180 protein-coding genes and 2 pseudogenes are annotated in these 230,686 nt (G+C 35.1%); 73 read left to right on the top strand and 109 right to left on the bottom strand.

Annotated elements, in window-relative coordinates; translation table 11 throughout:
- Positions 1-656 (top strand): aminotransferase class I/II-fold pyridoxal phosphate-dependent enzyme (locus ACEN2H_RS00005; RefSeq protein WP_441729415.1); only part of this gene is annotated, 656 nt, incomplete at its 5' end.
- A 119-nt stretch (positions 657-775) separates the two neighbouring features.
- Here the strand turns inward: ACEN2H_RS00005 and ACEN2H_RS00010 are convergent.
- Both ACEN2H_RS00010 and ACEN2H_RS00015 read right to left on the bottom strand, forming a co-directional pair.
- Positions 776-1,894: a GTP cyclohydrolase gene (locus tag ACEN2H_RS00010; protein ID WP_441729417.1), complete on the bottom strand. Its 1,119-nt coding sequence runs from the start codon at positions 1,892-1,894 to the stop codon at positions 776-778.
- A 9-nt stretch (positions 1,895-1,903) separates the two neighbouring features.
- Positions 1,904-2,869, bottom strand: a complete 966-nt coding sequence (locus tag ACEN2H_RS00015) for a transporter (RefSeq protein WP_441729418.1) — start codon at positions 2,867-2,869, stop codon at positions 1,904-1,906.
- 122 nt (positions 2,870-2,991) lie between these two features.
- On the opposite strand from ACEN2H_RS00015, the gene ACEN2H_RS00020 reads away from it, so the two are divergent.
- The 5 genes from ACEN2H_RS00020 (at position 2,992) to ACEN2H_RS00040 (ending at position 9,463) form a co-directional block, all read left to right on the top strand.
- Positions 2,992-3,273 carry a DUF4834 family protein gene (locus ACEN2H_RS00020; RefSeq protein ID WP_441729419.1) on the top strand — a complete coding sequence of 94 codons (282 nt, stop codon included), beginning with the start codon at positions 2,992-2,994 and terminating at the stop codon, positions 3,271-3,273.
- 50 nt (positions 3,274-3,323) lie between these two features.
- Complete coding sequence (locus ACEN2H_RS00025; RefSeq protein ID WP_441729420.1) at positions 3,324-5,771, top strand: YfhO family protein; 2,448 nt, start codon at positions 3,324-3,326, stop codon at positions 5,769-5,771.
- A gap of 286 nt (positions 5,772-6,057) precedes the next feature.
- Positions 6,058-7,344, top strand: coding sequence for a glycosyltransferase family 4 protein (locus ACEN2H_RS00030; protein WP_441729421.1), 1,287 nt, complete (start codon positions 6,058-6,060; stop codon positions 7,342-7,344).
- A gap of 37 nt (positions 7,345-7,381) precedes the next feature.
- On the top strand, positions 7,382-8,851 hold the full coding sequence (locus ACEN2H_RS00035; protein ID WP_441729422.1) for a lipopolysaccharide biosynthesis protein: 1,470 nt from the start codon (positions 7,382-7,384) through the stop codon (positions 8,849-8,851).
- A 306-nt stretch (positions 8,852-9,157) separates the two neighbouring features.
- Positions 9,158-9,463: a hypothetical protein gene (locus tag ACEN2H_RS00040; RefSeq protein WP_441729423.1), complete on the top strand. Its 306-nt coding sequence runs from the start codon at positions 9,158-9,160 to the stop codon at positions 9,461-9,463.
- A gap of 150 nt (positions 9,464-9,613) precedes the next feature.
- Here ACEN2H_RS00040 and uvrA read toward each other — a convergent pair whose 3' ends face one another.
- Positions 9,614-12,400: an excinuclease ABC subunit UvrA gene (gene uvrA, locus ACEN2H_RS00045; protein WP_441729424.1), complete on the bottom strand. Its 2,787-nt coding sequence runs from the start codon at positions 12,398-12,400 to the stop codon at positions 9,614-9,616.
- A 159-nt stretch (positions 12,401-12,559) separates the two neighbouring features.
- On the opposite strand from uvrA, the gene ACEN2H_RS00050 reads away from it, so the two are divergent.
- The 24 genes from ACEN2H_RS00050 to ACEN2H_RS00165 all read left to right on the top strand — a co-directional run bounded on the left by ACEN2H_RS00050 (position 12,560) and on the right by ACEN2H_RS00165 (position 54,127).
- A complete protein-coding gene (locus ACEN2H_RS00050) occupies positions 12,560-15,355 on the top strand; it encodes a triple tyrosine motif-containing protein (protein WP_441729425.1) in 2,796 nt (931 codons plus the stop codon).
- Between the two features lie 460 nt (positions 15,356-15,815).
- Positions 15,816-18,938, top strand: coding sequence for a glycosidase (locus tag ACEN2H_RS00055; RefSeq protein ID WP_441729426.1), 3,123 nt, complete (start codon positions 15,816-15,818; stop codon positions 18,936-18,938).
- 12 nt (positions 18,939-18,950) lie between these two features.
- Positions 18,951-20,387: an Ig-like domain-containing protein gene (locus tag ACEN2H_RS00060; RefSeq protein WP_441729427.1), complete on the top strand. Its 1,437-nt coding sequence runs from the start codon at positions 18,951-18,953 to the stop codon at positions 20,385-20,387.
- Positions 20,388-20,443: 56 nt separating this feature from the next.
- The gene (locus ACEN2H_RS00065; protein WP_441729428.1) at positions 20,444-21,271 is read left to right on the top strand and encodes a glycoside hydrolase family 16 protein; all 828 of its coding nucleotides are present in this window, start codon (positions 20,444-20,446) and stop codon (positions 21,269-21,271) included.
- A gap of 26 nt (positions 21,272-21,297) precedes the next feature.
- Entirely contained in the window at positions 21,298-22,668 is a 1,371-nt protein-coding gene (locus ACEN2H_RS00070) for an immunoglobulin-like domain-containing protein (protein WP_441729429.1), read from the top strand.
- A gap of 810 nt (positions 22,669-23,478) precedes the next feature.
- A complete protein-coding gene (locus tag ACEN2H_RS00075) occupies positions 23,479-26,526 on the top strand; it encodes a SusC/RagA family TonB-linked outer membrane protein (RefSeq protein ID WP_441729430.1) in 3,048 nt (1,015 codons plus the stop codon).
- 11 nt (positions 26,527-26,537) lie between these two features.
- The gene (locus tag ACEN2H_RS00080) at positions 26,538-28,016 is read left to right on the top strand and encodes a RagB/SusD family nutrient uptake outer membrane protein (RefSeq protein ID WP_441729431.1); all 1,479 of its coding nucleotides are present in this window, start codon (positions 26,538-26,540) and stop codon (positions 28,014-28,016) included.
- Positions 28,017-28,028: 12 nt separating this feature from the next.
- Complete coding sequence (locus tag ACEN2H_RS00085; RefSeq protein WP_441729432.1) at positions 28,029-29,624, top strand: hypothetical protein; 1,596 nt, start codon at positions 28,029-28,031, stop codon at positions 29,622-29,624.
- Between the two features lie 15 nt (positions 29,625-29,639).
- Positions 29,640-31,271 (top strand): family 16 glycosylhydrolase, encoded by a 1,632-nt coding sequence (locus ACEN2H_RS00090; protein ID WP_441729433.1) that lies wholly within the window; start codon positions 29,640-29,642, stop codon positions 31,269-31,271.
- 143 nt (positions 31,272-31,414) lie between these two features.
- Positions 31,415-33,646, top strand: coding sequence for a beta-glucosidase BglX (gene bglX, locus ACEN2H_RS00095; protein WP_441729675.1), 2,232 nt, complete (start codon positions 31,415-31,417; stop codon positions 33,644-33,646).
- A 1,047-nt stretch (positions 33,647-34,693) separates the two neighbouring features.
- Positions 34,694-38,095, top strand: coding sequence for a hypothetical protein (locus ACEN2H_RS00100; protein ID WP_441729434.1), 3,402 nt, complete (start codon positions 34,694-34,696; stop codon positions 38,093-38,095).
- Between the two features lie 72 nt (positions 38,096-38,167).
- A complete protein-coding gene (locus ACEN2H_RS00105) occupies positions 38,168-39,361 on the top strand; it encodes a glycosyl hydrolase family 17 protein (protein ID WP_441729435.1) in 1,194 nt (397 codons plus the stop codon).
- Positions 39,362-39,366: 5 nt separating this feature from the next.
- A complete protein-coding gene (locus ACEN2H_RS00110) occupies positions 39,367-40,860 on the top strand; it encodes a glycoside hydrolase family 30 protein (RefSeq protein ID WP_441729436.1) in 1,494 nt (497 codons plus the stop codon).
- 32 nt (positions 40,861-40,892) lie between these two features.
- Positions 40,893-43,259, top strand: a complete 2,367-nt coding sequence (locus ACEN2H_RS00115) for an MFS transporter (RefSeq protein WP_441729437.1) — start codon at positions 40,893-40,895, stop codon at positions 43,257-43,259.
- Complete coding sequence (locus ACEN2H_RS00120; protein WP_441729438.1) at positions 43,246-44,118, top strand: hypothetical protein; 873 nt, start codon at positions 43,246-43,248, stop codon at positions 44,116-44,118. Before ACEN2H_RS00115 ends, ACEN2H_RS00120 begins: the two co-directional genes overlap by 14 nt.
- 139 nt (positions 44,119-44,257) lie before the next feature.
- Complete coding sequence (locus ACEN2H_RS00125) at positions 44,258-45,958, top strand: family 16 glycosylhydrolase (protein WP_441729439.1); 1,701 nt, start codon at positions 44,258-44,260, stop codon at positions 45,956-45,958.
- Positions 45,959-46,324: 366 nt separating this feature from the next.
- Positions 46,325-48,805, top strand: coding sequence for a T9SS type B sorting domain-containing protein (locus tag ACEN2H_RS00130; RefSeq protein ID WP_441729440.1), 2,481 nt, complete (start codon positions 46,325-46,327; stop codon positions 48,803-48,805).
- A gap of 110 nt (positions 48,806-48,915) precedes the next feature.
- On the top strand, positions 48,916-49,668 hold the full coding sequence (locus ACEN2H_RS00135; RefSeq protein ID WP_441729441.1) for a glycoside hydrolase family 16 protein: 753 nt from the start codon (positions 48,916-48,918) through the stop codon (positions 49,666-49,668).
- A gap of 701 nt (positions 49,669-50,369) precedes the next feature.
- Positions 50,370-51,254 (top strand): GAF domain-containing protein, encoded by an 885-nt coding sequence (locus ACEN2H_RS00140; RefSeq protein ID WP_441729442.1) that lies wholly within the window; start codon positions 50,370-50,372, stop codon positions 51,252-51,254.
- A gap of 21 nt (positions 51,255-51,275) precedes the next feature.
- Positions 51,276-51,500 (top strand): hypothetical protein, encoded by a 225-nt coding sequence (locus ACEN2H_RS00145; protein WP_441729676.1) that lies wholly within the window; start codon positions 51,276-51,278, stop codon positions 51,498-51,500.
- Positions 51,501-51,659: 159 nt separating this feature from the next.
- A complete protein-coding gene (locus tag ACEN2H_RS00150) occupies positions 51,660-52,358 on the top strand; it encodes a sensor histidine kinase (protein ID WP_441729443.1) in 699 nt (232 codons plus the stop codon).
- Positions 52,345-52,740 (top strand): response regulator, encoded by a 396-nt coding sequence (locus ACEN2H_RS00155; RefSeq protein ID WP_441729444.1) that lies wholly within the window; start codon positions 52,345-52,347, stop codon positions 52,738-52,740. The genes ACEN2H_RS00150 and ACEN2H_RS00155 overlap by 14 nt, the downstream gene beginning before the upstream one ends.
- A gap of 607 nt (positions 52,741-53,347) precedes the next feature.
- Positions 53,348-53,932: an RNA polymerase sigma factor gene (locus ACEN2H_RS00160; protein WP_441729445.1), complete on the top strand. Its 585-nt coding sequence runs from the start codon at positions 53,348-53,350 to the stop codon at positions 53,930-53,932.
- A 51-nt stretch (positions 53,933-53,983) separates the two neighbouring features.
- Complete coding sequence (locus ACEN2H_RS00165; protein WP_441729446.1) at positions 53,984-54,127, top strand: hypothetical protein; 144 nt, start codon at positions 53,984-53,986, stop codon at positions 54,125-54,127.
- Positions 54,128-54,213: 86 nt separating this feature from the next.
- Here ACEN2H_RS00165 and ACEN2H_RS00170 read toward each other — a convergent pair whose 3' ends face one another.
- Positions 54,214-54,864 (bottom strand): endonuclease III domain-containing protein, encoded by a 651-nt coding sequence (locus tag ACEN2H_RS00170; protein WP_441729447.1) that lies wholly within the window; start codon positions 54,862-54,864, stop codon positions 54,214-54,216.
- Positions 54,865-55,079: 215 nt separating this feature from the next.
- On the opposite strand from ACEN2H_RS00170, the gene bcp reads away from it, so the two are divergent.
- On the top strand, positions 55,080-55,532 hold the full coding sequence (bcp, locus tag ACEN2H_RS00175; protein WP_441729448.1) for a thioredoxin-dependent thiol peroxidase: 453 nt from the start codon (positions 55,080-55,082) through the stop codon (positions 55,530-55,532).
- A 193-nt stretch (positions 55,533-55,725) separates the two neighbouring features.
- On the opposite strand, the gene ACEN2H_RS00180 is transcribed toward bcp, so the two are convergent.
- Complete coding sequence (locus ACEN2H_RS00180; RefSeq protein ID WP_441729449.1) at positions 55,726-57,189, bottom strand: TonB-dependent receptor; 1,464 nt, start codon at positions 57,187-57,189, stop codon at positions 55,726-55,728.
- A gap of 96 nt (positions 57,190-57,285) precedes the next feature.
- On the opposite strand from ACEN2H_RS00180, the gene ACEN2H_RS00185 reads away from it, so the two are divergent.
- A complete protein-coding gene (locus ACEN2H_RS00185) occupies positions 57,286-58,050 on the top strand; it encodes an MBL fold metallo-hydrolase (protein ID WP_441729450.1) in 765 nt (254 codons plus the stop codon).
- A gap of 11 nt (positions 58,051-58,061) precedes the next feature.
- Positions 58,062-58,565, top strand: coding sequence for a hypothetical protein (locus tag ACEN2H_RS00190; RefSeq protein WP_441729451.1), 504 nt, complete (start codon positions 58,062-58,064; stop codon positions 58,563-58,565).
- 31 nt (positions 58,566-58,596) lie between these two features.
- Here ACEN2H_RS00190 and ACEN2H_RS00195 read toward each other — a convergent pair whose 3' ends face one another.
- Genes ACEN2H_RS00195 through ACEN2H_RS00210 form a run of 4 tightly spaced genes read right to left on the bottom strand, consistent with a single transcriptional unit; the run spans position 58,597 to position 62,805 of the window.
- Positions 58,597-59,241, bottom strand: a complete 645-nt coding sequence (locus tag ACEN2H_RS00195; protein WP_441729452.1) for an alpha/beta hydrolase — start codon at positions 59,239-59,241, stop codon at positions 58,597-58,599.
- A gap of 3 nt (positions 59,242-59,244) precedes the next feature.
- Positions 59,245-59,571 (bottom strand): hypothetical protein, encoded by a 327-nt coding sequence (locus tag ACEN2H_RS00200; protein ID WP_441729453.1) that lies wholly within the window; start codon positions 59,569-59,571, stop codon positions 59,245-59,247.
- 4 nt (positions 59,572-59,575) lie between these two features.
- A complete protein-coding gene (locus tag ACEN2H_RS00205) occupies positions 59,576-60,829 on the bottom strand; it encodes a dihydroorotase (protein ID WP_441729454.1) in 1,254 nt (417 codons plus the stop codon).
- A gap of 47 nt (positions 60,830-60,876) precedes the next feature.
- Positions 60,877-62,805, bottom strand: a complete 1,929-nt coding sequence (locus ACEN2H_RS00210) for a BatA domain-containing protein (RefSeq protein ID WP_441729455.1) — start codon at positions 62,803-62,805, stop codon at positions 60,877-60,879.
- Between the two features lie 192 nt (positions 62,806-62,997).
- Here ACEN2H_RS00210 and ACEN2H_RS00215 point away from each other — a divergent pair, with 192 nt between their 5' ends.
- Positions 62,998-64,110, top strand: a complete 1,113-nt coding sequence (locus tag ACEN2H_RS00215) for a lactonase family protein (protein ID WP_441729456.1) — start codon at positions 62,998-63,000, stop codon at positions 64,108-64,110.
- Between the two features lie 73 nt (positions 64,111-64,183).
- Here the strand turns inward: ACEN2H_RS00215 and ACEN2H_RS00220 are convergent, their stop codons facing one another.
- From ACEN2H_RS00220 to ACEN2H_RS00230, 3 genes are all read right to left on the bottom strand, one after another.
- The gene (locus ACEN2H_RS00220) at positions 64,184-65,536 is read right to left on the bottom strand and encodes a DEAD/DEAH box helicase (RefSeq protein ID WP_441729457.1); all 1,353 of its coding nucleotides are present in this window, start codon (positions 65,534-65,536) and stop codon (positions 64,184-64,186) included.
- Between the two features lie 110 nt (positions 65,537-65,646).
- Positions 65,647-66,411 (bottom strand): TIGR02757 family protein, encoded by a 765-nt coding sequence (locus ACEN2H_RS00225; RefSeq protein WP_441729458.1) that lies wholly within the window; start codon positions 66,409-66,411, stop codon positions 65,647-65,649.
- A gap of 60 nt (positions 66,412-66,471) precedes the next feature.
- The gene (locus ACEN2H_RS00230) at positions 66,472-67,134 is read right to left on the bottom strand and encodes an ABC transporter ATP-binding protein (protein WP_441729459.1); all 663 of its coding nucleotides are present in this window, start codon (positions 67,132-67,134) and stop codon (positions 66,472-66,474) included.
- A gap of 131 nt (positions 67,135-67,265) precedes the next feature.
- On the opposite strand from ACEN2H_RS00230, the gene msrA reads away from it, so the two are divergent.
- Together msrA and ACEN2H_RS00240 are read left to right on the top strand one after the other, a co-directional pair.
- The gene (gene msrA, locus ACEN2H_RS00235) at positions 67,266-67,817 is read left to right on the top strand and encodes a peptide-methionine (S)-S-oxide reductase MsrA (RefSeq protein WP_441729460.1); all 552 of its coding nucleotides are present in this window, start codon (positions 67,266-67,268) and stop codon (positions 67,815-67,817) included.
- Positions 67,818-67,857: 40 nt separating this feature from the next.
- A complete protein-coding gene (locus ACEN2H_RS00240; protein ID WP_441729461.1) occupies positions 67,858-68,154 on the top strand; it encodes a hypothetical protein in 297 nt (98 codons plus the stop codon).
- Between the two features lie 12 nt (positions 68,155-68,166).
- Here the strand turns inward: ACEN2H_RS00240 and ACEN2H_RS00245 are convergent, their stop codons facing one another.
- The 5 genes from ACEN2H_RS00245 to ACEN2H_RS00265 all read right to left on the bottom strand — a co-directional run bounded on the left by ACEN2H_RS00245 (position 68,167) and on the right by ACEN2H_RS00265 (position 72,399).
- Entirely contained in the window at positions 68,167-68,469 is a 303-nt protein-coding gene (locus ACEN2H_RS00245; RefSeq protein ID WP_441729677.1) for a DUF6787 family protein, read from the bottom strand.
- 32 nt (positions 68,470-68,501) lie between these two features.
- Positions 68,502-68,936, bottom strand: coding sequence for a DUF6146 family protein (locus tag ACEN2H_RS00250; protein WP_441729463.1), 435 nt, complete (start codon positions 68,934-68,936; stop codon positions 68,502-68,504).
- A gap of 180 nt (positions 68,937-69,116) precedes the next feature.
- Complete coding sequence (locus ACEN2H_RS00255; RefSeq protein ID WP_441729464.1) at positions 69,117-70,067, bottom strand: D-2-hydroxyacid dehydrogenase; 951 nt, start codon at positions 70,065-70,067, stop codon at positions 69,117-69,119.
- Between the two features lie 109 nt (positions 70,068-70,176).
- Positions 70,177-71,247: a 3-phosphoserine/phosphohydroxythreonine transaminase gene (gene serC, locus ACEN2H_RS00260; RefSeq protein ID WP_441729465.1), complete on the bottom strand. Its 1,071-nt coding sequence runs from the start codon at positions 71,245-71,247 to the stop codon at positions 70,177-70,179.
- 93 nt (positions 71,248-71,340) lie between these two features.
- Positions 71,341-72,399, bottom strand: coding sequence for an acyl-CoA reductase (locus ACEN2H_RS00265; protein ID WP_441729466.1), 1,059 nt, complete (start codon positions 72,397-72,399; stop codon positions 71,341-71,343).
- A gap of 133 nt (positions 72,400-72,532) precedes the next feature.
- Between ACEN2H_RS00265 and ACEN2H_RS00270 the strand changes: the two genes are divergently transcribed.
- Positions 72,533-72,883 (top strand): 4Fe-4S dicluster domain-containing protein, encoded by a 351-nt coding sequence (locus ACEN2H_RS00270; protein WP_441729467.1) that lies wholly within the window; start codon positions 72,533-72,535, stop codon positions 72,881-72,883.
- 233 nt (positions 72,884-73,116) lie between these two features.
- Here the strand turns inward: ACEN2H_RS00270 and ACEN2H_RS00275 are convergent, their stop codons facing one another.
- Together ACEN2H_RS00275 and ACEN2H_RS00280 are read right to left on the bottom strand one after the other, a co-directional pair.
- Positions 73,117-73,869 (bottom strand): class I SAM-dependent DNA methyltransferase, encoded by a 753-nt coding sequence (locus ACEN2H_RS00275; protein ID WP_441729468.1) that lies wholly within the window; start codon positions 73,867-73,869, stop codon positions 73,117-73,119.
- Between the two features lie 168 nt (positions 73,870-74,037).
- Positions 74,038-76,689 carry a TonB-dependent receptor gene (locus tag ACEN2H_RS00280; protein WP_441729469.1) on the bottom strand — a complete coding sequence of 884 codons (2,652 nt, stop codon included), beginning with the start codon at positions 76,687-76,689 and terminating at the stop codon, positions 74,038-74,040.
- A 697-nt stretch (positions 76,690-77,386) separates the two neighbouring features.
- On the opposite strand from ACEN2H_RS00280, the gene ychF reads away from it, so the two are divergent.
- The 4 genes from ychF (at position 77,387) to ACEN2H_RS00300 (ending at position 84,156) form a co-directional block, all read left to right on the top strand.
- Positions 77,387-78,481, top strand: coding sequence for a redox-regulated ATPase YchF (ychF, locus tag ACEN2H_RS00285; protein ID WP_441729470.1), 1,095 nt, complete (start codon positions 77,387-77,389; stop codon positions 78,479-78,481).
- A gap of 467 nt (positions 78,482-78,948) precedes the next feature.
- Entirely contained in the window at positions 78,949-79,470 is a 522-nt protein-coding gene (locus tag ACEN2H_RS00290) for an NADPH-dependent FMN reductase (RefSeq protein WP_441729471.1), read from the top strand.
- 131 nt (positions 79,471-79,601) lie between these two features.
- Complete coding sequence (locus tag ACEN2H_RS00295; protein WP_441729472.1) at positions 79,602-81,464, top strand: DNA topoisomerase IV subunit B; 1,863 nt, start codon at positions 79,602-79,604, stop codon at positions 81,462-81,464.
- A gap of 52 nt (positions 81,465-81,516) precedes the next feature.
- A complete protein-coding gene (locus ACEN2H_RS00300; protein WP_441729473.1) occupies positions 81,517-84,156 on the top strand; it encodes a DNA gyrase/topoisomerase IV subunit A in 2,640 nt (879 codons plus the stop codon).
- Positions 84,157-84,205: 49 nt separating this feature from the next.
- On the opposite strand, the gene ACEN2H_RS00305 is transcribed toward ACEN2H_RS00300, so the two are convergent.
- The 7 genes from ACEN2H_RS00305 to ACEN2H_RS00335 all read right to left on the bottom strand — a co-directional run bounded on the left by ACEN2H_RS00305 (position 84,206) and on the right by ACEN2H_RS00335 (position 88,788).
- Positions 84,206-84,979, bottom strand: coding sequence for a TerC family protein (locus ACEN2H_RS00305; protein ID WP_441729474.1), 774 nt, complete (start codon positions 84,977-84,979; stop codon positions 84,206-84,208).
- 54 nt (positions 84,980-85,033) lie between these two features.
- Positions 85,034-85,414 (bottom strand): DNA topoisomerase IV, encoded by a 381-nt coding sequence (locus ACEN2H_RS00310; protein ID WP_441729475.1) that lies wholly within the window; start codon positions 85,412-85,414, stop codon positions 85,034-85,036.
- Between the two features lie 7 nt (positions 85,415-85,421).
- The gene (locus tag ACEN2H_RS00315; protein WP_441729476.1) at positions 85,422-85,994 is read right to left on the bottom strand and encodes a pentapeptide repeat-containing protein; all 573 of its coding nucleotides are present in this window, start codon (positions 85,992-85,994) and stop codon (positions 85,422-85,424) included.
- On the bottom strand, positions 85,994-86,215 hold the full coding sequence (locus tag ACEN2H_RS00320; RefSeq protein WP_441729477.1) for a DUF6095 family protein: 222 nt from the start codon (positions 86,213-86,215) through the stop codon (positions 85,994-85,996). Before ACEN2H_RS00320 ends, ACEN2H_RS00315 begins: the two co-directional genes overlap by 1 nt.
- Before the next feature lie 46 nt (positions 86,216-86,261).
- Positions 86,262-87,080: an N-acetylmuramic acid 6-phosphate etherase gene (murQ, locus tag ACEN2H_RS00325; protein WP_441729478.1), complete on the bottom strand. Its 819-nt coding sequence runs from the start codon at positions 87,078-87,080 to the stop codon at positions 86,262-86,264.
- A 194-nt stretch (positions 87,081-87,274) separates the two neighbouring features.
- The gene (locus ACEN2H_RS00330; RefSeq protein ID WP_441729479.1) at positions 87,275-87,943 is read right to left on the bottom strand and encodes a ZIP family metal transporter; all 669 of its coding nucleotides are present in this window, start codon (positions 87,941-87,943) and stop codon (positions 87,275-87,277) included.
- A gap of 80 nt (positions 87,944-88,023) precedes the next feature.
- The gene (locus ACEN2H_RS00335; RefSeq protein WP_441729480.1) at positions 88,024-88,788 is read right to left on the bottom strand and encodes a class I SAM-dependent methyltransferase; all 765 of its coding nucleotides are present in this window, start codon (positions 88,786-88,788) and stop codon (positions 88,024-88,026) included.
- Between the two features lie 161 nt (positions 88,789-88,949).
- On the opposite strand from ACEN2H_RS00335, the gene ACEN2H_RS00340 reads away from it, so the two are divergent.
- Both ACEN2H_RS00340 and ACEN2H_RS00345 read left to right on the top strand, forming a co-directional pair.
- Positions 88,950-90,128, top strand: a complete 1,179-nt coding sequence (locus ACEN2H_RS00340) for a THUMP domain-containing class I SAM-dependent RNA methyltransferase (RefSeq protein ID WP_441729481.1) — start codon at positions 88,950-88,952, stop codon at positions 90,126-90,128.
- Positions 90,129-90,231: 103 nt separating this feature from the next.
- The gene (locus ACEN2H_RS00345; RefSeq protein ID WP_441729482.1) at positions 90,232-90,468 is read left to right on the top strand and encodes a hypothetical protein; all 237 of its coding nucleotides are present in this window, start codon (positions 90,232-90,234) and stop codon (positions 90,466-90,468) included.
- Positions 90,469-90,554: 86 nt separating this feature from the next.
- On the opposite strand, the gene ACEN2H_RS00350 is transcribed toward ACEN2H_RS00345, so the two are convergent.
- The 6 genes from ACEN2H_RS00350 to ACEN2H_RS00375 all read right to left on the bottom strand — a co-directional run bounded on the left by ACEN2H_RS00350 (position 90,555) and on the right by ACEN2H_RS00375 (position 96,588).
- Entirely contained in the window at positions 90,555-91,373 is an 819-nt protein-coding gene (locus ACEN2H_RS00350) for a DUF6048 family protein (RefSeq protein WP_441729483.1), read from the bottom strand.
- Positions 91,357-91,881 (bottom strand): DUF6452 family protein, encoded by a 525-nt coding sequence (locus tag ACEN2H_RS00355; protein WP_441729484.1) that lies wholly within the window; start codon positions 91,879-91,881, stop codon positions 91,357-91,359. Before ACEN2H_RS00355 ends, ACEN2H_RS00350 begins: the two co-directional genes overlap by 17 nt.
- A gap of 98 nt (positions 91,882-91,979) precedes the next feature.
- Complete coding sequence (rlmD, locus tag ACEN2H_RS00360; protein WP_441729485.1) at positions 91,980-93,392, bottom strand: 23S rRNA (uracil(1939)-C(5))-methyltransferase RlmD; 1,413 nt, start codon at positions 93,390-93,392, stop codon at positions 91,980-91,982.
- Positions 93,393-93,673: 281 nt separating this feature from the next.
- Positions 93,674-94,057: a hypothetical protein gene (locus ACEN2H_RS00365; RefSeq protein WP_441729487.1), complete on the bottom strand. Its 384-nt coding sequence runs from the start codon at positions 94,055-94,057 to the stop codon at positions 93,674-93,676.
- A 194-nt stretch (positions 94,058-94,251) separates the two neighbouring features.
- Positions 94,252-94,701 carry a hypothetical protein gene (locus ACEN2H_RS00370; RefSeq protein WP_441729488.1) on the bottom strand — a complete coding sequence of 150 codons (450 nt, stop codon included), beginning with the start codon at positions 94,699-94,701 and terminating at the stop codon, positions 94,252-94,254.
- Between the two features lie 360 nt (positions 94,702-95,061).
- Positions 95,062-96,588, bottom strand: coding sequence for a carboxypeptidase-like regulatory domain-containing protein (locus tag ACEN2H_RS00375; RefSeq protein WP_441729489.1), 1,527 nt, complete (start codon positions 96,586-96,588; stop codon positions 95,062-95,064).
- Between the two features lie 253 nt (positions 96,589-96,841).
- Here ACEN2H_RS00375 and ACEN2H_RS00380 point away from each other — a divergent pair, with 253 nt between their 5' ends.
- Positions 96,842-98,689, top strand: a complete 1,848-nt coding sequence (locus ACEN2H_RS00380; protein ID WP_441729490.1) for a CocE/NonD family hydrolase — start codon at positions 96,842-96,844, stop codon at positions 98,687-98,689.
- Positions 98,690-98,752: 63 nt separating this feature from the next.
- Here the strand turns inward: ACEN2H_RS00380 and ACEN2H_RS00385 are convergent, their stop codons facing one another.
- Positions 98,753-99,442 (bottom strand): SGNH/GDSL hydrolase family protein, encoded by a 690-nt coding sequence (locus tag ACEN2H_RS00385; protein WP_441729491.1) that lies wholly within the window; start codon positions 99,440-99,442, stop codon positions 98,753-98,755.
- Between the two features lie 248 nt (positions 99,443-99,690).
- Here ACEN2H_RS00385 and ACEN2H_RS00390 point away from each other — a divergent pair, with 248 nt between their 5' ends.
- Positions 99,691-100,101: an OsmC family protein gene (locus ACEN2H_RS00390; RefSeq protein WP_441729493.1), complete on the top strand. Its 411-nt coding sequence runs from the start codon at positions 99,691-99,693 to the stop codon at positions 100,099-100,101.
- A gap of 58 nt (positions 100,102-100,159) precedes the next feature.
- Here the strand turns inward: ACEN2H_RS00390 and ACEN2H_RS00395 are convergent, their stop codons facing one another.
- From ACEN2H_RS00395 to ACEN2H_RS00410, 4 genes are all read right to left on the bottom strand, one after another.
- Positions 100,160-100,615, bottom strand: coding sequence for a GNAT family N-acetyltransferase (locus ACEN2H_RS00395; RefSeq protein WP_441729494.1), 456 nt, complete (start codon positions 100,613-100,615; stop codon positions 100,160-100,162).
- A 1-nt stretch (position 100,616) separates the two neighbouring features.
- Positions 100,617-101,504, bottom strand: a complete 888-nt coding sequence (gene cysM / locus ACEN2H_RS00400; RefSeq protein ID WP_441729495.1) for a cysteine synthase CysM — start codon at positions 101,502-101,504, stop codon at positions 100,617-100,619.
- 1 nt (position 101,505) lies between these two features.
- On the bottom strand, positions 101,506-102,297 hold the full coding sequence (locus ACEN2H_RS00405) for a serine O-acetyltransferase (protein WP_441729496.1): 792 nt from the start codon (positions 102,295-102,297) through the stop codon (positions 101,506-101,508).
- 602 nt (positions 102,298-102,899) lie between these two features.
- Positions 102,900-103,160, bottom strand: a complete 261-nt coding sequence (locus tag ACEN2H_RS00410) for a DUF2752 domain-containing protein (protein WP_441729678.1) — start codon at positions 103,158-103,160, stop codon at positions 102,900-102,902.
- A 119-nt stretch (positions 103,161-103,279) separates the two neighbouring features.
- Between ACEN2H_RS00410 and ACEN2H_RS00415 the strand changes: the two genes are divergently transcribed.
- Entirely contained in the window at positions 103,280-103,462 is a 183-nt protein-coding gene (locus ACEN2H_RS00415) for a hypothetical protein (protein WP_441729497.1), read from the top strand.
- Positions 103,455-104,006: a Smr/MutS family protein gene (locus tag ACEN2H_RS00420; RefSeq protein WP_441729498.1), complete on the top strand. Its 552-nt coding sequence runs from the start codon at positions 103,455-103,457 to the stop codon at positions 104,004-104,006. Before ACEN2H_RS00415 ends, ACEN2H_RS00420 begins: the two co-directional genes overlap by 8 nt.
- 86 nt (positions 104,007-104,092) lie before the next feature.
- Here the strand turns inward: ACEN2H_RS00420 and ACEN2H_RS00425 are convergent, their stop codons facing one another.
- Complete coding sequence (locus ACEN2H_RS00425) at positions 104,093-105,055, bottom strand: hypothetical protein (RefSeq protein ID WP_441729499.1); 963 nt, start codon at positions 105,053-105,055, stop codon at positions 104,093-104,095.
- 83 nt (positions 105,056-105,138) lie between these two features.
- Here ACEN2H_RS00425 and ACEN2H_RS00430 point away from each other — a divergent pair, with 83 nt between their 5' ends.
- A complete protein-coding gene (locus ACEN2H_RS00430; protein ID WP_441729500.1) occupies positions 105,139-106,263 on the top strand; it encodes a cysteine desulfurase family protein in 1,125 nt (374 codons plus the stop codon).
- A gap of 59 nt (positions 106,264-106,322) precedes the next feature.
- On the opposite strand, the gene ACEN2H_RS00435 is transcribed toward ACEN2H_RS00430, so the two are convergent.
- From ACEN2H_RS00435 to ppsA, 26 genes are all read right to left on the bottom strand, one after another.
- Positions 106,323-107,537 carry a sodium:proton antiporter gene (locus tag ACEN2H_RS00435; protein WP_441729501.1) on the bottom strand — a complete coding sequence of 405 codons (1,215 nt, stop codon included), beginning with the start codon at positions 107,535-107,537 and terminating at the stop codon, positions 106,323-106,325.
- 192 nt (positions 107,538-107,729) lie between these two features.
- Positions 107,730-109,949, bottom strand: a complete 2,220-nt coding sequence (locus ACEN2H_RS00440; protein ID WP_441729502.1) for a glycosyltransferase — start codon at positions 109,947-109,949, stop codon at positions 107,730-107,732.
- Positions 109,950-109,961: 12 nt separating this feature from the next.
- Positions 109,962-110,999, bottom strand: a complete 1,038-nt coding sequence (locus ACEN2H_RS00445; protein WP_441729503.1) for a pesticidal protein Cry7Aa — start codon at positions 110,997-110,999, stop codon at positions 109,962-109,964.
- 43 nt (positions 111,000-111,042) lie between these two features.
- Positions 111,043-112,020, bottom strand: a complete 978-nt coding sequence (locus ACEN2H_RS00450) for an MlaD family protein (RefSeq protein ID WP_441729504.1) — start codon at positions 112,018-112,020, stop codon at positions 111,043-111,045.
- An 8-nt stretch (positions 112,021-112,028) separates the two neighbouring features.
- On the bottom strand, positions 112,029-112,781 hold the full coding sequence (locus ACEN2H_RS00455; protein WP_441729679.1) for an ABC transporter ATP-binding protein: 753 nt from the start codon (positions 112,779-112,781) through the stop codon (positions 112,029-112,031).
- Positions 112,782-112,787: 6 nt separating this feature from the next.
- Positions 112,788-113,570, bottom strand: a complete 783-nt coding sequence (locus ACEN2H_RS00460) for an MlaE family ABC transporter permease (protein ID WP_441729680.1) — start codon at positions 113,568-113,570, stop codon at positions 112,788-112,790.
- A 333-nt stretch (positions 113,571-113,903) separates the two neighbouring features.
- The gene (locus tag ACEN2H_RS00465) at positions 113,904-114,770 is read right to left on the bottom strand and encodes a ribose-phosphate pyrophosphokinase (protein WP_441729506.1); all 867 of its coding nucleotides are present in this window, start codon (positions 114,768-114,770) and stop codon (positions 113,904-113,906) included.
- Positions 114,767-116,278, bottom strand: coding sequence for a thymidine phosphorylase family protein (locus ACEN2H_RS00470; RefSeq protein WP_441729507.1), 1,512 nt, complete (start codon positions 116,276-116,278; stop codon positions 114,767-114,769). Before ACEN2H_RS00470 ends, ACEN2H_RS00465 begins: the two co-directional genes overlap by 4 nt.
- A 2-nt stretch (positions 116,279-116,280) precedes the next feature.
- A complete protein-coding gene (locus tag ACEN2H_RS00475; RefSeq protein ID WP_441729508.1) occupies positions 116,281-116,517 on the bottom strand; it encodes a chaperone modulator CbpM in 237 nt (78 codons plus the stop codon).
- Positions 116,514-117,419, bottom strand: a complete 906-nt coding sequence (locus tag ACEN2H_RS00480) for a DnaJ C-terminal domain-containing protein (protein ID WP_441729509.1) — start codon at positions 117,417-117,419, stop codon at positions 116,514-116,516. The genes ACEN2H_RS00475 and ACEN2H_RS00480 overlap by 4 nt, the downstream gene beginning before the upstream one ends.
- Before the next feature lie 437 nt (positions 117,420-117,856).
- The gene (locus tag ACEN2H_RS00485) at positions 117,857-118,315 is read right to left on the bottom strand and encodes a DinB family protein (RefSeq protein ID WP_441729510.1); all 459 of its coding nucleotides are present in this window, start codon (positions 118,313-118,315) and stop codon (positions 117,857-117,859) included.
- A gap of 499 nt (positions 118,316-118,814) precedes the next feature.
- On the bottom strand, positions 118,815-119,876 hold the full coding sequence (locus ACEN2H_RS00490) for a retron St85 family RNA-directed DNA polymerase (RefSeq protein ID WP_441729511.1): 1,062 nt from the start codon (positions 119,874-119,876) through the stop codon (positions 118,815-118,817).
- A gap of 184 nt (positions 119,877-120,060) precedes the next feature.
- A complete protein-coding gene (locus ACEN2H_RS00495; protein ID WP_441729512.1) occupies positions 120,061-120,186 on the bottom strand; it encodes a hypothetical protein in 126 nt (41 codons plus the stop codon).
- Between the two features lie 288 nt (positions 120,187-120,474).
- The gene (locus ACEN2H_RS00500) at positions 120,475-121,575 is read right to left on the bottom strand and encodes a site-2 protease family protein (protein ID WP_441729513.1); all 1,101 of its coding nucleotides are present in this window, start codon (positions 121,573-121,575) and stop codon (positions 120,475-120,477) included.
- Positions 121,576-121,774: 199 nt separating this feature from the next.
- Complete coding sequence (locus tag ACEN2H_RS00505; protein WP_441729514.1) at positions 121,775-124,351, bottom strand: cation-translocating P-type ATPase; 2,577 nt, start codon at positions 124,349-124,351, stop codon at positions 121,775-121,777.
- 93 nt (positions 124,352-124,444) lie between these two features.
- Complete coding sequence (locus ACEN2H_RS00510) at positions 124,445-125,434, bottom strand: NAD(P)-dependent oxidoreductase (RefSeq protein ID WP_441729515.1); 990 nt, start codon at positions 125,432-125,434, stop codon at positions 124,445-124,447.
- Between the two features lie 69 nt (positions 125,435-125,503).
- A complete protein-coding gene (locus tag ACEN2H_RS00515; protein ID WP_441729516.1) occupies positions 125,504-125,752 on the bottom strand; it encodes an acyl carrier protein in 249 nt (82 codons plus the stop codon).
- Entirely contained in the window at positions 125,749-126,927 is a 1,179-nt protein-coding gene (locus ACEN2H_RS00520) for a dihydrolipoamide acetyltransferase family protein (RefSeq protein WP_441729517.1), read from the bottom strand. Before ACEN2H_RS00520 ends, ACEN2H_RS00515 begins: the two co-directional genes overlap by 4 nt.
- Positions 126,920-127,918, bottom strand: a complete 999-nt coding sequence (locus ACEN2H_RS00525) for an alpha-ketoacid dehydrogenase subunit beta (RefSeq protein ID WP_441729518.1) — start codon at positions 127,916-127,918, stop codon at positions 126,920-126,922. Before ACEN2H_RS00525 ends, ACEN2H_RS00520 begins: the two co-directional genes overlap by 8 nt.
- A gap of 34 nt (positions 127,919-127,952) precedes the next feature.
- Positions 127,953-128,213: a zinc ribbon domain-containing protein gene (locus tag ACEN2H_RS00530; RefSeq protein WP_441729519.1), complete on the bottom strand. Its 261-nt coding sequence runs from the start codon at positions 128,211-128,213 to the stop codon at positions 127,953-127,955.
- Between the two features lie 89 nt (positions 128,214-128,302).
- Positions 128,303-129,298: a pyruvate dehydrogenase (acetyl-transferring) E1 component subunit alpha gene (gene pdhA / locus ACEN2H_RS00535; RefSeq protein WP_441729520.1), complete on the bottom strand. Its 996-nt coding sequence runs from the start codon at positions 129,296-129,298 to the stop codon at positions 128,303-128,305.
- A 65-nt stretch (positions 129,299-129,363) separates the two neighbouring features.
- Positions 129,364-130,869 carry a trypsin-like peptidase domain-containing protein gene (locus tag ACEN2H_RS00540; RefSeq protein WP_441729521.1) on the bottom strand — a complete coding sequence of 502 codons (1,506 nt, stop codon included), beginning with the start codon at positions 130,867-130,869 and terminating at the stop codon, positions 129,364-129,366.
- Between the two features lie 105 nt (positions 130,870-130,974).
- Positions 130,975-132,708 (bottom strand): acetate--CoA ligase, encoded by a 1,734-nt coding sequence (acsA, locus tag ACEN2H_RS00545; protein WP_441729522.1) that lies wholly within the window; start codon positions 132,706-132,708, stop codon positions 130,975-130,977.
- Positions 132,689-133,162, bottom strand: coding sequence for an OsmC family protein (locus ACEN2H_RS00550; RefSeq protein WP_441729523.1), 474 nt, complete (start codon positions 133,160-133,162; stop codon positions 132,689-132,691). The genes acsA and ACEN2H_RS00550 overlap by 20 nt, the downstream gene beginning before the upstream one ends.
- A 36-nt stretch (positions 133,163-133,198) precedes the next feature.
- Complete coding sequence (locus ACEN2H_RS00555) at positions 133,199-133,954, bottom strand: SDR family oxidoreductase (RefSeq protein WP_441729524.1); 756 nt, start codon at positions 133,952-133,954, stop codon at positions 133,199-133,201.
- A 20-nt stretch (positions 133,955-133,974) separates the two neighbouring features.
- Entirely contained in the window at positions 133,975-136,389 is a 2,415-nt protein-coding gene (ppsA, locus tag ACEN2H_RS00560) for a phosphoenolpyruvate synthase (protein ID WP_441729525.1), read from the bottom strand.
- Positions 136,390-136,926: 537 nt separating this feature from the next.
- On the opposite strand from ppsA, the gene ACEN2H_RS00565 reads away from it, so the two are divergent.
- Both ACEN2H_RS00565 and ACEN2H_RS00570 read left to right on the top strand, forming a co-directional pair.
- Positions 136,927-140,088 (top strand): PAS domain S-box protein, encoded by a 3,162-nt coding sequence (locus ACEN2H_RS00565; protein ID WP_441729527.1) that lies wholly within the window; start codon positions 136,927-136,929, stop codon positions 140,086-140,088.
- A gap of 673 nt (positions 140,089-140,761) precedes the next feature.
- Entirely contained in the window at positions 140,762-142,294 is a 1,533-nt protein-coding gene (locus ACEN2H_RS00570) for a SulP family inorganic anion transporter (protein ID WP_441729529.1), read from the top strand.
- A 110-nt stretch (positions 142,295-142,404) separates the two neighbouring features.
- Here ACEN2H_RS00570 and ACEN2H_RS00575 read toward each other — a convergent pair whose 3' ends face one another.
- The 12 genes from ACEN2H_RS00575 to ACEN2H_RS00630 form a co-directional block, all read right to left on the bottom strand.
- On the bottom strand, positions 142,405-143,493 hold the full coding sequence (locus ACEN2H_RS00575; protein ID WP_441729530.1) for a glycoside hydrolase family 130 protein: 1,089 nt from the start codon (positions 143,491-143,493) through the stop codon (positions 142,405-142,407).
- A gap of 80 nt (positions 143,494-143,573) precedes the next feature.
- A complete protein-coding gene (locus ACEN2H_RS00580) occupies positions 143,574-144,692 on the bottom strand; it encodes a Gfo/Idh/MocA family protein (RefSeq protein WP_441729532.1) in 1,119 nt (372 codons plus the stop codon).
- Between the two features lie 25 nt (positions 144,693-144,717).
- Positions 144,718-146,460: a hypothetical protein gene (locus ACEN2H_RS00585; RefSeq protein ID WP_441729533.1), complete on the bottom strand. Its 1,743-nt coding sequence runs from the start codon at positions 146,458-146,460 to the stop codon at positions 144,718-144,720.
- On the bottom strand, positions 146,453-147,697 hold the full coding sequence (locus tag ACEN2H_RS00590; RefSeq protein WP_441729534.1) for an MFS transporter: 1,245 nt from the start codon (positions 147,695-147,697) through the stop codon (positions 146,453-146,455). The genes ACEN2H_RS00585 and ACEN2H_RS00590 overlap by 8 nt, the downstream gene beginning before the upstream one ends.
- Positions 147,697-148,746 (bottom strand): glycoside hydrolase family 130 protein, encoded by a 1,050-nt coding sequence (locus ACEN2H_RS00595; protein ID WP_441729535.1) that lies wholly within the window; start codon positions 148,744-148,746, stop codon positions 147,697-147,699. The genes ACEN2H_RS00590 and ACEN2H_RS00595 overlap by 1 nt, the downstream gene beginning before the upstream one ends.
- Before the next feature lie 188 nt (positions 148,747-148,934).
- Positions 148,935-150,206 carry a hypothetical protein gene (locus tag ACEN2H_RS00600; protein ID WP_441729536.1) on the bottom strand — a complete coding sequence of 424 codons (1,272 nt, stop codon included), beginning with the start codon at positions 150,204-150,206 and terminating at the stop codon, positions 148,935-148,937.
- Between the two features lie 230 nt (positions 150,207-150,436).
- Positions 150,437-151,504 (bottom strand): LamG domain-containing protein, encoded by a 1,068-nt coding sequence (locus ACEN2H_RS00605; RefSeq protein ID WP_441729537.1) that lies wholly within the window; start codon positions 151,502-151,504, stop codon positions 150,437-150,439.
- Positions 151,505-151,556: 52 nt separating this feature from the next.
- On the bottom strand, positions 151,557-153,035 hold the full coding sequence (locus ACEN2H_RS00610; RefSeq protein WP_441729538.1) for a RagB/SusD family nutrient uptake outer membrane protein: 1,479 nt from the start codon (positions 153,033-153,035) through the stop codon (positions 151,557-151,559).
- 4 nt (positions 153,036-153,039) lie between these two features.
- Complete coding sequence (locus tag ACEN2H_RS00615; RefSeq protein ID WP_441729539.1) at positions 153,040-156,216, bottom strand: SusC/RagA family TonB-linked outer membrane protein; 3,177 nt, start codon at positions 156,214-156,216, stop codon at positions 153,040-153,042.
- Between the two features lie 185 nt (positions 156,217-156,401).
- Positions 156,402-160,631, bottom strand: coding sequence for a hybrid sensor histidine kinase/response regulator transcription factor (locus ACEN2H_RS00620; RefSeq protein ID WP_441729540.1), 4,230 nt, complete (start codon positions 160,629-160,631; stop codon positions 156,402-156,404).
- A gap of 200 nt (positions 160,632-160,831) precedes the next feature.
- Entirely contained in the window at positions 160,832-161,530 is a 699-nt protein-coding gene (locus ACEN2H_RS00625) for a DUF2461 domain-containing protein (protein WP_441729541.1), read from the bottom strand.
- 86 nt (positions 161,531-161,616) lie between these two features.
- A complete protein-coding gene (locus tag ACEN2H_RS00630; RefSeq protein WP_441729542.1) occupies positions 161,617-162,669 on the bottom strand; it encodes a glycosyltransferase family 9 protein in 1,053 nt (350 codons plus the stop codon).
- A 659-nt stretch (positions 162,670-163,328) separates the two neighbouring features.
- On the opposite strand from ACEN2H_RS00630, the gene katG reads away from it, so the two are divergent.
- Together katG and ACEN2H_RS00640 are read left to right on the top strand one after the other, a co-directional pair.
- Positions 163,329-165,554 carry a catalase/peroxidase HPI gene (gene katG, locus ACEN2H_RS00635; RefSeq protein WP_441729543.1) on the top strand — a complete coding sequence of 742 codons (2,226 nt, stop codon included), beginning with the start codon at positions 163,329-163,331 and terminating at the stop codon, positions 165,552-165,554.
- A gap of 615 nt (positions 165,555-166,169) precedes the next feature.
- The gene (locus ACEN2H_RS00640) at positions 166,170-166,781 is read left to right on the top strand and encodes a hypothetical protein (protein WP_441729544.1); all 612 of its coding nucleotides are present in this window, start codon (positions 166,170-166,172) and stop codon (positions 166,779-166,781) included.
- Positions 166,782-167,144: 363 nt separating this feature from the next.
- On the opposite strand, the gene ACEN2H_RS00645 is transcribed toward ACEN2H_RS00640, so the two are convergent.
- The 4 genes from ACEN2H_RS00645 to truA form a co-directional block, all read right to left on the bottom strand.
- Positions 167,145-167,630 (bottom strand): hypothetical protein, encoded by a 486-nt coding sequence (locus tag ACEN2H_RS00645; protein ID WP_441729546.1) that lies wholly within the window; start codon positions 167,628-167,630, stop codon positions 167,145-167,147.
- A 228-nt stretch (positions 167,631-167,858) separates the two neighbouring features.
- Positions 167,859-169,247 carry a dihydrolipoyl dehydrogenase gene (gene lpdA / locus ACEN2H_RS00650; RefSeq protein WP_441729548.1) on the bottom strand — a complete coding sequence of 463 codons (1,389 nt, stop codon included), beginning with the start codon at positions 169,245-169,247 and terminating at the stop codon, positions 167,859-167,861.
- A gap of 212 nt (positions 169,248-169,459) precedes the next feature.
- The gene (locus ACEN2H_RS00655; RefSeq protein ID WP_441729549.1) at positions 169,460-171,214 is read right to left on the bottom strand and encodes an ABC transporter ATP-binding protein; all 1,755 of its coding nucleotides are present in this window, start codon (positions 171,212-171,214) and stop codon (positions 169,460-169,462) included.
- A gap of 87 nt (positions 171,215-171,301) precedes the next feature.
- Positions 171,302-172,042 carry a tRNA pseudouridine(38-40) synthase TruA gene (gene truA, locus ACEN2H_RS00660; RefSeq protein WP_441729550.1) on the bottom strand — a complete coding sequence of 247 codons (741 nt, stop codon included), beginning with the start codon at positions 172,040-172,042 and terminating at the stop codon, positions 171,302-171,304.
- Positions 172,043-172,260: 218 nt separating this feature from the next.
- On the opposite strand from truA, the gene ACEN2H_RS00665 reads away from it, so the two are divergent.
- Positions 172,261-172,758, top strand: coding sequence for a metallophosphoesterase family protein (locus ACEN2H_RS00665; RefSeq protein WP_441729551.1), 498 nt, complete (start codon positions 172,261-172,263; stop codon positions 172,756-172,758).
- 4 nt (positions 172,759-172,762) lie between these two features.
- Here the strand turns inward: ACEN2H_RS00665 and ACEN2H_RS00670 are convergent, their stop codons facing one another.
- From ACEN2H_RS00670 to ACEN2H_RS00680, 3 genes are all read right to left on the bottom strand, one after another.
- Positions 172,763-174,457 carry a tetratricopeptide repeat-containing sensor histidine kinase gene (locus ACEN2H_RS00670; protein ID WP_441729552.1) on the bottom strand — a complete coding sequence of 565 codons (1,695 nt, stop codon included), beginning with the start codon at positions 174,455-174,457 and terminating at the stop codon, positions 172,763-172,765.
- Between the two features lie 79 nt (positions 174,458-174,536).
- On the bottom strand, positions 174,537-175,199 hold the full coding sequence (locus ACEN2H_RS00675; protein ID WP_441729553.1) for a response regulator: 663 nt from the start codon (positions 175,197-175,199) through the stop codon (positions 174,537-174,539).
- A 149-nt stretch (positions 175,200-175,348) separates the two neighbouring features.
- Positions 175,349-175,762, bottom strand: coding sequence for a DUF4293 domain-containing protein (locus ACEN2H_RS00680; RefSeq protein WP_441729554.1), 414 nt, complete (start codon positions 175,760-175,762; stop codon positions 175,349-175,351).
- 182 nt (positions 175,763-175,944) lie between these two features.
- Between ACEN2H_RS00680 and rho the strand changes: the two genes are divergently transcribed.
- Positions 175,945-177,681, top strand: a complete 1,737-nt coding sequence (rho, locus tag ACEN2H_RS00685) for a transcription termination factor Rho (RefSeq protein ID WP_441729555.1) — start codon at positions 175,945-175,947, stop codon at positions 177,679-177,681.
- Between the two features lie 171 nt (positions 177,682-177,852).
- On the opposite strand, the gene ACEN2H_RS00690 is transcribed toward rho, so the two are convergent.
- From ACEN2H_RS00690 to ACEN2H_RS00700, 3 genes are all read right to left on the bottom strand, one after another.
- Positions 177,853-179,109 (bottom strand): RsmB/NOP family class I SAM-dependent RNA methyltransferase, encoded by a 1,257-nt coding sequence (locus ACEN2H_RS00690; RefSeq protein ID WP_441729556.1) that lies wholly within the window; start codon positions 179,107-179,109, stop codon positions 177,853-177,855.
- Between the two features lie 140 nt (positions 179,110-179,249).
- Positions 179,250-181,211 carry a KUP/HAK/KT family potassium transporter gene (locus tag ACEN2H_RS00695; RefSeq protein WP_441729557.1) on the bottom strand — a complete coding sequence of 654 codons (1,962 nt, stop codon included), beginning with the start codon at positions 181,209-181,211 and terminating at the stop codon, positions 179,250-179,252.
- Positions 181,212-181,338: 127 nt separating this feature from the next.
- Positions 181,339-182,571, bottom strand: coding sequence for a hypothetical protein (locus tag ACEN2H_RS00700; protein WP_441729558.1), 1,233 nt, complete (start codon positions 182,569-182,571; stop codon positions 181,339-181,341).
- 113 nt (positions 182,572-182,684) lie between these two features.
- On the opposite strand from ACEN2H_RS00700, the gene ACEN2H_RS00705 reads away from it, so the two are divergent.
- On the top strand, positions 182,685-183,752 hold the full coding sequence (locus tag ACEN2H_RS00705) for an oxidoreductase (RefSeq protein ID WP_441729559.1): 1,068 nt from the start codon (positions 182,685-182,687) through the stop codon (positions 183,750-183,752).
- A 66-nt stretch (positions 183,753-183,818) separates the two neighbouring features.
- On the opposite strand, the gene ACEN2H_RS00710 is transcribed toward ACEN2H_RS00705, so the two are convergent.
- From ACEN2H_RS00710 to ACEN2H_RS00725, 4 genes are all read right to left on the bottom strand, one after another.
- Positions 183,819-184,277, bottom strand: coding sequence for a sensor of ECF-type sigma factor (locus ACEN2H_RS00710; RefSeq protein WP_441729560.1), 459 nt, complete (start codon positions 184,275-184,277; stop codon positions 183,819-183,821).
- A gap of 33 nt (positions 184,278-184,310) precedes the next feature.
- Positions 184,311-184,727, bottom strand: a complete 417-nt coding sequence (locus ACEN2H_RS00715; protein WP_441729561.1) for a hypothetical protein — start codon at positions 184,725-184,727, stop codon at positions 184,311-184,313.
- A 33-nt stretch (positions 184,728-184,760) separates the two neighbouring features.
- The gene (locus ACEN2H_RS00720; protein WP_441729562.1) at positions 184,761-185,303 is read right to left on the bottom strand and encodes an RNA polymerase sigma factor; all 543 of its coding nucleotides are present in this window, start codon (positions 185,301-185,303) and stop codon (positions 184,761-184,763) included.
- Positions 185,304-185,366: 63 nt separating this feature from the next.
- Complete coding sequence (locus ACEN2H_RS00725) at positions 185,367-186,557, bottom strand: SRPBCC family protein (protein WP_441729563.1); 1,191 nt, start codon at positions 186,555-186,557, stop codon at positions 185,367-185,369.
- Between the two features lie 309 nt (positions 186,558-186,866).
- Between ACEN2H_RS00725 and ACEN2H_RS00730 the strand changes: the two are divergent.
- Both ACEN2H_RS00730 and ACEN2H_RS00735 read left to right on the top strand, forming a co-directional pair.
- A pseudogene (locus tag ACEN2H_RS00730) lies at positions 186,867-188,902 on the top strand (dipeptidyl-peptidase 3 family protein).
- A gap of 340 nt (positions 188,903-189,242) precedes the next feature.
- Positions 189,243-189,626 (top strand): hypothetical protein, encoded by a 384-nt coding sequence (locus ACEN2H_RS00735; protein ID WP_441729564.1) that lies wholly within the window; start codon positions 189,243-189,245, stop codon positions 189,624-189,626.
- A gap of 160 nt (positions 189,627-189,786) precedes the next feature.
- Here the strand turns inward: ACEN2H_RS00735 and ACEN2H_RS00740 are convergent, their stop codons facing one another.
- On the bottom strand, positions 189,787-190,854 hold the full coding sequence (locus ACEN2H_RS00740) for a branched-chain amino acid aminotransferase (protein WP_441729565.1): 1,068 nt from the start codon (positions 190,852-190,854) through the stop codon (positions 189,787-189,789).
- 309 nt (positions 190,855-191,163) lie between these two features.
- On the opposite strand from ACEN2H_RS00740, the gene mnmD reads away from it, so the two are divergent.
- Together mnmD and ACEN2H_RS00750 are read left to right on the top strand one after the other, a co-directional pair.
- On the top strand, positions 191,164-191,826 hold the full coding sequence (mnmD, locus tag ACEN2H_RS00745) for a tRNA (5-methylaminomethyl-2-thiouridine)(34)-methyltransferase MnmD (protein ID WP_441729566.1): 663 nt from the start codon (positions 191,164-191,166) through the stop codon (positions 191,824-191,826).
- A gap of 156 nt (positions 191,827-191,982) precedes the next feature.
- Positions 191,983-192,180 (top strand): hypothetical protein, encoded by a 198-nt coding sequence (locus ACEN2H_RS00750; protein WP_441729567.1) that lies wholly within the window; start codon positions 191,983-191,985, stop codon positions 192,178-192,180.
- A gap of 435 nt (positions 192,181-192,615) precedes the next feature.
- On the opposite strand, the gene ACEN2H_RS00755 is transcribed toward ACEN2H_RS00750, so the two are convergent.
- Positions 192,616-193,557: a hydrogen peroxide-inducible genes activator gene (locus ACEN2H_RS00755; protein ID WP_441729568.1), complete on the bottom strand. Its 942-nt coding sequence runs from the start codon at positions 193,555-193,557 to the stop codon at positions 192,616-192,618.
- A 101-nt stretch (positions 193,558-193,658) separates the two neighbouring features.
- Between ACEN2H_RS00755 and ACEN2H_RS00760 the strand changes: the two genes are divergently transcribed.
- From ACEN2H_RS00760 to can, 4 genes are all read left to right on the top strand, one after another.
- On the top strand, positions 193,659-194,132 hold the full coding sequence (locus ACEN2H_RS00760) for a Dps family protein (RefSeq protein ID WP_441729569.1): 474 nt from the start codon (positions 193,659-193,661) through the stop codon (positions 194,130-194,132).
- Between the two features lie 206 nt (positions 194,133-194,338).
- Positions 194,339-194,554 carry a hypothetical protein gene (locus ACEN2H_RS00765; RefSeq protein ID WP_441729570.1) on the top strand — a complete coding sequence of 72 codons (216 nt, stop codon included), beginning with the start codon at positions 194,339-194,341 and terminating at the stop codon, positions 194,552-194,554.
- Between the two features lie 84 nt (positions 194,555-194,638).
- The gene (locus ACEN2H_RS00770; RefSeq protein WP_441729571.1) at positions 194,639-196,294 is read left to right on the top strand and encodes a SulP family inorganic anion transporter; all 1,656 of its coding nucleotides are present in this window, start codon (positions 194,639-194,641) and stop codon (positions 196,292-196,294) included.
- 102 nt (positions 196,295-196,396) lie between these two features.
- Positions 196,397-197,032: a carbonate dehydratase gene (gene can, locus ACEN2H_RS00775; protein WP_441729572.1), complete on the top strand. Its 636-nt coding sequence runs from the start codon at positions 196,397-196,399 to the stop codon at positions 197,030-197,032.
- Between the two features lie 31 nt (positions 197,033-197,063).
- Here can and ACEN2H_RS00780 read toward each other — a convergent pair whose 3' ends face one another.
- Both ACEN2H_RS00780 and ACEN2H_RS00785 read right to left on the bottom strand, forming a co-directional pair.
- A complete protein-coding gene (locus tag ACEN2H_RS00780; RefSeq protein ID WP_441729573.1) occupies positions 197,064-198,266 on the bottom strand; it encodes an LETM1-related biofilm-associated protein in 1,203 nt (400 codons plus the stop codon).
- Positions 198,267-198,372: 106 nt separating this feature from the next.
- The gene (locus ACEN2H_RS00785) at positions 198,373-198,900 is read right to left on the bottom strand and encodes a superoxide dismutase family protein (RefSeq protein WP_441729574.1); all 528 of its coding nucleotides are present in this window, start codon (positions 198,898-198,900) and stop codon (positions 198,373-198,375) included.
- 680 nt (positions 198,901-199,580) lie between these two features.
- On the opposite strand from ACEN2H_RS00785, the gene ACEN2H_RS00790 reads away from it, so the two are divergent.
- The 3 genes from ACEN2H_RS00790 to ACEN2H_RS00800 all read left to right on the top strand — a co-directional run bounded on the left by ACEN2H_RS00790 (position 199,581) and on the right by ACEN2H_RS00800 (position 203,293).
- Positions 199,581-200,732 (top strand): hypothetical protein, encoded by a 1,152-nt coding sequence (locus tag ACEN2H_RS00790; protein ID WP_441729575.1) that lies wholly within the window; start codon positions 199,581-199,583, stop codon positions 200,730-200,732.
- A 69-nt stretch (positions 200,733-200,801) separates the two neighbouring features.
- A complete protein-coding gene (locus ACEN2H_RS00795) occupies positions 200,802-202,427 on the top strand; it encodes a BCCT family transporter (protein WP_441729576.1) in 1,626 nt (541 codons plus the stop codon).
- 8 nt (positions 202,428-202,435) lie between these two features.
- Positions 202,436-203,293, top strand: coding sequence for a universal stress protein (locus tag ACEN2H_RS00800; RefSeq protein ID WP_441729577.1), 858 nt, complete (start codon positions 202,436-202,438; stop codon positions 203,291-203,293).
- A gap of 218 nt (positions 203,294-203,511) precedes the next feature.
- Here the strand turns inward: ACEN2H_RS00800 and ACEN2H_RS00805 are convergent, their stop codons facing one another.
- The 5 genes and pseudogenes from ACEN2H_RS00805 to ACEN2H_RS00825 all read right to left on the bottom strand — a co-directional run bounded on the left by ACEN2H_RS00805 (position 203,512) and on the right by ACEN2H_RS00825 (position 210,065).
- Positions 203,512-205,302, bottom strand: coding sequence for an acyl-CoA dehydrogenase family protein (locus ACEN2H_RS00805; protein ID WP_441729578.1), 1,791 nt, complete (start codon positions 205,300-205,302; stop codon positions 203,512-203,514).
- A gap of 77 nt (positions 205,303-205,379) precedes the next feature.
- Positions 205,380-205,729: pseudogene (locus tag ACEN2H_RS00810) on the bottom strand (four helix bundle protein).
- 84 nt (positions 205,730-205,813) lie between these two features.
- Positions 205,814-206,995 (bottom strand): acetyl-CoA C-acyltransferase, encoded by a 1,182-nt coding sequence (locus tag ACEN2H_RS00815; RefSeq protein WP_441729580.1) that lies wholly within the window; start codon positions 206,993-206,995, stop codon positions 205,814-205,816.
- Positions 206,996-207,088: 93 nt separating this feature from the next.
- Complete coding sequence (locus ACEN2H_RS00820) at positions 207,089-209,479, bottom strand: 3-hydroxyacyl-CoA dehydrogenase NAD-binding domain-containing protein (RefSeq protein WP_441729581.1); 2,391 nt, start codon at positions 209,477-209,479, stop codon at positions 207,089-207,091.
- Between the two features lie 115 nt (positions 209,480-209,594).
- Positions 209,595-210,065, bottom strand: coding sequence for a MarR family winged helix-turn-helix transcriptional regulator (locus tag ACEN2H_RS00825; RefSeq protein ID WP_441729582.1), 471 nt, complete (start codon positions 210,063-210,065; stop codon positions 209,595-209,597).
- 380 nt (positions 210,066-210,445) lie between these two features.
- Here ACEN2H_RS00825 and ACEN2H_RS00830 point away from each other — a divergent pair, with 380 nt between their 5' ends.
- The gene (locus ACEN2H_RS00830) at positions 210,446-211,189 is read left to right on the top strand and encodes a hypothetical protein (protein ID WP_441729583.1); all 744 of its coding nucleotides are present in this window, start codon (positions 210,446-210,448) and stop codon (positions 211,187-211,189) included.
- A gap of 220 nt (positions 211,190-211,409) precedes the next feature.
- Positions 211,410-211,988, top strand: coding sequence for a hypothetical protein (locus tag ACEN2H_RS00835; protein WP_441729584.1), 579 nt, complete (start codon positions 211,410-211,412; stop codon positions 211,986-211,988).
- 322 nt (positions 211,989-212,310) lie between these two features.
- Here the strand turns inward: ACEN2H_RS00835 and ACEN2H_RS00840 are convergent, their stop codons facing one another.
- The 4 genes from ACEN2H_RS00840 to ACEN2H_RS00855 all read right to left on the bottom strand — a co-directional run bounded on the left by ACEN2H_RS00840 (position 212,311) and on the right by ACEN2H_RS00855 (position 217,318).
- Entirely contained in the window at positions 212,311-213,363 is a 1,053-nt protein-coding gene (locus ACEN2H_RS00840; RefSeq protein WP_441729585.1) for a proline iminopeptidase-family hydrolase, read from the bottom strand.
- A 22-nt stretch (positions 213,364-213,385) separates the two neighbouring features.
- A complete protein-coding gene (locus ACEN2H_RS00845) occupies positions 213,386-215,161 on the bottom strand; it encodes an AMP-dependent synthetase/ligase (protein WP_441729586.1) in 1,776 nt (591 codons plus the stop codon).
- A 144-nt stretch (positions 215,162-215,305) separates the two neighbouring features.
- Positions 215,306-215,749: a hypothetical protein gene (locus ACEN2H_RS00850; RefSeq protein ID WP_441729587.1), complete on the bottom strand. Its 444-nt coding sequence runs from the start codon at positions 215,747-215,749 to the stop codon at positions 215,306-215,308.
- A 378-nt stretch (positions 215,750-216,127) separates the two neighbouring features.
- Positions 216,128-217,318 carry an NAD(P)/FAD-dependent oxidoreductase gene (locus tag ACEN2H_RS00855; protein WP_441729588.1) on the bottom strand — a complete coding sequence of 397 codons (1,191 nt, stop codon included), beginning with the start codon at positions 217,316-217,318 and terminating at the stop codon, positions 216,128-216,130.
- 618 nt (positions 217,319-217,936) lie between these two features.
- On the opposite strand from ACEN2H_RS00855, the gene ACEN2H_RS00860 reads away from it, so the two are divergent.
- Positions 217,937-220,411 carry a zinc-dependent metalloprotease gene (locus tag ACEN2H_RS00860; RefSeq protein ID WP_441729589.1) on the top strand — a complete coding sequence of 825 codons (2,475 nt, stop codon included), beginning with the start codon at positions 217,937-217,939 and terminating at the stop codon, positions 220,409-220,411.
- Between the two features lie 180 nt (positions 220,412-220,591).
- On the opposite strand, the gene ACEN2H_RS00865 is transcribed toward ACEN2H_RS00860, so the two are convergent.
- The 4 genes from ACEN2H_RS00865 to ACEN2H_RS00880 all read right to left on the bottom strand — a co-directional run bounded on the left by ACEN2H_RS00865 (position 220,592) and on the right by ACEN2H_RS00880 (position 224,245).
- Positions 220,592-221,083: a hypothetical protein gene (locus tag ACEN2H_RS00865; protein WP_441729590.1), complete on the bottom strand. Its 492-nt coding sequence runs from the start codon at positions 221,081-221,083 to the stop codon at positions 220,592-220,594.
- Positions 221,084-221,491: 408 nt separating this feature from the next.
- Complete coding sequence (locus ACEN2H_RS00870; protein ID WP_441729591.1) at positions 221,492-222,952, bottom strand: FAD-dependent monooxygenase; 1,461 nt, start codon at positions 222,950-222,952, stop codon at positions 221,492-221,494.
- 261 nt (positions 222,953-223,213) lie between these two features.
- Positions 223,214-223,642, bottom strand: a complete 429-nt coding sequence (locus ACEN2H_RS00875; RefSeq protein ID WP_441729592.1) for a PH domain-containing protein — start codon at positions 223,640-223,642, stop codon at positions 223,214-223,216.
- 144 nt (positions 223,643-223,786) lie between these two features.
- A complete protein-coding gene (locus ACEN2H_RS00880; protein WP_441729593.1) occupies positions 223,787-224,245 on the bottom strand; it encodes a hypothetical protein in 459 nt (152 codons plus the stop codon).
- 1,150 nt (positions 224,246-225,395) lie between these two features.
- On the opposite strand from ACEN2H_RS00880, the gene ACEN2H_RS00885 reads away from it, so the two are divergent.
- From ACEN2H_RS00885 to ACEN2H_RS00895, 3 genes are read left to right on the top strand one after another with little or no spacing between them, the layout of a single operon-like run.
- On the top strand, positions 225,396-226,640 hold the full coding sequence (locus ACEN2H_RS00885; protein WP_441729594.1) for a quaternary amine ABC transporter ATP-binding protein: 1,245 nt from the start codon (positions 225,396-225,398) through the stop codon (positions 226,638-226,640).
- Position 226,641: 1 nt separating this feature from the next.
- Complete coding sequence (locus ACEN2H_RS00890; protein WP_441729595.1) at positions 226,642-227,505, top strand: ABC transporter permease; 864 nt, start codon at positions 226,642-226,644, stop codon at positions 227,503-227,505.
- A gap of 33 nt (positions 227,506-227,538) precedes the next feature.
- The gene (locus ACEN2H_RS00895) at positions 227,539-228,411 is read left to right on the top strand and encodes a glycine betaine ABC transporter substrate-binding protein (RefSeq protein ID WP_441729597.1); all 873 of its coding nucleotides are present in this window, start codon (positions 227,539-227,541) and stop codon (positions 228,409-228,411) included.
- 148 nt (positions 228,412-228,559) lie between these two features.
- On the opposite strand, the gene ACEN2H_RS00900 is transcribed toward ACEN2H_RS00895, so the two are convergent.
- A complete protein-coding gene (locus ACEN2H_RS00900) occupies positions 228,560-229,168 on the bottom strand; it encodes an SOUL family heme-binding protein (RefSeq protein WP_441729598.1) in 609 nt (202 codons plus the stop codon).
- 21 nt (positions 229,169-229,189) lie between these two features.
- Positions 229,190-230,089, bottom strand: a complete 900-nt coding sequence (locus ACEN2H_RS00905; RefSeq protein ID WP_441729599.1) for a sterol desaturase family protein — start codon at positions 230,087-230,089, stop codon at positions 229,190-229,192.
- 66 nt (positions 230,090-230,155) lie between these two features.
- On the opposite strand from ACEN2H_RS00905, the gene ACEN2H_RS00910 reads away from it, so the two are divergent.
- Entirely contained in the window at positions 230,156-230,278 is a 123-nt protein-coding gene (locus ACEN2H_RS00910) for a hypothetical protein (protein ID WP_441729600.1), read from the top strand.
- Positions 230,279-230,686: the final 408 nt, after the last annotated feature.

Raw genomic sequence — 230,686 nt, forward strand, 5'->3', positions numbered from 1 at the left:
TTGTTGCAATGAAGCAAAAATATAATTTCCGTTTGCTTGTAGATGATGCACATGGTTTTGGAACACTTGGTGAAACAGGTGCCGGAGCAGGTGAGGAGCAGGGTGTTCAGGATGATATTGATGTTTATTTTTCTACTTTTGCAAAGTCAATGGCTAACATTGGTGCATTTGTTGCTGCTGATAAAGACATAATTGATTACCTTAAATACAATATGCGTTCTCAAATGTTTGCCAAGGCATTACCAATGATTCAGACAATTGGTTCACTGAAACGTTTAGAACTATTGCGTAACCACCCAGAATTGAAAGATAAACTTTGGGAAAACGTAAATGCATTGCAAAGCGGATTGCGTTCCAGAAACTTCAATATTGGAGATACTAATACATGTGTTACACCTGTTTATCTCGAGGGTAGTGTTCCAGAAGCAATGATTATGGTAAATGATTTGAGAGAAAACTACGGTATTTTCTTATCGATTGTAATCTATCCTGTAATTCCAAAAGGGATTATATTATTGAGAATGATTCCTACAGCTTCACATACGTTATCTGATATCGATGAAACACTAGTTGCTTTTGAGGCGATTCGTGAAAAATTAGAAAACGGGACTTATAAAGAAATTGCATTACGAACTACTGTTGATTTAGATGCATAGTTAATACACAATGCTCTGTTTTTAAATGTTCAGTTTGGAGTTAAATAAAAAAAAATCCATCAGTCTAGTTGAGGCTGATGGATTTTTTATTTTGAGTAAAAAAGCCTGATATTACTTTTTTAAAGTTCTTTCCTGAAAGTCTTTCTACGGCAATTTATCTCCGGATTAAAATGTTTCCATAATTTGTGAATAGCAAGATTATCTGCTAATTCAGGTGTTCTAATACAGGTTTCAATTCCTTTTTCCGTAAAAGTGGTATGGTATTCTTTGAAAATAATAGCATGAACTCCCCTATTTTGATATTCGGGATGTACTCCTATTAAGTAAAAAGTAACTTCTTTACTATTATTTTTAGCATTTAATAAATGTAAAAAACCAAAAGGGAAAAGCTTCCCATTGGTTTTTTGTAATGCTTTTGAAAAAGAAGGCATAACGATAGCAAATGCTACTAAATTATGATCTTTATCCTCTACAAATTTGATGTATTCTGGATTTATAAAACTGATGTATTTTTTTTTGAAATATTCTTTTTGTGTATCTGAAATAGCTACAAAAGAAGATAAACTGGCATATGAATCATTAAATAAATCAAACATTTTATCAACATAAGGCATGACATCTTTAGTTTTCTTAAAATTTAAAGATTTAAGCTGGTATCGCCTCTTGATTAACTCTTGAGCTTTATCAAAATATTCTAGTTTAACATTTTTGAATGGAAACTTACTTTCGATATACTCTTTTTCTGTAACGTAACCCAATTGCTCAAAATGAGTAGCATAATAGGAGTGATTGTACCAAGTAATCATGGTTCCCAGTTGATCAAATCCTTCAGTAAGGACTCCTACTTTATCGAGATTAGAAAATCCCATCGGGCCCTCAACGTGCTCTAAGTCGTTTTTCTTGCCTAATTCGTACACTTTTTCAAGTAAGGCTTTGGTCACTTCAAGATCATCTATGACATCAAACCATCCAAAACGCACTTTCTTCTTTTGCTGGTTTTTTACTTCGGACCAATTTACAATTGCAGTAATTCTACCTACAATTTCATTGTCTTTATATGCTAGATAAAAATAAGCCTCAGCATTCTCAAAAGCAGGATTTTTTGTTTTGTCAAAGGATTCTAGCTCATCGGCTATGATTGGTGGTACCCAGAACTCGTTGTCTTTGTATAGTGAAAAAGGGAATTTGATGTAATCTGTTAATTCGCCTTTAGTGATAGCTTCTTTAATTGTAATCATTGTGGAATTTTATAATGTATTTTCTAATGCTTCTTTGCGTTTTTTATTTTTCTTCTCTGCTTTTTTTTGTGACTTTGATTTTTTGTTTCCTCCTTCGTCAAGACTCATACGCACTTCTTTATAATTAGCATCGTAGCGCCAAGAGAAGCCAATACCACCATAAAGCACTGTGGGTGTGTCCTTAAAGTTAGTGCTTATTGATGCGTCAATTTGCATGTCATTATTCAATAAGTAAGCGGCACCACCACGAACTATGGCATCGCTGTAGAAATCACTTTTAAAACCCTGATTTTCAATAAATCCAGACCATTTTTCATTAAAACCTTTTGTTAAAGTGAATACGTAACCGTAAGTTGGATAATCGGTTGAAACGTAGTCTGCGATAATATTGGTTACAAAAACCCAGGTTCCATCACCGAAGTGATTTTGTGTAATCAACATGATTTTTGGAGAAATGTCGGCGTTTGAAGAAAAGTAATACGGATTGTCTGCCATCGTGAAATTGGCACCCGCAAAAACAGAAACGGCAGGAATTAATTGATGCCAATTAAAAGACTGATTTGCTTTCCAACTGTAAATATTTACTTTTTTCTCATAATTTTTAAATGGGTCATAAATTAAATATTTAGCACCCAAAACGGTTTGTTTTAATGCAGATTTATTGATGCTGCTGAATGGTGTTGTGAAGTCTTCATTTTGATACTGTAAATCAGCTATCAACTCTAGTTTTTCCATAAACAAGCCCCATCTTAGCGTGAAGTCTAAGCCATAACCGTTAGCATCATATTCTAATAGTCTGTGGTTTTCCTGAATTCCATAGATTCCTGTTTCGACTTGAATCACGTTTTTCCCAACAGCAAAAGCTGACATAGTTTCTCCGGGTCTATTGGAATTAATTTGATCTGTATGTTGCCCGTAATTAACGCTAGGTATAGTAACTAGAGCGAAAAAAAACACAATTTTAAGTTTTGACATATTATTTTTTGAGTTTAAAAGTAATAACGCTTTTCAAATGTACTATAATTTATTATTTATTTAAGAACGATAGTTTAGTTTTGAACGTAGGATTTATTAATTTTGAAAAAAATTATTAAATTATGCAAACTGCCTCTTTTTCGGGTTTTATAAAAATAGTGTTTTATATACTTACATTCTACTATGTGTTTAAGTTGTTGGCTAAGCTGTTTTTACCATTAATAGTTAAAAAAGTGGTTGAAAAAGCTGGTGAAAATTTTCAACAACAGCAACAGCGTTCGCAGGGTAGTTCACGTAACAAAACGCAAACGAACGATGAGGTTATCTTTAATGCGAAAAATGATAGAAACCCACGAGAAACTAAAAAGGTGGGAGAATATGTTGATTACGAAGAATTAGATTAGATTTGAAGTAGTTTGCATTATAAATATTTTAAAAAAAAATTCCCGGAAAATTGAAAATAATAAATAAGTTTTATCCTCACGCGCTAGCCATTTTTGGTTTTGTATTCATCTCCCTCCTTTATTTTTATCCCGTTTTACAAGGCAAACAGATTTTTCAATCGGATATTGCTCAGTATACGGGTATGGCTAAAGAGCAAAACGACTTTAGAGCTTCGGAACATGTGGAACCTTATTGGACAAATTCATCTTTTGGAGGAATGCCAACATATCAATTAGGGGCTAAATACCCGCACGATTATATAGGATCTATTGATGATGTATTAAGATTCTTGCCTCGGCCAGCAGATTATTTGTTTTTATACTTCTTAGGGTTTTACGGTTTACTATTGGTTTTGAAGGTGGATCCGCTAAAGGCCTTCTTCGGTGCTTTAGCTTTTGGTTTTTCTACTTATTTAATAATTATACTAGGTGTTGGCCATAATGCTAAAGCGCATGCTATTGCCTATATGCCTCTTGTTATCGCCGGTTTTATATTGGTTTTCAGGAAGAGGTACGTTCTTGGAGGTTTAGTGACGATGTTAGCCACAGCTTTGGAAATCAATGCTAATCACTTTCAAATGACCTATTATTTATTAATATTCTTATTAATACTTTCGGGTTATTTTATTTATTTAGATATAAAAAAGAAAGACAATAAAGCGCTTTTCAAATCTTTGGGGGTACTTGCTGTCGCTGGGATTCTTGCTATTGGTGCTAATGCTACCAGTCTTTTGGCGACTGCGGAATATGCTAGCTTTAGTACAAGAGGGAAGACAGAGTTGAGTTACAATCCGGATGGGTCAAAAAACACTAGTTCTAGTGCAATGAGCCGAGAATATATTACTGAATATAGTTACGGAGTGGCGGAAAGCTTTAATCTGATTGCACCGCGACTTTTTGGAGGATCAAATAATGAAGCGGTAGGAACTGATAGTAGGATGTACGAATTCATGATCGGAAAAGGGGTGCCTGCAGAGCAAGCCAGCGATTTTGTGAGTGGAATGCCGACCTATTGGGGAGACCAACCTATTGTTGCGGCGCCTGCTTATATAGGTGTTGTCGTTTTCTTTTTGGGTGTTTTAGCCCTATTTATTGATGAACGAAAAATTAAATACGTGTTTCTTACTGGAGCCATCACAGCATTGATGCTTTCCTGGGGTAAAAACTTTCCTATACTGACGGACTTTTTTATCGATTACATTCCAATGTATAATAAATTTAGAGCTGTTTCATCAATACAAGTGATACTGGAATTGTGTTTTCCTGTTTTGGCCATTATGGGATTACAATCCTTTTTTAAATTAGAAAAAGTAGGGCAGTGGAAAGCTCATAAACAAGCTGGTTCTGTTGCATTTGGACTTCTTGTAGTTTTATTTATAAGCAAAGGCATGTTCAGTTTCTCTGGAGTTAACGATGGTTATTACCTTGACAGTTATGGTCCTGAGTTCGTTGAAGCACTCAAGGGAGACAGAATGAGCTTGTATAGCGCTGATTTATTGCGTTCTGGTTTTTTTGTTTTATTGGTCTCTGGGACATTATGGTTGTTTATAAAAAGTAAAATTGCCCAAAACACGGCTGTTATTCTTGTAGGCCTATTCATGGTTTCTGATTTATTTTTTGTCGATAAAAATTATGTTTCGGCAAAGGATTTTGTAAGCGGAAGAGAAATATCGGTACCCTTTGAGGAAACTCCTTCGGATATAGAGATTCTTAAGGACACATCTATTTATCGTGTTTTTGAGGTGAGTGGGAACTTCTCTAGTGCTAGAGCCTCTTATTTCCACAAATCAATTGGTGGGTATCATGCTGCTAAGCCAAGAAGAGTGCAGCAGTTATTCGATTACCAGATTTCTAAAAATAACATGGAGGTTTTAAACATGCTGAATGTTAAATACATTATTCAAACGGATAAAGAAGGCAAACAATTTCCGACTGTAAATCCTAATGCAAATGGAAATGCTTGGTTTGTTAATGATGTCAAACTGGTTAATAAAGCGAATGACGAAATGAAAATGTTGGACAAGTTCGATACTAAAAAAGCAGCTATTTTTAATATTCACCTCTATGGAGATAAGTTTAAAAATGCACGTTTAAAAAGAAATCTGGATACAACAGGAACGATAAAAATTAAGGAATATGAGCCGAACTATATAAAATACATTTCCAATAATACGAATGAAGGCTTGGCAGTTTTTTCTGAAATTTATTACGAAAATGGATGGAATGCCTATATTGACGGTGTCAAAACAGATCACTTCCCTGTAGATTATGTGCTGAGAGCATTAGTTGTACCAGGTGGGAAACATACTATTGAATTCAAGTTTGAACCTCAAGTGATAAAAACAGGAAGTATTATAACATTGATTAGTGTTGTTGGGATGTTGTTGCTTCTGATTGGTGGAATTTATTATGAACAAAAAAGAAATACAGGAAAAAAAGAAGCGAACACAATTAATTAATGAGATTGTCTTTTTGAAATAGTATGTTTGTATAAGAAAAATACACTAATAATTAAATTTATGAAAGAATTACTAAGATTAAAATCATTTCAACAAATATTATTGTGTCTATTCGCTTTAGGCTTTGTTGTTGGTGTTTTATATGGAATTTATATCTTTTTTGACAAACTTAGATATTACTCTATAATACCTTTCTTGCCGGTTGTCTACTTTATTTCTAGAGGATTGTTTAAAAATAGTAAGTTGTTCTTTGTCGATTTTAAATCTCTTACAATAAAAGTCTAAATTGGATTCAAAGAAAGTTTTAATAATTACCTATTATTGGCCGCCAGCTGGTGGTCCTGGAGTGCAACGTTGGTTAAAGTTCGTTAAGTACTTACCTGATTTTGGGATTCAGCCTGTGGTGTTTATTCCTGACAATCCAACCTATCCCATTATTGATAAAAATTTAGTCAAGGAGGTGTCAGAGAAAGCTATCATTTTAAGACATAAAATATTCGAACCCTATCAAATAGCTTCTTTTTTTTCGAAAAATAAAACAAAAAAGATAAGCTCTGGTATTATACCAAACCAAAAGAAACAGTCTTTTTTAGACAAACTTTTTCTATTGATTCGCGGGAACCTTTTTATTCCAGATGCACGTGTTTTTTGGGTAAAACCTTCGGTTCGTTTTTTGGAGAAGTATATTGCTGAAAATAACATTGATACCATAGTTACATCAGGTCCGCCTCACAGTTTGCATCTTATCGGACTTGAATTAAAACAAAAAACAAATGTAAAGTGGATAGGCGATTTTAGGGATCCATGGACTACAATAGGTTACCATAAATCTTTGCGGTTATCTAACTATGCCTCCAAAAAGCATAAGTTTTTAGAACATAAAGTATTGAATACTGCGGATAACATTATTGTAACGAGTAAAACTACAAAGACAGAGTTTGAAGCGATAACACGTAAGCCAATTGAGGTAATAACTAATGGTTACGATATTGAAGATATTGATAAGCAAGATTTGGATGCTAAATTTAGTTTGGCTCACATAGGTTCTTTCCTTTCCGAAAGAAACCCTGCCATTTTGTGGGAAAGTTTAGTGCTGTTATTAGCTGAGATTCCAGATTTTAAAAAGCATTTGGAGATTAAATTGATTGGTGCAGTAAGTCAGGAGGTTTTGGAGACTATTACGCAGTTTGGGCTAAACCCCCACTTGAATAACTTGGGTTATGTTTCGCATAGCGAAGCCATTGCCCATCAAAAAAAATCGCAGGTTTTGTTGTTGATTGAAATTAATTCTAAGGAAACGCGAGGTATCATTCCGGGTAAATTATTTGAATATATGGTTTCAGGAAGACCTATTGTAGCCATCGGACCCATCCATTCTGATTTTGCCGAAATTATATCCGATACTAATACTGGAGTGTTTTTTGACTATTCTGAGAAAGAGAAACTGAAAAATGTAATTTTACTTTATTATAATCAATATTTGGATGGTAAACTAAAGTCGAATGGCGTAGGTTTGCAAAAATATTCAAGAAAAAGTTTAACGAAAGAATTAGTTGAGCTCCTCAATAAATAATGTAAAGAGATTGCTTCGTGCCTCGTAATGATTAAGAATGGGAATAGTATTAAATCAGTCTTTAAAAAACACAATAATTACCTATATCGGTTTTGGTATTGGCGCAGTTAACACCATATACTTATATCCCTTTTTTCTCGGAGCAACCTATTATGCATTAACGAATTATATTCTATCTGCGGCTAGTATTGTAATGCCATTATTTGCTTTTGGAATGCAAAACTCTTTGGTTAAGTTTTATTCGCAATGCAAAACAGAGCAAGAGGAGGACCGGTTTTTATCTTTTACAGTGTTACTACCTCTTTTGTTATCAATTCCTTTATTGCTGATTGGGTTATGCTTTTTTGATGACATTTCAACCTACTTATCTCAGAAAAACCCAATAGTTAAGGATTACTTATGGCTTATTCCATTTACGGGATTGTGTATGGCGTACTTCGAAATATTTTATGCTTGGGCTAGAGTGCACATGCATTCTGTTTTCGGTAATTTTATCAAAGAAGTTGCTCTGCGCACTTTTTCATTACTAGCCTTGATTGGTGTTTATTTTAAGTTGATTACAGTTATTGAATTTGTTTATGTAACTGCCGGTATTTATTTCTTGGCTTTTATCGTGACCATGTTGTATGCTTTTTATCTAAAAAAACCAGAATTTCAGTTCTCGATTCCCCATAATGCCAAAGAGATTATGGTGTATACTTTTTTTATTATTTTGTCAGGAAGTGTCGCCACTTTACTTTTAGATATTGATAAGATAATGCTGAATCAATATATTAAAATCGAGAATATTGCGTATTATTCAGTGGCTACTTATATTGCTTTAGTTATTTCAGTTCCCAGTCGTGCGATGCATCAAATTGTGTATCCAATCACTGCAAAGTTAATGCACGATAACAAGCATGATGAGTTGAATGATTTGTATAAAAAAACATCTATTAATTTACAAGTCGTGGGAGGTTTTGTGATGTTGTGTATTTTTGTTAATATCAGCCAATTATATGAGATGGTTCCAAAGGAATATGGGGGAGGGATTTTGGTCGTTTTTATGATCGGACTGTCAAAGTATTTTGATCTGATTTTAGGGAATAATAATGCGATTATTTTCAATACAAAATATTATCGGGCCGTATTGTTTCTCGGTGTCGTTTTGGTCTTTGTAACGGTAGGATTAAATATGGTTTTTATTCCGATCTACGGAATTTTAGGGTCTGCCTTCGCTACTTTATTGTCGATAACATTTTACAGCTTGGCTAAGCTAATGTTTGTCGTAAAGAGATTGCAGTTGTTTCCATTTACAAAACAAACATTATATTCTATCGGTTTAACATTTGTTTTGTTCTTAGTGTTTTACTTTTGGCATTTTCCCTTTAGCCCTATTATAGCTATTGGACTTAAGTCGGTTCTGGTAACGGCTTCTTATGTTTATGTTAATTATAAGTTTAAGATTTCTACAGAAATAAATCAGGTTATTGATATAGCGTTAAAAAGATTAAAAATAAGATTATAATTAGTTAGTAGATTTTGGCCAGAAGTCAAATAAATAATTTGATTAGTAATAACCGTTTTTTTATATTTTCGACCATCAAAAAACATGGAAATTACTAGAATCATGGTGGTAGTGGTTTCTTTTACACCTCAATAGTTATTCTTTTTTTAATCTCATCTTCTTGTAACGGTGTAAAATCTGATAGTTTTAATTCGTCAATAGTCAAATGAATATTTTTCAAATATCACTAAAAGTGGGTATTGTGTGGTTAGGCTGATCTGTTTACTTTTATCAAATAATCTTGTACGAATTTTATCAGTAAAGAAAATGAAAAGTATCGAAATTACTAAAATTACCAGCGAAAAAAACCTGCTCAAATTCAAAATAGCCTTAAAGGATAAAGTAAATAAAGGATTTAAAATAGAGGAAATAAATGATAAATTACCTTTTGCAATCTTATCAAAAAGAGGGAAAAAAGTAAATCACAACTTTAATTTACTTCTGTCTTTTATCACATTAGGAATATGGTCTTTGGCATGGGTTTATTTGTGCTGCGTTTCTTCGAAAGAGAAAAGAATATTGATTGCTATTGATGAAGACGGTAATACTTTTGAAGACAAATGTTATAATTAATTCAAATAATTATAGTCTTAGAGTGCTTAGAAAACTGGTTTTAGGCAAAAAATGAGGATCTAACCAATTATAAATCATCTATTTTTCTACTTAGAGATGTAAGAGTTCATATTTAGTAAATTGGCTATTTTTGAATGAGAATTTTCTAACTTACAACTTTTCTTTTAAGTATTTTCCAGTAACTGACGCGTTTATTTTTACGATTTGTTCAGGGGTCCCAACAGCCAAAAGTTGGCCTCCATTTTCTCCACCTTCTGGTCCCAAATCAATGATCCAATCTGCACACTTTATCAAATCAAGATTGTGCTCTATAACGAGAATTGAGTGTCCTTTCTCTATTAATGCTTCAAAAGAGGCTAGTAGTTTTTTGATATCGTGAAAATGTAGCCCTGTGGTAGGTTCGTCAAATACAAACAGTGCTTTGTCTTTTGTGGCCCCTTTTACGAGGAAAGAAGCTAATTTTATTCTTTGTGCCTCTCCTCCTGATAACGTCGAGGAAGACTGACCTAATTGAACATATCCCAATCCCACATCTTGCAGGGGTTTTAATTTTTGCGTTATTTTGTGTTGCTGATTCGCTTCAAAGAAGGCTAAGGCATCATCAATTGTCATTGTTAGAATGTCATGTATGTTTTTGGATGCAAATGCTACTTCAAGTACTTCTTTCTTGAATCGCTTTCCATTGCAGGTTTCGCATGGTAACTGCACGTCTGCCATAAAAACCATTTCTACATTTATGGATCCCTCACCTTTGCAACTTTCACAACGGCCACCGTCTACGTTAAAAGAAAAGTGTTTAGGTAGATAACCTCTGATTTTAGACAATTTTTCTTTGGCAAATAAATCCCTAATATCATCGTAAGCCTTGATGTAGGTCACGGGATTGGAACGGGAGCTTCTGCCTATTGGATTTTGATCCACATATTCAATATGTTTTATTTGGGAAAATGAACCGCTAATTTCAGTAAATTGGCCTGCTTTTTCGCCCACATTATCCAGTTTTTTTTGCATCGCCGGAAACAAAATTTTCTTAATTAGGGTACTTTTACCGCTTCCAGAAACACCTGTAATAACTGTTAGGACATCTAGAGGAAATTTTACATCTATATTCTGTAGGTTGTTTTCTCTGGCGCCCTTTATCTCTATAAAACTTTTGAAATTACGTCGCTTTTTTGGCACTGTTATTTCAAGATCGCCATTAAGATATTTAGCAGTTAGTGATGTCGAATTCAGGATTTCATCAAATGTACCTTGAGCGACTAACTCTCCTCCAAATGAGCCCGCTTCTGGTCCAATATCAATAATCATATCAGCAGCTTTCATGATATCTTCATCGTGTTCTACGACAATTACGGTATTGCCTAAGTCGCGTAATGATAATAGTACTTTTATCAATCGCTCGGTGTCTTTTGGGTGTAAGCCAATACTTGGCTCATCTAAAATATACATGGAACCTACCAAGCTACTTCCAAGTGAAGTGGCCAAATTGATTCGTTGGGACTCCCCTCCGGAAAGGGTCGAAGAGTTTCTGTTTAAAGTCAGATAATCTAAACCCACTTCAGTCAAAAAGGACAATCTATTGTTAATTTCCAATAACAGGCGGCGAGCGATTTGCTTTTCGTATTCATCTAATTCTAAATCTTCAAAAAACGTGACTAAGTGCTTGATTGGTAAATCTACCAAATCAGAAACGGTTTTTGAGTTTATCTTTACGTAGGATGCTTCAATACGCAAACGCTTTCCTTTACAAGAATAGCATTTGGTTTTACCGCGGTACCGGGAAAGCATCACGCGATTTTGTATTTTATAATTTTTCTCTTCCAATTCTTTGAAGAAGTCATTTAGACCTTGAAAGTATTGATTTCCTTTCCATATTAACTCTTTCTGATCTTCATTCAGTTGATAAAATGGTTTGTGTATTGGAAAATCAAATCTGTAAGCATTGTTTACCAATTCGTCTCTAAACCAACTCATGCTTTCGCCACGCCATGGAAAAATAGCGTTTTCATATACAGACAAAGTGGTGTTCGGGACAACGAGTTCAGCATCAATACCTATAATGTTTCCATAACCTTCGCAAATGGGACAGGCACCATAAGGGTTGTTGAAACTAAATAGGTGGACGTTTGGTTCTAAAAAATTTATTCCGTCTAACTCAAAGTTATTGGAATAAGAAAATCTTTTCTCAGAATTTAATTCCTGTAAATAGCAGATACCCTTTCCTTCATAAAATGCAGTCTGTATTGCATCTGCCAGGCGGTTATAAAAATCCTCTTCTTCTTTTACTACAATTCGATCAATTATAAGAGTTATGTCTTTCTTGTCTAAAGAATACTGGCCTATTTCGTCTAGGCGTATCATTTTATCATCAATCAAAATTCTCGAGAACCCTTGCTGTAACAGTACTTTTAGTTTGTCTTCTAGTTTCCTTCCCTCTTCCAGATATATTGGAGCTAAAAGTAACCATTTGCTGTCGATGTCAAAGCTTTTCACATCTGAGACAACATCGGTAACCGTATTTTTTTTGACTTCTTGCCCAGAAATTGGGGAGAAAGTTCTTCCAATTCTGGCAAAAAGCAACTTCATATAATCGTAAATCTCAGTAGAAGTTCCTACTGTAGATCGGGCATTAGTGGTATTTACTTTTTGCTCAATTGCAATTGCTGGAGCGATCCCTTTAATGTATTCCACTTTTGGCTTGTCTAACCGACCAAGAAACTGTCTCGCATAAGAAGACAAGCTTTCGACATAGCGGCGCTGGCCTTCGGCGTACAAGGTGTCAAATGCTAAACTGGATTTTCCTGAGCCGGAAAGCCCAGTAATTACTACTAGTTTGTTTCTGGGAATTACAACATCGACACTTTTTAAATTGTGAACTTCGGCGCCTTTAATTATGATGTTTTTTTTTGGATCTATCTTGGAAAAGTCAACTTGCATAAAAAATATTATATTGTACAAAAGTAATCAATTTTCATCGGGGAAATGAGTTAAAACAAATCACAAATTTAAATTTTTATTGGTTTTTATGTTGTAAAAACTAATTTAGATTACTATTTTTAACAACTTATTTTTGCAATAAATTAAATTATTTTTCAAATGAAAAGCAAAATTTGTATCGTGCTGTTTTTTATATCCTTTAGTGTTTTTTCACAGGATTTGCCGCCAATCGTGAAATATGCACCATCTACTTATGGCGCAGGAAATCAAAACTGGATGATTTCCCAAGATGAAAGCCATTATATTTTTTTTGCAAACAATGAAGGTCTATTAGAGTATAATGGCTCTAATTGGGAACTGTATCCATCCCCAAATGAGACAATATTACGTTCCGTAAAAGTGATTGGTAATAAAGTGTATACAGGAGGCTACATGGAATTTGGTTACTGGACGCGACAAAGTGATGGTAAATTAAAATACGCTTCACTCAGTAAAATTATAGTAAAAGACATACTTGATGATGAACAGTTTTGGAATATCTCGCACTATGATCAATGGGTTGTTTTTCAATCATTAGATAGAATATATATTTATGATACTAAGGCAGGCAGTTTTAAGATAATCACACCAAAAAATAGAATCACTAAATCTTTCAGTACTATAAACTCGATATACTTTCAAATAGAAAATGAAGGTCTTTTTGAAATAGAAAGTGGGAAAGCACAATTAGTTTCCAATAACCCAATTTTAATAAGCAATAGGATTGTTAATATTTTTGCCACTGACGAAGGACTTTTGATTCAAACACAATTTCATGGCTTGTATAGGCTGACTGGAAGAAGTTTATCTAAATTTTCAACAGAAGCTGATTCGGAAATGATGGCAAACAGCGTTTATAGCAGTAGTTTGTTATCTGACGGTAGTTACGTTATTGGTACTGTTTCTAGTGGGATCTTTATTTTAAATACCCAAGGAAAAATTAAGTATCATATTTCTCAAAATAAAGGATTAAGTAATAACACTGCTTTGTCTTTGTTTGAAGATGCCGATAAAAACCTTTGGGTGGGTTTAGATAATGGTGTTAATTGTATAAACCTTCAGTCTCCTATTAAAAACTTTGTTGATGTTACAGGAAAGTTAGGGACAGTATACTCCTCGAAGCTGTATGATGGGATCTTATATATTGGAACTAATCAAGGCTTGTTCTATAAGGACTATCTAAGCGCCGAGGAATTTAAATTTATTAGTGGTACTAAAGGTCAGGTTTGGTCTTTGTTCGAGTATGACGGAACCTTGTTTTGTGGACACGATTCGGGAACATTAATTATAGAAAATGGAACTTCAAAAAATATATTTCCAAAATCAGGAACTTGGAAGTTCAAAACAGTTCCTAATCAAAAGGGGATTTTGCTTCAAGGAAACTATTCCGGGATTTCAGTATTGGAAAAAGTTGATAATCAGTGGCGGTATAGAAACAAAATTGCTGGTTTTGATTATTCAGCGCGATATTTCGAAATTACTGACGCTTTTGAAATATATGTCAGTCATGAATATAAAGGGGTTTTTAGGTTGCAGTTAGATAAAGCATTATTGAAAGCAAAATCAGTTACTGCATATAAGCGACCCGAAAAAGGAAAAAATGCGGGCTTGACAAAATTTAACAATACGATTTACTATGCCTCTAAGTCGGGGGTTTTTAAGTTGAATAATAAAAGTAAGCTATTTGAAAAAGATAAATTTTTGAGTTCATTTTTTAAAAATGATGAGTACACCTCCGGTAAATTGATTGTAGATAAGTCTAATAAAATATGGTTATTTTCTAAAAGCTATATTTACTATTTTTCTTTGAGTAAATTAAGTAATCAGCTGAAACAAAATTTAATTTCTATACCAGCTTACTTAACTAACTCAATGTCTGGGTTTGAAAACATATCCCAAATATCAAATTATGATTATCTTATTGGGACCACTGACGGTTATTATACTATTAATATCAATGATTTAAGTTTTAAAAATTACAAGGTGGCTATCTCAAATGTAGCAACAAGTAAATTAAATGGAAATTTTACAAACAGTTCTATTCAAGAAGCAGGCAGCCTAGAATTTGATGAGAATAATATAATTTTCAACTACACAGTTCCCGAATATAATATGTATATCAGTTCTGAATATCAGTATTTATTAGAAGGGTTTCAAGATGACTGGAGCGACTGGAGTACAAAGACCGCAGTAAGTTTTAAAAACCTGCCTTCGGGTAGATATGTCTTTAAAGTTAGAACTAAGTTTGCTAATTCTGTATTGGGAAATACCGCTGCCTATTCTTTCACAGTTCATAAACCCTGGTATAGGAGTGGTTTTGCATTATTTATCTACTTATTAATAGGTATTGTATTAGCACAAATTATCCATAAATTTAGTAGAAGGTATTACCAAAAGAAAGAAGATAAATTAATCCAAGAAAACAATCGCTTATTGGAAATTAAAGAGCTTGAAAACGAACATGAAATGATGAGAGTGAAAAATGAACAGCTTTCACTGGATGTCGATATAAAAAGCAGAGAATTAGCCGTTTCTGCAATGAGTTTGCACAATAAAAATGAACTACTGGCTTTTATTAAAGAAGATCTGAAAAAAACGAATGATGATAAAAACTTAAAATCTGTTATCTCTACAATCACCAAGAACATTACTGGAAATGATTCTTGGAGTGTTTTTAAGGAGGCTTTTGAAAATACAGACAAAGATTTTTTGAAAAAAATAAAACTAGCTCATTCATCATTAACTCCAAGTGATTTAAGGCTTTGCGCATACCTTCGATTAAACCTATCGTCCAAAGAAATAGCTCCCTTGTTAAATATTTCAGTACGCAGCGTGGAAATAAAAAGATATCGTTTGAGAAAAAAAATGGATCTTTCACATGAGCATGGACTTGTAGAATATATTTTATCTGTATAGTATTTCTATTGTTTCAACATAATAACTGTACAGTACCACAACATTAACGTTTTTTTTATTTAAGGCATAAATGACAATGCTATTAATTCCTTAGTGTATTTAGGTTTTTTTTTGATTATTAAGAAATAATAAGTATTTTTTTTGTGTTGTATGTTTTTTGTATCGGCATCTTTTAAATATTTATAAGGACTTGTGTGTAATTTTACAACAAACCAAAATAATTAACGTATGAATGTAAAGCATCTATCATTTTATCTAAACTTGCAGCACTTCCTGGTATTTTTTAAGTTAAATGCTATTTGGGAAGAGTAATTGAGCAGACATTTAATTGATCTTTTAGCAATATTAAAATACACATAACATAAAATTACTAGAAGATAATAAAACTTTGATGAAACCAATAATGAATTCGGGTTTATCAAAATTTTTTAAAGGAGCAACTAAAAAATAAATATAAATTATGAAAAAAAATATTCTAAGATTAATACTTTTTTTGTTTACAACAGCAGTTTTTTCGCAATCTAATAATGTGTCAGTTGTTACTAATGAGAAGGGAATGAAATTAGTGGTCGATGGTAAGGATTTTATGATCAACGGTATGAACTGGGATTACTATCCAATTGGCACTAATTACACTTACAGTTTGTGGAGTCAATCTGATGACGTTATTAAAGCAGCACTTGACTCTGAAATGGGTTTGCTTAAAAATATGGGGGTAAATACGATTAGGCAATATACTGGTATACCCGCAAAGTGGGTAGAATACATCTATAAAAATTATGGTATTTATTCTATGCTGAATCATTCTTTTGGACGATATGGACTCACTATTAATGGATCCTGGGTGCCAAATACTAAATATTCTGATTCAGATACTCGTAAATTATTGTTAGCTGAAACAAAAACAATGGTGGAAGAATATAAGAATACACCAGGATTACTTTTGTTTTTATTAGGTAATGAAAACAATTACGGCCTTTTTTGGGATGGCGCAGAAACAGAGAACATCCCAATAGAAGACAGGAAGTCGACCGTGAGAGCACATGATATGTACAAGCTTTTTAATGAGGCAATTGTTGAGATGAAAAAATTGGATAGTTCACATCCAATGGCAATTTGTAATGGCGATTTACTTTTCTTAGATATCATAAAAAAAGAATGTCCTGCTATAGATATATTAGGTACAAACGTGTATCGAGGTGTTTCTTTTGGAGATGCCTTCAAAAAAGTAAAAGAGGAGCTAAATAAACCTATAATGTTTACAGAGTTTGGTGCTGATGCATTTAATACTGTCAATAATAGTGAAGATCAAAAATCTCAGGCTTATTATATGTTGGGGAATTGGAAAGAAATTTACGAGAATGCGGCTGGCTTAGGAAAAGCAGGAAATTCTTTGGGCGGTTTTACGTTTCAATTTAGTGATGGATGGTGGAAATATGGCCAAACAAAAAATTTAGATATTCATGATAATAATGCTTCCTGGTCTAATGGTGGTTATCCTTTGGATTTAAATGGAAATGATAATAACATGAATGAGGAATGGTTTGGTATTTGTGCCAAAGGACCTACAAATTCTCGTGGTCTTTATGATCTTTATCCACGTGCTGCTTATTATGTACTTAAAGAGGCGCATCAAGTAGATCCTTATGCAAAAGGAGCAACCCTTGAAAACATCGATAATTCTTTTGCAAACATTCAATTAATGGATGCTGTTTTAAGAGCTAGAGGAGATAAAGCAGCTTTAGGTGGCGGTTCTAGTGAAAAGATTCGACTAAGCAATTTGAGAGCAGAATTTACAACTTTTAATACGGGTGGTAGTTTAATTACAACTCCAACTACTGCAGATCCAAATAGTATGGTCTATCCAAATGAACTAGGTTTTGATCATATGCAGTCTTATTTTATTGGAGCTGAAGGAAATCCGGCTGCCAACATGAGAGCAGAAGTTAATTTTAACGTTTTAGGAAATGTAGCTTCTAATCCTATTGATGAAATTTTTTATGAAAATAGAGGACGTGCGCAAATTGTAAATACAGATAACGGTAATCTTACCTTAACTGATGTTAATCGAGTGCAAGTGTACAATGCCGAGTATGAATGGAATGCAAAAGACTTTGATTTACGTGGTTTCTATAGAAAAGGACATTATCATTGGGGTTATGAGGGTGATTTCTTTGGATTATACCAAGAAGCGAATTATGGTCCAAATTTAGATATTTACAATGGTGAAATTCTAGGTTTTGAAATCGATGGTAAAAAAGCATTGACAGGACTAAAGGCAGCATTTGGGCCTCAGTTATGGTGGGGAGCGAATCCTGCGGTTTTATTAAAATATAGTAAAAAAGTTGGAAAATTTGATTTGACAAGTGTATATCATGAAGATATTGCCAAAATTTCTGGTGCTGTAACTTCAATAGCAATTCCTCTTCCAAAAACAAGGAGGTTGACACTTCATGCCAAAACTAAGATTGGTGGACTCGGTATTGAAGTTGGAGGTATTTGGGGAGGAGATCCATTAAATGGTAGGATTTTTCAATTTACTAAAGGAGAGACAGGAAGTTATGTTGTTTATACTGATAAAATCAATTCGAGTGATAATTGGGGTGGAAAATTTAAGTTGACCTACTCTTCAGGGCCTATCAATTGGTATGCACAAGGAGCTGCGATGGGATTAGTTGCTAATGGTGGAGCAGATAATACTCAAACATTCACCGGATGGAAGTTGAAAGACTCTGGTAGTGGTAACCAAACTAATTTTCTAACAGGTGCGACTTATACAGTTGGAAAATTCCAAATTGCACCAAACTTCTTATGGCAAAAACCTATTGTAGCCGCTATGCCAAATGATGTTCAAGCACCGGGAAGACTTAGAAATATTCAAGATGATCCTTTTGCAGTAAGGGGTAATAGAGAAACTCTTGGTTCAGAAATATTATTTACCTATGATCCTACACCAGCAACCTGGATGTATGAGTGGGACAATGATCGTAGTGAAGATGCTAAGTTTGCAATGAATTTAGGATTTGTTTTTCGTCATCAACCAACTGCTCAGGATGCGGCAATTGGATTTTTAGCAGATCGTACTTTATTCGCTTTTCCAAATTCGGCTCCAGCGCAAGATTTATGGGAAATTAATAGCAGAATTGTCTCGAAACTACATTCAAACTTTGGAATTATTGCTAATCTTTATGGTGGTAATGCTCAGGCAAATGGTAGTGACGCAAGATTGATTAATCGTATGGGAGGAGATCTAAGATTGATTTACAATAAAGTAAAAGCAGTTGGATCTGTCAAAGTCAATGATTGGGGGCCGTTTGATTATCATCGTGATTTCAATTTAACTTATCCTATGCAGTTAATGTTGGATTTATCCACTTCAGTAGGGAAACCCAATTGGTTTATTTTACCAGACACAAGAATGGGTATTCGCGGAACTTGGCGCTCAATGGATCAGTACTCCCCTAGGTATTCTCCAAATGAAGCACTTCCATTTGCAACTTCACCTATTATAAGTCCAGTAGGTTTTGGTAATGGAAATGAATGGGAAATTAGAACATACATACATATCAATATTGGAAAATAAAAGACAAAAAAAATGAAAAATATAAAATTTATTTATTTAAAAAACAGCTTCATTTTAGGATTGCTTTTTGTCGCTACCACTAGTTGCGAAAGAGAAATTTCAGATGAAGTAGCATTTTCAACTTTTCCAAACTCTCCGGAAGTTTTTATAGACGGCTTTACTGCAGGATTAGACTACTTCCCATTTGAAGGGTCGTACTTTCAAGCTTTTACTGTTGATCAAGAAACAAAATATAGGGGAGCTTCATCTATGCGATTTGACGTGCCTAACGTTGGTGATCCACTGGGCGCGTATGCTGGTGCTATTTTTCGTACTGCAACAGCGCGTGATTTATCGGGTTACGATGCATTAACGTTTTGGGCAAAGGGAACTCAAGCAGGTTTAATTAACGAAATTGGCTTTGGACAAGATTTTGCAGAGAACAAGTATCTAGTGACAACAAACTTACAGTTAACAACTAATTGGAAAAAATATATTATTCCAATTCCAGATGCTTATAAATTAACAGCCGAAAGAGGAATGTTCTGGTATGCTGAAGGACCAGAAAATGATAAAGGGTATTCTTTTTGGATCGATGATTTAAAATTTGAAAAATTAGGAACTATCGCACAGCCAAAACCATCTATTGGAAATGGCGAGGATAAAGTAGAAATCCAGTTCTTGGGAAATTCAGTTAGTATGGCTAATTATGGTTTGACACAAACATTTAATTTGGAGTCTGGACTAAATCAAACAGTTACTGCAGCACCCGCTTATTTTTCTTTTAAATCATCTAATATTGAAGTGGCTAGAGTTAGTGATTTAGGAATTATAACTTTTGTTGGTCCAGGTACATCTAAAATAACAGCTTCTTTAGGTGGTGTTAAAGCAACTGGATCTTTAACGGTTACTGTTCCAGGAAGCTTTCCTGTTGCTTCTGTTCCTACCTTAGCTCAAAATAATGTGATTTCAATATTTAGTGACAAATATTCAAATATACCCGTAAATTATTATAATGGCTATTGGGCTCCTTACCAAACAACGAGAGGTGAACAAACCACTATAGATGGCCAGAATGTGCTGAGCTATACTGATTTTAATTTTGTTGGTACTCAGCTTACAACTCCATTAAATATTTCAGAAATGACACATTTTAGTGTTGATATTTTGATGTTAGAATTACCTACTGATATAGACCTCCTTGTCACATTTAAGAATGAAAATTCTGCTGCTACTACTTTTCAACAAAATCGTATTGGTCAAAGTTATCAACTAGATCCTAGAGCTCCAGTCGTTCATAAAGATACCGATTTCGAAGCTGGAGTATGGGAAACTATAAAAATTCCGATTAGACCTACATCAGAAACTTCATTGGATAAGACAGGAGTCAATTTAATCATTATTGAAAATATAAAATCTTCTAAAGTAAAAACTATTTATGTAGATAATATGTATTTCTATAAAGAGTAAGAATAGTGGAGAAAATATTAAAACAAAAAAAAATGAAAAAAATAGATACAAATTTAATGCTAATAAAAGGACTGGTTTTTAAGGCTCTCCTTGTGGCACTGCCAATATTTGTAATTTCTAGTTGCTCAACTGATGAAAAGCAAGACGTTGCAAAGTTCACACAGGTAACTATGCAAGATGAGTTTGATACAGAGGGTGCTCCTAATAGCGCAATTTGGGGTTATGATTTAGGTACTGGTAACAGCGATACAGGTGGAGGCTGGGGTAACAATGAACTCCAATTCTACACGGATCGTACCGAAAATGTAAAAGTAGAAAACGGATATTTATTAATTACCGCTAAAAAAGAGTCTTACAATGGGTCTTCGTATACCTCGGCAAGACTTACAACTAAAGGTAAATTTGATCAGGCTTACGGCCGTTTTGAAGCGCGCATTAGAGTGCCTTACGGACAAGGTATGTGGCCAGCATTTTGGTTATTGGGTGCTAATATTGATGAAGTTGGTTGGCCACAATGTGGTGAAATTGATATTATGGAGTATCGCGGACAGGAACCGACGAAAGTTTTAGGTACTGTACATGGTCCAGGATATTCTGGGGGAGCATCAATTACAAAAAGCTATAGCTTACTAAATGATCGTTTCGACACAGACTTTCACGTGTTTGGTATTGAGTGGGGACCTGAATATATCAATTATTATATAGATGATGTATTATATAACCAAATAACACCAGCAGATGTGTCGGGTGAATGGGTTTTTGACCATCCTTTCTATATTGTAATTAACCTAGCTGTTGGCGGTAATTTTGTAGGTGCACCAAATAATGAGACCGTTTTTCCTCAGACTATGTTAGTTGACTACGTAAGAGTTTATAAAAAATAAAAGATAAAATTAATAAAATAAAAATCATGAAACAATTACTTAAAAAAGCACAGGCTATCGTTGCGATATTGATCTTAACATTATGCTTTAGTGGCTGTGAAAACAGCGATGATAATTTACCCGTAATTACTGCAGGCTTTACACATACAATCAATCCATATACTGGTACAGTAACATTTATTAATACGTCTTCAGATGTAAAGTATTATTTATGGACTTTTGGAGACGGAACAACTTCTACAGATATTAACCCCATAAAAACATACGTTAATGGCACCTACACAGTAACTTTAAAAATAACAAATGTTGCAGGAGCTACTAGTACTTACGTTGATACAATAGTTATTTTGATTACGGCTGCACCAGATACGGTTGCGCCAGTAATTACCTTAACGGGGAGTGCCACAATAAATGTTGTAATTGGTGGTGCGTTTATTGACCCAGGAGTAACGGCCTCGGATAATGTGGACGGTGACATTACAAGCAGTGTAGTAGTTGCAGGAGATGCTGTAAATGTAAATACAGCTGGAACTTATGTTATTACTTATAATGTTAGTGATGCAGGAGGTAATGCTGCGACGCAAGTTACAAGATCGGTAATAGTTGCATTAGATACTGTCCGACCTATAATTACTTTAAATGGTAGTGCCACGATTAATATTACAGTTGGTGGAACGTTTACTGACCCCGGAGCTACAGCTACGGATAATGTAGATGGAAACATTAGCAGTAGTATTGTAGTTGCGGGAGATGCTGTAAATGTAAATGCAGTAGGAACGTATATTATTACTTATAATGTAAAAGATGCAGCAGCTAATGCAGCGACTCAAGTTACAAGAACTGTTATTGTTACTGCGGCTGGCGGCGGTGGCGGTGGCGGCTCTGCTGGAAATTTAGCAGTTAATGGGGACTTTGAGACTGGTAATACTTCTGGCTGGGAAAGTTTTGTAACCGGAATACAAGGCGCGTCATTTACGGCAAGTGGTACAAATCCTAAAAGCGGTTCGTTTTCTGGACATTTAGTTTCTGATTTTGAAGCTGGTACTGGTGGTGCTGTAGATGCTGTAGTTAAGCAAGCTAACCTCGGGGTAGGTGTTGTTACTCCAAACACTGATTACTTAATTTCGTTTGATTTACGTGGATCAGCAAGTACTGGTGGAGTATTTTTTGCAGAATTTTTCTCTGAATTAGCTACCGGCGGTACATCTAAGGCTGAAATTCTAACTGGAGGACCACATCCTTTGACTGGAAATAATTGGAGTTCGTACAGTTATACCGTTCGTACTGGCTCAAATGTTACTGGCGGTATAACATTGCAAATGAAGACTTCGTGTGGTCCTGTTGCAAATTGTTTAGTAGACGTGTACTTTGACAATGTTTCTGTCAAACTAAAATAAAACAGTGAGTATAATTGTTTTGATTTTGCTAGATAGACTTATCAGTAATTATCCTGTTATATAGATTAATAGAATACTAGAACATAAAAAGGTTCGCTAATAATTATTTTATTAGTGAACCTTTTTTTTGTGATTGTAAGTTGTTCGTATACTATTGATAGAACAGTTGTTATTACTACTAATAAATTAGATAAAAGGTAAAAAAAAAGCTAGTGCCGGTGAAAAGCCATAATTAATAGCGCCAAATGAAAGTTTGATTAATTGTAGATACTTTTAACTGATGTCAAATGAAGAAGGCTGACGCAGACAATTTATTTCTTTTTTTCAGGGATAAAAGTCTGGAACAGATGTTCAAGGATTTCACGGAGGTGATTTAAAAAGGACTTGATGTTTTAGGTTAGATTAATCATTTTCCAGCTTATGTTTTTTGTTTTATTTTAAGTTTCTTCTAAGTAAATAAGGCCCGTGACTTGACGTTTGGTTTGCAGTCTGGATTTAGAGAGATATCGTTTGCGTAAAAAACGGACTTATATAAAGAACAAGACTTAAAATAATATCCTTGAACTGTCTAACTAAGATATTAAGACAGTAAAAAAACCATACATTAACACAACATAGTGATTGTTATTGTGGTAATCTTGTTTTTATGGGTGAGGGACTAACTTAGGGTTTTAAAGGTATTCCTTGGTTTTTTTATGTTATTAATAGAATATGAAGGTTTTTTTGCATTGTATGTTTTTTGTAAAGGTTGTTTCTGATTAGTTGTGCGGATATCCTTATAGTTTTATACCTCACAAAAAAACGTAAATTATGAAGTCAAACTATTTATTAATTATTTTTCTTTTTCTCTCTACTTTTGGTTTTGCCCAAAGTTTTGATTTGGGGGGAAGTGTAAAAGAGAAAGGTTCTGGTTTGCCTATACCAGGAGTAAATGTTCAAATTAAAAACACACTTAAAGGAGTAGCAACTGATTTTGATGGAAAGTTTTTATTAAAGGAGATTCCAGCTGGTTCAACTGTTGTGTTTTCTTATATTGGTTATAAAAATTACGAATACAAAGTAGTGTCCAATAATAAAGCACTAACTATATCTCTGGAAGAAGATGCCAATAGCTTAGACGAAGTAGTAGTAATTGGTTACGGTAGTCAAAAAAGGAGAGAAGTTACTGGAGCAGTTTCGGTTGTGGATAGTGAAACATTAGAAATTCTGAAACCGATTAAGATTGAACAGGCATTACAAGGAACTGTTTCCGGAGTTAATGTTACCTCGCAATCAGGTTCGCCGGGTGCGGCCTTAGATATTCGTATTAGAGGTATTGCAACTAATGGACAGAATGGTCCAACGACAATTATTGATGGATACGTAGGGGAATTAGGTTTGTTAAATCCAAATGACATAGAGTCGCTAACTGTTTTGAAAGATGCCCAAGCGGCTATCTATGGTACCATAGGTGCAAATGGAATAATTTTGATAACTACTAAATCCGGCAAGAAAAATTCTAAGGCTAAAATCGCATACAATACATATACAGGATTTCAGGAAACTACAAAAAAGTTAAACTTACTGAATGCCACTGAATACGCTTTATTGCTAAACGAAAGTTATGCAAATGGTGGACAAACGATTCCTTATCCTAACGTATCTGGTTTAGGGAAAGGAACGAATTGGCAAAACAGAGTTTTTGATTCTTCCGTGCCTATTATCAATCATGATTTGTCTATTTCTGGGGGGTCTGACAAAGTTACTTATGCTGTCAGTGGTTCTCATTTAGACCAAGAAGGTATTATTGGAGGTAATAAGTCTGGGTTTTTAAGAAATACTGCTAGAGTGTCATTAAATGCTGATGTTACGGACAAACTTAAGTTAAAGACAAATGTTATTTATACTTATTTTAATCGTAAAACATTAAGTGAAGGTGGATTAGGTTCCGTTTTATTTAATGCATTAAATACTCCATCAACGTTGAATCCTTACGATGCAACTGGAGATTTTACTGTAGTGCCGAGCACCACAGGTTTGGGAAATGAAATAATTAATCCACTGGCACAAATCGGAAACACTTATAATGATTATAACTTTAAGAAGTTAAATGGAAATTTCGGTCTAGAATATAAATTGTTTGATGGTTTTGTTTTATCAAGTTCGATGGGTTTTAATACCTCAAATAGCAAGTCAAGAATTTTTGATAAACAAATAAATTACGGCGGAAAAGTTTTTGATGTGCAAAGAAGCTCAGTAACTCAAAATGCTATAAATGATAACAATTACTCGTTTGATGTTTTTGGAACGTATACCAAAACAATTGGGGAGAGTCATAATTTTGAAGGGACTATAGGAAATACGATTTTTAAAGAATGGGGTAATGGTTTATATGCAAGAGGTTATGATGTGCCAAACAATTCATGGGATTATGCGGATATTGCATTAACGACTGGTTTTCTAGAAGCAAAAACGAATAGTTCTTATACTTACGATGAGAGAAGGCTTTCTTACTTTGGTAGATTGCAGTATGATTATAAAGGAAAATATCTTTTGTCAGCAATGTTTAGAAGGGACGCTTCAACAAAATTTGGACCTGGTAATAAAGTTGGTTATTTTCCTTCCTTTACCGCTGGTTGGATTCTATCTGATGAAGGTTTTTATGGTGAGGCAAAAACGGTAAATTTCATGAAATTGAGAGCGAGCTATGGAACTCTAGGAAATGATCAAATACCAAATAATGGATATATTTCTCAACTTTCGGGCGAGGCGACTTACGTTTTTGACGGTGCCTTAGTAAATGGTACTGCAAATGGGCAGATTCCAAATCCGAATTTAAAATGGGAAGAAGCTAAGAAATTTGATGTTGGTTTAGATTTAAAATTATTCAATAATAAAGTTTCAATCGTTACCGATTATTTTACTGACACACGAAAGGACCTGTTAATTCCAAATATACCTGTTTCTGGTATTACTGGAAATTATGCTCCTGGTGCATCTGCTCCTACAGTAAATGCAGGAACTGTAAAAAATTCTGGTGTTGAGTTTTCTGTAGATTACAAAAACAAATTTTCAGACAGCTTTTCTCTTAGTTTAGGGTATAATGTTACTTTTTTAGAAAATAAAGTCTTGGAAGTGAATAACGGTACTGGATTTATAGAAGGTGGGGCATTTGGTGTCGGACAACCTGCGCCGTCAAGAATGGAAGTAGGCATGCCTATTGGATACTTCTACGGATATAAAACGGATGGTGTTTTTCAGAACCAAGCAGAAGTTAATGCACACCCTTCGCAAATTGCTTTAGGAGCTAATGCTGCACCTGGAGATCTTCGCTATGTAGATGTTAATGGAGATGGGGTTCTTGATACCAAAGACAGAACTAATTTAGGGAATCCAATACCGAAAGCGACTATGGGATTCAATTTACAGTTAAACTATAAAAATCTAGACTTCGCAGCCTTTACTTTCGCTTCAATAGGGAACGATATGGTACGGAATTATGAAAGAACAGTATCAGATGCCAACCGGTTAAATTATGTTTTAGATAGATGGACAGGAGAAGGTACAAGTAATATTAATCCTAGAGTGACCACGGGTGCAACTGCTAATACGATTTTTTCTGACCATTATGTTGAAGATGCTTCTTATTTGAGAATCCAAAACATTCAATTAGGATACACGCTGAATTCTAAAGTTTCTGAAAAGGCGGGAATCACAAAGTTAAGACTTTATACGGGTGTTAATAATCTTTATACTTTTACCAAATATAGAGGTTTTGATCCAGGAGCTTCTAATGGTGCTCCTATTGGTGGCGGAATTGATTATGGTTTTTACCCTACGCCAAGAACCTATTTGTTAGGTTTAAACATTAATTTTTAATTTATATTTAAATGAAAAAGTATATATTTTTTACAATAGTATTTATAGCAACAATCTCAACTTTAACTATTTCTTGTAGTGATGAGTTTGTAAACAGAGATGTTGCTTATTCAATCGATTCAGAAAATTATTTTAATTCTAAATCAGATTATGATATGGCACTTGTTGCAGCTTATGATTTGCTGCAATCGTCTTACGTAAACGTTTTATTAGGGGAAATAGCCTCAGATAACACCTTAGCGGGAGGAGAAAGTCAAACTGATGTCGTGGGATTTCAGCAGATTGATGATATGATTCATACTCCTGTGAACAGTAACTTGAGAGATATCTGGAACTGGATGTTTGCTGGAGTTAACAGAGCGAATTACATTTTAGAATTCAAAGACAAAACTGAATTTGAAGGAAAAAACCAAATTATAGCAGAAGCTCGTTTTCTAAGAGCCTATTATCATTTTGAATTGGTAAAGTGGTTTGGAGGAATTCCGTTAAAGGGCGATGTTCGTTTTAACGTTGGTGACGAAAAAACGATTGGGCGTTCTTCTGTGAATGAAGTTTATGCATCAATAGAATCAGATTTGATTTACGCTTCTGAAAATTTAGCAGCAATACCTTCTCAAAAAGGAAGAGCGACAAAAGGAGCTGCGTTAGCACTTTTAGGGAAAGCATATCTGTATGAAGAAAATTTCACAAAAGCAGCTACTACTTTTCAATCTTTAATTACTGCTAATAATTACTCACTTGTGAGCGATTATGACTCGATTTTTGAAGCAGACGGAGAGAACGGCACCGAATCTGTCTTTGAAGTGCAATATACTGATATTGAAGGCGCTGGTTTTGGTTGTTTACAATGTAGCGAAGGGAATGTAGCAGTTGGTTTTAGCGGACCTAGAAATTATACTGGGCCATTATTTACACCAGGATTTAGCTTTAATGTACCAACACAAAAGGTAGTTAGTGCTTTTGAGGCTGGGGACTCTAGAAAAGCAGTGGCAATTTTAGATATGAGTTCTTGGAGTGCAGAAACTGGAGCAACTTATGGACAAGGTTATGAAAATACGGGTTACTTCAATAGAAAATACATTCCAAGAAAGAGAAGCGCAATCGCTGCAGGAGATTTGAACTTGACTAATCCAAATAACTACAGAGCCATACGTTATGCTGATGTTTTGTTGATGGCAGCAGAAGCGTATAATAGAAGCGGACTAGATGATGTTAAAGCGAGATTATATCTGAATCAAGTAAGAAGACGTGCTTTTGGGGACCTGAATCACGACATTACTGCTTCTGGAGCGGCATTAACTGATTTTATTTTGGCAGAAAGAAGAGTAGAATTAGTCGGTGAAGGGCATCGTTTCTTTGATTTAGTAAGAACTAAAAAAGCAGTTCAAGAAATTACTGGATTTACAGCGGGTAAAAATGAATTATTTCCAATTCCAATAGAAGAAATTCAATTCGCAAACGGAAATTGGTCACAAAATCCTGGATATTAAAAAAAAACTATTATGAAAAACATAAAATTTATTATAGGTCTTTTCGTTTTGTCAATCTTTTCAGGTTGTTCTAGCGAGAATAGTCTTGTCGATCTAGATGCGATAAGTGCGCCAGAAAATATTACGGCATTAGCTACGATAACGCAAGATAACACAGGAAAAGTTACTTTCTTTCCTAATGGCGAGGGAGTGACGAGGTTTGAAATTAACTATGGTGACGGAATTGCAGAGTCAGGGTATGTTAATCCTGGAGAATCGGTATCTCACGTTTATAAAGAAGGTGTTTATGAAGTTAAAATAACTGGAGTCACATTGAATGGGAAAAAAACTGAAGCTACAAAAACAGTTACAGTTTCTTTTAGAGCACCGGAAGACTTAGTCGTTAACGTTCTTAAAGGGTCTAACCTTTCAGTAACTGTCTCAGCCGTGGCTACTTTTGAAACATACTTTCAAGTTTATTTTGGAGATGTAAACAATGAAGTCCCTACAGATTTTATGGAGGGAGACGTGATCAGTCATACTTATCCAACATCAGGATCGTATATTGTCAGAATAGTGGCTTTAAGTGGAGGAAAAGCTACTGCAGAAAAATCAGAAACGGTTCAAATAACGAATTTGACAGCTGCGCCAACTCCAACATTAGCTGCTTCTAACGTAATCTCTATGTTTAGTGATGCATATACAAATGTAACTGTTAATACATGGAGAACGGATTGGTCTAGCGCAACACTAACCGATGTGGATATTTCAGGTAATCTTACTAAAAAATACAGTGCTTTGAATTTTGTTGGCATCGAAGCAACTTCAAGTCCAATAAACGCCTCTGCTATGACTCATTTTCATACTGACATTTGGTCTTCAGATTTAACCCAGTTTAAAGTGAAATTAGTTGATTTTGGAGCAAATGGTATTTTTGGAGGTGGTGATGATGTAGAGCATGAAATTACAGTACCATCTCCGGCAAAAGAAGCTTGGGTAAGTATAGACATACCACTAAGTGATTTTGCAGGTTTAACTACTCGATCTCATATTGCGCAATTAATATTTGTAGGAGCTCCTTCAGGAGCAACGACAGTGTATGTTGATAATGTTTATTTCTATAAAAAAACGGCTAGTATTATTGCTTCGCCAACGCCGACTCAACCGTCATCTAAGGTTATCTCTATGTTTAGCGATACATATACAAATGTTGCCGTTGACACGTGGAGAACCTCTTGGTCAGCTGCTACACTTGAAGATCTAGCTATAAGTGGGAACGCAGTCAAAAAATATAGCGCTTTAAATTTTGTGGGAATTGAAACTATCAAGAACCCAATTAACGCTACAGGAATGACACATTTTCATACTGATGTCTGGTCTTCAGATTTTACTGAATTTAGAGTAAAACTTGTAGATCTTGGTGCTAATGGTGTATTTGGAGGTGGCGATGACGTAGAACACGAAGTAACGATTAAGTCACCAGCTATAAATACATGGGTTAGTTTAGATATTCCATTAACTGATTTTACTAATTTAGTAACACGCGGTCATATTGGGCAACTAATTTATGTTGGTGGACCATCGGGTAATAATACGGTCTATATCGATAATGTTTATTTCCATAATTAATAAAATATAACAAAGATGAAAAAGATAATTACAAACATACTGTCCCTATTTGTCCTTCTTTTGATGGTGAATTGCCAAGAGGATAGCTTTACTTTTGGATCAATAGACACACCTTCTAGTTTGGAAGTGAATTTCGAAATAGTTGGAAAAACAGATTTAGCCCCTAACGGCGATGGTTCAGGTAAAATAAAGTTTACTAGTAAAGCCAGCAACGCGATTTCATATAAATATGTTTTTTCAGATGGAACAACTGAAAATTCACCTAGCGGTTATTTCGAAAAACGATTTTCTAAACCAGGCTTAAATAGCTATAATGTTACTGTTTTAGCGACAGGAAAAGCGGGTGTAACAACAAATACTACTCTTGAAGTCACCGTTTTTAGTAGCTTTAAAGACGATGAAGCTGTTCAGCTTTTAACTGGAGGTACTTCAAAAAAATGGTACTGGGCGCAAGACGAACTCGCTCATCTAGGAGTGGGACAAAATAGTCCAGATCAAATTGACGTTAATGGTCATTTAAATTATTATCCAACATACTATGCAACACAAGCTAACGAAAAAGCGTCTACTTGTTTGTATAATAGTGTAATGACTTTTTCACTAAATAATGAAGAAGTAAAATTTAATTTAGATAATAAAGGTCAAACGTATTACAATGGAGCTATTAAAGGCGGAGATGATAATTGTTATGATTTGAATACGAGCGGTGATAAAGTGGTTACTTTGAGCCCATCTGAGTCTTTTGTCACCACTAACCCAGATAGTGCTACGCAAACCAGAGGTACGGTAATGAATTTTAGTGATGGCGGATTTATGGGGTATTTTTTCGGAGCAAATTCGTATGAAATTCTTTCGATAACCGAAAACCGTATGGTTGTTAGGGGGGTTATGCCAAGCAACCCAGCTTTAGCTTGGTATCATACTTTTACAACTACTCCGCCATCTCAAGCAGTACCAGTAGCTGATTATACCAAATTAGTTTTTTCTGATGAATTTAATACTGATGGTACTCCTGATCCTACAAAATGGGGTTATGATTTAGGTGCTGGGGGATGGGGTAACTCAGAAGAACAAACCTATACCAATAGTGTGAATAATGTTATAGTAGCGGGGGGTAATTTAAAAATTACTGCCAAAAAAGAAGGCGCTACTTATACGTCAGCAAGGTTAAAGTCAGAAAATAAGTTTGAGTTTACTTATGGAAAAGTTGAAGTAAAAGCTAAATTAACCACTGGTGCAGGGACATGGCCTGCGATCTGGATGTTGGGCCAGGATTATGCAACAAACACATGGCCTGCTTGTGGAGAAATTGACATTATGGAATTTAAAGGAAGTGAACCTAATAAGATCCACGGAACACTTCATTATCCAGCTGTTTCGCCAGGAGCTGGCAATACTAATTCTACAACAATTGCCAATGCTTCTTCTGAATTCCATATCTATAAAACTATATGGAGCCCTACTTCAGTTCAGATTTTTGTTGATGACAAATTATATCATTCCGTAGCAAATGATAGTTCTTTACCATTTAATAAAGACTTCTTTTTGATTTTAAATGTTGCTATGGGAGGAACTTTTGGCGGTGCAATTGATCCTGCTTTTACTCAGTCTTCTATGGAGATTGATTATGTAAAGGTTTATCAATAAAAGAATGTGAAATTTAATGAGTAATAAGAGGCCTGTTTTTGACCGGCCTTTTAATTTGGTAATAAAGAAAACAAATGAAAATTTTATTTATACTTACTTCTGTGGTCCTAGCAGTATTCGCTATGGCGGCCTGTAGTAGAAAAATGATTAATACACCTGTACAGCATTCTGAGTCTGCTAGATTGGAAGCAAAAGTTGATTCTGTATTAAAACGGATGACATTAGAAGAAAAAGTAGGACAGCTTAATCAATACAGTGGATTTTGGGACATAACTGGGCCAACACCAAAAGAAGGTCAAGCAGCTAAAAAATATGCGGACCTTAAAAAAGGTTTAGTAGGGTCGATGTTGAATGTAAAAGGAGTTAAGGATATTAAAGCATTACAAAAAATTGCCGTTGAACAAACGCGATTAGGTATTCCTCTTATTTTTGGCTTTGATGTTATTCATGGCTATAAAACGATCAGTCCTATTCCATTAGCTGAATCAGCAAGTTGGGATATGGAAGCAATAAAGAAATCATCAGCAATGGCAGCCGAAGAAGCTGCAGCTGTGGGAATTAATTGGACTTTTGCACCAATGGTTGATGTTGGAAGAGACGCACGATGGGGAAGAGTGATGGAAGGAGCTGGTGAAGATGCATTTTTAGGAAGTAAAATTGCAACAGCGCGTGTCCAAGGGTTTCAAGGTGTTGATTTGGCAGCTACAAACACCATTCTTGCTTGCGCTAAACATTTTGCTGGTTATGCCTTTGCAGAAGCAGGTAAAGAATACAATACAGTTGATGTAAGTGAAACTGTTTTGCAAAACATTATTTTCCCACCATTTAAAGCTGCAGTTGATGCTGGCGTTAGCACCTTTATGAATTCTTTCAGTCAGTTGAATGGAATTCCAGCAACAGGTAATAATTATTTACAAAGACAGATATTAAAAGGAGACTGGAAATTTAATGGTTTTGTTGTTTCTGACTGGGGTTCAATTAAAGAACTAGTAAATCATGGATTCGCTAAAGATAGTAAGCAGGCTGCAGAAATAGCTATTAATGCAGGTTCAGATATGGACATGGAATCCAGTGCTTATGTAAATCACTTGGTTTCATTAGTTCAGGAAGGCAAAGTGAAAGAAAGCGTCGTAGATGATGCTGTCAAGAGAATTTTAAAGTTGAAATTTGAATTAGGTTTATTTAAGGATCCATATAAGTATTGCGATGAAAATCGTGAAAAAGAAACAGTTGGAAAGCCTGAATTTCATGCAGAGGTATTAGATATGGCAAAAAAGTCAATTGTCCTTCTGAAGAACGAAAAAGAATTGTTACCGCTCAAAAAAACCGCTCAAAAAATAGCTATTATTGGGGCATTGGCAAATGATAAAACAAGTCCATTAGGGAATTGGAGAATTGCTGCTGATGAAAACACTGCAGTTTCTGTTCTTGAAGGCATGCAAAACTATAAAGGAAATCAGATCACCTATGCAAAAGGAGCTGATGTTATTATTGGGACGACAGCATTTGTGTTAGAAACCAAAATTAATATGACTGACAAAAGCGGATTTGCAGAGGCAATTGCTGTTGCAAAACAAGCAGATGTTGTGGTTATGGTTTTAGGAGAGCATGGTTTGCAATCTGGGGAGGGTAGGAGTAGAGCCGATATTGGTTTGCCTGGAGTGCAACAAGAATTATTAGAAGAGATATTTAAAGTCAATCCTAATGTAGTTTTAGTTTTAAATAATGGCCGTCCATTAGCAATACCTTGGGCTGCAGAAAACATCCCAGCAATTGTTGAGGCTTGGCAATTGGGAACGCAAAGCGGAAATGCTATTGCACAAGTGCTATATGGGGATTATAATCCAAGTGGTAAATTACCAATGACATTTCCTAGAAGTGTAGGACAATTGCCATTGTATTATAACTACACAAGTACGGGTAGACCCGTAATGGATGAACCTGATAGTGTATTCTGGTCTCATTATATTGATGAAAAAAATACTCCTTTGTATCCCTTTGGTCATGGATTGAGCTATTCTAAATTTGAGTATTCTAATTTGGTATTGTCGACTCCTTCATTTGCCCCTGGAGGAAGATTATTGGCATCCGTGACAGTAAAGAACGTTGGAAAAGTGTCGGGTAAGGAAGTGGTTCAAATGTATATTAGGGATTTAGTAGGAAGTACAGCTAGACCTGTAAAAGAGCTCAAGGGATTTGAATTAATAGAATTGGAACCAAATGAATCTAAAAAAGTTGATTTTATAATTGATCAGAATACAATTCAATTCTTCACCGCTAATTCGAAATGGGAAGCTGAAGAAGGCGATTTTAATATTTTTGTTGGGGGGAGTTCCTTTACAACCTTAGAAACTAGTTTTCAATATGTTAATTGATTATCAACAAGCTAAGTTTTAAATTCACTAGGTGAATCAATATTCTGCGGATACGGGTCAAGAAAGTTAGATTAGGACGGGGGTTTTAGTAATTCAGGCTAATGTAAACTTTGTGGGGGTTTGTACTAAGAAACTATTAACTAATCTATGGTTAGTTAATAGTTTTGAAGGAAACAAGCAAGTATAGCGCAGTCAGTTTGAGTTCGTCTTTTGTTTTTTGGAGGCGTAACATTAATGAATTAGAATGGTCATACTCAATAATTAAAATAACTTTTTGTTTCTAAAAATTGATATAGTAGTCTTGTATACTTACAATGAGTATTTATATAAATACTTTTAAGACAGAGAATGTTGAAGACACAGACCAAGAGTGCCTCTTAAACGATATGGATTAGGAAACTATTATTAGCTTGTTTTAATAATGAGTCAATCTAATCCTGATGGATGATTTAACAGAGTTGCTGTTAATGATCCGCATCAAAAATAAAGTTGTCATATATTAATTGATTAGTGTGGAGTGTTTAAAGCGCTGTTTAGTTTTCAAAGAAAAAAATTGTTGTTAAAACAGTAATTTATTGCCTCTATTATTGTGATCCAAGGCCATTTTTAATATAGAACTATACAACACCTCAACATTGTTGTCGCTTTTTTTTATTGGTGTATTATTGATAGTTCAGTTTAGCTGACAATTTGGTAGGTTTCGGTTATTTTTTTGTGGTATTATAAAATATTTTGTGTTTTTTATGCAGTGTATGTTTTTTGTATAGTTCTTTTTTAATCAGTCAATAAGATTCCTTTTATATTAGTGATTTAAGAAAAAGCGTTGTTTAATAACTAAAATTTTAGAAAAGAATAAATTAGTAAATTACCTTTTTGATCCTGATTAGGAGTGTTTTTAGTTTTCTTATTTGAGCAGAGCTTGCCCGGAAGCAGCGAATTACAAATAATTGGAAAGGGTAAATTAATATTTTTTGAAACTATAAATAAAAACAAGTTCAAATTTGAACTTATACTTGGTAAAGAAGAAATAAAATAATAGATATTGGTATGAAGATAGTAGAATTAGAAGGTGAAAAATATTATAAAATAGAGAATCACGACACAATGCGCCCTTTTTTTATGAGCATAGTGAGTGATTCCGATCATTGGTTATTTATATCAAGTAACGGAGGTCTCACAGCAGGAAGAAAAAATGCTGATTTTGCTATTTTTCCATATTACACTGATGATAAAATTACAGAGTTTGCAGACGTAACTGGAAGTAAGTCCATTTTCCAAATTAGATTTGATGAGCAGGTAATTCTATGGGAGCCCTATTCAGAGCGCTTTAATGAAAATTATAATCTTACCAGAAACTTATATAAGAACTTTTATGGTAATAAAGTTATTTTTGAAGAAATAAATAATGATTTGCAGTTGACTTTTAGGTACCAATGGAGCTCAAGTAATCTTTTTGGGTTTATTAAAAAATCTGAAATCATAAATAGCTCAAGCATAGATTATAATGTTACTGTATTAGATGGTATTCAAAATATTATTCCACATGGTGTAAGTAGCGATTTGCAGATGAGTACAAGTAATCTTGTCGACGCTTACAAAAGAAGTGAATTACATTTTGAAAGTGGTTTAGGTATCTATGCGCTCAGTGCAATTATAGTTGATAAAGCAGAACCTAGTGAAGCACTTAAAGCTAATGTTGTATGGTCAATAGGTATGGATAACCCAACGCATTTACTGTCGTCAAAACAACTTCCTGCCTTTAGAAAGCTACAAACGATAACAGCTGAAACAGATGTAAAAGCTGAAAAAGGAGCTTATTTTATCTCAGATCATTTGTTTTTGCCTCAAAAATCCTCAAAAGATTGGAAAATAATAGCCAATGTTAATCAAAATCAATCGCAAGTTATACAACTTTGTGAGTCTATAACTCGTGATAGAACTCTTGAAAAACGAGTTTTTGATGATGTTGAATTAGGGCAGCAAAACCTTATCGCTCTGGTGGCATCTGCCGATGGGTTGCAATTTACCGCAGATAAATTAATAGATACGCGACATTTTTCTAATGTTCTTTTTAATATTATGCGTGGAGGGATTTTTGACGAGCACTACAAAATAGAAAAAAATGATTTTACTTCATATTTAAAGAAGGCAAATATTGAGGTTTTTGAAAATAATAATCTGTTCGTTAAAAATCTAAATGATACGTTTTCATATATTGAATTACTTGATTTGATAGATAGTGAGAATGACGAAGACTTAGTTAGGTTGTGTACAGAATATCTACCTTTAAAGTTTAGTCGTAGACATGGTGACCCTAGTCGACCTTGGAATAAATTTTCTATTAATACACGAAGTGAAATTGATGATTCAAAAATTTTGGATTACGAAGGTAATTGGCGTGATATTTTTCAAAACTGGGAAGCATTGGCTTATTCTTATCCGAACTTTATTGAAGGAATGATTCATAAATTCTTAAATGCATCTACTTTTGACGGTTATAATCCATACAGAGTAACTAAAGATGGTTTTGATTGGGAGGCTATTGAACAAGATAATCCTTGGTCATATATAGGATATTGGGGTGATCATCAAATTGTATATTTATTAAAATTTTTAGAGTTTATAGAAAAGTATTACCCAGGAAAATTAAACTCTTATTTTGATAAAGAATGTTTCGTATATGCAGCTGTTCCCTATACCATAAAATCGTATCAGGATATCTTAAAAAACCCAAAAGATACTATAGAATACAACTACGTTTGGGAAGAAAAAATTAATAAACAGCGTTCGAAAATTGGAGTTGACGGTGCTTTGATATGCAATAGTAGCAATGAGATTTATCATGTAAATTTTATTGAAAAGATATTGGCAACTGTTCTGGCAAAGATGTCAAACTTTATTCCTGAAGGAGGAATCTGGATGAATACACAAAGACCAGAATGGAATGACGCTAATAATGCACTAGTTGGAAATGGTGTCTCTTTAGTTACCCTATGTTATTTACGTAGATTCTTAAAATCTTTTCAGCAAATCATAGAAAGGTCCACATTAGAGAACATAAAAATTTCTAGTGAAATGGTGGGCTTTTATCATGCCGTTAGGGAGTGCCTGTTAGCGAATCAAGGCTTGCTTTCTGATAAAATAAATGATCAAGAACGAAAGAAAATATTAGATCAATTAGGGGAAGCGGCATCAGAATATAGATTACATGTCTATAAAAGTGGATTTTGGGGTCAGAAAAGAACGGTGTCTTTGCATGGCTTAAAGCAATTTACTGCAATTAGTATAGCTTTTATAGATCATTCAATTCAAGCGAATCAAAGAGCAGATAAATTGTATCAGTCCTATAATTTAATGTCTATCGAAAGTGATAAAGTTATTGTCTCAAATCTAAGCGAAATGCTGGAGGGTCAGGTAGCTGTTTTAAGTTCAGGATGTTTAAATGCAAAAGCATCATTAGAAATTATTGACGCTTTAAGAAGCAGTGCTTTGTATCGCCCTGACCAAAACAGCTACATCTTGTATCCGAATAAGGAACTACCCAAGTTTTTAGAAAAAAACAATATACCTGAGGCTAGAGTAGAAAAATCAAATTTATTGATAAAGTTACTAGCTAATAGTAACAACTCGCTGATAAGTAAAGATGTTAAAGGGGGCTACCATTTCAATGGTAATTTTCATAATGCTAATGACTTAAAGTCAGCCTTAGCAGAGCTCAGTAAAAATGAAGAATACTATACTTTAGTTGAAAAGGAATCAGATCAAATTCTGCAAATCTTTGAAGATATTTTCAATCATAAGGCGTTTACTGGCAGATCAGGGACTTTCTATGGGTATGAAGGTTTAGGTTCAATCTATTGGCATATGGTATCTAAACTTCATTTAGCGGTACAAGAGGTTGTTGAAAAAGCGTATCTAGATAAAGAAGATATTAGTGTTATAAATGCCTTGTCAAAGCATTATGATGAAATAGGTGATGGTATTGGCGTTCATAAAACTCCCGAAGTCTATGGTGCGTTTCCTACGGATCCTTACTCACACACTCCTTTACACAAGGGCGCTCAACAACCTGGAATGACTGGGCAAGTAAAAGAAGATATTCTCACAAGAAAAGGAGAATTAGGAATAAGAGTTAAAGACGGGAAACTTTCGTTTAACCCGACTCTACTGCATAAAGATCAGTTTTTAAATAAAGATCAAATAGTAAGTTTTGTAGATTTTGAGGATACCCCGTATTCCGTAACATTAGAGAAAGAAAGTTTGGCCTTTACGGTTTGTCAAGTGCCAGTTATTTATAAATTGGGGGGTAAAAATCAAATAGAGGTAGAATACAAAAATAGCAAGGTTGAGACTTTTTCAAGTTTGACATTAAATGATGATGTGAGTCAAAGTATCTTTAAAAGAACTGGAGAAATTAGTCAAGTAATAGTAAAACTTTCATTTAAATAAATGTATAAGAAAGCAATCTTATTTTTCTTAGTAGTAGTAACGACGACATTGTTTTCGTGTAGCCAAAAATTTATGAATTCTAAAAAAACAGTTGAAAAAACAGCTAAACAAATATTAGGGAATTCAAATTATCAAGCTATCTGCTATGGTGGATATAGATTTAAAACAAGGGATGTTCAACCGACTGTTGCACAAATCACCGATGATTTGAGAATATTATCGGCGATAGACATAAAAATTCTCAGAACTTACAATGTACATTATGGTGAAGTCTCGAATTTATTAAAAGCCATAAGAGTTTTAAAGAAAGAAGATCCAAATTTCGAAATGTATGTGATGCTGGGTGCATGGATAGATTGTAAAAACGCTTGGACAGAACTCGCTCCTATTCATAACGAAGAAAGTGAAAGAAATGCTATTGAAATAGATGAAGCAGTAAGATTAGCAAACCAATACCCAGACATTATAAAGGTTATTGCTGTAGGTAATGAGGCTATGGTAAAATGGGCTGCGAGTTATTATGTGCAACCACGTACAATTTTAAAATGGGTAAATCATTTGCAAAATCTAAAAAAGCAGGGCAAACTACCTGAAAATTTATGGATAACGAGTTCCGATAACTTTGCCTCTTGGGGAGGAGGAAGTGATGAGTATCATGTAGAAGATTTAAATCAACTGATCAAGGCAGTAGATTATATTTCTTTGCACAGCTATCCGATGCATGACACGCATTACAATCCAGAATTTTGGGGTGTTATGGAGAGTGAAAAACATTTGTCGGAACGAGAAAAAATTGATGCTGCCATGGCTCGAGCGAGAGACTATGCTATCGGGCAATACAAAAGTGTTGCAAATTACATGAAGTCATTGGGCATAGAAAAGCCTATCCACATAGGGGAAACGGGCTGGGCAACTGTTTCGAATGAAATGTATGGCAATTCAGGTTCAAAGGCGACTGATGAGTACAAGTCAGCTCAATATTATAAACTCATGAGAGAATGGACAAATAAGAATGGGATATCTCTTTTTTACTTTGAAGCTTTTGATGAGCAATGGAAAGATAATGCAAACCCATTGGGCTCTGAAAATCATTTTGGATTAATCAATTTACAAGCTCAAGCTAAGTTTAGTCTCTGGGATATGGTTGATCAACATGTTTTTAAAGGTTTATCCCGCGATGGAAAACCCATAACAAAAACATATAACGGGAGTGAAGAAAGTTTATGGCTGGATGTAGAAGTCCCTACATTATTGATTAATAAATAATTTGGATGAAAAAATTTAATATTTTAATACTAATATTTATTTTGTCATTCCTGTTGCAAAGTTGCAGTGTCAAAAAAGAGCTGGAAGTTGACGTTTATGAAACTTCAGCCGAAGGCAATTTATTGAAAAAAACAGAAAGCTTTTCAGTAAAGGAAAGTTCAATTATAATTACGTTAAATGCTGCCCAAAAATTTCAAACCATAACTGGATTTGGTGGTGCTTTTACCGAATCATCAGCAAATTTACTTTATAACTTGAGTCTATCAAATCGTAAAAAGATATTAGATGCTTATTTTAGTGAAGAGGGAGCAAATTATTCATTGACCAGAACACATATTAATTCTTGTGACTTTTCGTTGAAGCAGTATGCTTACGCAATGGTCGATGGTGATAAAAATTTAGAGCACTTTTCCATATTAGAAGATAAAAAAAACAATCTTATTCCGATGATACTGGAGGCTAAGTCTATTTCTAAAGATGGTTTCAATATCATAGCATCTCCCTGGACTGCGCCGCCATGGATGAAAGATAATAAAAAATGGGTTGGAGGGAAATTATTAGCTGAGTATAATGATACATGGGCGTTATATTTTTCAAAATATATTGATGCTTATAAAGAGGAAGGAATTGATATTTGGGGACTTACGGTGGAGAATGAACCACTTGGGAATGGCAATAATTGGGAAAGCATGCTTTTTTCGCCTAAAGAAATGACCAGTTTTGTTCAAAATCATCTTGGACCAAAATTAGAAGCGGATGGAAAAGGGGATATTAAAATATTAGGTTACGATCAAAATAGAGCAGATTTAAAGGATTGGGTTGACGAAATGTACAAAGATAAAGAAGCGTCAAAGTACTTTTCTGGAACAGCAGTTCATTGGTACGAAAGTACGTATGAAATTTTTGCCGAAGAGTTGCAGTACGCCCACGATAAAGCACCAAATAAACATTTAATTCAGACCGAAGCTTGTGTAGATTCTGAAATTCCACATTGGAAGGACGATGCTTGGTATTGGAGTAAAGAAGCCACGGACTGGGGTTGGGATTGGGCTAGCGAAAAAGACAAGTATTTACATCCAAAATATGCTCCAGTTAATCGTTATGCTTCAGATATCATAGGATGTTTGAACAATTGGGTAGACGGTTGGATAGATTGGAATATGGTTTTAGATAAACAAGGTGGGCCTAATTGGTTTAAAAATTGGTGTATAGCTCCAATCATTGTAGATGTAGAAAAAGATGAAGTCTATTTTACTCCCTTGTATTATACTATCGCACATTTCAGCAAATTTATGCGACCTGGTGCTGTAAAAATAGGATGCGAAATCAACAATAAAGACCTCTTGGCAACTGCGGTTAAAAACCCCGATGGGACAATAGCTTTGGCCATTTTTAATCCTACGGAAATAAAACAAGCAATAGAAATAAATAATCACAATAAAATAAAATATATTTCCATCAATGCAAAAGCTTTGCAAACTGTGGTAATTAAACCTTGATAATTAATTGTATAACCTAAACCGTTTTAACTATGTCAAATAATACTTCAAACCCAAAAGGAATGGTTCCTATGGGGCAAAAAATAGCCTTTGGATTAGGGATGTTAGCTAACCAAATGTTTCCCGCAGCCTTAGGTATTTTTATGGTCGTATTGGTTCAAAACTTAGGTTTCCCTGCGTGGATGTGGGGTATTTTGTTTTTTTTGCCCAGAGTATTTGATGCTTTCTCGGATCCAATTATGGGTTTTATTTCAGACAACACCCGATCTGTTTGGGGAAGACGAAGGCATTATGTTTTTATCGGAGCTCTGATTATGGGGATATCCTTCATTATAATGTGGCAATTGTATGCAGTAAATGGAGTTAATTATAATTTTGTATACTTCCTTCTTTGGTCTTTTGTGTTTTATTTAGGATTGACCATTTTTAGTGTCCCTTATGTGGCTATGGGATATGAAATGAGTGATGATTTTCATGAAAGAACCAGTATAATGGCTATTGCACAATGGATTGGGCAATGGGCATGGGTAATTGCACCCTGGTTTTGGGTTATTATGTATGATCCCGATTGGTTCCCAGATGGAGCTATAGCAACAAGAACTTTGGCTGTATGGGTAGGTATTCCATGTATGATCTTGGCGATGATTCCTGCTATATTTATTAAAAGTAAGTCAACAAAAAATGAAGAAAGTTTCGATCCATTAACTTTAAAAAATATAGGAAGCAGTTTCAATAAAATTATTGGTGGTTTCAAAGAAGCCTACTATTATGAGCCATTTAGAAAGCTTTGTATTGCTACTTTTTTTGTTTTTAATGCCTTTAATACCATTGCTGCTTTTTCATTTTTTATTGTGGTTTATTATTTATTCAATGGAGATCAAGGTGCTGCAGGAATTTGGCCTACACTTTTTGGCAGCGTAGGAGCATTGGCAACTACTTTTGTAGTAATTCCTATTGTCGCTAAGATGTCTAAAATAATGGGTAAAAAAGATGCTTTTTTAGTATCTCAAGGAATATCGATTCTCGGGTATATTTTGCTATGGTTTCTCTTTATTCCAGGGAAGCCCTATATGTTTTTATTTGCTTTACCTTTCTTCGCCTTCGGTATCGGAAGCTTATTTACGTTAATGATGTCCATGACTGCTGATATTTGCGATTTGGATGAGTTGACCTCCGGTAAGCGAAGAGAAGGAATTTTTGGAGCTATTTACTGGTGGATGGTAAAGTTTGGTTTTGCAATTGCGGGTTTATTAAGTGGTGCCATTATGGAACTAGTTGACTTTGTTCCCGGTGCAGCTACAAATTCTGATAGCGCAATTACTGGGATGAGACTTTTCTACTCAGGAGTGCCAATTTTTGGGACATTGATAGCTATGTGGGTTATGAGGAACTATAATTTGACGGAAGAAAAAGCTAGAGAAATTACAGAAGAGTTGGACACGAGAAAGAGAGACTTAAGAAAGCAATCTTCTTACTATCTTACTGGGAAATTACTTTCTTTAGAGAAAAACGAAAGTTCCATACGTAAGATAAGCGGTCCAGATTTAAGTTCAAAAAGTGAAAGCGAAATTAGGATACAGTTTTCAGAGATTTTGAATAATGGTATACACGGTTTATGTTTTAGTCCTTATGTAGAAGGACAGAAAGCGGGTGATATTTTAACTGAAAATCAAATTCGCAGGAGATTAGATATTATTATACCGCACGCAAAATGGATTAGATCCTTCTCTTGTACAGAAGGAAATGAATTGATACCTGAAATCGCTCGCCAAAAAGGATTGAAAACTATAGTCGGAGCATGGATAAGTGATGATAAGGAAAGGAATGAGAAAGAAATTGAGTCACTTATCACTATGGCTAATGCTGGGTTGGCAGACATTGCTGCAGTAGGAAATGAAGTGTTGCATCGTGAAGAAATTTCGGAGCAAGAACTACTGCAATATATTAAGAGGGTGAGAGAAGCTTTGCCCGAAACAATTCCTGTAGGGTATGTAGATGCCTATTATCAGTTTCTTGATAGACCTGCTTTGATAGATTCCTGCGATGTGATTTTAGCAAATTGTTATCCTTTCTGGGAGGGAGCAGATAGTCCTTATGCGTTATCCTGTATCGATAAGATGGTTGAATTGACGCAAAAAGTTGCCAAAGGGAAAAAAGTAATTGTTACTGAAACTGGTTGGCCAAGTGCAGGGGAAAATGTGGAAGCATCTGAGCCATCCAGCTCAAACGCTATGAAATACTTTATTTCTGTACAGGAATGGGCTAAAAGAAAGAATATTGAAGTATTTTATTTTTCATCATTTGATGAATCCTGGAAAGTAAAACAAGAAGGTCAAGTGGGAGCTGCCTGGGGTGTTTGGGATACGAATGAAAAATTAAAATATAATGAACAGCTTTAAAGAATTAGATCTATCACCTGGAAGAGCTTTATGCTATTCTAGTTTTCGTGAAGGTAAACAACCGGGTGGTATAAACCCAACTTATGAAGAAGTAAAAGAAGATTTACTGATCTTGAAGGAGCACTGGAAGTATTTGCGACTTTATGATTGTGACGAACACTCCGAGACAGTTTTAAAAGTAATACAACAAGAAAAATTGCCGTATAAAATCATGCTCTGTGCCTATATTATGGCTGAAATGAACAATTTGGGATGTCCTTGGGGTGGTGCTTCATATACAGAAGAGCAATTAGTTGAAAACAAATTTAAAAATCTCCATCAAATACAAAAACTTATTGATCTAGGGAATCAATACCCTGATATTATTTGTAATTTATCCGCCGGCAACGAGGCTTGTGTAGATTGGACTGATCATTATGTGTCTGTTTCCAGCGTCATGGCATATGTAATGCTTATTAAAAAGAACGCTAAACAGTCCGTTACTTTTTGTGAGAACTATCTTCCTTGGCTTGATAAGCTAAAACCTGTGGCTGAAGTTGTAGATTTTATATCGATTCATACTTATCCTGTGTGGGAATATAAAAACATACACGAAGCCTTAGATTATACAAAAGAAAATTATTTGGCGGTAGCTAATATGTATCCAGATATACCGGTTGTAATAACAGAGGCTGGTTGGGCGACCAATTCAAACGGAAAAGGTATTGACGCACATAATGTAAGTGAAGAAAATCAAGAAATTTACTATAAAAATTTGGTTAATTGGACTGATAATGATGCAATTCTTTGTGTCGTATTCGAAGCTTTTGATGAATCTTGGAAAGGTTCTAATGAACCTTTGGAGCCAGAAAAACATTAGGGACTTTTTAAGGTCGATAGAACACCAAAATTAGTAATGGAAGGTAAAACTAATTCAATTACGTTAATGTAGCACCAAGTTGCTAGCTTAAAATTATTCTCAAACACAAAACAAAGTCATGAAATTTAAAATGTTTATAATGCAAAAAAATACGCTGTTAAAAATTCTATTCTCTTTTTTATTTTTTAGTCAAATGGGTTATTCGCAAGTCGATGTTGTTTATAATGATTTGGTCTGGTCTGATGAGTTTGGCACTGATGGAGCTGTTAATCCTAACAATTGGTTTCATCAAACGCAAATACCAGAAGGAGGTAGCTGGTATAACAATGAGATACAACATTACACTAACTTGTTGACTAATTCTTTTGTGGATGCAGGTTCATTAAACATAGTTGCAAAGAAAGAAAGTTTTACTGATCAAGGTGTAACTAAACAGTATACTTCTGCAAGGCTAAACTCAAAATTTGCCTTTAAATACGGACGCGTAGATATTAGAGCTAAAGCACCAAATGGTTCAGGAACTTGGCCAGCGTTATGGTTGTTAGGTAAAAACATAAATGAAGATGGAGGCTATTTTGACGCAACTTATGGAAATAAAAACTGGCCTGCTTGTGGTGAACTTGATATTATGGAGCACGGAATTTTTACAGATAAGCCGAAAAATTATATTGGGTCCGCTATACATACCACTTCTTCTAGCGGAAACACTGTAAACAAAGGGGGAATTCAAGCTTCCGACATAGAACAGAATTATCATGTTTATTCTATGAATTGGTCGCCAAACCAAATTTCATTTCTTCTAGATGACGTCCTTTATTATACCTATAATCCATCCGTAAAAAATGCAAGTACATGGCCTTTCGATCAAGAACAGTACCTTTTATTGAATATTGCCATGGGAGGTTTCGCAGGTACAATACCTTCAAATTTTACTGAAACTTCGATGGTGATTGATTATGTAAGGGTGTATCAAAATACCACTGTAGATACTGAGGCACCTACTAGCTTCACAGCTACTGTTGGCAAAGTTTCTGGATCTGCTGTCGAATTATTATTGAATGCTCTAGATAATTCAGGGAATATTACCTACACTGCTACTTATGGATCTGGAACGAGTGTTACCTTTAGTCCTTCAGGGGCTTCAAAATCATTCCTAATTTCTGGACTGTCTCCAAATACTAACTATACTTTTTCCGTTTCGGCAACTGATGCAACAGGAAATTCGGCTGTCAATAATCCAATTGTTCTCAACGCCAAAACAACGGAAATTTTCGAATGTTCTGGTACTGATTCGGAGGCTTCAGAGGGTTTGTTTTCTCAGGGTTATAAATACGCTTTCGAAACCATAGGAACCGATGTTAAAATTACTTTCGAACTGTTAGATACTGATAAAATTGGCGTAGTGGCTTATTTGCGGAAACAAACCCCTTTTTCTGAAACGCAAATGACGAATGTTTCAGGGAAAATTTTTACTCAAACTATTACTGGCCAAACTACAGGTTCAACTATTAATTATGCTGTTAAATTTGCTTTTGAGGGTGGGTTGTCGGTTACTAAATACTTTTCTTATTTGGTGGGAAATAGTTGTTCATTAGGTGTGGAAACTTCATCTGAATTGAAGCAATTTTACTTTCCTAATCCAGTAGAGGACAAATTGTATTTGGAGCTGTTAGACGAAGAAAACCATATCGTTTTGACGGATATATTGGGTCAAAAATTATTTGAAGATGAAGTGAAGTCTTTCCATACGATAGATATGAGTGCTTTTAAAACTGGTCTTTATTTTTTAAGAGTGAAGAACTCTCTTGGAACTCAAAATTTTAAGATTTCAAAGAAATAATAGCTAATTTAAAGTGAGAGTTTCTTGAGATAAAAACGCGAAAATTGATTGGAGTGTAAATGTTAAAAGCAAAAGTGTTATAAAGGGAAAAGAACTATTGCAACTGTAGATGAAAGATTTTTTAGCTATTACAACAAGACCAGTTAAGCAAAGAATTTCATCTAATCGAAATACAAGCTAATGAGACAAAAAGAGTAAAATTTATTGTCGATCAAAAAACAATAGGATTTTTTACTACTAATTTAAAATGGCAGCTGAACTAGGAGATTTTAACGTTTTTTCAGGTGGAAGCTTTGCTGTAACACTAGAAAGTAATTCTCATATACTAATTAATTTTATCTCTGGTAAAAAAATAATTAATTCATAATGAATCGTTTTAAATCAATATTCTTTTTATTACTATTAGTACACTTTGTCAATTATGCGCAATTGGGTTTCTGTTCCGGAAGTAAGGGGATTCCGGTTTTTGTAGAGAATTTTGGAACAGGAACTAATTATGGCCCTCAATTACCTTCAGGTGTGACCAATTATAACTATATCGCAGGTAGTCCTAACGATGGTTTTTATACATTGTTTAACAGAACAAATCTCTATAGTACCTGGCACAATTCTTTAGATCACACTCCAAATGACACCGACGGAAAAGCACTACTTGTTAATGGAAATGCACTGACAACTGGAGAGTTTTACAAAAGGAAAGTTATAGGCTTGTGTATTAATACAACTTTCGTTTTTTCGTCTTGGCTTTTAAATGTTTATAATCCTAATTCCAATTTTTGTGGTGCCAATGAAATTCCTATTAATGTTCGATTTGAAATTTGGGATGAAGCAGAATCTACACTTTTAGGATTTGGAGATACTGGCAGTATTATTGGGACTTCAAGTCCTAATTGGCAACAATTTAGTTTGATATTCACTACTGGGAATCAGACATCGGTAGTGTTAAAAATGAAAAACAACAGTACTGGAGGATGTGGAAATGACTTAGCACTTGATGATATTGAATTTAGTTCTTGCGGGGATTTTACAGAAATTACAAGTCCGTCTGTTACAGGAAATGTATATAAAACTTGTGCGAATCAACTGCCTGTCTCACTCAATCTTGAGGCTAAAACTCTTGGTTCTGCATCTTATTTTTTTCAGTGGCAATCAAGTAATGATGGTATGATCTGGACTGATATAATAGGAGCAAATACGGCCAATTACACAGCATCTAATGTTTCTTCGTCTACTTATTATAGAACAAAAGTGGCTCAAGATATTGCTAATTTAAGTAATGATTTTTGTTCAGCTGTTTCGGATATTTTTACAATATCATTTTCAATTGTAACACCTAATGCTGTCAATAATGGAGATAAGACCATTTGTAGTAACACAGTAATACCTCCTTTAACGGTATCGGTAAATACTACCTCTTCTGTCAATTGGTATGATTCACTCACAGGTGGTAATTTAATAGTAGCAAATAATGTGTCGTACACACCCACTAGCGCCGGGACCTATTACGCGGAGGCTTATGATTTAAATACGACTTGCCCAAGTAATTCTAGAACACCAGTAAATCTAACCGTTTTATCGACACCATCTGTTTCAATTTCTAGTGTCAATACGGTTTACTGTGGGGATGCAGCAACAATTAACTTTGATGGTACACCCAACGCCATTGTGCAATACAAAGCAGATGGAGGACCAAGTCAAACGATCAATTTGGATGCTAGTGGAGTTGCAACGGTAACCACTGCGCCACTGAAAAAGACTATTGTTTATCAACTTGTAAGTGTTTCTTTAGCAGGTTCAGTAAGCTGTATTCAGTTTGTTTCAGATTTAGTTTCAATAGGTGTCACTCGAATTCCAGTGGCAAGTCATACAGGTAGTGTAGCTTATTGTTCAAACGAACAAAGCGCTATTAATTTAACTTCAGATATCGTAGGAACCACTTTTTATTGGACAGTAAGTTCAAATGGAATAGCAGGAGTTTCGGCAGGAAGTGGAAATTTAATAAGTCAGACAGCTATTTCAAATAGTGATTCGGATACGGTAATCACTTATTTTGTAACGCCAGTCTATAATAGCTGTGAGGGAGAAACGATTAAAATACAAGTTACGATTTATGGTTTGCCTATTCCTAAAATTACTGATGGCACAATCTGTCTTAATTCGTCAATGCCTTCTTCTCAGTTTTTTACTTTGGATACGCAATTGAATCCTACTAATTTCAGCTTTTCTTGGTATTATGAAGGTACACTGATACCCAATGCGATTAATAGTACTTATAATGCAGATAAAATTGGTATTTACGGAGTAGAAGCAACCAACACTACAACAGCATGTACTTCTTTACGTGTAAATGCTGTCATCAATGAATTTCTTCAAGGTCAAAGTTTAGTTATTGAACAAGAAGCTGCTTTCAATGAAAATCAAATAGTAACAGTAACTGTAGTGGGTGGAAATGGTCCTTTTTACTATAAACTGGATTCGTTTGATTTCCAGGATTCAAATGTTTTCAATTATGTATCATCTGGGACGCATCTGATAAAGGTTATCGATGATGGGCTGTGTACTAATTTGGAAATAGATGTTACCGTAATTAATTATCCTAAATATTTCACTCCAAATAATGATGGTTTTAATGATACTTGGAATATTAAAGACCTAGATTTAAATACTACTATTTGGATTTTTGACCGCTATGGAAAGTTACTAAAGCAACTAAATTCTTCAGGATCGGGTTGGGATGGAACGAGCAACGGAAAACAATTAGTAACGGATGATTATTGGTTTGTGACTAATTATGTTGAAAAAGGAATTGCCAAAACATTTAGGTCTCATTTTACATTGAAGCGATAAGATTTGAATAACAAATAGATATGTCTAAAATAATTTGTATCAGTCAGGGTTGTTGGTTAAATTTAATTATTAAAGCTTGATTGTATCTACTGAACTAAAATTAATTAAAAATGAATAAATATTTTATCATTATCCTTATAACAAGTCTCTCTTTCGCACAAACCAAAAGAAAGCTGGTTTGGGAAGAAAACTTTTCAGGTGAATCATTAAATAAAAAAGTCTGGAATATCGAGTTAGGAGATGGTTGTCCTAATTGCGGTTGGGGTAATAATGAAAGACAATTATACACAACTGTGAATCATGAAGTAGCTGCAGGAAATCTTGTAATTACTGCAAAAAAAGAAGGTGATAAATATACTTCTACCAGAATAACAACAAAGGATAAACAGGAGTTTAAGTATGGTTATTTTGTTGCCAGAGCTAAATTACCTGTTGGGCAAGGAATATGGCCAGCTTTTTGGATGCTAGGATCAAGTATTAGTGAGGTGGGATGGCCAAAATCAGGGGAAATAGATATTTTAGAATATGTTGGTAAAGAGCCCCAGATGGTATTTACCTCATTGCATACCCAAGATAGTCATGGCAACACCATAAATACCAAGAAAACCAAAATTGAAGGAATAGAAGATGGCTTTCATCTTTACGCTATAGATTGGACAAAGGATAAAATTGATTTCTTTGTTGATGATGCATTGCTTTATAGCTTTCAACCCGCTATTAAAAACGAAAATACATGGCCATTTAGCCAGCCATTTTATTTCATAGTAAATATGGCTATTGGCGGTAATTTTGGCGGGCCCGCAGTTGATGATGCTATTCTGCCTCAGAAATTTGTCCTTGATTATATCAGGGTATTTCAGTAGAAATTAATTCGTAGTTTAATTTTTAAAAGAGAGAAACTGTTGTTTAAACAATAGCTTCTCTTTCTTTTTTTGACTCATTAAGCAATAGTGCTATAGATTAATTTTCAAGCTAGATAGCGGCTTATGTAAATTTCAATTTTTTATATGAAATCTATTTTGATTCGATATAAAATGGTTTTTTTAAGTTCTATTTAAATATCCAAATCTAGTTTTAGCAAAGTGTAGCCAGTGGCTTTTGAATAAAAGAAATATAGGGTATGATTTTCTGTTGTTAGCTGAATTAATTATTAATCATTTGTTTATTAATGAATTGCGTGAAATTATGAGCTTAAGTTGTATTTTAAAACCAGAGAAATTTAATATCTTCATTTATCAAATAAAATTTGTAATAGACAAGCGGATGACTTCAAAAAACAAGTAAACAGCTAAATTCGCAAACGTTTTTTTGTTTCAAAAAGAAATTAGAAATTAAAATTAATATAACACAATTCAGCTCAAATCTATAAACGGAGAAGTCATAAAGAACATTGTTACATTAATACGAACTGTGATCTCTTGTAAATACACTTTTTATAGGAATTAAAATCCATGTCGGGATTCATCAAGTGAATGTAAGACCATAAGGTTACGTAAATTGCTTTTTTACTTTTTAAAATGTAAATGCCTTTTTTATTTAAAGTATAAAATTAAAAAATGAATTTATGAAAATACCTCAAACGCCATATAATGAAGTAGGCAGAATTAAAGCTCTAGAAGAGTATAATATACTTGATACTATGGAAGAAAAGGACTATGATTATATTACAAAATTAGCCTCTCAAATCCTAAATACTCCTATTTCTTTAATTAGTTTGATTTTTGAAGACAGACAATGGTTTAAATCGCACCATGGTTTGAATGTGAATGAAACGCCGAGGGGATTAGCTTTTTGTGCGCATGCGATAAATTATCCAAATGAGGTTTTTGTAGTAAATGATGCTCGAACTGATCCCCATTTTAGCGATAATCCATTGGTAGTAGATAAGCCAAATGTTATTTTTTATGCTGGAGTCTCATTAGTAAATAATGGAGGATTTGCGTTGGGTACTTTATGCGCCATAGATAATAAACCTAGAGAGTTAGATAGTAAGCAAATTGAAGCACTAAAAATTCTTGGTAAGCAAGTAATGAATTTACTGGAATTAAGGAAAACGTCAAAGGACGTTAATTCTTTAGTTAATGAATTAGAAAAATACACTTACTTATTTAACCAAAGTCAAAAGCTAACTAAATTTGGTGCCTGGGAACTGGATATCTCTGCAGATAAAGCCATATGGACCGATGCGGTTTACGCTATTTATGAAGTAGACAAATCCTTTGAAATCAATAGTGAAAAAATAATTTCCTTTTACCATCCGGCTGACCGGCCCATAATAGAAAAAGCATTAAATAATGCCGCACAAAATGGAGTTTCGTTTGATGTTGTTTGTCGCTTTATTTCTGCAAATAAAAATTTAAAATGGGTACGAGTAACTGCTGAAAAAGTTAATTATCAATTAGTTAGATCTATACAAGATGTCACTTCACAAAAATTTAAGGAAATTTAGTTATCGTACAAAGAAAATTTACTGGATACTCTCATTAAATTCTCACCAATAGGAATTACGCTAGCCGATTTTGAAACAGGAAAATTCATCAATGTAAATAGAAACTTGTTAGAAATAACTTCTTATTCAAAGGAAGAGTTTTTAAAGCTCACTTACTGGGGTATTACTGCTCAAAAAGATTATGAAAAAGAAATAAAAGCAAAAGAAGAATTAGCAAAATATGGAGTGAACAATTCATTTGAATAGGATATTTTAAGAAAAGACGGCAGTAGTTTTCCCGCAGTAGTAAGGGTATTTACCGTTAAGGATCTAGATGGAAGTAAGAAGATTTGGTCTTATATTGAAGATGTAACTCTTAAAAAGGAAGCGGAGCATGAAAAAGCACATTCTGCTAAAATTAAAACATTGTTAGAATATACGGAGGAGGGAAACGCACGACTTAGAAACTTCGCATATATAGTTTCTCATAATTTGCGTTCTCATTCAGGAAGTATTTCTTCGTTAATTACATTGCTAGAAGAAGAAAACAAAGAGTTGTCTCATAATGAATTATTTCAATACCTAGATAAAGCAGCAGAAAATTTAGCAGAAACGATTCTGCACCTTAACGAAGTAGTCGAAATTTCGTTGTCAAGAACTCAAAAATGGGAAAGAATAAATTTAAAAAGATGTATTAGTAAAACAGTTGAAAGTATTGCTATTTTATCTAAAAAAGCTACTGTTACTATCCTTAACGAAGTAAAAGAAAATTTTAATTTCAAGACAATACCCGCATATCTACAAAGTATTATTTTGAATTTCTTGACAAATGGGATTAAATATAAATCAGAAAATAGAACTAGCTTTATAAAAGTATCGTCGTATTCTAGCGGTAAATACATTGTGCTTCAATTTCAGGATAATGGATTTGGAATCGATCTAGAGAAATATAGAAAAGATTTGTTTGGGATGTATAAGACATTTCATAATAACCCAGAATCTAAGGGAAGTGGACTATTTATTGCTAAAAACCAGATTGACGTTTTAGGAGGAAAAATTGAAGTCGAAAGTGAAGTCGATGTAGGGACAACTTTTAAAATTTATTTGCCAAATGAAAAAAAATAAGATTGCTTTTATAATAGATGATGATCCTATCCATGTTTTCTTAACAAAACGATATATGGAAAAAACAAGTGAGCTTGGCTCTATTATGGTTTTTAAAAATGGAAAAGAAGCTTACGATTATTTACATGCTATCAGCAGTGATGAGGATAAAGTACCTGAAATAATACTTCTAGATATCAACATGCCCATTTGGGACGGCTGGCATTTTTTAGATGAATTTAAGAAGTTAAAATTTAAACAAAAAATAAAAGTTTATTTATTGACTAGTTCTATTTCTAAGGAAGATTATAAAAAAGCGGCACAATATGGCTTAGATGATAAATACATCCTGAAGCCACTTACCTCAGATAAAGTGAAAGAAATAATGAATGTAATTCATTAGTAGGGCATAGAAATAGAACACGGAAGTGTTTAGCTTAAAATCATTTGTTAATAATACAAGATCGTGTAACAAAATCGATTTAATAAACGGGCATATATTTTTTACAGATAAACTAGGAATACCCATTTTGAAAGTGTCATTACATGAAAATCCATGTCGTTTTTTTTTAGTAATTTTTTATTTTGGCATAACCGCATTATAGAGCATAATAAAACTGCTTATCAATGTTTTGTGATCGGTAGCCAAAGAGGGACTTCATAATTAAAGTGCGTAGGATAAATAATTAAAATAGTGTTTTCGCGATTTTAGTCAATAGTTAAAAAAATAGGGGTTGGAAACAGCTGTTTCTCTGATATCTAATCCTAATTAATTACTATGTTTTGTTGTTTTAGTAGACTTTTAGATTAATCAATTACTAAATTTAGACCTTGATTTTAACATATGTGATCTGTGTATCTTATTTTTTTTTGGTTTTATTTGTGATTTGAAGTAAATAATTATTAAATTTGAGAATTAAATTAACCCAAAACTATAATTAGCCTATAACATAAAACTACTTTTTTAGAAAATTTTATACAAATTTTAACCCAATCTAAAAGGTAAGACTATGGCTGATATAGAACTCCCAGATGCTTTATTGGTACAAAACTATGTAGCAGGAAATGAAAATGCTCTAGCTGCATTAATCAAAAGGCACGAATCCCGAATTTACGGTTTTATATACTCTAAAATTTCAGATAGAGATATATCAAATGATATTTTTCAAGACACTTTCATAAAAGTAATCAAAACTTTAAAGTCAAATTCTTATAATGAAGAAGGTAAATTTCTTCCTTGGGTAATGAGAATATCTCATAACCTAATAATTGACCATTTTAGAAAAAATAAAAAAATGCCTATGTTTAGAGAAACAGAGGAATTTTCTATCTTTTCAATAATGTGCGACAATTCTCCCACAATAGAAAATCAATTAATTTCTGATCAAGTTCAAAAGGACATAAAGAAATTAATTGGGGAATTACCGGCTGATCAAAAAGAAGTATTGATTATGCGTATGTATCAAGATATGAGTTTTAAAGAAATTTCAGAAATTACAGGGGTTAGTATCAATACATCCTTGGGTAGAATGCGTTATGCTTTAATGAATTTAAGAAAAGTTATTGACAAGCATCAAATTGTTTTAACAAATTGACAATATATCAATATTTTGTACGTTGTAGTAGAATAGCTAAATTCATACAACATGGCAAAAATTTACTCTAAACAATCATTGGTCACTAAGACAATTAAACCGAGAAAGGAAATCGTTTCCTTTTTATTAAATTATTCAAAAGCATTGACTGTAATAAAAACAGATAACAGAAGTTTCGAAATAATATCGAATTAAATTTCTTTGCGCTAAAATAATTTAAGGTTCGGTTAAGAGGTCTTGTATTGATAAATGTCACTAATTTAAATTTAAATTAATGACATTTATTTTTTATAGTAATCATTCAGTACTGATTTTCTTCCTATAGTATTTGTGATAATATCTTTTTCTAAATCCCAAGCTCGTGCAGGCGAATACTCTCTCCCGTACCAAATAATTTGTAAATGCAAATCATTCCAGATTGCTTCTGGAAAAATACGTTTGGCATCTTTTTCAGTTTGCACAACATTTTTTCCATTGGTCAGATTCCATCGATACATCAGTCGGTGAATATGGGTGTCCACGGGAAAAGCGGGTACCCCAAAAGCTTGTGACATTACCACACTGGCTGTTTTATGGCCAACAGCAGGCAGTTCTTCCAAGTATTGAAAACTTTGTGGGACTTCGCCTCCATGTTTATCTATCAAGATATGGGAGAGCCCGTGTATTCCTTTTGATTTCATTGGCGATAAACCACAAGGCCGGATAATTTCTTTTATCTCCTCCACAGACATTTTTATCATATCGTATGGGTTGTCTGCTTTCGCAAAAAGTAAAGGCGTGATTTTGTTGACCCTAACGTCCGTACATTGCGCCGAAAGTAAAACAGCAATCAATAAAGTATAGGGATCTTTATGGTTTAAAGGAATTGGAATCGTAGGATATAGTTCTTTTAACGTATTTATAACAAATGTTACCCGTTCTTGCTTGGTCATTTTAGTAATTTTATATCTTGTAAAAATAGAATAAATTTCAGGATGTGCCTAATCCAGCTTTCCGTTACAACTCCTCATTCAGTTAGCACAATTTTTAAGTGTTAGCAAGAGCTTCCTCTGGTCGCTTTGCAAACATATAAAATTTAAACTAACTTTATTCCGGGGTTTTCACGACAATCTGGGGCATATTCCAACTAATACATAAACCTAAAATCATGACAACATTAAAAAAAGGTGATAAAGCACCAAGTTTTTCAGGCCTAGATCAAGAAGGTAAAGAGCATAAATTAGAGGATTATAAAGGAAAAAAACTCGTGGTTTTCTTTTATCCAAAAGCAAGTACACCCGGATGCACTGCCGAAGCCTGTGATCTAAGAGATAATTTTGAGCGCTTTCAAGCAAACAATTATGAATTGCTAGGTGTGAGTGCCGATGCAGCTGCAAAGCAGGCTAAATTTAAAGAAAAATATGATTTTCAATTTCCGTTACTAGCTGACGAAGACAAATCAGTAATTGAAGCTTTTGGTGTTTGGGGACCTAAAAAATTCATGGGAAAAGAATACGATGGTATTCATAGAACCACTTTTATAATTGATGAAAACGGAATTATAGATGAGGTGATAGAAAAAGTAAAGACTAAAGAACATGCTGATCAGATACTGAAATAGGTGATCAGTAATTCAGTTTCTAGTATTCAGTAGCTATGCTCTATGATTTAGCTTAGAAATATACCAAGTTGATAAAAAAAAGTCCATAGTTAAGGTTGTTTAAGAGCTTAATTATGGACTTCATATTCTATATTATTTTGCCAATTTCAAATTTCTATTAGCTATAGTCGCAGCAAATGAAGATTCAACGCTTTTACTTAACACTTCCTTGCAAGCGGTTATTTGGCTCATATCCAAAAAGATGATACTCTTTTATGATTTCAGCAATACCAGAAGGAAGCATAGGCTCCCAGCCAGGTATTCCATCACTAATCATTTTCAGTACTTCACGGGAGAAAACTTCAAGAATTTCTGGATCGTAATCACCTATATCAACAACTTTTCCGTTGAACTTAAAGAATTTGTATAACTCTTTCATTCTAGGATGAACTTTTAAATTTTCGGAAGTAGTAATGTCTCCATTTTCGTCTAGCATTGGGTATAAAAACACTTTCATATCGCGGAAAAATAGTTTTCCAAATGCTTCAAGTATTCCTCCACTAAGATGGCGGTAGTATTTTTCATCAAAAATATCAACTAGGTTGTTCACACCCATAGCCAGTCCCATTCTTGCTTTGGTATAATTGGCAAAATATTCAACTACCTTATAATACTCTTGAAAATTCGAAATCATTACTGTTTGTCCCAAAGAACAAAGCAATTCTGCTCGGTCCATGAAATCACGTTCGTCAATTTCTCCATCTGAACGTAAATTGGATAAGGTGATTTCAAAAATGACCAAGGTATTGTCTTTTTCGACTTTGTTTTCTTGAAGGAACATTTTCAATGATTTCTCATACATGTCCATGTTAACTTTTGTAACAGGTCTAAAGCTTCCTCTTAAGGCTAAGATGTTCTTTTTGTACAAAATGGCTGCCGGTAAAATGTTCATCCCATTAGGATCAAACATTACAGCATCAGTCATTCCGTTTTTTACTAATTGTAAACTCATCAATCGATTGTCTACATCTGCAAAACGTGGACCTGAAAAATTAATAGTATCTATTTCCAGTTGATCTTTGTCTAAATGATCGTATAAATAACGCAACAATCGTTTTGGGTCATTGTATTTATAATAAGCACCATAAATTAAGTTTACACCCAGGATTCCTAGAGTTTCCTGTTGCAATCTGGCATCAGTCTCTTTAAAACGAATATGAAGAATGATATCATTATAATCTTCGTCGGGTTCAATTTGATATCGAATTCCAACCCAACCGTGTCCTTTAAATTGTTTAGCAAAATCAATGGTAGCGACAGTGTTAGCATAACTAAAAAACATTTTATTAGGATGTTTTTCCCTGCTCAAACGCTCTTCAATCAAATGACCTTCCAAATTCAACATTTTTTTAAGGCGGCCTTCTGTTACGTAACGTCCATCTGCTTCAATACCGTATATAGCATCACTAAAATCTTTGTCATAAGCTGACATAGCTTTTGCAATAGTTCCTGAAGAACCTCCAGACCTAAAAAAATGTCGTACTGTTTCCTGTCCAGCTCCAATTTCAGCGAAAGTACCGTATATATTTTCATTCAAATTGATACGAAGTGCCTTGTCTTTGATTGAAGGTATTTGCGCGATGACCTTGTCACCTTTTAGTTTTATTTCAGTATCCATTTTTGTTTTAAATAAGGCTAATATGATACAAAGTTAATTAAATAGGGTTCTAATGAAAGAGATTTAATCCTATTTTTGTAAAAAAAACAAACGCAATTGAAGGTATATTTTTTAGGCACGGGTACATCACAAGGAATTCCAGTCATAGGTAGCGATCATCCGGTATGTAAGAGCACTGATAACAGGGATAAAAGACTAAGAGTTTCCGTCTGGATATCATGGGGAGAATTTTCGTACGTAATCGATTGCGGGCCTGATTTTAGGCAGCAGATGCTTACTTCAAACTGCCAACATGTGGATGCAATACTTTTTACTCATGAACATGCGGATCATACAGCAGGGATTGATGATATTCGTCCCTTTAATTTTAAACAAGGGAAAATTCCTTTTTATGCACATCAAAGGGTAATAGACAATTTAAAAAGTCGGTTTGAGTATGTTTTTACGACCGTAAATAAGTATCCAGGGGCTCCTTCTGTGCAAACGGTAGAAGTGACCAACAATCAATCTTTCCAGCTTGGAGATAAAAAGGTAATTCCTGTCAATGTTATGCATGGGAACTTACAGGTTTTTGGTTATAGAATTGATGAGTTCGCTTATGTGACCGATGCAAAAACAATAACTGAAAATGAAATTTCTAAACTAAAAAATCTGAAAGTATTAGTTATAAATGCTCTGCGTGAAGAACAGCACGCCACCCATTTCAACCTAGAGGAGGCATTGGAATTTATAGCCTTGGTCCAGCCAGAAAAAGCCTATCTTACTCATGTTAGTCATATGTTGGGTTTTCATGAAGAAGTCCAAAAGAGCCTACCTGAAAATGTTTTTCTTGCCTATGATAATTTAGAAATCAACTTATAATTATACTTAAAATGAAAAAATCGTTATTCCTTTATGTTTTTATTATTCTCGTACTTATGAACATATTTACTTATATGTTTTATAGTAAGCAAGTCGCATTCGAACAGGATAGATATGAAAAAGTTACCAATAAATTAAAAGAGGATGTGAGTTCGCTAACAACTAAGCTCAGTGATGCCAACTATTTTTCTTTGGAGAAAAACGAAAATGCCCAAAATTATTTTGACGCTGGAAGTTCGGAAAAAGCCATTCAATATGAAAAATTGATTCCCTATGTTACGGAGAAATTACTAGACTTTAATTCAAATGCCAAGGGAAACCCTTATGTGGGACAAGATAAACTTGGTGAAAATAAATTTATAATCAACAAAGTAAAAATTCTAAATCATCGTTGGATTATTGCTGACTTTAGTGATGGAGATATTTGGGGAGAAGTATTACTTAAATATTTTGTCAACGAGGATGAAAGTATTTCCTTCGAAGTCAATCAATCATTACTTTATCCAAAACAATAATAAAAGAAGGTTCCTAGTTCGGAACCTTTTTTTATGCTTTTAGCCAATTTTTAAAATCATTAAAAATTTGAGGGGAAATCCCGTGACCTATTGGGTATTCTTTATAATCGGATGCGATTCCTAATTTATCTAAAAAAGGCTTTGTTTTACGAGCCCAGTCAACTGGAATCACTTGGTCAGCGGTTCCGTGTGAAGCGAATATTTTAAGGTTTGACAAATGGTTTTTGAGATAGTCTTCTTTAAAAATAGCATCGCTTACATAGCCGCTGAGTGCAATTACTTTTTGAATTTTTTCGGGATAGGAAAGCGCAACGGCATAACTTAGTATTGCACCCTGACTGAAGCCAAGTAATGTAATTTTGTCAGAGTCAATTGGATAATTAGTTGTCAATTCATCTAGGAATCCAGCGATTAAATCTCTTGATGACTTTGCCTGTTCATTGTCTGAAAATTTGTTTTCATCGGCATCAAAATTAATGGCGTACCACGCATAACTGCCATATTGCAAGTCATAAGGAGCGCGTGCAGAAATGATGTAATATTCGTCCGGGAGCTCCGTTGCAAATGAAAATAAATCCTCTTCATTACTGCCATATCCGTGAAGTAAAAGGATAAGGGGGTTTTGATCCAATTTTATTTTTGGTTCTCTAATGAGATAGTCTAGTGATAGTTTCATTTGTTAAGATATTTTTATAAGCCATTTTTGAAAAAAATTGCCTAATAACGGAACCGGTTTTGTTTCTCCTTTTATGGCGCTGAAAATGCCATAAGACCATAGAACGGAAACAAAAACCCACATCGGTGCTGAAATCATTAAGCTATCAAAATTGCTTATAATTAATCCCAATGAAATGAAAGTAAGTGTTAATCCTAAGCCTTGACGGATGTGAAATGAGGCAAAAGCATTCTTGTCATCTGCATTCATCGACATGGCAATAAATACTCCAATGCCCAAAATATAGCTTGTAATTGCTGCTGCTTTGCCTTTTTCAATAGTGTTATTCATGTTTTTATGCTAAAATTAATTTTCCTTGATTTAAAATTCCGTAAACCTGACCTTTTATTTCCATTCCAAGAAATGCAGAGTTTTTCGATTTTGACCTTATCGATGATTTAGTAAAAATATTTTTTCCTTGAGGATTGAATAAAGTGATGTTCGCTATTCCACCTTCCCTAATAGCTAGGTTTTCAATTCCGAAAACAGTTTTGCCAGACGTTAGTTTTTCGATTACTTTTTCCAAAGGCAATACGGTCATCAAAGCGGTATAAGCACTTTCAAGTCCGATAGTTCCATTTTTAGCCATATCAAACTCCATTTTTTTGTGTTCAATGTCGATTGGATTATGATCTGACGTAATCATGTCTATAGTGTTGTCCATTATTCCATCCAATAACGCTTTTCGATCCATTTCAGTTCTAAGTGGAGGTGAAACTTTAAATCGGGTATCAAATCCTTCTAGTTTGTCATCCGTCATCACCAGATGATGCACTGCAACGCTGCAGCTCACATTTAAGCCTTTTGCTTTAGCTTCTTTAATCAATTGAACTGATCTCGAAGTTGAAACTGTAGGAATGTGTAGTTTACCTCCAGTGTACTCTAATAGAAACAAGTTTCTGGAGATTTGTAGCTCTTCGGCAAGGTTTGGGATCCCTTTCAGACCTAATCGTGTTGAAACGACTCCTTCGTTGACAACTCCGTTTCCTTTTATTTTTTCATCTTGGGGGAATGCAATCACTAATCCATCAAAATCGTGTACGTATTGTAATGCTATTTTTAGTAAATTGGCATTGGACTGACTTTTGCTATAATCTCCAAAGCCAATAGCTCCTGCTTTTTTCATATCAAATAATTCCGCCATATCATTCCCTTCACTAGCTTTTGTTAAGGCTCCTATAGGGAAAAGCTCCGTGGCACTGCCGTTGGCTTTGTTTTGCACAAAATTAATCTGGGATTGGTTGTCGATAATAGGAAAAGAGTTAGGTTGAAGGGCAATTGCTGTAAAACCACTTTTTGCCGCTACTTCTAAGCCATTTAATATGGTTTCTCGTTCTTCAAAACCAGGTTCTCCCAGCGAGACGCTGCTGTCAAACCAACCTTGGGACAGATGAAGGTTTTTTAAAATTACTTCCTCTGTATTTTCCGTATTAGGAAGAGAGGCTCCAATTTTTTTTATTAAACCATCTACAATTAAAATATCTACTGTCTTGTTGTGAAAGGGACTTGTAGAATCGATAATTTTTGCTTCTCGGATGATTAGTTTCATATGCGGATATTATTTTTTTTAATTCTGAATTCCAGAAACGAATTCGTTTATTTCATGAATCGTATGATTGCTGTTTCTATCGACAGAAAGAGCAGTGCAAAGATAACAAACCATTTCCAAATTTGATTGTCCATTCTGTTCGTTTGCAAAGTATCAAAAAAAGAGGCTATAGAGTCAATCGTTTTATAGCCCACAAGCATTTTTTCAGATGTTTCGGCCAGATCACTTTCGGTTCTACTGTAATTAAAACTGATGTTTTCTAATTTTTCATTTTGATTAAATATTTCAAAGTTCCCAGCTTGCTCGGGATAATTATTAAAAACTAATTTGACTTTATTGTTCAAAATCTGTTGTATAGGAATAAATTGTTCCGTTGCGTTTTTCACACTTAGCACAGCATCTTTCGACAATAACACATCCACAAGAAAAGGGTTTGAATTTCCTATTGTTAAGTTGTTTATTCCATTTTTACGATTGTTCAGAGCCATTTTATAAAAAACAGGAACGATTAGTGGTGACTGTTGAAAATTTGAGTTTTCAGTATTGATTGGCGCGGCGAAAACATAGACACTAGAAATAGAATTTGATATGGAGGTCAGGAAAGCACTTTGGTCATCGTTAGACAAAGCTGCCGGACCAGAACTGGATAGTGCAAATGAGGCATTTGTTTTTGGGTATTGGAAATTTTTGATTCGATTTTCGAATACGGAAGTAAATAAAGGATGGTTGAAATTGATTTTAGTAATTAGTTTTTCGGCTTTATTAAAGCTCTTAAATTGAACCTTTCCAAAATTCATCAGAAAGGTATTCATATTTGTAAGCACATTTTTCGCTGACGGGATTATTATTAGGTTGCCTCCCTTTTGCACAAAGGACTTTAAAGTACTTTGTAGTGCTTGCGGAATTTCATCGAGTTCATTCAATACGACCGCGTCTTGTTTTTCAATAGCATTGTAATCTAACGAGCTTATTGTTGAATTGATGAAATTAAATTCGTCATTAGTATAAATTCTACTTAGAAAGTTGCTCTTTTCGGTTTCGCCGATGCTGATTACATTTGCTTTTTTTATTTCTGAAATACTAAAATATAAAACATTATCATAGGGTAGCCCATTGTCTGTTATGGAAACATATCCGTGAAAGGCTTTTTTGGGGATTGTAAAATTGATGCTCTTTTTTTTTGTGTCAAAGTCAACGATTGTTTTTCCCACAAGATTGCTTTGATTATATATCGCTATTGGCACTGGTTTAATACTAGACCCATAAGCGGACAAGTCAACAGTGATTTCATAAAAATTATCTAGTGTTTCGTGAATAAAGACGCTATCGATGGCCACATTATTTTTTTGCTCTGCTCTTGGTATTATGAAATTTATAAGATCCTTTTTATCACTTTTTTTGATTTTTTTACTGTCAATACCAATGGCATCGGTTATAATTACGATGTCTTTATTGAATGCCGATTTGTGCGATTTTATTTTAGCAATCGCGTAATCTAGCTGAAATGGACTAGCGCTGTATTTTATGTTTTGTAGGGTATTGCGAATCGATTTTATATCTGTGTTCCAATAATTTTCGGAATTAGTAAGTAGAGAAAAACTTCTGTTTTCCGGAGTATCTTCTAATAATTCTTGAACAGCTCTTTTTAGTAATTCTCCTTTTTTTCCTTTCACCTGCATACTGAACGAGTTGTCTAAAACAATATACAATTCATTAGCTGTATTTTTATCATCTTTAGCTCTGAAGTAAGGCTGTGCAAAAGCAAAAATAATACAGGCAAGCAATAGCATGCGGGCGCTAAGAAGCAGCCATTTTTTTATTTTCGAACTTTTTCGGGTCTGTACGGAAAGTGCTTTTAGAAATCGAACATTGGTAAAATATTCTTTTTTAAAACGACGAAATTGAAATAAATGAACCAAAATTGGAACGATCAGTAAAAAGAGAAAGTATAGAATTTCGGGATGTCTAAATTGCATTTTAATATTTAGTTTATCAAAAATACAATTTTGTTTACAGTTGTAAGTCGGTATTGTTTGATTTCTTTGTTGGAGCCGATCACTTTTTTTCCTTTTTGTAACAAATTAATTTTGAATTCACTTTATATTTTTTGAGGAAGAGGAATAGGCTTCTGTATATTTTGTAATTTAGCTTTTCACAAAATTTTAAAAATGAAAAAACAATATACTACCCTTTTTTTACTTTTAACTTTCAGCATAGGGCAAGCGCAAAAGGATAAGTTTAATTTGCTAATTGGTACCTATACCAAAGGATGTGAGAGTAAAGGAATTTATGTATACGAATTTGATTCAAAAACGGGCGATTTTAGTTTTAAAAATGCCTCTGAAAAAACTGTAAACCCAAGTTATTTAACTGTTTCAGATGATAATAAATTCGTGTATTCTGTAAATGAGAATGGTGCTCAAAGTAAAGTGAGTTCTTTCGGTTTTGAAGCGAGCAGTGGGAAGTTAGATTTATTAAATTCTCAAGATTCAGAGGGAGCGGATCCTTGTTATATTATCAACGACGAAAAAAACGTTATTGTTGCTAATTATTCAGGGGGTAATATCTCTGTTTTTGGAAAAAATAACGATGGTAGTATTTCTGAAGCCAAACAAGTGATTCAGCATTACGGAAAAGGAAGTGACGCCAAAAGGCAAGGAGGGCCACATGTTCATATGGTTCATTTCTCTCCAGACAATAAATTTGTTCTATCGAATGATCTAGGGAATGAGAAGGTGTATTCGTATAAATATAACTCAAGTTCAGCTAGCATGCCTTTAAAGTTAAAAGATAGTATATCATTAAGGCCAGGTAGTGGTCCTAGACATTTAACTTTTAGTAAAGACGGAAAATACGTTTATGTTTTGCAAGAATTGAATGGGGCTTTAACTACTTTTTGTTACTCAAAAGGGAAATTAAAAAAAGTAGATGAAACCACGATTTTAGCAAAAGATTTCAAGGGAACGTTCACTTCTGCCGATATTCATATTTCGCCAGATGGAAAATTTATATACGCCTCAAATAGAGGAGAGGCAAATGATATTTCCATCTTTAAAATATTAAAAAATGGAAGATTAGAATCTAAAGGTCAAACGAGTACTTTGGGAAAAGGACCTCGTAATTTTGCAATTGACCCAACGGGAAATTTTCTATTGGTGGCGCATAAATACACGAACGATATTGTGATTTTTAAAAGAAACCAAGAAACAGGTGCAATTACCGACACAGGAAAAAGAATCGAGTTGTGTTCTCCTGTATGTTTAGTGTTTACTGAAAATTAGAAAACAGTAAGGTTAATTTATCGGAAATAAAAAAGGCTAAAAAATGAAGTTCATTTTTTAGCCTTTTTTAATATTATTTATTTTTGTCTTTTCGCTTTTTGTCTCTTGTTTTTAACATATTACGGTTGACAGATCCATGAGTTTTTTTCTTAGTTACTCCAGGTCCACCCAAATTGACTTTCTTATTCTTTTTACTTTTCTCTTGGAAAGCGCCATCTCCTTCAAGCTTCTTCTTTTTCGTTAAGAACTTGACTACTTGTCGTTCTTTCTCCGGTTCAATCAGTTTTGAGGAAACTTCAACTTCAGTGGGGAATGGCTCGATTTCCAATTCCATATTCATCAAGACTTCGATCTCTACTTTATACTCTTCTTCACGAGGAGCAATAAAACTAATCGCAGTACCTGTTTTATCGGCACGACCCGTTCTACCAATTCTATGCATATATAGTTCTGGCATGTCTGGCATTTCGAAATTGATTACATGTGTAATATTCGAAATATCTAACCCCCTAGCCATAATATCTGTTGTAATAAGACCACGAAGATTTCCTTCTTGAAAAGATGCCATGGTACTCAAACGGTAATTTTGAGATTTATTGGAGTGTATTACGCCAAATTGTCCCTCAAAATCTTCTTCGATACGCTCATGGAGCATATCTGAAATTTTCTTGTTGTTAACAAATACCAAAACACGACTCATGTCTTCATTGTTCTGTAAAAAATGCTTTAACAGGTTTACTTTCGTATTAAAGTTAGGAACATCATACGAAATCTGCTTGATATTCTCTAATGGAGTTCCAGACGCAGAAAGCGTAACTTCTTCAGGATAATCAAAATAGTCATTCAAAATAGCATCCACTTCATCAGTCATCGTTGCTGAAAACAGAATGTTTTGACGTTTTCTGGGCATCATAGCTAAAATAGCTGTCAATTGAGTACGAAAACCCAAATTCAGCATTTCATCAAACTCATCAATAACGAGTTTTTGCATGTCTTCAAAACGGATCACATTGTCTAATGTTAAATCCATTATTCTTCCTGGTGTTCCTACCAGAATATCACAACCTTTATATACGGTTGTTTTTTGGGTATTGATATTAACACCACCAAAAATTGCTACAGTACGAACTGACATGTATTTGGTCAATTTCTCCACTTCTTCTGCAACCTGAACTACAAGTTCACGAGTGGGCACTAAGATTACTATTTTGGGAGTATGGCCTTCTGTAAATTTGTATAATTTTAGTAGTGGCAATAAATAGGCAAATGTCTTACCTGTTCCTGTTTGAGCAATCCCCATCATATCGCGACCAGACATGATTACGGAGAAAGTTTTTTCCTGAATAGGAGTAGGTTTTGTAAATCCTAAATCGTCAACTGCTTTTTGTACGGATTTAGGAAGTTTGAATTGATCAAAAGTGGTCATTTGCTTAATTTTTTTGCAAAGGTAGTCTTTTTGAAAGTAAAGATGAAATTTGAATTTATAGCACTATCTATAATTACTTTTGTGAGTCTAATACAATAAAAATAAAGGAATTAAAACCCTTCAAATACTCCCAAACCAAATAAAGCAAAATCATATTTTACGGGGTCATTTGGGTCCAATTCTCTAAGTTTTAAATCTAATGCAGCCACTGCCTTACCGTCATTCTGCTTTCTTGTCAACAAACCTAGCTTGCGTGCTACATTTCCGCTATGAACATCAAGTGGGCACGATAACGAAGCTGGAGAAATACTTTTCCAGATTCCCAAATCGACTCCTTTATTGTCTTGACGTACCATCCATCTCAGAAACATGTTGATGCGTTTGGCAGCTGAATTGTTCATGGGGTCCGATACATGCTTTTGGGTTCGGTACTGATGCGGAATTTCAAAGAATATTTTCTTGAAGTCTGAAATGCTTTTTTGCATAGTTTCTAATTGCTGGTTTTTAGAATATACGCTTTCCAAGCCATTATGGTTTTGATAAATATTTTTTAAGCTTTTAATAAAGAAAGTAAAATCATGACTGTTAAAGGTGCGGTGCACAAAATGTTCTAATTTTGCCAAGTCCTCTTCTTTATGGGACATTACAAAATCATAAGGTGCATTTCCTATTAAATCCATCATTTTATGCGAGTTTCTGATGATCATTGTGCGGTTTCCCCAAGCTATTGTTGCACTCAAGAATCCAGCAATTTCTATATCTTCTTTTTGAGTAAATAAATGCGGAATTTGCACGGGATCACTTTCTATAAAATCAAGGGTGTTGTATTGAATTACTTTTTCGTCTAAGAAGGATTTGAGCTCAGAATGATTCATTTTTTTGTTTAAAAGGGAATGCTATAATTGATCTTAGTTTCAAATGAGTTTAAAGCCTGTTTAATTGCTTATTAAGCCGTCTATCATTACTAATTTTCTGTCGGCCATATTGGCTAATTCTTCATTATGGGTAACAATGACAAATGTTTGTCCTAATTCGTCACGTAATTTAAAAAACAATTGGTGTAAGTTTTCGGCAGAGGATGTGTCCAAGTTTCCCGAAGGCTCATCGGCAAAAATGATGGCTGGCTTGTTTATTAAAGCTCTAGCAACGGCGACGCGTTGTTGTTCACCGCCAGAAAGTTCATTGGGTTTGTGATTTATTCGGTGAGAAAGTCCTAAATAATTCAATAATTTTTTCGCTTCAGTTTCGGTTTCCAGTTTTGATTTATTAGCGATAAATGCAGGGATACAGACATTTTCTAGGGCTGTGAATTCAGGTAATAGTTGATGGAATTGGAAGATAAAACCTAAATTTAAGTTTCTAAATTTAGACAAGTTTTTATCGTTCATAGTCAAAATATCCTCATCATTAATGCGTAGCATGATATCATTACTTGGGCTTGGTTTGTCCAAAGTTCCAAGAATTTGTAAAAGTGTAGTTTTACCTGCGCCAGAAGCTCCTACTATAGATACGATTTCTCCTTTTTGAATATGCAAATCAACACCTTTTAAAACATGGAGTTGGTCATAATATTTATTTAAATTTTTTGCATGTATCATTTGAACCGTTTTCCACAAAGAAACAAAGTTTTTTAGTATTATATTATGGTCAGATAATAAATTTTAGTTAATAGGACTGTCCGAGCGTCTTTAATAGCCTAAATTTGAAATAACTTAAATTAAAGATAAAAATGGGATTACAAGAAGGAATGGAAGTAGCGACATTTGCTGGCGGATGCTTCTGGTGTACAGAAGCGGTATTTTTAGAGTTAAAAGGAGTAAAAAGTGTGGTTCCAGGATATATAGGCGGAAAAACAGTTAATCCAACATATAAAGAAATTTGCGGTGGAGAAACAGGGCATGCAGAAGCGATCGAAATCACTTTTGATCCTAATGAAATGGCATTTGGTGAATTGTTGGAGATCTTTTTTGCAACACATGATCCTACAACGTTAAACCGTCAAGGAAATGATGTGGGTACCCAATACAGAAGCGAAATATTTTATCATAACGAAAAGCAGAAAAAGATTTCTGAAGACTATATCGACTTAATGACAAAAGAAAATACTTTTGGAAAAACAGTAGTCACTAAAGTTTCTGCGGCATCTAAGTTTTATGTAGCGGAGGATTACCACAAGAATTATTACAACGACAATAAATCGCAGGGTTATTGTTCCTATATCATTACTCCTAAGATAGATAAATTGAAAAAGTTATATGGAGATAAACTCAAAAGTAAATAGAAAAGGGATAGCCTCGAAACGGAAAAATCATATTTAGAGAATGACGACAGAGGAGTTCAAAGTACTAAATAGAAAGCTTAAAAGAAGAAATCTATTTCTTGGGCTTTTGTTTGACGCCATTGGAATGCTTTCCTTCACAGTACCCATGGTCGGCGAGTTTTCCGATGTGATTTGGGCTCCAATAACAGCCTATTTAATGACAAGGATGTATCAAGGTACTGTTGGAAAAGTTGGAGCCGTTGTTGCGTTTCTGGAGGAGGTTATTCCATTTACGGACATTATTCCTTCCTTTACGTTAACTTGGATTTATAATTATTGGATTAAAAAACAGGATTAATTATTAAGAAGATTAATCTTTAAAGAGGAAGCCTAAGCCCAGGCGTTTAAGCATTTTTTTCTCGAAGGCCCAAAAGAATTTGAATTGGCCAAAAACAAAACCAATTAATACTAATAGAACTTGGTAGAGTGGGAAAATTATAATCAATCGTGCTGGTGTATGCCAAAAGCCAAAGTCTTCTTTTATAATTCCCAACCAAAAGCAAACCGGTTTCGATAGCCATGCTGATGTGGAACCCGTAATTGCAAAAACGATAAATATAATGCTGAGTTGCAGATTGGATTCAATGCCCCAACGTTTTTTTAATGCCTTCATTTTCATTTATAACAGTTGCAAAGATAGTTACATTATCTCGGAGGGACGTAGCCAAAAAGTTTTTGTTTGTAGGTATTTTGAAAATATACTAGATAGTTGTAAATTAAATAATTCACTTCATAGCCGTAATTAATATTGGGATCATAGCTGATTGACATTTCATATAAATTGGAATTATAGCGAAAAGGTTGTAAAACCCGATTGTTCCATTCACTTATCCAAATTGTATTTTTACTCACTAAATAACTCTCGGAGTGGTAACTTCTTGGGAAGGCCCTTGAAGCGAGCCAGGTACTAAAACCTGGGTCAATAATGATTACTTCGTATTCTAATTGATCATTCGCAATTCTGACTGTATCGCTTTGTGAAGAAAGAGGCTGATCTGATTGTGAGACAACTGATTTCGAACTGTTACAGCTTGTAATAATAGCTAATATAATCCCCGCTATGTAAATGTGATTTTTCATGGCTGTATTAAATTAGCACTAAATTTACGAAATTAATTATATATTCGTTGTTGTTTCAGGGATAAATAAAAATCCTTTAAGAAGTTTAGAATGGTAATGGCGTTAATGGTATTATATGTAAAAAGGGATTCATTAAACGGTGTTTAACGAATCCCTTTTTATTATTTAAGTCAAAAAATACTAACCTAATATGCTGATAATTTGCGAAGCTAATTCAGTACCAATTCTATCTTGAGCTTCTGCTGTAGCAGCCCCAATATGAGGAGTTAATGAAATTTTTGGATTCATTAAAATAGTCATTTCTGGTGTTGGTTCATTTTCAAAAACGTCCAATCCAGCAAATAAAACTTTTCCACTATCTAATGCTTTTACTAACGCTACTTCATCAATAACACCACCACGAGCACAGTTTACGATACCTACGCCATCTTTCATGATAGCCAATTCTTTTTCACCGATGATATAACCATCTTGAGCAGGAACGTGTAAAGTAATAAAATCAGCTTCTTTGAATACAGATTCTAATGATTGAGAAACAATTGATGTAGTGATTGATTGTCCATCAAAAAAGACCACTTTAACGTCAACTTGTGGAATAAAACTATCTGCAGCGATTACTTTCATCCCTAAACCAAGAGCCATTTTTGCAGTAGCTTGACCGATACGTCCAATTCCTACAATCCCTAATGTTTTTCCTCTTAATTCAACACCGTTTGCATATGCTTTTTTCAAACCATCAAAGTTTGAGTCTCCTTCAAGAGGCATGTTTCTATTTGAATCATGTAAAAAACGAACTCCAGAAAATAAGTGAGCAAAAACTAATTCGGCCACAGATTCTGATGAAGACGCAGGCGTGTTGATTACGTGAATACCTTTACTTTTGGCATAGTCTACGTCAATATTGTCCATTCCTACACCACCACGACCAATGATTTTTAATCCAGGGCAAGCATCAATAATATCTTTACGAACCTTAGTTGCGCTTCTAACTAATACTACGTTTACGTTATTCTCATTTACAAAATTAGCAACTTGTTCCTGCGCTACTTTTGTTGTTATTACTTCATATCCACCTTTTTCTAAAGCTACAATTCCACTTTTTGAAATTCCGTCGTTTGCTAATACTTTCATTTTTTTTATATTTTAAGATCAAAAATTTAAAGATTCAATCTGTTTTTTTGTGTAGTGTATGATTATAAATTGACTTTTAAAACCTAATAATCATTCAATAGTTTAATTTTTAAATTGCTTTCTCCAAAGCCTGCATAACATCTACTAAAACCTGCACACTTTCTATAGGAAGTGCATTATACATAGAAGCTCTGTAGCCACCTACTGAGCGGTGTCCTGGTATACCAGAAATCCCCGCTGCTTTCCACATTGCATCAAAAGTTTCTGTATGTGCTGAATCATTCAATAAGAAAGTCGCATTCATAGTAGAACGGTCCTCAACAGCTGCAGCTCCCTTGAATAAAGGGTTTCTGTCTATTTCAGTATAAAGTAACTCCGCTTTTGCGTTATTCAATTTTTCAACTGCTGCAACTCCACCTAGTTTTTTTAACCATTGTAAAGTCAACAATGAAGCGTAAACTGGAAAAACGGCAGGAGTGTTATACATACTCTCTGCTTTAATATGCTTTTCGTAATCTAATATGCCTGGAATAGTTCTACCTGATTTGCCAAGAACTTCTTCTTTGACAATTACTAGAGTAGTACCTGCAGGCCCCATATTTTTTTGTGCTCCAGCATAGATTATATCAAATTTTGAAAAATCCAATACCCTTGAAAATATGTCAGAACTCATATCGCAAACTATTGGCATGTCTAGCGATGGGAATTCCTTCATTTGTGTACCAAAAATTGTATTGTTACTAGTGCAGTGAAAATAATCAGCATCAGCAGGGACAGTATAGCCCTTTGGTATATGATTGTAATTTTGTTCTTTTGAAGAAGCCACAACAACTGTCTCTCCAAAGAATTTAGCCTCTTTTATTGCCCCACTTGCCCATGTTCCCGTATCAAGATAAGCAGCTTTACCTCCTTCTTTCATCATGTTATAAGGCGCCATTAAAAATTCTAGACTTGCCCCACCTGCCAGGAAAAGAGCTTTGTAGCCTTTGCCTTCCAGTCCTAATAATTCAATAGAAAGTGATCTTGCTTCGTCCATCACCGCAACAAAATCTTTGCTTCTGTGTGAAATTTCTAAAATAGATAAGCCAGAGTCATTAAAATTTAAAATAGCTTGTGCTGATTTTTCAAAAACTTCTTGTGGTAAAATGCATGGTCCTGCGCTGTAGTTGTGTTTTTTCATGGTGTAGTTTATGTCCAAAAAATTAAAAAGCAAATTTCGGGAATAGGAGTTTAAAAAGTGTTAAATAATTCGCAATAATTGCGCTAATTTGGCCTATGTTGTTAACAAAAACGATATAGTGTCTACGTTATCTGCATAATCCCATAAATTTGGATACTGTGTTTGTCCAAAAGCAATTGAGTTTTCTATCAGTTTATTGCTTACGATACACTGTAATTGCTCGTTTTCTGAGCTTAAGCGAGTCTGTAGATCTTCGATGTTATCATAGAATTCGTAAAATACACTAGAAATAGGGGAGGCGTGGCTTTTATCTTCTTTTAGAGTTAAAAAACCGTTGTCCAGCAGCTTGAAATTACTCATTAAAAATACGGCCTTATTGTAGTCATAATTGTTGGCGTATTTTTCATAATGAATGACCTCTTGGTATGCAAAAATTGCTTCAAAAAAAGCTTCAAATGTATAGCCTTTTGGCACAAAAAGTTTCGACACATTGCGACATCCCAAGCCGAAATATCGGAATATATCTTCCCCTAAAGCAATCAAGTGCTCCTTATTTTCAGTGCCATTTAATACAGCAACTGAGTTCCTGCTTTTTCTGATTATAGAAGGTTTATCTTTAAAATAATATTCAAAATAACGGGCAGTATTATTACTTCCAGTAGCGATAACAGCGTCAAAATGTTCTAGTTTTCCCTCCACAAAGGTGATTTTATCAAGAAACTCAGGTTCAATTGATGTGATATATTTGGCTATAAAAGGGAGTAAATGTTGATCGTTTGAAGATGTTTTTACTAGAACTGAGTTGCCTGTAATCAAAACAGATAAAAAATCATGAAAACCTACTAATGGGATATTTCCAGCTAAGATTAGAGCGATTTTTTTTTGTTTTGTAGAGTCAATTTCATAGGCAGAAAGCCATTTTTCCAAATTTACTTCAGTCAGTGCTTTGGCCCATGAATTAATGGAGAAGTATACCTGTTCTGGCGTATACCATCCATTATGGGACTGGGACAGCTTTATTAATTTTATAAAATCGTCAAAAAATAGATCGTTATGCAGTACAGTTGCTTTTCTGGAGCTAGTGTCTTCAGAAAATTGACTTAAAAATTTTCCTAATTCAACAAAAACGCTTTTTTTTGTTTCTAATGTCATAATGTTTGCTTATGAATAGTTTTGATTGTAATTTTGCACAAAAGTAGGCTTTAATAATTCGAAAGTCAAAAGTCTTAAAGTCAAAAGCCATTTAAGATGTTTTTTTTGGCTCGAATAACAAATAATATAGCAAATGGCAATTATAATAACTGATGAATGTATCAATTGTGGCGCATGCGAACCAGAGTGCCCCAATACAGCGATATACGAAGGAGCAGACGACTGGAGATATAAAGATGGGACTAAACTAACAGGTAAGGTAATTTTACCCGACGGTACCGAGGTTGACGCCGATGCGGCCCAAACGCCAATTTCAGATGAAGTATATTACATTGTACCTGGAAAGTGTACAGAATGTAAAGGTTTTCACGACGAACCGCAATGTGCTGCTGTTTGTCCTGTAGACTGCTGCGTGCCGGATGATGAGCATGTCGAGACAGAAGAGACCTTACTTAACAGACAAGCATATCTTCATAACGAATAGAGCTTTAAAGAAGAGCGTAATAAAAACCTGAGTCACTGACTCAGGTTTTTTTTTACTTAAAACTATTTTGCGGATACTGTGTAGAGTTTATACAATTGAGTCTATTTTTTCGTCATATATCTGATGAATTATTGCCAGAAGAACTATATTACTCAAAATGATGTTTGGTTTTTTTCTAAACAGAATATTTGATGACTTCGTTATTCTTGACAACAAAAAACTAATTGATATTGCTAAGTTGCAGAAGTTCTTTTTTTTGCTACAATGACGTAGGTGTCATAAGCGTATGTTTTTCGGTCTATCGTTTTTACGATTTCAAAATTATTTAAATATAGGAACAGTTGTATTTCATTTAGTGTAAATACGCGAAGAGTAGAAAAATCATCTGCTATTAGATCTTTTTTAGCATTTATAACTGTGTAGTATTTTGCAGTCCATTCCACCATAAAATTATCTGCACTAGTTGTTTCCCAGTGGCTTTCCCTCATGTAATTTATTCTTTCGTAATCAGCTTGATGTGTGATTTTTTGATTTTCCTTCATAAATGGTATGAAGCGGTTTGCATCTATAAAATCAAATACGATTATGCCTTTTTTGGTTAGGTTGTTGAACAATGAAGCGAAGGTTTCATTCACATCTTCATTAGTAGTTAGATAACTCGTGGAGCGCCCAGTTATAATAATGGCGTCGACTTGTTTCTCAAGATTAAAATCCCGCATGTCCCCGTGAATGAAAGTACAATCCTCATTTCTTTCCCGGGCGATAGCAATCATACTTTGGCTATAATCCAGTCCTATATATCGCTGCCCATGTTCCATAAACCGTTTGGCCAAGTTACCTGTACCGCTTCCTATTTCTAGTATTGTTTTGCAGTTGTTTTCCTGAATAAAGGAATTGTAGAAGTCATACTCTTCATTATAATCAACGAAGCTCTGATACATAGCATCATAGATTGCCGCCATTTTTCCGTCATAAAGATTTGCCATATTTTCTGATTTGAAATTTACATTAGTTCTAATCGTAGTGTAATTATAGTATAGGCAGTTAAATAGGACACTAGGAATTGATTGATCTGTAAACTTATGTAAAAATAGTATATAAAAAAAGGGCTACCCAATTGGATAGCCCTTTTTAGAGTTAATTCGATAATCGAATTAGAATTTATAGTTTAACGATAAGTTAAACATTGTTCCTAATTGGCTAAAGTGGAAACCATCATACGTCATTTGAGAATAACGTTGGTTAAAAGTAATCAAGTTAGATTGATTTTTTACTTGAGCTGCATCAGCTAATAATGCTGTACCAGCAGCATTCTCTGCTTTAAATTTCCATTCAGGTAACACATTCAATAAGTTGTTTGCGTTAAATGATAAAGTTAATTTGTCAGTTGCTGAGAAAGAGATTCCTAAATCTGTAACAATTTTTGGAGTAAATTCAGTTCTTAAGTTTGAATCCATACCAGCTTGTTTAAAGGTGGTTTTACCGAAATAAGTATTATTAAGTGAGAAGCCAAATTTTCCGATTTCATAATTTGCTCCTAAAATCCATTTTGTATCTGGTCTTGAAGTAAACATTAAAGCGTCTAAAGTCCCGCTAAAATTATTGCTTGCTACAGGAGAGATTCTTTCGTTTTGGATAGTAACATTTCCTGATAGATTAAAGTCTAATTTACCTGTTCCTATTTGGATGTTTGTGTAATTAGCTACAACATCCAATCCAGAAGTTCTTGAATCAAATGAGTTTTCAAACCAAGCAACGTCTCCAAAAGATGTTGATACAATATCTCCTAAAACGATTCTATCAGCTACTTTAATATTATAATAATCTACTGTAAAATTGAAGTTTCTAGAAGGTTTAGCTCCTATACCAACAGTTATGTTTGTTGATTTTTCAGCATTTAATTTAGGAATACCTAATATACGTGCTTGTGGTGAAGAGTTGTTGATTAAACCACTCACTTGAATTCCTTCTCCTGCAACAAACGAGTATTGTGATTTTTGAGTATAAATTTGGTGTAAAGTAGGCGCTCTGAAACCAGTAGAAACAGATCCTCTTAATGTTACTTTGTCATCTGCAAATTTATATCTTGAGCTTAATTTCCATACTGTAGCACCACCAAAATCGCTATAATCTTCATAACGAACAGTTCCGTTGATTAAGAAATCTTTAGTAACATCGTAAGCAACATCAAAATAACCACCTAAGTTATAACGATTCCATTTTCCTGAATTTTCTGGTCTGTTTCCTGCAAATGAATCAGCTCCAATTCCTTCCCATGATGCTTGTTCACCTTCAATAACTTCAAAAGTTTCAGTTCTAATCTCAGATCCAAAACCAATACTAATTTTGTCAGATAATATTTTGGATATGTCTAAATTCCCAACGATGTGGTTGAATGATGTTCCTCCTGGTTTAAAAGCGATAGGACTGTTTTCTAAGTAAACATTAGCTCCATTAGCGTCTTGAATGTCAGATCTGTTATGAGAATTTTCTACTGAATATGTTTGTGTGTTTCCACCAACTGTTACACTGGCGTCAGTGTTCCATCCGTCTTTTACAGATTTATAACCTAATGTAGCATTATAGTCATTCAAATCTCCTGTAAATGTTGGAACATAACCTTGGTAAGAAGCATCTGTACCGTTACCAAAGAAATCTTTTAAGTAAGGGTAGTCAGCTAAAGTTCTCCAATATGGAGTTCTGTAGTTAGCAAAAGAGTTTACTTTTTTGTACACATATGCTGCGTTATAATAAAGTTGTGTTTCTTCAGATAAATCAAATCCACCATTTACTAAAAATTTAGCTGCAGCCGTTTCAGGAGAACCATTGATGTTTCCTGCGTCTGGTTGTTTTGCTAAGAAAGATTGCACATCAGATAGCGATGCACCAAAATCAGCAGCTTCACCCGCAGCATCAACTGTACCGGGTCTGTTTGCTTGAGAAACTTTAGAGAAATCTACAGTATAGTTTACAAAACCTTTACCGTCGCCTACCTCAGAACCATTGTTAAGACTTACTCCTAACATTTCTCCGTCACCTTCAGAAGTCATTCCACTTCTTACGGTTACTGATCCAGCTTTAGTATCTTTCTTTAAGATGATATTCATTACTCCTGCAATTGCATCAGAACCGTATTGAGCTGAAGCACCATCACGAAGTATCTCTACTCTTTCAATTGCATCAGTAGGTATAGAAGATATATCCGCACCTGTTTCACCACGTCCTGGAGAAGTTTGAACATAAAGCAATGAGCTTAAGTTTTTACGTTTACCGTTGATAAGGATTAAAGTTCTACTTGGTCCCATGTTTCTTATTTCATAAGGATCTAGTAAAGAAGTCGCGTCATTTACCGGTGTTTGTACCGTGTTAAAAGATGGGATCTTGTACTGTAAAGCTTTGTCAAAAGTAGCCTGTCCTGTAGAAGCTAAATCTTTTGAAGATATTACATCAATTGGTAAAGCAGAGGTAGTGTTACTTCTAGGAGCAGTTCTACTTCCTGTAACAACAATTTCCTGTAATTCTTGACCGCCTTGTTCAGACAAAACAACATTTACTGTAGTTCCTGTTGCTGCTTTTTCAACGTTAGAAAATCCAATGTAGCTGAAAACTAGTGTAGCGCCTTCGCTAACTTTAATCTTGTATGCTCCATCAATGTTTGTAGAGACTCCGTTAGTAGTTCCTTTTTCGACAATGTTAACACCTGGAAGCGCCGCTCCGGTATTGTCTTTTACAACCCCAGAGATTTCTTTTTGTGCAAAAAGGAAACTGACGTTTAATAGTAAAAATAATAAAGAAATTTTTTTCATAATTAAATTTGGTTTTTGTTTAGTTTAATTCGTCGGCTAAGATATATTTTTCTTAACAAAACATTGGCTAAAAAAGGGTGTTTTTTAAAAAAATGTTGCAAATAAGTGTACTCATGTAAGCTATTTATGATGATTAATTGTTTTATTAACGTATAGTCTTATTAAAATGAAATCCTTTTGTTTATTGTCTGAAATTAATTATGATAAAACATAAAATTCGTAATAAGCGTCGTCTAGGTGTTTAACGATAAGTTTGAAATGATAAAAGCGTCGATAATATACCGTGCGTTTTATTGGTGTTTTATAATCGTAAGTTAGAAGTTAAATTATGTTTTGCGATGTACTAATAAGCAATGAATGTAATTTAATTAGAATCTAAGGTGCCACCTGCTTTAGTATCTCTAGTTTCGGCTTGTTTGTCGCAAAAGATACTACTGTCGCTTAATTTGCTTAGTTTGTATTGATTTTGTTTTTTGCAGATTTATAAACTCGTGAATGAAGAAAAAGTAAATGTTGAAAGTGTTTTAAAAGCGGTAATTTGTCTATCAAAGAAATTGTTTTTTTTAAACGTGGGGTCTGTGTTGAAAAGGGACTCTGAAAAATTGCTGATTATTTGCATTATATCTTATATTTGCAAACTTTTAAAGTACATACTAAAACGGATAGCGGTCAAGCGCTGTTTGTAAACATAAATATCATGAAAGCAGGAATTGTAGGATTACCAAATGTTGGAAAATCAACATTATTTAATTGTTTGTCAAATGCAAAAGCGCAAAGTGCCAACTTTCCTTTTTGTACTATCGAACCTAATATAGGTGTTGTAAATGTACCAGATCCTAGAATGGAAAAATTAGAGGAATTGGTTAAACCACAACGCGTTCAAATGGCGACTGTTGATATCGTAGATATTGCTGGTTTAGTTAAAGGAGCAAGTAAAGGAGAAGGTTTAGGAAATCAGTTTCTAGGAAATATTAGAGAATGTAACGCGATCATTCATGTATTGCGTTGTTTTGACAATGATAATATTGTGCATGTTGACGGAAATGTAAATCCTATTCGTGATAAAGAAACAATTGATATCGAGTTGCAGTTAAAAGATTTAGAGAACGTTGAAAAACGTTTGGAAAAAGTAAATCGTGCAGCTAAAACTGGAAATAAAGAAGCGCAAACTGAAAAAGCGCTCTTAGATAGAATTAGAGAAGCTTTGCTTCAAGCAAAATCAGCAAGAATTATTGTCCCTCAAGGACCTGATGAGGAAGTTTTGATGGAGGGCTTTCAATTGATTACTGCAAAACCAGTTTTGTATGTATGTAATGTTGATGAGAATTCAGCTGTTACCGGAAATAAATATGTAGATCAAGTTCGCGAACTAGTTAAAGATGAAGATGCCGAAGTGATCATACTTTCTGTTGGTGCTGAAGCGGATATTACCGAATTAGAAAGCTATGAAGAGCGTCAGGTTTTTCTAGAAGACATGGGTTTAACGGAGGCCGGTGCTTCAGTGTTGATTCGTGCAGCATACAAATTATTGAAACAACAAACTTACTTTACTGCAGGTGTAAAAGAAGTTCGCGCATGGACAATTGACGTTGGATCAACAGCACCGCAAGCTGCTGGAGTAATTCACACTGATTTTGAAAAAGGATTCATTCGCGCTGAGGTAATCGCATACGAAGATTTCGTTCATTACGGTTCGGAGGCTAAATGTAAAGAGGCTGGAAAATTCAAAGTAGAAGGAAAAGAATATATAGTTAAGGATGGAGATGTAATGCACTTTAGATTTAACGTGTAGTTTTTGTCTCGAGAAGATAGAATAAAGAGAATGGAATATAGAAAGAAACCTGCAAGAGTCATTTGTGCAGGTTTTTTTTATGGACCTAATTCCAGCTTTCCACTGCAGCATTTTTCCGTCTTGCCTTTTTTTCTAAGTCAATAAAGGAGCTTCCGCTGGTCGCTCTTTTTTGCCATGAAAAAAATAGGCAATCCTGCTAAAATGCTTTTCGTTTCAATCTGGGGTAAAGAGGCGAGAGGGTTGAAAATAGAGTAGAGAGAATAGAATAAAGAGAATAGAATAAAGAGAATAGAATAAAGAGAATAGAAAAGGGAGAATAGAAAAGAGAGAATAGAAAATGGAAATTTTTTTAAAAATCAGCGAATTAACGGTGTTTTAAAAAAGTCGGTATAAATCTGTGTTCTACTTTCTTTTCAATAGGTTTAAACTGTGGTCTAATTTCACTATTTTTATAAAAAACTAGAACTATGAAAATTATAGCCTTTGGCGCAAGCCCCAGTAAAAATTCCATCAATAAAAAATTAGCAACGTACGCCGCTCATTTATTTAATAATGCCGAAGTAGAAGTATTGGATTTAAATGATTTTCAAATGCCAATTTTTAGCGTCGATATTGAAAAAGGAATAGGGCAGCATCCATTGGCGCAAGCCTTTTTGGACAAAATCTCTAGTGCCGATATTTTAGTAGTTTCATTAGCAGAAAACAACGGGAATTATTCAGTGGCTTTCAAAAACATTTTTGATTGGTGCAGCAGAATAGATGCCAAGGTTTTTCAAAATAAACCCATGCTGCTTATGGCAACTTCGCCGGGTGCAAGAGGAGGTGCAATTGTATTAGGAGTAGCTAAAAATGCTTTTCCATTTTATGGAGGAAATATTAAAGCAACGTTTTCATTGCCTAGTTTTGAGGCTAATTTTGATCTTGAAAACGGTAAAATTTCTAATTCCGAATTGGATAATCAGTTGAAAGAAATTGTTAAAGCGTTTTAAGTTTTTTTAATCTTTTAATTTTTCAATCTTTAAATAGAAAATGTAAATATCATTCTTGATAACTTTGATGGTATCCTCTTTTAATTTTTATCAATTTACACTACATTAGCAGCAAATCGTTAATATTCAAAATGTCAGATCAAAATCAATATACCGAAGATAATATTCGTTCACTTGACTGGAAAGAGCACATCCGTATGCGTCCTGGTATGTATATTGGAAAATTAGGGGATGGTTCTTCGTCTGATGATGGTATTTATATTCTTCTAAAAGAGGTATTAGACAACTGCATCGATGAATTCGTCATGGGAGCTGGTAAAACGATTGAGGTTACGATTAAAGAGAAAACGGTCACCGTTAGAGATTACGGTCGCGGAATTCCGCTTGGGAAAGTGATTGACGTAGTTTCTAAAATGAATACTGGGGGTAAATATGATTCTTTGGCTTTTAAGAAGTCAGTTGGTTTGAACGGAGTTGGAACAAAAGCAGTAAATGCACTATCTAACTATTTCCGCGTCGAATCTGTTCGGGATGAAAAGCAAAAGGCTGCCGAGTTTTCTGCGGGGAATTTGGTTCTCGAAGAAGAGATTATTGATACCACGAAACGAAAAGGAACCAAAGTAATTTTTATTCCGGATGAAGCGATTTTTAAAAATTACAAATTCCGCTACGAGTATGTAATTAAAATGTTGAAGAACTATTGTTACCTAAATAATGGGTTGACCATATTGTTCAATGGCGAAAAGTATTATTCTGAAAATGGATTGAAAGATTTATTGGAAGAAACCATTAGTACTGAAGATTTAGAATACCCAATCATCCACTTGAAGGGGGAAGATATAGAAATTGCCTTAACACATAGTAAAACACAATATAGCGAAGAATACCATTCATTTGTAAATGGACAAAACACTACCCAAGGAGGAACGCATTTAGCGGCTTATCGCGAAGCTATTGTGAAAACTATAAGGGAATTTTATAACAAAAGTTTTGAAGCTTCTGATATTCGAAAATCTATCGTTACAGCGATAAGCATCAAAGTGATGGAGCCTGTTTTTGAATCACAAACGAAAACTAAATTAGGTTCAGCCGATATGGGATCTGAGCCAGGAATGCCTTCAGTACGAACTTTTGTAAATGATTTTGTAAAAACGAATTTAGACAACTTTTTACACAAAAATGCTCCAATAGCGGAAGCATTATTGCGAAAAATTCTTCAGGCCGAAAGAGAGCGTAAGGAATTATCGGGTATTAGAAAATTAGCAACCGATCGCGCTAAAAAAGCGAATTTGCATAATAAGAAATTAAGAGATTGTCGTGCCCATCTTCCGGATACTAAAAATCCAAGAAACCTAGAGAGCACTCTTTTTATTACCGAGGGAGATTCGGCTTCGGGTTCTATTACTAAATCAAGGGATGTAAATACACAAGCCGTTTTTAGTTTGCGTGGAAAACCATTAAATTCCTACGGAATGAGCAAGAAAATTGTTTATGAAAATGAGGAGTTTAATTTATTGCAATCCGCATTAGATATTGAGGATGGACTAGAAAAATTACGTTACAATAATATCGTAATTGCAACGGATGCCGATGTCGATGGAATGCACATTCGATTATTGCTGATCACATTTTTCTTGCAGTTTTTTCCTGAATTAATTAAAGAAGGACATTTATACATACTGCAAACACCTCTTTTTAGAGTAAGAAACAAGAAAGAAACTATTTATTGTTATACTGATGATGAAAGAAAAGCGGCGATTGAAAAATTAAAACCAAAGCCAGAAATTACCCGATTTAAAGGTTTAGGCGAGATATCTCCTGATGAGTTTCAGTTTTTTATTGGGGAAGACATTCGATTAGATCCTATTATGATGGATAAAAACACTTCTGTAGAGCAACTGTTGTCTTTCTATATGGGGAAAAATACACCAGACCGTCAAGAGTTCATTATAAAGAACCTGAAGGTGGAACTGGATGTAGCCGAAGCAGTATAATAAATAGTGTAAAGTTGATAAAGGGAATGCTCATACAATCCAAAAAAGATACATGGACGAAGAAGAAAATATAAATCCAGAAGGGCGACAAGAAGAAAAAAAACCGGAAGGACATTTTTATGATACTCAAGAAGGCGAGCACGATACCATTACCAAAGTTACTGGAATGTACAAAGACTGGTTTTTGGATTATGCTTCTTATGTTATTTTAGAACGTGCAGTTCCCGCAATTGAAGATGGTTTTAAACCGGTGCAACGCAGGATCATGCACTCCTTAAAAGAGTTAGATGACGGTCGTTATAATAAAGTAGCGAATGTGGTAGGACACACTATGCAGTATCACCCTCACGGGGATGCTAGTATTGGGGATGCCATGGTACAAATAGGCCAAAAAGAATTGCTGATTGATTGTCAAGGAAACTGGGGTAATATCCTCACTGGTGATAGCGCAGCAGCATCTCGTTATATCGAAGCACGTCTGTCTAAATTTGCCTTAGAAGTTTTATACAGTCCAAAAATTACGGATTGGGGAATGTCTTATGACGGTAGGAGAGCAGAACCGAATAACTTGCCTGTAAAATTCCCGTTATTACTTGCTTCTGGCGCAGAGGGAATTGCAGTGGGGCTTTCTACGAAGGTCTTACCTCACAATTTTAACGAACTCATCGATGCGTCTATAAAAATCCTGAAAGGAAAACCCTTTACGATTTATCCAGATTTTATGACACAAGGTATTGCTGATGTGTCTAATTATCATGATGGTCTGCGCGGTGGTCGTGTCCGAGTACGTGCCAAAATAGGGCAGATGGATAAAAACACCTTAGTGATTACCCAGATTCCGTTTTCGACTAATACGACGACCTTGATTGATAGTATCTTGAAAGCCAATGAAAAAGGAAAAATCAAGATCAAAAAAATTGAGGATAATACTGCCGCTAATGTTGAGATTTTAATTCATCTTTTTCCTGGTGTTTCTCCAGATAAAACTATCGATGCTTTATTTGCTTTTACTGCTTGTGAAACTTCAGTGGCTCCATTAGGCTGTGTGATTGAAGATAATAAACCTTTGTTTATTGGAGTTTCGGATATGTTGAAAATTTCAACTAATAGAACCGTTCAGTTGCTTAAAAGCGAACTCGAAATTCAATTGAGTGAATTGGAAGAACAATGGCATTTTTTGTCTTTGGAACGCATTTTCATCGAAAACAAAATTTACCGTGATATTGAAGATCAAACTACCCGAGAAGGTGTTTTGAAATCAGTTGATGATGGTTTAAAACCACATGTCAAGCATTTAAAACGTGCCGTTACTGAGGAAGATATTCTACGTTTATTGGATATCAGAATCATGCGTATCTCTAAATTCGACAGTAACAAAGCGCAGGACAAAATTGAAGCTCTTGAAGGGAATATTGAGCAAGTAAAACACGACTTAGAAAATCTGATTGATTTTGCAATTGCTTATTTTGCCAAACTAAAAGAGAAATACGGAAAAGGAAGAGAACGACAGACAGAGCTTCGTGTTTTTGACGATATTGAAGCTACAAAAGTAGTTTTGAGAAATACTAAATTGTATGTCAATAAAGCAGAAGGATTTCTAGGAACTAGCTTGAAAAAAGACGAATACGTTACGGATTGTTCTGATATTGATGATGTAATTGTTTTTCTACGAGATGGTAATATGATGGTGACTAAAGTGGATGCCAAAACCTTTGTAGGTAAAGACATTATTCACCTTGCTATTTTTGATAAAAGCGACAAGCGTACCATTTATAATGTGATTTATCGTGACGGTAAATCAGGCCCTTCCTATATTAAGCGATTTAATGTTACAGGTGTGACAAGGGATAAATTATACGATTTGACCAATGGTACCAAAGGATCGCAGATTCTTTACTTCACCTGTAATCCAAACGGCGAAGCGGAAGTAATTACGGTGCTGTTGCGTCAGGTAGGAACTATAAAAAAATTGAAATTTGACATCGATTTTGCTAACTTAGCGATCAAAGGTCGTACCTCGAAAGGGAATTTAGCTTCTAAATATCCAATCAAGAAAATCGAAATTAAGGAAAAAGGAATTTCGACTCTGCTGCCAAGAAAAGTTTGGTATGACGATACCGTACAACGATTGAATGTTGATGGAAGAGGAGAATTATTGGGCGAATTTAGACCAAGTGATAAAATTTTGATCATCCAGCAATCAGGGAAACTGAAAGTAGTGACGCCTGAATTATCTACACATTTTGACGAGGATATGATAGTGTTAGAAAAATGGGTTCCTAAAAAACCAATCTCTGCTATTTATTATGATGGAGAGAAAGCCCGCTATTATGTGAAGCGCTTCTTGGTGGAAACCGAAAATAAAGAGGAGAGCTTTATCACAGAACATCCAAAGTCACAATTAGAAATTGTATCAACGGATTATCGTCCTGTAGCCGAATTAGTTTTTCCAAAAATTAAGGGAGTGCAAAAAGAAAGCATCACTATCGATATCGAAGATTTTATTGCTGTAAAGGGATTTAAAGCAATTGGGAATCAATTAACAACTGATAAGCTAAAGCAAGTGAATCTTAAGGAATCCCTTCCTTATGAGGTTCCTGTGGAAGTCAAAGAAGTCCGTGCTAAAGGAGAATCAAATAGTGATGATTCCGATGTGCAACGCGATGAAGACGGTCAAATCATCTTGTTTTAAAAAAAAAGCTTCCTAATGCGGAAGCTTTTTTCTTAGTACTAGTGTTCTATTATTTTTTCTTTTTAGAAACCTTCATGTTCAATACTTCAACAAATAAGGAGAATGAAATGGCAAAATACAGATAGCCTTTTGGAACTGGCGTTACATGACTGCCAAGAATTAGCGCATTAGATAAATGAGCACTTTCAGTAAGCAGCATCATCCCAATTAAAATTAAGAACGAAAGTCCTAAGATCTGAATAGATGGATGTCTATTTACAAAACTACCCACGGGAACGGCAAACTGCATCATTATTAAAACGGAAATCACAACAGCCGTAATCATAATGTATAAAGCCCCTTCAACTCCATTAGTCATCCCTACGGCAGTAAGAATACTGTCAAAAGAGAAAACCAAGTCAATCATAATTATTTGCAATAATACATTCTGAAATGACTTTGTCGCTGCCTTACCAAGTTCCTTTTCTTCATGGCCTTTTTCGTCTACTTTTTCGCGAATTTCAATGGTACTTTTATAAATAAGGAATAGCCCCCCCAAGAATAGAATGATACTTTGTCCCGTTATTCCGGCAGAGAACCAACTTAGGTTTATGCTGAACCAAGGTGCCTTCATTTGTATTAATAAGTTAATTCCAAACAAAAGCGCAATTCTCATGAACATGGCTAAAAACATCCCTATTTTAGTTGCCTTTTTGCGGCTTTCTATTGGCAGTTTACCCGTTGCAATCGAAATGAAAATAATATTGTCAATCCCCAGAACAATTTCTAGAAAGGTTAGTGTTAGTAAGGCAATCCAAGCATCAGGATTTAAAAATACTTCCATTTTTGTAAGCTGTTAATTTATTAAAAGTGCGAATCTAACATATACAAGGAGATTTTAATCTCCGATTTTTGTAACGACTCCTTTTTGCTTTTGGTCACTGCCTACCATTCCAAATTCAAAGGTATAGGTATTTCCAGATGTTGATAAAATCTTCATATCTATTGCTTTTTCTTCCGCCATGTTTTTGGGGTGTAATTTTCTCAAAATGTACTCGCAATCATTTACCCATCGTATCGACGCAGTGTCTGTCTTACCCTCAAAAGTTTCGATTTCGATGCTGTCATTTCGTTCAAACAGGGTTATTTTTTTTTCGCCATCGACCTCATATTCAAAACTGAATTTACCTGTTTTAAAATTTTTACAGTTGTGTTCCACATTGTAGCAAGAAACAACTAATAGTAGTAGTGGTAATAATAGTACGCTTTTTATATTCATATTTTTTTTATTGAATTTTAATATCATATTTATCCAAAAGTCCCGGTATGCCTTGAGTGGAAAAACGGGCTTTTTTCATTGGGTTAAACTCGGGATCGATTTTATAATTGTAAGCAGTCACAAAGTTGACTTCCTTTAGTTGGGTATCGTTAAAAATGGCGTTATCTAAATTACAGTTGTCAAAAACGGATTGTGTAAGGTTGGTTCCTATAAAACTAACCTCTTTCATAGAACAGTTGTTGAATTTTGTTTTGGGCATTTTCTTATTTGCGAAGGAAGAGTAGTCCAGAACGCAATCCTGAAAATTAACTCCAAACAAGAAGTCTGTGCAGCCCTGAAATTCAATCCCCAATAATTTACAATTACTAAAGTTGACAGTTTTTAAACTTGTACCGCGCAGTTGTGTCATCGAAAGATTGCAGTCGATGAATTCGCAATCCATAAAAGTATTACTTGAGAAGTCACTGTTAGAGAAGTCACAATTTTTGAAGGTACAGTCCTCAAATTCCCTGTTGTTAACTTTCTTGTTGATGAAAACAACTTTTTCAAAAGTCTTTTGAATATGAATAAGATCGTCCATTAGTTGTCAAATAAGCTTTTGATAATTGTTTTCAATCCCATATACATAAGAAACATAGCGCCTAGGCATGCGATGATTCCGATTGCCAAAACAAGATAATGCCATAGGTTTTGTTTATTCATAAACGCATTATAAATCAATGATGGACCAATAAAGAACAGGGGTAAAGTGCCCGCTAAATATTTTATTCCTTTGGATAAGACTGCTTTATTTGTTCCCATTAATTTTTATTTAAAGTTGCATTTTATTTTATTTACTAAAAAAAGCCTAATACTTACTGTTATAAGAGTCAACTGCTTTTCTGACACTTCCGTGTATATTTAATAATTCAGCTGCTTCTTCATAGCTGACGGGAATTTCTCCTATGATCATTATTATGCCGCGGTCAACCAGTTTTCTATTGCTCAATTGCATATCGACCATTTTGTTTCCTTTTACTTTTCCCAATTGAATCATCGTTGCCGTCGATATCATGTTGAGCACTAATTTTTGGGCCGTTCCTGCTTTCATTCTTGAACTTCCAGTAACAAATTCTGGGCCTACGACCACGTCGATTGGGAATTTTGCAGTTTCGGAAAGGGGACTTCCTGCGTTGCAAGAAATGCTTCCCGTTACAATGTTATTTTCATTACAAGCCTGCAGTCCACCAATGACATAGGGCGTTGTTCCCGAGGCCGCAATTCCTATTACAACGTCATTCTCGTTTATATTGTACTCCGTTAAATCTCTCCAAGCTTGTGTGGCGTTGTCTTCTGCATTTTCCACCGCTCTGCGAATGGCCGCATCACCGCCGGCAATAATACCTACAACCAGGTCAAAAGGGACACCAAAGGTAGGTGGGCACTCTGATGCATCCACAACTCCCAAACGTCCTGAAGTTCCCGCACCTATGTAAAAAAGTCTGCCTCCCAGTTTCATTTTTGCGACAATTTGAGTCACTAAACTTTCTATTTGCGGCAATGCTTTTTCGATGGCAAAAGGAACGGTTTTGTCTTCCTGATTGATGTTGGACAACAATGCAGTAACAGACATCTTTTCTAGATGTTCGTATTTTGAGGACTGTTCCGTGGTCTTAGTGAATGTCATTTTTATAGTGATTCAGAGTTGCAAAGATTCAAAGTTACAAAGTTTTAGATGAAGTAACAATTAATGGGTTATTCCAAATTGTTTGCGTGAGGGATAGCAGCGGAAATCCTTTTATTTTTTCTTTAAAAATAAAAGATTGAAGCGTATAGCCCGACCCGATTTTTTTTAATGAGGGGCACGCCCAAGTTATAGAATTATATAAAATAAGCCAGTAGAATTCCTAAAACAATCATGGAAACTTTGGCAATATTAAATTTGTGTCCTTCGCTGCTTTCGAAAATTATTGTTGACGAGATATGGAATAAAATCCCAATGACGACTGCGGTAATTTCAGTATGATAGTTATTTAAAATAGGCATATAATCAGCTGCAAATGTTCCGAATGGTGTCATTAAGGCAAATGTAATCATAAAAGCAAAAATCGCTTTTTTATTCAGATTAGAATTGATGAAAAAAGTGGTCAGGATAATAGCAATAGGCAGGTGATGTATTGCGATTCCTGCGGCTAAATCATGATGGTCACTAAGTGGGAAACCTTCTAAAAAGGCATGAATGCACAAGCTGACAAACAACAACCATGGGATGTGAGACATATTGACGTGTCCATGTACATGACCGTGTTCTGCTCCTTGAGAGAAAAACTCCAGTATGATTTGGAACAAAATTCCCATCATAATAAAAACTCCAATTTGACTATTTTCGCTTTCATATACCTCTGGTAGTAAATGCATTACAGTCAAAGAGAGTAAAAAAGAACCGCTGAAGGCTAATAACAGCTTCAAGTTGGTTTTGTTTTGTGGTTTTAAAACCAATGCTACGATATATCCTAATAGTACCGAAAGTAGCGGTAAGAGGTAATTCATTTCTATTATTGAATCGGTTAAAAAGGTCTTCGATTGACAATTGGTTTGCGATTAAACAAAACATCAAATTCCCCTATGGACTATTTAAAAATCATAATTAATCTTTCACTTTCCGTTTTGTGGAACTTTTTCAACTTGTAATCTCCAAAAATATCTAACAGGTAAATTCCTGCTTCTTCCATTAAGATTTCAAAATCGTTCAGAGTTAAGGCTTTTACTCTTTCAGTAAAGTGAAAACTTTGACCTTTATCTTCAAAGTCAATTTCTTTAAAGATATATCCGTCTTTCAAATATCGTTTGATGTGAAAATCGATGTCGTCGACCGTTTTTGTCTCTTCTGGAACCAATGTGTTCAAGACTTGGGCCACGTTCATAAAATCAATCACGGCGAACCCATATTCAGACAAGCTTTCTTTGATTGCTTTCAACGTGGTAAGGTTGTCTTCGTCATTTTCGAAATAACCAAAACTGGTAAATAAATTAAAAATGGCATCGTATTTTTCTTCGAAAGGCTCACGCATGTCGTGCACTTTAAAACGCAAAGTTTCATTCGCGTTTTTATTGGCTATGGCAATACTGTTTTCTGATAGATCGGCACCCAATACGTCGAATCCCAATTGATTAAGGTAGATCGAGTGACGTCCTTTTCCGCAGGCCAAATCAAGCACTTTTGCTTTCTCAGGAAGGTTGAGGTAATGCGTAATGTTATCCATAAATACTTGGGCTTCCCTGTAATTACGGCCTTTATAAAGGATGTGGTAGTAAGGTGTATCGAACCATGAACTGAACCAAGTTTGAGTTGGTTCATCCTGGTTTCTTATCGTTGGTTTTTGTTCTTCAGACATTTATTCTTTTTCAATTTATTCTATCCGGCAAATTTAGTGTATTTTTGCTGAAATATAAAGAATACGAGTATATACAAGGACATTCTCGTGACAAATACTAAAATTTTTATTACAGGTAGGGTTTTATTTAGAAGAATACTTGTTCTAATTGACAGAAAAAAATGGAAAATAATTTTAAGATGGTTGCCAAAACCTTTTTTGGTTTTGAAGAAATATTAGCAAAGGAATTACTGATGTTGGGCGCACAAGACGTTGAACAAGGTGTAAGAATGGTTAGTTTTAAAGGAGATAAAGGATTTATGTACAAAGCAAATTTGGCTTTGCGTACGGCTTTAAAAATATTGAAACCCATTTACTTTTTTAAGGCAAATAACGAGCAAGCGTTATACAAAGGAATATTAGGTGTAAACTGGTCAAGATACATTAATGCCAATCAGACTTTTGTAATTGACGCTACCGTTCACTCTGATAATTTTAATCACTCTGAATTCGTTTCACAGAAATGTAAGGATGCGATTGTGGATCAATTTAGAGAAAGAACAGGACAACGTCCAAGTATTGATAAGGCACATCCTGATTTGCGAATCAATATTCATATTGACAGAGACCAAGTTTCTGTTGCATTAGATACCTCAGGGAATTCATTGCATCAGCGTGGATATAGAACCGCTACTAACATTGCACCAATAAACGAAGTGTTGGCGGCGGGAGTTTTGTTGCTTTCAGGTTGGGACGGACAAGGCGATTTTCTAGACCCTATGTGTGGCTCGGGTACATTTCTTGCCGAAGCTGCTATGATTGCCTGCAACATTCCGGCGAACATTAACCGTAAAGAGTTTGCTTTCGAAAAATGGCATGATTGGGATAATGAGTTGTTTGATAATATTACAGACAGTTTGTTGAAAAAAGTACGTGAATTTCATTACACGATAAAAGGTTTTGATAAAGCGCCATCTGCTGTTAGCAAGGCCAAAGACAATATCAAGAATGCTAATCTTGAAGAATACATCAGCATCGAAGAAAGGAATTTCTTTGATACCGAAAAAACTACAGAAGGGAAATTGCACATGGTTTTCAATCCTCCTTATGATGAGCGATTGGATATTCACATGGAAGAATTTTACAAAAACATTGGCGACACCCTTAAGAAAAACTATCCTGGAACAAATGCTTGGTTTATCACAGGTAATCTAGAAGCCTTAAAATTTGTTGGATTGAAACCTTCAAGAAAAATCAAACTTTTTAATGCGAGTATTGAAGCCCGTTTGGTGAAATACGAAATGTATGAAGGAAGTAAAAGAACCAAGTTTCAGGTAACTGCGGATGATAACGTTGAGTAAGTAGTTTTCAGGGAGCACTAATAAGTGTTCAGTGACAATTGCTTTAAGTACAGTTGCTCGAACGTTAAACTTTTTAAAATTTAAATAAATAAAACAAAACAAAATGACAAAATTACAGATAAGAGCTTTTCTATATCAATTAGGATGTTTTGCTATATTATTCATCTCAGCACGCTATTTAGTGGAACATTATACTGAATTAACCGGATATTGGATTCCTGTGACTGCATTTTTTGTAGGGACAATAGTATCGCCAAAATTCCAAGCAATAAAAACGAAAGATGGTGAAAAGCTGTTTATGAAATGGGTTTTTATGAAAGGCGTGAAGGAAATAGGTTGATTTTGTAATGATAAAAAAAGGAGCTAATTATAAATCATTTATAGTTAGCTCCTTTTTTCATGTCTAGAAATCGTACATCTATTTTGTTACGGTTTGTTGGGAAGGACTACGGCCGGTACCTTCTTTTTATATAGCGGGATGAAATACGAAATCGTATAATTAAATCCTACTCCAAAATCACCATCATAGGTTCTGTTGAAACCAGGTATGTACAAATTATCAAAATTCCCTGGTTTTTTATTAGAGATCAAGCGGTTCAGACGCAAACTGAAGCCCACAAATACGTTGTTGAATACTTTAGCTTTAATACCTGCTACCACTTCAATCCAGCTCGCTGTTAGTCCATTGAATTTTTCTCCAGATGCAATTGCTGGTACTTCTCCAAAATACGGGTTGGCATTGTATATTTTGTAACTGTTGAGTTCCTGATTAAAACTGCTGAAACCATATCGTAAACCAATGGAGATAATATTTTCCATATCTAGCCAATTTTCATAGGCATTGTAATCAAAACCTGCTTTCAGGTAGGAGCCTTTCGTGGTAAAGTTCAGTCGACTGTCATCAGTAGTTTTGCTTTCATTACCTAGCTCGGCAGCTAAGAAATATTTTTTGGTCAACCTGTAGTCTCCTATAAACTCGATTCCCTTATAATCTTTGTCATACAAAGCGCGAGTCAGTTTATATAAATCAACCCCTACTCGCAATCCGTAGCGATTTGTTTTTGGGTTAGAAATAGTGTCATTTATTATTTGTTTAGGCAGTTCTTCGCTATTTTGAAACGAGTTTTCAGGAATAACGCCGGCCTCCGTTTTATTACTCTCGAAAGTGCTTTTTTCAGGAGTCGTTTCTTGTGCTTCAACTAAAAACAAAGAAAAAATGAGGCAGATACTAAAAAAATATTTCAAGGTGTGTTTCATTTTCGTTATCAATAGTACTGTTTTTAACCGCCATATACTGAATCCACTTTTCATCAGCTATTGCTGCATCAGTATGGACATAAGGAATTGAGGGATCTAAAGTATATTCTGTTTTAAAACCACAGGCTCTAGAAACAAAAACAGTAGCTCTAGTGTAATTAAATTGTAAATGGTCTTCATTAACTAAGGCTGTATTTGAATTACCAAAGTTTAAAATAAAACTAAAGCTAGTCACATCAGCGTCAGTTTTTAAGGGAATAGAGACAGTACTTCCGTTGATTACAGTACTTCCATTAAAAGGAACCCCATCTGTCATTCCTTCTCCTATGATTTTTAAATTAGTGACGTTTTTCAAAACCGATGAATTGTTTATGTCATAAAACGAAATGACTAATCGCGACGTAGTAACCGTATTCGCATCGCAAATGTCATCTTTCTCACAGCCTGTGAAGGACAGTGAGAAAAGGAACAATAGTAATAGAATTATTTTTTTCATAAATCTTAAATGTCTAAACGGCGGTACGCTTGGCAATGGTAAAATGTAAATAATTTAGCAGCTGAAACTGATCACTAATTACTGAACACCACAATTAACTATCTTCTTTCCAAAAGAACCACATTCTCCACGTGATGTGTCTGAGGAAACATATCCACAGGTCGCACGCGAGTCACTTTGTATTTCTCGTCCATTAATGCTAAATCACGTGCTTGTGTAGCCGAGTTGCAACTTACGTACACCACTTTTTCAGGAGCAATTTTCATGATTTGTGCGATTACATCTTTATGCATTCCGTCTCTAGGTGGGTCAGTGATAATCACGTCAGGCTGTCCGTGTTCCGCGATGAAACTGTCGTTAAAAACCACTTTCATGTCTCCCACATAAAACTCACAATTAGTGATTTCATTGCGTTCCGCATTCAGTTTTGCATCTTTTATGGCTTCAGGAACGCTTTCTACACCTATTACTTTTTTTGCTTTTTTCGAAACAAATTGCGCAATGGTACCAGTTCCGGTATATAAGTCATATACGATTTCATTTCCGGTCAGTCCGGCGAAATCACGTGTTATTTTGTATAGTTCGTACGCTTGGTCTGAATTGGTTTGGTAAAAAGACTTCGCATTAATGCTGAACTTCAAACCTTCCATTTCTTCTAGAATATAATCACGTCCTTTATATAGTTTAATATCCGTATCATATAAAGTATCGTTCGCCTTACTATTCACTACATATTGTAATGAAGTAATATTAGGGAATTTCTCATATAAATGGTCTAAGATTAATTCTCTGTTGGCTTTATCATTTTCAAAAAACTGAATCAAAACCATGATTTCGCCTGTAGATGCTGTACGTAACATTAAAGTTCTCAATAAACCAGAATGTTCTCTGGGGTTGAAAAAAGTGAGTCCGTTTGCATTAGCAAAATCTTTCACTTCGTTTCTGATCGCATTTGATGGATCTTCTTGTAGGTGACATTTATTGATGTCTAGAATCTTATCCCACATTTTTGGGATATGAAAACCAAGTGCATTTCTATTTCCTAAATCTTCGGTGCTTCCTATTTCCGCTTCGGTCAACCATCGGCTGTTCGAAAACGAAAATTCCATTTTGTTTCTGTAAAAAAACTGTTTTTCAGAACCTAAAATTGGTTCAAATTCAGGAAGTTCTACCTTTCCGATGCGCTGTAAATGATTGAAAACTTCATTTTGCTTGTAATACAACTGCTGACTGTATTTCATGTTTTGCCATTTGCAACCTCCACAAACACCAAAGTGCTCACAAATAGGTTCTGTACGGTGTTCTGAATATTCGTGAAAAAGAACTGCTTTCCCTTCATAATAGGATTTTCGTTTTTTAAACGTTTGTACGTCAACTACATCGCCGGGAACCACGTTAGGGATAAACACTACTTTACCATCGGGTGCTTTCGCAACCGATACGCCTTTTGCACCCGCATCAAGGACTTTTATCTGATGAAAGACAACTTTGTCTGTATTTTTCTTAGCCATGCCGCAAAAATAAGCGTTTGTAAACTTTTATAAATTCAATTTGGCAACTATTTTCGAAAAGAAGTGTTTTTTATTTTGGTAGGATTCGGCTTTCCGTTGCGAATCCTCGATTATATGACCTAAATTTGGGCGTAAAGGAAGCTTTCTGCAGTGACTCTTTTATTACACGGCTTTGCCGGCTGCGATATTTGCGGATTTTTCGTTATAAGCATCTGCAAAAAGGGTGGGGTACTACTTCCTTAAATTGGTTATTAAATGAATTGGTTGTATCACCTAGGGTATTAGTTGTAAATCAATTTAGCTTTTCCTTCAACACATTCTACTCGAGATGGAGGCATAACCATGTCACAGGTGGAAATGATATTCCATTTTTTATTATATGCCTTTTGCGCTTTGGTGTAATTTTCAACTTTAATTAAAAATTCAGGCACATTAATTTTTAAAGAATAGGCAATATAGCCTGCTGGTCCTCCACAAGCTTTCGAACCTATAGCTATAAAACCCCATTCTTGCGCATCGGTACAGGTTGTACTCTTTACTTGCGAGAGTAAAAGTTCATTGTAGCTATTGGTTAATGCATCAGCATCATGTTCTTGCGCGTTTTCATCCGCAGTGCAGCTAATGAAGAATATACTTGTTATAAGTAGTATAAGTCTAAAATTCATCTTTGTTTTTTTAAATTACCTTGTAAATTTAGTAAATAAATGTACTGTTTTAAGTCTTTCAAACTCCTACTTTTTTCTGTCAATTTCGGCTAGAATCTTTTTTTAAAACTAATATGCAATTAACTACTCTTTGTAATTAAAAGATGTTGAAATCAGTACCAAAGAGGTGAGTTGAGATGCTAGTCAGTTTTATTCTACAAATGATTTTTGCGCTTCATCCATTCGTAGTTCACAATAGATAGAAAGTAAAAGAGGAAATCAGCGCAGAGCTTTCCTGCCATGATTCCCGCTACTGCATTTCCGGTTATAATAGGCAACCAGTACATACAAAAAGGACGCGCCAATAAAATGTCTAAAAGGGCAGGGTAGCCAAACTCCAACACTAAGTTTTTGACAATTCGAAATAAATTATTAAAAGAAGTTTGATTTTCTAGGTGCCCATTCTTTTTGGCGAGTTGGATGTATGCCATGGCGATAATAACTCCATAAAAGGCAAAATACTCCATAAACGTAATCAAGTAGGCCGTTGTCAAACCTTCAAAATCCCTGCTAAATTGCGAGCCCAACAAAGCCGCACTTGTAGCAGCTAACTCCGCATATTTATAACGATCAAACCATTCTTTAAACTGTACTTTGGAAAGCATAATAGGATGTTGCTGTTTTTAGGAAAAGCAAAATTAGACTAAATTGGGGATAGGGAGATGAAAAACCGAATTGTTTAGAGGAAAGGTATAGGATATAGGATGTTGAGCTATTTCTTTTTATTAAATTTAATTTTCATGAAGAACATATAACCTTTTATTTTTCAAATTATTAAAGGTTATTTTACAATTTTTATTTCAGATAGATTGATCCATTTAACTTCTAAAGTTCAAGGAAAACATACTGAAATAGTGTAGAAAAACATTTCGTCGTATTTTTATAGCTATGATGTTATCGTTTTTGTTGCTTATAAACGTGGCAATTAGTTTTTATAGTCTTAAGTCAACCGCTGTTTTTCTAAATTAATTAACAGCCTTGAATTGTTTCATTTCTTGCAACGGTTCTATGGCATTGTAATCCTTCCATATCTTAGGATCATAGGATTTGATATTTATATATTTAAAATCTTCTTCCTTAACTTTTGCAATTGCTGCTACTGTTGTTTCAGAGCGGGAGATATTTAAAAACTCTGTTTTATTGAGAGTATTTGCTTCAATTTTAAAATCAAGATCCAGTACATCTTTTTCACCACTAGTTAATTCGATAAGTTTCAATGGGCGATTGAGATAAAAGTAATTTCCACTTTCTGTTGTGGCATATTGCATATAATAGTTGTCGTCTCCAGCTCTTTTTTTATAAATGATGGTTCCTTTACTCACATTCTCGGATACTTTAATTCCCAAAAGTAACTTCATATTAAAATTACTCAGCTTTTCGCCGTCGTCAAGGACATAATCTGCTCTGAGGACAGCATAATCAGTTTCAGAAATATATAGCTTACCCACATACATCGCTTTTCTTTTTCGAGGTTTAAAAGTAAGGACATAAGCAAATTCATTTTGACTGGTGTAAGTCGTTCCTTCATAAGCATAGTCGTATAGCTCCGGTTTTTGTATAAAATCGAATCGCTTATTGTTTAAAAAATTATTTTCATACATGAAGCTGTTCAAATTAATTTTTGCAGCTGTTAATTGATTTTTTACTTCTTTATTTTTCCCTGATTTTTCATTAAAGTCTTTACGTAATGATATTGTATCGCGTGATCCTACAAGTCCGCTCTTAAAGCGGTAATATTTAGTAGTGTCTAAATGTTGCAACATTAAATTTTTAGCTGTTTTTTCTAGATCGTCTAAGGATGTCGATTCTCCTTCATTTTTTAAGATAGTAGCTTTTAAAACAGCTAGTTTTGAAGTAAACACAAATTTATCGGCTTTTTTTGTTTTAACCGAATAGTAATTACAAAGAACATCAGTAAATGACACTGGCGGCTTCGAAATTAACTTATTAGAAAAAGACTGCAAATCGTTGTTGACTTTTAATAATGCTTGCTTGCTAAAACCAGTTGATTTGTTAATCTCCACGTCTATTATAGAAGGATTGAAATAATTTGATTTTCTAAAAAAGAACATTTCCTTTGATCCTTTTTCGCCCGTAGTATAATTACGGATTAAGTTGGCTTTTACATTTGCCATAATCTCATACGGATTTGGTTTTAGGTTAGACACCGCTACATCATCAAGCTCATAAATTCCGGCCAAGAGTTTAATTGTAAAGTCGAGCTTTTTCAATTCGGCCACGGTCAACAGCTGATTAACAAAACCCAAATAAGAAACATTCAATAGTGTTTCGTCCTGACTGTTGCTTTCAGATAAAGTAAAATAGCCTTCTCCGTTAGAGACCAAGTTTTCCGATTCATTTACCCTAATGTTTGCATAGGGAATACTTTCCCCTGTTTTCGAATCGATAATTTTCCCCCTAATGTTTTGGGCAATTCCTGCTTGGAATAAAAACAGGATAAAAAAAGTATATAGTAATAAGCTAGGTTTCATATTTATTAGGTGCTTAGATTTAATAAGACGAAACTGTGTCCGTTTTGTTACAGCTTTTCGGGATGCTTACTATTAAATGATTAATCCTTTCATAAAGTTCTTTGTGCAATGCATTATCCTTGCAAATAAACGTGATATAAAATACAACAACAAGACCCACTTTTAGTGATATTGCGAATATTCTTTCAAACTAAATATTGAAAATAGAATTAAACTAAATATATTTACAGTTCTATAATCAGCTATTATTCATATGAAAAAAATATTACTTACTGCGCTTTTAGTGATAACTACATGCGTATTTGCACAAAAGGACAGTCCGAGCACTGTTGGTGAAAATTACACTAAGAAAGAGGTACATATTAAAATGCGTGATGGCGCTACTTTATTTACTGCCATTTATACGCCAAAAGACCTCTCTAAAAAATATCCCATCATTATGCAACGTACACCTTACAGTTGTGCGCCTTATGGGGAAACCGAGTTTAAAAAAAGTATCGGTCCCAGCGAAACAATGATGAAAGAAGGCTATATTATTGTGTACCAAGACGTGCGTGGGCGCTGGATGAGTGATGGTTTGTATGACAACATGCGTGCTTTTATCCCCAATAAAAAGGGAAAAACTCAGGTTGACGAAGCATCAGACACTTATGACACCATTGACTGGCTAGTAAAAAATGCAGCAAACAATAATGGTAACGTAGGTGTTTGGGGAATTTCCTACCCAGGTTTTTATTCCACTTATTCTTTGTTAAGCAACCATCCTGCATTGAAAGCGGTTTCGCCTCAGGCTTGTATCAGCGATTTCTTTTTTGACGATTTTCATCACAACGGCGCTTATTTGCTGAGCTATTGGAAAGCGACACCTTTATTTGGTATTCAAAAAACAGAAAAAACAAGCAAATCTTGGTACCAGTTTCCTGATTTAGGGACTAAGGATGACTACCAGTTTTTTCTGGATGCAGGCCCTTTGTCTAATCTGGATAAATTCTACGGTAAAGACAATGAATTTTGGCAACAGCTCAAGGACCACAGCAGCTATGATGAATTTTGGCAAAAAAGAGGAATCTTACAACATTTAAAAGATATCAAACCTGCAGTAATGACTGTAGGAGGTTGGTTTGACGCAGAGGATTTATATGGTCCTTTGAATACTTACCAAGCGATTGAAAAAAGCAGTAAAAACTACAATACGATTGTTATGGGACCCTGGAGCCACGGCGATTGGGCTAGAAACAGTGCGAGTGCGGTTATTGGGAACATAAAGTTTGGGGATAGTATATCTGCTTTCTTCCAAAAAAATATCGAAGCCAACTTTTTCCGTCATTTTTTGAAAGACAGCGGAAAAGACGACAACAAATTGCCGGAAGCCTATGTTTTTGACACGGGCGTTAAAGACTGGAAAACCTATGATGCTTGGCCGCCAAAAAACGTGGTGAAGGAGAGCTTTTATTTGGCGCAAGATAAATTAACTACTGCAGTGCAAAATGATGGCGGATTTCAGGAATTCATCAGCGATCCTAAAAAGCCAGTTCCTTTTACCGAAGATATTAATCAAAGAGGGATTACGCCAAGAAAATACATGACTGACGACCAGCGTTTTGCTGCGAGACGCCCTGACGTTTTGGTTTTTGAAACGGAACGATTGACAGATGACACCACTTTAGCGGGAGAAATCTTGGCACAGCTGCAGGTTTCTACCTCTGGAACGGATGCGGACTGGATTGTGAAAGTGATTGACGTGTTTCCTGATGACGAACCAGAAACTCCAGAGATCGCAGCATATTTAAAGATGAGCAATTATCACATGATGGTGCGAAGCGAAGTGATGAGAGGTCGTTTCAGAAACAGTTTTGTTAATCCGGAACCTTTTGTGGCTAATGAGAAAACGGCTGTGAATATCAAACTACAGGATGTAATGCATACATTCAAGAAAGGCCACAAAATCCAAATCCAAATTCAGAGTACCTGGTTTCCTTTGATTGATTTGAATCCGCAAACTTTTGTAGAGAATATATTTTATGCAAAACCAGAAGATTTTAAAAAGCAAACCCATCGCGTGTATGCCGATTCTAAAATAATCTTATCTGTTTTAAAATAACAGAAAGTATTTTTTGAACAAAAACCCAATCCTAGGAATAGTGATTGGGTTTTTTTGTACTTATTATTTTGTCAATGTAACTGCAATGACATTCTCAACAAGCGGGGCCATTATTTCATAACCTACTTTGTTAGGATGCACGCCATCGGCTGAAAAGGTTTTACGCAATCCGTTTTGGTCATTTGTCATTGCGGAGTGATAATCGACAAATGGAATTGCATTTTCAATAGCGTACTCTTTTAAAAGGATATTTAACGCAATGATTTTATCTGCCGGTTTCTGATTGGGTCTCCAAGGGAAATCAAATGCGGGCAAAACCGAACAAAGGATTACTTTGATATTATGGACTTTCGCCAAATCAATCATGGAGAAAATATTGTTTGTGATCATATCTAAAGTTGCAGGACCAGTATTGCCAGCAATATCATTGATACCTGCTAGAATAACTACTACAGATGGTTTTAACGCAATTACATCAGCCCTAAAACGAACAAGCATTTGCGGGGTCGTTTGGCCGCTAATACCGCGATTAATGTAGTTATGGGTTTGAAAATACTCTGGCGCTTCCCGACTCCAGAATTCAGTTATAGAATCGCCCATGAATACAACCCTATTCGGAAAAGGCTGCGCGTTTTGTAATGAGACATTATCTTTTTGAAATTTGTTTAAATTAGACCAGTCTTGGGCCTGTAGCTTTTGTCCCATAAATGAATATATAAAAAGAATACCGAAAAACAATCTGTTAGTCTTCATAAGTAATCAAATTAGCTAGTTGAAAATAGTGCGGTTTTTAATTTAAACAAACTTAATAATTTCGAATCAAAAAACAGGATTTTATTTCATAGAATAGGTGTCTAAACCTCTCCTGGAAAAAAAACATCTAGGTTTTCGAATTGAGTTCTGCCACTAGAAATAAACTAAAATTTAGTTAAAAGAATGCTAGACTGAAAAGCTTCCATTTTAAAAAGGGTAGCTTTGAGAGAATTAAAAAATTACAAATTATGAAAAGAAATGCAACCGCAGTATGGAACGGCTCCGTGAAAGAAGGAACAGGAAAGCTTACAACACAAAGTAATACATTAGCAAGCACACAATATTCATTTAAATCGCGTTTTGAGGATGGAGTGGGTACTAACCCGGAAGAACTGATTGCGGCAGCGCACGCAGGGTGTTTTGCAATGCAACTTTCAGCATTTATTGGTGAAGAAGGATTTACTCCTGAAAGTATAGAAACTAAATGTGAAATTAACTTAGTAGATGGAGCAATAGTGGGATCTCACATAATAGTGAAAGCAAAAATAGAAGGCATTTCAGAGTCTAAATTTCAAGAACTAGTGACTAAGGCTGAAAAGAACTGTCCTGTTTCTAAAGTATTAAATGCAGACATTACATCTACCGCTACTTTATCTTAAAATAGCAACACATTAATTATATAAAAAAGAGGCTCCATTAACATAATGGAGCCTCTTTTTATTTTAAAATTGATTTGCTAAAACAAACACTGTCTTCTATCCCTTCGTATTGTCCATAATTTGCGGTTATAGCGAAACCATTTTTCTTATACAGAGCAATGGCTTCGGGGTATTTTTTACCGGTTTCTAAAATGCAGCTTTTAAAGTTTGCTTCTCTCGCCCAGGATTCCAGTTCGTTCAGTATTTTTGAGGCTATGCCTTTTCCACGATCTTCCGGATTGACAAACATTCTTTTTATTTCGGCAACTTGGTCTTTGTACACTTTAAAAGAGCCGCAACCAATCGCTTTTTGGTTTTCATAAACTACTATCGCATGCTTTATGCTATCTGTTTTGTTAAACTGCGCATAGAAGCTGTGTTCTGCTCCATCGCGCACTTCAATATCTTCGTCGAGTTTCTCTATCAAGGCAAGAAAATCAGGGTTTTCAGCAGATGTCCTTATAACTTGTGTCATCTTAATCAAATAAATCAGATGATAAATAGCGATCGCCTCTATCGCAAATGATAGCAACGATTACTCCCGATTCCATTTCTTCTGCAATTTTCAATGCTGTAGCCACCGATCCGCCGCTGCTCATTCCCGCAAAAACGCCTTCCTCGAGCGCTAGATGTTTAGTCATGGCACGAGCTTCTTGTTCACTCACTTCAACAATGCGATCCACTTTTGCAGGATTGAAAATTTTGGGCAAATATTCCTGAGGCCATTTCCTGATTCCAGGGATTTGAGATCCGTCACTTGGTTGCGCCCCGATGATTTGGATGTCTGGGTTTTTCTCTTTCAGATAAGTAGAAGTCCCCATTATGGTTCCTGTGGTTCCCATTGCCGAAACGAAATGGGTCACAGTTCCCTTCGTATCATTCCATATTTCCGGTCCGGTTGTTTTGTAATGTGCTTTCCAGTTGTCGTCATTGGCAAATTGGTTTAGCATCACGTATCCGCCTTCGGCCACTTTCTTGTCGGCATAGTCTCTCGATCCTAAAATTCCTTCCTTTGCGGGTGTCAGTATGACAGTGGCCCCGTAGGCACGCATGGTTTGCGTGCGTTCCTTAGTAGAATCTTCTGGAAGTATTAATTCAATTTCGATACCTAGCAGCTGGGCAATCATGGCTAGCGCTATTCCTGTATTTCCACTTGTAGCCTCAATTAGTTTGTCTCCTTTTTTAATATCTCCTCTTTCAAGTGCTGATACCATCATGTTGCGGGCTGCACGGTCTTTAAGGCTTCCTCCTGGATTGTTGCCTTCAAGCTTCAATAAAAGTTTTACGTTTTTGTTTTTGATTAAATTTACACTTTCCATCAAAGGTGTATTCCCAATCAGGTCTAATAATTTTTGTGGCTCCATGTTATCTTAACTCTTTTATTTTTACTTCTGTCGTTGTGGTGTTGGTAACTAGTGATCTTGGTGGTATGGACTTGGTAATCCATGCATTTCCTCCAATTATACTATCCCTACCAATTATTGTTTCTCCTCCTAAAATCGTTGCATTAGCATAAATACATACGTTTTTCTCAACGGTAGGGTGTCTTTTATCATTTTTCATGTCTTTGCTGACACTCAGTGCTCCCAAAGTTACCCCTTGATAAACTTTAACGTTTTTTTCGATCACTGTAGTCTCCCCAATTACAATACCAGTTGCGTGGTCTATGAAAATTGGCGAATCTATACAGGCGCCTGCATGGATGTCCGTTCCGGTGATGCGATGGGCGTATTCACTCATCAGTCTAGAGAATAAAAGCAGGTCTAAAAGGTATAATTCATGACTGAGGCGATAGATGGCAATCGCGTAAAATCCTGGATAGGCTAGATATACTTCCTCGATGCTATTTGACGCTGGGTCATTTTCTACGAAGAAATTGGCATCTTGATTTATCTTTTCTAGTACGGAAGGCAATTTTTCAAGAAAACTATCCCAAATGGAATCGCATATCCCCTTTGGTTTTTTGCAGGCGATTACGGATATCTCTTTGAAAAGAAACTTCAGTTCGTCAATGCTTTCGCTTAAAGGGGCATTCGAATCAAACAAAGTGTAGAAAAGCTTTTCGGTAAAAGCTTCCGTTTTTGTTTTTATTCCATAATTGATGTTCGAGTGTCTCTTTAGAGAGCTGATATGATTAATAATCAGATCTTTTGTCATGATTATGAGTTTGAATTGTTAATAGAAAGGGCTTAAAAGGGTGTGTTTTTAGGAAGTACAACAATAATTCCATCAAGAAATTGAAAAATCAAAGTTGAAAAAGAATTAATTATTGCTCATCGCTGTGCTTTTTTAGTTCAAATATAAAACGAAGCAAAGATATTGAACTATTTCCAATAAAACTGCAAGAACTTATAGAGTCTATTAATAGCGTTATAAGTTTCAATTGGAGCTAAAAGAGGATGTAGTATTATCGAAATATTGAATAATTTTAAATGCGTAAATTAGCAAGGTAAAAATAGAGTAAACGAAACTGAACCAAGGTTTGCAATTGAGCTTGAAAGGAAGGAAATTCACTTAACTGAGAAGGTTTATGGGAAAGTAGTTCGCTAGTCAATATTGCCATTGTGGAAGAGGTTTTCACGAATTAGCAGCGATAAGTTTTTGTACATCACTTATATGAAATTGTTTAGGGAGATAATAGTGACAAGTGCCTATACTCCAAACTAGCTAAAAAAAGGAAAGGAATTCAAAAGGAACAAATAGAAATGAAGTATTTACTAGAATAAATAAATAATTCCGCTTTGTAATGTTAGGATAGATCAGTAGTGTTTGTAAATATATCCGGCAATCATAAAAATGACGTTTATTAGTGCCATTGTAAGAATCAATTTTTGAGAAAAAAGACGTCTGTTTATAAAATGAAAACCAATAAACCCCAAAAATAATAGGCTTGTAAATAGAGCGGGATACATCTGGAATGAGGCTGTAAAATCCCCTCTTAAAAGCAGGACCAATGACCTTTGAAAACCGCAGCCTAAACACTCCACTCCAAAGAGCGTTTTACTAAAGCAGGGAAACATGTATTTTTCTAAATCCAATGGTTTTATTTTTTATAATTTACAAAATAGTAGCAAAGGGTATTAATAAAAAAGCAAGGCTATTTTAAATTTATTACTTTTGGAAACTTATATGTAAAGAAATGAAAAAAATTATAATTCCAATTATGATTGTTGCGATACTAGTTGCTTTTTTTGAGCAGGTTAGTGAAGATAAAAATGTGTATATTACGGTAATTGCAATCGCTATTTTTATGTTTGGCATGATGCGATTAAGTGCCAAAACGCCTAGTAAAAATCAAGAAAAAGACGATAAAGATGTTTAATAAAGGAGATAAGGTTACCGTGCTTGACGAAGCTATAAACGGAGTGGTTTTGTCAACCAAAGATAAAGAGGTGACGGTAGAAACAGAAGACGGATTCGTGATGACATTTCTTGTCAAAGAATTACTTAAAGTAAACGATTCCAGTAACTTAATGGATTCTATTAGAAGAATTGATGTAGATAAAATTTCAAAGGAAAAAGAGATTCCAAAACCAAGAAGTTTCGTAAAAGAACGCAAAGACAAGAATGAAAGAGCCGCTCCTGAATTTGATTTACACATTGAAAAACTGGTTAAGAACAAACATGGTATGTCCAATTACGACATCCTTACTTTGCAATCGGAAACTGCCAAGCGACACATCGAATTTGCCATTCTAAACCGAATCCCGAAAATTGTCTTCATTCACGGTGTTGGCGAAGGAGTGCTGAAGTCGGAGCTTGATTTCTTATTGGGAAGATATGACAATATCGCTTTCCAAGAAGGAAATTATCAAAAATACGGACAAGGCGCGACGGAGGTTTTTATTAAGCAAAATAGCAAATAATAGCGTTTGATTTTAAATGAAAAAGCTCCCATTTGCAATGACAAATGGGAGCTTTTTTTGTGTTGTTTTTTGGTAAAAAATTTAGCTTAATTAGTCGTTAACAAGTCACCGTAAGCAAAATTGTCTCCTAGTAGGAAGTCGTTGTTTCCTTTCTTTAAAGTTACTTTCTTAAGCACAATAGTGTGTTTAAAACTGCTAGGTCCGTTAGTTGTTGTAGTTACCTCAACGATGCCACTAACGTCTGCTACACCTGATGCAGCACTCCATTCTTGACTTATCGCCGGAGTAGATGGCGTTATTGTATTGCAAAAATAATCAGACGTTAGCAGGCCCGTAAACAAGCGATACTTAAGAACATTTGTGCTCGTACCTACTATTCCTGTCCTAGGACTGTTTAAAGGAGTTACCTCATTTGCAATCAGGTTAGGATCTATCGTCAGTGTCAATGACTCGCTGCTTGTGTAGTTGTAAATTAAATTGGAGCTACTGCATTTTTCAACTGTTTTGTCGAAAAGGAAGGGTAGAGTAGAGGCCGATGTCACATAATCGCCAAAAGGAAGAGTTTCATATACCTGTGTTCCGCTGCTTTTTGCAAAAGAGATGTTTTTGAAAGTGATATTATGGTTGTATCCTGAAATTCGGGTACTGTTATCCGTTGCGTTGACTGTTTTAACAGCTGTTGTGAATATTTGTATTTTTCCTGCCGAGGCATTCCACTGGTCAATTACGGTGGGTGTGGCAGGAGGTATGGTTTCGCAAATATTGTTTGCTGATACGGTACCGTTATAAAAACGGTAAACAACGCGATTGTTGGAATTGATGTCTAGAATAGTTGATGTTCCAGTAGAAGAAGGCTCGTTTGTAAAAGAACTTTGAGGGATTTTGACGAGCAAGGCTTCCTTCTCTTTTAATTTATATATAACGTCATTCGTACCGCAGTTTTGAGTAGTGATATCTTCAAAATTGATATCTTCCTGAGTTAAATTTCCGTCATCGCAACCGCTTATTATCAATACAAAAATCATTAGGCTTAAAACTCTATTTATCATAAAATATATTTTTACAAAAATAGCGAAAAAATTGACAATTGATATTAGAGAATACACAATTGATATTTCATAACTTTGCAGTAATGAAAAAAGTATATCTCGATAACGCATCAACGACAGCCATTCGTGTTGAAGTCATTCAAGAAATGACAAAAGTAATGGCCGAAGATTTTGGAAATCCTTCTTCAACACACAGTTTTGGTAGGAATGCTAAAAGTGTTTTGGAACTTTCCCGCAAATCAATCGCTAAGCAATTGAATGCGTCTGCGCAAGAAATAATTTTCACCTCTTGCGGAACCGAAGCCAACAATTGGATTCTTCGTTCGGCTGTTGTGGATTTAAAAGTAAAACGCATTATAACAAGTAAGACTGAGCATCATGCCGTTTTATATACTGTTCAAGCACTGCAAAAAGAATTTGGTATTCAGGTAGATTATGTAGCTATCAAGCCAAATGGGGATATAGATATCACTGACTTGGTACAATTGCTTTCACAAGAGGATAAAACTTTGGTTAGTTTAATGCATGTGAATAATGAAACAGGAGCTGTTTTAGACATAAAGAGGATAGCTATGATTTGTGCTGAGCATAATGTCTTGTTTCATTCTGATACGGTACAGTCCATTGGAAAGACAGAATTGGACGTGCAAGCGTTCCCGGTTGATTTTCTGGTTGCCAGCGCCCACAAATTTCACGGTCCAAAGGGAGTGGGTTTTGCATACATAAGAAAAAACTCAGGTTTGCAGCCTCTTTTTTACGGTGGAGAACAGGAAAAAGGATTACGAGCAGGAACTGAAGCGGTACATCAAATTGCAGGAATGGCAAAAGCTCTTGAGCTTTCTTATGCCAATTTAGAGATAGTGAGAACGCAAATATCCGAATTGAAAAACTATTTGATCGAGCGACTTGAAATTGAATTCCCGAGCTTTTCCATAAACGGAGGCCAAAACGGGTTTTATAATATGCTGAATGTTTTGTTGCCATTCTCAGAAGATAAAACAGCCATGATTTTATTTCATTTGGATATGAAAGGAATTGCTGTTTCCAGAGGAAGTGCCTGCCAGAGCGGCAGTATTAAAGCTTCACATGTTTTAGCAGAAATGCTATCTTATGCTGATTTAAAAAAGCCAAGTCTGCGAATCTCCTTTAGTCATTACAACAGCAAGGAAGACGTAGATTTGCTTATTGAAGCTTTAAAAACTATCTAAAAAATAGAAAAACCGTTTTAAGGCAATTTTTCTGTTTTTTAGATCGTAGAAACAAGCTTTTATTCTTGAATACTTTCCTCTTTGGCTTTTTGTTGTTTTATAATTGACTCCTTTTTTTTGGCAGTGATCATCAATCCTAGCATCATGATGAAAGCAGTTAATAAGATAACCTGAATAATCACGGATTTATCAATCAATAATATCCTGTGCTCTGGTGCAATCGAAAGGAATAACAAGATGGTAATAAGTCCTCTTGGTGCTACGAATAGTAGAGGAAAAAGTGGTATTTTAGAAATTTTTAATTGAATTGTTCTTAAAATAAAAATACCTAATACTATGCCAACAGACCATACTAAGGTGTCTAAGTTCAGTATTTCAGAGGTCTGTATCAAATATCCAAATAAAAGAAAGAATAGCGCCCTAACAAGAAAAGTAGCTTCGATTATAAGTTCTTTGAATTTCAATACTTCTTTGTTTAATAATAATAAATCAAGTCGGAAATTTTGAATCCATTTGAAATGTTTAAGTTCATCTAAATTACCAATTGATAATCCAAATACCAAGATAAAAATAAGCGCAGGTAGATGGAATATCTTTGAAATTTCATAAATTAGGATAATAAGTAAAACGATTGGCACAAATTTGATGTGATGGTCAATTTTCTTTAGAAGAAAAGAAAGTAAAATGGTCGCTACAAATGAAATAGCGATAATAATTAAAATCTCCAAGCAGAAATATCCAAAGGTTTCTAAACCAAAACTGGTGTTGTAGATAATAAAGTTGAAAAATATTACCCCAAAAATATCAGATAAACTACTTTCATAGATAATAAATTCTTTTTGACTTGAGGATAGATTTCTTACACTTGGTATAGCAATGGCACTGCTTATTACACAGAAAGGGATGGCATTTGTAAGGCTGTCTTTAAAGGAATATCCTCCATAATAATGTAATAAATAAGCTAGGGAGAAGGCTAAAATAAGTAAGGGCAGAAATGCTCCTAATGAAGATTTTTTTATGAGCCCAATTTTAGACCTATTAAGTTCTAATTCTAAAGAACCTTCTAGTACGATAAGAATAAGACCTATGGTTCCAAGCACAGGTAAGGTAGAGGATAGATCAGGAACGTTGATGCCAAACAAGAACGTAACCTCTCTTACTATAAAGCCCAAAAGCAGTAATAATATTACAGATGGTATTTTAGTCTTTGCTGCAGTAAGGTCAAATACATAGGCAACCAAAAGGAGTAGACAAAGTGAAATTATGATTGTCATAGAAAATTTTATTTTTTTTAAATTTTATTGGGTTTTCAGTAATAGTTACATTCGTTCGGAAATATAGTACATTTGTCCGTTAAAACATAAAAATCAGTGTAAATATCAGAAAATAGTTGGCGTTTGTTAATTCCTTTTCCTGCACTTGGCTGTACCTCAACGCTATTTTGTATAACACCTCAGTTTTGTAGTCTAATTTAAATACTTTTCCATTATCAATCGGGCCTTAAAAAAACATAATGTAGATTCAGCCCCTTGATTTATATTAATACATTTGTCCTCTAATCCATCATAAGAGGCACCGTTTTCAGGGTTGTACATAATTTGTTGAAGATGATTATTTCCCAAAAACCAAATAAAAGCAAGCTTTAGCTGATCTTTGTATTTTCTGTTCCTCGTCACTTCATTAAACAAATCTAAAGTCATAATTGTTGTAGCCACTTCAATGGGTTGTTCCCCATAGAAGGTCCTTTCATTCTCTTTTTTAAACCAACTTCTATTTGAAACTACTTTTAATTGGCCTTTCATAAAATAATGGGACAATAGAAAATCAAAAGTAGTTAGTGCAATTTTTTTATATTTCATTTTGCCCGTAACTAAATAGCTGTACATCATCGCTTCCGGTAGCACGTTATTTGCATAGGTCATGTAATCTTCATACCAACACCAATTGACCTCTGAGTTGATTTTATAATGTCTCAATAATTCGTCGGCTAATTTTTCAATATGCTTTTCAATTAAGTCTTCTTTATAGATGGTATAGTAATTATAAAGACCTTTTATAGCATAGGCCATGGCTCTCGGGGAATTGATGTCGGAAAGCCTTATAATAGCGCGGTCCCAACAGTTTTTTGCTCTAAGCACAATATCAGCAGGTAATGTTTCCTTATGGGCAATTACAGTTCCTAAACTCCACAATGCCCTTCCATTTGCATCTTCTAAATTAACCTCGCCATTCTGCTTTGTCAATTGATTTGAAAAATCCTTGTAGTTATCAAACCAACCGGTTTCCCGTTGGATGTTTTCAATATATTTAAGATAGGTATTGGCCATTATTACAGTATCATCGCGCGGAAAAAGTTTATTGTACATGACCATATCAATCAGCGCCCTTGCATTATCATCTAAAGTATAGCCAGATTCTGGATCTGGTTCAGAAAATTTTGAAAACTGAAGTATGCCAAGGTCTGTTGTTAGTTTCTTAATATGGTCTATTTTGATAGGTGGTAAATTAAACATTAAATCTTCCATTCTATTAGTTAATTCACCAAACATTAGTCCATATTTTATGGCAATATTTTCCCATATTGGCCCATGCGACAAGGAAAAAGCGTTTTTTCCCATTGCAACTCGCTCCTCTTTATTTTCGGTTAGTCGCAATATTGCCACCTTAAATTCTTCGGGATTATTAAATTCTTTTAACAATATGCCAGCATTATGTTCAAGGGCTTCGACTGCATGGGGAATTGGTGTAGAAATAACAGCACATCCACAACTCATTGCATAAGCAAAAGTACCGCTCACTGCCTGATTAGGGTCTTTTGATGAAAATAGATAGATGTCTGATAATGTTAAATATTCCAAGAGTTCTTTCAACTCAAGGTATTCATTGATAAATACAACATTGTTTTTTAAATTTAATTCCTCTACGGTGGCAATTAGTAAATTACGATACTTTTCGCCTTCTTGACGAATGACTTCAGGATGGGTTTTTCCAATTATGAAATAAATAACTTCTGGGTGCTTTATTACTACTTCTGTTAAGGCAAATAGGGTTGTTTCAATATTCTTATTTTCACTAATCAGCCCAAAAGTTGACATTACTATCTTATTTGAAAGGCCATATTTGTTTTTTAACTTTTCCTTTTGCTCCCAAAGTATGGAGTGGTTTCCATGCGGAATTACTTGGGTTTTCCTAAGAGGACAATCATAATGTGATGTCAAAATCTCTTGGGATTTTTTGGTAAGGACTATTATTCTATCCGATAAATCGGCGATGGCATGAACTATTTTTTTTCTTTTTTCATCAGGGTGTGGTAATACGGTATGAAAAATAGTGGCGATTGGTTTGTTTAAAGCCAATATAAATGCTAGGACATAGTCACCGTATTCACCACCAAAAAGACCAAACTCATGCTGTATGCAAATCAGACCGATATCTTTTCTTTCGTTTATTTCTTCTGCGATAGTTTGAAACTCATCCAGTTTGGAGGAATTTATTGTATAGCTGACTTCTTTATTATAATGATACCGTTTTTCATTATTTTGCAAAGCACATACCTCAATAGGTAATGTGTCACCGAATACAACTTTTATCGCATTGACGATGTCATTTGTAAAAGTTGCCAACCCGCACTCTCGAGGTGGATAAGAACTTACAAGTAGCATTTTTTTTCCTTTTTCAAACTTCATTTTTGTACTTTTTTAAGGTTGTTTTTTTAATTCGAGAAGTAATTCATTGATATTCATTTTTGCAACCGCAATGTGTTTGTCAGCTGCACCATAGTAGATATATAGGTCGTTTTCAAATAATGCGTGACCCGTAGGGAAAACGACGTTATTTACCACGCCTTCTTTTTCCCAATTTTTCATTGGAGAAAAAAGTGGATAGGGCAATCTGGAAATTTCCATTTCAGGTTTGTCTAAATGTAAGAGAGCTACTTTTGCATGGTAAATTCTGCCCGTAGTTGTTTCGTGTACCCCATGATAAATTAATAGCCATCCATCAGGCGTTTCAATTGGTGGTACCCCAGCTCCGATATAATTCATTTCATAAGGGTCTTTCGGATCTAGAATAATGTGATCAGTCAGGTTCATTAGGTAATCCACCCAAAAATCCAAAGTCAGGTCTTTCCAGTCGTTAAATTTTACAATTTGGATTCCCGGCCAGATTCTGTGCAGAAGGACAAATTGGCCATTTATTTTTCTTGGGAACAGGACCACATCTTTATCCCGTAATAATCGGGTCTCATCACCTACGACTCCTATTTGGGCAAACAGATTGTAATATTGATGGTATTTAGGGTTTAATTTGTTCTGGGGACAACAATTCACATAAGTTTCATACTGCTCGTAGTTTACCTGGGGGGTAATTATTCCGTGTTTTTCAAAACGGATCAGATCTTTTGATTTGGCGAGTGCTCCCATGGCATTTATGCCGTCAAATGCAGTATAGGTGATATAGAAGGTATCTTTAATTTTTACAATGCGGGGGTCTTCAACTCCTTGTTTCTCATATTCAAAATCTCGAGTAATCAAGGGTTCTTCCCTACGCTCGACTATGTTCATTGGGCCATCCGTTTTGGCATAGCCAATGGTAGAAAAATTTCCATCTCGGACTGCGCGGTAGAGGATGTGAAGCGTATTTCCGTCTTGATACACAGCAGGATTTAAAACACCAGTATTTTCAAACTCCAAAGAGGTGGGACTTAGTATGGCACCAAGTTTTTCTACTGTGATCATAATTGGATATTTTATTTTTTTGATTCTTTGTTATTTCAAGGTCCTATTTTTCCTGCTCACGCATTTTTTTCCTTTCCAACCTTCTGAAGTATCCTCGAAACAAAAAGTTATGTTTTAAGGCTTCTAAATTCTCATTCAATCGCAAGCTTGCTTCGTTTACATTTATCATTGTAGAATCTATTTTTCTTACTAAACCGGGGTCGTTGGAAAGATAGTTTAGCGCCCCTTTGCCGTCTTTTATATTTAAAATGGTTTTGTTCACGTTGGAAACTGCTTTGTTGATCTCGGCACTTGTGTAGTCTAAATTGTTTAATATAGTTCTAATGCTAGTTGCTACAGCCGTATCTTTTAAGATACCTACGACATTATCTTTACTATTCAAGGAAATAATAAGATTGTTCAAATTTGATATGGATTCGGAGGTCTTTTTACTCGATGTTTTCAAATAGCTCATGGTTGTTTTTAGGTCTTTTGCCATGTTCATATCATTGATTAGTAATCCCACAGTACCTTGACCACTATTAATTTCATTTGTGATTCTAAGTAAATTCTCAGTAAGCTGTGCAGCATTTTCATTAGTTTTGCTAAACGTATTTAAAAGGTCATCTGTCCGGATGCGATTTATGGATCTGATTTCATCACCGGGTTCTACAGCTAGTGCCGCACCGTTTCCCGGTAAAATATTTATCACCATACTTCCTACCAAGCCATCAGAACCTATGGTGGCAACAGCGTTTTTCTTAATGTGTTTAAATATGTCTTTGTCGATGATCATGTCTACTCGAATGCTAGTATCGCCAATCATTTCAATATTTCGTACCGTTCCAACATTTACTCCGGAGTAGCGTACATTATTGCCCAGTTGTAAGCCATTCACATTATTGAAAGTGGTTTCTAGATGGCTTGTCTTTCCAAACATTTTTTGTTTATCGCCAATTAAATAAGTAGCTAAAATGAAAAGTAATAGTCCAATTATTACAAAGAGGCCTAGGCTGATTTTTTGTGATGTTGTTTTTTCCATGTCTTTAGTTATTTAAAGAAAGCTTTAACTTTAGGGTCATTAGATTTTGATAGTTCATCAAAAGTGCCTTCCACATAGTTGATGCCGTCTACTAGCAATATCATTCTGTTCGAAATCACTCGGGCGCAGTCAACATCATGGGTAATGATAATTGCTGATGTATTGTATTTTTGTTGGATTGATTTCATCAAGATCAATATCTCTTTCGCTGTTATCGGGTCCAGCCCAGTTGTAGGCTCATCATAAAGTATGATTTTGGGTTGCAGGATTAGGGTTCTGGCGAGGGCTATTCTTCGCTTCATCCCTCCTGAAAGCTCTGCAGGCATCAAGTTTATGGCATGTGCTAGGCCTACGCTCTCGAGTGCTTCGACGACTAGGGGCGTAGTGTCTTTAAGGACTCCGAATTTTTTAGTATGCCTTCGTAATGGGAATTCCAGGTTTTCCCGAACAGTCATAGAATCATAAAGCGCACTTCCTTGAAAAAGAAAGCCAATCTCTGTCCGAAGTTCGTCTAACAGAGATCGACTGAGTTCCCCGATGTTCTCTCCCATAACAGTTATAGTTCCGCTGTCTGGTCTTTCCAATCCAATCAAACATTTTATCATTACAGATTTTCCTGAGCCGGATTTCCCCATAATAACCAAATTTTCTCCTTCATTCAAAGACATATTGAAGCCATTCAATACATGGTTGTCACCGTAACTTTTTTTCAAATCCCTGATTTCTATAATGGGTTTGCTATTTGGGTCTGTCATACTCATCATAAGTTATAAATCATAAAAAATGTCGGTTACGAAAACGGCTATAAAGTCAATAATGAATAGTAGCATAGAGGTAAAAACGACCGCTGAGTTTGCGGCAACACCAACACCCGCCGTACCCTTTTTACAATAATACCCTTTGAAGCAACCCACTAGGCCTATTGCAAAACCAAAAAAGAAAGTTTTGATTGTTGCAGGCATCAAATCGCCAAATTCTAAGGCATCAAAAACTTGATTGAAATAGAGTAAAAAGGAAACGTTTCCTTTTATATTTTCAACGAGATAGGAGCCAAAAAGAGCTATAGCATCACCAAAAAAAACTAATATAGGCAGCATAAAAGTTGTTGCCATAATCCGTGTAACTACCAGATATTTGAAAGGATTTGTGCCCGATACCTCCATGGCGTCAATTTGCTCCGTTACCCTCATAGAACCTAATTCGGCGCCTATTCCTGAGCCTATACGCCCTGCGCAAATAAGTGCCGTAATAATGGGGCCAATCTCCCTTATAATTGAAATACTTACCATCGAAGGCATCCAGGAAACGGCTCCAAATTCCTGAAGCGTGGGACGTGATTGAAGAGTAAAAACTAATCCAATAATAAATCCAGTAACCGCAACAAGTAGAAGGGAACGGTTTCCCATATTATAGCATTGACGAAGAAATTCCTTAAACTCTACTGGACGTTTAAAGGACTCTTTAAAAAAGCGCGCTGCGAAAAAAGAGAGTTCACCTACTTCAAGTAAAAAAGATTTGAAAATTTCGATTATTTTAAAAACAGTATTCATAGGCATTATGAATTAATTTTTAACAGTAAAGGGCTTACTCAAATATACAGATTATTACACTGATTATCAGACAATTCAGTTGCTGTTAATCTGTTTTTTTTATGTTTTTATCGACAAAGAGTGTCCGTGAAAGTCACGACGGATCATTTAATAAATAAATTCTTATAAAAATATCTAGATAAAAAAGTAAGTGCTTTGATGGCTGCAAGTAATCGTTGGATTCAAAAAATAGGCAAGATTATAGTATAGTGGCGCAGAAATGTGAAATTGTACTAAGAAACTAATTTGATGTATTTTAATTCCATTATTCAGAAATCGGAATCATTTTTTAGTTTACAGAATCAGTAAATCGCTGATGTCAATATGATTGCTTTCATGAGGAATGGTGTTGCAGGTAATAATTTTCTTAGCGCCTGAATCTTTTATTTCCTGAAAAGCATTTCCTGTAAAAATGGCATGCACACCAATGCAAATAGGAGGTTTCATTCCTGCAGTTTTCAAATGCCCTATAGTCTCAATCATGGTTCGTCCCGTGGAAATAATGTCGTCGACTAAAACGGGTGTGTGGTCTTTGTAGGTGTTAAAATGAGGGACGGAAACTTCCACATTACGATCGCCATGACGAATCTTTGTTAGTATTATGTAGGGTGCATTTGCATTTTTAGCCACTTCAGATACCCATTGTTCACTTTCGACATCTGGGCCAATTAAAAGGGGAGTAGCAATATTGCTTTTTATCCATGCTGAAATATGGCTTGCCGCATGAGTCACTTTTGTGGGTATATCGTAAATTTCAGATAACGACTTTATCCGATGCAAGTGAGGGTCAATTGTGATTAAAGAATCTATGAAACCAGATAATAAACTGGCAAAATAATTAGAAGTAACTCCTTCCCCAGGATTAAAAACGTTGTCTTGACGCATATAAGAAAGATACGGGGCGACTAAGCAAATGTGTTGGGCACCTAATTCTTTTGCTATTTTTGACAAGAAATACAATGGCAATAATTTAGTGTCTGGTTGATGTAGGGTACAAACCAAAATCACTTTTTTATCTTTTACATTTGATAGTATCCTGATATAGCTTTCTCCATCAGGAAACTGTCGCATTTCAAGGCTGCCTTTTTCCGAATTTTCTTTTTTAACAAGTGCGTCGGTAAGGCTTTCGTTTCCTGGTAATGCAAAAAATATGTTTTTCATGAGACTGATTCTAATAAAATAATATCTGGTTCTGATTTCATGTACTCTATAGCATATTTCAATTCTCCTTCCGTTTCCGCATAGATGCAAAACAGTAAATCTCCTTTATTCACTTTAGTATTCAAAGGAGTTTTAAGTAGGACACCTGCTTTAGAATCATGTGGCGCACCGGCGAGCTTAGCGATTTTAGCAAGTTTTCTGTTGTCAATCTCGGTTACGACTCCTGATTTATCAGCATGAATATCCATTTTGTGAATTGCAAATTCAGGTTCCTTAAAACCACCTTGAGCGATACAAATTGCCATGAACTTTTCGTATGCTTTACCTGAGGAAAGTATTTTTTCGGCGGTAATTAATCCACTTTCGTGTGGTTGATTATTGACTAGATCAATAATGTTAGCTGCAATAAATATGGCTTTGTTTCTCAAATCTTGCGGGGCATTTTTTTCGTTTCGCAAAACGCTTAATACGTCCATGGCTTCTAGTGAGGGGCCTATTCCTCTGCCTATAGGTTGCGTTCCATCTGTGAAGAGTGCTTTTACTTCGATGCCAATCGCTTTTCCAACCACATTAAAGTAGTATCTTAGTTTTTCAGCGTCTTCCTCAGTTCTTACTTTGGCAGTTTTTCCAATCGGAATATCAATAACCACATGGGTCGAACCCGCGGCAGACTTTTTAGACAAGACCGAAGCTATCATCTGCCCTTCGCCATCCACATCAAGAGCTCTTTCTACACGAATTAAAATATCATCAGCCGGACTTAATTTTATCGAGCCACCCCAAACAAAGCAGCCATTTTCTTTTTCCACCACTTTTTTAATTTGCTTGATAGAAAGGTTGATTCCTGTCATTGTTTCTAATGTGTCAGCCGTTCCGGCGGGTGAGGTAATGGCACGGGAAGAGGTTTTTGGGATGGTAAGTCCAAGCTCGGCTATTATAGCAACAACTATAGGTGTTGTTCGGTTTCCGGGAAGCCCACCAACACAATGTTTGTCAACTACAATTTTTTTGCCCCAAGAAAGCTTTGAACCTGTATTTACCATTGCTTTAGTAAGCCCAATTATTTCATGTATATCGAGCTTGTCTCCAGCACAGGCCGTTATGAAAGCGGCAATTTCAATATTGGAATATTGCCCCTTTACAATATCATTAATGATGTTTTGAAGAGCCCCATTACTTAATTTTTTTCCATACATTTTTGCGCGGATACTTCCCATAGAAGCGACAGGTTGCACATGCGAAAAGCTTACTTCATCACCCTCTTTTGCCTTTAAATTTTTCCATGCACTTTCAGATAATCCCGCCGTACCGGATTGCAAAATGCCCGCTGAGATAATATATAAAGTCGCTATTAAAGATTGACCTTTTACCGTTATTAACACCCTGTTAAGGGCTTCAAAACCTTCGGATATACATATATGGCAATCTCTACGCATGAATACAACATGTTCTTTTTGGGTATCAATACCAAGATGAACTAGTTTAAGGGTATTAAATGTGGTTTCCATTTTTAATTAATTTGGATAAGATTAAAAACCACGTCAATGCCTTCGAGATTCACTTCTAAATCCTGGTGCATTCGAATCATCTTCTCAATTTCATAAATGGAATCCTGATGAACATATTGTAACTGCTCAACCGTTTGAATCTCAATTACTCCAATTTCATTTAAATTAGAGAAGAATGCTAGTTCCACATTATCTTGGGTACACAAGGTTTCTAGGGGAATGAAGTTTTCTATGCTCATAAGGTTCTTAACTTAGAAAGTTCAGTGAACAGTTCCTTTTCTTTTTCGGAAAGGCTAGTGGGTATTTGTATCTGATAGCTAATGTATAAGTCACCAAATTGACCTTCTTTTTTATACATAGGAAAACCTTTTCCTTTCAGTTTTACTTTTGTGTCATTTTGAGTTCCAGGTATCACTTTTAGTTTTACTTTCCCGTCAAAAGTATCGACAGTAATTTCACCACCTAATATCGCAGTATATAAATCTAAAGCTACAGTTGCGTATAGGTTATTTTTTTCTCGCTTAAAGTCAGTATGGTTTTCTATGGTGAAGGTGATGTATAAATCACCCTTCGGTCCACCACCTGATCCTTGTGCTCCATATCCGGTGATTTTTATTACCTGACCATTTTCAACTCCTGCTGGAATTGTGAGCCTAATGTTTTTGCCGTTAATGGTTAAAGTACGCTTGTGCGTAGTGTAAACATCTTTCAGATCAAGATGCAATTCAGAGTTAAAGTCTTGGCCTTTATATTGAGCGCTGCGGCGACCACTACCATTAGAACGACCACCAAACATAGATTCAAAAAAATCAGAGTAGTTGCCGCCGCCATTGCTGCCAAAACCGCCAAAACCTCCTTGTTGAGCATTTCCTTGGTACTGCTTTTGTTGTCTTTTTGATTTTTCAAATTCATCTGCATGTTGCCAATTTTCGCCGTATTCGTCGTATTTTTTTCGGTTTACGGCGTTACTCAACACTTCGTTAGCTTCATTGATTTCCTTGAATTTTTTTTCTGATTCCTTGTTGTTCGGATTTAAATCGGGATGGTATTTGCGGGCCATTTTACGATATGCCTTTTTTATCTCGGTTTCCGTCGCCTTTTTGTCCACCTGAAGAACTTTGTAATAATCTATAAATGCCATTTAGAATATTTTTTATAATTATTAATGTCTGAAAATAAGGGTATTATTAGTCTCCATGTTCAAGCCTATTTTATTCTATGTCTAAGAAGCTTTTTGATCGTGGTCTAGGACGCTAAACATAGCAATCGCAGCCATTAGCTTAAGTTTGTTTACTGCTACATTTTTAGTCGCTACTTCATTTTTAATCTTGATTCCTGTTTTTTTGTGTTTTTCTTCCCATTTGGACTGTGATGTAATAGCTGTGGAAATTATTTTTTTGGTGGTTACGGTCTAATCCATTTTTCACAAAGCTCCTTATAAATTTAATCAATTTTTAGTTTATAAAAAGGTATGAATTGTTTTATTTCAAGAATTTATAGGGGTAAATATTTTGGTTTTATACTTTTTTGACATTTTGAAAACATTGCTTCTGACACCTCGATTTAATAACAACATTTTCAGAAGCTCCCGTATTTATTTATGATAGCCATTTGTCCAGCATGATATGCTGTATGGGATATAACTCTTCCAAAAGCTTCAGCTTTTGTTTTAGTGCCAAATTCTTTAGTCGTGACGGTGGTTTCCCAATCTACTTCAGTTTGTTTGTCAACAATCGCTAATAAATTCTTGAAAGCATAATCAGAATACTCTTTTAAGTCAGCAAGATTGATCCATTCTCCCGTGTCTTTTTGTGCAATTACAGTTTTTGCAATTACCTTAATATCCGCTGACCCGAAAACATTTTTTGCAAAAAGCAATTCAACATCGCCAATATGGCGTATCAGAAAACCAAGACTATTAGGAGAAGGAGCCAATTTCTTTTTTAAATCATTTTCTGTTATCAGCAGTAACTGATTTGTAAACCGAGTGCGGGCTCCTTGCCAGAGGTCCGTAAGCAATTGTGTATTTGATTTCATATTAAATGAATTTAGAGGTTAATAACTATTTAAATACTTCAACACTTGCAACAAAATGTTAGTTGTAAATAGTTTTTTTATTTTAAGCTTCGATTCAGAACTCGATAAACAGTTAAGATAACAATAATAACCATAATACCGGAGTAGAAACGTTTGTTGTATTTTGCTAACGAATTAGTAGATAAATATCAAAACTCTCTTTTGTAGAGTCTGAATATTTGCGAGCAATAATGGTTAGTGGACAAAAGAATTTAAAAAGGAGTAAGGTGATGCCTTCTAGGATTATTAATACATATCCAATCCAAAGCCAATTGTCCAGTTTGTCTACAATTACGGCATACAGCATATAGAAAATAACAAAATTGAAAAACATCCAAATCAACGTATGTATGATCTTAATGAGTTTCAGTTTTGTTTTTATTCGCTAGATTATTTCTTAAATGTCTTTATGTTAGTTTTCTAGATTTACTATCCCTAAAATTAAAAAAAAAGTGCGCTATTACACCAGTAAAGGCTCGGTTTTGTAGTTTCTTGCGTCCCTTTTCTTTTTTAGATCTATGAGATGGGATTTGTATTGCATAAATTCCACATCTTTTGGATTGATCTGAAGCACAAAATTTATTTTTCCTAGCAGGTGTTCAAGATAGTTTGCTTGATCAATTTCTTTATATTCGCGATGCTCGTCAATACCAAACTTTTGTATATAATACATCGCTTGTCGGAGTTCATTACGTTTGTGGAATACGACCTGTACTTTTTCGTTGACAACGATGCCTGTTACAGTTTGTCTCTGGTTAGCAGTCATCAATTTAGTTTTGCTAGTATTTATTTTCAAGTTTATTTTCGTAACAGCTTCATTCACTTCCTCAAGCAGTTCGTTTTCATCAAAATCTCCTGAAAAACTCAAGTCATCCGCATATCTGGTGTATCTTATTTTTTGCTTTAAACAATATTCAGAAATGGCAACGTCAGCATCTTCAAAAATAAGGTTAGAAAGATAGGGACTTGTGGGAGCTCCTTGCGGCAAAGTGCCATCGCGAGTGCATAATTTAGACAATAAATCAGAAACAGACTTGGTATAGCCCAAATTGAAAAAGACTTTTTCGACATATTCAATACTAATTGAAGGGAAGAAGTTTTCTAAATCCAGCGTAAAGACCTTAGGTTGGTTTTTATGAAACTTCAAGTTTTCGATTAGGCTTACATTCGGTTTGTAGGCTTTAGCAAAAGGACTGACGGGAATTTTATAAAGTATGTTTTTCAGAATCCAATGCTGAATTTCTTTCAAACTAGGCAGGGGCTCAGAGATTTGCCTTTTTTCACCATTTTTTTTAAGAATTTCAAAATCACGATAAAAAAATTTGGTATAAAGAGCAGCTTTTTTTAGGTATTCTTTTTTGTATCCTACTAGTCCCGCAAGATGGGAGGAATTATAAATCACTGCGACATAATTAGAAAGTAGTATCTCGGCATAATCCAAGCAGCGTTCTATATTCTGCGAACTGTACCCCATTTTTGCGGCTTCCTTTGTAAAAGTATCTTCGTAGTGAGAAAAATCCATAGCGTTAAAATCGTTAATGGAGTGAGGACTTTTTTGTCACTCACTCCAATTAGGAATACGGGTTTAAAAGGGTCGGAGCTCTGCGGAGAGCCTTTTAAACCCAGTGCTTGAAAAAGCATTCAATTACAGAACAGTGACTCACCGCTCCGGTGTTAGCTGGGCTAACAAAATTATCAAAAACGAATTAGAAAGGCAGTTCTTTCTGAAGAGGTATGTATATGGTTTTTTTATCCAATTTTGGAATTTTACTCTTCAAGTCCTTTGAAATCCATTCTTCTTTTTTTCGTTTTTTTATTTTTGAGATAGCCATTCTTAAATCATTTAAATGAAAGTATTATCTAAGTATTTTAATTTGTAAATAATTAACAAACAGCGACTTGTTTATTTTATTCTAAACTAAAGTTACAAAATAATTTTTAAAAAATTACTATGTAATTAAAGTTATTATAGAACAAATTTTGATTGTTCCAAAATTTTATTGACTATGTAATCACTTCAGGAAATATAAAATTACAGCAGAATTTCATTTTGGCATTTTGAATAATATTTATCAATATTCCTTAATTCTTTGCTTTCATTATAAAGAGTAAAGTAATTATTAATAGGAATTCGCATTTTTAGACTTGACCCCTTTTATCAGCAAAAATTCTAAAAGATTCTCTGTGTCGAGTGTCCCTACGAGCTCATTATTTTCCGTAACCAGCAATAAATTATTTTTGTTTTTGTAAACCAATTCGAAGATATTTTCCAAAAGTGTTTCCACGTCCAAATAAATTAAGTTCTTGTTCATGGCAGAATGAATAATACTATTTTCTCCTTTTTCAGAAAGAGCCATTATAATTTGGTCTCGATTTAATGTTCCTATCGGTTCATTTTTTTCAGTAATCAAAAAAATCTTCGATTGGGAATCTAATAATAAATCAATTGCTGTTTTTATGGGTTCGCCAGCATCAATACTAATGTATTGTTTCATTAATACGTCTCCTACTTTGTAACCCTTCAGGTAGTACTTGGAATCGGCATGTTTACTTTCCATCTGGGCGCCAATAATAACAAATAACCCTATAAAAATCAGAAAGGGGTTATATAGAAAACCGAGAAGTATGAAACCCATCGCAAAAAATTGCCCTATCCGTGCTGCTATTTTGGTTGCTATATGCCTTTCAAATTTAAAGGATAATAATGCTCTGAGTATCCTTCCTCCATCCATTGGGAAGGCAGGGATTAAATTAAAAATAGCGAGTATAATGTTAACCATAAAAAAATTAAGGAAAAAATTACTAGCATTTACACCAGTTGATAATTCTTGAGCCAATTCTTCTGAAGTAGCTGGAAAATTGATAAATAGACCCGTTATGAATGCAAGTGCAATATTGACTAACGGCCCAGCAAAAGTGACTATTAACTCCTCTTTTGGTTTCTCAGGAATACTCTCTAATCGGGATACTCCACCTATGGGCAGTAGGGTAATGTCTTTTGTTCCTATATTAAATAATTTTGCAGCAAAAGAGTGCCCAAGTTCATGCAAAAATACAGTTACAAAAACACAAAGGATGAACACAATAGACCAGACGATTTGTTTTGCACTATAGCCTGTCCTATAGTTGATGTAAATTATAAATGCTATGAGTAATGAGAATGTCCAATGTACAAATATGCCAATGCCTCCTATTGTGCCCAGTTTGAGTGATCTTTTCATTGTTTTTGTTTTTTAATTCAATTAGTCTTAAAGGAATTGTAAAAAATTATAGATCGATAAAAAATCAATAAAATGCAGTTTTGCTGCTCGAATTTGGGGCTCCGTCGCTTCCACTAAAACACGATAATTTTTTTACAAAACACAAAATGAGATAATGTTTAGAAAGGCTTATTTTCTTCTACGAGATATTGATTTAATACTAGTATTTATTCCTCCGAATCATCCATTTTTCGATCTCCACTGCCCAAAAAACTATACTTGATGCAAGAAGTGTTATTGTAAGTTCGTAAATTGTCAGCGGCTGTGTTTTGAAAACTGAATTAAATAAAGGAGTATAGATTAGCATCATTTGCAAAGCTATGGTTACTGCTAATGCACCCAAAAGGGGTTTGTTTGACAGGATTCCAATTTTAAAAAGTGATTCCTTATCAGAGCGAATGGCCATCACATGTCCCATTTGACTGAAACACAGAACTGTGAAAGCCATTGTTTGCCAGTGAGAAATTCCGCTTTCAATAGCCCAGGCTTGGATTCCTAGAGTTACAGAACCCATTAAAAATCCAACCCATAATATGTGTATTGCCATCCTTTCAGCAAAAATGTGCTGCTTAGGATTTCTTGGAGGACGTTCCATAATATCGGCTTCGGAAGGTTCTGAGGCAAGAGCCAATCCCGGCAAACCGTCAGTTACAAGATTTATCCAAAGAATATGTACAGCTAGTAGAGGTATCGGCAAACCAAAAAAGGGAGCCAGGAAAATGGCCCATATTTCACCACTATTACTAGTCATAGTATATTTGATGAATTTCAAAATATTGTCAAATATCCTTCGGCCGTGTTTTACTGCAATTACTATGGTGGCAAAATTATCGTCTAATAAAATCATATGAGCCGCTTCTTTAGCCACTTCCGTTCCGTTAATTCCCATAGCAATCCCAATATCTGCATTTTTAAGTGCAGGTGCATCATTTACGCCGTCGCCTGTCATCGCCACAAATTGTCCCTTGGCTTGCAATGCTTTGACAATTTTTAATTTTTGTTCAGGATTCACACGGGCATAGACCCTAATTTTTTCGACACTATTTTCAAACTGCTTTTCCGATAGAATTTCAAGTTCTGAACCTTCCATTACCATATCTTCTTCGGAAGTAATTATTCCCAGCTGCTTTGCAATTTTTCTTGCAGTGAGCTGGTGGTCGCCAGTAATCATAATAGGTATGATCCCTGCTTGTTTGCATTCTGAAACCGCTTTTTTTGCTTCTTCTCTTGGTGGATCGAGCATAGCTGCAAATCCTATAAAACTTAATGAAAACTCAATTGTATCTGCGTTTAGGGTTTTGGGCAGGGCCATTATTTCTTTCACCGCGTAGCCTATGATGCGATAGCCTTTCTCGGCCATTTCATTTGTTTTTAGTTCTAATTCAGGGATTAGTGATTTTTGATTTTCGGCTAATTTTGCACTTAATATATCTACTGCACCTTTAGTAATAACCATAATTCCTGTTTCAGTTTGATGCAAAGTAGTCATACACTTCCTTGTCGAGTCAAACGGCAGTTCAGCAATTCTTGGTAATTTTTTTTCTAATTCGAATTTTTCAGTATTTTTATTAAAAGCGTATTCAACTAATGCTGTTTCGGTTGAGTCTCCTAGCCATTTACCATTAGTTTCTGTGGCAACATCATTATTTAAAGCCATAGCAATAAGAAGAGGCTTCGTTTTAAAAAGAACAGACTTGGTTTTGATATTAGGTATTTCATAGACTTCCTGAACACTCATTTGATTTAATGTAAGGGTTCCGGTTTTATCAGAACAGATGTAGGTAACCGACCCAAGAGTCTCAACAGCGGGTAATTTTCGAATAAGCGCATTACTTTTAGATAGTCGTTTAGCGCCAAAGGCAAGAGCCACAGTAACAAGTGCCGGTAATGCTTCGGGAATGGCGGCAACAGCAAGAGAAATCGAAGTTAACAACATCGTCAATACGGCTTCACCGCGTAAGCGACCAACAGCAAAAATCACTATGCAGATAAAAAGAATAACTATCGAAAGTCTTTTTCCAAAGGCGTTTAACCGTTTTTGTAAAGGTGTGGCTATTTCTTCGATTTGAATCATTTTTGCAATTCGTCCCAGCTCAGTGTTCATTCCGGTTGCCGTTACATAAGCGGCTCCTCGGCCATTTGTGATAAATGTTCCCTTGAATCCCATATTGATGCGGTCGCCAAGAGAGTATGTTCCTTCAGTCAATTCTTCACTATTTTTCTCTGTATTGTGAGATTCTCCAGTAAGCGTAGATTCGTCCACTTTTATCTGGTGTGTTTCGAAAAACCGAATGTCAGCAGGAATCCTATTTCCAGCCTCAAGTAAAACCACATCACCAGGTACCAAGTCAGCAGAAGGTATTTCAAAAGTATTTCCTTCCCGAATTACTCTCGCATTGTTAGGCGTCATCTTTTTCAGTGCTTCCATCGCTTTTTCGGCTCTGAATTCTTGTGTAAATCCTATGATTGCATTGATAAAAATAATGGCAAGAATGATAATGGTGTCTACTAGGTCACCTATAAATCCTGAAATTATAGCTACGGCAATTAAAATTAAGATCATAAAATCGGTGAGCTGATGCAGCAGCATTCGTAATACGGTTTTCTTTTTTTTATCGACAATCTGGTTTTTGCCGTACTCGATAAGACGTTCCGAAGCGGTTGTAGGAGTAATGCCTGTAGGTGTTGTGTTCAGCAACCGAGATGTTTCAGAAAGTGTAAGTAAATGCCAATTCATCTTAGTTTACTTTGAGTGATGATTCTTTGCATAGGTCCAAAATCATAATTAACCTAACGGTTCCCCATTAATAACAAATCTTGAAAAGTATATTTAGTTCAGTTCATTTTCACAGATACCATTGTAAGCCCAAGCATTTAAATTAGCTATAGTTGTAGTTGCAATTCCCTGTAGCGCTTCATTAGTTAGAAATCCTTGATGCCCGGTGATTAATACATTGGGAAGTGAGCGAAGGATTGCATATATTTCGTCTCCAACGTTTTTGTCGATGAGGTTGCGGAAGAATATTTTTTTATCGTTTTCATAAGAATCGAGGCCAGCGGCAGAGATATTTCCATGTTGTAAGGCATCAATTAAGTCCTCTGTGTTTACTATCTTTCCGCGAGCCGTATTAATGAAGATCACTTCTTTTTTCATCAGGGAGAAAATACTTTTATGGAACATATATTTGGTTTCTTTGTTGAGGGGACAATGTACAGATATCGCATCTGAATTTATGCAAACGTCTTCCAAAGTCGTATAGTCAATATCTATTAGTTGCTTTAACTCTTCATTTTCCACAGGGTCGTGTGCCAGAATTGAACAACCAAAACCATGCATTATTTTTGCAAAAGCAGCTCCGATTTTTCCGGTTCCGATAATCCCGATTTTTTTTCCATGAAGGTCAAACCCGATCAAATGATCCAAACGGTAGTCTCCCACATTCATTAAGTTTTGACCTAATACGATTTTTCTATTCAAAGCCATGAGCAAGGACACGGCATGCTCAGCTACGGAATAGGGGGAGTAAGCTGGCACATTTGCCACTTTAATCCCCAGTGCTCTCGCTCTTTTTAAATCGATATAGTCATAAGCAACAGATCGCAATGTAATGTAACGAACTCCATAAAAATACAATTTTTCGAGTATTGCCGCAGAAGCATTATCAGGGGTGAATAATGAAATAGCTTCAAAACCTTCCGCCATTTCTACGGTATCCTGATTGAGGGGTTGCTCTGTATATACAAATTCAAGTTTTCCATGTATCGCATTTTCGATAATTGGTCTGTCAAATTCATGGCTGCTGTACATTAAAATTTTCATGATTTGTTTTTTTAAATTTTCAAGTTGAATACTATTCCTTTATATTGGATTAACCCTGATTTCAATTTTCTACTGGTTAATTTTTCGCTCTAGATAGGAGAGCAGGGTTTTTAACGTAGCGGTCTTTCCATAATCTTCTTCCGGTATTTCAATTCCTAATTTTTCGTCTAAGGCTACAATAAATTGCAAAGCATCAAAGGAGTCGATATTTAGCGTTTCCCGAATGTTTTCATCAGGTTTTAATTTTGAGGGTTCCGTCTCGGGCGCAATCCTTTTCAATAATTGAAAAATGGTCTTTTTAACAACTTCCTCGTTCATAGTGTATCGGGGTTTTGTAAATGTTTGTTTAATGAGGCCAAGAACTTACTTCCAGTAAGTCCGTCCGTGGCACGATGATCGCCAGCTAGCGTGACTTGAACTACAGACCGGATGCCCAATAGGCCATTTTCTGCAAAGGCTTGTTCTGAAATTGTTCCAAAACCAATGATGGCAACCTGGGGCGGATAGATGATCCCAAATACTGCATCGGCGCCACCTTCACCTATGCTAGTAACCGTAATGCTGGATTCGCTCAGTTCAGAACTTCTCAACTTCAATGCTCTTGCCCTTGGAATTATATCATTTAAGGCCTTCATGATTTCATCGATATTTTTCAGATCGACTTGATGAATTGCTGGAACGATAATTCCTCCTGTACGCATTGAAACCACAAACCCAATATTGATATCCTTTTTTTGTTGTAAACCATTATCCCAAATAGCGTTTAAATCCGGAAATTCCTTTAAGGAAGTCGCTGTCGCTTTTAGCAGAAGTACAACCGGTAGTATTCTTTCTTTGACAGAGCGTTTTTCATTGGCCTGCTTTAACCAAGCCAATGCTTTTGTGAGGTCTATCTTTTTTTCTAGATAATAGTGCGGAATCTCTTTGTTTGATTTACTCATGGCTGCGGCAACTGCGGAACGGATTGTCCCCTCAGTGGAACTTCGCTTTCCTTTTTCAACAGCAATTCCGGCAGATTCTTCTATAACAGTTTCTCCTTGGGCTGTTATTGCCTTTTCTACATCTTCCTTTGTGATTGCTCCTTGCGGTCCAGTTCCTTCCAGCAACGAAAACTCGACATGGTTTCCAATAGCAATTTTTCTTGCCAATGGAGATATTTTTATTCTTGTTTCATCTTGGCTTTTTTTCGATTGTTTTTCTTCTGTTGGTTGCAATGTTATAGGTTCTATTTCTGCACTTTTTTCTTCTAAATTGTTAGCGGTAGCTTCTATTAAAGCCATTACGGTTCCCACGGGCACTTTGGTCCCTTCCTTTATCAACAGCTGTTCGACTATGCCCTCTTCAAAAACTTCAATCTCAATCAGTCCTTTTTGCGTTTCCACTTCGGCAATAATATCACCGCGTTTTAGCAAGTCACCTGGTTTTTTTTTCCATTCGACCAAAGTACCGTCCTCCATATCTGCGCCCAAAGTGGGCATTGTAAACTCAATCATGATGTATCATTTTTTTTACTGCATTTACAATGTCGATTGTTTGGGGAATTGCTTTTTCTTCCAGATGATTGGGGTAGGGAATAGGCACTTCAATGCCACAGAGTCGCTGGACAGGGGCATCCAAATCGTAAAAGGCCTTTTCCATAATTCGCGAAGAAATTTCCGAAGAAATACTTACGGAACGCCATGCTTCTTCAACTACAATGGCCCGATGCGTTTTGCTAACCGATGCCAAAAAAGTATCCTCGTCCAAAGGACGCAAAACTCGTAAATCAATTACCTCGGCATCAATACCCATAGCAGCCAATTGAGTTGCGGCCTCCACACTTTTATAAACTCCAGACCCATAAGTAATAATTGAAATATCTTTTCCTTCTCTTCTTACTTTTGCTTTAGTAATATCTACTGGGCTGGCATCAGTGGGGATTTCTTTTTCTAAATTCAACATAGCCGTATATTCAAAAAGGATTACGGGGTCGGGACTTTGTAGAGCGGTGTGCAACATATTTCTAGCATCTTCATGCGTACCAATGGACAAAACGATCAAACCCGGAATATGGGCATAAAAGGCTTCCCAGCTATGAGAATGCTGTGCTGCTAACTGCCTTCCGATACCGCATCCTATTCTTATTACCACTGGAACATTGATCTGTCCGCCGCTCATGTGCAGTAAAGTGGCGGCATTGTTTACGATTTGGTCTAAGGCTAGCAAACTGAAATTGATTGTCATTACTTCGACAATGGGTTTCATTCCTGCTATTGCTGCGCCAATTCCAGCACCCACAAACCCAGCCTCTGACAAAGGGACATCCATTATTCGTTCTTCTCCAAACTCCTCCAACAAACCCTTGCTTACGGCAAAGGCGCCGCCGTAGCGTCCCACATCTTCTCCCATCAAAAAAACGCGTTGGTCATTTTGCAAGGCTTCACGAAGGCACTGTTTCAAAGCCTCTCGGTACGTGCTATTTGTTTTTTTGATGTCGTTTTCCATTTTTTAAATAGGTTGGTTTATTTTAAAAAAGAGACTAGTTGACTTTCCAACGGTTCAAGTTTGGCAAAATATTTAAGGCATCCTGAATCGCATCATCTGGAAGTTTCAATTTCTTCATTTGGATTTCGATGGTTTCCTTTAGTTCGTCTAAGCTCAGGTTTGGACTTGTGAACTCGCCCTTATCGTAACAAAATTTACAATATTCTTCATTTTTCAGACCGTTTTTTTCTGTGCTTTTTAAGGCTTCTGTGTCAAGCGGTATACCGCAACTTTGACATAGTATCTTGATTTCCATGGAATTGATTTTTAGTTATTTATAATTAGAACGCCATTTTTCCTTAAAGCTGAACTATAACTTTTGTACAGTTACATGTATCTGTTTTTTTAGCTATTTTTCTCACTGTAAACAAATTTTGTCAACTGATCCAGTGGTTCCCAAGTACCTGCTTCTGCAAAGTCTACTGCTAATTTAATTTTCATTTCAATTTTCATTTCAAAAGCTTGGATTTCAGCCTGGGTAATCCATTGCTTTTCTAGAAGATACTTTTGAAACTGTGGAATGGGATCCTTTTTTTTCCATTCTTCCACCTCTTGCTTATCGCGATAAAGTTCGGCGTCAAACATCGAATGCGCCCGAAAACGATAGGTATTGCACACTAAAAAATAGGGCTTGCTACTGCTTCTTACTTTTTCTACCGCGGTATTCGCCGCATTCATTACTGCCATCAAATCCATTCCGTCGACAACGGAAGATTCTATTCCATATCCGGCGCTCTTTTTTTCAAGTTCTGTAATGGCATGGGAGTACTGAATTGCAGTACCCATGGCATACCTATTGTTTTCGCAAACAAACAAAACAGGGACTTTCCAAAGCGCGGCCAGATTCATCGCCTCGTGAAATTCGCCTTCTGCAGCGGCTCCTTCGCCAAAAAAACAGCAGCAGATATTCGTTTTTTTCTGTTTCTTAAATGCCAATGCCATTCCTACCGCCATAGGTAAATGACCGCAAACTATAGCGTTGCCCCCATAGAATTTTTTTTTGACATCAAACAGATGCATGGATCCCCCGCGGCCGCGGCTGCAACCTTCTTGTTTGCCAAACATCTCAGCCATGATATTATCGGCGTCTATCCCGCGTGCCAAAGCATGACCGTGTTCTCTATAGGTACCTAATACATGGTCTTCGTCCTTTAATGCCTGACTGACCCCCACAGCAACGGCTTCTTCACCGATATATAAATGCAGAAACCCTCTTATTTTAGCTTTGGTATATTCTTCCGCCGCTTTCTCCTCAAACCTTCGTATGAGCATCATTTGATACAAAAGCAGCAGTCCTTTTTTTGCATACATTGCTTTCGGTATTGTGTCTGATTGTGTCATATTTATCCTTTTAGGATTAAATTAGCCATCCTATAATGGGTGGTAGTATGTCTTAAATAGCTTTCTTAGATGCCAAAGGCATAATAATAAAAAACGGGATCCCCTGGATATTTCCCCTCTAGCATGACGCCTCCTTGCTTTTCTTCAAGGGCTTCAACAAAGGACTTGACAGTATATACAGCTCTTCCGTTAATGGCTGTAATCACAAAGCCTTCCCTGATATCTGTTTTTCTTTTCAGTTTACCATCATAGAGTTTTATGACTTTTAAACCATTTTTCACATCGTAATTTTTTTGGTCTTGCTGATTGATTTCGACTAGTTCAACTCCTAATTCCTTCAGCAATTCCTTTGCCTCAATCGTTGAGTTTTCAGTTATTGCTTCCTGTTTTTTGAGTGTCGCGATGAGTTCCTTTCTTTCTTTACCATTTCTGATCAGTGAAATTTTTACTTTTTCTCCTGGACGTTTTCGCATCACAATTTCCTGTAATTTAGACGCAGTGACCGTTTCAATACCATCAATTGCGATTATCACATCTTTGGCCTTAACTCCAGCTTCTTTTGCTGCACCGTTTAGGATGACATCGTCAACATACACTCCGTTGGCTCGGTCGCTATTTATCTCTTTTGCAAGATCACTATTGAGGTCACGAATACTTATCCCTAAAACGCCTCTTTCTATGGATCCATAATTCATTAGGTCGTTTGTGACTTTTTTTACAATGTCGACGGGAATGGCGAAAGCATAGCCTGCATAAACCCCAGTGGGTGTCGCTATAGCAGTATTAATGCCAATCAGTTTTCCCTCTAATGTGACTAAGGCTCCACCACTATTTCCAGGATTTACAGCGGCATCAGTTTGGATAAATGATTCGATTGCCCCCTGATCTTTTAAGATATTTATATTGCGAGCTTTGGCACTCACAATTCCGACCGTAACAGTTGATGCTAGGTTAAATGGGTTTCCTACTGCGACTACCCATTCTCCAACCTCGATATCATCACTTTCGCCAAACTTAATAAATGAAAGTTTATTTTCATCGATCTTGAGGAGCGCTAGATCAGTCAATGGGTCAGCACCAATAAGTTTGGCTGCATATGAGCGCCCATCGCTTAAAGTTATATTGATTTCAGAAGCGTCTTTTATCACATGATTGTTGGTGACGATATATCCATCAGGTGTCAGAATTACTCCAGAAGCGCTCCCAATTAATGGTTTAGACTGATATCTCTGCGCGTTTGGAGCTTGAAATTGAAACTGCCTGAAAAAGGGATCATCCCTAAAAAACTCTTTTAATGGGTCGGGTAGATTATAAAATTGGTTTTGCTCTCGGTCTTCATATTGTTGCATTTGTGATTTGAAGGTGCATTTAATATTCACCACCCCGGGTGTGGCTACTTTAGCGGCAAATCTGAAATCGACGATTCCTGTATAGGAAATTTTAGACGTGTTAACTGCAGCGTTATTCTGAATTGTTTCAATATCTCCTACTTTTTTTTTATCCTGTGCTTGACATCCTTGAAATACAAGAATGATGATGAGCAGATAAAATCTGTGATTTTTAAAATTCATTTTTTTAAATGTTTATCATGATTAAAATTGATGTTGAAAACTAATGATTGAATCATCTATACAGTTATTAAAAATCGACAGGCTTTCTTTGCTTCTAAGATTAGATTAGGATTGTTCTAAGGTGGAGATATCTCCTTCTGGTAATCCAAGTTCGCGAGCTTTCAGTAATCGTCTTAAAATTTTTCCACTTCTGGTCTTGGGGATACTTTCCACAAATTCAATTTCTTTGGGTGCGACCGCTGGCCCCATTTCTTTTCGGGTAAAACCCATAATATCCATCCTTGTTTCTTCAGTCGACTCATTTCCCTTTTTCAATACTATAAAGGCTTTTACTAGTTCGCCAATGCTAGCTTCTGGTTTTCCTATTACAGCCGCTTCAGACACTGCGGGATGTCGCATCAAAGTGCTCTCCACTTCAAAAGGTCCCACCATATGACCTGATGTTTTTATAATGTCATCTGATCGGCCTATAAACCAGAAATAACCATCTGCATCTTTTTTGGCTAGATCTCCGCTGAGGTACCATTCGCCAATAAAACATTTTTCGTAACGCTCTTGATCGTGCAGATAAGTACGGAATAGCGAAGGAAATCCTTTTTTTAGGACTAGATGCCCTGTAATATTGGGTTCTGTAATGATTTGTAATGATTTGCCTTGTACTTGTGCGATTGCGGCTTCTATTCCAGGCAAGGGTTTTCCCATAGAGCCGGGTTTTACTTCCATCGAGGGATAGTTGGCTATCATGATACCGCCAGTTTCAGTCTGCCACCAATTGTCGAGAATGGGTATTCCAAAATTTTTCTGACCCCAAATAACAGCTTCGGCATGTAGAGGTTCTCCCACACTCAAAATTAGCCGGAGGTTGTCGAGTTGGAATTTTTCTCGTGGTTTTATATCCATCCGCATCAATCGTCTTATAGCAGTAGGTGCTGTATACCAAGTTGTAACCTGATGGTCTTCCAGAATCGAATACCATCTTATAGCATCAAACTCAGCTTCATCTACGATACTGGTAACGCCATTTACTAAAGGGGCAATAATCCCATAGGAGGTACCCGTAACCCAACCAGGGTCTGCAGTACACCAAAATCGGTCGTCTTTATGAAAGTCGAGTACATATTTGCCTGTTGAATAATGGGTCAAAACCGCTTGATGTACATGCAATACACCTTTCGGCATTCCGGTCGTTCCACTTGTGAAATGTAGCAACGCCGGATCTTCGGGATGGGTCTCAGGAATGTTATAATCTTCTTCGGCTTGTTGCATAAGTTTAGAAAAGGACAAAACCTTTACAGAAATATGCTCGGTTGCGTCAGTGATAATGATGTGACGAAGGGAAGGGAGTCTTGCGAGAATTTGCTTCACCTTTTCTTCATATAAAAGAGAAGTGGTGACTAAAACAGTTGCATCCCCTTTACATAATCTTTGAAAAATAGGTTCTGGTCCAAAAACGGAGAACAAAGGACAAAAGACAGCGGTGTGTTTTAAGGTACCCAAAGCGGTAATATATAATTCTGGGATTCTTCCCGTCAAAGAGAAAATGCGTTCTCCTTTTTTAATATCTAGAATTGTAAGTACGTTGGCAAATTTAGAGGTTTGTCTTTTCAACTCAGAATACGTGAAGTTATCCACACTATTGTCTTTTCGAATAAAACGAAGAGCTATTGCATGTCCCAGATGACTTTGCGCATGACGATCCACTGCTTCATGAGCGATGTTCAAGCCCTTCCCATTAGGAAGTAGGCTTAATTCTTTTGCACATTTTTTCCATGAAAAAGAGGCTTGTACTTTTTCATAATCTAATAAATGATGCGCTATTTTATTTTTCTCTGAAATCATCCTTGTATTCTTTAGAAATTAATATCAGTTCAATAATTACTTCTGGATCTAATCGAATGTTTGGTTTAACACTGTTAAGAATCAAGCACGAGTTTTTACTCTTTTCCAGGATGTATCTTGCCCGTTCTGGATTTTGGAAATAGGGGATAACTACCTTTGGTCTTAGTATAATTTCAGTTATTGTATCCTTCCCTTTTATTACTCCAATTGTGCAGCTGGAACTACTTTCAAAGCTTATAATTTGAATAGTTGAGTTTTCGATAGCTGTTAAAAAGCTCGCCATTAGACAACTATTTATAGAAGCAAGAAGTAAATGCTCTGGTGAGCAGGTTTCTTCTATTATTTTTTGTAAATCCTGTACTGCTTTTTGTTCTGAATCTTGTGGAAATATAGATTCAATTAAAAAACCTTTTCTTTTACTTTTTGCCCTTAAATTTACTTCGAAAGTATTCATATAAAATTGTTTTCAGTTATGAAATTAGTTTATGAATTATTGGGCGACAAAGCCGCCGTCCACAGCCATTGCATGTCCGGTCACAAATGAAGCTCCGTCAGAACACATCCAAATGACAGCATTGGCGATTTCTTCAGCTTGGCCAAAGCGGCCTACAGGCTCTAAATTGGTAAACTGCTCTATAGCTTCTTTATCGTTTCCGGTAAGTCGATCAATCATTGGGGTTTGTATAACACCTGGGCAAACGGCATTAACACGCACTCCCAGTTTGGCACATTCTAATGCGGATGTTTTTGTCAAGCCAATAACGCCATGTTTTGACGCCACGTAAGCTGGTAAACCCGAAAACCCAACCAAGCCAGCTACCGAAGAGCAGTTGACGATAACTCCTTTACCTTGTTTGATCATTTCTGGGATTTCATGCTTCATGCAGAGCCAAACTCCTTTCAGGTTCACGCCAATGGTTTTGTCCCAGTTCTCTTCTGAACAATCTTGCACTGGAGCAGAATCACCCTCAATTCCGGCATTATTGAAAGCATAATCTAATCGTCCAAAAGTCGCAAGAGTTTTTTCTACCATCACTTTCACCTCTGATGACTTAGAAACATCACATTTAATGAATAGGGCTTCACCACCAGATTTTTTGATGAGGTCTATTGTTTCAGTATTTTCTTTCCAATCCACAACAACCACTTTTGCTCCTTTTTTGGCGAAAGCCAGAGCTGTTGCTCTACCAATCCCTGAGGAACCACCCGTCACGATCGCCACTTTGTTTTTGAATTCAAATTCCATAATTAATTAGTTTAAAGTGATTATAGCCTGACCGTATTTTTCTTTTCTGCTTCTAATATGTTTTCAATCCCTTTGATCATGGCATCTGGATTAAAGGAAATGCTGTCAATTCCTTCCTCCACTAAAAACTGCGCAAACTTTGGGATGTCACTTGGTGCTTGACCGCATAATCCAACTTTTATGTTGTTTCGTTTTGCTGCATGAATAGTTTCTCTAATTAAACTTTTTACAGCTGGATTTTCTTCGGTAAATAAATCACTTACCAAAGCGGAATCGCGATCTAGCCCAAGAGTGAGTTGCGTTAAATCATTGGATCCAATAGAAAATCCATTAAAAAGTTGAGCGAATTCGTCCGCCAGTATCACATTACTCGGAATTTCAATCATTACATATATTTCGAGATTGTTTTCGCCTTGAGTCAATCCATTTTTTGTCATTTCAGCGAGTACTTTTTCTCCTTCTTCTATAGTTCTGCAAAAAGGAATCATCAGTTTTACATTTTGAAGCCCCATTTCGTTGCGCACTTTTTTCATGGCGGCACACTCTAATGCAAATCCTTTTCTATAAAAATCGCTGTAGTAACGCGAAGCACCACGAAAACCAATCATTGGGTTTTCCTCGTCAGGTTCAAAATATTTCCCTCCTATAAGATTGGCATACTCGTTACTTTTAAAATCGCTCATGCGCACAATGACATCTTTAGGGTAAAAAGCCGCTGCAACGATCGAAACGGCTTCTGCTAATTTATCGATGAAATAGTCTTTGCCATCTTCGTAGCCATTTGTTAAAAGACCTATAGTGTCCGCTACGTCTGCATCGGTTATTTTTTCAGGCTCACACAAAGCTAACGGATGGATCTTTATGCTATTTGAAATAGCAAATTCCATTCGCATTAAACCAACTCCTTTGTTAGGGTAAAAACTCAATTCAAAGGCTTTTTCTGGGTCGGCTAGGATAAACATGGGGTCAGTTTCCGGGATATGGAGTTGGCTAAAATCCTGTTCGGTGATTTCCCATTTTAATTCGCCGGCATACACATTTCCATCTTTTCCTTCGGCACACGAGACCGTAATTTGTTGTCCATTTTTAATCGTTGTCGTGGCGTTTCCACATCCTACCACTGCGACAGTTCCTAGTTCGCGAGCCACTATGGCTGCATGACTGGTGCGTCCGCCTTTGTTGGTAATAATTGCGCTGGCTTTTTTTAGTATAGGATCCCAATCAGGATTCGTTAAGTCTGTGACGAGAATTTCGCCTTGCAGCAGTTGGTTTCCTTCCTGGGGATTATGAAGTATTCTAGCTTTTCCAGAGGCGATTTTGTCCCCCAATGCTATTCCTTGGGTGATCAGCAGTCCTTTGTCCTTAAGTTTGTATATTTCTCTAACTTGTTTTTTGTCTTTTCCATAAACCGTTTCAGGACGCGCTTGAACAATGTATAGCTGATTATTTAGTCCGTCTTTTGCCCATTCAATGTCCATGGGTTTGTTATAGTGTTTTTCTATGGCATAACACCATCGCGAAAGTTGAACTACCTCTTTGTCATTAAGGGAAAATTGGTTTTGTCTTTCTATTTGGGTTTCATTATTTATGGTCGTTTTTTCAGCAGAAATATCTTTTGATTCTTCCGCATAAACCATGGTGAATTCTTTTCTACCAAGATGCTTTTTCAGGATTGGATTGAATTTATTGTTTTGTAATATAGGTTTGAATACCATCCACTCATCAGGTGTTACGGTTCCTTTTACAATGTTTTCGCCTAGACCCCAACTGCTATTGATGATTATTGTGTTTTGAAAGCCACTATCCGGATCGATCGTAAAGGCAACGCCTGCTGCGGCTTTGTCGCTTCGTACCATTTGCTGCACACCAACAGAAATAGCAACATCCATCTTTTCAAATCCCATATCATGGCGGTATTTTATAGCACGATCTGTAAAAAGAGAGGCGTAGCAGAGATGGATGGCGTCTTCCAGCTGTTTTTCGCCGCTGATATTCAAATAAGATTCCATTCGTCCGGCAAAGCTGGCAGATGGTAAGTCTTCTGCAGTGGCGCTGCTGCGCACTGCAACGCTGAGGTTTTCAATACCGCTTTGTTTGCAAAGGGATTGGTAGGCAATATGAATTTCCTTTTTGACTTCAGGAGATAGTTGGGCTGATAAAATGTGTTTTCGGGTTTTTTCTCCTATTTCAGAAAGGTTGGAGTAGTTTTCAGAATCTAATGAAAGAAGTAATTCGGCTAAAACTGATTCGATATTATTTTCTTTTCGGAATAATCGATACATATCTGCAGTTAACGCAAACCCATTGGGAATAGATATGCCTAATGGACTCAATTGATTATACATTTCACCCAAGGAGGCATTTTTGCCGCCTACTTTTTCAATATCAGTTATATTTATTTTATCGAAAAAGAGAATGTGTCTGGAATTTTTCATGACTTATTTAAATTTACGCATTAGTAAAAACAAACGATGAATTATAATAAAGTGATTCAAAGGGGGCAACTAGTTAAATTTTTTTAATTTCGCACAGACATTAGATGTTTTTATATAGGAATATCTATTTAAAAAGAGGGTAGTAGGTGTTCCCACTTTAGCTATGCTTAGTATAAATTTAGACAATTTATTTTTTTATAGAAACAAAAACGACTTTTTCTTTTAGGTTTTTTTGTTGTTAAGATATTATACAGTAGTGGTTTATACTTTTTGTTTCACTTTTAAGGGACCCGTGTTGTCGATTTTTTATTGCTGTATAGACTAAAAGTAGCAAATTATTTTGTGTCACTATGGGTTCATAAAATCACTCCCAATTGTATTAGACTTTAAAAGATTCTTCTTAGATAAAAAAAGTTTATTTTTGTAGCTAATCTAAGATTAGAAAGAAAATATTTACTTTTTGGTCAACTATTGAAAAGATTGATCTTTTTATTAAAATAATTTCTAGTTTTATTTTCACGAAACATACCCCAAAAAATGAAAAAATTACCACTACCAACGAATGAATTAGGTCGTCTTGCAGCACTTGAAAGTTATTCAATTATGGATTCTTTACCAGAAAAAGAATATGATGCTATTGTTGAGTTGGCGTCTTTGATTTGTGGAACGTCCATAGCATTGGTAAGTTTAGTGGATCAAGATAGACAGTGGTTTAAATCATCAATTGGTCTTAGTGCCAATCAAATTCCAAGAGATATTGCTTTTTGTCAATATACAATATTGGGAGATGATGTCTATGAAGTTACTAATGCACTAGAAAACGAATTGTTTGCAAATAACCCTTTAGTGACTGGTAACCCAGATATTCGGTTTTATGCAGGAGCGCCTCTAAAGGATTCTAATGGATTTAACCTGGGTACACTTTGTGTAATTGACACAACACCCCGAACTTTAACGGATAAGCAAAAAGATGCACTTAGATTACTATCTAATCAAGTTGTAAATTTGCTGCAACTGCGTAGAAAAAACACTATGCTTGTTGAGGCTCAAAAAGAATTTAGAAACATTTTTGACTTATCAAAGGATTTAGTTTCCATTGCTAATATTGATGGACTCTTCTATCAAGTAAATCCTGCTTTTACAACTGTATTGGGGTATTCTAAAGAAGAATTAGAAGGAAAGCCTTTTTTTGATTTAGTGCACTCAGATGATTTAGAGGAAACATATAAGGAAGTAGAAAAACTTGCTAAAGGAGAGAAAACTTTAAAATTTATAAACAGGTATCGATGCAAAAATGGATCATATGTTGTATTGAGCTGGAACGCCTCTCCGGATCCCTTGACAGGCAAGTTATATTCTATAGCTAGGGACATAACTGGCGCAAGAGATCAACAAGAACTACTTTTTAAAACTTCAGCTGATTTAAAAGCAATATTAGAATCAGCTGAATTTTCAATAATAGCTTCAGACTTAAATGGTAAAGTTACTCATTTTAACAAAGGAGCTGAAATCTTACTAGGTTATAAAGCCGAAGAAATAATTGGAAATAGATTCCCAGAAAAGATTCATGTTTCTGATGAAGTGATAAAATATACTAAGGAATTAAGTATTGAACTAGGTAGAAACGTAAAGCCTACAATGGGTGATTTTGTTGTTAAATCTTGTGAATCAGAGCAAAACTACCCAAGGGAATGGACTTATAACAAAAAAGATGGAAGTTCAATAAATGTTATTGTGTCTCTTAGTTCAATAATTAATATCCATGGGGATAAAATGGGATTTTTAGGAATTGGTAAAGACATCACCAAACAAAAGGAAGTGGAGTTAAATCTAATAAATAGCAATAAATTATTAGATGAAGCTGAAACTATTGCTAAAACAGGGAGCTGGAAGTTTGATTCATTGACAAGAGGTTTAGCTTGGTCAAAAGGGAATTATAGCATTACCGGAATTGATTATTTACCTGAAAAAGAACTATTTGAAGCATTTAAAGGGATGCTTACATCAGAGGACTTAGCCCTGCTAGAGAAAGCGATTGAAAAAAGTCTTGCCACAGGGAAAAATTTCGAGTTTCAGTGCGCGCTCTATTTGTCTGAAAACAAAGTTAAATACATTTTATTATTAGGCAAGCTTATTAAAAATGGATTAGGAGCAGTAATTGGTGCACATGGCAGTACTCAGGATATTACTGAAAAAGTACTCGTGGAGCAAAAGTTAATTGAGACTCATAAATTACTCGATGATTCTGAAAACATAGCTGAAACAGGGAGTTGGAAATTTAATGCACTTACAAAAAGGCTTATGTTATCTAAGGGACATCGCCATACGTTCGAATTAGCGGGAGTGCCCTCAGAGGAACTTTATAGTACTTACCGCAATAGAATACACCCTGATGATTTAGTAAAACTAGATGAACGGGACGAAATCGTCATGAAAACAGGGGAAGATTATAAGACAACGTACAGGCTTTTATTCCCTAATAATAGAATAAAAAACATATCAGAAATAGGAAGGCCTTTTAAAAATAAAAAAGGAGAAATAATTGGATTGCAAGGTTATGTGCAGAATATCACCGAAAAAACAATAATTGAAAAAAATATTGCCGAAAAATCAAAAGAGGTAAATGATATTAGAGCGGCATTAGACGAGTCTTCTATCGTCACAATTATAGACAAGGATGGTGTGATTACCTATGCAAATGATAATTTTTGCTCTATTTCTAAGTTTTCAAGGGAAGAGCTTATTGGACAAAGTCACTCTGTCGAAGAACCACTTTATGTATTAAATAGTTTTATTAAAAATATCTGGTCAATTATTGCTATTGGTAATATCTGGAAAGGAGGCCTTAAAAACAGGGCAAAAGACGGCTCTTTCTATTGGATGGATTGCACAATTGTTCCTTTTTTAGATAACGAAGGAAAGCCCTATCAGTACATTGCTATAAGCTCTGATATTACGGAGGAAAAATTTGCAAAAGAAAAATTAGATTCCGTATTAGTTCAACTAGAAAAGAACAATAAGGAATTGGATCAGTTTGCTAATATTATATCGCATGACCTGAAGGCCCCACTAAGAGCAATTTATACCCTCTCGGAGTGGATTGTTGCTGATATGCCAGAGATGCCTGCGAGGGTAAATGATAATTTTGACCTTTTGCGAGGTCGTGTCCAAAGAATGGAAAACCTAATTAACGGAGTTTTGGATTATTCTCGTATTGGAAGAATAAAAATTCAAAGAGAATCGATTGATGTCAAACAAATGTTAGATGAGATAGTTAAAACTTTAGTGCCAAACAATGGTTTTGAAATTTCGATAAAGGGTGATTTTCCGGTTATTATAGGAGCAAAAATTTTATTGTATCAGGTTTTTAGTAACCTGATCAGTAATGTAGTAAAGTATAACGATAAACCCCTTGGAAAAATAGAATGTTATTATGAGTCTATTCCGGGTTTTCACCAATTTTCAGTAAAAGATAACGGTCCGGGAATCGCGCAAAAGTACCAAAAAAAAGTTTTTCAAGTTTTTCAAACTATTGAAGCAAGGGATAAGAAAGAAAGTACCGGGATTGGGCTCTCCATCGTTCATAAGATAATCGAGGAAGAAGCAGGTACTATCAAAATCGAATCAGAAGAAAATGAAGGAGCAAATTTTATTTTTACGCTTCCAAATATTGTTGATAATAAAGGAGATGGCTATTAATAACGGCGCATTTTTAAATATAAGTGATCTAAAAGAGTTACAGAATAAAAGTTAAATTATTGACAAATAACTTGTAGATAGAAAATGATGAGGTTGAAGTAGTGAATGTTGAAAGATCATTTTCAAAAAATAATCTTTAAAATCCGCTTTTTGTTGTGGGTAAAGGTACCTAAGCATTGTAAATCCTCAATTTTTGAAATATTCCTTTTCCGAAAAATCGTTATTTTAGACATTAATTTCCCAAAGATGAATGGAATTTCTTAAGGTATTAAGAGTAGATGAAAAATTAAAAAACATACCTGTACTTGTGATGGCGACTTCAAATTAAGACATCAAAAAAATTAAGGCTTTTGATCTAATTTTTCGAACAAATAGCCATAGTCTTTAAAAAAATTCATTTGATCTGCTGCTACTCTTAAACATTTGTGGTAGCGATATGAGACATCAAATAGCCGCCTAGCTTCAGCATTTTCATATTTCTATTGGACATCGGTTAAAAAGATTTATATTTACATTTCTTAGAATTTGGATAATTTTTCCATTTCCTTTAAATCGTTATCCCTTTTTCTGTTCTTTTTAAAGAGAACACCTCCAATTTTTTATTGGGTAATAATCAGCTTCGGATTTTTTATATTTCCGAAATCATATATTTTACAAATTTTTATAAAAAAGAATGAAACAGTATTTAAATTTATTTGACTTAACTCAAAAAGTGAATTACAGAACGGAAATATTGGCTGGTTTGACGGTTGCTATGACCATGATTCCAGAATCACTTTCCTTTGCTATATTAGCTGGTTTTCCGCCGCTAGTCGGACTATATGCCGCATTTATTATGGGTTTGGTGACTGCTATTTTTGGAGGTAGACCAGGCATGGTATCTGGTGGAGCAGGGGCAACGGTTATTGTTTTAATTGCGTTAATGCAGTCTAGTGGACTGGAATATGTATTCGCAGCTGTGGCTTTAGCCGGAGTCTTGCAAATTTTGGTCGGCTTGTTTAAGTTAGGTAAATTTATCCGTCTGGTTCCGCAACCTGTAATGTTTGGTTTCGTGAATGGCTTGGCTATCATTATTTTTATGTCTCAGCTCGAGCAGTTTAAAACAATGGTGAACGGCGAGAGCGTTTGGTTGTCTGGAAACCCATTGTTTATTATGTTAGGACTGGTACTCCTAACAATAGCTATTGTGTTATTTTTTCCAAAAATAACTAAAGTTGTACCAGCTTCTTTAGTAGCTATTATTGTGGTGTTTGTATTAGTTTTAGTCCTTGGAATCGACACTAAAACTGTAGCAGATATTGCCTCAATAAGTGGTGGTTTTCCTCCTTTTCATATTCCTAATATCGCGTTAACGTTTGAAACTTTAGAATTAATTTTTCCCTATGCGCTAATTATGGCTTCTGTGGGATTAACGGAGGGATTACTAACCTTGAACCTTGTTGATGAAATAACAGGGACCAAAGGCAAAGGAAATAGAGAATGTATTGCTCAAGGAAGCGCTAATTTGCTGAATGGATTTTTCTTTGGTATGGGCGGTTGTCCTATGATAGCACAGACACTCGTAAACCTTTCTGCAGGTTCTCGAGCACGCTTGTCAGGTATCGTGGCAGCATTAACTATTTTGGCAATTATTTTATTTGGAGCGCCTATAATAGAGCAATTACCTATTGCTGCACTTGTTGGGGTTATGGTAATGGTAGCTATTGGTACTTTTGAATGGATTAGTTTTAGGATAATTAATAAAATGCCAAAACAAGATATATTTGTAGGAATGTTAGTGGCATTGATTACCATATTATTGCATAATTTGGCACTGGCAGTATTGATAGGAGTTATTATTTCTGCTTTGGTTTTTGCTTGGGAAAGTGCCAAACGCATTCGTGCGAAAAAATATATTGATGCTAATGGAGTAAAACATTATGAGATATATGGACCTTTATTTTTTGCATCCACTACTGCATTTGCAGAAAAATTTGATGTTTTGAATGATCCAGAGGAAGTAGTGATAGATTTCAGAGAAAGCAAAATTGCTGATATGAGCGCCATTGATGCTGTTAATAAACTTACAGAACGTTATGCTAAGGAGGGCAAAAAAATTCATTTACGTCATTTAAGTTCTGACTGTCGAAGACTACTGCATGATGCTGATGATGTTATAGATATCAATATAATGGAAGATCCCACTTATAAGGTTGCCGCTGATTAAATATAAAAGTCCCTGAAAATTTTTCAGGGATTTTTTTGTGGGCATTATTTAATAGACAATTTAACTTCAATCTAAAAATTATCATACAATAATTTTATCGTCAATGGTTTTTATTTAAAAATCGCTAAACCTACATATGAATCAGCTGTGCCATAGTACAGAAACCATTTAGATTTAAAGTAAACCAATCCTTCAGCAAAAGTGGTTCCAGCAGCATATTGTCCTGTTGTTTCATGAGGCAACGTTGGTTTTAAAAAAGGGGTGTCTGAACGGGAAACAATTTTTTCCATATCGGTACTATCAAATACAATTTTACCAACAGAATAGGTTCCTTTGGGCAAACTTGGATCCGCATCTTCTTTTACAGAATTTTTCCCGTTGTAAAGCAGAATAATTCCTTCCTCAGTAAGCATCGCAGGAGGACCACATTCAACAAGTCGGCTATCAAATTTGTTCTTTCTTCTTTGAACCACTTCTTTAAGATTTCCTTTTTTGTCTACTAAAGGGTTCCAGTCAATTAAATTATCTGACCAAGCAAGATTTATAAATTCTTCTCCCCAATACATCCAATATTTACCATTTATTTTTGTTAGAACCTGTTTTCCGTCAATCAATTTTACAACCATAGAACCTGATTTAGACCAACTTTTCATTAGCCTGCCATCAAGAGCCTTTTCAAATGCGAGTCCTTTTTTTTCCCAATGAATCAAATCTTTTGAAAAAGCAATCGATAATCTTGCAATCTTATGATTCCAAGAAGTATAAGACATCACATATAAGCCGTCCTCTGTTTGAACCACTCTAGGATCTTCGCACCCACCTGGATAATCATATTGCTTGAATCTATCATTATCAGGATACAAAACAGGTGTTGGATATTTTGTAAAATGAACACCATCATCACTGTAAGCTAATCCAATTCTAGAGGTTCTTTGTGCAAAACCAGCGGCAGGATTGTCCTCGGAACGATACAACAAAAAAACTTTATTGTCTTTTACTATTGCCGCAGGGTTAAACACTTCTGCTTTTTGCCATCTAACTATTTGTTTGTCGATAGGATTAACAAAGGTAAAATTGGAGTCCGCTTTGAGAATCGGATTCTCTTTTGGTTTGTAGGGTGATTGGAAATCCAAATTTATGGAAGGATGATTAGTACATCCCATTATCAAAAACAAAGTAAAAACAATTATTTTTTTCATATATTTCATTTCGTTTTTATTTAGTTTAAGCAACCACAAACATTTTAACCAGCAGGGGAATCTAATTTATGTAAAACGATTTAATTGTAAATTTTGATAGCCCTATTTTCAGAAACTTCCGCTATTTTCAAAGAATCTACCGCATTATCCTGATTAATTTTCCGGATGTGTGTCCTCTCACTAATCCAAGTCATTTGATCAATAAACATATTCGTTACCAATTCCTTGTAAAGATTTTGCTTTTGAAGTGAAACTCCTGAGTCCATTTTTATTTTGTACTGGTAATTAATATCTTTAAAGTTGCCTTTAGAAATTTGCATTTCTTCAAAAGACTCCACTATTTCAAACTCGGCATTTGGAAAAATTTGGTGTAATGCAATCAATTCTTCAGGGGTGCAAAGAGCTGTTATTTTCAATTCAGTAGGAACCCATTCATATAAAGTGATTTCGCCTTTTTCAAACAATAATCGCATTTCTTGTCGATCCATTATTTTAGGTTGGTCAAAACCGTGGTAGAAATTTACCATTCCTTTATCATATTTCACAACAGACTGAACCCTGCTCCAAATATCTTTATACTCTTTTCTTTCCACTTTTTGGGAAGCTACAACTTCGCCTTCACCAAGCCAACCGGCAAACATATCAAAAAAATGAACTCCGTGTTCAATGAATATTCCGCCACTTTTTTTCTCGTCCCAAAACCAATGTTCTTTCGGTAAAAATTGATCTGAAGCATAATTTTCGAAAAAACCATGAAGAAAATCACCCAAAATACTATTCCGGATAAGATTGTTTACACTTTCGTATAATGGATTATAACGTTGCATTAGATTGACAACATAAAGCAAATTTTTCTCTTCTGCCAACGTTCTAAGTTCTATAGCTTCTGCCACTATTGTTGCGGCAGGTTTTTCACAGATCACATGTTTCCCGGCTAACAATACGGCTTTCGACTGCGCATAATGTAAAAATGGTGGGGTAGCGATATACACCAAATCAATAGTTGGATCAGAACAAATTTCTTCCAGAGAAGAAAAAAGTATAGCCGATTGATCTATATCTTTTAATTTTAAAAGATTTTTTTCATTTTCATCATATCCTCCCACAAGTTTTACTCCGGGTATTTTTATAAATTCTGCAGTGGCAAAACAAGCAAATCCGCCTACGCCAACCACGGCTATGTTTATAGGTTTATTCATTTTCTATCCTTTATGATTTTATTCTTTATTTTTTATTACTATTATAATCAACGACAATACCGTTGACCAACATTTTAGAACCTTCGTAAGTGATGGCTCCCCCAGAAGGAACACAAACAATTACAGCTGCATTTTCAGGTGCCAGTTTAATTTTTTTAGAAGAAGAAACGTTGCGAGCAACAAAACTTCCCGAAACGGTATTGTACAAATCCACTTTTTCGCCTTCCTCCACTTTAACCGAAACTTTTTTAGCGGTGTCATACGGATTGTAATACAAGAACGAAGGATAGGCTTTGTCACTAAAGAAATCGGTAGCCAACAAATTTAATTGCAGGATTCCCTCAACATCGGTGGTGCGGATGATACTTCCAAAAATCCCAACATGTCCACTTCCGTAAACACTGAATTGTGATTCCTCTGGATTTTGTCCTGGTACCCAAAGTGGTCCGTCTCCTTGAGCCACGGGGCCTTTCAAATTTTCATATGCTTTATAACTTGACTGCTTGATGATTCCTTCATAGCCTATAACGCCCTTGGTAACCTCAGCCAGTTGCGGAATCGTTTCATGTTCATCCGGCATGTATTGTGGATAGAAAAACCGTGAGGCATTTGCGGCGTTCAACATCCATTTTCCAATTGCGGTTGCATACGATTGATCGTATCTAACCATTGGTACCAATGGCAAAGCATGGTCGTAAGTATTCATTAAAAAACCGTATCCACCGTGGTCTATTGTACTGCCACTAATACCTGAAATGTCGATGCCGTTCCAGTTCCCAACCAAAATTCCCCAACCTTCACGGCAAATTGCGGTACCGTCAAAAGTCCAGCCAAGTAATTTGTTGACATCGAAATTGGTGCCTTCCTCGGCGTTCATTCTTGCTGCTAACGCAGCTCCAAATGGAATTAATATCTCGTAAGTTGGATTTGTTTTATTGGATTCTAAAGCCGTTAAAGCAGAAATCGCGCCTTTTAAATATTTTTTATCTCCAAATTTTTTATAAGCGGAATATAAAACCCAAGCATGACCAGCTGCTATATCAGGTTGAGCGCAGATGTTGTTTTTCATGGGTTTCATTTTGCCATAATCAAAATAGGAATAATCATAATTTCCATTTAAAATCAAATCGGCATTATAAAATTTATCTGCGATCGTTCTTGCAATCTCTTCGAAACCAGGTTCGCTGGGATATTGGTCGTAAATCGCAAAAAACAATAAGTTCGGATAGACATCATACCACCAATCCCGCCCATAACCTCCACCCAACAAAGCCACTTCGGGACTGGTATTATTCATCATAATATTCCAACCCGTATCTTTGTTGAAGTAATTTTTGAGCATAGCTACATAATTCCGATTATCTTGATTGCTTTTGTCAATACCTACCAAACTAGCTCCTAAAGTTGCGCCCATCGTGGCAAGTGCCTCGTGAAACATTCCCTTATTATTGGTTCCTTGTCGCACATCACCAACCGCTGTATATAATCCTACAACGTTTTGAGAGAAATTATTTTTGGTGCTATCAATCCATACCAAGGGCCAAAATTTACCTTTGGCATTAAAATCGTACACCGTACTGTCAAAATTGATAGCGAGCTTTTTATAATCAATGATTTGAAGCGGTTGTGGTAAATTGGGCATATTTGAAATACGCTGTATTGCTTCTTGTTTTAAAGCAGGAATAGTAGCAACAGACGATTGAGTCGTGTTACAAGAACTAAAGCTAATACAGATTAGGAGAGCTACTAAATGAATTGTTTTACGCATCTTTATTTTCTAGTTTATTTTGTTGTTCCAAAAGTTGTTTCGCGATGAGGATGGAGAGTAATTGCATTACTGCTATGATTAATAAGGCATATCTTAACGCATTATCTGCATTTCCGAAATAGGCAATACCTAAAAAAGTACCTGCCCCTAAAAGGCGTCCCACGTACAATCCAAATTCGTGATTCAATATATATGAAAATTCATTTCTATTTTCGATAACAGATAACATATCAATGACTTTCAGTTGAATTGGAAAGTAGGCAATATCAAGAATTGGCCTTCCGATCAACAATAGGAATATAAAGATAATTACTCCAGTTGAATTAAACATCAAGGTGTTGAAAAAGGAGGCTAAAAAGAAAAATATGAGCCCGATACTAAAAATCAGCAATCGGTGCTTAGGCTTAGAAAGTTTGCCAAGAATTAGCATAATCACCGCAGCAACTATGGCTCCTACAGATTGTGCTGTTCCCAAAGCTCCTTCAGAAGCAAAAAACTTCATCATAAGCATAGCTGGAGCTGTTACGATAAATCCTTGGGCCAGGCCTTTTAATACGGCCATCTGAAGCATTTTTGTCCAAAGTTTGTGAAACTTGAAATAGAGGAACTTCTCATTCCTAGGTTTTTCATAATCACCAAAATGGAATACTATGGAAGCAAGAATAGTGAATATAAAAACGACCCCAGTAACAACTCTATATCCTGAATTTACGCTTTCATTTGTAGTTGAATCACTACCATTCATTAGGTACCACCCAATGATTATGGGTACTATAACGGCGGTTAAAGTATAGAAAAATGTGTCAAGTCCATAGTAGAAGTTCCTTGTTTTATCAGTTGTGGTTGCGAGCACTAAATAATCCCTATTGGACCAATATAAACCGAAGGACATTCCCATTATCAATCCAGCTGATATTAATCCACCGTAACTGATTTCGTCTAAGGACATCATATAAACCATAGAAACGCCACTGAGCAGCATCCCGAGCGAGAATAATTTTTTGATGTTAACGGTATTCAGTAAAAAGCCATTGATGAAAAACGTAATTGGAATACCAGTATAAATCGCTAATTGATACATCATTACTTTAGATGGATCATTAGAATTTCGCATGATGTATGATGCAACGAAAATATCAATTACTGGTAAAACGAAGGCATAAATTAAATTGGTAAGAATTAAAATCTTGGTACTCTTAGAAAAATCTTTGAGTCCTATTTTTGCTAATTGTTCCATTATTGTCCTAGTGTTTTTAAAATGGCGTCAATGGAGAATGTGGCTAAACCAACAAATTCATCCGCTGCTCCATAATACATTTGTATTTTATCTCCATCAATGATGTGTCCATTTGTAAATATTACTTCTCCAAAAAAGCCTGTTCTTTCATAGGTTTCTGTAGGTACCATAATAGGCTCTTCTGAGCGGGCCAAAACGATAGAAGGATCTTTAAGGTCTAATAAAAGAGCGCCTAAGCAATACCTGTTTTCTTTTGTGGCTCCATGATAAATTTCCAGCCAGCCTTTATCCGTTTTTATTGGAGCAGCTCCAGCACCTAATCGTTTGCTGTCAAATTTTCCCTCGCGAGTTTTGGCGATGCATTTGTGGTTTCCCCAATGAACACCATCAGGAGATTCTGCTAACCAAATATAATTACCACCCAGTTCAGGGCTACTTGGACGATGCAAAGCATAAAATTTATCGTTGAATTTTTCTTCAAAAACGGCACAATCTTTATTGTGTGGACTAAAAATCATCCCCTTTTTCTCAAATATTTTCCAGTCAGTTGTCGTTCTAAGACCAACACCAACACCATTTGAAGAAACCATAGTGTAAGTAAGATGGTAGGTATCTTCAATTTTAGACACACGGCAGTCTTCTATACCATAGGTTTCATATTCCCCTTCTCCAAATAATGAAGAATAATTAGAATCTTCCTTGAAATCAATTCCATTGTCACTCCAAACCAATCGTAAATGGGATATGGTTGTGAGGTAATCAACGCCATCGTACTGGATTACTCTAGAGTCTGATGCAGTCAATTTTGGATCGTCAAGGTTAAAATCTACTATTTTAACTTTTCCGACATTATTATATATTGGAACAGATAAAAGACCTTCTTTCTGTATTGTTCTTTCGGCTACTCTTACAAGTAGTCCTGTTTTTCCCTTGAATTCAAATGCTCCTGGATTTAGTAAACATTCTATAATCATGTTCTCATTACTAGATTTTAAATCTTTGGGTGATAATATGGGATTGCTTTTATACCTATTTGCGATATCTGTCATAATTATGCATTTTTACTTTTTAAATCTATTTGTTGTCTAATTAAAGCGTCAATCAAAGAAACAGCGTACAAAGCTGATTGTTTGTGATAAAGATCATTAAGCTTTTAGAATCAATATTTAAGTGCTTGGTGCTTATAAAGAAAGAAACTAGATAATTTTTATAGAGAGGAATTGAACTGTTATTTATCTTATTGTTTTAATTTTTCCATTTCTAGTAAAACCAATAATGATTCAATTGTAGATTCAGCACCAGAATTTTTGTTTACTTGCGATGCACTAACGATTCCATCAAAACAAATACCTGAATCATAGTTATAAATTGCTGTTCCTGCATCATTACTTCCGGAGAGCCAAGCGGCAAAATTTTTGGTAAGCGTCAGATGATTATTATTTTTCGAATAGCGATAAGCTTCTGAAGTTGCAGATACGATTGGTCTGATACCATAAGCAATTTGAGGGAATTTAGTTTTGCTGATTTCATTGTAATTACTTCCTTTAAAGTCTATAAAAAACCCTTCCGCAAATCCGCTTTGCAATAATTTTGGATAAAAGTTGTCAATTTCTTTTAAGGCACTGTCAATGTATTCTTTTTTATTTAAAGCTATTCCAGCTTTTAATAATGCATTGGCTTGATCATTTCCGTAAGCATGCCATTGGTTTTTGTAACTTAAAAAAACACCATGTGGATAGTTATTGGCATCGCCTTTTTGCGCTAGCATTATTCCTTTTGCAAGGGCGTCAATCATAAGAAGATTATCATTATCAGAAGTTCTTTCGTAATTCTTCAGTAACCCAATTATTAGCAATGCAGCCTGATCTGAGGCATATTTTTGAGGAAGCCAAGTCGGTGTCTCTATACCGTCTATAGTTTCGGTAGTAAAAGAACCAATAGGAAGATCTCTTTTTATATTTGTTTTTAATTTGACAATAGATTGCTCAATTCTTTGTTTCATATCAACATCATTTTTCAATAAAGGATAAGCGGCCTCTAATCCCCATAATGCCCGCAAAGACCACCAGTCTAATTTCGCAATAGATGTAGGATGCCAAGTGTTTACTGTTTTATCCCAAAATATAAAATTGTTAAAATAGCCATTTTCATTTTGCATCGACAAAACAAATTCAGTCAATTTTTTGATCTTGTCTAGTGCACCTGCATCATTACCATAAACATTGACGTATTCTGTCAACATAATTACAGCTCTTGCCACATCATCAACACATGAAATTCCCTCGTCCGGATCTTCCAATGGTTCATAAGCAGGGAATTCACTGTAAATACAAATCATTGCTGCTTTTTTTCCTTTGAAATCTATCTCTTTATAAAGATGGTTGAAGTGCTTTAAATTTACCTCCCTCTGTAATGGAGTTACAGCAAGGGGTATTACTTCAGTTTTGCTGCAAGAAATAAAAAGAAAAAGACTATAAAAAAGAATTGTTCTGTGAAATTGAAATGCCATTGTATTTTGTTTATTCTATAAATAGAAATTTATAAAGAATTCTGTGAAATAAGAAGTGATAAAAATTAGTAAATCTATAATAAAGCGGATTCCATATACATTCTGATAATTATTAGTATAATGGTGAAAAGGGTTTAGTGAAAAAAAAATAGAGAAGTGAATACTAAAAAAACACTTCTCTATTGATTTGTTTAAATGCTATTTTATTTAAAGGATTAACTTATAAGTAATTACGGTTTTTTCTCTGTATCGTATATTGCTTTCACTTGAGCTTCTGTAAGAACTGATTTGTACATTCTGATATCATCTAAAGAACCCTTAAAATATCCACCCCATTCAGCAGGAATAATCTTGTCAGCGTCATAATTTGCTGGTGTCGCAGCATATTTACTAGAACATACACCGAATGTCAAATCATGACCCGTTACAGCAACTAAAGTTCCTGGAGTATTGTCCCAGTCTTTGACTTTTGTACCATTAATATAAAAAATGGTGTGTGAATCTCCAAAAGTAACAGTGATATGGTACCATTTATTTAATTCAAGAATACCTTCAGCATCATCTCGATCATATATACCGTCCGTAACTGTAGCGCCTGTGAAAAATGGTTTGTTGTCACCTTGAAGTTGAAATTTATAACCATTCCAAGCATGCAATCCCATAAAACGATTATTATCATTTTTTTCTGCTGCGTTAATCCATAACGAAATAGACATTTTTGCAGGATTTAATTTCGCATTGTAAGGAACTGTGATCTTAGCACCGTTATCAAATGCAATTGCTTTATTAGAATTTCCGTATCTGTCGGTTGTCCATGTTGGCACTGCAGTTCCCGTTCCTAATACTGATGCTCCAAAAGTTCCAGTAGCATTGGTCGTTGAGTAATCTTTAACTGTCGTCCCAGTCCCTTCATCAAACGTCCATTGTCCCACTAAATTGGCGGCGTCAATAGGAGTGACCTTTTTAGTTTCAAAAAGGGCAATAGCTTGATTAAGTTGAACTATCATGTTGTCAACTTCTAACTGTGTTGCAGTTGTTCTAGTTGCCAATGCTTTAGAGACATCAAGTGTTGTTTGAAGTGTAGCCTTTGATCCTAAAATGTACTGACCGTCAGCGCTTCCTTCAAGAGAGGCGTCAAGCATCGTTTGGGTTGAAGTATTAAGAGCTGTTAAATTGGATTTGTTAACGACTACTGCTTCGTCCTCGCTAGATTTTGAGCAGCTTGCAGTAAGGAATAATCCTCCAAATAGAACAGCAAGAATACTTGCTTTCATGTTAATCTTTTTAGTAATCTTCATAATAATTAATTTAAATGTTAGTGGTGGTAAATGTTAATAAAAAATATTGTTATCATAATTTTGTGTTGGTATCTCTCTCACTTTGAGGTAAAGGGAAATATCGATTGTTTTCGTATGTAAAATTCGCGTCCTTAAGTGCATTTTCTGAATAAATCTTCCCATATCTCATAATATCATAGAATCTGTGAAATTCTAATCCCAGCTCAACTCTTCGTTCATGACGTATTGCATCTCTCAAGGAAGATTGCACTGAGTTTGTAACATCAGGAAGTAAAAGAGGAGGTACAGTTCCAAAACCAGGAAGACTAGTGTCATACAAATAACTATTGCGAGCCCTTTCTCTAATTTTATTCAAGGGAATTAGAGCGTCTGAACCTCTTGCCAATTCATTTAACACTTCTGCTTTTATCAATAAAATTTCAGAATATCTCATAAAGACATAATTTTTAGGACCATCACCTATTGGCGTGCTGCCAACAACATCGTTAGTTTGTTTTTTATCCAAATAACCAGTTGCTGGAGACCAATCGGGATCGAAATCTTGTCCGTCAACCCATTTATTTCCTAATCTTCCAACAGAATAATCTAATCTTGGATCAGACACTAAACCAGCTGTTTTTTCAAATTCATCAACAAAACTGGCAGTTGGGGCATTAAAAAAGTAGCCGTTTAAATAAGCAGGTGAAAAATACTGATTAAGATATGTCCCCTGAAAAACAATTTGATTAGGGAGATGTTGAATCTCAAAAATAGACTCCGAATTATTCTTGTGCTCTAAATCAAAATTGTTTGTGTAAAGGGGTGTTAAGGCATAACCCATACCTTCTACCTGAGTTACAATTGCTAAAGCCTCAGTATATTTTTTTTGAAAAAGAAATACTTTAGCTAGTAAACCTAGAGCTGCTCCTTTTGTTGCTCTTCCCAAATCAGCAGGTCCGTATGCTGGCGCTAATGTAGTAGAAGCATCATCTAAATCTTTGACAATTTGTGCGTACACATCATCAACCGATGAAAGTGGAACACTTAAATCATTTACATCTAAAACTGGCGCTACTCTTAACGGTACATTACCGAAAATATTGGTTAAATGAAAATAAAAATAGGCTCTTAAAAATTTTGCCTCTCCAACTATTCTGTCTCTCAACACAGGATCCATATTTATTGAAGGCACATTGTAGATTATGTTATTTGCTCGTGCTATACCCTCATAATAATGTTGCCAGAAAGCTTCAATTGCACCATTATCTGGAATTACTTCAAAAGTGTCAACATACCCGATATCACTTGCATCTCCAGCATTTCCACCTTTGACGGTGTCATCTGATGCCACATCGCCAAACACCCATAAATTATTATTCGTGCTGTTAAAACTCGCAATCTGGTAGGTTGCGTTTATTGCTGAAATAGCTTGATCTTTCGTTTTGAAAAAAGTGTCGGTTGTGTATTGTCCTTTAAGCTCAGTATCTAAATCACTACAATTTACAAATAGCGTTACTAAACTTATTGATAGAAATATTTTTTTTATTTTCATAATCTTAAAATGTTAATTGTAAACCAGATTGTATCACCGTCGAATTAGGATATGTCCCAAAATCGATTCCTGCAGCTAAATCCCCTTCAGATCTGGAATTGTCATTAGTCGAAAACTCGGGATCTAATCCTGAATATTTAGTCAATGTCAATAGGTTGGACGCTGAGATATATATTCTTAGTTTAGATAAATTGAGCGCTTGTAGAAATTTTCTATTGAATTCATAGCCTAATTGAACATTTTTCAATCGAACAAAAGAGCCATCTTCTAAAAACCTAGTTGACGGTCTAGTATTGTTCGATTTAGCTGCCCAAGAAGCTCTAGGCTGGGTATTGCTTGTCCCTTCCCCTGTCCAACGTTCGTCGTAATACCGTTGGGTAACGTTAAATGGTCTATAAAAGCCTTCACTATCAGTGTTTATTTGGTTGTATATTTTATTTCCGTAGGCTCCTGAAAAGAAAATTTCTAAAGATAAATTCTTGTACTTGAATTCCGTATTCAGTCCAAAGGTTACATCAGGTATAGAACTACCAGTATGAGAGCGGTCTAACTCATTAATTATCCCGTCTCTATTGATATCCTTATATTTGACATCACCGGGATGAATATTGTTCCCTTGGAATGCGCTTGTTAATATTTCAGTTGTGTTTTGAAAAATGCCTTCCTGGGTGTATAAAAAAAACGAACCTATTGGTTGTCCCACTTCGGTTTTGGTTGCATAAACATTATTATCTATGCGTCCCGCTAAAATAGGCGCATCTAATTGCGTTACTTCGTTGTGCAACAAAGATGCATTTGCTTTTATCGAATAGCTAAAATCATCGCTAACTAGTTTTCGATACGTCACATCAAACTCGTATCCTGAGTTTAACACATTACCCGAATTAAAAAAAGGTGCTCCAGCATTTCCATTTGAAGATGGCATTGAGATTCTTAAGAGCATGTCTTCTGTACTTTTATGAAAATAATCGAAAGTAAATTCGAGTTGCCCGTAAAAAAAACTTATGTCTGTACCTACGTCAACTTGTTTACTGGTTGCCCATGACAATGAATTATTACCTAATGAAACTACCGCACTTCCTGTTTGGCTAACTCCTCCAAAAGGATAATTATAATTTATGCCAACTAATGAGGAATAGGCGAAATCCGGGATTTGCTGATCTCCCACCGCACCATAACCAGTTCTAAGCATCCATTTGTTAATATATTTATTGTTTTTCAACAAATCCTTATCGATTCGCCATCCCAACGAGGCTGAGTAAAAGTTTCCCCATTGGTTTCCTTCAGCAAAGCGAGATGAACCGTCTCTTCTTACTACTCCAGAAACAAAATATCGTGAATCGTAATTGTAATTAGCCTGTGCAAAAAAAGAGCGTAATACTGACTTGCTTACTGCTTCAGATGAATTATCAAGTCCCTTGCCATTTCCTAGGGTTACTAATAATGGATTTTGATCCACAAAATTCCGATCTGACGCCTCAAAATATTCTTCATTGTTAACTATATTTTCATTCCCCAGCAGCGCTGTAAAACTATGAAGATCGTTAAATGTATGCTTATAATTCAATACATTGCTAATTGTAGAATTCGATACTAAGTTGGAACTAATTATAAGTGAGTTCGGATTGTTAATTCTATCTACGTCCCCCCAAGTTTTATTAAATCTCCTCTGTTTGAAGCTAGATCTATCTACCCCTATTGTTGATATTACAAATAAGTCATCCGATAAATCAAACTTGAAATTCACATCTCCAAATAGTCCGTTGTTTTTTCTAACATTGTCAGTATTTTGTAAAACCCCGACAGGATTGTATCCATCGCCAAAAAAATCCGTTCTTTCGGGTCTATCAACAAAGACGCCTTCCGAGTCATATATTGGAATAGCGGGCGTTCTAAAAAAGGCATATCTTATGGCGCTTCCTCCATTACCACCAAATCCATCGCCAGAACTTCCTACAATGTTATTTTCATCACTATATACATTTAAGTTTAACCCTATATTAAGCCAACTTTTAACGGCTGTATTCATACTAAATTTTGCATTAGCCCTAGCATAAGAACTTTCTAATAAAATACCCTCCTGGTCAAAATACCCTCCTGAGAAGTTATAGGTCGTTTTTTCGGTACCCCAACTAACTCCTAAGTGATATTGTTGCAAAAGAGCACTTCTAAAAATCGACTCCAAATGATTTACATCCGGTAATGTTGCGGCATATTCTGGCGAAATTTTCTTTCTTATCAAAAAGGATTGATCTGATGAAAGAAAGGAATTATCATTATCAGCTGCCTCATTATAAATTTCTACATACTTATTTTTACTAGTCATTTTAGTAAGTTCCCCATGTCTTTGTAATCCTAAACTAGAATTAAAAGTAATTTTAGCGTCCTGTCCTTTTTTACCTTTTTTAGTAGTAATAAGAACAACGCCGTTACCAGCTCTAGAGCCATATATTGCTGTTGATGCGGCATCTTTCAAAACTGAAATATTTTCAATATCTGCGGGCGATATATTATCCATTCCATTATTGGTAGGAATCCCATCTATAATATATAAGGGTGCATTACTTCCACTTAAAGAGCCAACACCTCTTATTCTAATTTGCGCTCCTTCACCTGGGGCCCCAGTGTTTGAAGTTACCCTAACGCCAGAGACTAAACCTTGTAATGATTGCGAAGCAAAAGGAGAAACGGATTTGTTAAAATCTTCAATGTTTACTGTAGATACAGCCCCGGTAAGATCCTTTTTCTTTTGCGAGCTATACCCAACAACTACAATTTCATCTAACTCCGTTTTACTAACCTTAAGAACGACATATAATTTCGTTTTTCCATTTAGGGATATCTTTTGCGTTTCATACCCAGCATAGCTAAATTCAAGGACAGCATTTGTATCAATATTTACTAATTCATACGCTCCCTCTAGGTTGGATTGTACTCCAATTCTGGTTCCCAAAACATGAATATTAACTCCTATCAAGGGCACTCCAGCTTCATCGGTTACATTTCCTGTCACGTCAATTTGTTGCCTATCTTTTACTATCAAAAGGGGTAAATTAGAAACTTTTGGTCCGATTCTGGCTTTGCTTTCAAATACATTGTTGGCGAAGCCTTGCTGTGTAGTGATTAGGAATAGAAAAAATAGTTTTCTATGATTCCAAAATTTTGTTGAAAATTCAATCATTCTAGTTACTTGTTTTTGGTTGTTGTAAAGCTTGTAGTCAATAAATAAACACTTAATTACAAATGCAAAATTTGAATAGTCAAATCTAAAAAAATCATCAAAATACTTTATGCACTATTTCATCAAAAGTGTACACTGTAGTGCGCGTCTTCTATTTCAGGGGGTTTGAAAGTTTCTTAGCCGTGCTATTTGTACTTAAGTTGGTAGTTTTTTGGAGTGATATCATACATCTTTTTAAACTCACGATAAAAATAAGATCGGTTATTAAAACCCGATAGATAGCAAATCTCTGATACTGTCAAAACATTTTTCCGCAAAAGTTCGGCCGCATGTTTTAATCTGATTGTTCGTATTAAATCGCCCGGAGAAAAGCCAAATAGTTGTTTTATTTTTCGATACAATTGAGAATTACTCATCCCCAATTCTTTTTCGATAAAGAGACTTTGTAAGTTCTCGTTATCTATATTTTTTCGTATTAAATTAATGACCTTTTTAATGAACTCCTTTTCCTTCTTTTCTATGGGTAATGCAGATAAGTTTTCCGAAAGGTTATCCTGTGCGAAATGCTTCAATATGAGTTCCTTTTCTTCTAGCAATTTTTGGATTCGGATTAATAGATGGTCTGGATGAAATGGTTTTGGGATATAAGAATTGGCCCCGCTTTCAATTCCTTCAATTCGATGCAAAACAGATTCTTTTGCGGTAAGCATAATAAAAGGGATGTGACAGGTTTGAATGTCTTTTTTTATTTTTTTACAAAATTCTATTCCATCCATCAAAGGCATCATTACATCACTGATAATGATATCAGGAATTTCTGTTTTAATGTTCTCTAAAGCTTCAATACCATTATAGGCTACACTTATTTTATACTTTTCGGCTAATAATTCGTTTAAAAAGGAATGTATTTCCTTTTCGTCTTCCACAATTAATATTCTTTTCCTCTGATCAATAACGGTATCAAGGGTTGAAATTTTATTAGGGACTGCATCAGTTTTACTAGGTATTTCTTCTAAAATACTTTTGAGATGTTGAGAAATGAAAACTTGGTTAGTTTCAGCAATACCGCTACTAGCGCCATCAATATCGACTTCAAACTCTTTTTTAGAAAATGCTTTTTTGCCACAAGGGATACTTATTACAAAAGTGGTAGTTTCGTTTGCTATACTTGAAACTAATATTTCTCCTTTCAATATGGTTACCAGTTTTTTTACAAAAGCTAAACCTATTCCCGTTCTAAACAGATCATTGTCAGATCCTATATTTGTGTCCGTTAATAAAAATTTATCAAATAGGGAGTCTAGTTTTTCTTTCGGGATGCCTTTACCCGTATTTACGACAGTGATGATTAATTTTTTAGAGTTGGTTTTGTCGACAGCAATTTTTAAATCAATCTTACCGTTCTCAGGAGTGTATTTAAAAGCATTTGACATCAAATTGAAAATAATTTTTTCAATCTTATCCTTATCAAACCATCCATTTAGCTTGGATGGAACTTCAAGCTTGTATTCTATATTTTTAGCTAATGCCCATTCATCAAACAATTCAGCAATTTGCTCTACTAAGTTTACCAAATCAAATTTTTTCACTACAACTTCGAGGTAATCAAACTCTGCTTTTCTGAATTCCAGTAATTGTTGTGTTAAAAAAAGCAATCGCGAAGAGTTTCGCTCAATCATTTGAATGAACTTCTTGTTTTTTTCGCTAAGGTTATTTGTTTCTGCCAATCTTTGAATGGGGCCAACAATTAGTGTCAAAGGGGTCAAGAATTCATGTGCAATATTGGTAAAAAATGAAAGTCTGTTTTCATGCAGCTCTTCTTCTCTTTGCCGGTAAAGAATATTTTGACTTAAAGACTGACGTTTTTTGTAGTAGCTGACAACAAATAATATAAAAAAGAAAAACAATATGGCGTATGAAAAAAGGGCAAGACCAGATTGCCAATATACGGGCATGACCCTTATGTCTATTGCATGGACAGGATTAGTCCATACACCATCACTGTTAGTCCATTTTATCCACAAAGAATACTTGCCTCGTGGTACATTGGTAAATGAAATACTTCGTCGATTATTGATGTTATTCCAACCTTTGTCAAAATTTTCTAACTTATAGGCATATTGGCATTTTTCACTGTTAATATAAGTTAAAGCAGATAGTTCAATATCAAAAAAGTTTTGATTGTGATCCAATAAAATGGCAGGAGGCGCCTTTGAATCTGGAGAAATAACCAATCCCTGATAATAGGGATCCGCCTGATTTTGGCCACTAATTTTATCAATCAATAGATCAGGAATCACTTCTGACTCTTTTATTTTTTGAGGTAAAAAGTAATTGAATCCTTTTATTCCACCCATGAAAATATAATCTGATTTTGGATCCTGATAAAATGCGCCATCAGCAAATTCATTATTTTGTAGCCCTTCGTTTTTAGTGTAATTAATAAATTTTGATTGTTCTGGGATAAAGTTAGATAAACCAAAATTAGTGCTTAACCATAAATGTGATTTTTTATCGGAGACAATTCCGTGAATGGTGTTGTTAGGAAGTCCATCTATTACTGAATAGCTTTTGAATGTGGCGCTACCATCATTTTTTAAATCTTCCAGTAAATTAAGTCCAAAACTGGTGCCTATCCAAAGTCTATTTTTTGCGTCTTTTTTCAGACATAATATATCATTGTTAGATAGACTTTGCGGATCATTCTTTTTATTTTTATAAGTACGGAATAGGCCAGATTCTTTGTCAAAGAGATTGAGGCCGCCCAATCGAGTACCTATCCAAAGCTGGTTTTGATTCTTAGGGACAATAGAGAAAATAATATTACTGCTTAAGGATTTTCCATCCTCATTATCTGCAATGTATTTCTTGTATTGAGTTAATTTAAGCTTGTTGTCTGAACGTTCTATTTTACAACGAATCATACCGTAACCATTAGTTCCAAGCCAAATAAAGCCCTGCTCATCTTGATAAATGGAATAAATAGACTTAAAATAGTCGGATTGTTCGTTTCCTATAATTTCGGACCAACTAATGAGTTTAGAGTTTTTTAAGTCGTAAACAGTGATGCCTTCTCCGTCTGTCCCAATAAATAATAGCTCGTTATTTCCTTTGCACAAGGAAAAAACGGCATTATTAATAGCGCTATTATTTTCATTGAAATTGGAATATTTTAAAGGTTGTTCATTTTGATAAAAGTTAGAAGGCAATTTAAAAAGGCCCTTTCCTTTTGTTCCTACCCAAAATGAATTGTCTTTTAATCCGAGAAAAGCTCTAATGATACCACCGTCCAGTTCGGTAATTTGGGCTTTTGAAACGAGGTTAAATGACTTTTTAAGAGGAAACATTTTAAATATTCCATCGCCATCTGTACCTGTCCAAATCACATTTTCGCTTCCTTGTATCAAAGTAGTGATTTTTTGGTTTTTTAGGTATTTTAACCAAGATTTATTGATGACCGTGCCTGTGCTGTCAATGATGCTGTAGCCTGATTTGCCTGATGCAACGAGTCCTTCAGGAATTTTTCCAATGAAATTATCAATGTTATTTTCTATAAGAATTTGATTTTTTTTGTCGGAGACTGAATATATAATGGTATTTCCAGAGGTCGTTATTATGCAAATTTTCTCATTCGATATGGTTTCGAATGTTCGAATATTTTCTGAAATCAACTCTAATTTTGTAATTTTTTTTTCAGTTTTATTCCTGTTTGCAATGGATAATGAATAAAGTTGTTCGTCTTCAAATAACACCATTAAGTCGCCATTAGAATTGAACTGCATTTTTTTGACAGCCTTTTTGGGTAGGCTCGTAAATTTTAACAATTCAAAATCAGTATTATTATAATAGCCAATTCCCCAGTCTTTTACGGCGCAGAATACTTTTTTTGAGTTGTCAAGTGCTATGTTAAATTCAGATTCAGATAATGGGGGCGTATTTTTTCTAGAAAAATAAAAACGTTTAAAAACGTCTGTTTTTTTATCATATTGATTTATCCCGTGCATTGTCAAAATCCAAATTTTGCCTAAATGATCTTCATCTATTTTAAGTATTACCTGATTGCTCAAGCTATTTTCATTATTTAATTCAGGTCTGAAAATTTTAAAAGTATTTCCATCATAGCGGTTTAAACCGTCCCACGTCCCAATCCAAAGTAAATTTTCGGAATCTTGAAAAATGGTATTTGCGGAGCTATTGGACAGTCCTTTGGTGTTGTCTAATTGTTCTAGTGAATACTTCAATTCTAAAGTTTTTGCTGAATCTGTAAATGTTTTCAACATACCACTTTTTATTTCTTGTTCAGTGACTTTTTGAAGATTCGAATTGGTAGTTGTAGTACGCGACTGTTCTTCTTTGTCGCTGCAGGCAACAAAACCTAATAAGATAAGATAAACAAATAAAATCTTAATTTTCAATTTACTATTATTTTGTGATTTGTTTTTCAAAATTTTCCGACAGAAGGGTTCGATTTAAAAACCAATAATTTATGTAATCGACATAGTTAATTACCAAATATACATAAAATACTAGAAAATGGGAAAGGACGTGTGTTTATTCTCTTTTTGTGAGGCATTATGATTTTATAGACTTAAAATGATGTTAAAAACAAGTGATTTCAGTTAAGCCAAACAATCATTTCCCCATTAGAATCCGTGGTCAATACCTCGCTCATATAATCGAAAAAGGGTCTTACTGATTGGTATATTAAATTCACTTTCGATAAAAAATCTGCCGACTGCACTTCCTGATCGGTAAAATCGTATCTAAAATAAAACTGTTTGTGAATGATTAATTCGATAGCCACATGGTCTTTCTGAAATCCTCTAGGGGTAGTCAAAACGCTATTACCTCCTAGGTTACCAAAATTGGATTGGATTGCTTCTGATTGCAGTAAAGCATACCATTGCGTATGGTTCGCAGTGATGTCTTCACGAATTTTTTTTAAATCTGCTGGATTTGGCGCAAAAAAGCCGCAGGCCAAATAGCTATTACCGGGCTTAATATTCATATAATAGCCGCCTCTTCTCTGTTTTCCAGATCTCTTCAAGCCAAAGTCAAATTTTATGTGGTAGGGTAGTTTGTCTTTGCTGAATCGCATGTCACTGTAAATACGATAGAGACTTTTTTTAGCGGTTCTATTCTTTAGTTGGTCGTGTTTGTTGATTTCTAAAATAAGAGTTTCGATAAAGGAATGCATATTTCCCTGAGCCTCGAGATAAAATTGCTTGTTCGTTTGAAACCAATCTCTGTTATTGTTTTTGGCAATATCGCTAAGGAAATTTAATGTTGAATTGTTTATTGCTACAATTTCCATCTAGAATAAAATTTTATTAATTCAAATTATCGGTTTCCAATTACTTCTATCGAAGATCTAGCTTTGACTTCTAGGACTCAATAAAATTAGTTTTTTGAAAGAATGCTGTTGATTGCTTTAATCATTTCATCCGTACTCGTGTTATTTGTGTCGACCGCTACACTATGATTACCGTATGGCTCGTATTTGTCAAGTACAGTAACCGAGAACAAACCAAGCGTTGGTGTTTTTGAAGCGCTTGCCAAATGCATCATGCCGCTATCTGCTCCTATGAAGATATCCGTATTGGCAATAAAGGAAGCGATTTGTCTAATATCCTTGCTATAAAACGAAGGCGCCTTAAAATCTATTTGTGAAACATTTTCAACTGGCAAAAGTTCAATAATATTGTAATTGTCGTATTCCTGTTTAAGTCTCTTATAGAATGCGTTCCACCAGATCTCCGAATAGCATTTTTCTCCCGTGGCGAAAGTAAATAGACAGATTGTTTTTTGATCTTTATTTATCAGTTTTTCTAATTCAAGTTTGGCAGCTGCAATTTCGGAAGGAATTAACTTAATGTCTAAGGAAGGTACTAAATTCTCTTTGTTTGTGATTCCAAGTTTAGACAGGTAGCTCCGTAATCCGTATACTGGATATTTCGCTATGTGTTTATGATCTGGGTATTTCAATTCAAAACCAGTTTCTTCATCCCCGTAAAATTTATAATGTGATCTTGCAAAATTTGTAGAAAACCTGCCTGATGAAGAGTTTTTTTCCACATTTATGACTAGGTCGTACTGTTTTTTCTTAAGGGCTAACCAGCCTTTTATGTATGGAAGTAGGTCGTTAAAGTGTTTTTTTGGCAATTTAATAATGCTATCAATATTTTGATAGTTTTCAAATATGATAGGAGCTATGTTGCCTTTTACAAATAAATCTATTTTACAATTTGGAAATGTATCGGTAACCTCTTGGATAAGTGGGGTGATTAATAATTGGTTTCCCAATCTGTGATTGGGTCTGGAAATCAGTACGGTCTTTATGTCGTGCTTATCTATTAGCTTTAGATTTTGATTCATTGAAGATCCACTAATTTTTTTAGCCACGCCCTGCATCAAACTCCTTCTAATTATATTTATGTTTTTTAAAATATTCATGTTTATAGAATAGCATTAATAGTGGGTTTCGTTTTTAGTAAAAAAGATAATTTATATTATGGTGTAGTAAATTTTTAAAAGGATTTATGGATAGGTTAATAAGTAATAAGCTATCCATTGTTTTACAATTTTTTAGTCACAAATATAGTATAAACTTTGGGACGTCCATTAAGTTTATTGAGAATCATATAGTAGGGCCGCTTTCCTTATTTTGGCTAATTGGCTTTTAATACATTGAAGAAAGTATTTGCTATTAAATGATTTATTTATAAATGTTTAGGACCTTTTTCAACATCTACTTTGGTAATATATAGATAAGTTGTGACATTATTATAGTTGCAATGGAAATGCCTTAAATCCATAAAAACTGAAGCCCAAGCTGGCATGACGCCTTTCGTTTATTTTTAATTAGCTTTTGAATGGAACATCTTGTTAAAATTATTATCGAGTCTAGCTTGGTTTAATAAAGCAGTAAAGTGCTATTTATATTTATTGTAATACAATTTTTTAATGATCTTAAATAATTTGATAGGGACCCAATGTTTCATTTCAGATAATCTCATTAAGTCTAAACTATCATAGTTTTTATCTATTGAAAAAATATTTTTGATTGTATAAAATATGTAATTTTGAAATCTACAATTAAAATCAAATATATTATGGAAAATATGAATAATCAAAACGACGGAGGCAAGTGTCCATTTGCAGGTGGTGGAGGTACTGTTGCAAAACAATCTGCCAATACTGCTCAAACTAATCGCGAGTGGTGGCCTAACCAACTTAAATTAAATGTTTTGCGCCAGCATTCCGCATTGTCTAACCCTATGGGTGAAACCTTTAATTATGCGGAAGCTTTCAAAACATTAGATTTTGATGCTTTGAAAAAAGATATAAAAGAACTAATTACAACTTCACAGGATTGGTGGCCAGCAGACTATGGCTATTATGGTGGTTTTTTCATGAGAATGGCTTGGCATAGTGCGGGTACATATCGTACATCAGATGGACGTGGTGGTTCAGGAACAGGAACGCAACGTTTCGCACCACTAAACAGCTGGCCTGATAATGCTAATTTAGATAAGGCGCGTTTGTTATTATGGCCTATTAAACAAAAGTACGGTCAGAAAATTTCTTGGGCTGATTTAATTGTTTTGGCTGGAAACTGTTCTTTAGAGGTTGCTGGTTTTAAAACTTTCGGTTTTGCTGCTGGACGTGAAGACGTATGGGAACCAAGCGAAGATATCTATTGGGGATCTGAGCGTGAATGGTTAGGAGATAATCGTTATAATGAAAGTCGTGAATTAGAACAGCCTCTTGCTGCGGTTCAAATGGGATTGATTTACGTTAACCCAGAGGGACCTAATGGAAATCCTGATCCATTATTGGCCGCTCATGATATTCGTGAGACCTTTGCTCGTATGGCTATGAATGATGAAGAAACTGTTGCACTATGTGCGGGTGGTCACACACTAGGTAAAACTCACGGCGCAGCAGATCCAGATAAATATGTTGGTCCAGCACCAGCCGCTGCACCAATTGAAGAACAAAGTAAAGGTTGGAAAAACGCTTACGGAAAAGGTCACTCAGAAGATACTATCACTAGTGGTTTAGAAGGAGCTTGGACTACGACGCCATCTAAATGGAGTTACAATTATTTAGAAAATTTATTCGGATACGAATGGGAATTAACTAAAAGTCCAGCAGGAGCTCACCAATGGAGACCAAAAGATGGAGCAGGAGCAGGTTTAGTGCCAGATGCACACGATCCTTCAAAAAGTCACCAGCCGTTTATGTTGACTACAGACCTTTCACTAAGATTTGACCCCATTTACGAAAAAATATCAAGACGCTTTTTAGAAAATCCAGCCGAATTTGATGATGCTTTCGCTAGAGCTTGGTTCAAACTTACACACCGTGATATGGGACCTAAATCCCGCTATTTGGGACCAGAAATTCCTGCCGAAGAACTAATTTGGCAAGATCCAGTTCCTGCGGTTTCTCATAAATTAATTGATAATGATGACATCGTATCACTTAAAAAACAGATTCTTGATTCAGGTTTATCTGTATCGGAATTAGTATATACCGCTTGGTCATCAGCTTCTACTTTCCGTGGTTCTGATAAACGTGGTGGAACTAACGGTGGACGTGTTCGTCTCGCTCCGCAAAAAGATTGGGAAGTGAGTAATCCTTCTCAACTGCATAAAGTGGTTACGGCCCTTGAAAAAATACAAGCTAAATTTAATACTGCTCAGTCGGGAGGTAAATTAGTTTCTATCGCTGACCTTATTGTTCTTGCTGGTGCCGCTGCAATTGAAAAAGCTGCAAAAAACGGAGGTCATACCGTAACTGTTCCTTTTACACCAGGACGTACAGATGCTTCACAAGATCAAACAGACGTAGAGTCCTTCTCATTTCTAGAGGGAGAAGCTGATGGTTTTATAAACTATACTAAAACTAAATATACAGTATCTGCAGAGGAAATGTTAATAGATAAAGCGCAATTATTAACTTTAACAGCGCCAGAAATGACGACGCTTGTTGGTGGTATGCGTGTTCTTAATACGAACTTCGGTCAAACTAATCATGGAGTGTTTACTAAAAACACAGAAGCGCTTACTAACGATTTCTTCGTAAATCTATTAGATTTAGGTACTACTTGGAAATCAGTTTCAGATGCTGATGACGTGTTTGAAGGTCGTAATCGTGCGACTGGTGAATTGAACTGGACTGGAAGTCGTGTAGACCTTATTTTCGGTTCTAACACAGAACTTAGAGCTGTCGCTGAAGTTTATGGAAGTTCTGATTCTAAAGAGAAATTTGTACATAACTTTGTTGCAGTTTGGGACAAGGTCATGAACTTGGGTCGTTTTGACCTAGCTTAATTTCAATCGAGAACTAAGCTAAAGGATTGCAATATGCATCTTGATAGTTATTGAATAGTAAAAGGTGGTCTGGTAACAGACCACCTTTTTTTATTTTTACTATTCAATGTTTTTTAAGTGATCATAGTTCTTTTGTTTGGAGTTTAGAACATCTAATACCACCTTATCCAGCTGCACGTGAAAAATTAATGTGAAGCTTATAAAACTTCGATAAAACGATATAAAAAAGAAAGGAGTAGCGGATGTTTGATGTTCGATACACTTATTTGTCGAAAACTCTATGGGGGTAGATTTTTAGCGGTTTGCAGCGTCTAAGTTAACAGATTCAACAAGTGCTAATGTGATCGATTTTACTTTTTAGCGAGGCCTTATTGTTCAAGTATAAGTACATTTCTATTTTATTTATTGGTTAAATTGATAAAGTATTTCGTTGATACATATCATTGTGAGAGACAGTCTAATCGTTAATCCGGTTGTCAAAGGGTAAATTGTGATGTACCGATAGATAGTTTAGATTATTTTCAATTAGCTTATCGGCCTAGAGTATAATTAAAAGTTAAACTAATAGCCATATGTTGGGATAAATTACTACATTTAACATTAAAATAGTAGCTAATGAAACATTTCGAACAAACTAAAGGATTATTAAATAATTCCGCTTTATTTTATGTGGTGACTACCGGTATGGATGGTAATTATTCGTATGTAAACGACAATTATGCTAACGCATTTTCATCTATACATGGCAATCTTGTCGGACAACCATATCATATTACAATGCATCCGGATGATATTAATACTTGCATAGAAGTCGCTGCTAAATGTTTTGAAAACCCAACTAAGTTATTTCCAGCAACAATTAGGAAACACGATGGGAATGATTCTTATGTGTATACTCAATGGGAGTATAAAGCTATGTTTGATGATGAAAAGAATCCTGTAGGAATATATTGCGTAGGATACAACATAACAAAGTATGTTGCTGAGGAATTAGATTTGAAAATTGCATATGAAAAGATTGAAAAAAACAGTACTGTATTGGAAAAAATTATTTTTCAACAATCACATCTTATTCGCGCGCCACTTAGCAATATAATTGGACTTACGAGTCTTTTAGACAAATCACTATTAGATACTAATACAAGTAATATTTGTGATATGATAATAGAAAGCTCAAACCAACTTGATGATGTCATTAAAAGCATTATAAAGATTGCTAGAAGCTAATTTAATCTTTGAATTAATTGTCTGGATTCAAGGTAAAATTACTCTTAAATTACAGTGAATTCAGCAGTAGTATTTACAAAGCCTACTTTTATATTTTGAGAGTAATGACCAACTCTATTATTATTCTGAAATCTTATATTCTTAATAATTGTATATTATAAGTAATGAATAGGTGATTTTATTTCTTGTACGTTATTGTTTTCAAATTTGTTATGTATTTAAATGAGCCCGCACAGATTACTTAAAACTAATAACTTTTAAGCGGATAGATACTTTTTTTGAGTAGCCACTATTCTACTTTTATTATTGTCCAGTCTTAGTTTTTTAATTCCTGTGTGATATCTACTTTAATAATTGCAGCATCTAATTTTGACTGAAGGTTAAAAAGTCTGTGATACCATTTCTGCTGCTAAAGTCTTTTAATTCAAAAAAGTCGGTAGTTTTTTCAATACTTTGCCAACCATCGATTATTTTAACAAAACGGATAGGGCAGGCAAGAGCGATGTTAAATTTTAAATGAGATGTGCTGTTAGTAGTAACGTTTGCTTGCAGGATGGACCAGGTTCCCTGATAGGAGTTTGTATCATCAGTTACTGTTAGCAAGTCATCAGCTCCAAAAGTAAAATTAAATTCATTAAAATTAATCATTTCATCTCGTTCACTTTTCCAATAAGAGCTTATTTCCCAAGCTCCATTAGTCACAATTATGGCAACAATATCATGTTTGCCAGCAGGCGTTATTTCTATTCGATTTTCGTTAATAACTGATTTATGTATGTCTTCTGGAATGATTGAGAAAGTTACCATTACTAATATTGGGTCTAAACTGAATTGTTTTAGAGTTTTCATAGTCAAATAGTTTAAAATGTTAGATTTTTAACATATTCACTTATAAATACAGAACGTAACATCCAAATTTACGAATTAATAAATATTTATTTATTAAAAAAATATAATATTTATAAAAGCTTGTTTTTTTTAATGAAAAAATCCGATCTACTTTCGCAAATCGGATTTGATTATTTTGTTTATAGGCCACTGATAACTAAAGTGAATCTATAAAATACAATTTTACATTTACAAGTGAATCACTTCACCGTAAGCATCAGCTACAGCTTCCATTACCGCTTCACTCATTGTAGGGTGTGGGTGAATTGATTTTAGGATTTCGTGTCCTGTAGTCTCCAATTTACGAGCAACGATAGCCTCAGCAATCATGTCTGTAACCCCAGCACCTATCATGTGACAACCCAACCATTCACCATATTTAGCATCAAAAATCACTTTTACAAAACCATCAGGAGTTCCTGATGCCTTTGCTTTCCCTGAAGCTGAGAATGGGAACTTACCAATTTTTAATTCGTATCCTTTTTCTTTAGCTTGTTTTTCGGTCAAACCTACAGAAGCAATCTCTGGAGTTGCGTAAGTACAACCCGGTACGTTTCCGTAGTCAATAGGTTCTACGTGCATTCCCGCAATTTTTTCCACACAGTTGATTCCTTCAGCAGAAGCTACATGAGCTAAAGCTTGTCCTGGAGTCACATCACCAATAGCATAATAACCAGGGATGTTAGTTACGTTGAATTCGTTTACCAGTATTTTATCTTTATCAGTAGCAATTCCTACTGCTTCCAGTCCTATGTTTTCGATGTTTGTTTTGATACCAACAGCCGATAGTAAAATGTCAGCTTCAAGAACTACTTCTCCTTTTGCCGTTTTTACATGCGCTTTTACGCCTTCTCCGCTAGTGTCAATTTTCTCAACAGAAGAGTTGGTCATAATTTTCACACCCGCTTTTTTCATCGAACGTTCCATTTGTTTTGAAATGTCTTCGTCTTCAACGGGAACTATGTTAGGCATAAATTCAACAATGGTCACTTCCGTTCCCATTGAGTTATAGAAATGAGCAAATTCAACACCTATCGCTCCGGAACCTACGATAATCATCGATTTAGGTTGCGTAGCTAAAGTCATTGCTCTTCTGTATCCAATTACTTTTACGTCATCTTGTGGCAAGTTAGGTAACTCACGGGAGCGAGCTCCAGTGGCTATGATGATATGATCTGCACTGTATTCAGTAACTTTATTGTCTTTGTCTGTAACATCGACTTTCTTACCTGGTTTTAGTTTACCGAAACCATTAAGAACGTCAATTTTATTTTTTTTCATTAAGAATTGGACACCTTTGCTCATATCACTTGCGACAGTTCTACTGCGTTGTACAACGGCAGGGAAATCTTTGTCAAAGGATGAAACAGTCAATCCGTAATCGGAAGCGTGTTTTAGGTAATCAAAAACTTGTGCTGATTTTAGTAAAGCCTTGGTCGGGATACATCCCCAATTCAAGCAAACCCCGCCTAAGCTTTCTTTCTCAATTACGGCAACTTTAAAGCCTAATTGTGATGCTCTAATAGCAGTAACATATCCGCCTGGTCCACTTCCTAAAACAATGATGTCGTATTTCATATTGTATGTGTTTTTCTTCGATTAATTGATTTTGCGAATTTAAGGATTTATTCTGTTTTGGGAAAGTTTAGAAGTAATAAAGTGGTAAAGTAACAAGTTTTAAAAAACTCACCGTTATATTAAGTGAAATCAGTTCAAATAATGCTCTTAATAATCTTTAATCAAACCTTTGTGTCTTTTGTGATATCTTAGCGCTCTTTGTGGTTAAGCAGCTAATTAGCTACTGAAAACTGGGAATCATACAAATTCTTGTAGTACCCACTTTCGCGATTGATTAATTCCTTGTGCGTTCCTTGTTCGACAATCAAGCCTTTGTCCATCACCACAATTTTATCCGCATTGACGATAGTAGCTAATCGATGAGCAATCACGATCGAAGTGCGGCCTTGTGTAATGGTTTCGGTGGCGCGTTGTATTAATTCCTCAGAATAGCTATCGATAGACGAAGTTGCCTCATCTAGAATAAGAATACTTGGATTACTGACATACGCTCTCAAGAAAGCGATTAATTGGCGCTGACCAGAGGATAACATCACCCCGCGCTCTTTGACGTCAAAATCATAATTGTCAGGCAAAGTCATGATAAAATCATGTACTCCTATCTCTCTCGCTGCAGCCAAGACGTCTTCGCGGCTAATTTCAGGATTATTTAGCGTAATATTGTTGAAAATGGTGTCGGCAAAAAGGAAAACATCCTGCAATACCACTGCAATCTGCTTTCGTAGAGAATCTAAAGTGTAGCTTTCTATATTTTGATTATCGATGCAAATTTCACCACTATCAATTTCGTAGAATCGGTTCAATAAATTGATAATCGTTGATTTTCCTGCACCTGTAGAGCCAACAATTGCGACTGTATCTCCTGCATTTACTTTAAGATCAATACCCTTGATAACTTCTTCGTCAGGAATATAGCTGAAATGTACATCTTTGAACTTTAGGTTTCCAAGGAAAACGGGTGCTTCAATTGTGCCCGTATCCTGAATCTGGTCTTGGGTGTCAATAATGGCAAATACGCGGTTTGCAGCAATCATTCCCAGCTGCATCTCATTAAATTTATCAGCAATCTGACGCAAGGGATTAAACAACATTCCGATGAACATAGTGTACGAAAATAAATCACCAAAAGTGGTAAATGTATCTCCGTTCAATATTTTGAGTCCGCCATATAGAACAATAAATCCAAGGGTCAGGGATGAAATTATATCGGCAATAGGAAAGAAAATCGAGTTATAGAGAATCGTTTTTATCCATGCCTTTTTGTGCTTGTTGTTGATGTCTTTAAATTTTTCAGCTTCAATATCTTCCCGATGGAATAGCTGTACAATTTTCATTCCCGTTACTCTTTCCTGCACAAAGGAGTTCATATTCGAAATTTGGTTCCGCACATCCTCAAAAGCGACCTGCATTTTGCGTTGAAATATTCGGGTGATAAAGACTAAAATTGGCATGGCAACAATCACAATCCATGTTAATTGCCAGTTCATGTAGAACATGAAAATAAGGACCACAACCATCTTCATTAGATCACTGATAATCATAAACAAGCCTTGGCTGAAAATACGGGCAATCGATTCAATGTCCGATACAGAACGCGTGACTAGCTGGCCAACAGGAACGAGGTCAAAATATTTCATTCTAAAGCTCAAAAGATGCTTGAATAATTTGGTTCTAATATCCTTAACAATGTCTTGACCCAGCCAGTTTGCCCAAAAGACAAAGTAAAACTGTGAAAAAACTTCGCATAGAAGAACCACTCCCATTAAAGTGATGTAAAATAAAAACCCGTCGGGATCTTTCGTCTGGATGTAGTCATCCACTGTTTGCTTCAATAAATACGGGCGTAATGCTGCAAATATGGAAAGGGAAATCGCGAATGCTATAACGCCGTTAAATCGCCATTGGTACGGTTTTGTATACTGTAATATGCGTTTGAATAATCTGGTATCGAATGCTTTTGCTTTCATTTTTTTTTTGGAGCTGTTTCCTGCTATTCGTTGCAATCTTTCTGTTTTTTAAAGAAAAAACAGGAAGGATTTTCACTGCTATCAGGGCTATTTCGTTATGTAATCGTAATCAATTTCGGTTAAATACAATCCGTGTGCCGGTACCGAAAAACCAGCCTTATCTCTATTTTTGCCTTCAATTATCAGATTGAAATCGTCGAGCGTAATTTTATACATACCTATGTTTACCAAGGTCCCTACGATAGAACGAACCATATTTCTCAGAAAACGATTTGCCGATATGGTAAATACCAGTTGGCTGTTTTCTTGTTTCCAATGTGCTTCAAAAATAGTACAGTCAAAGCTGTTCACGTCCGTACTCACTTTTGAGAAACATTGAAAATCAGTATGGTTGAACAATAGTTTCGCCGCCTCATTCATCAAGTCGACATCTAGTTTTTGATGAAAGTACCAGCTTTGTTCCATCACAAACGGATCTTTGAAAGTGTTGATGTGGTATTCGTAGGTTCTTTTGGTAGCATCAAAACGAGCATGTGCTTCATCAGAAACCAGAATAATGTCGTAAACTACAATGTCTTTTGGCAAATAGGAGTTGAGTTTGTGTACTAATTTCTGAATATCTATAGGAGAGTCAAAATCAAAGTGGGCATACATTACTTTGGCGTGAACCCCAGTATCCGTGCGTCCTGCACCCATAAGGTTGATGTTTGAATTCAACAATACAGATATTGCCTTGTTCATCGTTTCCTGAACAGAGGAAGCGTTAGGCTGGTATTGCCATCCATGATATTGTGTTCCGTTGTATGCTAATTTTATAAAATACCTCAAGTTATTTTTTTCTGGAAGCAAAGATACTTATTAATTTTTTTGCGAAGCGGCTAAGACACAAAGTTTGTTAAGTTTCAAATAGATTTTTTAATTGTAAACTGAATGATTAGTTTTACAGCTAAATCATAGCCCTGATTGACCCGGAAATCCTTTTTATCTCTTTTTTTGAGATAAAAAGATTGGAGTGGAAAGCAGGAAAAAGCTCCTAAAAAAATATTTTGAAAAAAATTCTACTCCTTTCAGACACACACAGTCACATAGATGACATCATTTTAAAGTATGCGGACCAAGCAGATGAAGTGTGGCATGCAGGCGATATTGGAGACCTTAGCGTTACTGACAGCCTGAAGATAAGGAAACCGTTACGGGCGGTTTATGGTAATATCGACGATGCGACAGCGCGGTTGGAATTCCCGCTGCACAACCGTTTCATGTGCGAAGGTGTCGATGTGTGGATCACACATATTGGTGGTTATCCTGGTAAATACAATCCTAATATTAAGGGAGAGATGACCTTAAACCCACCTAAATTATTTATTTGTGGGCATTCACATATTCTAAAAGTAATGTTCGACAAGAAGCATGATCTGTTGCACATGAATCCCGGGGCTTGTGGCAAAAGTGGCTTTCATCAAGTCCGCACCATGCTGCGTTTCGCGATCGACGGAGACAAGATTAAAGATTTAGAGATTATTGAGATAGAGAAACGGGCCTGATTATCTATTGATATGTAATGGGTGCTTTAATTTGGATTGAAGTCCCTGATTTTATTTTAGAAAGAATCGTTATTTCTCCTCCAATATTGTTTACTCTAGCTTTAATTTGATTAAGACCGAAGCCTTCAATGGTATAGTAGTCAGCAGAGTCAAATCCCTTGCCGTTATCTCTAACGTGAATGAAGAGAGATTTGTTTTTTTCTTCGATACCAATAAATGCATTTGTGGCTTCACTATGTTTGATAATATTATTCAATAGTTCCATTATAATAGAATATATTTTTATTTCATAATCATCATTATAACGCACTGTTGTTATCATTGTACTAGAGTATTCAAAATTAATTCTGGAGTTCGAGTTTTTTTCGCATAAATCATTGAGCGCATAAAATAATCCGAAACGAGTTAATAGTGAAGGTAAAAGTTCGTGGGACAAGTCACGTACCTTATCATGTGCTTCTCTTAGTATTAGTTTTGTTTTAACTATTTCTTCAACTTCCAGTTGATTTTTAGAGCTAAAAACGCTTAAATGTAATCCGGCTGCTGAAAGCAGAGCACTAATATTATCATGCAGAAAATTGGCTATTTTTTTTCGTTCCATTTCCTGTCCATTTACCGAAGCGTTAATTATTTTCTCCTGAATTTTACTCTGTATGTCTTTGAGTTTGTTTTTTTGTTTCAATCTTGTATTCTGAAATAGAAAATAGAATAGGATGATAATTAAGATAAGCAACGAAATGATAATAAGACTTATTTGTTTGTTTTTAGACTGTTGCTCCAAAAGGATTTGCTGCTTTGTCTTGTACTTAGTTTCGATTATATCAATCTCTCTTTTATACTCATCTAATTCAAGATTTATCCCCGCAACGTTGACCTTTTTTCGTTTGTCTTCGTCTATCACTTTGGCGTTTGTGGAATTGTAAAGGGCGAGGTTTTTATATGCCTTTTTATGGTCGTCGTTTTTTAATAAAAATTTAGAGTATTCTAAATAGGCAAATGCTAAATCAGACTTAAAGTCTTGTTCAATTCCTAATTGGATCGCTTTTTGAAAGTAGGACTTTGCTTTTTGAGGTTCATCATTATAACTGGAATACATACCGTTGAGCATGTTTAAAACTCCATTTGAAGATTCATTACCAAACTTGTCATGGTACTTGTTGATAAACTTTAGATAGGGCAAACCATCATTAAAACGACCTATATCAAAATAAGCCCAAGTAATATTTAGTTTTGTAAAAACGATTTCTGCAGAATCTCTATTTTTTGTACTGTATTCGAGGGATTTTTTATAGTGGGAAATTCCTTTTGTGTATTGCTTTCTATCAAAACAATAAATATTTCCCAAATTGTTGTTTAACCAATTTTTAAGCTGGTTGTTTGTTGTTCTGTTAGCAATAATAAGACCTTTCTGGTAGTAAAAAAAAGCTTTGTCAGGCTCGGTAAGTTCGTCAAAATTAGCCGCTATAATATTGTAACAGGTTGCGATTGCATTATCATTTTTAGCTATAATAGCGTACTTTAAAGCAATTCTTGATTTTACCAGAGACTTTTCGAACTTCCCCTCTTTCATTAGGTTGGTTGCTTCTGTAGTTAGTTCGGTGATTTCTTTTTGAGAAGGAACTCTATTTTGAGAATACAGGACATTACCAAAAAGAAATGGTGAGAGGAAAAACAATAATACGAATCGGTTTTGAATCATGAAATAAGGGTGTCGAATATAAAATAGTTGTCTTTTTGGATTAAATTATTTCTGAAATAGCTATCGATTTTCCATTGGCTTAGGATTTAATCAGTTTGTTTTTAAGAGCAAATTTAACCAGACTGATTGTGTTTTTTGCTTTCAACTTTTTCATTATGTTTTTTCGGTGTGTTTCGACAGTATTGTTGCTGATGAACAAATGTTCGCTAATCTCCTTACCGCTAAACTCTAGAGCGATGAGAGTGATAATCTCAATTTCGCGCCCCGTTAATAAAGAATTCACACTTGGTCTGTATTTGTTTACTTTTGATTTGTCTTTGGTTGCGGTATTAAATATTTTTTCCCTAACCGTATTACAGAAATATTCTTCTCCATTAGTAACAGCGTGAATTGCTTCTACAATACTATCTCCAGCGCATTGCTTTGTCAAGTAGCCACTTGCTCCTAGTTTCATAACCTCTTTTATAATTTTTAAGTCATCATAGCTCGAAAGGATAATTACCTTGCAGGGGAAACCTTTTTGATAAAATTCTTTAACCACTTCAATTCCGTCCTTTTTAGGCATGCTGATATCAAGTACAAGAATGTCACTTTTGTTGTCTGTAACATCTTTAAAAATTGTGCTACCATCTGTGGAGAAGCCAACAACTTCAAAATTAGAAACTGTATGCAGTAAATTTTTCATGCCGTCCATAAGAACCTGATGGTCGTCTGCAAGATGTATTCGTGTTTTATTTTCCATGTCGTCGTTATATAAATTCAAATTTATAAAAAAAATGACAACTTGTTCTTTATATGTTTTTATTTGTTGAATGCTTCTTTTTGAAGCATAAAAAAACCCGAATGTTTCCATTCGGGTTTCCTTCGCACTAATAAACTAATTTTATAGGTTTACCTCAATCTATCCACAGATTTTACAAGATCCTCATCCTTTTTGATGGCCTTATTAGCCAAGACTAATAATACGATAGCAACGATAGGTAGAAACATCCCAATACCTTTCTCAGAAACAAGAACTGTTTCTCCAGATATATTTAGTGAACGATAAACAAACAATCCTAATAAAATTAAATTTAATATCATATTCAATCTGCCCATGACAAATTGATTCTGTCTTTTTTTATAGGAAACAATAGTCAAAACGCTAAGCGATGTGCTTAAGCCCAATAAGATTACATAAACTTGGTTTTGCATAAAAAAATAGTCTTTTCCGCCGTTCATTGTCCATAAAGGAAATAAAAATGGTAAAATACCAGTAACTACAAAAGCAAGTATTAAATATATCGTCTGTATTCTTTGTATCATTGTTTAATTTTGTTGTACAAAAATATATTTTCTTTTTTTAAAATACTATTGTATCATTAAATTTTATTCGTATTATTGCATCATAATACCGTAAGCACTTCATACTGCGGTTGATTCGAAATAAAAAATCACTACCTATCCTTTTAGAGTGTTACCAATTTAATTAAACTCATAGAACATTCATGTTTGATATTTCTGCATTAAAAGAAATGAAGCTTTCTGAGCTTCAAGAAATAGCTAAATCAGCTAAAACCATAAAATTTAATGGTGTAAAAAAAGACAACTTAATAGGGTCGATTTTAGAGCATCAAAAAGCTATTGCTGATTCAACCTCGGAGAAGAAATCAGAAACTAAAGTTGAAGAAGACAAGCCCAAAAGAGCTCGTATTGTTCCTGCAAAAAAGGTAGCTATTCAAAAAACTACGGTCAATTCTGCACCCTCCAGTCGCGAAGAGCTTGTGGATAAAGATTTGCAAGCTAGAGTTGAGGTGCCAGCAGAGGTTACTTCTCAGCTTGAAGCAGTAAATACTCCAACTGAAACGGAAGATGAGAATCCGTCATCTGAAAAGAAAGTGATTAAATTCAATAAATCTGCCTACGAAAAGAAAATTGCTCTGAAAAAGGATAAAGAGGAAGCGAAAGTAGGATTGAAAGAAACCGAAGAAGTTAAGGATAGTGAAGCAAAAGAAACTCAGGAAGTTGCAGCTCCAGCGAAAAAAGTTAATCCAAACCAGTTAAATAAACAAAATCAAAACCCGAATTTTAAAGCTAAAAAAAATAACTTTAGAGATTCTGATTTTGAATTTGAAGGAATTATAGAAAGTGAAGGTGTTCTTGAAATGATGGCAGATGGCTATGGTTTTCTTCGCTCTTCAGATTATAATTATCTGGCATCACCAGATGATATCTATTTATCGACATCGCAAATTAGACTATTCGGTCTTAAAACCGGTGATACAGTCAAAGGGGTGGTTCGGCCTCCAAAAGAAGGGGAGAAATTTTTTCCTTTAGTTCGAGTTTTAAAAATTAACGGACACGACCCACAAGTAGTTCGTGATCGTGTTTCATTCGAACATTTAACTCCCGTTTTTCCATCGGAAAAATTTAATTTAGCCGAAAGACAAAGTACTATTTCAACTCGTATTATCGATTTGTTTTCTCCTATTGGGAAAGGACAGCGAGGTATGATTGTTGCGCAGCCAAAAACAGGTAAAACCATGTTGTTGAAAGAAATCGCAAACGCGATTGCAGCTAACCATCCTGAGGTTTACCTTATTGTTCTTTTGATAGACGAACGTCCGGAGGAAGTTACGGATATGCAACGCAGTGTTCGTGGTGAAGTGATCGCTTCCACTTTTGATAGAGAACCGCAAGAACACGTTAAGATTGCAAATATAGTTCTCGAAAAAGCAAAACGTTTAGTGGAATGTGGGCACGACGTAGTGATCTTACTAGATTCGATTACCCGTTTGGCTAGAGCTTATAATACGGTACAACCTGCTTCAGGTAAAGTACTGAGTGGAGGTGTGGATTCTAATGCATTACAAAAACCAAAACGTTTCTTTGGAGCTGCTCGTAATGTAGAAAACGGAGGTTCATTAAGCATCATTGCTACTGCATTGACTGAAACAGGTTCTAAAATGGACGAAGTTATTTTCGAAGAATTTAAAGGAACTGGTAATATGGAATTGCAATTAGATAGAAAAATTGCCAACAAACGTATCTTCCCGGCAATCGATTTAACTTCTTCCAGTACACGACGCGAGGATTTGTTGTTAGACGAAAAGACCTTGCAAAGAATGTGGATTATGAGAAAATATCTCGCCGATATGAATCCAGTTGAAGCGATGAGTTTCATAAATGACCGTTTCAGAAAAACCAGAAATAATGAAGAGTTTTTAATCTCTATGAATGATTAAGGGAGAGAAAAGAGAATAGAAAAAAGAAAATAGAATGTTTTATTTTCTATCATAAAAAAGATCCTCGAAAATAGTTAATACGATTTCGAGGATTTTTTTGTTTTAGATTTTTTTATAATAAAAAACGCCTTCATATTGAAGGCGTTTTTTGTCGTGTCTGAGGTAATAATATTAAGCTTTTGCCTCTTTTACTTTCACTTCTTGTGGCATAACTTCTTCTTTTCGTTCCAAAAGAGCCATGTAAAAACCATCAAAACCAGATTCTGACGCCAGTATTTTTTGGTCTTTGATAAAATTAAACTCTTTTCCAATGTCTGTTGTCAAAAAACGCTCAATTTGTTCTTGATTTTCAGAAGGTAATATGGAGCAGGTTGCATAAACCAGTTTTCCTCCCGGTTTTACTATTTTCGAATAACTTTCTAAAACCTCCGATTGTATCTTGCGCATGTTATCGATAAACGCTGGTTGTAATTTCCATTTGGCATCTGGATTTCTTTTAAGAACTCCAAGACCGCTACATGGGGCATCGATTAAAACACGGTCCGCTTTTTGGTGTAACTTTTTAATCACCTTTGTGGTATCGATTATTCGATATTCTATATTAAAGGCGCCATCCCTTTTAGCTCTTATCTTTAATTGCTTTAATTTACTTTCGTATAAATCCATGGCAATCAATTGTCCTTTGTTTTCCATCAAAGCGGCAATGTGCAATGTTTTTCCACCGGCACCGGCACAAGTGTCTACAATACGCATTCCTGGTTTGACATCAAGGAAAGCAGCTACAAGTTGAGAGTTGGCATCCTGAACTTCAAAGAATCCTTGTTTGAAAACGTCAGTCATGAAAACGTTAGCTCTTTCTTTTAAAACTAACGCATCAGGTTGGTTTTTTAGAGTATCTGTTTCGATGTTTAAGTCCATCAATATTGCTCTCAAGTTTTCTTTGGTTGTTTTGAGCGTGTTGACTCTAAGAACCACTTTTGCAGGTTGATTTTGAGCAGCTATTTCGGTAGCCCATACTTTCTCTCCTAACTCTTTTACTCCCAGTTCATCCATCCAATCTGGAATGGATTCTTTCAGGGTTCGTACTTTTGAAAGTTCGTCGAAACGACCTTTTATTTTTCTTTCTGGAGTTCCTTCTAGTTGACGCCAATCTGGAATAGGGAAACCTCTTAATACAGCCCATACTGCAAATATTCTCCAAAGGTTGTCTCTGTCAAAAGGTTCTTTCACTTCGGCAATTTCTGAATATAATCGTTTCCATCGTACTACTTCGTAGATGGTTTCAGCAACAAATTTTCTGTCTGAGCTTCCCCAACGTTTGTCTTTCTTTAAGGCTCTTGCAACCACTTTATCGGCATATTCCCCTTCGTTAAATATTGCATTCAGGGAATCAATGGTAGTATAAACTAAATTTCTGTGTAATCTCATTTTTAATTATTGAGGTGCAAAGGTAGTATTAATTGATTGAAAGTTAAATTTTTAATAATGAATGTTGATTTTTAATTTTCATCCTAAAAAAAAACACTGCTTGCAGGAGCAGTGTTTTCTAATTTATTAAATGAAATGACTTATTTAACTCTTGTTAATCCTATGTTTTCTGGAGGATGAAGCACCATTGGGAATTTCTCTATTTTTACCGAGCTACTGTCCAAACCGAATGCTCTTTCTTCAGACAAACTTAGTTTCTTAATGAAGAAATACGTGTTCATCACTATTTTTTCATGCCATCTCAAATCGCTATCAAATGAAAGGAATTTTTCAGAAAGTACGAATTTGAAATCACCAATGATATTGTTTTTATTCAACGATTCATAGCGGCTAGTTATATCCACTTCTCCTTTTTTTACCATGTCTTTGATTACTTCGCGGAACATCAGGTTAATTTTTGTGGGTTCCCTAAATCCGAGATTAAAGTCGATACGATACAAATCATCCTTTATTATTTCGGTCACTTTATATTCGGTTTTGTAAGGTTCTGTCAATATGTTTACATGGACAAACCAATATATGTCGGCTCTTTTGGGTCTTTTTTGTAAGATAGAGTACATCACTTTTTCTTCAATTTCATCCACTCGATTGGCATTGGTCATGTAAACTAAATGGGTTGCATATTTAGGGATGGATAAGTCGGCTCCTAATTCGGTTAAAACTTTTTTATAGTCTTCTATTTTTACGATTTTCGTATAGGTTTTGTTAATTTCTTTTGCCAAATACCAAATCGTCATAATTGATATTAAAGCGGCTGCAATTATTATTGTTACATAGCCACCTTCCGTAAATTTTGTAATATTGGCGATAAGGAAACTAAATTCTATTAGTAAATAGGTCGCTATTAAGGGAACTATTAGGTATAACTTTACTCTTTTCATTATTAAATAGAAATTAAGTAAAATAGTGGTCATTATCATACATAATATGATCGCCAATCCGTAGGCATGCTCCATATTACTTGATTCTTCAAAGTGTACTACGATTCCAACACATCCAAAGAATAACAGCCAGTTAATTGAGGGAATGTATAATTGTCCTTTTAACTCCGTAGGGTACTTTATTTTAACCTTTGGCCAAAAATTTAACCTCATTGCCTCATTTATTAATGTAAATGAACCACTAATAAGGGCCTGAGATGCTATGACAGCTGCAAGTGTGGCGATTACTATTCCGACAGGTTGAAACCAATCTGCCATTATAAGATAGAATGGGTTGCCATTTGATCCTCCTAAACTCTGCAATGTTTCTCCTTCATGATGGATTAAGTAGGCCGCTTGTCCAAAATAATTAAGTACTAACGTAGTTTTTACAAAAATCCAGCTAATTCTAATATTCTTTCGACCACAATGTCCCATATCTGAATACAATGCTTCTGCTCCTGTAGTACATAGAAATACAAATCCCAGAACAAAAAAACCATCAGGGTGTATGGAAAGTAAATTGTACGCATAGTAAGGGTTGAAAGCTTTGAAGACTTCAGGATGTTTTGTTATTTGTATCAAACCAAGGATTCCAAGCATGCTAAACCATACTAGCATCATTGGAGCAAAGAATTTTCCGACTAGTTTTGTGCCAAATTGTTGAATAGTAAAGAGTACGAATAAGATTCCGATTACAATAGGGACGGTGTTTATTTGAGGGTAGTAGGTTCTAATTCCTTCCACAGCTGATGAAACAGAGATGGGTGGGGTAATGATACCGTCAGCGAGCAATGCACTTCCTCCAATAATGGCTGGGACTATTAACCACTTAATCTTTGTTTTTTTGACTAGAGCATAAAGCGCGAAAATCCCGCCTTCACCATGGTTATCGGCACTCAGTGTGATAAGGACGTACTTGATTGTAGTTTGTAAGGTAAGAGTCCAGAAAACACATGAAATACCTCCTAGGACTATATCAGCATTAATAATGCTGGTACTAAGTATGGCTTTCATCACATATAACGGAGAGGTTCCAATATCACCGTAAATTATTCCCAACGTAATTAATAAACCACCTAACGTTAATTTTGAGTGTAGGTTTTTATGCGATGTGCTCATGAATTATCTTTAAAAAACTCGTCAAATTTACTCTTTTAAAATAAATTAGAAAGGTTTATCTGCAAATAAGACATAAAAAAACACGGTTCGGTGAAACCATGTTTTTTTCATTTTGCTTTTGAAGTTACTATCTTCTTTTATTGTTAGCTTTTGATGAATTATTTCCGTCTTTATTATAGGGAAATTCGCTTCTGTTACTTGCATTTCTTTGCGAAGTACTCTCTCGTGAAGAAGCCCCTCTGTTCTGGGAATTGTCTCTCTGATTTTCAGTTCTTTGTGGTGTACTTTGCTTTGAAGAAGCTGATCTGTTTTTAGAATTATATATCGGGCTTTCAGTTCTTTGCGGTCTACTCTCTCTTGAATAACCCCTGTTGTTTTTGGTGTTATCTCTCTGCGGTTCGGTTCTTTGTGGCCCACTCTCTCTTGAAGAAATCCTGTTGTTTTGGGAATTGTTTCTCTGCGCTTCTGTCCTTTGTGGGGCACTTTCTCTAGAGAAAGTAGTTCTGTTCTGATAATATTCTCTTTGATTTCCAGTTCTTCTGCTTTCCAGTTCTCTCGGCGAATTATTTCTGGTCTTAGAATATCCGGTTTCATTGAGTGAACCGATACTGCTGGCACTCCTTGTTTGGTCTAATTCATAACGGTTTGAAGCGGTAGCGTTTCTCCTTGAAAAAGCATAATTAGGATACTGTCTTTCATAACCACTTGAACGTCTTGAATTATACAAAACAACGGCCTGGTTACTTCTTCTTGAGGTTACGTAATTATAATTGTTATATATATTTAAGCTAAGCTGAATGTTATTTCTATATCTGTAAACTGGAAAAGGATTCCATGCGTAATAATAAGATGGGTAAAAATTCCAGTACCAGTTTGAAACGTATGGGCGATAGTTGTAGGACCATAATGAGGAATATATTAAAGGTGTACTGTAGTAATCAGGTTCATAAATATAATTTGGCCCATACATGTATTCATTACCCACAACCTGTATATGAACTCTGTTATACCTGTCTTTTTCAACTTCGATAGTAGCAACATCTTGATATACATTACGATCAAACACCGACTGAATGATAATAACATGTATATTGAAATCAACTGTTTCTATAACTCGTAGGTAATCTACTTCATTATCGTAATTCAGATCTAAATTTGATATTTGCAACTCGGGATCATTGAGCCGTCTTTCAAAATCCTGAAGGTTTCTAGAATCTCCAAAAATATCTGTTACAGCTCTTAAATCTAGATTATCACTAATTTCGTCGTTCATTGCATTTACCCTAGTTCTATTTTGCCCATACATTTGCACCACAAAAAGGGAGGTCATAAGACTTAATAATAGTATTTTAGTTTTCATAATTAATGTATTGAAAGATAACGTTTTCGAATATCCAATTACTGTGCCATTTAATTTTAAGGCGATTGGCCATTCCTTTAATTAATTGTAAATTAGCTTTAAATATACGGATAATGAAAAAATATTGCTTTTTTACAACACTAACGATTTTTGTTTTAGCTTCATGTAAAACAGCATTCTATGAAAGAGAAACTAAGGATAAAACTATTTATAAGGCAGTTTTAATTGATACGCTGTTTGAGGATAATATCAGTATCAGAGCAATAACCGTTGATCAAAACAAAATTTGGTATGCTGCAAATAATTCAAGGTTTGGCTTTTACGATTTGAAAAAAAGCGAAAAACTGGAAAAGAATGTAGGTAAAGACAGCTTAAACCCTGAATTCAGGAGTAATGCGCAAACAACTAATGCTGTTTTTTTACTGAATGTTGCTAATCCTGCTTTACTTTATAAGGTATCTAAAAAGAATATGGCAACGAGATTAGTGTATCAAGAAAGTCATGAAAAGGTGTTTTATGACAGTATGAAATTTTGGAATGACGAGGAGGGAATCGCGATGGGCGATCCCATAACAGGCTGTCTTTCGATAATTATTACTAGAGACGGTGGGAATTCATGGAGCAAAATCTCAGCTAATAAATTACCTAAAATTGCTGATGGCGAAGCGGCTTTTGCTGCAAGCAATACTAATATAGTACTAAAAGGAAATAATACCTGGATTGTCTCTGGGGGTAAAAAAGCAAGAGTTTTTTATTCCCCAGACAAAGGAAGTACCTGGGAAGTTTATGATACTCCCATTGTTCAGGGTAAGGCGATGGCAGGTATATTTACAGCTGACTTTTATAATTCTAAAATTGGATTTATTGCAGGAGGTGACTATGAATCCCTAAATCAGAATTTCGGAAATAAAGCAATAACTTACGATGGGGGAAAAAATTGGGAATTAATTTCTGAAAATAAAGGTTTCGGATACGCTTCTTGTGTACAATATGTTCCTTACAGTAACGGAAAGTCACTGGTTAGTGTAGGAGCCTCTGGACTCTATTATTCCTACGATGGAGGTAGCTCATGGGAACAATTGGCCTCTGATAAGGATCTTTTCACAATACGTTTTGTGGACAAGCGCACTGCAATCGCTGCTGGGAAAAACAAAATGATTCGTATTAAATTTTTGAAATAAAAAAGCCCTGTCTCATAATTTAAATTATTGGACAGGGCTTTTTTATTATGGATGTAAGGTAAGAGATTATTTTTTCTGACCTCTGTCTCTATATTGGTGCAATAGTTTTCTGTTAAAATCTTCTTCAGAAACTCGCAGCTTTACAATCTTTATGGCAGGGAGTACTTTTTTTAGATTTTCAATAAAACCCTTGCGCAAAAGGAATAACTCTTCATCCGTATTTTGCATTTGCGTTAGTAAAAGACTTGCTTCTTTTTCGCTCATTCTATCCAAAGCTAAACCACTCATTTGGTTCTTATACGCTTTCATTTTCGTATGCCTTAATTCAAATTGTTTGTCATCAAAGGAGTTGTATACGGGCCAAAATTTCTCAGCTTCTTTAGCGGTTAAATCTAATTCAGTAGTTAGAAAAGCCACTTTCAAAGCTTTTATTTTTTCTTTTTTTTCTTTCATATCTTCACTTTGAGCGTAAAAACTAAAAGAGCTGAGCAGCAAAAGTATCGGAAGTATTTGTTTTATTTTCATTTTCATTTATTTTCATTTCGAGGGTTAGAAATTCTATTCTTTTTCATTTAGGAGTTGCTCTAAATCAGGATTACTAGCCAGCATATCTTCAATAGTTTTGTCTTCGAGTACAGCCGTTGTGTTTATATTGTTAATATCTTCAAAATCTAACGCGCTCATCAAGTCATATTGATTTATATTGGATTGAATGCTTAAGTAATTTTCTAATGTTGCGGTATCCAATTCCGTAGTATCTGTCGTATTGTATAATATAGGAACTAGCATTGCAAAAATTAAAATAGCCGCTGCAATCATAAAGAAGCTTTTTCTTTTCTGAAAAATTGAGACTACCTTAGGTTCACTCTTGAGCAAGTTTTGCATTACGTTTTTTGAAAAACTTTCAAAGTATTGATCAGGGGCTTTAAACCCAGACTCGATTTTCGATTTTTTTTCTAATTTAAATGCTTTCATAACTATTATTTGACTTATTTTTTGATAAAAGGTTTAATTTGCCATGATTAATAATTCGATTTTCTTGACGGCATGATGATAACTGGCCTTTAAGCCTCCAACGGAAGTGCCTAATATTTCAGATATTTGTTCATATTTTAGCTCTTCAAAATATTTCATTTTAAAAACTAGTTGTTGCTTTTTAGGAAGAGCTGCAATGGCTTTATGTAATTTAATTTGAACTTCATCTCCGTCAAAATAAGGGTCAGACTTGAGGTTATCAATAGTTTTATTTTGCAAGCTTTCAGATGAGATTCCAATTTTTTTTGCTTTTTGACTTATGAAACTAAGCGCTTCGTTTGTAGCGATGCGGTATATCCATGAAAAAAGCTTACTTTCTCTTTTGAATTTTTTTAAATGTTGGAATACTTTTATAAAAGTGTTTTGCAAGACATCATCGGTATCGTCATGATTTAGTACGATGTTACGTATGTGGTTGTATAATGGTTTTTGATAGGCTAACAAGAGTTTTTTAAACGCTTCATTTTGCGTTTTTGGATTTAATAACTGGTTAATAAATTCCTCTTCTTCGGGCAAAGCTATTATTTATGGAGTTAGAATGGAGTTTATCGAATAGGTTTAATCTTATGAACAAAACAATTAAAATTCAGATGGTTCTTCTTCTTTAACTTTAGGTAGTGTTGTTTTCTTAGAGTTGTTAGTTTTCAAAGGAGTTTTAATGACTTTTGTCGGTTCAGACACAATCGGAATGGTCTTTTCAGGGGGTATCGGACTATTTGTTGCAGATGGTGCATATACATCTGCTGTAGCGGCTTTCGGGAGTACCGGCACGTAAATTTCGGTAGACCATTTTGATGGGTTTTTTATGTTTGCTTTTGCGGTAGAATAAATTTCTATATGCGAAAAAACAGGGTTTGTCGCAAGTTGGTTTTTGTTCAGGTATTGTATTGTCTTGTCATATCCTTTTTTGTTGTGTGATATGTCTCCAATAACAGTAGTTTTTACCCCTTCAAACGCTTCTAATTTTCCTGAAAGTATATCACTTCCAGCACTTGTGAATATTTCATTTTTTATTGGAATACAAATGGATATTTTTGCTAATCCTTTTTTCAGATCATAAGTGTGGTAAATTATAAAAGGATTTCCGCTGATTAGGACATTGTTTGTTTTGCAAAAAGTTTCAATTTGAGGAACTACAATTTTAAAATTTTTATTGATTTTTGCTATTTCAGAGGTGAAAGTCTGACTCAAATAAAAGCTTTGAGGCTTTTTGACTAAGCCATTTACTTTTATGGAAAAGGTATTTATTTCATAATCAAGAGCCTTGTCTAAATTGGCAAGACTTTGTTCGTACATAGTACCAATAACTTTGTCAACACCCCCATTTAGAGCGGCATAGATTTTAAATAAAAAACTCATTTCTCCACTTGATTTCCAGCTGACTTTTGTACCTCTAGTAGTATCCTTGAAACTCCAAGAAACAGTAGCTAATGTCCCGTTGTAATCCATTTGCTGAGAAATACTGTCGTTTTCTTTTGTATATATAGTACGCATTTGGCCGGCACCATCTTTTCCTTCCCAAGAATAGGATGCTCCTTTGCCAATTGTTTTTTGCGGATATGCTATTTTTATTTCAGGATCTTCTATGGTCCAACTTCCAAAATCTTCCCAGTTTTTATAGTCATTTACATAGTTATAAACTGCCGGCTTTGGTGAATTGATAACTTTACTTCTTTCAACATTAAAATCACCTTTTTGTGTAGCTATAAAAATCGAAAGTGCCACTAAACTCAGTAATAATAATAGAAATATATATTTTAAAATCCTCATGATAAATTGGTTGTATTCAGTCGTAAAGTTAGAATTTTTATTAATATGCAAGGCTAATCATAGAGAAATTATGGGTAAGCTGTTTTTCTTTGTAGATTATCTTTTTTAAAGGCTTGATCCTGTTTCCATATTTGCCGCTAGTAATGTATCCTGATAATGGACTACACTAGATGTAAATCGATTTTATTTGTAAATCGATTTTGCGTTTTTGTCACTATAGAGGTGATACAAAGGAGGTTTTTTATTGTTTCTTTAAAGAATATGCATATTTACATAATAATGGTTTAATTAATCTTTGAAACAATAATAATGAAATTACTTCGAATCACAGGTATTTTTATGATTCTTGCGTTTTCCACTATTTGTAATGCACAAGAGGAAAAAGCGAATGATATAAATAAAAATCATAGTACCACTTTTGAGTACTTTGTCGAACAATTTTCCGATATAAAAGTATTACGTTAGCGGATCCCGGGCTGGGAAAACCTAACACTTAAAGAACAAAAACTGGTTTATTACCTTACTTAGGCCGGAACTTCGGGGCGTGATATCATGTGGGATCAAAATTATAGATATAATCTGAAAATCAGAAAAGCGTTAGAACATATCTATCAAAGCTACGAAGGTGATAAATCTACTAAAGACTGTGCGAATTTTGAAATTTACTTAAAAAGAGTTTGGTTTTCAAACGGAATCCACCATCATTATTCTAATGACAAAATCCAGCCTGATTTTTTGGAGGCGTATTTTTCGATCTTGCTAAAAGAAACTAAAACGGATTTAGCACCGAGCATTGCTGCCATTTTATTTAACAACATCGACTCCAAAAAAGTCAATTTGGATGAATCTAAAGGATTGTTGGCCGGTTCTGCCATCAATTTTTATGATAAAGGGATTACTTTAAAACAAGCGGAAGATTTTTACGCTAATAAAACCAGTCCAGATCCGACCAAACCATATTCTTATGTTTTAAACTCTAAATTGGTTCACAATGCAAAGGGGTAATTGGAAGAAAAAGTTTGGAAAAGCAATGGAATGTATGGTGAAGCAATCTATAAAATTATTTATTGGTTAGAGAAAGCTAGAAGTGTCGTTGAGAGTAAAAACCAAGGAGATGCTCTAGGATTGTTGATCTCGCACTACAAGGCGGGATGTTTTCAAACCTGGTATGAGTACAACATCGCTGGGGTAGCAGCTACTGAAGGCAATATTGATTATATCAACAGTTTTATCGAGGTATAGAATGATCCTCTAGGATACAGAAAATCGTATGAAGGAATTGTTAAGATTAAAGATTTTGACATGTTGAAAAAAACGGAAGTCGTTTCAAGAAGCGCCCAATGGTTTGAAGATAATTCTCCATTGATGCCACAACACAAAAAGGAGAATGTTGTGCGTGTTTCTTATAAAACAGTAATTGCTGCAGGGGAGTCTGGTCATACTTCTCCAAACACACAGATTGGGGTAAACCTTCCAAATACTGATTGGATCCGCGCCGGTCATGGTTCAAAATCAGTTTGATTAGGAAACATTATCGATGCATATTCTAAAGCTGGAGGAAAAGGAAAGTTACAGGAATTTGCAAACGACGCCGACGAAGTTGCTTTAGCGGAACAATATGGAGAGATAGGAGATAAGTTGCACACCGCGCTACACGAAGTCGTAGGTCATGCTTCGGGACAAATTAATGTAGGGATAGGAACTCCAAAAGAAATCTTGAAAAGTTATGCCTTCACCCTTGAAGAGGCAAGAGCTGATTTAGTGGGCTTATACTATTTATATAACTCTAAAATTCAAGAACTGGGTCTAGTGGACAACTGGAAGAAAACAGGTATGGAAGTTTATGACAGCTATATCCGTAATGGATTAATGACACAGTTATTCCGCTTAGAGTTGGGTGCTAATATTGAAGAGGCTCATATGAGAAATCGTCAATGGGTAAGCGCCAGGGCATATGAAAAAGGGTTGGAGGATAATGTAATACAAAAAATAAGTCGTAATAGTAAAACGTATTTCAATATTACTAACTATGAAAAACTACATGATTTATTTGGACAATTATTAAGCGAAGTTCAACGAATCAAGTCGGAAGGAGATTATGAAGCGGGTAAAGTTTTGTTAGAAAACTATGGTGTAAAAGTAGATCAAACACTGCATGCAGAAATTTCAGTACGTAACAAACAATTCTCTTCGGCAGCATATAGCGGTTTTGTAAACCCTTTATTAGTCACTAAATTAGATGCAAAAGGAACAATTATTTCGATAGGGGTAAGCAACCGAATTCCTTTGTGGAACAAATGTTATACTATTCAAAAAACTTTTCTTTTTTACCTCTTGAGAACTAAGGATATTTAGACTAAAGCGCAAATAAAAGGCCACTTACAGTGGCCTTTTATTTGTTTTAAAAAGAAAAACTACCTTTTAAAAAACACTTTTATCACAAATAATATCCCAATAAAAACAATGAAAGCGATCAGAATCTTATAGCTTCCTTTATAAAATAGGTTGTGTAATTTCACGTCTTTTCGATAGGCATAGATCATTGCGATAACAAATACAATGAAAAAAAAGCCTGCAAATCCTAATTGTCCTTGACTAAACATAGTTTGAATTATTTTCCAGCAAATTTAGCTAATTGTTTAGAAATAGTTGCTACTTTGTCTTTTCATTTAATATAATTTAATTATGCAAAAACAAATAGATTCAGTTAAGGAATTTCATAAAGCATTTAAAATAGGATATAGTGAAACTCCAGTAGCGGACTTGGGTGAAAGCAAAAGTACGCTTCGCTACCATTTGATGAAGGAAGAGAATGAAGAATACCTTGAGGCGGTTCAAAACAATGATTTAGTCGAGATCGCCGATGCCTTAGGTGATATGATGTACGTTCTGTTAGGAACTATTATAGAACACGGACTACAGCATAAAATAGAAGCGATTTTTGACGAGATCCAAAGAAGCAATATGAGTAAATTAGATGAAGAGGGAAATCCGATTTCTCGTGAAGACGGAAAGATAATTAAGGGGGCCAATTATTTTAAGCCTAATTTCTCCCAAATACTCAAATAGTTTACGAAAACGGATGTTGTGGTACAATTTTTCGTGGTCAGTTATGTGAACTTAGACAGAAACTATGTTAATTGGGTAATCCTTTTATTAGTTCAAATAAGGAATAAAAAAAGGTGGTTTTCAGATTGAAAACCACCTTTTTTTATTAAGGTAACTAGAACTAAACCTTCACTGTCCAACCAAAAGTATCTTCAGCTAGTTTGTGTTGAATGTTTGTTAGTTTATCTTTTAATTGAGAAGCGTAGGAGTTTTCAATTTTAGGTAATTCATAATAAACGTCTTGGTATGAAAATCCAATAATTGGATTAACTACGGCAGCCGTACCTGCACCAAAAATTTCTTTTAGAGTACCGTTTTTAGACGCCTCAACCAATTCAGATACTAGAACAGGGCGAACTTCGACATCAATTCCTTCTTTTTTCGCCATATCGATAAGACTCTTTCGGGTAATACCGTCAAGAATTCTTTCACTTACAGGAGCAGTAAATAAAGTGTCATTTATTCTAAAAAACACATTCATTGTTCCTGCTTCCTCTAGTTTTGTATGAGTGGCGTCATCAGTCCAGATCACTTGTTGGAATCCTTTTTTATTTGCTAAGTTTGTTGGGTAAAACTGCGCTGCATAATTACCAGCAGCTTTTGCCGCTCCAATTCCGCCATTTGCCGCTCTACTGAAATGCTCTGCAATCAAAACTTTTACCTCACCTGAATAATAGGATTTTGCGGGCGACAAGATAATCATAAACTTATAGTCATCCGATGGGTTTGCAATTACACCTTGACCGGTCGCAATCATAAACGGTCGTATATACATAGTGTTTCCTTTTCCTTTTTTAATCCAAGCTTCATCTAGCTTTAGTAATTCATTTAGTCCATCCATAAAAACATGTTCCGGAACTTCAGGCATTGCCATTCTTACGGCAGAATTGTTGAAACGCTTGTAGTTTTCATCAGGTCTAAAAAGCCAAACTTCATCTTGATCATCTTTATAGGCTTTCATTCCTTCAAATATGGCTTGACCGTAATGAAAAACTCTGGCCGATGGGTCCAATAAAAATGGTGCATAAGGTTTAATGACCGGCTTTTGCCATTCTCCATTTGTAAAATCGCATTCCATTAAATGGTCTGTAAATACCGAGCCAAAACTCAGGTTTTCAAAATCCACTTCATTGATTTTTGAAGTTTGGGCTTTTATTATGTCAATTTTGTTGGCTTGCGTTGTGCTCATAATAATATGTTGTTTTTTATTTTTATTATTGGACAAGTATTAAGCAAAAGCCTAAAATGTCTGTTTATTGCATGTTGAACCTTAATCGACGCAAAATTAAATAAAAATCAATGAATTCCTTGTGAAAACATCATTAAATATAGCTTTTAATTGTGATTTATTGATGTTTAAAAAAAAACCGAAAAAACACTGTTTTTTTTATCTAAAATCCAGATAATTTGGCAGTTTTTTGGGCTGTTTACATCAGTTTTTGATTAGTTTTGGCCATCGGTGCAGGATAAAACAGTAAACAGTATTAAAAATAATATTTTGGAAAGAGAAATTATACAAACACTTGATGGTTCGACCACTATACAAATAAAGGAATGGGATGAATGTTATCATTCTAAACATGGGGCTATTCAGGAAGCCAAACATGTTTTTATAAAGAATGGTCTTTCTCTTTTTGAGAACAGGGAAGTTTCAATTTTGGAAATAGGATTTGGTACTGGTTTAAATGCGTTTATTACTTTTTTGGAAGGCCCTAAGATGAATCAGTCCATCGAATACGTTGGAGTAGAGGCTTACCCCATATCCTCTGAGGAGCTGATGTCTATGAATTATGTGGAGGAACTCAAAGCAACCGGTCAAAAGGGGCTTTTTGAAAAAATGCACCAGTGCAGTTGGGATGAAAAAATGCAGCTCAGTGAAGAATTTTCATTAATGAAGAGGAAGCAGTTATTTGAAGAGATAGATGACTGCGATCAATACGATTTAATTTATTTTGATGCTTTCGGATATCGGGTTCAGCCTGAATTATGGAGTACAGCCATTTTTAAAAAAATGTATGACGCTCTAAAAACCAATGGTGTATTGGTTACTTATGCCGCTCGAGGTGTAGTAAAAAGAAGTATGATCGAAGTCGGGTTTACTGTCGAAAAATTGGAAGGGCCTCCTGGAAAAAGAGAAATGTTTCGTGCGAGAAAACCTTAATAGCTTAGTTTATGAAGGTAAATGTTTTAACAGAAATAGCCGCTATATTTGAAATAATAATGAAAATTATACGTTAGCTTGGTATATTATAATTATAATAAATGTATTTTTACTAAACCTAAAAATCATAGTTCAACCTAAAAACCATAATTTATTATGTCGAAAATCATGTTTGATTACACAAAATCAATACTAGAAAGAGTAAGTTTCGATCCGATACTTTTTTGTAAGGAGTTAGAAAAAGCCATCAAATCGTTATTGCCCTATGAAATGGAACAGTTGCGAGAATGGTTATTTAACTTTATAATCGAAAAACCAGAATTAAAACAGTGCTTAGTAATTATAAATCCATAAATAAAAAAGGAACCTGTAAAAAGGTTCCTTTTTTATGTTTTGCCTTTTTTAAAGAGATTTTACTTCTTAGATACAACGTAAGATTTATATTAAAATAAATTAAACAACATGTATTTAAACAGTTTTTTAAGTGTTTAGTCGTTTGTTTTAATAAAAATAAAAGTATAGTTCTTTATATTTATACTATAATTAGACTTATCATTCTCTAAATAATATGTTATGTCCAGATTGATTTACTTTTATACAAAGGATTCTCTTGAGAGAGTAAGCTTTAGTCCTGACTTGTTTAGTAAAGTATTAAAAAAAGCCATGAAAAACTTATTGCCTTATGAGATTGAGCATTTGAAAAATTGGCTGAGGTTTTATACTGAGAGCAAGCCAGAATTAAAAAAATGTATTTCTGCAGTTTATCGATAATCCAGAATAGATTAATTTTTATTTCTTCTGGATTGGACTTACGATCTGTACATTTTGAAAAACAATCGCTCCCTTTATAACTCCTGCTATAGTACTCCTAAGCGCGTCAATTATTTGAATTTTTAATTCACTTTTAGGAAATATTAAACTCACTTCTCGAGCAGGTCTAGGTTCTTTAAAGTTTCTTAATTTTAATTTATCCACTTCCTTTAAATCTAATGTATGTAGATAAGGCAATAAAGTTGTGCCTAGTCCTTCATCAGCAAGTTTTATTAAAGTTTCAAAACTTCCGCTTTCTATTTTAAAATGATTAAAGTCATTTTTCGGATTGTTTTTGCACAAATTCAAAATTCCATCTCTAAAACAATGTCCGTCTTGAAGTAAAAGGATTTCGTCGAGGTTTAGATCGGCTACTTCAATTTCCTCCTTGTGAAAATCACGGTGACCTTCGGGTATGTAAGCAACAAATGGTTCAAAATACAAAACAACTTCTTTGATTTTTTCTTCCATCAGCGGAGTAGATGCTATTGCAGCGTCTAGATGGCCATTATTCAGTTTAGTGATTATTTCCACGGTATTCAGCTCTTCAATGATGAGTTTTACTTTTGGATATTTTTTAATAAAATTATTTAAAAACATCGGCAGTAAAGTAGGCATAATCGTCGGGATGATTCCCAATCTAAATTCCCCGCCAACGAACCCTTTCTGTTGCTCAACGATATCTTGTATCCGTCCAGCTTCATTTACAATGTTCTTGGCTTGATTCACTATTTTTTGCCCAATATCGGTTAGTTGAATTGGCTTTTTTGACCTATCAAAAATGAGAATATTTAATTCTTCTTCAATTTTCTGGATCTGCATACTCAGGGTGGGTTGAGTAACAAAACATTTTTCTGCTGCCAATGTGAAGTTTTTATGTTCTGCAACAGCTAACACATATTTTAGTTGAGTGATTGTCATGTATTGTATATTATGATACAAATATAAAAACAATCAATTAGGTTTATAGTGTCTTTCCCCCTTTTATTCCTTAAATTCGCTAATAACACAAAACATAAAACATGAAAACAAATATTTTAGGTTTACCAGTTCAAGAATCAGAATTAATAGTAACGGAATTAAACTCTCTGTTATCTAACTATCAAGTGTACTACCAAAACCTGAGAGGGATTCATTGGAACATTAGAGGGAAACGTTTTTTTGACTTACATGTAAAGTTTGAAGAGCTCTACAACGATTCGCAATTAAAAGTAGATATGATTGCTGAGCGTGTTCTTACGTTAGGGGGTACACCTCTGCATACTTTTGAGGATTACATCAAAAACAATAAATTAGAAGTGGGTAAGAATATTTCAAATGATGAAAGAGCCATTCAGTTGGTTGTCAGTTCATTGTCTGATCTGTTAGGAATTGAAAGAGAGATTCTTAATAAATCAGCGGCAATAAATGATGAAGGAACAAACTCCATGATGAGTGACTTTATAGTTGAGCAGGAAAAAACCTTGTGGATGATGCAGGCTTGGCTTGAAGAGTAATTGATTTCGAATCAAGCTAAATAATTAAACCAAAATACTAGTCTACTACTATTTTGGTTTTTTTATGAATGTTAATTTTTTATGAAATTTTTAAGTATTTTTTTTAGATTCAGATCTTAAATCATATTTTCGCCTTGATGAAACTAATAGCTAGCATATTTTTATTTTTATTTATAGCTTTTCTAGCTACACCCACAATTGTGAAGATGGCAGAGAAGTCGTGTGATACATCTATGTTCTTTAGTGAGTCAGAAAAAGAGAGTGTTCAAAAGGAAATCAAAGTTTTTACTTACTACGAAGGAATTCAATCCGGATTTCTAATTGGCAAAGCCAATAAATCAGGCCTTATACTTTATGAAAACTTATCTAAACATGATAAGATTACTACCAGTATATTTTCCCCTCCGCCAGATTTTACATAATACATGTTTTTATTTTTCAGAACAAAACAATAGTCTGCATTTTTTTAATGTGGAAAACGTTTATGAATAAATTATTATTGAATTATGACAAAAAAAATCAATCTTTTCGCTAACCTCAAATCAGATTTTGCTTCTGGTTTAGTTGTTTTTTTGGTGGCGCTACCTCTATGTTTAGGAATTGCAATGGCCTCAGGAGCACCTTTGTTTTCAGGAATTATTTCTGGAGTTGTAGGCGGAATCGTAGTAGGGTATTTAAGTACATCTCACATAAGTGTCGCAGGTCCTGCAGCGGGTTTGACAGCAATTGTTTTGACTGCTATAAGTGATTTAGGTGCATTTGACATCTTTTTAACTGCCGTTTTTATTGCTGGTTTATTGCAAGTGATATTAGGGTTTGTTAAAGCCGGAAGTATTTCTAATTTTTTCCCCACAAATGTTATTGAAGGAATGTTAGCTGGAATCGGGATCATAATAGTAATGAAGCAATTGCCTCATGCATTTGGTTATGATAATGATTTTGAAGGGGATCTTTCTTTTTTGCAGGCTGATGGAACAAATACCTTTTCTTCATTGTTAGGTATTTTTGATCATATTCAATTGGGTTCAATACTAGTAACAACTATATCATTGGTAATACTAATTTCATGGGATAAGTTTCCTTTTCTTAAAAAATTAAAATTGGTTCCTGGGGCGCTCGTGGCAGTGGTGTTGGGCCTTGTTTTGAATGAAGTTTTCATCGCTTCTGGCAGTTCATTGGCTATAGCAGAAGAACATTTAGTTTCTTTACCAGTTCCAACATCTTTAGAAGAATTTAAATCAATAATTGTGACGCCCAATTTTGCTGGCATTCTAAATCCTCAAGTGTGGGTTGTAGGGATGACCATTGCTATCGTTGCCTCTATTGAAACTCTTCTAAGTATAGAAGCTGCAGATAGGATGGATGTGCAAAGGCGTTACACAAACACTAATATTGAGTTGAAAGCGCAGGGAGTTGGAAATGTTATAAGTTCATTATTAGGAGGTTTACCATTAACTTCAGTAATTGTTAGGTCTTCAGCAAATGCAAGTGCAGGTGCGAAATCTAAAATGTCTGCTATAATCCATGGAGTTTTATTATTGATCAGTGTTCTGGCTATTCCTTTTATACTGAATAAAATTCCATTGGCTACGTTAGCTGCAATTTTACTTGTAGTGGGATATAAATTGGCAAAACCGGCAACATTTAAACATTTTTGGAAGAAAGGAAAGTACCAGTTTGTCCCTTTTATTGCCACTTTATTAGCTGTTGTATTTATGGATTTATTGAAAGGTGTTGCGCTGGGAATTATAATTAGTATAATTTTTGTTCTTAAAGGAAATCTTCAAAGGGCCTATAGTTTTAAAAAAGAAGAATATATTGATGGAGATATCATTCATATCGATTTAGCTCAGGAAGTCTCTTTTTTGAATAAGGCAGCTATAAAAAGTACGCTTAACGCAATTCCTGAAAATTCCAAAGTAGTAATAAATGCGCTGGACACTGTCTATATCGCTCACGATGTCTTGGATTTAATAAGGGAATTTAAGGAAACCAGAGCAATCAATGAAAATATAAAGGTAAAACTTAAAGGATTTAAAAACGCCTATGATCTTGTCAATAGTCCTGATGTTGAAAACCATGTTTCTTTTGAACATTATTACGACGTTGCGAAAAGGGTGATGGTTAAAAAAGAAGTTGTCAAAGAAAAATTTGATGATTAATTTTAAAAAAATTGGATCTCGATGTAATTCAGAGCTAAAAAAGATTTTTCTTTACATTGCTTTTGAATAAGACATAGAATAGAATATTTAAAACATAAGAAAATGAGTGATTTTTATAAAAAAATATTAGATAATAATAAGGAATGGGTTGAAAGTGCTTTAGCCAAAGACCCTAATTTTTTCGAGGAGCTGGCCAAGGGACAAACGCCGCCATTATTATGGATTGGTTGTTCTGATAGCCGTGTTCCCGCAAATGAAATCATTGGTGCTAAACCTGGTGAAGTTTTTGTCCACAGAAATATCGCCAACATGGTAGTACACTCGGACATGAATATGTTGAGTGTCTTGGATTATGCAGTAAATGTGTTGAAAGTAAAGCACGTCATCGTTTGTGGTCATTATGGTTGTGGAGGCGTAAAAGCTGCAATGGGCAATCAATCAATAGGGATTATTGATAACTGGATTAGGCACATTAAAGACGTGTACCGACTACATAATCAGTATCTGGACATGATTGATGACGAAACAGAACGCTTCAATGCTTTTGTTGAAATCAATGTAAAAGAACAAGTTTACGATTTATCAAAAACTTCAATAGTACAAGCAGCTTGGAAAAATGGTCAGGAATTAAGTTTGCACGGCTGGGTGTATGGATTAAATTCAGGATTTGTTACTGATTTGAATGTCAATTTCAGTTCTAACGTAGAATTAGATGAAGTTTATCAGTTAAATTTATAAAAAAGAAAAAAATCGCCTAAGGGCGATTTTTTTATTCATTATCATAAAGGTTTTCATTAAAAGCTGAGGGCAACATCTTTGGGATGAACTTTATCAGTATGGGTAATAATAGGCTGCCGCCTGGCAATAGGAAAATAGTTAGTGAAGGGACAGATTTACAAATATCCAGTAATTGATTTTTGACCTTTTTCTTTTCCTTTTCATCTAAATCTCGTCGTGTTGAAATAGCTAATAAAATCATCAACTCTTTACTTTGAATGATTTCTTTAACTAATCTATTTTTATTCCGTCTAATTAATATGATTACGCTTTGTGTCGCCTGATCGTAGAAATGTTTAACGGGATTAGAGTAATTAAAGTAGGAGATGTCTTTTTTATACTTTGTTATAAAGTCATCGGTACTTTTTATGCTTGTTGATACAAAATCGTCGGGAACTGATATTAGTTCAGCTAATTTATGTAAAAAGTAGGCTTCTTCATTTTCAATTTTCCCGTCACTCCATAGTGCCATTCCTGCCATGTCAATTAAATAAAATTTTTCCAATTCTGAATTGAAATAGCTTAAATCCAGCTCTTCAAGATTTTGGGTGTTTATTTTTGAAAACTTGCTGTAGCGAACTGATGCTTCAAACAGTTTAATTAATAAATCATCATAATTAGACTTGTTAGTTTTCGTTTTTAAGGCGAGTGAAACAATACTTATAACTGCCTCTTCAATTTTTTTCAAGTATTTTTCGGGAATAACTCCATGTATCAAATATTGTCGAAAGGCCAAAACATCAATAAATAGCAGTGCATTTGTTACTATATGCGAAAAGTTTTTACTGATAATATCGATATTGGTTTGAACCCTCTCATCAATTATTTTTTCTAAATTTAGAGAAGGGGAACCATTGGGTAGTACTTTTTTAAACAAGTTAAACCCTTGGGGATTCATTTCGTCATAAAAGGCTAAGGTTTTTGATATAAAACTAGTAGAATCAGATTCCTGAGTTGTGAGTCCATAAATGGCATGTAAGCTATTGAGTAATGCAACTTTTGGGATGTCATTTTGACCCCAGTCTTTCGGTACTATAGGAACAACTGTTTCAAATGAAACAATATGACCATATATAAAGCCTGTTTTTCTTATATTCTGATAAAACAATTCGGGACTTTTATATATAGCTTGTTCTGTCAGTTTTTGTTTAAGAAAATATTTGTCTATCCAACCTGTTGCCGAAGGGTTAATCATGGTTCTGTATTGAAGCCGCAAAGCTATGTTATTTTCTTTACGTTTAAACATTAAAAAAACAACCTTCTCTGTTACTATAAGAGAAGGTTATTTTGTATTAGGTTACTTATCGGATGATGGCTGAACATGCGACTCTTGCTCCAGCATCACCAGACGGCTGTGAAACAAAATCATCAGTACCTTTATGGACTATTAATCCTTTTCCTAGAATATCTTTTGTAGGATCTCCAGAGCCCATATCCCATTCATCAGTTGTCAAAGTAATGGTTCCGTTTCCGCTAGCATCAGCGGTAAAGTTACCAATATCTCCTTTATGGTGTTCTCCAACGCCCCATTTACCATGTTTTTTAAAAGTGGGGTTCCAATGTCCTCCAGCAGAGCTTCCATCTGCAGCAGAGCAATCTGATTTCTCATGGATGTGAATAGCGTGAACGCCCGGCTCTAAGCCCGCTAATTTCGCAACAAAACTAACTTTACCATTTTTTTCGATAAAAGTTGCAGTACCAGAAACATTGCTATTGCTTTTGGGTTCAAAAGTAATTACTAGTTTTTTTGAGTCATTAGAGGTGCTATTTGTTTTACAACCAATAAGAACTGAAATGATTACTGCAGTCGAAAATATTATTTTTTTCATAATGTTAGGTGTTTATATTAATATTATATAAACTTACATATAAATATAGGATCATATATGTAATTGTAGGTTAAATATTTATTAGCATTATCTTACAAAGTAAATATGGTGTTTAGGAAGCTCGGTTTTAATAAAAGAGTAATAATAAAATAGTGATTCAATTTCTTTGTATCATCACATGACTAATTAAGTCAGATTTTAACTGGATATAACAAATTATGTTAAATTGTTCTCTTGCAATAGTTGTGAAAATTGATTTAGTTTAGTTTTTTCATCTTTTATAATGAGTTTAATTAGCAGTATAAATATACATACGTCAATCTTTGGTTCTTATTGTTGTGACATTCTCTTAAATAAATCTGATTCCTGATTTATAGTGGGTTAACCTTCTTTTTTGCTTACTTTTGCCCTCCAGATATTTTACTTTTTTAAGACTTGTTCTGATCAAGCAGTTTGATATTGATTAAAAATCTTTAATCATTTACTTATTTAAGTTTCTTTTTTTGAAATACGTACTGTGGTATTCTGCTATAGTATGAGCGATGTTTTTTTTTAGATGTATTTACAAAAGAGGCATTGTTAGAGATTAATAAAATTTACTGCCGTACTTCTGTAGAAACAATTATATAAGAATTTTCGCGATTTTTTTATTTACAATTTATTAATTTTAGAATCACTACATGTTAAAAAAAATTACGCAATTACAATTCGTAAAAACTTTATGCCTTGTATTTTTAGGCTTGCTACTGACGTCTCCGGCAATGGCTCAAGACAAACCAGAAATTAAAATTGGTGGGGCATTGCGTTTCAACTATAATATGTCCTCCTGGAAAGACGGTCAGAAAAAACGAGGTGGAGATTTTGGATACGATGTCTTCAGAGTCAATGCTAAGGGTGCTTACAAGGGAATACTTATGAATGCAGAATATAGATTGTATTCTCCAGGTTTTGGGGGTGGAATGCTAAAGCAAGGCTGGTTAGGTTACAATCTTAATGAACAAGATCAAATCCAATTGGGTTTAACTCAGGTTCCTTTTGGTATTCAACAATACAATTCTCACAACTGGTTCTTCAACATGACTTACTATGTTGGGCTTGAAGATGACCATGATATGGGTTTTAAATACATGCACACAGGAGAGAAATTTGAATATCAATTAGCATTTTTTAAAAATGCAGAAGAATTGAGATTTGGTAGCAATTCCGAAATTTCACCTAATAGATATTCTTACGACATCGCAGGTAGAAACAAAGAGGTAAATCAATTTAACGGAAAAATCATCTACAAATTCGGAAAAGAATCTGCAAGTAGATTAGGTGCTTCAGTAGAATATGGCGGACTTTATAATCTTGATACCGAAGAAATGGGGAATCACTCTGCTTTTGCCGTGCATTACGAATTAAACAGAGGGAAATGGAATGTTAAAGCCCAATTTATTACTGCTTTCAATAATCCAGAGAATGCCTCAGGAGAATCTAGGGATGTAGTTTCAATGGCGGCATACGGATTTCCGTATGAAGTAGCTTCTGACTTCAATATGTATACCTTGGGTATATCTAGAAATGTTCCCGTAGAATGGGGGCCTGTTACAAATTTACAGTTTTACAATGACTTCGGTTTTATGGAGAAAAAAGCTGCTGGATTTACTGATTCGTACATGAATACCACAGGATTTTTAATCTCTGCTGGAAATGTATATACGTACATTGATTATGCTGCGGGATACAATCATTCTTGGTTAGGTGGTAATTTTGTTGACGATTTTGCTCAAGGAAATCCGGATGCCAAATGGGAAGCAAGGTTTAACGTTAATGTTGGATACTATTTTTAGAGTTTATATATAATACGACGAGCTTCAAATTTTCAGAGAAATTAAACTACATTAAAAACAACATGCTTTATGGCTAAGAAAATCATAAGAAGCGATGAGAAGAAATCCATTTTTGGATTAGAAGTTAATGGTCCTGTGTTCTTCACATCGGCTATTATCATTATCATAATAATTGCGTTAACCCTTATTTTTAAAGAAGGGGCAGAACAAGTTTTTACAGCTACACAAAATTATGTTGCAAATAAGGCGGGCTGGTTTTTTATATTGAGCGTAAATGTTTTTCTAATATTTATGATTTATCTTGCCTTCAGTAAATTTGGTCATTTAAGGATTGGAGGACAAAGCGCCAAACCTGAATTTAAAACCATTTCTTGGTTTGCGATGCTATTTAGTGCGGGGATGGGTATTGGACTGTTGTTCTGGAGTATTTCAGAACCGGTTTATCATTTTTTAAGTCCTCCAATGGCAGAGGGGGGAACTGCAGAAGCGGCTAAGGAAGCTATGAAATACACCTTTTTGCATTGGGGTTTTCACGCCTGGGCAGTTTATGCATTGGTAGGGTTGTCACTGGCGTATTTCACTTATTCTCGTGGACTTCCACTTACGATCAGATCGATTTTTTATCCTTATTTAGGAGACAGAATCTACGGAAAAATTGGAGATGCCATCGATATTTTCGCTGTAATTGCCACATTATTCGGCCTTGCTACTTCCTTAGGTATGGGAGTGCAACAAATTGCGGCTGGATTAAATCATCTCTTTGGCATAGATAGTGGTGTACAAACTCAAATCCTTCTAATTGCTGGAATCACTTCAATTGCGACCATATCAGTTGTTTTAGGAGTGGATAAAGGGGTACGAGTTTTGAGTGAATGGAATATGAGAATAGCAGTTCTATTTCTTGGGATAGTTGTTGTACTCGGACCAACAATCTTTATATTTAAATCTTTTGTACAAAATACAGGGAGCTATTTTTCCAGTGTTTTGGAAATCGGAACCTGGACAGAAAGTTACACTGGGTCTAATTGGCAAAACGCGTGGACTATTTTTTATTGGGGATGGTGGATTGCCTGGTCTCCTTTTGTGGGAATGTTTATCGCCCGTATTTCTAAAGGGCGTACTGTGCGCGAGTTTATCTTGGGAGTCTTATTAGTACCTTCCCTTGTAACTTTTTTCTGGATATCAGCTTTTGGAAGTACAGCATTACATATGACGCTTCTCGGAGACGATACTATTGCAAATGCAGTGAATGACAATGTCGCAACTGCTCTCTTTGTGTTTTTGGAGGATTATCCTTTTGCATTTATTCTTAACATTATAGCTATTGTTTTGATTGCAGGATTCTTTATTACCTCTTCAGATTCAGGATCTTTGGTAGTTGATAATTTAACTTCTGGAGGTAAAATAGATGCGCCAGTAGGTCAAAGAATCTTTTGGGCTCTCACCGAAGGTGGTGTAGCAGCGGTTCTTTTACTGGGCGGCGGATTACAAGCTCTTCAAACAGCTACTATAGTAACTGGATTACCTTTTGCTGTAATTTTGATAGTCATGTGCTTTTCACTTTACAAAGGTTTAAACGAAGACTTGAAGAAACTAAATAAGAGAGAATCACAAAAAGATCTTGAAAATTACGAGGAAATAGTTTCTGAAATCGTTAAAAAACAAAATGTTAATCAGCAAAACAATATTAAATAAACCTAATAATGACTGAAATAAAAAATATTATGGTCGCTTTAGACCTCTCAGATATTGATAACACCTTAATTGAGTATGCATCATTTATAGCTGAAACTCTAAATATTGAAAAAGTGTACTTTGTACATAACATCAAAAAATATGAGATTTCAGAATTATTTGAAGAACAGTTAAAGGATGTTAATCTGGATGAAATAATAGGAGATGAATTGAACGACAAGGTTAAAGAAAAATTTACATCCTCTGTAGAGTGGGAAGTACTTATTTCAGAAGATCCTTATTCTGAATCTCTAATCAATTATATTGTCAACAAATATGAAATTCAGCTCGCTTTAATAGGAAGTAAAAATAAGGTTAAGGGTACTGGAGTCGTTAGTGGAAAGTTATTGCGTCTACTTAAATGTAACATTCTTTCTATCCCTAAAAATGCGAAGCCAGTTATAAGCAATATATGGGCGGGAACAGACTTTTCAAGTGCCTCCAAAAAAGTTTTTGAAGTAGCTGAAGATTTACAGACTGCCACTTCGGCTAAAGTAAAAGGAGTACATGTGTACAATGTGCCGATTCAATTTTCGCCCTACATTCCAAAAGAACATCTTGATCAGAAGATAGAGAATCATTTGAAGGAAAAGTATGAAAAATTTATTAAAAAGATCGAATACAAAGGGGAGTTAACTTCAGAAATTATTCCAGGAAGAGATAGCGGGATTGCAGAAAAACTACGTGCCAAAGCGGAAGGTTCTAAAGTAGACCTTATTATTGTAGGGGATAAAGGCAGAAATACTTTTTCTTCTCTACTTGTAGGAAGTGTTACTGAGGAGCTTTTTAATCAAGATCTTGAAGTACCTTTATGGATTGTAAAGTAGTAAATGCAAACTTGGCTTTACACTTTTTAGTTTTCCACTATCCTTTTAAATAGAATAGTACAAAATTGTATTCCGAGTTTATAGATGTGATGTTTAATATAATATTTTCAACTATCGCCAATAATAAACCTAATGTGTATAAAATTAAAAACCGCAATCATCTTGATGATTGCGGTTTTTTTTAAACAAACCAGTTCAACTAAAAACTACCTTTTTGCTTAAAAGCAATATTCATTTTCTGCCACTAATTTTTTAGTGATAGTTTCTCTTAAACCTACAACATTTGGCATATTTGTATATTTTGTGAAACGTCTCAAGCCCATTAGCATCATACGTTGTTCGTCGCCTTCAGCAAAAGAGATAATGCTTTCTTTTCCTTTTAGAGTTACAACATCAACTGCTTGGTACAAGTATAATTTTGCCATTGCAATTTGTTCCACTATTTTGTCTTCACCTTCTTTTTTGGCAGTTTTTTCTGTTCTTAGGATCGTACTTTCGGCCATGTAGATTTCGATAAGAATATCAGAAGCTGCCATTAATAACTGTTGGTGTGCATCTAAATCTGGTCCGTATTTTTGAACAGCTCCACCAGCAACCATTAAGAATGCTTTTTTCAATTTAGCAATCATTTCCTTTTCTTCTGCAAATAACTCAGAGTAGTCAGGAGTTTCAAAAGAAGGTATTCCCATTAAGTCTTCTTGTACTTTTGAAGCTGGACCTAATAAATCAACATGTCCTTTCATTGCTTTTTTGATCAACATTCCTACAGATAGCATTCTGTTGATTTCGTTAGTCCCTTCATAAATACGAGCAATTCTAGCATCTCTCCAAGCACTTTCCATCGGAGTATCTTCAGAGAATCCCATTCCACCAAAGATTTGAATTCCTTCATCGGCACAATTTTGAACATCTTCAGAAACCGCCACTTTTAGGACAGAACATTCGATAGCGTATTCCTCAACACCTTTTAATTCGGCATCTTGGTGTGAAGCACCCTCTGCTTCACGAGCCGTAATTCTGTCTTCAATATCTTTTGCGGCTCTATAGGTAGCACTTTCGCCAGCATAACAAGAAGTAGCCATTTCAGCTAATTTTGAACGAATGGCTCCAAATTGTGAAATCGCAGTGTTAAACTGGATTCTTTCGTTTGCATAGACAGTTGCGTTAGTAATCACTCTACGTTGTGCGTCAAGACAGGCTGCAGCCAATTTGATACGACCAACATTTAAAGCATTCATGGCAATTTTGAAACCATTTCCTCTTTCAGACAACATGTTTTCAACAGGAATCGTTGTTTCATTAAAGAAAACCTGACGAGTAGATGAAGCGCGAATTCCTAATTTGTGTTCTTCTTCTCCCATTGAAATCCCATTGTCTTTCGTGTTTTCAACAATGAAACCAGTAATGTTTTTATCGTCTCCAATACGAGCGAAAACGATGAAAAGGCTACAAAATCCTGCATTCGAAATCCACATTTTTTGACCTGTAATAGAATATGATTTTCCGTCTTCAGACAAAACGGCTTTTGTTTTTCCTGAATTGGCATCTGATCCTGCACCCGGTTCAGTAAGGCAATAAGCGCCAAACCATTCGCCAGAAGCTAATTTAGGCACGTATTTTTGTTTTTGTTCTTCACTACCATACAAAGTGATTGGCATTGTTCCAATTCCTGTATGTGCGCCAAAAGCAGTAGAGAATGAACCCGTTGCTCCTGAAATATAATCACAAACCAAAACCGTATTTACAAATCCCATTCCCATTCCTCCGTAGGATTCAGGAACTGCAACGCTAAGAAAACCAAGGTCTCCCGCTTTACGCATTGCTTCTTCAGTCAAGGTGTAGTCCTTCTTTTCAAAACGGGCTTTATTAGGCCATAATTCTTTGTCTACAAACTCTTTTACAGAGTCACGCATCATTAATTGTTCTTCATTGAAATCTTCTGGTGTAAAGACATCTTCACACTTGGTTTCTTTTACAAGGAATTGACCTCCTCTGGTTACGTTGCTCATTTTTTTTGTTTTTTTTTAGATAAAAGATTTTAGAGTAAAGAATATAGAAAATAGATTAGTGAGAATTGCCGACAGTATTATTTCGATCCATTTTGAAAACCCATAGTCATTCTTTGAAATTCTTCTACTTTTGTTTCTAGTTTATTAAATTTTTCTTCGTTGATATATTTTTATGCTTTGCAACTATTAGTTGTGTAATGAGTTCAAATGAAGAACCTAAAGCGATATCTATAAAGTGGCTAAAAGATTTATCAGTTCTTGACGAACCTTCAGCGATATTACTAGGAATTGAAACCGAACATCTGCTTAATTGAGAACTCAAATCAAATCTTTCATGTTTTGGAATCTCTAGAAGTATATCCGAAACATCATTTGCGATTTCGATGCCTATTTGCCAAATTTTTAAATTCTTATAATTATGGCGCATACGCTGTCTTTTTAAACAATATTCTTTTCTCTCTGTTCTATCCTCTTTATTCTATATTCTTTGTTCTCTTCTCTTTACGCTTCTCTACAATAGCTCATAAACCCCAGCACTTCCTTGACCTGTACCTACACACATACTGACAACTCCGTATTTATTTCCGCGGCGTTTCATTTCGTCGAATAATTGAACGGACAATTTTGCACCTGTACAACCTAATGGATGTCCCATTGCGATTGCACCACCGTTTACGTTTACGATATCAGGATTCAATCCTAACTCGCGGATAACGGCTAATGATTGCGAGGCAAAAGCTTCGTTTAATTCGATTAAATCAATGTCATTCAGCGTTAATCCTGCTTGCTTAAGCGCTTTTGGAATCGCTTTTACTGGGCCAATTCCCATGATTCTTGGTTCAACTCCTGCAGAGGCAAAGTTTACTAATCTTGCGATAGGTTCTAAGTTTAATTCTTTGACCATTTCTTCGCTCATGATCAAAACAAAAGCCGCTCCATCACTCATTTGTGAAGAGTTACCCGCAGTTACACTTCCACCAGCTTCAAAAACAGGTCTTAGACCTGCCAAAGCTTCTTTGGAAGTTCCAGCTCTTGGGCCTTCATCTTTATTGACTACGTATGATTTAGTTTCTTTTTTACCATTCTCATTGATAAACGTTTGCTCAATAGTTATTGGAACAATTTGTTTGTCAAATTTACCATCCGCTTGCGCTTTCAAGGCTTTCATGTGCGAGTGATAAGCAAACTCATCTTGATCTTCTCTGGAAACCTTAAATTGCTGTGCAACGGCTTCAGCAGTTAGTCCCATTCCCCAGTAGTAGTCTTCGTTTCCTGCTTTCGCAACAGCATAATCAGGAGTCGGTTTGTATCCACCCATTGGAATAAAACTCATGCTTTCTGCACCACCAGCGATGATACAATCAGCCATTCCTGATTGAATTTTGGCTGTAGCCATCCCAATTGTTTCTAATCCAGAGGCACAATAACGGTTTACCGTCACACCAGGAACATCTTCGATTTTTAATCCCATTAAGGAAATCAAACGACCTATGTTCAATCCTTGTTCCGCTTCCGGCATGGCATTTCCCACCATAACGTCATCAATACGAGTCTTGTCAAAATCAGGCAGCTCATTCATCATATATTCGATGGTTTCTGCAGCTAATTCATCAGGTCTTTTAAATCTAAACACTCCTTTTGGGGCTTTCCCCACGGCTGTTCTGTATGCTTTTACTATATAGGCTGTTTTCATGTTTTTTCTTTTTTAAGAGTAGAGAATATAGAGAAGAGAGTATAGACTCAAAATTATCTGTCTTCTATAATTCTATTCTCTTTGTTCTATTTTCTAATTTCTAAGCGGTTTCCCTTTAGTTAACATAAACTGGATTCTTTCTAATGTTTTTCTCTCTGTACAAAGTGACAAGAAAGCCTCACGTTCTAGGTCCAATAAATATTGTTCACTGACCAATGTAGGTTCAGATAAATCACCACCAGCCATTACATAAGCTAGTTTGTTAGCGATTTTCTTGTCGTGTTCAGAGATGTATTTTCCGGCTTGCATTTGGTCAGTTCCTACTAAGAACATTCCCAACGCTTGTTTTCCTAAAACCTTAACATCTTTTCTGTGAATCGGTTGTGTGTATCCCGCTTCGGCCATAATTAACGCATGTTTTTTGGCTTCCGCAATCTGACGGTCTTTGTTTACTACGATGATGTCTTTTCCTTTTTGTAAAAGTCCGGTATCAAAAGCTTCATATCCAGAAGTAGATACTTTAGCCATAGCGATCGTCAAGAAATATTCTTGCAACACGTTTAATTCGACATCATTTTTGTGAAATAAGTCAGAAGCACGCAATGCTAATTCTTTAGAACCACCGCCGCCGGGAATTACTCCAACACCAAATTCAACCAATCCCATATAAGTTTCTGCAGCAGCTACAACTTTATCGGCGTGTAAACTCATTTCGCAGCCACCACCAAAAGTCATTCCGTGCGGCGCAACCACAACTGGAATTCCAGAGTAACGCACACGCATCATCGTGTCTTGGAACGTTTTGATCGCCATGTTCAATTCGTCATATTCTTGCTCAACGGCCATCATAAATATCATTCCGATATTAGCACCAACAGAGAAATTTGCTGCTTGATTACCAATAACCAGACCTTGATATTCATTTTCGGCTAAGTCAATTGCTTTATTGATAGCTTGTAAAACATCGCCACCAATAGTATTCATTTTAGATTGAAACTCTAGGTTCAAAATTCCATCTCCTAAGTCTTGGATTATAGCGCCACTATTACTCCATACTTTTTTGCTTTCGCGAATGTTGTTCAGGATAATAAATGAATCTTGACCAGGCACTTTAGTTTGTAGTTTTGTAGGGATATTGTAGAAATAAGTAGCACCTTCTTTTATAGAATAGAAGCTTTTGCTTCCGGCAGCTAGCATATCATTTACCCAAGCAGCAGGAGCAATTCCTTCGGCTTTCATGATTTCGATTCCTTTTTCGACACCTATAGCGTCCCAAATTTCAAATGGACCATTTTCCCAACCGAATCCAGCTTTCATAGCATCATCGATTTTGTATAATTCATCTGAGATTTCAGGAATTCTATTCGAAACATAAGCAAACATACCAGCAAAACTTTTGCGGTAAAATTCACCTGCTTTGTCTTTTCCTTTTACTAGAACTTTAAAGCGATTAATTGGTTTGTCGATTGTTTTTGTTAATTCTAAAGTCGCAAAAGATGCTTTTTTAGCCGCTCTATATTCTAAAGTGTCTAAATCCAAAGTCAGGATTTCTTTCCCTTCTTTTTTATAAAAACCTTGACCAGTTTTACTACCCAGCCATTTGTTGTCCATCATTTTATTGACGAAATCAGGTAATTTAAACAACTCATGTTGTTCGTCATTAGGGCAGTTTTCGAAGATTCCGTTAGCAACATGTACTAAGGTGTCTAATCCTACTACGTCTACTGTTCTGAAAGTAGCTGATTTTGGTCGGCCAATAACGGGTCCAGTTAGTTTATCTACTTCTTCAATGGTTAATCCCAATTCTCTAACCAAATGGAATAAACTTTGAATTCCATAAATACCAACACGGTTTCCAATGAAAGCGGGAGTATCCTTGGCAACAACCGAAGTTTTACCCAAGAATTTTTCTCCGTATATAGTAAGGAAGTCCAAAACTTCAGTTGAAGTTTGTGGGCCAGGAATAATTTCAAATAATTTTAAGTAACGCGCAGGGTTGAAAAAGTGAGTTCCGCAGAAGTGTTTTTGAAAATCGTCAGACCTTCCTTCACTCATAAAGTGAATAGGAATTCCAGAGGTGTTTGAAGTAACCAAAGTTCCTGGTTTTCTGAATTTTTCAATTTGTTCAAAAACTAATTTTTTAATATCCAATCGTTCTACGACAACCTCGATAATCCAGTCTACATTGGCAATTTTTGCCATGTCATCCGTAGTATTTCCAGTTGTAATACGATCAGCAAAACTTTGACTGTAAATAGGGGAGGGCTTCGATTTCAAGGAATTCGCTAAATGCTCGTTTACCAAGCGGTTTCTAACGATTTTACTTTCTAAAGTAAGTCCTTTTTTAGCTTCGGCATCAGTCAGTTCTCTTGGAACAATGTCCAAAAGTAAAACTTCAACTCCAATGTTGGCAAAATGGCAAGCAATTCCTGAACCCATAATTCCGGATCCTATCACTGCAACTTTTTTAATTGTGCGTTTCATAAGTTGTTTATATTTATTTTTTATTAAACCCCGATGACTATCGGGAGGTATCAGCCTTTATTTTCCAGGAGTTGGAATTATTTCGATTTAATACCTGGTGTAAAGTTTTGTTTTTTTAACTGATAGCACCTTCAATTTCGGTGCTTTCTGTTTGCTTAAAAATATTTTTATCTTGAATTAACTCGTTAATTGTATCTGCTACTTCAATGAAATGTTGAAGTTTTTCCTCAGAAATATGCTGTTTCACCGTTTCATTAAACATTAAAACAGTACTCTTAGACAGCTCTCTTTTCTCTTTACCAAAATCGGTCAAGTAAATCAGTACGCCGCGACCATCTTCTGGATTTTTTTTTCGGATGATGAGTCCTTTTTCTTCCATAGATTTTAGGGTTCTGGTAAGGCTTGTGGCTTCCATTCCCATTTTAGGGCCTAAGGATGTTGAAGGCGTTCCTTTATCCTTGTCCATACTTAACAAGGCAAATCCAGTGGACATGGTGGCACCATATTTAGAAGCTTCCTCATTGTACATTCTCGAAACCGCTTGCCAGGTTGCGCGTAATATGTAATCTATCGTTTTGTCTTTCATAAGTAACTATATCGATTTCAAATATAATAAAAAATACTATGCATGCATAATAAATTAAAATGTTTTTTTGTTAAATGCTACGAAATATAAATAAATACGGCTGAATTTGAGCAAATTGAGTGCTTATTTAGGTGTTTTTTGGGCGTTACCCTTCGTAAAGACTACGGGTCGGGCTGTACGTTGTATCTTTTATTCCGCTAGCGCTACATAAAAGGATGCCACTTCCATCCCTAACGCAATCCGGAGTAGAAAGGAGTTAAAAAAAGGGATTATAAATAACAGAAAAAAAACAACAATAGTTATGTGAATGGTACGAAAAGTTGTATATATTTGATAATATTTAATAGTTATTCGTCACTTTAAAAGACACCGAAATAAATATGATATCAAAGAAAGACATACCTTTAGATTTACTTAAAACAGTTGAACCAATTGCTCAAGCTAACCTCGACCTAATTCAATTAAAAAAAGAGGATAACACTTTTTACTGTTTCGTGGAAACAGACATTAACGCTAAAAATTATTTCAAAATATTTATTGATGGTGCAAAACGTGTTGGAAATTACGACAAGACAAAATATACATGTGAATTTAAGCCTGCTAACAATACAAATGCAAAACAAAGTATTGGGCAAACGTCTTTAAACGACCTTGGAGAACAATTTCAAAATTGGATATCACTAATTCGTGATATTCACGAAATACCTAGTGTTCACGATGATAACTTCGTAAAACAATATGCTGAATTTTATTATAATGAATTCAAAATTGTTGACGAAGATGCGGATAATTCTCCATTTGATCCTAACCAACAAGATTATGTAGAAATTTATCTTCTGTCTTTAACCAATGTAATTAACCAATCAGGTGATAAATTAAGTGAAACAGAAAAACAAGAACTTCTTAATGATATTAAAGTAATACAATCTGCTTTGCCGACAACAACCAAAAGTCAAGTAATGAAAGGTATTACAAAAGTTTTTGGTAAACTATACAAAATAAGCAAAACACTTGCTAAAGAAATTGTGACAGAAGCGAAAAAACATTTAATAAAAAATCTAATTGAATTAGGAATTGAATATGGTCCAAAACTTTTAGAAATGTTCAGTAAACAATTACAATAAACACCAAAAGAAAAGAAAAGAAAAGCGAGCGCATAACAGCTATATTGAGTTAGCGCGAATTTAGTGGAATTACCGTTTCGCATCAACTTTTCTACAAAACAGAAAACTGAGCGTTTACGAAATCCCCACCATCGCGAAGTAGCAAAACTTTGTTTCATAGTTTACAGCAAGATAAATCCGAAAGAAATTAAAACTAAAAATGCAATAATAATTAAAATTTATGAAGTCAGGGTTTACACTAAAGCTGATAGCGACGCTATCAATTTGCTTATTTACAATTTTTGCTAAAGCTCAAGATGCGAGCGTTGAAAAGTCAACTTATGGAATTCAAATAGGAATTTTAGGAATTTGGGCCCATCGGGAAGTAAAATTAACAAATCAACTTGCTTTAAGAGAAGAAATTGGAATGGATGCTGGATTTTGGGGCGGAAGTTTTTATTCGCAAAACGGCTATTTAATGACTCCTGTAATTACATTAGAACCAAGATGGTATTATAATTTAAATAAAAGAATAGCTAAATCAAGAAATATAAGCGGAAATAGCGGAAACTTTCTGTCTCTTAAAACGAGTTATCACCCAAACTGGTTTGTAATCTCTAATTATGACAACATACAAATTGCCGACCAAATTTCAATAATACCAACTTGGAGTCTAAAAAGAAATATCGGAAATCATTTTACATACGAAACAGGAATTGGTATTGGATATAGATATATTTTCGCTAAAAGTGTAGGGTATTTAGAAAATCAAAGTGAAACCGCAGTAAACCTGCATTTACGACTTGGATACCGCTTTTAAAGATAGAAAACCTTGCGCAACAACAGTTATAGTGAAATGTTTTAGTATCAGTCCCTTTAAGCATTTTATTTTCTGCAAAACTGAAAATTGAAAGGCTAGGTATCATAAACCAGCTCGACGCACCGAAACAAAGCGCAATAACTTAATAACCGATAAGAAATAAAAATAGGAGCAGCAGCCCGATTGCAGAAGCTCAGATAAATTATTATCTGAGACGGGCTAACACAACGGTTAGCAATTGAATAAAATTTTAGAATTAAAATTAAAACAAAAAAACCACGAAGATCAATTCGTGGTTTTTTGTATAATAACCGTTTTGTTTTTAAGACTTCTTAAATTCACCACTATCTACATCTTTCAAAAACTTAATAACACCTGGAAAGTAGGTTTTAGGATCATCGTATTGCGAAAGGTGACTTCCGTTAGGGCAGTATAAAAAGCGTCCGTTTTGCACCTCGTTAGCAATCCATTTCATGTGGTCGGGATCCATGGTGTCGTATTTAGAACCTATGGCTAGAGTAGGAACGGTCAGAGTTTTAAGTCTGTCTTTGACATCCCAGCTCTTTAAGGAAGCGTTTCCTGTGATACCAAATTCACTATGACCTTGCATAAACACATATACTTCTGGATTGATGTGCTTGAAACATCTGTTGATCGATTCAGGCCATTGGTCCAGTGGCATTCTCAAAATATGTTCAGTGTAGTAATATTTAAAAAGCAGTTCGCTGTATTTTGGATTATCAAAATCATTATTGTTTTCTATATCCTGCAATTGCTTTAGGATTTTCGGATCCATTTGAGGCGCTAGGACTTCTTTTGCGTAAGCGTTATACTCGGGAATACTCGCCATCATATTAGAGATAATCAAGCCTTTCATGTTTTTTTGGTACTTCAAAGCATATTCCATGGCTAGGATTCCGCCCCAAGATTGTCCCATTACATAAAAATTAGAACTATCACAACCCAGAGCGATGCGCACTTGTTCCACTTCTTCTACAAAGCGTTCGTTAGTCCACAGACTACTGTCTTTGGGTTGGTCGCTATAATAGGAACCCAATTGGTCGTAGTAGATGTATTCGATACTTTCGTTAGGGAAATAGCCGTCAAAACACTCGTAGAGTTCATGCGTTAGTCCGGGTCCACCATGCAGCAGCAATACTTTTATTGTCGGATTGTTCCCTACAGTTTTTGTCCAAACCTTAAAAGTGCCTTTTGGTGTTTTGATTGGGATCATTTTGATGCCGCCAGTGAGCTGGTCATCGCGTTTTGAAAAATCCAAGTAATTTGCTTTTACCGAATCTTCCTTCTGTTTTTCCTGACAAGCAGAAAAAAAGAGCAAACTAATAATGGAACAAATTAGGACTTTTAGTTTCATAAGAGGTTTCTTTTATAATGCGCTAATTATATATTTTATGGAATAAATCGATATATTTCTCCATCACCAATTTGCGTTTCATTTTCAAGGTTGGAGTCAGGTGTCCGCCTTCGATAGACCAAATGTCAGGAGTCAGTTCAAAACGTTTTATTTTTTCCCAGTTCCCGAACTTTACATTCAGAGAGTCAATTTCTTCTTGGATACGTGCGATTACTTTTTCATTTGAGATCACTTCCTCATTACTCACCCCCACATCAATTCCGTGAATGTTCCCCCATTCTTTTACAAATTCAAAATTAGGTTGTATGATGGCGGCTGGCATTTTTTGTCCATCACCTATCACCATGATTTGATCAATGAAACGAGATTGTTTCATCGTGTTTTCAATGATTTGTGGCGCAATGTATTTCCCTCCAGAGGTTTTGAACATCTCCTTTTTACGATCGGTAATTTTAAGAAAACCCTCTTTGTCAAAAATTCCGATATCACCAGTGTGGAAATAACCATTTACAATTACTTCATTAGTTAATTTTTCATCTTTATAATACCCCATCATCACGTTAGGGCCTTTGCAAAGTATTTCGCCATCTGGTGCAATTATTACCTCTACGTTATCAATTACTTTACCTACGGTTCCTACCTTATAGCCTTTGTTTCTCATATCAGTAACAGCAATCACAGGAGAAGTTTCAGTCAAACCATAGCCTTCCATAACTGGAATTTCGGCAGCAGCAAAAATTCTAGACAATCTCGTTTGTAACGCAGCGCTTCCAGATACCATCAATTCTAAGTTACCTCCTAAACCTTCTTTCCATTTACTGAAGATCAATTTACGGGCGATTTTAAGTTGCATTTCATACCACCAGCCATTTGTCCCGTACGGCTCATATCGCAATCCTAAATCAATAGCCCAAAAGAATAGCGCCTTTTTGATACCAGTTAATTCAGCACCTTTTGCATAAATTTTGTCGTATACCTTTTCTAGGAGTCTAGGAACAGCTGTTATTACGGTTGGTTTTACTTCTTTAAGGTTGTCACTAATTTTATCAATGGCTTCACCAAAATAAATTGAAACACCATAGTATTGATATAAATACAAAATCATTCGTTCAAAAATATGGCAAATAGGGAGAAAGCTCAATGCGCGACTTTTCCCTGCTTCAAATGGAATCCTCGAAGCACTGTCCAAGACATTAGAGACAATGTTTTTGTGCGAAAGCATCACTCCTTTAGGTTTTCCGGTTGTCCCTGAAGTATAAATGATGGTTGCTAATTCTTCTGGCTTTACATCATTTTTTCGAGACTCAACCTCATTTTGGTTGCTTGGATCAAGTCCAAGAATCAGTAATTCATTCCAGTTTTTGCAGCCTTCAATTAGGTTGAAAGAATACACTTCTTTAAGATTTGGAACTTTGTGTCGTATTGAATTCACTTTTTCAAGAACCTCTACATCAGAAACAAAACAATAAATTGCACCGGAATGATTCAAAACGTATTCGTAATCGTCCTCAGAAATCGTCGGGTAAATAGGGATTGTTTGCGCTCCTGTTTGCAAAATACCAATATCCATTATGTTCCATTCCGTTCTGTTGCTTGAAGATATTAGCGCAATTTTATCGTCTTTCTGAATGCCCATTCGTAAAAGTGCCCTTGAGACAGAATTGGACTTTGCAATATATTCTTGTGTTGATGTCTTTACCCAAACCCCGTCTTGCTTTGTTACTAAAGCATCCGGAATTGAAGTATATTTATCTTGTTGATAATAAGGGAAATCAAAGAGTCTGGTTATAGAAGTCATTATTAAAATATTGAATTTAATCGCAAATTAAATAAAAATTCATTGTTATTTTTATTTTTCAAAAAAATAAATAAAAAATTAAGTCTAATTAACGCAATCGATTTCTTGTGGAGTTGTTTAAGTCGTTGATTATATTGCAGGATACTAATTAGTTAACTTTTCGGAGGAGTCTATATAGTTTTTACTCCTGTCCCCGGATATAAACATTTTCTTTTTTTCGAAATGGATCGAAAAGTGTGCATAAGTCCACTGGGCATCGTTATCCCCTTTGCTTTTATAATACAGCGAGTATACAGCATAATTAAATCCTTTTTGGTATTTTGGAGTTCCATTTTCAAAACATTCGATTCCCCAATCCATATTTGTTTTTGACAAATCATGTAACTGAAAAATCCCAGTTCCATCAGGGTTGAGTTGAACGATGGGTTCTAGCTCTCCTGCAATCAAATATGTTCCTGTTACAGGGTAATTAATGCTCGTGGTGATATAATGTGTACCAGCTTTTGTAGTAATTTGTTCGGCTTTTTGAGCATAACTATTAGAGGTGAATAATAGGAATGCGATGGTAAGGACGTTTAAGTATTTCATGAGAGGTTTTGTACAAAGATGGTACTCAAATTTAATTAAAAGTAGTTTTTTTGCGAGTTATAAGTTATCTAAAGAGAGCTTCAACCTAAGTAAAATCACGAATGATAGTCTGATTTATAGCGCTTTTGTAAATGTTTTGCTTGTTTTTTAAGGATTTAAGAAACAGCAAATAAAAATAATATATAAGATAAATCTTATTCATTAAATTAATACATCCGGCTTCATGTTATGCTCACTAATTTGATAAAAAGACAGTAGTCTTCGGAAAAACAACGGTTTTTATGCTGACGTACGAGCAACGACATGGCATATGAATTGGATAGCAGAGAATATGTCGTAAATAGTATTGCTAAACAGCTTATTTTGTCTAATGCTAAGTTATGGAAGCGAATTCAAGTGACGGGCAAGATAAACGCCCATGCTAAAGCAAGACTGAAGCAGATAGCCTCCCGTTGGCGCGTCGAGGTCTAGCATTTCTCCAATACAATAGTTGTTTTTCATCATTTTTAGTTGGAAATTTTCATCTAAGGCTGTCAGTCCGATCCCGCCAGTTGTAGATATTGCCTCATCTAATAGCGCTGATCCTGTTATTTCTACAGGGAGTTTTTTTATTTTTTGTGCCAAAATCTCAGTATTCAGGTAGCTTTCTTTTGAGAGATAAGTTTTTAAAAGTCCAATTTGCGCAGGATTCAATTTAAGCTCTTTCTGTAATTTTTCGCTGGTCTTTTTTAAGTTTGATTTTTGGATCTTTTCAAGTAGATTAGCATAACTTAATGTTGGCTTTAGATCTAGAAAGACAGTAGCGGTTTGATTTTTGTCAAGTTCCTCGCGAATTTGCGGGCTTATTGCATATATGGCATTGCCCTCTAAACCGAAACGTGTAATCACTAGCTCGCCTTTTTGGGTTTTACCTCCACAGCTTATAGCAATGTTTTTAAGTGGATTTCCCTCGTGCTTGTCGATAAAATCCAGTTCCCAGTTTACTCGATAAGCACAATTTGAGGCTTTAAAAGAAACAATATCAACCCCTTGTTTCTTGAACAGACCAAGCCAGGTTCCATCAGAGCCGGTTACTTTCCAGCTGCCTCCGCCCATGGCAAAAATGGTATAGTCAGACTTGACTACTGAGTCAGCATTGAAAACAATATCGTGTTTAGCATCCCAGCCAGTCCAGGTATGCTGATAATGAATTGTAACCCCTCGCTTATTGAGTACATCAAGAATTGCGTTCAGTACCGCAATCGGTTTAATTCCGCTTTCAGGATATACGCGTTTACTGCTACCGATGTAGGTAGGAATGCCCATGAGATCAATCCATTTTTGAAAATCATCATTGTCAAAATCTAGTAGGGCTTCTTGTATAAAATGGGATGGTGTGTAGCGCTCTATCAATTGCGCAATTGGTTCTGAATGAGTAAGATTAAATCCGCCTTTTCCAGCTACAAGAAACTTCCTTCCAAGGGTTTTATTTTTCTCGTAAATGCTAACATTGAATTTCTGAGGATCGAGAAATGCGGCTAGTAAAAATGCTGCGGGCCCTCCACCTATAATTGAGACTAATTTCTTCACACTGCAAAAATACTCTTTGTTTAAGGATTAAACCTGATATCATTTTTTTTAATAGCTGTTGCGATAGCAAAACGAAATATAATATTGGTTGGCTTTTCTGGCTTGGCGGAAATTTCAACTTGAATAATTATTTAAATACAATTCGGCCCCAAATGAGATGTGCTTAAATTATGGGTCGTCGTTCCCGCGGTCTTGCGATTCTATCGTAGTAGGCTGAGGATTGTGCTTTAGGTTATCTTTGTTAATTTTAGTAAAAAAGTACTTTTTTTTTAGTCAAAGGACTAAATCAGATTAAACCACTGTTATCCTCAGAACCTTTTCTACTCAACGAGGTCAATTTCTGCATAGGCTTTGAATCAAAAGTGTATGTATCTATTGAAGTCGTTTCCAACTTTAATGAAATTAGGTAATTTTTTTTTATTCAGAAAGACATCAAGAGCAATTGTGTAGAGTGAAAAAGAGTATTTTTTTAGAGATAATTTAAAATCTATAGGCTTTTATTGTGGATACTGCGCTATATTTGAACAAAAGTTAATTATAAGTTAAAGAAGTGTTCTATGATCAGTTTACAGCTGTTAAAAGATATTTTTGATTTTGAAAACTATTAAAAGCCAAAAAATGAATAAAATTCTCGTTTTAATCACAGTCGTCCTAGTCATGCTCTTTCCAACATCGCAATTTGCCCAATCAAAGCGAGAAAAGAATAAAAAAACCGAAGCCGCTGCGTTGCCTGCTGCAGAAAAAAAGTCGGAAGTAACCATCAAGGAGTATAGCAAGGTAATAACTAAAGAGGCCATTTCTGATACTGGATTGTTTACGGTTCACAAGGTAGATAAAAAATATTTTTTCGAAATACCAAATGTCTTGTTAGACAAAGACATGCTTTTGGTCAGTAGGTTATCAAAAATCCCATCTAATCTAGGGGGAGGCTACGTAAATGCAGGTTCAGAAACCAATGAACAACTAATCGTCTGGCAACGTTTTCAGGATAAAATACTCATAAAGCTGAAGTCTTATAAATCAATCGCTAACGATAGCTTGCCTATCAGTATTTCAGTAAAATCAAATAATTATGAGCCTACATTGTTTGCATTCGACATCGTCGCGTTTAGCAAAGATTCTGCTAACACCGTAATTGATGTGACTAAATTTTACAGCACAGATGTGAAATCTATCAGTGGATTGTCGGCAGCTATGAGGGAAACATACAAGGTTAAAGGACTGGATGATTCGCGAAGTTTTATCAATGCAATGCGAAGTTTTCCAATGAATATCGAGGTCGTTCAAGACTTTAGCTATAATGCCTCAAAACCACCAGTTTTAGAGGATTCCGAAACGATAAGCATCCAGATGAATCAATCTATGATTTTGCTTCCTGAGAAGTTGATGCAGCCCAGATTAGCTGATTCAAGAGTGGGATGGTTTACTATGAGTCAATATGATTACGGGAGTAGTGAATTAAAATCAGACAGTAAAACCTATCTACGCCGTTGGAGACTGGAACCTAAAGATCCTGAAGCTTATGCCCGCGGAGAATTAGTGGAGCCTATAAAGCCAATCGTATATTATTTAGATCCTGCGACTCCTGAAAAGCTGCGAAAATACATCAAACTGGGAATCGAAGAATGGCAAAAACCCTTTGAAGGAGCTGGATTTAAAAATGCAATCATTGCCAAAGATGCACCAACAAAAGAAGAAGATCCTGATTTTAGTCCAGAAGATATCCGTTATTCGGTTATTCGTTACGTCGCTAGTACAACTCGAAATGCAGTAGGACCAAGTGTTACTGACCCTAGAACCGGTGAGATAATAGAGAGTGATGTGATCTGGTATCACAACCATTTGCGTTCTTACAGGAATAGATATTTATTAGAAACAGGAGCAGCAAACCCTTCTGCACGAACTTTAAATACGAGTGACGAGGAAATGGGTGATATGATGCGCATGGTTATAGCACATGAGGTAGGGCATGCACTTGGTTTACCCCATAATATGGGTGCCAGTTGTGCTTATGAAATAGAAAGCTATAGAGACGGTGCATTTACGCAGAAAAACGGAATTGCAGCCAGTATAATGGATTATGCGAGGTTCAATTATATAGCGCAGCCTGGTGATAAAAACATTCGCTTTATACGTCAAATAGGAGCTTATGATCATTATTCTGTTAATTGGGGATACCGTGTAATTCCGGATTCAAGCTCTCCCGAATCGGAAAGAGCTACACTAGATAAGTGGATTTTGGATAAAGCAGATAATCCCTTGTATAAATACGGAAAACAGAGTAGTAGTTTTGACCCAACTTCACAAACGGAAGATATTGGTAACAATTCGATGAAAGCGAGCTCTTACGGTCTAAAAAATTTACAATATGTTGCGGCTCATTTGTCAGAGTGGACCAGTGATGTAACCAATAATTATCAAGACTTAGACGAACTATATAAAGAATTATTGTCTGTTTGGAGTAGGTATATAGGTCATGTCGTGACCAATGTAGGAGGTGTTCATGAGAACCTTCAAAAGCCTGACCAAAAAGGGAATGTATATGAAATCGTGCCAAAATCGCAACAACAGGAAGCGATGCAATGGTTGCAGGATAATGCATTTAATTCACCAACTTGGTTAGTGAATGTGTCCACTTTAAAAAATATAGATTATTCAGGGTACACAGAGATTTTTAGAAATCTGCAAGCCCGACATTTAAACGATGTTTTGAGTTTTGGACGTATCGGAAGATTAATGGATGCGGAGATCATGGGAGGTCCTAATTATAAAGCACTGGACTTGCTTCGAGACATGAGAAAAGGAATCTGGAAAGAAGCAAATACGGGAGTAAATGTGGTTATTTATCGAAGAAACCTGCAACGGGCTTACATCGAAAGGATGGACTATTTAATGAACGAAGAAATTAAATCTGAAAGATCAGAAGGATATTATAACGTATCGCAATCAGATCTGCGGTCTTTGGTGCGAGGAGAGCTTAGTGTTCTAAAAGAGATGCTCGTTAGTGCCAAAGGCAAAACCCTAAACACCGAAACGAAATACCATTATGAAGACAGCATAAAACGAATTGAACTAATATTAAATCCAAAGTAATTTTTAGCTTAGTATCAATTAAAAAAAATCCGTTTGTTAGACTGAGCCCAAAATTTTGGACAAATTTCTAATTAATTTTGATAATAATGAGCTCGATATTGTATCGGGCTCATTTTGTTTAAAACTTTTAAAATGTAAAGAGTTAGTATAAACTAATTCATAAATTGAATCAAATCAATACTATTGCCGAAGTCCTGTTATTAATTCTTTAAATTCTTTGAACTTAAATTCATCACCATTAATGGTATAAGATTCTGAATTTTTAAAAAGAGTAGTAACAGCTCCAATTGCCGCTCCAGCGGTTCCACCTACAATAGCACCTGCGGCTGCTCCCTCTCCCGCTGTATAGCCTAATATGAATGCATCTGGGTCAGCTGTAGCTACCCCAATAAGCGCAAAGAAAGATCCACCAATCAGCGCTCCTTTAAGAATATTATTCCCTGCAGAATGTTTAGTTTTAATTAAGCCTATACTTTTACATTCAATTTTAATTGGTCCTTTTTTCGCTTTTAGTTGAATTGATGTATCAGAAATTAAAAGTATTTGTCCTTTGCTAATTTTTTTATTCTGCAAATCATATACTCGAACAAAGACATTGGATATTTTAGTTCCTTCTTGAGCATTAATAGTAATACTTAATAAAAATGCAATTGCAAAAAATAATGTTTTCATACTACTTTACTTTGAGTTATTACTATGCACAATAGTATATTATATAGACTGTTGTGGTTTTGAGCACAAGAAATTTCTACTGGAAAATTAGATATACATAAAGCAATGAGCTTTGATTCAAATTAAAGTTAGCGATTATTTCTATACTTTCTTGTACGCTGGCTTTTATTATTTTGAAAGTTGTTTGATTTTTTACACCTTCAATTTCTCTATCAGTAATAGTGAAGTTATTATCTAATTCATTAGTAATCAAAAGGTCTAGCTACATAAGTAAAAAAATCCCAGAAAATAGCTGTTGATTATGTTTTAGACTTCTTGTTTACAAACGTATAGCATGCTACTTTTTCAAAATCAGAACTGCTTGTCTATTAAGTATGACTAAGTATTAAGCTGGGCTTAAGCGCTTTGTTAGGAGTCAATTTTCTTTATGGCGCTCCCTCTAGGTTGATCAGCTTCATGTAGCACAAGCTCAGAATGTAGAAACTCTGCCGCGGCTGCAGAAGCTTTTACTTTGAAAGCACTGCGTTCTAACATTTCAGCTTCAAAGTCAATTAAGACACTTTTCCGCAGTCCAGTTTCTCTCCATTGAGATAAGGGTTTACATCCTTTTGATATTCCTCGTGCCAGCGCGAGCGCATCCAGAAGTGCTTGATTTGCCCCTTGCCCTTTAAATGGGCTCATTGGGTGAGCAGCATCTCCGATAAGAGTCACTGGGCCTGCTTGCTCTAACAATTCTGACGAGAGTAATTCTCGGTCGTACACGGGATAGCCAGAAATTTGAGCTTCTTGGGTCTCCGCTAGAATCTGAGGTATGGGATCGTGCCAGTTGGTTCTGCGGCAGGCCTCTTCTTTGAGAGCTTGAGGTCCTTTTGCACTTAGCGCCTTGGCCTCGTTTTCTGGCATTGGGAAACTAAGTTGCCACATCACCGATTCTGAATCATAGGGCATTATGTAGATTCGTTCATTGCCGTTAGCTGTTTGAAACACTGTTGCCGCGTCCAGCAAAGGACTATTAAGTCCTTCAAGAGATGACAATGGGCAAATACCTAATATCACAATACAGCCTAGGTAATGTAATGGGCTTGTATCCTCGCCAACAAGCAAATTCCGCACCGAACTACGAATACCATCGGCTCCAATCACAAGGTCGGCTGTGGTGTGCTTGATCTCCCCGTCGACTAAAAAGCTAATACCAACTGCTTGATCCTCATATCGTTTTAAATTTACTAACTGATGTCCCCACTTTACCGCATCATATCCGCCTAGTTGCTCAAGCAAAGCCAAGCGCAAAGATTGACGTGCAATATGCACATTTGTACGTTTTGGAGTCGTTTTCGCACCTGACTGCATCCACTTTCTGATTCCCCATTCCCCAATCACTTTTCCTTTTGTAGTATGAACAACATGTCTTGTTGAAACTACTCCTTGTTCTAATGAAAAAACGCCCAAGCCCTCAATAGCTTTACTAGCTTGTTGCAAAGTGAGTCCATAGCCCTGAGATCTAACATTGAAGTCCTTGTCCCGCTCATAAAGGTTAAAAGGGATTCCACGGTGTAAACAAGCGACAGCTAGGGCTATTCCTCCGATACCACCACCAATAATAGCAACCTGTGGATAGTTTTCTTTATCCACTGTAGGAGGACTAGTAGCAGGAATCAACCCAGATCCAGAACAGTTCGAGCAGGAGTATAGGGGGGCTTTAGGACAAACTGGAGCTGTTGCCCCCTCGCCTTTCATTTTTTCAAATTGATCCAATGCTACCTTATAGCGGAGTCTTACTTTTTTGGGTAGCCCTCGACTTGTTTTGCCACGTCCTTTACATTCTTGACAAATACTCCAGCTTGATTCTTCATTTTTTTGCTTTTTCACCTGCTCTTTATTTAACTAGATCTTGACTCCATTCTAAAGTAAAAAAGGGAGCTGTTATAAGTAATTCTTGTTTCAATTGGACAAAAATGATTATGACTTCTATATGGTTTAATAGGAGAAATTCATGTTTTTCAGTACGATTTCGAACTTTTTCGATAGCGAAAATTTTAGAATTTTATGATTTGTTATTTACTAAATTTCAAAGCAAAAAATCAGCTTTAAACCCCTCTTTTACATCGAGTGTGTTGTGCAGCGTTTTTTTTACTCAGTTATATTGTTTTTTATTTTTGGGTTTATTTGAGTCAAATCTTTTGCAAAATCAAACTTGTTTTTAGGTGAAATTATAATTTCATCAAACTTTCCATATTTTATTTCAATCCGGTCAAATGAAGGAGCTGGTGATGAAATAATATTTTTTGTTTTTGATATTTCCTTAATTTCGTTTATTTCGATAGTAGTATAATAAAATAGACCACATTTTATTTTTAGTTTTGTATTGTCAATTGTGTATTCTGTTTTAAAAAAAAGCTGTAAAATAAAAATAAACACCAATAAAAGAAATCCAATCACTCCTATCATATCTATTTGAAGTGGACCCTTTATTAAACGAGGAATTAATGGTCCAAAAAACACCAAGAATATAAAAATCAATAATCCGTAAGATACTTTCGATGGATATTTTTTTGTCAAATTACTTTTAATTTATTGCGATTTTTTTGAATAAGTATTTTTGGTTGGACGAAAATACAACTAAAAACCGCAATTCCATTAAATTTGAAAAGTGACAGAGATCTTTTTTCTATGCATTTTGCTCTTTTATTTGGAATCTCTAAATCAAAAAAGGTATAACCCACCACCGATTGACAAAAAATCATATGTGGGTGATCCTATCTTTAAATGTTCATAGCCCACTGCAAGAAAATAGTTCTTTTTATGGTATCTGCATTTCAATTCAAACTCATTGACAGGAACATTATTTATTGAGCTCCATTTAATTGAGCTATAGAGGCTGTAAGGCTTGGAAAGAAAAACATCAGTATTTAAACCATAACTAAATCCGGCTTTTTTAATGTCATTTGCAATATAATTTAAGCCTAGGCTCCAGCCCAAATTAAATCGATCAAATCTTATTCTGTCGTAACAAATATTGATGTTTAATAAAGACAAATTACTGTAATTCTTTTCAGTTTTATTGTATTCTATGATTGTGTATAAATCTGTTTGTATGTAAAAATACTGATAGGGACGAATCTTTGCTTTTAAATGATTTCCATATAAATTGTTGTGACTCAAAAGAAATTGATTTTCTAAGTCAAGCCTTAAATAATTAACTGTAGGAGAAACTGAGTTTGAATTCTGGAAATTACCAGATAGATTGCTGTAATAAGGATAGTCTGTTAAATTGTTATGTAGATGGTTTTCTATCTCATAATTCCAATTATAGAATAATAAGTAAGATACATAAATCCTTGAAGCAAAATGTTTCTAGATTCATTATCGAATGAAATAGGACTTGAAGAATTTGAATCCCGTTCATTATCTTTATTATCGTTATCGGTTCTTGACCGACTAGTGAGATCCTTTTTGGATCGTTCAATTTTGCTTTGAGCAAAACAATTGACTGAGTTTGCGAGAAAGAAGAATAAAATGATTTTGATGACTGTTTTCATATTTGTAAAACTGTAAATGGTTCGTTTTTTGCTATGATTAGTATTTTTAAAATGGTTTATAAGCTTAGCTAAGTAGTTAGCAGTTTATGAAAACGAGTATCTTCGGCAGTACGAATATATAAATAAAATGGATAATCCACTAAAATTGCTATTGAGACCGAGGCTGCTTTTAGTCAAATGACGTCGTATAGTGGCTAAATGTGAGGTTTTTCATCGCAGTCTTTTTATACTTTTAAAGAAAGAGTCGAGCGACAGCGAACTGCTCAGCAATCTTATCAAAATTCTCGTTTAGAGTAAGCCGTTTTAAAATTGCTATGCTCTATTCTCAATAGGAAGTTGGTTTTCAGTGTTGGCGAATATTAGCCTGGATTAATCAAATATTTACTGTGCTTAAATCTTGATTATTCAGCTATTTCGGGGGTCGACAACGATTAGTAATCCTCGATTTATGCGTTAAGATTTGTTTAAGGTGCCTTTTATTTGTACTTTTGCCCCCCATCAAAAGTAAAATTCACAAACAAAATAACGAAAAATTTTTAAGGCCTATAATTTGGTTTTCACAAATCAGATAATAGCTATATTTTTTTTATTGGTGTTAAATGGATATTAATTAGTGTAGGAAATATTGAGACCTACTAGAATGTGGCGCAAGGACAAGACTAACTCTGGTTCAGATCTGTTTGAGGAAATACATTCTCTAATAGTCTTGCTTATGCTAAGAGGTAAGTGCGCTTCAATATTGATAATTACTTTTAATTAGGAAAAAGAGATATATGGAAGATAAAAGAAAAATAAAAATCAAGGTTGAGGATTTAACATTGATTTTCGGAAAACGTAAACAAGAGGCTCTTGCGCTGCTTCAGAAAGGGGTTTCAAAAGAAGAAATTCTGAAGAAGACAAAATGTACTGTTGGAGTCAACAATGTTAGCTTTGAAATTAAAGAAGGAGAGATTTTTGTTATAATGGGCTTGTCCGGTAGTGGGAAATCTACTTTAATCCGTTGCTTGAACAGACTTAACGAACCTACCTCAGGTAAAGTGTTTTTTGATGATCATGATATCACCCGTGAGACAAATAAAGAGCTACTGGAAACCAGACGTACAGAAATGAGTATGGTGTTTCAAAAGTTTGGTCTTCTTCCGCACAGAACTATTCTTGAGAATGCTGCTTTTGGACTAGAGATTAGGGGAGAAGAAAAAGAGGAACGGGAAGAAAAAGCGCTAAAGGCACTTGAAACAGTGGGTTTAAAAGGGTATGAATATCAATATCCAGCTGCGATGTCAGGAGGTATGCAACAACGAGTAGGTTTAGCACGAGCTCTAGCAAACGATCCAGGAGTTTTACTTATGGATGAAGCGTTTTCTGCACTTGATCCACTCATTAAATCAGATATGCAGGATGAGTTATTGGCCATACAAAACAAGTTGCAAAAAACAATCGTATTTATCACTCACGATTTAGACGAAGCCATGAAAATTGGTGACCGCATCGCTATTATGAAAGATGGTGTTGTTGAACAAATTGGAACTGCAGAAGATATTCTGACAGGACCCGCAACTCCATATGTTGAAGCGTTTGTTAATAAAGTAGATCGAAAAAGTATTATTACTGCCGAATCGCTTATGTTTAAAAAGATGACGTTAGTTCAAATCGCTAAAGATGGACCCAAAGGATCTATCCGTAAAATGCGTGAAATAGGAGTTGATATTCTTCCCGTGGAGGATGAAAAGAAAAGATTTCTTGGTTATGTCTGGTTGCAAGACCTCTTAGAACTGGAAAACGAAAAAGAAATGTCTATCGAGAAAGCACTTAATACAAACGTGCCTAGTGTATATAAAAGCTATTCCGTAGAAGATATGTTACCCCTGATTGCAGGTACTAAATATCCTTTGGCAGTTATAGAGGAAGAAACCGGGAAATTACTTGGTCTAATATCTCAAACTTCGTTGGTTATTGAAGCTACGCGATTTGAAGAAAAAGAAATAAGTGAACTAAAAGAACGTGCAAACGAAATGTAATATGGAAAAGTTAATTGATCTTGGTAAATATATAGAAATTGGTATTAATAAGCTGGAAAATAATTTTTCCGGACTGTGGGAAGCCATTGATGGCGTTATTTCGTGGACCGTTGACAGTATGAACGATGTGTTACTTAGTGTTCCTTTCTACATCATTATCGCAGTGGTAGCCGTAGGGGCTTACTATGCCAATGCTGGTAAAAGTGCTTTTAAAAAGGAAGGATTTAAAAAAGGAGCAGGATTAGCACTATTTGCCGTTTTTGGATTATTGCTGATTTGGGCGATGGGGTACTGGGATGAATCCATCCAAACAACCACCTTGGTTATTGTTTCAACCTTGATTGCGTTAATTTTTGGTGTTCCGTTGGGAATTGTTTCTGCAAGAAGTACAACAGCTGATGTGATTATTAGACCCATACTTGATTTAATGCAAACCATGCCTGCCTTTGTTTATCTAATTCCAGCTATTTTCTTTTTTAGTGTAGGAAACACTCCAGGAGTTGTGGCTACTGTGATTTTCTCTCTCCCGCCGGCAGTACGCCTGACTAGTCTGGGAATTAGAAATGTTGCAGAGGATGTGATTGAAGCTGGGCGCGCTTTTGGTGCAACCGAAAGACAAATTTTATTTAAAATACAGTTGCCCTTGGCAAAACCAACAATTTTGGCTGGAATTAATCAGGTAATATTATTGGCTTTATCAATGGTGGTTATCGCATCAATGGTTGGTGCTAAAGGACTGGGAAGTATAGTTTATCAGGGAATTCAACAGAACGACATTGCAAAAGGTTTTGAATCTGGATTAGGTATTGTGATATTGGCTATAATTTTAGACAGAACCACACAAGCAATTGCAAAGAAAAAATAATAATAACGAGAATAATAATAAATAAATTTAATTATGTTAAAATTGAGAAAGTTAGGAATCTTACTTGTAGCTGTACTATTAACTGCTTCAGTTAGTTCGTGCAAGGACAGTGATAAGAAAAATGAAGAAGGCGAAAATAAAAAAGAAGTTAGCATCTTTTATCCCAATTGGTCTGAAGGTATTGCGTTCACTTATTTAGCAAAAGTAGCACTTGAAGCAGACGGTTATGAGGTGACACTTACTAACCTAGCACCAGGCTTGATATATGGTGAATTATCAAAAGACGACTCAAAAGGAGATGTGTTTCTTGATGCATGGCTTCCGAATACACACGAAGATTATTGGGCCGACTACGGTGATAAATTACTAGTATTAGGCGAATCGTTCAGTGAGGGTACAACTGGTTTAGTAGTTCCTTCTTATGTAACAATTAACTCGATAGAAGAGTTGAACGCTAATAAAGACAAATTCAATAGTGAAATTATTGGTATTGGTGGTGGTTCTGGTATTCATGCCAACACGCTGAAAGCTATAGACCAATATGGCCTAGAGTTCGAGCAAATCACATCAAGTGGACCAGCAATGGTAGCTAGTCTTGAGAAAGCAATCAGAGATAAAGAGTGGATTGTAGTAACAGGTTGGAAACCACATTTCAAATGGTCTCAAAACGACTTGAAATATTTAAAAGATCCTAAAGGAGTTTACCCAAAAGATGCTTGTACAATTATCTCAAGAAGAGGATTTGAAGCAGATCAACCTGAAGCGGCTACTTTTTTCAAAAACTTTAACCTACAGGAAGAACAATTGGCTGACTTAATGACCGTGATTAAAGACAAGGGCGAAGAAGCTGGAGCAAAAGAATTTTATGAAGCCAATAAAGTTTTGGTTGATTCTTGGATGAAATAATCTAGAAGTTTAAATACTTTAAAGTAATATATAAAAGGAACCACATTAATGAAATGTAGTTCCTTTTTTTACTTCATAATGGCCTGTTAGTGTTATTTTGCAATAACAAATAAGGAGACAGTATCAAAGCTGTAAATTCTGTTCAACATTATTTTGGGATGTTAGGAGTCTTTGTTTCCAGCTCGACAACAATCTCATTTTTACGATTAAAAACTTCAAAAGGAGGGTTATAACCGAAAAAGTAAAATCGGTTTGTGTAAATTATTCCCTCAGCATCTAAAGCTAATTTTAACTTCTGTTTGTACTTTTCTATTTTTTCATCATCAGCCCAACCGCCAAAGCTGATTGCAGCAACAGTTTTTGCAGGTTCTTCTTTAAATTTAATCTGGGATTGATTAGGCTGAGGAAGTGTTTCTTTTTTAAAATTCTTTGGAACCATAAACATCATAGTCATGGAGTCTTCTAAAGACATGGCAACTGGCGAAGTCATTGCTATTTTTTCATTCTTTTCATTTCCACCAAAAATATATCCTGCCAAAATAGAGAAGCCTTTACTGGAAGCATCTTTATATGTATTAGTTGATAGTTTGACAGAAGTAAATAAAGTGGCTTCATAGCTTCGTATTTCAAAGGCATCATACTTTTTACTGACCTCATAGGGGTAGGTTTCGATATTTCTTTGTCCATTTATGGCATAAAGCTGTACAATAATGAAGGCTAATAGGATTACTCCGAGTATGATTGATAGTATTTTCATTTCCTAAATTTAAGTATAAAGCTATTTCTGTTTAGCTTTAATTGTATTGAATTCATTCTTAACAGCTTCTAATTTAGATGGGCTAGTAAACATCATTGCATATGCTTCTTTTAGTGACCTACTTTTAATTACATCAAGTAACATGTCTTTCCATTCGTGAAAGTTTAAAGTAACGGGGTTATAGGTGTTAAGTGGTGTCGTGATACCATAGACGGCTTGCTCTTCTTCTGCTTCAAAAGTACCAAATATTCTGTCCCAAATAATAAGTGTTGATCCAAAGTTCTTATCTATGTATTGATGATTTGTTGAATGATGAACTCTGTGATGAGATGGTGTGACAAAAATGTATTCAATTGGAGCCGGTAATTTTCTAATATATTCGGTATGAATCCAGAACTGATAGAGTACTTCGATTTGATGACATATAAAAAATAGTACAGGGTCAAATCCCATTAAAATTATAGGAATAAAGAAGATGAATTTAATGTGTTGCGTCCAGCCCAACCGAAAGGCCACGGATAAGTTGTATTTTTCTGAATTGTGGTGTGTAACATGAGTTGCCCACCAAAAACGATTAACATGAGTTAATCGATGCGACCAGTATCTGAAAAAATCTATAGTAATAATGCAAAGAATATAGGCCCACCATTCACGCGGGATGCTCCAAGGAATGACATTATAAAAAAACAGCATAGTTGCAAAAATCCCTATTTTTAATAAGGCGGAGATACCCACATTTACAACACCTATAAATGTGGCTGATATAGTGTCTAAGCTGTTATAATAATCTTTTTTTTGTACAATTGTGAGAATCCACTCCAGTATTACAAGTAAAATCATTGGAATTGCTGCATATTGGATGATATCTAATCCTATTAGTTGATCTAACAGCATGTCCATAGTTAAGGGATTTTCTTTCATTTAGTAAAATTATAATGGAGTTATTAGGGTTATTGTAAAGCTTCCAAACTTTTTTAACGTTTCAAAATGAGAAACTTATGGGGACCATCGGATTTAATGCCTTATATAATGGACATTACGGTCACTTGGCGTTTATTGTACAAATTTTTTGCCAAAGCAATAAAAACCTTGTCTAATTTAATAGATTGATTTTTTCGAAGATAGTTTTTTAAAGTTTAATGCTACGGTAATGTTTCGTTAAATTAATATCAACGTTTTGAAGCCCCAAGACATTTGAGGATTGTGAAGAGGTATATTTGCGGTTTCACTAAAGTTTGAATGAAAACGATAATTACGCTAAAACCGCAATCTGCTCAAACAGTTTTTATCGGTTTAATTACTTTTAGTCGAATAATGTAGGGCTCTGAGTATACGGAGGGATTGCACCACAGTCTTGTCATCCTGAATAATGAAGATAAGAGGGATAGAGAATTTTGCGAGGTAATATAATTAAGAGTTTTTTTTAATTAGCCCTATCATAGATAATCTACTCTGGTTTCAAAAGTAAGTAGGCCCTAGTTGCAAACGAGAACCAGAATTGTCGATATACAAGCACCA

Origin of the sequence: Flavobacterium sp. W22_SRS_FP1 (assembly GCF_052113685.1) — a bacterium.
Taxonomy (GTDB): domain Bacteria; phylum Bacteroidota; class Bacteroidia; order Flavobacteriales; family Flavobacteriaceae; genus Flavobacterium.

Excerpts from the sequence above, each read along its gene's own strand:
- ACEN2H_RS00010 (WP_441729417.1), bottom strand. The coding sequence starts at position 1,894 with ATGATTACAATTAAAGAAGCTATCACTAAAGGCGAATTAACAGATTAC.
- ACEN2H_RS00015 (WP_441729418.1), bottom strand. The coding sequence starts at position 2,869 with ATGTCAAAACTTAAAATTGTGTTTTTTTTCGCTCTAGTTACTATACCT.
- ACEN2H_RS00020 (WP_441729419.1), top strand. The coding sequence starts at position 2,992 with ATGCAAACTGCCTCTTTTTCGGGTTTTATAAAAATAGTGTTTTATATA.
- ACEN2H_RS00035 (WP_441729422.1), top strand. The coding sequence starts at position 7,382 with ATGGGAATAGTATTAAATCAGTCTTTAAAAAACACAATAATTACCTAT.
- ACEN2H_RS00040 (WP_441729423.1), top strand. The coding sequence starts at position 9,158 with ATGAAAAGTATCGAAATTACTAAAATTACCAGCGAAAAAAACCTGCTC.
- uvrA (WP_441729424.1), bottom strand. The coding sequence starts at position 12,400 with ATGCAAGTTGACTTTTCCAAGATAGATCCAAAAAAAAACATCATAATT.
- ACEN2H_RS00050 (WP_441729425.1), top strand. The coding sequence starts at position 12,560 with ATGAAAAGCAAAATTTGTATCGTGCTGTTTTTTATATCCTTTAGTGTT.
- ACEN2H_RS00055 (WP_441729426.1), top strand. The coding sequence starts at position 15,816 with ATGAAAAAAAATATTCTAAGATTAATACTTTTTTTGTTTACAACAGCA.
- ACEN2H_RS00060 (WP_441729427.1), top strand. The coding sequence starts at position 18,951 with ATGAAAAATATAAAATTTATTTATTTAAAAAACAGCTTCATTTTAGGA.
- ACEN2H_RS00065 (WP_441729428.1), top strand. The coding sequence starts at position 20,444 with ATGCTAATAAAAGGACTGGTTTTTAAGGCTCTCCTTGTGGCACTGCCA.
- ACEN2H_RS00070 (WP_441729429.1), top strand. The coding sequence starts at position 21,298 with ATGAAACAATTACTTAAAAAAGCACAGGCTATCGTTGCGATATTGATC.
- ACEN2H_RS00075 (WP_441729430.1), top strand. The coding sequence starts at position 23,479 with ATGAAGTCAAACTATTTATTAATTATTTTTCTTTTTCTCTCTACTTTT.
- ACEN2H_RS00080 (WP_441729431.1), top strand. The coding sequence starts at position 26,538 with ATGAAAAAGTATATATTTTTTACAATAGTATTTATAGCAACAATCTCA.
- ACEN2H_RS00085 (WP_441729432.1), top strand. The coding sequence starts at position 28,029 with ATGAAAAACATAAAATTTATTATAGGTCTTTTCGTTTTGTCAATCTTT.
- ACEN2H_RS00090 (WP_441729433.1), top strand. The coding sequence starts at position 29,640 with ATGAAAAAGATAATTACAAACATACTGTCCCTATTTGTCCTTCTTTTG.
- bglX (WP_441729675.1), top strand. The coding sequence starts at position 31,415 with ATGATTAATACACCTGTACAGCATTCTGAGTCTGCTAGATTGGAAGCA.
- ACEN2H_RS00100 (WP_441729434.1), top strand. The coding sequence starts at position 34,694 with ATGAAGATAGTAGAATTAGAAGGTGAAAAATATTATAAAATAGAGAAT.
- ACEN2H_RS00105 (WP_441729435.1), top strand. The coding sequence starts at position 38,168 with ATGAATTCTAAAAAAACAGTTGAAAAAACAGCTAAACAAATATTAGGG.
- ACEN2H_RS00110 (WP_441729436.1), top strand. The coding sequence starts at position 39,367 with ATGAAAAAATTTAATATTTTAATACTAATATTTATTTTGTCATTCCTG.
- ACEN2H_RS00115 (WP_441729437.1), top strand. The coding sequence starts at position 40,893 with ATGTCAAATAATACTTCAAACCCAAAAGGAATGGTTCCTATGGGGCAA.
- ACEN2H_RS00120 (WP_441729438.1), top strand. The coding sequence starts at position 43,246 with ATGAACAGCTTTAAAGAATTAGATCTATCACCTGGAAGAGCTTTATGC.
- ACEN2H_RS00125 (WP_441729439.1), top strand. The coding sequence starts at position 44,258 with ATGCAAAAAAATACGCTGTTAAAAATTCTATTCTCTTTTTTATTTTTT.
- ACEN2H_RS00130 (WP_441729440.1), top strand. The coding sequence starts at position 46,325 with ATGAATCGTTTTAAATCAATATTCTTTTTATTACTATTAGTACACTTT.
- ACEN2H_RS00135 (WP_441729441.1), top strand. The coding sequence starts at position 48,916 with ATGAATAAATATTTTATCATTATCCTTATAACAAGTCTCTCTTTCGCA.
- ACEN2H_RS00140 (WP_441729442.1), top strand. The coding sequence starts at position 50,370 with ATGAAAATACCTCAAACGCCATATAATGAAGTAGGCAGAATTAAAGCT.
- ACEN2H_RS00155 (WP_441729444.1), top strand. The coding sequence starts at position 52,345 with ATGAAAAAAAATAAGATTGCTTTTATAATAGATGATGATCCTATCCAT.
- ACEN2H_RS00160 (WP_441729445.1), top strand. The coding sequence starts at position 53,348 with ATGGCTGATATAGAACTCCCAGATGCTTTATTGGTACAAAACTATGTA.
- ACEN2H_RS00165 (WP_441729446.1), top strand. The coding sequence starts at position 53,984 with ATGGCAAAAATTTACTCTAAACAATCATTGGTCACTAAGACAATTAAA.
- ACEN2H_RS00170 (WP_441729447.1), bottom strand. The coding sequence starts at position 54,864 with ATGACCAAGCAAGAACGGGTAACATTTGTTATAAATACGTTAAAAGAA.
- bcp (WP_441729448.1), top strand. The coding sequence starts at position 55,080 with ATGACAACATTAAAAAAAGGTGATAAAGCACCAAGTTTTTCAGGCCTA.
- ACEN2H_RS00180 (WP_441729449.1), bottom strand. The coding sequence starts at position 57,189 with ATGGATACTGAAATAAAACTAAAAGGTGACAAGGTCATCGCGCAAATA.
- ACEN2H_RS00190 (WP_441729451.1), top strand. The coding sequence starts at position 58,062 with ATGAAAAAATCGTTATTCCTTTATGTTTTTATTATTCTCGTACTTATG.
- ACEN2H_RS00195 (WP_441729452.1), bottom strand. The coding sequence starts at position 59,241 with ATGAAACTATCACTAGACTATCTCATTAGAGAACCAAAAATAAAATTG.
- ACEN2H_RS00200 (WP_441729453.1), bottom strand. The coding sequence starts at position 59,571 with ATGAATAACACTATTGAAAAAGGCAAAGCAGCAGCAATTACAAGCTAT.
- ACEN2H_RS00205 (WP_441729454.1), bottom strand. The coding sequence starts at position 60,829 with ATGAAACTAATCATCCGAGAAGCAAAAATTATCGATTCTACAAGTCCC.
- ACEN2H_RS00210 (WP_441729455.1), bottom strand. The coding sequence starts at position 62,805 with ATGCAATTTAGACATCCCGAAATTCTATACTTTCTCTTTTTACTGATC.
- ACEN2H_RS00215 (WP_441729456.1), top strand. The coding sequence starts at position 62,998 with ATGAAAAAACAATATACTACCCTTTTTTTACTTTTAACTTTCAGCATA.
- ACEN2H_RS00220 (WP_441729457.1), bottom strand. The coding sequence starts at position 65,536 with ATGACCACTTTTGATCAATTCAAACTTCCTAAATCCGTACAAAAAGCA.
- ACEN2H_RS00225 (WP_441729458.1), bottom strand. The coding sequence starts at position 66,411 with ATGAATCATTCTGAGCTCAAATCCTTCTTAGACGAAAAAGTAATTCAA.
- ACEN2H_RS00230 (WP_441729459.1), bottom strand. The coding sequence starts at position 67,134 with ATGATACATGCAAAAAATTTAAATAAATATTATGACCAACTCCATGTT.
- msrA (WP_441729460.1), top strand. The coding sequence starts at position 67,266 with ATGGGATTACAAGAAGGAATGGAAGTAGCGACATTTGCTGGCGGATGC.
- ACEN2H_RS00240 (WP_441729461.1), top strand. The coding sequence starts at position 67,858 with ATGACGACAGAGGAGTTCAAAGTACTAAATAGAAAGCTTAAAAGAAGA.
- ACEN2H_RS00245 (WP_441729677.1), bottom strand. The coding sequence starts at position 68,469 with ATGAAGGCATTAAAAAAACGTTGGGGCATTGAATCCAATCTGCAACTC.
- ACEN2H_RS00250 (WP_441729463.1), bottom strand. The coding sequence starts at position 68,936 with ATGAAAAATCACATTTACATAGCGGGGATTATATTAGCTATTATTACA.
- ACEN2H_RS00255 (WP_441729464.1), bottom strand. The coding sequence starts at position 70,067 with ATGAAAGTATTAGCAAACGACGGAATTTCAAAAAGTGGAATTGTAGCT.
- serC (WP_441729465.1), bottom strand. The coding sequence starts at position 71,247 with ATGAAAAAACACAACTACAGCGCAGGACCATGCATTTTACCACAAGAA.
- ACEN2H_RS00265 (WP_441729466.1), bottom strand. The coding sequence starts at position 72,399 with ATGACATTAGAAACAAAAAAAAGCGTTTTTGTTGAATTAGGAAAATTT.
- ACEN2H_RS00270 (WP_441729467.1), top strand. The coding sequence starts at position 72,533 with ATGGCAATTATAATAACTGATGAATGTATCAATTGTGGCGCATGCGAA.
- ACEN2H_RS00275 (WP_441729468.1), bottom strand. The coding sequence starts at position 73,869 with ATGGCAAATCTTTATGACGGAAAAATGGCGGCAATCTATGATGCTATG.
- ACEN2H_RS00280 (WP_441729469.1), bottom strand. The coding sequence starts at position 76,689 with ATGAAAAAAATTTCTTTATTATTTTTACTATTAAACGTCAGTTTCCTT.
- ychF (WP_441729470.1), top strand. The coding sequence starts at position 77,387 with ATGAAAGCAGGAATTGTAGGATTACCAAATGTTGGAAAATCAACATTA.
- ACEN2H_RS00290 (WP_441729471.1), top strand. The coding sequence starts at position 78,949 with ATGAAAATTATAGCCTTTGGCGCAAGCCCCAGTAAAAATTCCATCAAT.
- ACEN2H_RS00295 (WP_441729472.1), top strand. The coding sequence starts at position 79,602 with ATGTCAGATCAAAATCAATATACCGAAGATAATATTCGTTCACTTGAC.
- ACEN2H_RS00300 (WP_441729473.1), top strand. The coding sequence starts at position 81,517 with ATGGACGAAGAAGAAAATATAAATCCAGAAGGGCGACAAGAAGAAAAA.
- ACEN2H_RS00305 (WP_441729474.1), bottom strand. The coding sequence starts at position 84,979 with ATGGAAGTATTTTTAAATCCTGATGCTTGGATTGCCTTACTAACACTA.
- ACEN2H_RS00310 (WP_441729475.1), bottom strand. The coding sequence starts at position 85,414 with ATGAATATAAAAAGCGTACTATTATTACCACTACTACTATTAGTTGTT.
- ACEN2H_RS00315 (WP_441729476.1), bottom strand. The coding sequence starts at position 85,994 with ATGGACGATCTTATTCATATTCAAAAGACTTTTGAAAAAGTTGTTTTC.
- ACEN2H_RS00320 (WP_441729477.1), bottom strand. The coding sequence starts at position 86,215 with ATGGGAACAAATAAAGCAGTCTTATCCAAAGGAATAAAATATTTAGCG.
- murQ (WP_441729478.1), bottom strand. The coding sequence starts at position 87,080 with ATGACATTCACTAAGACCACGGAACAGTCCTCAAAATACGAACATCTA.
- ACEN2H_RS00330 (WP_441729479.1), bottom strand. The coding sequence starts at position 87,943 with ATGAATTACCTCTTACCGCTACTTTCGGTACTATTAGGATATATCGTA.
- ACEN2H_RS00335 (WP_441729480.1), bottom strand. The coding sequence starts at position 88,788 with ATGTCTGAAGAACAAAAACCAACGATAAGAAACCAGGATGAACCAACT.
- ACEN2H_RS00340 (WP_441729481.1), top strand. The coding sequence starts at position 88,950 with ATGGAAAATAATTTTAAGATGGTTGCCAAAACCTTTTTTGGTTTTGAA.
- ACEN2H_RS00345 (WP_441729482.1), top strand. The coding sequence starts at position 90,232 with ATGACAAAATTACAGATAAGAGCTTTTCTATATCAATTAGGATGTTTT.
- ACEN2H_RS00355 (WP_441729484.1), bottom strand. The coding sequence starts at position 91,881 with ATGAAAAAAATAATTCTATTACTATTGTTCCTTTTCTCACTGTCCTTC.
- rlmD (WP_441729485.1), bottom strand. The coding sequence starts at position 93,392 with ATGGCTAAGAAAAATACAGACAAAGTTGTCTTTCATCAGATAAAAGTC.
- ACEN2H_RS00365 (WP_441729487.1), bottom strand. The coding sequence starts at position 94,057 with ATGAATTTTAGACTTATACTACTTATAACAAGTATATTCTTCATTAGC.
- ACEN2H_RS00370 (WP_441729488.1), bottom strand. The coding sequence starts at position 94,701 with ATGCTTTCCAAAGTACAGTTTAAAGAATGGTTTGATCGTTATAAATAT.
- ACEN2H_RS00375 (WP_441729489.1), bottom strand. The coding sequence starts at position 96,588 with ATGAAACCTAGCTTATTACTATATACTTTTTTTATCCTGTTTTTATTC.
- ACEN2H_RS00380 (WP_441729490.1), top strand. The coding sequence starts at position 96,842 with ATGAAAAAAATATTACTTACTGCGCTTTTAGTGATAACTACATGCGTA.
- ACEN2H_RS00385 (WP_441729491.1), bottom strand. The coding sequence starts at position 99,442 with ATGAAGACTAACAGATTGTTTTTCGGTATTCTTTTTATATATTCATTT.
- ACEN2H_RS00390 (WP_441729493.1), top strand. The coding sequence starts at position 99,691 with ATGAAAAGAAATGCAACCGCAGTATGGAACGGCTCCGTGAAAGAAGGA.
- ACEN2H_RS00395 (WP_441729494.1), bottom strand. The coding sequence starts at position 100,615 with ATGACACAAGTTATAAGGACATCTGCTGAAAACCCTGATTTTCTTGCC.
- cysM (WP_441729495.1), bottom strand. The coding sequence starts at position 101,504 with ATGGAGCCACAAAAATTATTAGACCTGATTGGGAATACACCTTTGATG.
- ACEN2H_RS00405 (WP_441729496.1), bottom strand. The coding sequence starts at position 102,297 with ATGACAAAAGATCTGATTATTAATCATATCAGCTCTCTAAAGAGACAC.
- ACEN2H_RS00410 (WP_441729678.1), bottom strand. The coding sequence starts at position 103,160 with ATGTTTCCCTGCTTTAGTAAAACGCTCTTTGGAGTGGAGTGTTTAGGC.
- ACEN2H_RS00415 (WP_441729497.1), top strand. The coding sequence starts at position 103,280 with ATGAAAAAAATTATAATTCCAATTATGATTGTTGCGATACTAGTTGCT.
- ACEN2H_RS00420 (WP_441729498.1), top strand. The coding sequence starts at position 103,455 with ATGTTTAATAAAGGAGATAAGGTTACCGTGCTTGACGAAGCTATAAAC.
- ACEN2H_RS00425 (WP_441729499.1), bottom strand. The coding sequence starts at position 105,055 with ATGATAAATAGAGTTTTAAGCCTAATGATTTTTGTATTGATAATAAGC.
- ACEN2H_RS00430 (WP_441729500.1), top strand. The coding sequence starts at position 105,139 with ATGAAAAAAGTATATCTCGATAACGCATCAACGACAGCCATTCGTGTT.
- ACEN2H_RS00435 (WP_441729501.1), bottom strand. The coding sequence starts at position 107,537 with ATGACAATCATAATTTCACTTTGTCTACTCCTTTTGGTTGCCTATGTA.
- ACEN2H_RS00440 (WP_441729502.1), bottom strand. The coding sequence starts at position 109,949 with ATGAAGTTTGAAAAAGGAAAAAAAATGCTACTTGTAAGTTCTTATCCA.
- ACEN2H_RS00445 (WP_441729503.1), bottom strand. The coding sequence starts at position 110,999 with ATGATCACAGTAGAAAAACTTGGTGCCATACTAAGTCCCACCTCTTTG.
- ACEN2H_RS00450 (WP_441729504.1), bottom strand. The coding sequence starts at position 112,020 with ATGGAAAAAACAACATCACAAAAAATCAGCCTAGGCCTCTTTGTAATA.
- ACEN2H_RS00455 (WP_441729679.1), bottom strand. The coding sequence starts at position 112,781 with ATGAGTATGACAGACCCAAATAGCAAACCCATTATAGAAATCAGGGAT.
- ACEN2H_RS00460 (WP_441729680.1), bottom strand. The coding sequence starts at position 113,570 with ATGAATACTGTTTTTAAAATAATCGAAATTTTCAAATCTTTTTTACTT.
- ACEN2H_RS00465 (WP_441729506.1), bottom strand. The coding sequence starts at position 114,770 with ATGAAAAACATATTTTTTGCATTACCAGGAAACGAAAGCCTTACCGAC.
- ACEN2H_RS00470 (WP_441729507.1), bottom strand. The coding sequence starts at position 116,278 with ATGGAAACCACATTTAATACCCTTAAACTAGTTCATCTTGGTATTGAT.
- ACEN2H_RS00475 (WP_441729508.1), bottom strand. The coding sequence starts at position 116,517 with ATGAGCATAGAAAACTTCATTCCCCTAGAAACCTTGTGTACCCAAGAT.
- ACEN2H_RS00480 (WP_441729509.1), bottom strand. The coding sequence starts at position 117,419 with ATGGCATTTATAGATTATTACAAAGTTCTTCAGGTGGACAAAAAGGCG.
- ACEN2H_RS00485 (WP_441729510.1), bottom strand. The coding sequence starts at position 118,315 with ATGAAATCAAATACACAATTGCTTACGGACCTCTGGCAAGGAGCCCGC.
- ACEN2H_RS00490 (WP_441729511.1), bottom strand. The coding sequence starts at position 119,876 with ATGGATTTTTCTCACTACGAAGATACTTTTACAAAGGAAGCCGCAAAA.
- ACEN2H_RS00495 (WP_441729512.1), bottom strand. The coding sequence starts at position 120,186 with ATGGCTATCTCAAAAATAAAAAAACGAAAAAAAGAAGAATGGATTTCA.
- ACEN2H_RS00500 (WP_441729513.1), bottom strand. The coding sequence starts at position 121,575 with ATGAAAAGATCACTCAAACTGGGCACAATAGGAGGCATTGGCATATTT.
- ACEN2H_RS00505 (WP_441729514.1), bottom strand. The coding sequence starts at position 124,351 with ATGAATTGGCATTTACTTACACTTTCTGAAACATCTCGGTTGCTGAAC.
- ACEN2H_RS00510 (WP_441729515.1), bottom strand. The coding sequence starts at position 125,434 with ATGAAAATTTTAATGTACAGCAGCCATGAATTTGACAGACCAATTATC.
- ACEN2H_RS00515 (WP_441729516.1), bottom strand. The coding sequence starts at position 125,752 with ATGAACGAGGAAGTTGTTAAAAAGACCATTTTTCAATTATTGAAAAGG.
- ACEN2H_RS00520 (WP_441729517.1), bottom strand. The coding sequence starts at position 126,927 with ATGATTGAGTTTACAATGCCCACTTTGGGCGCAGATATGGAGGACGGT.
- ACEN2H_RS00525 (WP_441729518.1), bottom strand. The coding sequence starts at position 127,918 with ATGGAAAACGACATCAAAAAAACAAATAGCACGTACCGAGAGGCTTTG.
- ACEN2H_RS00530 (WP_441729519.1), bottom strand. The coding sequence starts at position 128,213 with ATGGAAATCAAGATACTATGTCAAAGTTGCGGTATACCGCTTGACACA.
- pdhA (WP_441729520.1), bottom strand. The coding sequence starts at position 129,298 with ATGACACAATCAGACACAATACCGAAAGCAATGTATGCAAAAAAAGGA.
- ACEN2H_RS00540 (WP_441729521.1), bottom strand. The coding sequence starts at position 130,869 with ATGAATTTTAAAAATCACAGATTTTATCTGCTCATCATCATTCTTGTA.
- acsA (WP_441729522.1), bottom strand. The coding sequence starts at position 132,708 with ATGATTTCAGAGAAAAATAAAATAGCGCATCATTTATTAGATTATGAA.
- ACEN2H_RS00550 (WP_441729523.1), bottom strand. The coding sequence starts at position 133,162 with ATGAATACTTTCGAAGTAAATTTAAGGGCAAAAAGTAAAAGAAAAGGT.
- ACEN2H_RS00555 (WP_441729524.1), bottom strand. The coding sequence starts at position 133,954 with ATGGAATTTGAATTCAAAAACAAAGTGGCGATCGTGACGGGTGGTTCC.
- ppsA (WP_441729525.1), bottom strand. The coding sequence starts at position 136,389 with ATGAAAAATTCCAGACACATTCTCTTTTTCGATAAAATAAATATAACT.
- ACEN2H_RS00565 (WP_441729527.1), top strand. The coding sequence starts at position 136,927 with ATGAAAAAATTACCACTACCAACGAATGAATTAGGTCGTCTTGCAGCA.
- ACEN2H_RS00570 (WP_441729529.1), top strand. The coding sequence starts at position 140,762 with ATGAAACAGTATTTAAATTTATTTGACTTAACTCAAAAAGTGAATTAC.
- ACEN2H_RS00575 (WP_441729530.1), bottom strand. The coding sequence starts at position 143,493 with ATGAAAAAAATAATTGTTTTTACTTTGTTTTTGATAATGGGATGTACT.
- ACEN2H_RS00580 (WP_441729532.1), bottom strand. The coding sequence starts at position 144,692 with ATGAATAAACCTATAAACATAGCCGTGGTTGGCGTAGGCGGATTTGCT.
- ACEN2H_RS00585 (WP_441729533.1), bottom strand. The coding sequence starts at position 146,460 with ATGCGTAAAACAATTCATTTAGTAGCTCTCCTAATCTGTATTAGCTTT.
- ACEN2H_RS00590 (WP_441729534.1), bottom strand. The coding sequence starts at position 147,697 with ATGGAACAATTAGCAAAAATAGGACTCAAAGATTTTTCTAAGAGTACC.
- ACEN2H_RS00595 (WP_441729535.1), bottom strand. The coding sequence starts at position 148,746 with ATGACAGATATCGCAAATAGGTATAAAAGCAATCCCATATTATCACCC.
- ACEN2H_RS00600 (WP_441729536.1), bottom strand. The coding sequence starts at position 150,206 with ATGGCATTTCAATTTCACAGAACAATTCTTTTTTATAGTCTTTTTCTT.
- ACEN2H_RS00605 (WP_441729537.1), bottom strand. The coding sequence starts at position 151,504 with ATGAAGATTACTAAAAAGATTAACATGAAAGCAAGTATTCTTGCTGTT.
- ACEN2H_RS00610 (WP_441729538.1), bottom strand. The coding sequence starts at position 153,035 with ATGAAAATAAAAAAAATATTTCTATCAATAAGTTTAGTAACGCTATTT.
- ACEN2H_RS00615 (WP_441729539.1), bottom strand. The coding sequence starts at position 156,216 with ATGATTGAATTTTCAACAAAATTTTGGAATCATAGAAAACTATTTTTT.
- ACEN2H_RS00625 (WP_441729541.1), bottom strand. The coding sequence starts at position 161,530 with ATGGAAATTGTAGCAATAAACAATTCAACATTAAATTTCCTTAGCGAT.
- ACEN2H_RS00630 (WP_441729542.1), bottom strand. The coding sequence starts at position 162,669 with ATGAATATTTTAAAAAACATAAATATAATTAGAAGGAGTTTGATGCAG.
- katG (WP_441729543.1), top strand. The coding sequence starts at position 163,329 with ATGGAAAATATGAATAATCAAAACGACGGAGGCAAGTGTCCATTTGCA.
- ACEN2H_RS00640 (WP_441729544.1), top strand. The coding sequence starts at position 166,170 with ATGAAACATTTCGAACAAACTAAAGGATTATTAAATAATTCCGCTTTA.
- ACEN2H_RS00645 (WP_441729546.1), bottom strand. The coding sequence starts at position 167,630 with ATGAAAACTCTAAAACAATTCAGTTTAGACCCAATATTAGTAATGGTA.
- lpdA (WP_441729548.1), bottom strand. The coding sequence starts at position 169,247 with ATGAAATACGACATCATTGTTTTAGGAAGTGGACCAGGCGGATATGTT.
- ACEN2H_RS00655 (WP_441729549.1), bottom strand. The coding sequence starts at position 171,214 with ATGAAAGCAAAAGCATTCGATACCAGATTATTCAAACGCATATTACAG.
- ACEN2H_RS00670 (WP_441729552.1), bottom strand. The coding sequence starts at position 174,457 with ATGATTCAAAACCGATTCGTATTATTGTTTTTCCTCTCACCATTTCTT.
- ACEN2H_RS00675 (WP_441729553.1), bottom strand. The coding sequence starts at position 175,199 with ATGGAAAATAAAACACGAATACATCTTGCAGACGACCATCAGGTTCTT.
- ACEN2H_RS00680 (WP_441729554.1), bottom strand. The coding sequence starts at position 175,762 with ATGATACAAAGAATACAGACGATATATTTAATACTTGCTTTTGTAGTT.
- rho (WP_441729555.1), top strand. The coding sequence starts at position 175,945 with ATGTTTGATATTTCTGCATTAAAAGAAATGAAGCTTTCTGAGCTTCAA.
- ACEN2H_RS00690 (WP_441729556.1), bottom strand. The coding sequence starts at position 179,109 with ATGAGATTACACAGAAATTTAGTTTATACTACCATTGATTCCCTGAAT.
- ACEN2H_RS00695 (WP_441729557.1), bottom strand. The coding sequence starts at position 181,211 with ATGAGCACATCGCATAAAAACCTACACTCAAAATTAACGTTAGGTGGT.
- ACEN2H_RS00700 (WP_441729558.1), bottom strand. The coding sequence starts at position 182,571 with ATGAAAACTAAAATACTATTATTAAGTCTTATGACCTCCCTTTTTGTG.
- ACEN2H_RS00705 (WP_441729559.1), top strand. The coding sequence starts at position 182,685 with ATGAAAAAATATTGCTTTTTTACAACACTAACGATTTTTGTTTTAGCT.
- ACEN2H_RS00710 (WP_441729560.1), bottom strand. The coding sequence starts at position 184,277 with ATGAAAATAAAACAAATACTTCCGATACTTTTGCTGCTCAGCTCTTTT.
- ACEN2H_RS00715 (WP_441729561.1), bottom strand. The coding sequence starts at position 184,727 with ATGAAAGCATTTAAATTAGAAAAAAAATCGAAAATCGAGTCTGGGTTT.
- ACEN2H_RS00725 (WP_441729563.1), bottom strand. The coding sequence starts at position 186,557 with ATGAGGATTTTAAAATATATATTTCTATTATTATTACTGAGTTTAGTG.
- ACEN2H_RS00735 (WP_441729564.1), top strand. The coding sequence starts at position 189,243 with ATGCAAAAACAAATAGATTCAGTTAAGGAATTTCATAAAGCATTTAAA.
- ACEN2H_RS00740 (WP_441729565.1), bottom strand. The coding sequence starts at position 190,854 with ATGAGCACAACGCAAGCCAACAAAATTGACATAATAAAAGCCCAAACT.
- ACEN2H_RS00750 (WP_441729567.1), top strand. The coding sequence starts at position 191,983 with ATGTCGAAAATCATGTTTGATTACACAAAATCAATACTAGAAAGAGTA.
- ACEN2H_RS00755 (WP_441729568.1), bottom strand. The coding sequence starts at position 193,557 with ATGACAATCACTCAACTAAAATATGTGTTAGCTGTTGCAGAACATAAA.
- ACEN2H_RS00760 (WP_441729569.1), top strand. The coding sequence starts at position 193,659 with ATGAAAACAAATATTTTAGGTTTACCAGTTCAAGAATCAGAATTAATA.
- ACEN2H_RS00765 (WP_441729570.1), top strand. The coding sequence starts at position 194,339 with ATGGCAGAGAAGTCGTGTGATACATCTATGTTCTTTAGTGAGTCAGAA.
- ACEN2H_RS00770 (WP_441729571.1), top strand. The coding sequence starts at position 194,639 with ATGACAAAAAAAATCAATCTTTTCGCTAACCTCAAATCAGATTTTGCT.
- can (WP_441729572.1), top strand. The coding sequence starts at position 196,397 with ATGAGTGATTTTTATAAAAAAATATTAGATAATAATAAGGAATGGGTT.
- ACEN2H_RS00780 (WP_441729573.1), bottom strand. The coding sequence starts at position 198,266 with ATGATTAACCCTTCGGCAACAGGTTGGATAGACAAATATTTTCTTAAA.
- ACEN2H_RS00785 (WP_441729574.1), bottom strand. The coding sequence starts at position 198,900 with ATGAAAAAAATAATATTTTCGACTGCAGTAATCATTTCAGTTCTTATT.
- ACEN2H_RS00790 (WP_441729575.1), top strand. The coding sequence starts at position 199,581 with ATGTTAAAAAAAATTACGCAATTACAATTCGTAAAAACTTTATGCCTT.
- ACEN2H_RS00795 (WP_441729576.1), top strand. The coding sequence starts at position 200,802 with ATGGCTAAGAAAATCATAAGAAGCGATGAGAAGAAATCCATTTTTGGA.
- ACEN2H_RS00800 (WP_441729577.1), top strand. The coding sequence starts at position 202,436 with ATGACTGAAATAAAAAATATTATGGTCGCTTTAGACCTCTCAGATATT.
- ACEN2H_RS00805 (WP_441729578.1), bottom strand. The coding sequence starts at position 205,302 with ATGAGCAACGTAACCAGAGGAGGTCAATTCCTTGTAAAAGAAACCAAG.
- ACEN2H_RS00815 (WP_441729580.1), bottom strand. The coding sequence starts at position 206,995 with ATGAAAACAGCCTATATAGTAAAAGCATACAGAACAGCCGTGGGGAAA.
- ACEN2H_RS00820 (WP_441729581.1), bottom strand. The coding sequence starts at position 209,479 with ATGAAACGCACAATTAAAAAAGTTGCAGTGATAGGATCCGGAATTATG.
- ACEN2H_RS00825 (WP_441729582.1), bottom strand. The coding sequence starts at position 210,065 with ATGAAAGACAAAACGATAGATTACATATTACGCGCAACCTGGCAAGCG.
- ACEN2H_RS00830 (WP_441729583.1), top strand. The coding sequence starts at position 210,446 with ATGATATCAAAGAAAGACATACCTTTAGATTTACTTAAAACAGTTGAA.
- ACEN2H_RS00835 (WP_441729584.1), top strand. The coding sequence starts at position 211,410 with ATGAAGTCAGGGTTTACACTAAAGCTGATAGCGACGCTATCAATTTGC.
- ACEN2H_RS00840 (WP_441729585.1), bottom strand. The coding sequence starts at position 213,363 with ATGAAACTAAAAGTCCTAATTTGTTCCATTATTAGTTTGCTCTTTTTT.
- ACEN2H_RS00845 (WP_441729586.1), bottom strand. The coding sequence starts at position 215,161 with ATGACTTCTATAACCAGACTCTTTGATTTCCCTTATTATCAACAAGAT.
- ACEN2H_RS00850 (WP_441729587.1), bottom strand. The coding sequence starts at position 215,749 with ATGAAATACTTAAACGTCCTTACCATCGCATTCCTATTATTCACCTCT.
- ACEN2H_RS00860 (WP_441729589.1), top strand. The coding sequence starts at position 217,937 with ATGAATAAAATTCTCGTTTTAATCACAGTCGTCCTAGTCATGCTCTTT.
- ACEN2H_RS00865 (WP_441729590.1), bottom strand. The coding sequence starts at position 221,083 with ATGAAAACATTATTTTTTGCAATTGCATTTTTATTAAGTATTACTATT.
- ACEN2H_RS00885 (WP_441729594.1), top strand. The coding sequence starts at position 225,396 with ATGGAAGATAAAAGAAAAATAAAAATCAAGGTTGAGGATTTAACATTG.
- ACEN2H_RS00890 (WP_441729595.1), top strand. The coding sequence starts at position 226,642 with ATGGAAAAGTTAATTGATCTTGGTAAATATATAGAAATTGGTATTAAT.
- ACEN2H_RS00895 (WP_441729597.1), top strand. The coding sequence starts at position 227,539 with ATGTTAAAATTGAGAAAGTTAGGAATCTTACTTGTAGCTGTACTATTA.
- ACEN2H_RS00900 (WP_441729598.1), bottom strand. The coding sequence starts at position 229,168 with ATGAAAATACTATCAATCATACTCGGAGTAATCCTATTAGCCTTCATT.
- ACEN2H_RS00905 (WP_441729599.1), bottom strand. The coding sequence starts at position 230,089 with ATGAAAGAAAATCCCTTAACTATGGACATGCTGTTAGATCAACTAATA.
- ACEN2H_RS00910 (WP_441729600.1), top strand. The coding sequence starts at position 230,156 with ATGAGAAACTTATGGGGACCATCGGATTTAATGCCTTATATAATGGAC.